The organism is Paenibacillus plantarum (assembly GCF_013141695.1).
GTDB lineage: Bacteria > Bacillota > Bacilli > Paenibacillales > NBRC-103111 > Paenibacillus_E > Paenibacillus_E plantarum.
Genome location: NZ_WHNY01000040.1, coordinates 57,672 through 288,357, shown reverse-complemented (window position 1 = coordinate 288,357; position 230,686 = coordinate 57,672). Strand labels below are relative to the sequence as shown.

The following is a 230,686-nucleotide window of genomic DNA, read 5'->3' as shown; positions in this document are numbered from 1 at the left end:
ACCTTTTCAGATGGGTTCGCAATTTGCCAAGGAAGCGTCAGAACTTGAAAAGTTGATCGAACAGCGGGAAGACTCGCTAGATGATGCATGGAGGAGCGCGGAGGAGCTCTTTGCCAGAACTACTGAATTTCATAGCTATTATAGAACCAGAGTTGCTGAATTGGACAAATTAGCTGCTGAAATCGGCCTACATACAGTTGACGAAGTTCGCAGCGAAATCAGCCAAGTTCAAGAGAATTTGCGTTCTCTTACAGCGAGCATAAGGAATATGGATCTTTCATTAGCATCACTTGTTCAAGCAGGTCCTGAAGCAGCAGCAAGTATCCGATCACTTGCCGAAGCGAAAAGCAGGCTTGAGGAGCACGCAGGAATGCTTTCGCAAAAGTTAAATGAGCTGGAGGCTTTAGTTCAGAAAATTATAACTTACACTGCTCTTGTCGTCTCTACGAAACTTGAGGTGGCTGCAGATGAAAAAGTGATTCAACAACACCAGCAGGTGATTGAGCCGACTTTGCGACTTGCTAAGCAAAAAAATGACGAGATACGTGGAAAGCTGACAGGAAACTCTAACATATCTGCTCAAGGAAATTCTGCTGCATATGCTGTGTTTCAACACGTGTCCTTAATTGGTGATGAATATTTTTACGAATATCAAACATCGACTGCAAGCATTGCTGCTTTATTTACATCATTCCGATCTTCTGTCGAGGGTGTCATTTTGTATACTTCCGCACATACAAGTGAGGTCAATCGAGCTAACGACAGCTACTTAGCAGTCGCGAATGATTTTCATGCCAAACAAAGTCTGTTAGAAAAATCCAGAATGGATACAAATGAAGCTACAACGACGAATAAGCAGATACAAAAGAATAAAATCCAAGCCATTATGGATAAGGCGAAGCAAGCTATAGGTGGTTGCAGCCTGACGAGTACGCAATCTAGTGATTCGGTTTCCTATAGTAAGCTCCAAGGTGAATCAGGTTACTATCAGAAATACCGTCAAGCGAATGCGCAAGATACAATGATCGGGAACGATGTTGCCTATGATATGGAGAAAGCAGAACCTGCTAGCATGAGGGCAATGGATATGCTTGGCGTATTAAATAGCGCGGCGGAAGTTCTCCGAGATGAACTTTACGTAAATGAATATGGGCTAACGAAATTTAACTTCCGAACCTATGGATTAGAGAAAGATCCAAGTGGTAACGCAAAATTATCGAATGAGCTAATTGATCCTGGGACACACGCTTTAGTAAATCAAGAGGTTGAATATTTGTTGTATGGTTTCTCTTCCTGCGCGGCTAATATGTCTTCGGCCTATGCAGAAATGTTTTCTTTACGCTTAGCGATTCGTACCGTTGAAGCGCTATTAGATCCTAAAAAAGAACTTCTCCAAATAGGCTCCCCGTTACTCGTTTTTCTGGCTGCTGCGGCTCAAGGTGCAGCAGAGGCATTCGTCGACATGAACGCTTTGGTGAAAGGAGATGCTGTTGAATTATCGTCAAAGCTCATCTCATCAGCACTCAAATTGACGTACAAAGACTATCTCCGTTTATTTCTTATGTTGCATAGCAACAATACCAAGCTGATGTCCCGAATGCAGGCCCTGCACGAATTAGAGACGGGTAAAGATCTCAATCAACTAACCTCCTATATCCAAGCGAATGCAACGAGTGAAATAAGGCTTTGGTTTATTCCTCAAGTCATGAAGCTGCTGGATGGGACTGGACTTTTAGGGTGTAAAGTTGTTGGAACACAATGTCAAATGAATCGCGCTACCGTCGTTTCGTATTGAGGAAGGAGATATGGATTTGCTTCTCAAATTGCACAAAGAGCAAGAAGGCGGCATCGTCCTGGAGGCTTCGCTTATTCTGCCAATGTTTCTTGCTTTCGTAGTAGGTCTTGTTCTTTTCATTCAAATTGCTTTGGTGGAAATGGCGTTGCAGGCCGGCGTATCCGAGGCAACGAAGTCCATTGCGGGTCAACTGTACCCCGTGAGGATACTAGTTCAAGAAGCCCAATCGAAATATGATCAAAGTCGTGCCGCTGAGATGCTTAACGCTGTCGTGGATCAAGTCCAAGCGGCAAGGAAAAACGTAACGAGTACAGAGGATATCGCTGATGAATACGCGGCTTACATACCAGATTCGCTGTTAGCGCTCGTACGCTGGGAAAAAGAGAAGCGAGAGTTAGGCGAAGGTATGGCACAAGAAGAGTTGATTGGATTTTATAATACGCACGTTATGCCGCGGATGCTGGCAGTCTTTACACCAATTGTGTTCGCATTTTGTGATGCGAAGTTCATTGAAAAGAGGAACTTTAAAGTCATCTCCGTAACGTTGCCGAGTTTGATACAAGGCGGGGAGGCGTTTTTTGGAGTTGAAGCTCAACTGATCTATCAATTGCCAATCCCTTTTATGAGCCAGACGATTGTCTTGAAAAAAAGAGCATATGAGCGTGCTTGGGTAGGAGCTTAATGGAAGGGAGGGGTGGCCTTATTCTTGTTTGTCTTGGTCTATTTATTATTTTTATCACGGTGGCTTTAATCATTGATGTGCGTTATTCAAAGCTCCCCAATAAGTTGACTATGAGTGGAACGATATTCGGATTATCGTTCCACACATGGTCAGAAGGCTGGGATGGGTTGCTTTTTTCCCTCATTGGTGCATGTACAGGTTTTCTAATTGTATTTGTGTTGTATGTAATTGGAGCTTTGGGGGCTGGTGATGTCAAACTTTTTGCTGCGATCGGAGCAATAATGGGCGTTATGTTTGTTATGCAAACACTTGTTTATGCGATTTTATGGGCAGGTTTAATCGGGCTATTCCTTCTACTTATTCAAAGAAAAATAAGAACAACGAGTCGTAAACTTGCAGGTTGGTTGTTCTCTATATTGGCGCTCAAGAAGTTTGAAACTTTTTTTGAACTTAAGCAACAAAAAAACATCAAATTCCCCTTTATGTACGCCGTTTTTCCAGCTGTAGCCGTAACGATTTACTATTCTTTGCTTTGAATGAGGTGTTAGTATGACTCAAGAAGTATTCGGACTTCGTTATGAATTTGTTTATCGACATGGACACCTGATGGAGTTGTTCAAGGAAGGAGGTTTAGAAGCAAGTGAGCTTTCGAATTTGCAGGTGCGCATGTTAGAAGCCAATCAAGTACCGAGGCTGCTGCCTCTCGACATTCATGAGGTGGATTCAAACATTCGACTACTGTATAGATTGTCCTCCAAACGAATGCTGTCACATGTTTTGAAGGTAGAGCATCTCTCGATCCGTTTACTTGCCAAGTTGATGTACGCGATCGTTTGTACACTGGATGAAAGCAAAAATTATATGCTGAGTGAAATGAATTTCGTATTGAAAGAAAATTTTATTTTCATAGGACAAGATTGGTCGGATGTTTACCTAACATATGCGCCACTAGATATAGCTCATGATGTCGATGAGAGCTTTCCTTCGATAGATGCACTTCTCCAAAAGCTTATCTTACATCTTGGAGAAGAGGAACAAGTTCAACTACAAGCGTGGATGCTAACACATGTAGCTAAAAAAAGTTTTCACGCCTATAAGGAAGCGTTATTAAAGTTGATGGACGAGCCGATTCTTACACGAGAAACAATTGCTGCAATACATTCCGAGCCTATTGTATCCCCATTACCAGAACTAGGATTACCCAAAGCACATTGGAACCGTGATGAAGCGATACACATCCAACCGAAAACTGAAAATCCCATCTTGTCTAAACCTGAACTGATCCCACTATCCTTCATTCCTCTAAAGCAACGGGGGCGATGGATGACAATAGCTCTTATCATCATTCTATTTGCTTTTCTGTGGCAGCAATATTTGGCTCACCCTGGGGCAAGCCTGCTGCAAATAATAGCTGGAATCACGCTGTTGTTAGGCGATGTGGGCTTCGTTCTGCTCTTATTAGGACGCCCTATCTTGTCTAGTCGAATGAATCAAAATCAGAAAAGTTCCTCCAACGCTCACAATATCAGTGATCCTGATAAGGAAGTCATGCGTGATGACAGTTCAAGTGATACGACGGATCCTCTGGATATCCAACACTACTATCAAAATCTGTCCTTACATACAACCATGCTCAGTCCATCACATTCAAATGCAACTGTGTTGCTTGGGAAATCTCCCAAACGAGATCAAGTTGGTCCACGATTGGAGATTCAAGTTGAAGGAGTCAGTCGAACGGTTTCTATTAAAAATGAAGTATTTACAATTGGCAGAGGGGATTCAAGCAGCAGAGTCGATTATGTAGTGGAAGATGTAGGTGTTTCCAGAATCCATGCGGAAATAGTTCAAACTAGCAACGGCTTTCAACTTCGAGATGCTGGCTCTACGAATGGCACGTTTCTGAATGAATTCCCCCTCGTTACCTATCAAGGATATCCGTTAAAAGATGGGGATATCGTGCGAATTATTCGACAAGAACTGACTTTTCGGCTCTAATACAAATAGTTCTACTTCCTGTCTGCCGTTAGCAGTGGTATAATAAGAAGTCGCGAGTAAAAAACGTGATTATCTTAGAACTAGACAGGGGTTTGGTTTTACAAAATGAGTCTTTTAACAATTGAAGATTTAAGCCACAGCTTTGGCGATCGCACATTATTCAAAAATGTTTCGTTCCGCTTGCTTGCTGGTGAACGCGTTGGCATCGTAGGAGCTAATGGCGTGGGGAAATCCACGTTGATGAATATATTAACAGGCAAGCTTTTGAAGGATACAGGCAAGGTAGAATGGACACCGAGAGTCCACTATGGATATTTGGATCAACATTCCGTGTTGGCCGCGGGTCGCACAATCCGTGATATTTTGCGTGATGCTTTCCTTCCTTTGTATGAAGAAGAAAAAAGAATGATGGCCATTACCGACAAAATGGGAGATGCCACGCCTGAGGAGCTTGAAGTGCTTCTTGAGGAAATGGGTGAAATTCAAGAACGTTTGGAGATCGGTGATTTCTATCTGCTTGATGTGAAAATCGAAGAGATGGGTAATGGTCTTGGTTTAAATGCGATTGGGTTAGATCGTGATGTAACGTCTCTTAGTGGTGGACAAAGAACGAAGGTTCTCTTGGCTAAGCTTTTGCTAGAAAAACCAACTGTACTATTGCTCGATGAGCCTACCAACTATTTGGATGTTGAGCACATTGAGTGGTTGAAAATGTACTTGAAGGATTATCCTTATGCGTTCATGTTGATTTCACATGACACGGAATTTATGAACGAAGTCGTCAATGTTGTGTATCATTTGGAGTTTTCCAAGTTGACCAGGTATACGGCGAATTATGAGAAATTCCTTGATATGGCTGAAATGAATAAAGCGCAGCATATCGATGCTTATGAGAAACAGCAAGAGTATATCAAGAAGCAGGAAGATTTCATCGCACGGAATAAAGCACGTGCTTCAACTTCAACTCGTGCGAAGAGCCGTGAGAAGCAGTTGGATCGAATTGACCGCATTGAGCGCCCTGAAACGGCAATGAAACCTACATTCGTATTCAAAGAATCGCGTTCAAGTGGTAGAATCGTATTTGAAGCTGAAAATTTGGAGATTGGCTATGATCGTGCCTTGCTTCCAAGAATGAATGTGACGATTGAACGCGGCGAGAAAATTGCGATCGTCGGCTGCAACGGGGTTGGTAAATCCACCTTATTGAAGACGATTCTTGGCAAAATAGAACCGTTCAGCGGTAAGACGTATCGTGGTGATTATTTGAGTCCTGCGTACTTTGAACAAGAGGTCAAAGCACCAAGCATGACTCCGATTGATGATGTATGGAATTCATTCTCTTCCATGACTCAGAATGAAGTCAGAGGAGCGCTTGCGCGAGTCGGACTTAAGAATGAGCATATCACGCGAGCGATGAGCATGTTAAGTGGTGGCGAGCAAGCGAAAGTTCGTTTGTGCAAGCTGCTTATGCAGGAAAGCAATTGGTTGTTATTCGATGAGCCGACGAACCATTTGGACGTCGTAGCCAAAGAAGAGCTTCAGCGTGCTCTGAAAGAGTACAAGGGTACTGTCCTACTTGTTTGCCATGAGCCTGAGTTCTATGAAGGCTGGGTAACACGCGTGTGGGACGTTGAGGAATGGTCTGCCAAGGTAACCAATTAATTTATTCAAATCGGAGGAGATAACGATGTTAACGCATGTCGTGTTTTTTAAACTCAAAGATCGTAGTCCAGAAGCCATAGAAGTAACCAAAGCTGTTCTTACGAACATGGAAGGTAAAATCCCGGTTTTAAAGCACATCGAGGTTGGAACTGATATTTTACATCTAGAGCGTTCTTACGATATCGCACTCATTACGAAATTCGATTCCCTAGACGATTTGAAGGTTTACGATACGCACCCTGTGCACGAACAAGTCAAAGCTCATATGAAAACAGTTCTTGATGGAACGTCCATCTGTGTTGATTTTGTAAGCTAACCCATGTTTGAAAAACATAAGAGAACAGTGTAGTATCCTTAGAAGAGGCTCGTTCTTGACGTTGTCAGGGACGAGCGAAAATTCTTAGGCTGCACTGTTTTTTGTGTGTTTAGCGCAGGTGCGAAATTACATAGGCATGGGAGAGGAATCCAAGTGAAGTCCAATTTAAATAGAGCTTACATGACAGAAGTTCTAGAAATGCTGCTGCGGACTCCTAGTCCAACAGGATATACGCATCACATTATGCAAAAAGTTGAGCTAGAAGTGAGTAAGCTTGGCTTTGAGCTTTCTTATACGAATAAAGGCTGCGGCATCGTGACCATTCCAGGCGAGAGTTCTGATCGTGTGATTGGCATTTCTGCGCACGTGGACACACTTGGTGCTATGGTTCGTTCAATTAAAGAGAATGGCACATTGAAAATTACGTCACTTGGCGGGTTTATGATGGGCGCAATCGAGAATGAGTATGTGCAAATTCATACCCGTGATGAGCGTGTTTATGATGGTACGATTCTTACGTCAAGACCATCCGTGCACGTATACGATGATGCGAGAGAGTACAAGCGCGATGAAGCGAATATGGAAGTACGGATTGATGAACTTGTGAACTCCAAAAAAGATGTGCAAGCACTTGGTATTCGTGTCGGCGATTTTATCTCTTTCGATCCGCGTGTACAGGTAAAGGAAAATGGGTATGTGAAATCTCGCCATTTGGATGATAAAGCGAGCGTGGCATCCCTGTTTGGTCTTCTTAAATGGTTGAAAGAACAAAGCATTCAACCTTACTATACGATCAAGCTGTTCTTCTCCAACTATGAAGAGGTGGGTCACGGCTCATCTTTTATTCCAGAAGATATTACAGACTTTATCGCGGTTGATATGGGCGCGCTTGGTGATGATTTGAGTGGAAGCGAGCGCGATGTTTCCATTTGTGCGAAAGACTCGTCAGGTCCTTACGACTATGCGATGACGTCGAAAATGATTGAACATGCCGAGAAGCTGGAAATCGGCTACGCTGTTGACATTTATCCGCGCTATGGATCGGATGCATCCGCAGCGCTTAGAGGCGGCCGCGACATTCGGGCGGCGTTAATTGGGCCAGGAGTTCATGCGTCACATAGCATGGAGCGTACGCATATGGATGCTGTAGTGAATACAGCAGCTCTGCTTGCTGCGTACATCCAGGAGCCGGTGCAAGGATGAATATTCTAAGCGCAGTCGATATTACCAAAACCTATGGAGACAAAGTGCTCTTCGACGATATCTCGTTCACACTGAACGAGAAGCAGCGTATTGGCCTCATCGGCGTGAACGGCACAGGCAAGTCCACGCTGCTGAAGATGCTGGCGGGTCTGGAATCCCCGGATCGCGGCAAGCTTGTGCACGCGAACCATTTCCGCGTGGAATACTTGCCGCAAAACCCAGAGTTCGATCCGAACTCCACGGTGCTTGAGCAAGTATTCCACGGTGATTCACCGCTCATGAAGACGCTGCGCGACTATGAGCTAGCCCTTGCAGAGTTGGAGCTGGATTCCTCCAACGAGAAGAAACAAGCGCGCCTGTTCTCTGCCCAGGCGCGTATGGATGAGCAAGGTGCCTGGGAAGCCAGCACCTTGGCCAAAACCGTGCTGATGAAGCTCGGCATCAGCGAGTTCGACAAGCCCGTCGGCCAGCTGTCCGGCGGTCAACGCAAACGCGTCGCCATGGCGCGCGTGCTCATTCAGCCCGCCGATCTGCTCATCCTGGATGAGCCGACGAACCATATTGATAACGAGACGGCCATCTGGCTCGAGGAGTTTCTCAGCAAATGGCGCGGCGCTTTGCTGCTCGTTACCCATGACCGGTACTTCCTAGAGCGGGTCACCACCCGCATTCTGGAGCTGGACCGGGGCAAGATCTACAGCTATGAGGGGAACTACGAGTGGTTCCTCGAGAAGAAGGCGGAGCGGATGGATTCCGAAGCCGCTAGTGAAGATAAGCGGCAGAATCTCCTCCGCCGCGAGCTGGCCTGGCTCCGTCGCGGCGCGAAGGCGCGCACGACGAAACAGAAGGCGCGTATTAACCGCGCCGAGGATCTTCGGGACCGCAAAGTAGACGGTCCCGCTGACAAGCTCGACATGGCGCTGGCAGGCAGCCGCCTTGGCAAAAAGGTGATGGAGCTGGACGCCATCACCAAGTCTTTCAACAGCGGGAAGCAGCTGCTCAGCGGCTTCAGCTACATCGTGATGCCGAAGGATCGTCTCGGCATCATTGGTCCGAACGGCAGCGGTAAGTCGACGCTGCTGAACATGCTCGCCGGGCGTATTCAGCCCGACAGCGGCACGATCGAGACCGGTACAACCGTCAAGTTGGCCTATTACACACAAGAGAACGTCGAGATGGACGAGAAGATGCGTGTGATTGAATATATCAAGGAAGCTGCAGAGCAGATTCGCACGTCGGATGGTGAAACCATTTCGGCCGCACAGATGCTTGAGCGTTTCTTATTCTCTCCTAATTTGCAGTGGTCGCCAATCGGCAAGCTTTCAGGCGGAGAACGTCGTAGACTTTATTTATTGCGAACGCTTATGGGTGAACCGAATGTTCTGCTCCTCGATGAGCCGACCAATGACTTGGACATCCAAACTTTGACGATACTGGAAGATTATCTGGATCAATTCTCTGGGGCTGTTATTACGGTTTCTCATGATCGCTACTTCTTGGATCGAACCGTGACGCATTTATTTGCCTTCGATGGAAATGGTGGGATCGAGCCGTTCATCGGAACATATTCCGACTATTTGGAAGATAAACGGGAACAAGAAGAGGCGGAGCAAGCTCGGAAAGAAATCGTGCGCCAAGCGAACTCGAAGACGACTAGCGGTAGTCCTGCTTCTACACCTTCAAATTCAGGCGCAGCTCCAGCCACGAATCGTCCGAAGAAACTATCATTTAAAGACCAGAAAGAATGGGACGAAATCGAGAATACCATTGCTACACTGGAGGACAAAGTCGACAGCTTGAAAAAACAAATCGAGAGCTCTGGCAGTAACTTTGATCTCGCTCGTGATCTCTATGAACAAGAGCTGCAAACCACGGCGGAACTTGAAGCTGCGATGGAAAGATGGACTTATTTATCAGAGTTAGTAGAAGAAATTGAACGAAATAAGTTATGATAGAAGAAGTAGTTAAAAGAAAATAACAAAAAGGTAGGTATATATACTCCATGATTAGTGTAAATAACGTGACGCTTCGTTACGGCAAGAGAGCCCTGTTCGAAGACGCCAATATTAAATTCACACCAGGAAATTGCTACGGCTTGATCGGAGCAAATGGTGCAGGTAAATCGACTTTCCTCAAAATTCTTTCCGGTGAGATCGAGCCTAACACAGGCGAAGTTAACATCACACCAGGCGAGCGTATGGCTGTTCTGAAACAGAACCATTACGAATTTGATGAAATCGAAGTTTTGAAAACTGTTGTTATGGGGCATTCCCGTTTGTTCAAAATTATGGAAGAGAAGGACGCTTTGTATGCGAAAGCTGATTTCTCCGAAGAAGACGGCATGAGAGCTGCTGAGCTTGAAGGCGAATTCCAAGATCTTGACGGCTGGCAAGCAGAGTCCGACGCAGCAGAGCTTTTGATCGGTCTAGGTATTCCAACATCCATGCATGACACGAAAATGAAGGATCTTGATGGAAACGAAAAAGTTCGCGTGCTCTTAGCACAAGCTTTATTCGGTAACCCAAACATTCTTTTACTCGATGAGCCTACCAACCATTTGAACTTAGAGTCCATTCGTTGGCTGGAGCACTTCTTGTCCCGTTTCGAAGGCACTGTAATCGTCGTATCACATGACCGTCACTTCCTGAACCAAGTATGTACCCATATCGCAGATATCGACTTTGGTAAAATCCAAATGTACGTTGGTAACTATGACTGGTGGTATGAGTCCAGCCAATTGGCACTTCGTTTAACACGTGATGCGAATAAGAAAACCGAAGAAAAACGAAAAGAATTGGAAGCCTTTATCGCGCGCTTTAGTGCGAATGCCTCCAAATCCAAGCAAGCGACTTCCCGTAAAAAGCAATTGGAGAAACTTACACTTGAAGATATTCGTCCTTCCAGCCGTAAATATCCGTTCATTCACTTCAAAGGTGAGCGTGAAGCAGGCAAGCAGTTGCTTGCTGTTGAGGGGATTTCCAAAACAATTGATGGTGTTCAAGTATTAAATAACGTAACCTTTACGATTAATAAAGGCGATAAAGTTGCTTTCGTTGGCATTGATGGCATTGCGAAAACGACACTGTTTAAAATTTTGATGGGCGAAATGGAAGCAGACAGTGGTACATTCTCATGGGGGATCACGACTTCTCAAGCTTACTTCCCGAAAGACAGCCAAGATTATTTCAACTCTGATCTGACATTGGTAGACTGGCTTCGTCAATACTCCAAGGATCAAGATGAGTCATTCCTTCGCGGATTCCTAGGGCGTATGTTGTTCTCTGGTGAAGAAGCATTGAAGAAAGCGAATGTGCTTTCCGGAGGAGAGAAAGTGCGTTGTATGTTCTCCAAAATGATGCTAAGCGGAGCCAACGTATTGATCCTTGATGAGCCTACCAACCATTTGGATTTGGAGTCAATTACGGCGCTGAACAATGGGCTTGTTGATACTGACTGTACGATGCTATTCGTTTCCCATGACCATCAGTTCATCCAAACGATTGCTAATCGCGTTATGGAGCTTACGCCAAAAGGTCTCATCGATAAAATGTTTACGTATGATGAGTATTTGGAAAGCGAAGATGTGAAAAAACAACGCGAAATTCATTACGCGTAAGAATAAACTAAAAAGCGCCCTGAAGTGTTACTTTCAGGGCGCTTTTAGCTACACAAAGTGTTGTCTAGCTGCCGCCGGTGCGACGGCGTTGGTTATTTACTTTTTTGGTCATTTGGCTTTTCGCAGTTTGATTCGCATTTCCTGCTGCTTTCGGGTTAGCGCGTGCTGCGGCTTGATCCGCTTGTTTCTGAGCTAGTTTGGCTTTGATCGCGTCGGCTAAACTGACTTTTTTGACACCTTGTGGTTCGACCTGGTCGGCTTGCTGGTCTTGAGGCTTGTCTGACATAAGAACACCTTCTTTACGTGGTATATCCATAGTATAATCGAATCAAAGAAAAGATGAAAGAAGGTGTGTGGGGATGTTTGATCCGACGATCTATGACAATATCAAAGTTGTGCTCGAAGGGGCAGTCTATGATTTGGATTTGGAAGGTAAAATCATCATAACACGAAGAGAAGATTTAATTGACTTGTCCTCGATGTCTCGCACATTTGCTATTGAATTTGCTAGACAAGTGGGGTTACCGAATAAAGCAGAAATTCACTTACATGTACATTTGAGTGATTTGGCAGCTGAGATTCTAGAAAATCCTACGGCTAAGCCGGGTTGCACGCTGTTAATTAAGCTTCATACACATGTGGATGACCCCGAAATCGACTGTCCGATGATAGAAGCACAATTGAACGCCATTTGGGAACAACGGCCTCGTATAACCCAGCAAATATCGTATTTGTTTGGAGAACAACCAGAGGAGTACCGCAATCTTATTACATTATCCTTTGGGCGCAAAATTGATGAGAGTCACCTCGATGACTTTTCTGATTTGATCGACTATGCGTTTGAAAGCCTAGTATGGCTGGATGAAAGAGGGGCATAGCGATGCAGGAATTATCTCAACAAGAATTACAATTCAAAGTAAATCAAGATAAGGACAAATCGTTTGCAGTCTTTATGTACACGCCGCTATGCGGTACCTGCAAAGTAACAGAACGCATGCTGGACATTATACTGACGATGAAGCCGAACATGCCGTTAGTGAAATGTAACATTAATTTTTTGCCTCAGATCAGTCAAGAATGGCAAATTGCAAGTGTCCCTTGTGTTGTCGTTATCGAACCTGGAAAAGAGAAACAATATATATATCGGATGCAATCCGTGGATGAGCTATACCGCAGACTAATGCCGTTAGTAGAATAAGAATAGGAGTGAAGTATACAATGAGCTTTCAAATCGGAGACCGCGTTATCGCTGAGTATAAAACAGGGGTTTATTATGGTGAGGTTGTAGAGATGTCCTCTAGCATGAAGGCGGCTGTTCGTATTCTTGCCGTGAAGGATCACCCAACACAAGGAGATTTACATAATCCGATGGATCCAAGCGTAGCTTTTTTTCATCAAAGAAGGGCATTATCTCATCAAGAGATTGCGTTAATGCCGATTGCAACGATCCGTCCTTATGCGGGTGAGGTGCCAGATTACCAAGTGTCTCTGAAGAGAGCGCTATTGGCTCAGATCGATAAGCTGTCAGACATGGAAGCATGGGCCCGACGCTCTCTGCAGGAGCTTGATCAGCTGAATAAAGAATATTTTCCACCGTCCAATTAGGAAACTTCTAAGTACAATTTGGTACCATCATTGTATTTGAAAATAGCGACATCACCAATGATCTCGATCATCGAGATCATTTTTAATTTTCTGCGAAATTCAAAATGAAGTTCGTATTCCTTCAATTTAGTTGAGAGTAACTCCATTTGGGAACGTTTATGAGTAAAATTCATCACAGGGATCGATTTATTCTTGAAACGGATTGTGTTTGCTTGCATGTTTAAGCCCTCCTTTACACTGTAAATGCTGCTTTGTTGCTGCCTTACACTATTTAGGATACATTTCAAATGTTAAATATGTTTGCGTGCAACTATTAAAAAAGTTTTAGCAATTTATTATATGTGAATAATAGCGCTACAGGGCTAGTTCCGCTAAGATAAATTTTAGAGGGCCAGATTCGTGGTTGCGGGGAGGGTTATCCCCATTTATAATAGATAAGATTGTATTCTAACAGGTTCTGGAGGGTCACAGAAATGACAGTAACAAAACCAACTCGCATTGGGATTATTGGCGCCGGAAATATCGGAAATGTACACATGGAGACGTTCAAAACAATACCATGGGCGCAGCTTGCAGGTGTGACAGATGTCTATTTGCCGCTTGCTGAAATGAGAGCGAAAGATCATAACATTGAACAAGTATATGCAAATTCAGATAAATTGTTAGAGGATCCTACGATTGATGCCGTTGTCATAGCGGTTTCGAATGAGTGGCATGCACCAATTGCGATTAAGGCGTTAGAGGCTGGCAAGCATGTTATGCTGGAAAAGCCGATGGCGATTGATTTAGCATCTGCTCGTCAAATTGTTGAAGCAGAGCGCAAATCGGGCAAGATTCTGATGATTCCGCACCAAATGCGTTGGGAAGCAGCGTCTATAGCAGTGAAGGAGCAAGTGGAGAAAGGTGCGCTTGGTCACATTTATCATGCGAAAGCGAGCTATCTGAGACGTAAGGGCATTCCAGGCTGGGGAACTTGGTTCACCCAAATGGATAAATCAGGCGGAGGTCCTTTAATCGATCTTGGCGTACATATGTTAGATCTAACCATGTATTTGATGGGGAATCCAAAGCCAGTTTCGGTGTATGGATCAACCTATGCAGAGTTCGGACCACGCAAGCAAGGGATTGGCACATGGGGAGCTCCGAACTGGGAAGGGAAATTTGATGTTGAGGATTTAGCGACAGCCTTGATTAAATTTGAAAATGGGGCAACTCTTTCCTTGGATGTCAGCTGGGCAGGCTTGCTCGAAACGGATAACTTGCCAGTTGTGCAGCTGCTTGGTTCTGAAGGCGGTGCCTATTTGAAAGGTGCGAAAGGAAAACTTTTTGCTGAAAAATTCGATCGGATCGTGGAGACGGAACTTTCGGCTCCTGCAGCGAATGATGATCCACGTGCACGTATGGTGCAGCATTTCTTGTCTAGTATCTCGAGTGGTTCTCAGCCGTTAACTTCTGTCATGACAGGCTATACGAATAATTTGATCCTAGATGCGATTTACCGTTCATCGCAAACGGGCAATGAAGTGAAATTGAACTGGGACATCGAGTAGACAGGAGCTGCAAGCAAGTGAACTGGGAGTTATTTAGTATCATTGGGACGATCGCCTTCGCAGTTAGTGGTGCGATCGTGGCGATGGAAGAAGAATATGATATCTTAGGTGTGTATGTACTTGGGCTTGTTACCGCGTTTGGCGGTGGGATCATTCGCAATATGCTTATCGGAAAACCGATTGTACTTCTTTGGGAGCAAGGGATGTACTTTCAAATCGCTTTATTTGCGATGACAGCTGTCTTCCTTATGCCAGTGAAATATATTCGAATGTGGAAAACCTGGGAAGCCTTCTTCGATGCCATTGGCTTAGCGGCATTCGCCATCCAAGGGGCGCTATATGCGACGAATATGGGCCATCCATTAAGTGCCATTATCGTTGCCGCGGTACTCACTGGGATTGGCGGAGGTATGGTCCGCGATGTGCTAGCAGGTCGGAAACCGATGGTGCTCAAAGATGAAATTTATGCGGTCTGGGGTATGTTAGCAGGAGCGTTAGTTGGGCTTGGCTGGTCACAGGGCACATGGCAGTTAGCTATTCTTTTTGCACTTATCATCATTTTACGTATGTTCTCAGTTAACTACAAATGGAAGCTGCCGAAACGTTCTTTGCGTGATACTTTAGTGGAATCTACACGAAGATCGGATTCGTAGTCCAATTCACCTGCAGGGTAATCGCTTGGAGATAGGAGGAGAGGCAAATGGAAGCATCTTTAACGCAGCATCAGAAAATATCAGCTGAAACAATTGCGACTCGTATTATTTCCGTGAAGGAATTGTTGCAAACGGAGTTAGATCTGTATGAAATATCGAAGGATTCAGAGACTGGTGAACATTACTTGCATTACGCCTATATGCACCGAGATTTCACCAATACAGGTGAGCCGGAGTCCTTCCATTACTTAATGCCAATTGAGAATGATGATGTGCTTGGCATGATTTTTGGCGAGCAAGGGTATGCCTATCCAGAGCATTGGAATGCTGCCTTCTTAAGAAATGGACCAGAAGGTTTCTACATCTGGTTTGACCCTTCACACGAGGCAGAACAATCCGAGGATGAGGCTATTGCTGCTGATCTCCTTCAGAAGCTTAGAGCTTTTCATGATCAAGGAAATGTAGATCCGGAAGCTGTTCGCAAGCTGTTAGAAGATATGGATGAGACCAGGAAGAAAGAAGATTAGATGATTGAAAGCGAAATGAACCTCTACCAAACCATTCAACTTGAGTGGCGGCGATAGAGGTTTTTTTGTGATTCACCTAACCGTCGTAGGTGAAACGTTGGAGAATATAACGTTATCGCACATCGTTATTTACACGAGTAGCCTTTTTTGGGCCACGCCTAAGAATAAGTGCAGATTCTCATTTTCTAAAGGGAGATAGGGTTGTCAGGAGAAGAACTGTCAAATTTTCACCGAGACGGTTAGTAAAAATAATGGAAATTGACCATATTAACACTAGTGTTGATTGAAGTGTAGAAAGGGGGCAATTGAACATGGAAATGGAATCGTATCATTTTGCAAATTTAGGTATTCATGAGGAGTTAATGCAAGATCTTCGCAATCTAGAAACTCGGATGAAAGAGGAACTAGGGTACGAAATTGCGCTAATTGCGTATACCAAGGAAGCGGATGGGCTTTCAAGCAAGTGAAATATAGAGAGAAATAGGGGGAATGACGATGAAAGCTGTGAAAATGTCAGTCATAATGACGGCTGCCTTCGTCGGGTTGACGGGGTGTTCAGCAACTCACTCAAACAAACTAGAAAAGGCATCGCTGTCAATCCAAAGTGTCGGACTTTCAGATTCTGGAGATGCGAAGCTTCGAGACCCTATGAAAGTCGCTGCACCTGCCAGAAAGGTAGATCAAACACGCATAGAGGAAGAGGATCCTCATCGCAATACATATCTTTCCATGAACCGCGAAGTAGCTGATCAAGTGATGCAAGAGGCTCGTTTGGGCACGACTTCAATCGCAATGACGGATACGAATATCTACGTAGCTGTTGATATGGGAGAGTTTCAAGATCCAGGTATGCATGATCAAGTTAAGCGATTAAGCAAATATAACGATTCTGCGACGGAAGCGGGATTATTCGGCTCAGGCATGGGCGCTCACATGGATTGGGTATCTGCGAAGCCTTTACCTAGTGACAGCCTCAATGTGATTCGTCATGTCTTAACACGTATTTATCCGGATTCGCATATTTTCATTTCGTCGAATGCGTTGTTCGTTAACCGGATGATGTACTACGACATGCAGCAACGAAAAAACAAACGCATGGATATGTACTTGCACGAGTTTAATACGATGGTGCAATATACATTCAATAGTCCCAAATGAGTAATAAATACAAGGTTCGTGCCTACTGCAGCTCGAGAATATGTGAATATGTCCACAAAGAAGATGTGATGATCGCGATTAATTATGAGACGGCTTATAGTTTGGCGGAGGTATACAACGAATTATCTTCCAAACCAAGCTGCCCAACTTGTGGAGAAGCTATGGCTTTCTATGCTCATTCCGCCATTGAGGAGCCTTGGTTAATCTGATGAAGCTTGACAATTCGCGCTTTCCTGATAATAGTTAGAGAATACGGCAATCAGGAAAGGAATACCGACGCGATGATGACAGATGTTTTGAAAATAGATGCATTGCCACCCGAGGTCCGTACGCGTTTGGAGGAGCAAAAACAGGTCCTCCATACCGCCGAGGATAGCAAGTTAATCGGAATTGCGGCATATGAAGCCCCCACAGAGGAATTACTTACAGATACAATCTTGTCTCTATTTCTAGGCAAAAATGTACTCCTAAAAGGTCCGACAGGCTCGGGCAAAACGAAACTTGCGGAGCACGTATCCGCTGTTTTTAATCAGCCCATGCACAGCGTGAATTGTTCCACGGATTTGGATGCGGAGGCGCTACTTGGCTTCAAAACGCTCACACATGATGAGCAAGGGCGGAGTCAAATTGCTTTTATCCCCGGTCCAATTATGAAAGCGATGACCAAGGGGCACTTTCTCTATATTGATGAGATTAATATGGCCAAGCCAGAAACACTGCCTCTTATCAATGGCGTGCTGGATCACCGCAGATCGATAACAAACCCATTCACAGGCGAAGTAATTACTGCGCATCCGAATTTCAGAGTTGTCGCAGCGATTAATGAAGGCTACATTGGAACTGTTCCGTTAAATGAAGCGCTGAAAAATCGTTTCGTCACGGTGGAAGTGCCTTATTTGCAAGGTGAATTATTGTTTCAGTTGTTACAAAGTCGTTCCGTATTGCGGGATGATAAGCTGTTACGCACCTTCGTTCAACTATCCGCTGATTTGCTTTCCCTGATTGAAATGGGTCAACTGCCCGATGAAGCCGGTTCGATTAGGGCTTTGTTAGATGCATGTGATTTGGCAGCTTATATACCACCGATGCGGGCAGTTACGCGGGCGATTGCGGATAAGCTAGAGGATGAAAGGGAACGTGCAGCTGTGATGAATACGGCTGAAACGTTACTGTAAAACCATGTTCGTAGGAAGCCTTAGCCGATTGGATGATAAAATCGATGCACTGCTCCATATGCAGTTGGTGGATTTGGCTCGTTTATTTACGAAACGTGGAAAGCTGGATGTCGAGGCTGGATTTCATGCGCATTATGATGAAACTGCTTTGCAAATGACGGTGAGTCAGTTTTGGTGGGATTATCCGCTTCGTGACAAAACAGCGGGTATGAAAAGCGATGTGTATCTGCGCTGCCTTGGCAGCGCTTGGTTTACAGGTAAGGTGGCAGTGACCGACTACCTTCATTACTGTTCGAGTGTCAAGTTTCCGAAGCTGGCGAATAGCTTATTTGCACTATGCGAGGATATGCGTTTGGAGCGCATTTGCCGCAGTCAACGTCCTGGAATGGGAGCTGTCTTTGCACATCGGCATCATATCTTAGGCGGATATTTTGGGCATAAGCTACGAACGCATGTGAGCAAAGGTGAGTTGGCGGATGCGTTGCTGTTGATCGTATATGGTTGGTTCACTGGAAAGTCGTGGCAAGGTGAGTCGTTCTCTTCTGCGCTTGGCAGCGAGTTAACGGGCCGTTTAGGTGCTCTATACGTAATGTTAGAGCAAGTAGAGGAAGCGAGGCAAACGGCTCAGGTTGCGGCTTTGTGTAAAGACATGTTGGAGTCGCTGACCCCATGGTTGGATCGTGATGCTGTGTCTAGTTACTTCTGGACACAGCAAGGAAGCGGTATCGCAGATCCGCTGCCTGCGGACTATAAAGGCGAGCTGAAGCGCGCGAAGCGGCTCGCTAACGATGATGTGCTCCCCGACCAAGCGGGGGAGCGTCAATTGCCCGGCCAAGAGCGGATGCCGACTTGGCATCGTGAGAGCAGCGACCGCAGCCCAGGCCTGCTGCGGTTCGAGCTGGAGCGCGGCGCTCGCACCGCCGCGCAGGGCTCTGCGCCCCGTGAGGGCGATGCCGCCGACCAGGCGCTCGCCATCACCCAGGGGCGCTCGCAGCGCGCCCAGCGCACCGGCGCCGCCGCTGAGCGGCGCCAAGGGCCTTCCGTGCCCGCTGCCGCGGGGCACGGGGAGGGCGAGGTCGCCGCGTATGCGACGGCGACCTGGCTCTTGCCTGAACGTCCTACTGCTGCGCAGGAGGACGGGTTCAGGCGCTTGAGCGAGCGCGCAGCGCCGCTCGCGAAGCCCTTGCAGCGTGCGATACGGCGCACGCTGGAGCAGAGGCGGATCGCCCCGCGCGGCGATCGGCTGTTCGGGCGGCTCGACAAGCGGCTTACGCGAGCCATCACGCAAGAGCTGCCGCGCCTCTTCTATAAGAAGCGCGCGCCAGTACCCCAGCTCGACGCAGCGTTCGCGCTGCTCGTCGACTGCTCGGCGTCCATGTATGACAAAATGGACGAAACCAAGCTAGGTCTCGTGCTATTCCACGAGACCCTCCGAAACCTGCGAATCCCACATGAAATTGTGGGATTCTGGGAGGACGCGGACCGCGTAACCGAGCAGGAGGCACCGAACCTGTTCCAGGTTGCGGTGGATTTCGGCTCCTGTCTCGCGGTCGGGAGCGGCGCGGCGCTGATGCAACTGGAGCCGCAGCAGGACAATCGCGATGGCTTTGCTATTCGCGAGATGATGAAGCGGCTGCTGCGGCGCACAGAGCGGCAGCGCATCCTCCTCGTGTTCTCGGATGGGGAGCCTTCGGCAGCCAACTACAACGATGTCGGCATCCTGGATACACACGAAGCCGTTCTGCAAGCTAGACGCATGGGTGTCGAAGTGATTAGCGTTTTTCTAGCAAATGGCACCGTGCATGAAACACAGCGGAACGCGATGCGTAATATGTATGGGCGAAGCAGTATCGTTGTTCCGAATGTGGAAGGCCTACATGAACAGCTTGTGCCGATTTTACGCAAGCTTTTGCTGAAATCGATTCAGTCATAATCTGTTCATTTACTTGTCATTACCTACATAAACTCCAGTTATTTATCGGGATTCTCAAGATGTATATCTCCTAAATCCTAGAATTAACTGGGGAATTTTTAATATTGTTATCCTAGTTGAGCCACGTGCAATGTTACGGGTAGTGTAATTTCCAAGAGCGTAATCTGAAGATCTCATCTATCTTTTAACCTCAAAATCCAGTACAATAGATCAGGATCATTCTAGGTAAAATTCGCCAAACTCCGACACAAATCGGATGAATCACATACGTAACATCATTCATAGCTTGTACTCATCTTTCATTTAGGGGGCATTTCATCTCATGTACGGAGCACCATTATCCAACAAATCCAAGAAAATTATGCTGCTTGGCTCTGGTGAGCTAGGTAAAGAAGTTATTATTGAAGCACAACGACTCGGTATTGAGACGATTGCTGTGGATCGTTATGCGAATGCTCCAGCCATGCAGGTTGCGCATCGAAGCCACGTTATTTCGATGTTGGATGGCGAGCAGCTTCGTGCGATTATTGAGAAAGAACGCCCAGATCTCATTGTGCCAGAAATCGAAGCGATCGCGACATCTGTTCTTGTAGAACTAGAAAAAGAAGGCTACCGTGTTATTCCGACGGCGACAGCATCCCGTTTAACAATGGATAGAGAAGGAATTCGTCGACTTGCATCGGAAACACTGGGACTACGCACAGCCAAATATGAGTTTGCTAATAGTCTTGAAGAATTGCACGCCGCCGTAGCTGTAATCGGCACACCTTGTGTGATTAAACCGATCATGAGCTCATCTGGAAAAGGGCAAAGTGTTTGCCGAACACCTGAGGGTGTAGAAGCTTCATGGAACATTGCGATGGAAGGCGGACGTGCTAAGAACGCGCGTGTGATCATCGAAGAATTTATCCATTTTGAATCCGAAATTACGTTGTTGACGGTTCGTTCTATTTCAGGAACAACCTATTGTGAACCAATTGGTCATATTCAAAAAGACGGCGATTATATCGAATCCTGGCAGCCGCATACCATGTCTGAGCAGCAAATTGTGGATGCGCAGCAAATGGCAAAAACGATTACCGATGCACTTGGTGGTCATGGTTTATATGGCGTTGAACTATTCTTAACCGCAGATGGCGTATACTTCAGTGAAGTGTCCCCGCGTCCGCATGATACAGGTATGGTTACGATGGCTACGCAAGATCTCAGTGAGTTCGCGCTGCATGCGAGAGCAATTCTTGGATTCCCGATAACGGGCGTTCGCTTGTTGACGCCAGGTGCCAGCTATACGCTGAAAGCCGATCGAGAGCAAGTCGAATATACAATTAGCGGCATTGACGAGGCATTATCCGTACCGAATACGCAAGTAAGAGTATTTGGCAAGCCTGAAACCAAAGTAGGTCGCCGTATGGCTGTTGCCCTGAGTTCTGGGGAAACAGTGGAGGAAGCACGCAGCCTAGCTAAAGAAGCAGCTAGTAAGCTCACTTTGAATTACAACTAAACTGAATGACTGAAGTACGCTAATCCCTGTCTGAAGTCATCATCCGGAGGCAAGCACTATGGAACCTAAAGCAGCAAGACTGTCTCGAACCGTGTTGACAGAAATTATTTTGCCAGCGGACACGAACTACCATAACACCGTCTTTGGTGGTCGCGTAATGCAATATATTGATAAAGTTGCCACGATTGCCTCCATGCGCCATTGTCGTAAGAGTGTGGTAACAGCTTCGAGTGATAGCTTGGATTTTTTCGCACCGGTTAAGCTAGGCGAGGCGATACAGTTGGAAGCATTTGTTACGTGGACGCATCGGAGTTCAATGGAGGTTTATGTAAAAATTGAGTCCGAGAATCTTCTGACCGGTGAAAAAAAACATACAGCCACGTCGTTTCTGACGTTTGTTGCCTTAGATGAAGTGGGCCAGCCGTGTCCAGTCCCAGGCATTATTGCGGAGACGGATGAAGAGAAAAAGCTCTTCGAATCCGCGGAAGCACGGTTTACAGCACGAAAGCTTCGTAAGGAAGCACGACTATAAGGTTTCCTTTTACTTAATTACTACTAGCAGTTCCCAAATGAGGGGACTGCTTTTTCTTTGGTAAAGGAAGGGATATTTGGATGGTTATTGAATAATTAGGAATAGATGAAATCGTGTACCCCACTTTTTTCCAAGAAAGGCATCCGAATGAAGTCAAGAATCATAAAAATTTTGCTTACAAGTGTCATCGTAGTAGTAGTCGCCGCCATATCATATCGCCTTACAGACCAGTATCTTATTATTGATAAACGAGACCAAACGTACGGGGTATATGATTTCTTTACAATTCCAATTGATGCAGAAGCGGAAGTCATCGGAACAGGTAAGCAACATATCAGCGATAAGCTAGTTTCTACTAGAATTGTTATCAAAAACGTGCTCAACATGAAAGAAGGCATGAATCTGACACAAGATGAAGAAATTATAGCCTATGAACGCTATGATCTTCTTACAAATAGGAATTTATATCCAATACCGTTTATGCCTGGGCGAAGTATTACAGGGATGGGAACGGGGTATCAACGCTTAGAGAAAAATCAATCTGGAACTGTGAAATTATACTTTGATGAAAAAACGGGCAGGTTCTGGATTGTATCCGTTAATCCAAAGTAAGAGGAAACTCATCATATTACACAACTTTTTAAGTGGTTAGGAAGTCAAATAAAGAGAAAAACTATGCCTCCATATTATTTTCACAGATAAGGATGAAGAATCAGTGGGACTTGTTGAGATGAAACAACGGATAGGCAAGCGATTTCCATTCTTATATAGGCTCCGCGTCCAGCAGTTGATCGTGCAGCGACGCATCAGGAATTTAAATCCCAAAATCAAATATGCATATGTTAGAAGTAATCAACCCTTAACTTACACAGTGAAAAAGCACAAATCTATCCTACGGAGGGTGCTCGGAAATACGGATCCCATTTTACAAGAAAATAAGATCGTGAATTTGAAAATAGCACTAAGACAAGTGGATGGGATCGTGATTCATCCTGGTGAGACGTTTTCTTTTTGGAAGCTAATTGGTGTGACAAGTAAAGAAAAGGGATATATCGAGGGTCTCATGCTCTCTCATGGCGAAGTTCGTGTAGGTACGGGCGGTGGTTTGTGTCAGTTAGCGAATATGTTATATTGGCTTGCTTTACATACGCCGCTTGTGATCAAAGAAAGACACCATCACAGCTTTGATCTATTTCCAGACGACCGCAGAGTAATCCCATTTGGAACGGGAACGAGTGTATTTTATAATTACGTAGATTTGCAATTTTATAATCCAACCGCGAATCGGTTTCAATTTCATCTGGAGGTCACGGAAGCATATTTAGAAGGTGCGATAAGCTGCGATACAGAATATCGATATGATTATCGAGTGAAAGAGAAGAACCATTCATTCTACGAAACTTCAAGCAAGTGGTTCAGAGGCAATGAAATCTGGCGGCAAAAAGTAAATAAACAAGATGATTCTATCGTTGATGAAGAGCTGGTTAATGTGAATCACTCAGAGGTCAAGTATATGAAAACTAACGGTACTCAGGAGAACGAATGAAGAGTGAATATGTGAAGGATTTTCTCATTTTCGGTTGGAAACAAGCCTTATGCTGTATTTTTCCTGTTATCATCTTTATGACTTTGGCTGTATCCAAAGCAGTGCCGCTGCCATTCATAGATCGCTATGATTTCATTTTACTTGTGTGTATTCTTGCGCAATTGCTATTGGTATGGACGAAGTTAGAGAGTATTGATGAGCTGAAGGTTATCACGGTATTTCACATCATCGGACTTTGTCTTGAGTTGTATAAAGTGCACATGGGTTCGTGGTCTTATCCAGAGGAAGGCTTGACGAAAATAGCTGGAGTCCCGCTGTATAGTGGTTTTATGTATGCTAGTGTCTCCAGTTATGTGTGCCAGGCGTGGAAACGATTTGATTTGCATCTCATTAACTGGCCTAGCAAATACATGGCGATCCTGGTGTCGATAGGTATATATGCTAATTTTTTTACCCATCATTTTATGCTTGATATCAGGTGGATTCTCATTGCCTTGATCGTGATTCTTTTTTATAAATCTCATATTCTATTTACGGTTACGACCCAAACCTATCGCATGCATACGATCCTATCCTTCATGTTAGTTGCTTTATTTATTTGGCTGGCTGAAAATATTTCAACGTTTCTTGGCGCTTGGCGCTATCCAGATCAAGAAATTTCTTGGAGAATCGTGCATTGGGGTAAAATTAGTTCGTGGTTTATGTTGGTGATTATTACGATCATCATCGTGGCGGAATTGAAGCGGATCAAATATCCAAAGCAAGTTAATGGTAAATGAAATAGCGAAACCCCCGGAAGCTCGTAGCCTCTGGGGGTTCTTTTTGCAATTCGTTTACTTCGCTCCGCCTTCAGCAAGGATCGTTTCCCAAATTGCACCTTTACCGTAAAGCTCTTTGTTCACTTTATCCCAACCACCAAGGTATTCGATATTGAATAGGCCTGGAGGCGTTGTGTAGTTCTTCTCATATTGCTTAGCGACTTCAGGAAGAACAGAACGGAAACCTTTGTCAGCGAATACTTTCTGAGCATCCGCAGAGAACAAGTAGTCATAGAATGCTTGAACTGCTACACGATTACCATGCTTATCTACGTATTTATCAATAATAGCAACTGGATTCTCAATGGAAGTCGTGTATTGTGGAATAACTTCAACATATTTCTTGCCGGTTTGAATACGAGCAACAAGTTCATTCTCATACGTGATGATGGCATCGCCTACACCTTTATCGAAGGTTGCTAGGGAATCGGCACCGCTCTTATCGAGAACTTTGATGTTTTTGTATATTTTAGCTACGAGATCTTTGGCTACAGCAGGGTCTTGCTTACCAGCAGCTTCGGAAATTTTGAGTCCAGCACCGTAGACAGCATTGATATCCCATTTTGCACCACCAGATGTACTTGGGTTCGGAATAAGGACTTCAACGCCTGGTTTCGTCAAATCAGACCAATCCTTAATGCCTTTCGGATTCCCTTCACGCACACCAATAGCGGCGATAGAAGTTGTTACGAATCCTTTTTGAGGAGTATTTTTCCAGTCATGTGTTATTAGACCTTTTTCCACGATTTTTTGAATATCACCTTCAAGAGAGAGTGGAGCGATATCCGCTTCAAAACCTTGAATGATAGCCGTAGCTTGTGAGCCGGAAGCGACATAAGATTCTTGGAATTCAACAGTTGTACCGGTTTTCTTTTTATATTCTTCTTTGAATTTTGGTAGGATTACATCAAAGGATTCTTTCAAAATGGAGTAAGCACCGACCGTAATCGTGACTTTACCGCCATCAGCTTTCGGTGTCGTACTAGCAGCAGCTGTTGCTGCTGTCGTTGCGGCAGCAGATGGAGCACTGGTGCTAGCTGTTTTGGTCGAACCGGATCCGCAAGCTGTAAGAGCAATACTTGCTGTGAATAAAGCTGCAGTAACTAGGCCAAGCGTTTTGAAATTTTTCATGGTTAACAACTCCCCTTCTTTTCTAAAGCTTATTTGGTATTAGGTTATATGAAGACAGGCTGTGGATCTTGTTTGGCCTGATTATCAATCCAGGTTGTACCTGATTGGGTAAATACAGAAATCTGTTGGATAAGAATATTCACTTCTTCGCCAACTTGATAAATACGTTCTTTCACGGGCTGATAAGCGAAAAACTTGTTAGAACCCGACTCCATTTCTAGATACCAGGAATCGCCGCGAAAGTGAACATGCGTTACTTTGCCTTTTTCTCCAGCCGTGGCCAAATGACTGACATTGTGCGGACGAACTTCGATGTTCTCAGGACGAATTAGTACATTTACATCAGGTAGCCATTTGCCATCTTGTTGAAGATCAGCAAGCGTAGGGAATCCAACAAGTGGCGAATAGGAGGGAAGAACATTGGATTCTCCAATGAACGAAGCTGCGAAGGATGAAGCAGGCTTCGTATAAATTTCCCATGGACTTCCTTGTTGTTCGATTTTGCCACCTTGGACTAAGATGATTTCATCGGCAACCTCGATCGCCTCATCCTGATCATGTGTTACGAAAAGGGTCGTTACTTTGAATTCGTTGATTAAATTTCGCAGCCAAACGCGAAGTTCTTTACGGATTTTGGCATCAATCGCGGCGAAAGGTTCGTCGAGTAGAAGTAGCCGCGGTTCAGGAGCAAGTGCTCTAGCGAAAGCTACCCGCTGGCGTTGTCCACCAGACAGTTGGTGTGGATATTTTCGCTCATGGCCTGCGAGTCCCATTAAGTTAACCAGGTACATTACGCGATCTTGAATCTCAGCTTTCGATTTTTTGAGCACCTTCAACCCATAAGCGACGTTGTCAAACACCGTCATGTGTTTAAATAGGGCATAACTTTGAAAAACGAAGCCAATGCCTCTTTCTTGAACTGGAAGGTGGGTGGCGAGCTTGCCATCGAAATAAATATCACCGCTAGTTGGGGATTCGAGTCCAGATAGCATCCGAAGGATGGAAGTTTTACCACCGCCGCTCGGTCCAATCAAACCGACAAGATTCCCTTCTTTAATTTTGAAATTAACATCTTTGATCGCATGAAAGTCGCCGAAATGTTTATTCAGGTTGGTTACTTCAATGTGCATGTGGGGATCCTCCTCCATGATTTCTCGTTGCTTCGCTTCTTCGTTTCAGCCACTCTAGCGTTAATAAAATCGTTATGGAGATAAGACCTAATACGAAGGCCACGCTATTGGCTGCTACGAGCTGAAATTGTTCAGCATCTTGATAGACGAGTGTCGTTGCTGTTTGTGTTTGATTAATAATGTTGCCTGATACGACAAGAATGGAGCCAAATTCACCAAGCGACCGAGCGATTGTCAAAATCAAGCCATACATGACACCCCATCGAATACTCGGCCATGTTACTTGAAAGAAAGTGCGAATGGGTCCTGCGCCTAGGGTTGCTGAAGCTTCTTCGGACTGTGTTCCGATCTCCTCGAGTAAGGGGACTACCTCACGTACCATTAGAGGAAAGGTGATAAACATAGTGGCAATGACCATGCCTGGAATCGCATAGACGATTTTCATATTATGATCTTCGAGAAATGCACCAAGTGCTGTGTTTGGACCGAATATCAAGATCACCATTAAACCTACAATGACAGGTGACACCGCAAATGGCAGGTCGATCAAGGCATTAATGATCGGTTTCATCCAACGTGAGATCCAGGATCCTCTAACAATTTCTATGGAAATATAAACCCCAATAATGGCATTAAGCACGGTAACGATACTGACTATTATCAAAGAAATCTTCAAAGCATGCAGGGCTTCTGGACGGACAAGGGCATCAAAGAATGCGCTAGGGCCATCTTCAAATGCGCCAAAGGAAATACCTAAGAAAGGCAATATGATTAGTAGGAATATGACCAAAAAAGAAATGCCAATCAATAGTTTTCTCATGCTAGCCGCCCCTTTCCGCGAGTCCATAAATGGATTCCCCATAAAATCAGGACGGAGAGCGTCAGGAGGACAAGTGAGATAGCAGCTGCACCTTCAGGATTGTAGTTCTGTGTTTCACCATATATATAGACTGAGGCGACCATCGTTTTACCGGGCAAGTTACCGGAGATCAGGGAGATGGCACCAAATTCTGCAAGTGATCGGGAGAAAGCGAGCATACTACCAGCAATCGTACCAGGTAAAAGCGCTGGCAATACGATGCGGTAAAACGTATAGAATCTGTTTGCACCAAGTGTGAAACTCGCTTGTTCTTCTGCTGGATCAATCTGCTCCAATAGTGGTTGAACCGTACGTACTACGAATGGGAAAGTGACAAAGACTAGACCAATAACAATGGCAGTTTGATTGTAAAGCAGTTTGATTCCTACCGAGTCTAGCCAAGCTCCTAGTGGACTTTGTGGTCCTAGTAGGGTGAGGAACATTAAGCCTGCAACGGAAGTAGGTAGTGAGAAGGGCAGATCGACCATGCTGTTCAGAATACTCTGTCCCCGGAATCGATATCGGACTAGGACATAGGCGATTATCGTTCCTACCACTGCTTGAATGACCGTTGCAACAATACTTAATTTAACTGTTAATACAATTGACTTCCATGCTAAAGGTCCTGTGACTTCTTTCCAAAAAGGTTCCCAGCCGAGTGAAAATCCTTTGACGTAGATGGTGGCAATGGGGATAAGAAGAAGCACAATTAAGTAGCCTATAAGCACGGATCGAACCGTCGCTTTAAAAACCTTGTTACGCATGGAGCACCACCTATTCTCATAAAGCATACCAACTTACTTGGTTTTATTAAAATGACTATAACAGCGTCAGGATTATTCTGTCAATAAGTAATTTTGGGGTAAACAGGAGATGTTAAGTATTTATTTTTCCTATAATGGTAGAAAGTCATTTTTGAAATAGGAACATACATTGAAAGAAAAATCTTTAACAATTTTTATGAAAAATGTTTGGTTAATTAAGTAAAACATACATTGACACAAGTAGCATCCCATGCTAAGATTGGTTTACATTTTAATTCCGAGTAAATAGATAAGATTAATATGAGTAACGAAAGGGAGTTTCCAGCATGGAGCATGCCATCACGATTCAAAGCGACGATGTCGAATTAGCCGCAACATTACATTACCCTACACAGCAAACCACAGCGGTTCAAGCCGATTGTCAACGTTGGCCCTTAATCATCATTTGTCACGGATTTATTGGGAGTCGAATCGGTGTTGACCGGCTTTTTGTAAAGGCAGCTCGTACTTTCAGCGCACAAGGTTTTTTTGTACTTCGTTTTGATTACGGTGGCTGTGGCGAGAGTACAGGGGATTATGGCGCAGGTGGGCTGGATGTACTCATTGAACAAACCCGACGAGTTATTGATTATGGTGTTTCCATTGATTGTGTGGATCTGAGCAGAGTGATTCTGCTTGGACATAGCTTAGGCGGTGCCGCGGCAGTGTTAACAGCAGCGAAGGATCATCGTGTGAAAACGCTAGTCCTTTGGTCGGCTGTTGCCCATCCACACAACGATATTATGCGAATCGTCGGCAAGAACGATTACGAGAAATTGCCGCTGGGTGGCTCGATCGATCATCATGGCTATAAACTAACAAGTCGATTCTTCGAATCTTTATCGCAACATCAACCGTTTGAACAATTACGTAAATTTACTGGCGATGTATTTGTTCTTCATGGAACAGCAGACGAAACCATACCTGTCGATTATGCGCCGTTATATCAGAAGATGTTCTGGCTGCGCAAAGAAGGTCAATGTGACCTGGAGCTCGTGTATCAAGCAAATCATACGTACTCGACGACACCATCAACGACTGAATTGCTGGAGAAAACGGGAGATTGGCTGAACTATACGTACAAACGAAACAAAGAGTGGAACGATTGGACAATTTAAATGACTTGGAGGCATGACGATGGCGAAACCACTGGAATTAGATGAAATTTGGGTAGAGCGAATTAAGCAAATTTTAGATGGACTTGAATATGGTTCTGTACAAATTGTGGTTCATGATGGCAAGATTACACAGATTGATAAAACAGAAAGAAAAAGATTTGAGACGACGGCTGCTCCGCAAGCACAAGCCACATTACAAGCCGTGAAATCGACGACCAAACAAAAGAGTAAAGTTTAGTCATGATATTGCACTTATACATTAGCCCTCATTCATTGGAATGGGGGCTGTTTTCATTCGTCAGAAGACGTATACTAAGGAGGAGTAGAAGCGAGATTTGGAAGGAGAATCTTATGCGTAAAGGTCACTTTATTTGGGAAGATGCGCAGGGAATCAAACACTATGTGTACGAGTGGCTACCTTCGGAAAACGTGGGATTCAAGGGGATTGTGCAGATCGCACACGGGATGGCAGAAACAGCCGCCAGATATGAGCGTTTAGCTCAAGTTTTGACGGAGAACGGATACGCTGTCTATGCGAATGATCACTTGGGACATGGCCAAACAGCGGGTTCTCTGGAAGCACTTGGTAAGTTTGGCAAGGATAGTTTTCATGCCATGGCGGATACAATGGGAGAAATTACGTCACAAATTCGTACGCGGTATGAAGAGTCTAACCTACCATTATTTATGTTAGGGCATAGTATGGGGTCATTTTTGACGCAGTATTACATGGGAACTTATATGGAGCGATATCCGACACATGTTCAAGGGATTTTATTGTCAGGTTCGAATGGAAAAGAAGGCCCAGTCCTACAAGTTGGAATTGGGATTGCGACGTTGGAAGCAACTTTACGAGGAGATCATTTTCGCAGTGTACTGTTGACAGCATTATCTTTCGGATCGTTTAATGCGAAGTTCAAGCCGAATCGTACACCGTTTGATTGGTTGAGTCGAGATGAGCGAGAGGTCGATGCTTACATCAATGATCCGTATTGCGGTGGCATTTTTACATCGGGATACTTTAGAGATTTCTTTAAAGGTTTAGTGGAAATACATAAATTTGACCATTTGGCTCGTATTCGTAAGGAAATTCCAATTTATATTTTCTCAGGTGAGGAAGATCCAGTTGGCGGGCAAGGGAAGGGAGTTCGCAGCTTAATTAAGAACTATGAGAAGCTGGGGATACAAGATATTAGCTATAAGTTATATCCAGGTGGCAGGCACGAGATGTTGAACGAAATTAACCGCGAAGAGGTCATGCAAGATATTGTTGCAAGATTAGATAGTTGGATCGCAAAGTGAAATAAGCTGTTCCTTATCGGCCTGATGGCTTGTGGGAACAGCTTTTTTGGTGTTGGCTGGGAAAAGTCACAGAGGGAGTTCAGTAGTTGCTATTTCGCGTTCTGTTCGAGTTGTGCACGAATGCCTTCACGATCGATTTGTATCCAGTATTCTGCGATTTTGCCATGCTCTACGCGATAAACAGCACTAGCGATTTCAATAATTGGTTTTCTAGTCGGCAGATAGCCATCAACTTCCCCAATATGTATACCCGTTTGCTTCCAGCGTACATAGACACGATCTTCTTGAGCGAGGAGCTCCTGAACTTCTAGTTGGAAAGTGCCGTAAGCGTCAAGCATTTCTCGAACATGATCAGCGTAATTCGTCGGGGTCCGATGGACGGTTGTTTCGTTTTCAGCTGTCATTTGATGGGCTAGAACCTGGTCGGCCATATAATCTTTAGCGTCGTCAGGCTGCTTGCCGGAACGGACGAGATTGAAAAACTGACGAACCACTTCTAATGGTGATAATGACATAGGAGTGTCTCCTTCAACGTTGTCTTTAAATAGCAGAGAGAGAAGGGTTTTCTCAATTCGCTCTTTCTTTGTACTTTCCGGTATGCTGCAATTTAACCTTGACGTTGACTTTATCGAGAGAATTAGTATCCAGATTGAAATTGCTAATTTTGTCCAGTTCATGCCACTTTTTCGGATAGTTCCGATAAAGCCTCTCGCCTAATTGCAGCACGTCTATTTTCTTCTTAAGTCCGATCGCATAGGTTTTTCTAATCTGATCCTCTATAACTTGATTTGCCATTGATTCCATTTCTTGGATAGAGGTATCTTTCACAATTTCATCTACATAGGCATTGATTTTCAAATTAATCGTGTAGTACACGTCCCCATCCCGAATAACGGGTATAATACGCGCTTTCGGCTTAATCAATACTAGTGCTGCGACAGGTTTGTCTGTATCTGGAATATTGATAGATGAACGATCCAGTGTTTCTTGCACCCAGCGAAATCCTTCAAGTTCATGTTCGGACATCCAACCCAGGAGCTTTTCATGGTTATAATAAAACGCCCCGTCGATTCTAAACATTGATTTCGCTTGTTTGTCTTCAGTCCATGCTTGTTTATCAAGGGAAATCGTAGGCAGCATAGCCGACTGACCTGCTTCATTAATCTCCGAAATAATTCGGAGTCCCTCATGCGGCGTAATAAAAGATCGCTGAGAATAGACTTGGAAAGGAGCATCCAACAAGGAGTCTATTGGGGACATATTCAGAATCGACTTTTGTATAAATATATCATTGATCGACTCTTTTGTGCCATACAGCAGTACGTTATAACGGACTTCACGGTAACGGTTTAACATATCGTAAGCTTCTTTGACTTTTTCTGCATTTTTTAGAAATCTCTCTGTGCACACGATCGCCTTAACATGCCCCCAAAATACTCTTAATTGGGAAGTGGCGTAAATCTCATTAAAGGCTTCGGTAACCGTGAATCCTGCCCCTTTTCCAACCCATACTGGAATATTTTTGCCGACTACGGTTGACTCGCTTTTGGCCAAACCAGAAAAATTAAGTATTTGTACGAAGGTGATAAATTTCCCGTTCTCGAAATCTAGCCCAACTGCAGTTACATAAGCCATATTTTGAATATCCTTCGAATTCCAACAACCGGTGAGGAGAAATAGGTGCACTGCGATGATAATAAGAAGACCCAATTTCTTCATTCTGCGTCTTTTCCTTGATGATCTGGATCAATCGGGTTCAGCTCTTGAGGGCGATATTTCATTTTACTCCATGGTAAATTCAAAAAACTACTCAATAACTCTTTGTAAACAGGTGGAGACAACGGAGATAAGAATGGGATGCCAAATGATTTGAGTCTGGACATATGGAACCCCAACAATATCATGCACAGAATGAGTCCGTACATCCCGATGATTGCTGATGCTAGAAAAACAATCAATCTGATGACACTTACAACTGAGCCCAAGTTCTGATTGACAAGCGTAGCTCCCATGATCGCGGTAATCGCCCCAACAACAACGACAGAAGGTGAAACCAACCCTGCACGTATCGAAGCGTCACCAATTACCAACCCGCCGATAACTGTTAAAGTTTGCCCAATTGCGTTGGGCATTCGAACACCAGCTTCTCGAAATACCTCTATGAGGAATAACAGTGTAAGCATTTCCATCTGAGCTGAAAAGGGTAAACCAATGCGCGCAAGCGATATGGTTGACATGAGTCGAAAAGGAATTTGATCTTGATGAAAGGCAGTGAGGGCAACCCAGAATCCAGGTAACACAATTGAAATCCAAAAACTAATAAAACGGATCAGTCGTGCAAACGACACAACTTGAAACGAGAAATGAATATCCTCAGGTGATTTTAAGATCAAAGAAAAAGTTGCAGGTGCAATTAGAATTAAGGGATTTCCGTCGACAATAATGATAAATCTCCCCGCAAGTAAGGAACTAACAGCAAAGTCTGGCCTGCCAGACATGTCATTCAAAGGGAATAACGCATATTTCGAATCTGCAATAGCTTCTTCTATCTGACTAATACTATAAATGCCATCCATATCGATCTTATTCAAGCGAGAACGAATCTCTATTAGAATGTCTGGAGAAAGAATGTCTTGAATATACATGAGTCCGACTTTCGTTCTTGTTCTTCTACCTAGAATGAACGTCTCGCAGCATAATGAATTACTCCTAATTCGTTTGCGAATCAGAGCGATATTTGTAGTCAGATCTTCAACGAACCCATCTTTCGAGCCTTTGATGGAAATTTCGATACTGGATTCCTCTGGCGTGCGTTGTGGGCGATTGCAAATATTAAGCTTATACATCGCATCCGATGATAAGAAGATAAGAAGTAGGTCCCCTTGAAAGACCGCGTCCGTCATTTCTTCCTCGGTTGCTTCTCCATCAAAGGAAATGAGTGGTAATGCGCCGAGCGCATAACCGTTCTGCAAATATTCGAAGCCGTTATCTCGATATATCGTATTCAATTCCGGCAGGATGACTTTACCTATTTGAGCGCAATCGCATAATCCTTCTGCATAGATCATCATAATTGCAGATGATGGATCATCCTCAGCAAAGAGTTGAACCTGAATTTGCACATCGGAGCAATTTGCGAATAATTGCCGCAACATATGCTCCTTCGATACATCGTTTGTTAAAGTATGGATACTGTTCAAATCGTACCCTCCTTGTTGGTTTTGGCCATCCATGCAATTACAGCCAATACGATCGTTATGATCAGGCTGGTAATCAAAAATACGGGGAAATAGATTTTATACATCCACAAATAAAACGGCATATATTTGGTCACAATCCATGAAAATGCAAGATAGCTAAGTGTTAAAATCAGAATGAACCGATTGCGCGATTTTGCTTTGTTAAAGGCAAACAAATCAGCCAAAATAAACTGAGAGAGGCTTATCCGCACTGTTGCTCCTGATAACCATTGGAACACCGACAGAAAGTCGACGTGTTCGAAATAAGCGCCAATTTTGACAAGACGCCATTGTTCATACGGAGAAACCATCTGTTTGGCTGCTTCTTTGGGACCGAATTCCGTGATTGCTCCGATAAGTGGCCCTAATGTGATATACACGAGAATGATTCCGAGTAGTATCATTTGCCAATAACGGATTTTCGTTTTCAGACGATGTTGGAGCATAAGCATAATCATGATTTCTACTAAAGCGCCTCCTGAATAGACCATCCCGTCCAAAGCAGGCTTCCAACCGAATTCAAGGAAGGGCTTAAGCAACGCAAAATCTTTCTCTGATGTATTTGCAATGGATACGAAATATCCCAAGAAAACAACGACTGGGAGCAGGATACCTGCATTGATTGCGATTGTCTGAATGCCATGCTTGGCTGAATAATAGGAAACCAAGAGTAAGGCAATTATCAGTACAAACGGTGGGGTTGTTGGTAAGTAATTCGTAACCGTCCATATCTCGGTATGAATGACGGTCATACCCCCGATCATAAACAACTCTAAACAAATAGGAGTTAGAATCAGCCAAGCAATAAGTGGATTTGTCTGATTCGACAGCCATGTCCGCAGCTTCTGTTGGCCTGTTCTTTTCATAATATAAACAAGTAGGGCACACCATGGAATATAAAGGACGCTCGTCATTAGGACGGATATCCAAGCATCTCTACCCGATGCATCCAGCACCAGTGGATTGGCAATAACATGACTGGTCAAACCATTGAACAGCATCATGACCATGATGATCGATACCATACCGATTTTCCCTGTTGTTTTATCCATATTGTGTTCCCCTTTAGCAGCTACGAATGGATCGTTATCCTGAAGGTGATTTTTTTTGTAATATTTCCCTTTATTTCATTTTTTATTCGCCCGAATAGCGACAACAAGCTTCTGCTTCATTTGAAATCGAATAAGCCCATGCGGAAGTGGCATGGGCTTATTCGGAGTTATAGCGTTCCGAGGTTATATTATTGTAGCAGTTTCCTAAACTCCTGGGTCAGCAGCGGCACGACCTCGAACAGATCACCGACGATACCGTAGTCGGCAACTTTAAAGATCGGCGCCTCCGCATCCTTGTTGATCGCGATGATGACGCGCGATGAGCTCATCCCCGCCAAATGCTGAATGGCGCCGCTAATGCCGCACGCGATGTAAATTTCCGGCGTCACGACCTTGCCGGTCTGGCCGATCTGCATCGCGTACTCGCAGTAGCCCGCGTCGCATGCCCCGCGGGAAGCTCCAACAGCGCCGCCTAAGACGGCAGCCAGCTCCTCGAGCGGCTGGAACCCATCGGCGCTGCGCACGCCCCGGCCGCCGGAGACGACGATCTTGGCTTCAGCCAAGTCGATGGCGCCGGACGTTTTACGCACGACCTCCCGTATGATGCTGCGCAGGGAGGGAGCGGGATAGGCAACATCGATGATCGCAGCTTGACGCGAAGCGTCAGGCTCTGCGGCCGCGATGTTGTTGGGTCTTACCGTGACGACCCAAGGCGCAGCCAGGTCGGTAAACGCTTTCTTCTCGATCGCTTTGCCAGCGTAAAGCGGTCGGGTGAACAAGACGTTATCGCCGGTGCGTTCGATGGCGGTAACGTCAGAAATTTGGCCGGCGGCGAGCGAAGCGGCGGCCAATGGTGCAAGGTCTCGGCCCATCGCCGTATGGCCGATATATACCGCATTTGGTCCGGCAACAGCGGTTACGGCCAACAAGGCACTTAGATATGCCTCAGAGCTATAACTCTCAAGCTGAGGATCCTCGACTACATAGACGGTGTCTGCTCCGTAAGCAGCGAGCTCGCCAGCTAACGCTTTCGTGCCTACGCCGCCGATCGCTACAGCAGCAAGCGTATCACCATCAGCAGCAGAAAGCTGTGCCGAACGTAGGGCCTCAAAGGATACTTGACGAAGCTTGCCACTGCGAGCTTCAGCAACTACAAGAAATTGTTTAGCCATCGATATAGCCTCCTAAGTTATTATAGTTGTGGGTATCGTTGTTCTCGGGGTCCCCGCAAAGTAATTGGATTACGCTTCGAAGTCATACTTCACTTTGTGGGGTGTTTTTAGATCACTTTGGATTCGTTACGCAGTGCTTGAACAAGCTCCGTTACTTGTTGTGCAAGCTCACCTTTGAGGATGCGGCCAGCTTGACGCTCGGGCGGGAGTGATAAGGCCAGTCGTATCGTTTTGGCAATAATGGCATCCGCACCAGAAATATCATCAAGGGTTAAGTGTTGGAAAGGTTTTTTCTTCGCTTTCATAATACCAGGAAGTGAGGGGTATCTAGGTTCATTTAGGCCTTGTTGGGCTGTAAATAGAGCAGGGAGAGGAACTTCGATCACTTCGATATCGCCTTCGGCATCACGGTGAACAAGTGCTTTGTCTCCTGTAATTTCCAACTTTGTAATCGAAGCGACTTGAGGCAGTCCAAGTAGATTAGCAAGACGAATGGCTACTTGACCTGCACCGTTATCAACGGAGAAGTTACCGCCAAGCAGGAGGTCGACAGACTGGCTGCGTAAATATGCTGCCAAAATTTCAGCTATTTCGAATTCGTCCCCGAGGATTCGATCATCGGTTATCAAAACAGCCTCGTCAGCACCCATCGCGAGAGCAGTTCGCAGTGCTTCCGCCGTGCGATCAGGTCCGATCGATAGCAGTGTCACTTTACCGCCATGCTCATCTCGCAGTTGTATAGCTTGTTCTACCGCATACTCGTCGTACGGATTAATGACGAACTTCACGCCATCCTCTTGAACGACGCCATTTTGCAAGACGATTTTCTCCTCTGTATCAAACGTTTGCTTCAATAATACAAAAATGTCCATAGTGGGGCTCCCTCCTGAATATACATGAAATAGAGACCTTTTCTTGCTTGCTGAACGCTTGAATTATGACTCCATGCCTTTAATGAAAAAATCAAGCGTAGGACCAACCTGTGCAGTTAATGAATACTTTTGCCCGGAAATCAGCCAAGAGGTGACGACTTCATCCATACCTCCAAAAATAAGAAGTCTCACCAGCTTCACATCCAGATCCGCACGGAAGCTGCCGTCATTCTTTCCTTTTTCTAATATATTTTCAATGAGGATAATATATCTCTTTAGAGCAAGACCAATCTCTTTACGAAGCTCCAAATCACTTTGACGAAGCTCAATTTGCGTGAGGTAGGCCATATGGATGTTATTTTCTAGCTCGCTAAAATGAATCTCACAGATTTTGCGCAACGCATCCTTTGGGCTTGTGCTTTCACGGACAGCATGGTTGAATTTCTCGACAAGCTCGCCTAATTTCTCTTGAAAAAGACTAGTTAAGATATCCTCCTTCTTCTTGAAGTACAAATAAATGGTGCCATCCGCGACGCCGGCTTCTTTGGCAATGCGCGAAACTTGGGATTTATGAAACCCGTTTTCCGCAAATACTTTCATCGCGCCTTCGAGAATCGCATAATACTTGTCTGGTTTTTTGCCACTTGTCAAGGAGATCACCTCGGTGTTAGAATACAAATATCGGTGAATGAATACTCATTCATTTTCGTAATTTCATCATAAAATACGCAGTACGCCTTGTCAACGACTTATTCCGCTTAACCAAGCAAGTAGGGAGGTTTGTCGGCTTACTCTTCACATGGAAGCAGGTTTCTACTCTTATTCAAAAAGGGACTCATGGAATTTGCTTTTTTGCGACTCTTGAATGTAAGCGTTAACAAATTAAATAGAAGGAGGGTCCTCCATGACCGGTACACTGATTCAGTTTCTCCTTTTTCTGGCGGTTACGGGTTTGGCACTCTACGGGTTCGGCCGGGTTGTGTATCACCGATATTTATACATCCAGTTGGGGAAATCGGTGGATTTGAAGAAGGAAGCTAGCTTAAGGCTCAAGGGGTTTGCGGTTCAAGTGTTTGGCCAGACGAAGTTATTGAAGGATAAAAAGAGCGGCATTATGCATTTCGTGATTTTTTATGGCTTCATAATTCTACAGCTAGGCGCTTTGGACCTTATTTTAAAAGGATTAATTGACCGAGGGTTACCTGTCCCAGGTTATGACTACTTCACCCTCATGCAGGAAGTGACGGTCGGACTGATCGTGCTGGCCATGGGCTATGCGACCTATCGACGCTATATCGAGAAGCTCAAACGCCTTAAACGAGGCTGGAAGCCAAGTATTGTCGTGTTTTTTATCATGTTCTTGATGCTGTCGGTCGTCATAAGCGGTGGGTTTGAACGTATTCGTGAGGGACTTCCAGCTTCAGGTTTCGCTCCGCTGACATCCGTTTGGGCTGCCTTATTCGATGGGATCTCAACATCAGCGGCGACGGTGGGCTTCTATGCAGGCTGGTGGATGCACTTGTTGATTCTGTTATCTTTCCTTATCTATGTACCGCAGTCCAAGCATTTTCACATTATTACCGCTCCGATAAACATCTTGCTGCGACGTACGGAGCCAACAGGTAAGCTGACATCCCTGAATTTAGAGGATGAAGACGCTGAGACATTCGGTGTTGGCAAGATTGAGGATTTTACGCAAAAGCAGATGCTGGATTTCTACTCCTGTGTGGAATGTGGTCGTTGTACGAGCGTGTGTCCCGCTAATACGACAGGCAAGCTGCTTTCACCGATGCACCTCATTACGAAACTGCGCGATCATTTGACAGAGAAAGGTGCTGCCATTACTTCGAAGTCCCCTTGGGTACCTGCCATGGTGTTTGCGCCAGAATCGCAGGGGAACGCACTCGAAGTAGAACTCATCGGAGGTGTAATTACCGAGGAAGAGCTGTGGGCTTGTACAACCTGTCGAAACTGTGAAGATCAATGTCCCGTTGCGAATGACCATGTGGATAAAATCATTGATATGCGCAGGCACTTAGTGCTGACGCAAGGCAGTATGCCTCATGATGGTCAACGCGCGCTTCAAAATATCGAAAGACAAGGCAATCCTTGGGGAATTTCCCGCAATGATCGAGTGAAATGGGTCAAAGAGGTGGACCCGGAAGACGAACTTCAAGTGCGAACTGTAAAGGAAAATCCAACCTTCGAGTATTTGTTCTTTTTGGGCTCGATGGGTGCTTATGATAATCGCAGTCGCAAAATCACGCATGCATTCGTGAAATTAATGAAGGAGGCTGGTATCTCTTTTGCCATATTAGGAAATGAGGAGAAAAATTCAGGTGACACACCGCGTCGGATGGGGAATGAATTCTTGTTTCAACAGCTGTGTGCGGACAATATCGCTACGTTTCAAAAGTATAAGGTAAAGAAGATCGTCACGACGTGCCCGCATACGTATCACACGTTCAAAAATGAGTATCCCGAATTTGGCTTAACTGCCGAGGTTTTTCATCATACAGAATTGCTGGATTTATGGGTGAAAGATGGGCGTTTGACACCGCAATATGAAGTCAATGAACGCATAACGTACCACGATTCTTGTTACTTAGGTCGTTATAACGAGGTGTATGAAGAGCCCCGTAACGTGTTGCGGGCGATTCCTGGCGTGGAACTTGTAGAACAAGCGCGTTCTCGTGAGAACAGCATGTGCTGTGGAGCGGGCGGAGGCATGATGTGGATGGAGGAAACTGCGGGTACTCGTGTGAATGTGGCGCGTACGGAGCAGCTTCTGAGTGTCAAACCAACGGTGATCTCCTCGGCGTGTCCTTATTGTTTGACGATGGTGGAGGATGGCACGAAGCTGAAGGAAGTAGAAGAGAAGGTAAAAGCACGGGATATTGCGGAAATTCTGGCACAATCGGTGTTTGGTCTATCGAAAAACTAAAGTAGTGCTTACGATGTTAGTTTTTCTATCGAAAAACTTAAGTGATGCTTTCGAAGTTAGTTTTCTAACGAAAACTTTAAGGAGATGATCTCATGACAACTATTCGTACGGCAGCGGTAATCGGTTCGGGTGTAATGGGTTCCGGTATTGCTGCGCATTTGGCCAATGTAGGTATCCCTGTTTTATTGCTCGATCGTGTGCCTGAACAGTTAACATCCCAAGAGGAAGCAGCAGGGCTTACACTCGATCATCCTAAAGTGCGGAATCGTTTTGCGGTAAGTGCCTTGGAGAAGCTCGGAAAGACAAACCCAGCACCCTTGTATAGTGAAACTTTTGCCTCACGCATCACACCGGGGAATATTGAAGATGATTTGGCGAAACTGAGCCAAGTGGATTGGATTGTCGAAGTCATTATCGAAAATCTACAGGCGAAACAAGAGCTTATCGCTCGGATTGAAAAGGTGTGGAAGCCCGGTACGATCGTTTCGTCGAATACATCAGGGATTTCCATAAATGCCATGGTGGAGAACGCTAGGGAAGCATTCAAGAAACATTTCCTAGGAACTCATTTCTTTAATCCTCCGCGGTACATGAAATTATTGGAAGTTATTCCGAGTGAGCAGTCGGATCCAGCCATTATCGCGAGTATGAGTGATTTTTGTGAGAAGAAGCTTGGTAAAGGCGTTGTGCAGGCGAAAGATACACCTAATTTTATAAGTAATCGGATTGGTACTTACGGTTTGCTGATTACTTTACGAGAAATGCTAGCCAAAGGTTATACGGTTGAAGAAGTAGATGCGGTGACAGGACCTGCCATGGGCAGGCCGAAAAGCGCGACATTTCGCACGCTGGACCTTGTTGGTCTCGATACATTCGTACATGTGGCGAACAATGTGTTTGATCTCGTGACGGATCCCGTAGAGAAGGATGTCTTCGATACCCCTGCTATTTTGAAAGAGATGGTAGCTAAAGGCTGGATTGGTGAGAAACAAGGTCAAGGCTTTTATAAAAAGGTGAAAACAGCGGAAGGCAAGGAAATTCAGGCATTGAATTTAGAGACAATGGCCTACGTGGCAGGCCGTAAAATAAGCTCAGCATCCTTGGAGGCTGCGAAACAGGCAAAGGGGACTGTCGGGAAACTGAAAGCCTTGCTAGGTACGAAGGATCGGTATTCGGAGTTGGCGTGGAACATTTTGAAGCCAGTTCTGCTGTATGCTGCGGAGAAACGCGACGAAATCGCGGATAACATTGTGGACATCGATAATGCGCTCAAGTGGGGCTTTAACTGGGAGTTGGGTCCTTTTGAAACGTGGGACGCGATTGGGTTGAAACGATCTGTGGAACGCATGGAAGCAGAAGGCAGTGCTGTGCCTGAGTGGGTGAAAGCGTGGATTGACGCGGGTCATGACAGTTTCTATGAGCGGAAAGAGGGTCGAACCTTCGCAATCTTGAACCAGGAGCTTCGCGAGGTGGAATCACGGTCAGAAATCATTTCGCTGGCGTCTCTTAAACAGCAAAACAAAGTCATCCGCTCGAACAGCGGAGCTAGTTTAATTGATATTGGTGATGACGTTGCTTGCCTGGAGTTCAACTCCCCGAATAACGCAATCGGAGCCGATATTCTCACGATGATTCAGCAAAGTGTTGATGAGGTACGTAGTAATTATCGGGGGCTGGTTGTAGCTAATGAAGGTAAAAACTTCTGTGTTGGCGCTAATCTGATGCTCCTGTTGATGGAAGCTCAAGACGGCGAATGGGATGAAGTGGATGGCATCATTCGGTTATTCCAGAACGCGATGCTGAAGCTGAAAAGACTGGATAAACCGGTTGTCGCTGCTCCACATAAAATGACGCTCGGTGGTGGCGTGGAGGCCTGTATGCCAGCGGATCAAACGATTTTCTCGGCGGAGACGTATTATGGCCTTGTTGAGACAGGCGTTGGACTTATCCCAGCGGGAGGCGGCTGCAAAGAGTTAGCGCTGCTGGCCAGTCAACAAGTAAGAGATCCGGAGGTCGATCTGCAACCTTGGATCAATGCAGCGTTCGAGACGGTGGCTATGGCGAAAGTGTCCACAAGCGGTCATGATACGAAACGTCTCGGGTATATGCGAGCGCAAGATTCCGTCGTTGTCAATCCGGATCATCGGATTTATGAAGCGAAGCAAGCGGTTCTAAGGATGGACGCAGCAGGATATACACCTCCAGCGATTGAGAAAATACGTGTCGTCGGCGAGAACGGGAAGGCGGTTATGCAGGTTGGTGCGTACTCCATGCTGAAAGGCGGCTACATTAGTGCGCATGACCAACTGATTGCAAATAAACTGGCGCATGTGTTAGCGGGTGGCAATGTACCTGCGGGGACTATGGTGACGGAGCAATATATGCTGGATTTGGAGCGTGAGGCGTTTTTGAGCTTATGCGGTGAGATCAAGACGCAGCAGCGGATGCAGTATATGTTGTCGAAGGGGAAGGCTTTGAGGAATTAGTGGATTTAAGGTGACTAATCCCTAACACATAACTCCGAAGGGGAACATAGAGACGCTAATTATTCCTTTTACTCCCATTTCGTGAAGAAGGGGAACGTCGGTGCACTATTTGTTCAAAAAACGAGAATTTGGCCATCATTTCGAGTAAATAGCGTACCTACGATCCCTTTCGCGTCAAAATGAGCAGATTTCGCTGAAATAGCGCACTCTCGTTCCCTTACGGGGCTTGGGAGAGGCTGAGAGCATACGTTGTACCGCAAGAAGCGCAAGAGATTCACTTAAATAATACCCAACTATACCTAATGAGGTGAGTTCGATGAAGGAAGCCGTCATTGTATCCATAACACGCACCGCCGTAGGGCGTGCGAAAAAGGGGAGTTTCGCGCAAACCCGCGCGGAAGATCTTGGCAAAGCCGTACTCGAAGAAGCTGTACGGCGAGTGCCTGGTCTCGACAAAGGTGATGTCGAGGACATCATCATCGGGTGCGCGATGCCCGAAGGCGAGCAAGGGCTGAACTTCGCCCGCACAATGTCGCTCTATGCGGGCTTTCCCGTGACCGTGCCAGCGATCACGGTCAATCGCTTCTGTTCCTCCGGCTTGCAAGCCATCGCTTATGCGGCGGAGCGCATTATGCTCGGCCACGCCGAGGTGATCATCGCCGGAGGCGTGGAGAGCATGAGCCACGTCCCGATGACGGGCTTCAAGCTCTCGCCGCATCCGCGGCTGGTCGAGACCATGCCCGAGGTGTATATGGGCATGGGGCATACGGCCGAAGCCGTCGCTTCGCGGTTCGGCATCTCGCGCGAAGCGCAGGATGGCTTCGCGACGCGCAGCCATCAGAAGGCAGCGGCGGCCATCGCAGCAGGCCGCTTCACGGATGAGATCGTGCCGGTGAGCACGAGCGTGAAGGGAGTTGACGAACGAGGCAAAGCCTTCGTTCGCTCGTACCTGTTCGCCACGGATGAGGGCGTTCGCCCCGATACATCCGTGGAAGGGCTTAGCAAGCTGAAGCCTGCGTTCAGCTTGGGGGGCTCTGTGACGGCGGGCAACGCGTCACAGACGTCGGACGGCGCAGCGGCGGCCGTGCTGATGAGCCGAGAGCGCGCGGAAGCGCTCGGGCTGAAGCCGATGGCGACGTTTCTGTCCTTTGCGCTTTCCGGTGTGGAGCCGGAAATTATGGGGGTTGGCCCCGTCAAAGCGATTCCGAAAGCGCTGAAGATGGCGGGTATTTCCCAAGATCAAGTCGATCTCTTTGAGATTAATGAGGCCTTTGCTTCGCAGTGCATTCATATCGTGCGAGAGCTTGGGATAGATGAAGAGAAAGTGAATGTCAATGGCGGTGCCATTGCCTTAGGTCATCCGCTTGGATGCACGGGCGCAAAGCTTTCAACTAGTTTGATCTACGAGCTGCAGCGCCGAGGCGGAGGGTACGGCGTCGTGTCGATGTGTATCGGCGGCGGTATGGGAGCGGCAGGCGTTTTTCAAGTGCATGCAGCGGAGTAAGAGAGCACTCATTTTACCTTTATAATACGTGTTCATTATCATAATTCCAAATCATAAGGAGAGTTGACTCATGACGAACAAAGTCGTTGGCGGAAGCTTTGTTATATCGGATCTTGATTTTCATTCCATCGTAACCCCTGAGGATTTCACGGAAGAGCACCGCATGATTGCTGAAACAACACGTGATTACGTAAACGGGGAAGTCATGCCGAATGATGAGCATTTGGAGAAGCTGGATTATGACTTAACAGTGAAACTCATGAGAAGCGCCGGGGATCTTGGCTTATTAGGAGCCGATGTACCCGAAATTTACGGTGGACTTGGTTTGGATAAAGTTAGCTCGACAATCATCAGCGAAAATTTAGCGCGTGCATCCTCTTTTGCTTTATCCATCGGGGCGCATGTAGGCATCGGAACGCTGCCAATTGTCTTCTTCGGAACCACAGAACAGAAGAAGAAATATTTACCAGACCTCGCCACAGGTGCCAAAATAGCCGCTTACTGCTTAACGGAGCCGACTTCGGGGTCCGATGCGCTTGGTGCCAAAACAACGGCACGTCTTTCCGACGATGGAAAGCACTACCTTTTAAACGGGTCCAAACTCTATATTACCAACGCTGGATTCGCTGATATTTTCATCGTATATGCGAAGATCAATGGTACGGACTTTACCGCTTTTATCGTGGAGAAAGGGGATCCAGGCTTCACGATGGGACCCGAAGAAAAGAAAATGGGGATTAAAGGCTCATCGACGCGTCCCTTATTTTTCGAAGATGTGAAAGTACCTGTAGAAAACCTGCTCGGAGAAATTGGCAAAGGCCATCTGATTGCTTTTAACATTCTGAATATCGGCCGTTACAAATTAGCTGTAGGTTGTCTAGGTGCGTCCAAGGAAACGATTGAGCTTGCTGTGAAATATGCGAATACGCGTCAGCAATTCCAGACACCGATTTCACGATTCCCATTAATTGGTAAGAAATTAGCTGAAATGAACATTCAGACGTATATCTTAGAAAGTATGGTGTACCGGACGACAGGCTTATTTGATACGATCCTCAAGGATATTGACCATTCCAGTCCTGATGCAGGCAAAATATCGGCAAAAGGCATATCGGAATACGCGCTCGAATGCTCCATTAATAAGGTTTTCGCTTCGGAAGTTCTTGACTTTATTGCGGATGAGGGACTACAAATTCACGGTGGTTACGGGTTTATTCAAGAATATAAAGTAGAGCGGATCTATCGCGACTCGCGGATTAATCGCATTTTTGAAGGGACGAATGAAATTAATCGCTTGCTCATCCCGGGTACCTTAGTGAAGAAAGCAATGAAAGGTGAACTGCCTTTGCTGCAAAAAGCACAAGAACTGCAAGGTGAATTGCTTGCCTACATGCCGGGTCAAACGTTTGAAGGTACGTTGGCGGAGGAAGCTCATTTGGTAGGTATGGCGAAAAAGGTATTCCTCATGGTTGGCGGGCTTGCTGTACAGAAATATGGCATGGCGCTTGAGAAAAACCAGGAAGTTTTGAGCAATCTTGCGGATATCATGATTCAGATTTTTGCAGCCGAAAGCGGGTTGTTACGGACCCAGAAGCTCATTCACAAGCTGGGCGAAACGAAGGCTACTAATGCGATTCAGATTACGACGGTATTTATTCATGAGGCTTTTGACAAAATTGAGGCATACGCGAAAGAAGCGCTCAGTACGATGGAAGAAGGAGATGTGCTTCGGACTCAACTATCCATACTCAAAAAGCTGTCCAGACGCAGCAGTGTCAATACGGTGGGGTTGAAGCGCGACATCGCCGCACGTGTAATTCAGGGTGAGAAATTCATCGGATGAGTATCGATGTCAAGAACCTGAAGGGGATGGTTTTGTATGAGGGAGACAAAGCCTTGGCTGCGTCATTATCCAGCGGAAGTGGCGCCGACTTACGAGTACCCGAAACATAATCTAGCACGTCTGTTGGTTGATTCAGCACATCAATTTCCCGAACGGCCGGCCTTGTATTTCTTGGGGAAAAAGCTATCGTATCGCGAATTGCTTCATGCGTCTTATCAATTTGCTCACGTGTTAATGGATCTTGGTGTACGTCCGGGGGAACGGGTGTCGATTATGCTGCCGAATTGTCCTTCGGCTATCATCGCGTACTTCGGCACGTTGATGATGGGCGGAATTGTCGTGATGACGAATCCGCTTTATGTGGAGAGAGAGCTGATTCATCAGCTCTCTGATTCGGAAGCTGTCGTTATTGTGACATTGGATCTGCTATTCGATCGCGTACAGAAGGCGAAATCGCGGACATTTCTGCGCCATGTTATCGTGACCTCGATTAAGGACTATTTACCGTTTCCTAAGAACCTTTTATATCCGATTAAAATGAAAAAGGATGGCGCCAAGCTCGATGTTACCTATGGTGATGGCGTGTATGCATTCAAGAAATTACTGCGAGCAGCTTCGGCTGCGCCTATTTGTGTGGACGTCAACGCAGATGACGATATCGCTTTGCTTCAATATACCGGTGGAACCACAGGGTTATCCAAAGGTGTAATGCTTACACATACCAATTTAATTGCAAATACGTATCAGACGAGTCATTGGTGCTATCAAGTTCAGCCTGGCGGAGATCGTTTCTTAGGTGCCATTCCTTGTTTCCATGTCTTTGGTTTAACGGTTCTACTGAATCAATCTATGTATCGAGCAGGGATGCTAATCCTTATTCCAAAGTTCGATATTGATATGATTCTCGATACCATCCACAAATTAAAGCCGACTATCTTCCCAGGTGCACCTACGATGTATGTAGCGTTAATCAATCATAAACGGGTGAAGGAAGTTGATATTTCTTCGATCAATGTTTGTGTAAGCGGTTCAGCGCCACTGCCTTTGGAGGTTCAAGAGAGATTTGAAGCATTGACCGGAGGTAGATTAATTGAAGGGTATGGGCTCACAGAGGCTTCTCCCGTAACGCATGCGAATCCAATCTGGGGATTTCGTAAAATCATGTCCATCGGCGTTCCTTTTCCGGATACAGTAACGAAAGTGGTGAATTCTGACTCTGGTGAGGAAATGCCGATTGGTGAAATCGGTGAGATTATTATTAAAGGCCCTCAAATTATGAAGGGCTATTGGAAGCGTGAGGAAGAAACGGCGAAGACGATCAAAGATGGTTGGTTATATACCGGGGATATGGGACGTATGGATGAGGATGGTTTCTTTTCGATCGTTGACCGGAAAAAGGATTTAATTATTGCAGGAGGATTTAATATTTATCCGCGCGATATTGAAGAAGTGCTCTACGAGCATCCAGCGATTCTGGAAGCGGCAGTCGCAGGTGTTCCTGATGAATACCGTGGGGAAACTGTGAAAGCTTTTATCGTGCTAAGAGAAGGTATGACGCTATCGGAAAAGGATTTAGACGTCTGGTGCAGGGAACGATTGGCGGCCTATAAGGTCCCACGTAAAGTTGAATTCAGGCAGTCTTTGCCGAAAACGATGATTGGAAAGGTGCTCCGGCGGCAATTACTAGAGGAAGAAGTCAAGCAGTAAGTGTGTTTGCTTTCATCTTTAGGGGCAGCCCTTACAAAGAAGGAGGGAGTCCAATGGATGATGGAAATGATCGTATAATTCGAAAGTTGCAGCAACTCGCAGCAGCAGCGGAGCCCACCTTCTGGGGATTTCTGGGGTGTGAATTTGTAGCTTTTAAGGACGGTGTTATCACAATTGCCTTGGATGCGAAGCCGCATCATTTGAATCCGATCGGCATGGTTCATGGCGGCGTAACATCGTCTTTGTTAGATACTGCGATGGGCATCATTGCCATGCTTGCTAGACCCGAGGAGAAGGTTGTGACGACGAATTTGAATGTGCATTTTGTGTCTCCGTTATATGCAGGTAGACTGCTTGTCACAGCGGAACTTGTCCATCAATCACATAAAATGATTACCGCACAAGGTCGAGTTGAAGACAGCGAAGGTCATTTGGGGACGATGGGGACAGGAACGTTTCGCGTGATTTAGTCGAAATCTTCGAGTAATGGGGCCTTCATAACCACAAGGATGGTGGTCATGAAGGTTCTTTCTGTTGTTTAATGTCATATAACATAACATAAAATTAATAATTTCATGAAAATTTCATATATTTTCTATTGATGTCATGTATTCTTACGTAAACGCATTGACTGATTACATACGGTCATCCTATAATCGATTAAAAGGCATAGGGGGGAAGCACGATGCATCTTACCATTCGTGAAGCGTTGGCCATTTATCCTTTAACGGAAGCAAAGCTAGTCGCCGGCAAACAAGGGGAGTCCCGAATTGTTAAATCAGTCAATGTCATGGACGCGCCTGATATTGCAGATTGGACGAAATCAGGTGAAATGCTGTTTACTACAGCCTTCGCGATGAAAGACAGCCCGCAAGAGACCGTGAACCTCCTGCGCAAATTAAATGACCGCGGAGCCGCAGGTCTAGGGATTAAGCTCGGGAGATTTTGGACGGAGCTGCCGCAAATCGTCATGGACGAAGCGGATCGACTACATTTTCCTATTATTGAAATGCCCTTTCAATTTACATTTTCGGATCAAATGAATGCGCTTTTTAACGCCGAATATCGGCGGAATACCGAACTGCTGCAAACGGTGCTTGAGAAGCAGAAGAAGCTGATGCAATTTGGACTAAAGCAAGACAATATGCTCTCGATGTTCCAACTCGTCTGTGAAATATTGGGGTATCCTATGGCAGTTGTTGGAGCGAGAAGTCAAGTTTTATATAATACCAGTAACTGGAGTTCAGATCAGCTTGCTCAGAATTGGCCGAAAAAACGGAAATCTGGCTGGGTGTACGCAGGGAAAGAAAGAGCGTATCGGGTTGGATTGCAACAACAAGATGATGAACCGTTAGGTCATTTGTTAATTATTCCGGATGTTATGTTGCTAGCAACCGTTGAAGAAGGATTATTCCAACAAGCTGCTGATATTTTGACCTTTCATATGAGTTATACGTTCAGATCCCATGTGGAAGCTTCCGCTGAGAGAGATTTACAGAATAATTTGATCCGCTATTTGGATAAAGGTACTTCTCTTGAAGAGTTTATGGAGCAAGCGGAGTCCAGAGGATTATTCATCTTTACAGGTGCTTACCAATGTGTGATTGCGAAGAGCAAGAAGGAGTCCTTGATTCCAGATGCTGCGAATGAGAAGCTCAAACAATTGAAGCAATACATGGAGTCTCATTCCAAATCCAGTAACTTGCGTGGACATCATTTTGTTATGAAGGATCACATGTTCTCGATTTACTCGACGACTCAAGCAGATGGTTTCCCTGAAGAAGAGCTATCCCAATTGTTAAGTAAATATGAGGGAGACGCTAGTCATGCGTCCGATCGAGATGGCATGGTGTTTTACACGTCGGCACTGAAGGTGAAGCCAACGGCGCTTCGCGAAGCGTACTTGGAATGCGGCGAGACGGGGCGAATGGCAGAGAAGCTCTGTTTGCCAGATCGGGTTCTACATTATGAAACGATTGAATTCGCTCATCTCTTTCAGCACTTATCGTCCCCGATGATGGAGGATTACTGCGCTAAGATCTTGCGTCCTCTTTTAGAGAAGGATCCGGAGTACTCCCAAGAGATGATTCGTACACTTGAAGTCTTCATTCGGAACGATGGTCAAGTCAGCGAGGCGGCTAAGCAATTATTCATTCATCGCAATACGGTTACGTATCGGTTGGAGAAAATCAGTGATCTTCTGCAAGTTGATTTCAAAAAAGTAAATGATCTTCTGAAGCTGAAGGCGGTATTCCTTTTCCGTCAATTCTTGCAAGTGAGATCTTAAGTCAATATAGAACCCGAGGCTGCCAGTTGGCGCTTTGGGTTTTTTATTATGTGTAGAGCGTTTGCTGATGCGGAGTGTATAGGTGGAGCTGTATGCGGAAGTTATAGTAGTCCTGCTCTTGTTGTGAAATAGATGGATTTTATGTAGTTAAATCTTCGATATTTCCGTTCGAATTTGGAATAACTGGATTTTATGTAGTTAATTACAAGCTTTATTGCCGATTTGAGCAATTTCGAGAGAATTACCTACACTTTTTCCATCTATTTCGAGTTTTCGAGGATTTTTCATCTAAATAGATGTACAATATCCATTTATTACTTGTTTCAGGGTAGATTCAAGCAACAGACACCAACAATTGTGTCACATTCAGTATACCTAGCATAACTCGCACATCCACCAACTCCAACTTACCAATTAGCTCCACCAACCCCGCCAATCCCGCCAGTCCCATCAGTCTCGCTAGTTCCGCCAACCCCGCCAGTTAAGCCAGTCCCGCAAGTCCCAGCCAGTCCCACCACCCCCGCCAGTTAAGCCAGTCCCGCAAGTCCCAGCCAGTCCCACCACCCCCGCAAGTCCCGCGAGCTCCAGCTGCCCGACCGTCTGGGATGGGGCCGCGCGCAAATCCTGGGCACGCGGTGTCGCCGACGCATGGCGGCGGTCATTTGATTTGTTTGATCAGTTTTGGTTGGTGTAGTAGGTGTTGATGGGTAGGGAATGGCTTGGTGTAGAGGGCTAGTGGATTTGGTAGGAATGTACGTAGGAGTTCAGGGATACAAGTTAGTTGCATAAGCCCATTCGTTACCTTATAATTTTGAAGAGAGAGTAGAGAAAGGAGATGTGAAACATGTCTGCATGGAAAGAGTTAACGACGTTAACGGAATGGCAGGAAGTGCTTGATCGTTCCAGCGAAAAGCCTGCTGTCATTCTGAAGCACAGTACGACTTGTCCAGTAAGTGCGAGCGCACTTGATGAATATGAACAATATTTGGCTGGTACACACAATGAGGCTGTTGATTATTTTTTGGTGAAAGTAATTGAATCACGTCCGGTATCGAATCAAATTGCTGAGGACCTAGGTATCAAACATGCGTCTCCGCAAATTCTTTATTTCAAAGATAAAGAATCCATCTGGAATACTTCGCACTGGTCAGTGACGAACAAACATATGTCCGCGGTTTTGGACTAATTCTGTCACACATTGGGCCCTTCGTTTTGTCTACGTGATGTAGGTGAAACGGAGGGTTTTTCATGCTGTTCATTAAATGAACGACGGTCAAAAAAAGATTGGCAAGCCAAACATCCTCCTATATACTTATTGACGACAACATGACGGAAACGTTCAGTTAAGGAGTTACCTATCCATGAATGCAATGAATAAAACGAAAATCCCAATCCCGATCTACCTAGTAATTGGCATCATCGCGATATCTTTTTCCTCAATTTTTGTAAAATGGTCCGACGCTTCTGCCTCCATCATTGCCATGTACCGATTATTGATGACCAATGTATTAATGTTGCCATTCCTCTGGTCCTATCGCCATGAATTTAAGAGAATCAAACTGAAAGATTGGCTTCGCACGGCCATATCAGGCATTGCGCTTGGCCTGCATTTTTTGTTCTGGATGGACTCACTGCGATATACGACGGTGGCTAGTTCAACTGCGATCTTAACGCTAGAGCCGATTTTTGTGCTCGTTGGTGCGTTCCTGCTCTATGGTGTTCGGACAAGCCGAACCTCATTGATTGCGATGTGTATCGCGATTGTGGGAGCCATTTGCATCGGATGGGGCGACTTTCAGTTTTCTGGAGAAGCGTTCAATGGAGATATGCTGTCCTTCGTGGGCACGATCGCTGTAGCGTTTCATATGTTACTGGGCAAAAGCTTGCGGGAGCGCATTTCCGCTTATGTATACAGCTTTCTCGTTTTCTTATTCGCGGGGTTGACACTTGCGGTGACGAATGTGTATTCAGGCGAATCGTTTACCGGCTATCCATGGAAAGAATGGGGAATCTTTTTCCTGTTGGCCTTTGTTTCCACGATTTTCGGTCATTATGTCTTTAACTGGCTACTGAAATATATGAAAGCTTCTTCGGTATCGATGACTGTGCTTGGAGAGCCGCTAGGTGCATCAATTTTGGCATATTTCTTACTAGGTGAAACGATTACGACGATGCAGCTTCTAGCAGGTTGTCTACTATTGGTTGGCGTTGCCTTATTCTTACGTAGTAATGAGAAACCGTAATGGTTTCTTTTTTCTTATTAATTGAACTGTGGTCAATCAACTATAAGAGTAGTATGGATCCATTTTCAAAAGTTGTAGAGAAGGGGAGAGACAGCATGAGGTTTCGAGATTTTCATCGTAATGTGAAATTACGAATTGGTCTATCCTTCCTATCGGGCACAGCGAATAATATGGTGCTTCCCTTTATGTCGATTTATTTCTCGGGGAAATTAGGGGACACACTGGCTGGATTGGTTGTTATTCTGGGCATTATGGCTGGTGTTGTGGCAGGGATCATAGGTGGTTATTATTCGGATCGATTTGGCCGGAAAAAGCTTATGCTCGCCGCAGAAATAGGCTGGATGCTCTGTTTCGCTCTTATGGCGGCAGTGAATTCGCCGTGGTTTGAATCAGCAGGCATTACCTTCTTACTTATGATTATTGTCAGCATTTTCTGGGGGATCCATGGACCTGCCAATGAGGCGATGCTCCTAGATGTTACCGCTCCGGAAGAACGTAAATTTATGTATGCCATCATGTACTGGATGAATAATTTATCGTTTGCCATCGCGGGTATGGCGGGAGCATTTTTGTTTAAATCGTATTTATTTGAACTATTTATTGCTCTCTCTGTGATCGGTTTGATAACGGGAATTATTACTTACGTCTATATACAAGATGATTATAAGGCGCCAATAAGCCGGAATTCCAGCACAACGAAGAAGAGAAGCCCTTCCATTTGGACTAATTACCGTATGGTTCTGCAAGATAAGACGTTTCTGATTTTCACAATAGCTTCCTTATTGTTGGTTTCGGTGGAGTTTCATCTGGGGAACTACGTGGCTGTTCGCTTAGGCAAAGAGATGGTGGATACGCCTTTTCTTCCATGGGTTACGGATGCGTGGCGAATTGACGGCTTCAAAATGTTAGGATTTATACGAACGGAGAATACGGTGCTCGTGGTTGTTCTATCGGTCTTTATGGGGATCCTGATGCGAAGGTTTTCTGATCGCCGAGTCCTGTTTATTGGCTATGCCTGCTATATAGCAGGGTACAGCTATCTTGCTTACAGCAATCAGCCTGGTTTACTTTTACTGTCGATGTTGATTGCCACAGTCGGAGAACTGATGTATGTTCCGATTAAGCAAGCGTATCTTGGCAACCTGGCACCAGACCATGCACGCAGCTCCTATATGGCCTTATATGGCATGGTATATAGAGGAGCTACGTTTCTAGGTGGTCTTGGCGTTATCTTAGGCGGCATGTTGTCTTCTTGGCTTATGGCTTCGTTAATTGCATTCAGCGGTGTGATAGGAATGGTGATGTTTTACTCCATTCTTGCACAGCTAGAAGAGCGGAAGAACGGTCATTTCGCAGCGGCAAATTCCTCTTTTATGGAAGCTAATAAAGCTGGTTTGGAGAGTACTTCATAAGCCGTATAGGCTAGTGCCTTGGCTGTGAAGAGCATACTGTCTAAAGCAGGTTCAGTCATGGCGAGATCACGGAATTCCTTGGTATGAAGCAAATGTCGCTCATTAACGACTTTCACGAATGGGTGAATGGTGGGGCACTGGGTCGAGACATTGCCGAGATCAAGGGAACCATGATCTTTGCCAATTTCGATGTCCTTCGGTTGGATGCCAAGCTCGAACAATTGATCGGTGAACACGTTCGACAATGCTTCATTCGTACGGAGCTCATCGTACGAGTACTCGTAGAATGATGTTTTCAGCGTGCAGCCGGTTTGAAGTGCAGCGCCTTCAGCGCAGCGAAGGACTTTCTGAACGAGCTCATTCGTGTACGTACGTGTAGCTGAACGGACGTAAAATCTGGCAACGGCATAATCGGGGATGATGTTCGGTGCTTTCCCGCCTTCGCTGATGATACCGTGAATACGAGCATCTGACTTGAGCTGTTGGCGCAGCGCATTGATGCTGTTGAAGAGCTGTAAGACCGCGTCAAGGGCATTAATGCCTTCATACGGTTGTGCTGCGGCATGTGCGGAGCGGCCGAAGAATTCGTATTCGATCGCATCCATCGCGAGCGATTCCCCTGATTTTTCATGCGTATAGTAAGGGTGTGCCATCAGCGCGATGTCGACGTCTTTGAAAAGCCCGGCAGCAGCCATCGGAACTTTGGCGCCTTTCGTTTCTTCGGCTGGCGTTCCGTAGACGCGGATGCTGCCGCCAGTTTCGGCTATGACGGATTTGAGGCCGATTGCAGCCCCGATACTCATCATGCAGATCAGATGATGGCCACAGGCGTGACCGAGCTCAGGAAGGGCATCGTACTCAGCCATGAACGCAACGACAGGACCTGGACGGCCGGAGTCATACGTCGCGATGAAAGCGGTAGGGATATCTAGAACACCACGTTCAATCGCGAAGCCATGGTAGGCTAGTTCTTCGGTTAACCGAGCAAATGCAAGGAATTCTTCATGTCCAAGCTCGGGGTTTGCGCCAATAAAGCGAGAGATGTCTTTAAATCTTGCGGCATTACTTTCTATGGTTTGTGCGATCATTGATTTCATTGGTTTGTTAGCTCCTTTGTTGAATGGTTCTTAACTCCATTGTAGTATATAGAAGCGAGAACTACCAAATGCAAAGACATAAGGACTTATTGAGGGATTAATCTTGAAGATATGAAATTGGAGGGATCGACCATGATGAAATATGGAGCGGAACATGAGGAACACCGATTTAGCTTGTGTTTTCTTGAAGAGGAAAGCCGCGGTCAGTGGCGGGATGTTTATTTAGGCATCCAGTTGGAAGAGGGAGAAGAGCTTCCAGAAGGCTTATTAGATCCATCGATTCTTGTGATTTGCAATATCGAGGGAGAGATTGTACAGATTGTTTTGCACGATGAAGGTTGCGATAGTGAGTTCCAATTCACCTATGCGGAGAAGGAACAAATTGAAAAGTATGTGAATCACCATGTAAGCGCAAAAAAAACGACGAATGAACCCCTGTAGGTATCCCTTCCCAAACTGGGCGGTGGCGCATATAGTAATATACGTCACGCTTTAGAGGAGAGGATAGCGATGGAAAAAAGAATTCAATATTTGGCATTTGGTGATTCTTTAACCGTTGGTTATGGTGCTGAGGAAGGTCAAGGCTTCGTTTCGCTGTATCGACAAAGGTTGGAATGTTTGCTGAATGTGCCTGTTTCCTTGCGTCATGCGGGCACTAATGGTGCCACGACTGCGCAATTGCTGGAGACTATCGAATCTGATCCGCAGCTTCAGAAGGATATTCAAGAAGCGACTCTCATCACCATTACAGCTGGCGGAAACGATCTCATTCAAGCGGCAATTCCTTTCTTTTATGACGGCGATAATACGGTGCTCAAAACAGCCTTACAAACGTACGAATCCAACTACCGTAAATTGATCGCTCAAATTGAAAGGCTGCGGCAAGGTATACAAACCCCGTATTTACTGGCCTTGATTGGTTTATATAATCCATTACCGCAGATTCCAGATGCTGCTTATTGGGTACAGCGCTTTAATCTATTTCTGCGTAAATTAGAGCAACCGCATATTCAAATCGTGCAGGTGTACGACGCATTCGTAGGTCAAGCGGCACTATTTTTATCAGAGGATGCCATACATCCAAATGAACGCGGCTACGAGCGATTGGCCAATCAATTAGAGGTGGCTGTCTCCCTGCAGCAACTGGAGCAGTTGTTCGTGTGACATGAAGCTATCTCACATAACCGAAAACGGAAATGAAATGACAGGCGCTGCCGGCTAGCACGAAGACGTGCCAGATGGCATGGTGATACGGGATGCGCCTCCATACATAAAATATTGAGCCTAGTGTGTAGAACAAGCCGCCTGCAACTAACCAGACAATGCCGCCAAGCGGCAACTGAGCGTAAAGTGGTTTGAACGCGATCACAATCAACCAACCCATCACGATATAGCACAAGGTTGAAACGAGTACGAATCTTTTGACGTAAAACAGCTTCAGCACGATGCCAATGAGGGCTAAGCCCCAGATGACACCAAAAAATGTCCAGCCCAATGCCCCCCGTAAGGTAACAAGTAGATAGGGCGTGTAACTACCCGCGATTAACACGTAAATCGCCGAGTGATCAAGAACTTCGAAAATATCCTTTGTTTTCGATTCGGTAACACTGTGCAGCAGCGTGGAACATGAATACAAGAGTACAAGCGCTGTGCCAAAAATGCTAAAGCTAACAATATGCCAAGCATTTCCGTGTGCGCAGGCTTGCGTGATGAGCAGGACGAGTGCTGCGATGCTGAGTACAACACCTATACCGTGTGTAATCGCATTGGCTTTCTCTTCTTTGATGGAATATTGCATAGACAACCCTTCTTTCTTTGACAGCATGGAAGACTCCCTATATAGATTGGACGATGAATCGATGTATTTACCCTCATTTCAATTGAATAATAAAGTGGCTCTGGTGACCGGAGCTGGAAGAGGTATTGGACGTGCACTCGCAATTGGCTTAGCAGAAGCAGGGGCTGACGTCGCGATCTTTGCTCGAACTGGCTCGGATTTGGAAGCAGTGGCGGGTGAGATTCGCGCTTTAGGCAGACAAGCCTACCCGTTTTCTGTCGATGTTACGAATCGTGAACAAATTGAGGCAGCAGTTTCGGCTATCATCAGGGAAACAGATCGCATTGATATTCTTATTAATAATGCTGGCATGAACATTCGCAGTCAAGCTTTGGCCGTTACTGATGAGGAATGGGACACTATCATGCAGACAAACTTGAAATCCGCTTTCTTGTGCTCGCAGATCGTTGGTCGACACATGCAGCAGCGGGAATATGGACGAATCATCAATATTGCATCCGTAGCGGGGCAAGTAGCGCTTCGCACAGGTGTGGTATACGCTGCAACCAAAGCTGCGATGATCCAAATGACCAAGGTGCTCGCTCTTGAGTGGGGGAAACATGGCATTTTGGTCAATGGCATCGGTCCCTGGTACTTCAAAACGCCGTTGACCGAGAAAATCTTGAATCAACCGGATTATTTGGCGGAAATTATTGCACGCACGCCACTGCGTCGTGTTGGAGAGCTGGAAGAGCTAGTCGGACCAGCGGTATTCTTGGCTTCCGATGCAGCGAACTATGTTACAGGCCAAACGCTGTTTGTAGATGGCGGAATGACGATTTATGGATTCTAGCAAAAAAAAGCACTGCGTGCTGCGGTTGGCAGCACAAGTGCTTTGAGAACTTAAGAGATAATCATCGTTTATGCGAATCTCGGTGAGTGGTGAGTGCTTACATTATCTCTGTTGCACGTAGTCTTTCAGATTCTTATATTGCGATTTGTGAGCAGTTACCCATTCTTTTTTGTTAGAAATGGTTTCATCGGCAACAGCGTTATTTCCGTCGCCTTTCGTTAAGGCGATCAGTGCAGGAAATAAAGAGTCATCGCCACGCTCAATTTGATCAGCTATAAATGGAATTGCGGGTGTTCCGAGTTTAATGATCTTCCTTACTTTATCATCTGAATTGGATTGTTTATCCGTTAGAATCGCATCGACGGATGAAGGAATGGATGTAAGATGAAGATTCCATTTTGCAGCAAAACCTTTCCCATTTTCCCATGTGCTACTTTCGTTTTCTTTTAAATCTACTTTTGCAATACGTTCCATAGCAATTGCTGTGATGTACTCTTGCAAGCCGTTTTGCTTACTATTAGATAACTTTTTATCTAAGTAGGGGAGCGCATCATTACCTAGATTAACTATGTTTTCAAAATCCTCATTGTTTTTGATATAGTCATAGGGATTCGAACTGAACGAGAGGTTTGATTGTAAAGAAATTTCCTTATTTATTTGTTCGGATATGGCAGCGAAGCTTTCGTTAATCTGTTTCTCAGCGGCAGAAACGTTTTTGTTGTTCATTAAAAAGGATACGAGTAGAAAACTGCAAGTAAATAAAGATAAAAAAGTTAATATTTTCTTCATTGGATATCACTTCTCCTTAGTGAGCGTATTTTTTTACGCCTGGTCCGTAATTACTTGCACTGTAGGGTTGCCAGCCATAACTTTGAAGAAGTTCATAATTGCCCCACTTGGCATTGGTGTAATTAGAAGCAGCAATTCTACTGAAATGAGTAATGGAATAGATGTTTCCGTATGAAATAATTTCATAAGCAGCAACATCCGTGCTGCTGATATCTTTACTAGTTCCGAAACCTTTAGATTTTAAATAGGTATCTGCTTTCCAAGTATCCGGATTACTCACTCCCCATGGCCAGTCCCACGAGCTATAGTTGCCTAATGCGTACGCGAGACAATTGTAAGTACCTGTCGCATCGCCTAACCACGCATAATTACCTGCCGTAGATACCATTGAATCTAACGTGTACGTGGAAGTAGTAATGCCAGCAAGAGCAGTGGTTGCGCCTGAGGCAATTGCTCCTACTGCTATAGCAGCAGTTACTAGTTTCTTTTTACCTATTAACAATCGAGTCATTATTAACCATTCCTTTGAAATATTGGGTATAAATACCATTACAATATTTAACATATCACAGAATAATGACAATTTAAACCATTTTTTATTTGGTATGCGCGGGATTTATTTGCGAATTTTGGCGAATCGTGTCTAAAATTGTAGGATTGAGCTTTGGGAATCGTTCTATTATACTAGACACAAACAACTGTAGTGATAGACGTTCTCATTATTAGTGGAAACTGGTAGATAAGGTGGTAGGATCGAATGGCTCAAGTTCGTATTTTTACAGACAGTACAAGTGATTTACCAGAGGAGTTACTGCAACGGTACCAGATAGAAGTTGTTCCTTTGTATGTAATTTTCGAGGATCAATCGTATCTGGATCGTGTAGATATTCATGCAGAGCAGTTGTTTGATTTTGTAGCGCATACAGGTAAACTACCCAAAACAGCGGCGCCATCACCTGGTGATTTTGAACGCGCTTTTGCACCGTTCATCGAAGCGGATGAAGATATTGTTTTCATCGGTTTATCCTCTGAGCTATCGTCGACGATCCAGAATGCGAGGATTGCCGCTGAGAGTTTCCCAGATGGTAGAATTAGGGTGATCGATTCTCGAAACCTATCAACAGGAATTGGCGTACTAGTAGTTAAGGCGGCGCAAGCTGCATTAGAAGGACGAAGCCCATCAGAGATTCAAGCGATCGTGACATCGTTCATTGATAAAATAGAAGTTTCCTTCATTATTGATACCTTGGAATATTTACATAAAGGCGGCAGATGTTCTAGTGTGCAGGCTTTCTTTGGAAGTCTTTTGAAAATTAGACCCATCGTTCAGGTCATCCAAGGTGCAATGCAATTAACGGACAAAATTAGAGGGAAACGTGAGAAAGCTTTGAATCAATTACTACAGAATGCACTCGCATTCAAAGATGACATGGATACGGATTTCATGTTCATCACACATGCGCAGGCTCATGATGAAGCGGCTTATGTGAAAGAACAATTTGAATTGCATACCAATGTGAAAAACGTATTTCTTTCGGAAACCGGGTGCGTCGTTTCGAGCCACTGCGGACCACATACGCTAGGTATTGTTTTCGCCAAAAAATAAGAAATGAGTGGACAGCCATGACGACAATCAAGATTATCACGGACAGCAGCTGCGATCTTCCGAGAAACATGATAGAAGAAATAGGAGTTGGGATCGTTCCCTTATCGGTTCAATTTGGCGAGGAGTGTATGCCAACGGATATGGATCTAGCCGATTTCTACGCCAAGATGAAGCGGGAGAGCATGTTGCCGAAAACCTCAAGCCCATCACCTGGGCACTTCCTTAGTGAGTATCAGAAGGGTGGTCCTGATCAAGATATTCTTGTACTGTGTCTGTCATCGGCGTTAAGCTCTACGTATCATCACGCTGTGATGGCGAAAGAAATGCTGCTGGAAGATGGTTATACCGGCCGCATCGAAGTCATCGATTCCAAGACAACTTCACTTGGTTTAGGTGTGCTTGTTTATCGGGCGGCTCGGATGGCGGCAAGCGGTATGTCATATGAAGAGGTGACAGCTTCCATTCAGCAAGCGGTACCGACCTCAGGGACTTTCTTTTTCTTAGATACGCTGGAAAATGTCATTAAAGGTGGAAGGCTCGATCGCGTCCGCGGCGCAGTGGCTTCTGTCTTGAATATTAAGCTTCTCATGAAAGCAAGTGAAGAAGGTGCGATTGAGGTTGTCGAGAAAATTCGCGGTTCTCAGCAAGCTTTGAAGCGATTACTCTCGTTTCTGGGTGATAAGGAGCATGATTACGAGAAGGATGTGATAGCCATCGCACATAGCAATTGTGAGTCGAGGGCGCGCGAATTCATGGCTCAGCTTTTAGAAAAACATCCGTTCCGCCATGTACTATTTTCCAATATGGGCACTGTGATTGGCACCTATGCTGGTGAAGGTGGCGTCCTAGTCGCCTACTAAGTTGTGAAAAAAGACACCTATCTCCCGATCGATCCTAATGATCAGAGAGTAGGTGTCTTTTTGGTATTTACACTGGAAACTCCGTTGTCGTGATATCCGGTTGGTCCACAGTGACTAACGGTGAAATATCTCCCGTCACAAGCAGCCATAGTTCATGCAGGGCGCGTGTGCACCCTACGTAAAGAAGTTTGGCATCCATGAGGGTTGTTTCATAATGCTCCGCTGTAACGTCCATGAGAATAACGGCATCGAATTCTAAGCCCTTTGTCAAATAAACAGGCAACACTGAGATGCCACCGCGATAAACGCGTTGCTTGGAGGTGATCAAATTCGTCTCAATCCCCGCGAGCGTCAACGCATCATGCAGCTCCTGAGCTTGCTTTTCCGTACGCGCGACGACAGCGACTGTGCTGGAGGTGCCAGCTAGCAAGCTTGTGATCGCTTTCTGCACCAGCGGCAGCCGCTCTTTGTGCGAAGTCTGCAGCACACGAACTTTATTCCCGCTGCGGAAGACAGGAACGGCAAGTAAGGGATTGCTTACGCCGCGTTGGAGCACCGAATTCGCAAACTGAATGATTTCCATCGTGGAACGATAGCTCCGCTCGAGCTCGAAATATCCTGTTTCTTCCTCTTGGAACACACTGGAAAATTCCTTCCAATCTTGAATACCCTGATACGCATGTATTCCTTGCGATAAATCACCCAAGATCGTGAATGAGCTGTTGCGTGTGTACGCATCTAACACCGCCACTTGGAATGGTGAGAAGTCTTGCGCCTCATCAATGACAACATGATCGAATAACCGATCCGACGAAATGCCATGAAGCCGTGTATGAATGTAGAGGAGAGGAGCTAGATCCTCGAGCCCAACTTCCTTCTTTTTGAAAAGCTTAGCTGATGCAGCTACGATGGACTCGGGCATGTTCTGAAGCAGCACTACTGGCAAGCTGTCCGGCCGACCTTTGTCTGTGAACAGCATTTTATAGAAGGTAAATGCCGTATACTCAGGCCATCCTGTCAAATAAGTACGCAGCTTCTGGGCGGATTTCTTCTTCAGCTCTTTTTTTAAGCTTTGCTCCCACACCTTCTCAAGCTGGATCTCCATCCAACGCTTGATACGCACAACGACGCGCTCACGGCGTTTAATCATCGGATAATGCTTATTCTCGACGAAGAACCATTCGCGAATGGTAGCTATGGGCAGCTTGACGCCATCCCAAGGCGAGAAGTCCGCAGTTGGCACGTAGGTGGTTTCAAGTCGATTGAGACAGTCATCCAGGTAGCTTTTGAAATTGATAGCTCCTTTGAAGCGCCCTGGCGCTTGGTCATCGACTGGAGGCCGCTTGCTTCCGAGAGCAAACCAACGTTGTAATGTGATCTCTTGATCGGCGATTTGCACTTCATGATCGAGCACATCAAGCGCCCAATCTGTGAATGTACTCTGCTGAATATTGCCGACACCGAGCTCAGGGAGCACGCCTGAGATATAGTCCAAGAACATAGAGTTGGGTGCGAAAATAATCATACGCTCTGCCCGAACTTGTTCACGGTATTGATAGAGAAGGAAGGCGAGGCGGTGCAGAGCTACGGTTGTTTTACCGCTTCCTGCGACCCCTTGAATGATAAGTGCGGTATTCTTCGCTGCACGGATAATCCGATCTTGCTCCGCTTGAATCGTGGAGACGATATCGCGCAGTTTGTTGTCTTTATTTTCGCCTAAGCGATATAGCAAGAACTCATCGCCGACAGAGAGGGAGTCTTCATTCCGGTCATATGTATCAACAACACGCTGGAGAATTTGCTTGCGCACAACAAGGTTTCGCTTCAAGTAGACTAAGCCGTCGATCATACCGTCCGGCGAATCATAGGAAGCTGCGTCCAAGCCGCCTGTAAAGGAATAGAAGAGGCTTGCTACTGGCGCACGCCAATCAATGACGAGAAGTCTACCTGTTCGTTCGTCTTCTACGCCGGCTTTACCAATGTAAAGCGGTGAGGGTGAACCCGTGCCTGTTTCTTCGAAGTCAAGGCGGCCGAAATAGGGCTCGTCAATGGCTTTGGCTAAATTGTGCCTGCCGTTCTCGCGCAAAACTTCAAGTGCTTGCTCCGTTAAATCAGGACCGTAATAAACAGGAGTTGCTCTAAGGCGTTCCAGTTGTTTATCGATTTCCTTATTCGTTTGTTCAAGCCTTTGAAGTTCTTCTTGATAGGCACTTTGAGTCTTTGTGTCCAAGATCAGTTACCTCCTAAGATCAGATGTTGTCTATTGATTTGTCATAAACAGGTAAACACTATAACACACCTAGCGGGAGATAGAAAGTGATTCTGGAAAATCATTGGCGATCATTTGGGCTTCTGTGGAAAGGAATGGTATACTGAGGAAGTATGCATTTTAAATAATGGAGGCGAAGGGATTCATGTCTATTTATGATATCGCAGTTACAACGATTTCAGGCGAAACACAAACACTTTCAGCATATAAAGGGAAGACGCTTCTCATTGTGAATGTTGCTAGTGCTTGCGGACTTACACCGCATTATAAAGGGCTTCAAGCATTGTATGAGCAATACCAAGATCAAGGGTTGGTCGTACTCGGATTTCCTTGTAATCAATTCGCTGGTCAAGAGCCAGGGACGAATGAAGAGATCCAAGCGTTTTGCGAGCTTAACTACCAAGTGACATTCCCGTTATTTGATAAAATCGATGTAAAAGGTGAGCATGCGCATCCATTATATACGTATTTGTTAAGCCATACGCCTGAGCCGTATGCTACTGGCGACATTGAATGGAATTTCGTGAAATTCTTAGTTGACGCGAATGGAAATGTAATTAAACAATACAGTGCGCGTACAGAACCTGCGGACATTAGCGCTGATATTGAGGCTGTTTTAGCATAAATGAAAGATGAGGTGGACGTGCAATGGGGTCCCAAAACGGGTTTATCTATGCCCATCCTGATGATGAAACATTCTTAAGCGGATGCCTCATTCGCCGTCTAGCTGATGCTGGAGAAGACAATGTCTTACTTCTAGCCACACGTGGCGATGCTGGGAGACAAGGGTTGGAGCGGGCGAAGAATCGGCAAGAATTAGCGGAGCTACGAGAACTAGAGATGCGCGCAGCAGCTGAAATCCTAGGGATTTCAACGATTGAGCACTTAGGCTGGCCAGACGGTCAATTGGATGAAGTTGATTTTGAGACACTCGTACAACAGATTATTACGTTTATTCAGCGTCACGAGGTGGAGAATGTCTACACATTTGCAGAAGATGGCGGTAATGGACATCGTGACCATATCGCGATCTCCAAAGCGACTACTGCGGCTGTACAAAGTGGTGCTTGTCCAAGTGTAAGGAAATTGTTCTATGCATTTTCTCCGCTCCTGCGTGCGCAAGGGCACCAACCGTACATTCTAATTGACACCGAGAAGCAATGGTCCGTTAAGGCGGCTGCACTTAAAGCTCATCAAACGCAGCATGTTACGATTGGGAGGCACTTTGGCAATCTGGTAGATTTTCCAGAAGAGAGACGTTGGGAGGCCTTTGTGCTGGGGTGGGAGAATGAATTCGTAACATTGTAAAAAATATTACTAATGTACCCCCGGAAATCGTCCTGACATTACGAATGACCTTATAGAGCAGGTCATTCAACGGTTCTAGGGGAGTGTAAGGATGTCACTTTGTAATTGTGATAAATGTGGGCGCGTTTTCCTCACGAAATGGGAAAAGAGATGTACAAGCTGCTCGCAGCTTGTTTTGCACGATTCGAATAAAGTAAAGGATTTTGTTCGAACGAATCCACGCGCGACACTTATTGAAATTTACCATCAAACAGGGGTCTCCTTGCAAACTATAAAAGAATTAATGAGAGCTTAACCGCACAAGCAAAGGAGCTTTCGAGAATGCCTCATATGATTATAAGAGGGATTAGTGTTCCTCATATTCAATCTATTAGCACAGCACTGATATCCGAATTAGCTGCTGTCTGTTCTTGTGGTATAGACAATTTCATGTTGGAATGTTTACCAACCGTCTCCATTTTCCAAGGTGAGATCTGTGCGACGTACCCATTTATTGAGGTAGGCTGGTTCGAGCGAGGGCAGGAAATTCGAGATGCCTATGCAGAAGTGTTGACTAAACATATTTTATCACTCGGGATTCCTGAGGTTGAAATTGCTTTCAAGGTATATAGGGAAGATAGTTATTATTGGAATGGGAAGTTGGTTTAAACTAAATCCATGTGAACCTTTTACTCCGCTTTTATGGTGGAGTGAGAGGTTTTTTTGCGTTGTGGATATCCGCCATGCAATGCGAGAACATCGATCCCGACTAAGACTATGCTCCAGGCGAATAAATGTATTTTTTACAGTTAAATTAAGGGGTTTTTCGATCGTATGCTGAATAGATGGAGAACATACAGTTAATCTTAACTATTTTAGCTAATTCGAATGAAAATGGAGATATTACATACATATTTTACAGTTAATACAAATTTTTGAGGAAATATCTCGCAAATAGCTGTATATTTTCCAGTTAATGCCAATGTATAGGGCAGAGTCCCAAGTTTTGAATTCAATGCACCTGTTCAAACCCGTCAGAATCCGTGGAATTGGATGTTAACTGGTTTGTTTTTTTATGCCAAAAGTCATAATTCACGCAATCGATATTGCAGGCGATAATAAAGTGGGATACACTGAATCGACAGAATCTGATTTCCAGAATGACTTCGGGAATCACATGATAGGAGCGATTTGTGGTTGAAGACATTAATTATTGCGGAAAAACCCGATATGGGGCGAAACATAGCTGCCGCAATAGAACCAAAAGCCAAAAATATGAGGTCTCATCTAGAAGGTGAGCAATATATCATCACGTGGGCAATCGGACATTTGATTGAGCTGGCGGAACCGGATCATTATGATGAAAAATATAAAAAGTGGAATATTAATCATCTTCCAATTATTCCTTCTGAATTTAAGTTAATTCCTAACCCGCGTACGTATGATCAGCTCAAGGTGATCGCGGAGCTAGCGAAGAAATGCAATCAACTGGTTAATGCGTGCGATGCCGGGCGAGAAGGGCAGCACATTTTCTCCCTTATCCAGCGGCACCTGGGGCTCAATCAGCCTGTTAAGCGGCTTTGGATTTCCGATTTAACGTCGGAAACAATTCGCAATGGGTTCGCAACGTTAAAGGATGGCGCCGAGTATGAGAACTTGACGCGCGCCGCGCGTTCTCGCAGTGAAGCGGATTGGCTGATTGGCATGAATGGTTCACGTGCGTTTACGACGAAACATAATGTGTTGCTATCGGTGGGACGCGTTCAAACGCCGGTGCTTGCGCTAATTTATGATCGCCAAAAGCAGATCGAGGCGTTTTCCTCGCTCAAATTTTATGAGCTAGAGGGTCACTTCGCGCAAGGGGAAACACCATACCGAGGCATGTGGCAGGGGGAACGCTTCACGGATGGTGAGAAGGCGGCAGCACTTGCTTCGAAGGTAAAAGGGAAGCCCGCTCGGATCCAGTCCTACGAGGTAAAAGAAACCAAAGAATTCCCATTCAAATTGTATGATTTGACCTTGCTCCAACGTGAGGCGAATGGGAAATATGCCTTTTCTGCGAAGAAAACGTTGGATACAGCGCAAGCTTTGTATGAGAAGCATAAGGTTATTTCGTACCCAAGAACGAATTCCAACTATGTGACGGAGCAAAATATTCCGGATATGCATAAGGCGCTAAACGCCTTACAAGGAACGGCTTATAACGAACTTGTACAAGGCGCGAATCGCAATCTTGTTCATATTAATAATAAATTTATTTGTAATCCGACTAAGGTTGAGGATCACCACGCCATATTGCCTACGAATAAGAAGGCTTCAGGACTAAGTCCGGATGAACAGAAATTGTACGATCTCATTGTCAGACGTTTTCTCTCTCAATTTTACCCGCCTGCTGCCTACAAAGTGCATACGGTCATGACGGAAGTGGAACAAGAGCTTTTCAAGACAACCGTCAAAGAATTGTTGTCGCTAGGCTGGAAGGTCATTTACGCTGATCAGAAGAAGGAAAAGGCGAAGGCGACCAAAGGGAAAGAAAAGGAAGACACGGATGACGAGGAAGAGGTCGAAGTCAACGAACCTTTCTCCATCGATGCGAATGGGGATGTGCTGTGTACAGATGCCATTGTGAAGGAGAAAGACACCCAGCCACCTAAGCATTTTAACGAAGGCACCTTGCTGAAGGCGATGGAGAGCGCGGGGAAGCAGATTGAGGATGAAGAGCTCCGCGATGCAATGAAGGACTCCGGTCTAGGCACGCCGGCGACACGAGCAGCAACGATCGAACGCTTGAAGAAGGTTGGCTATATCGACATGCAGGGGAAGAAAATCATTTTGACCCAGAAGGGCAGAATGGTCGTTGAATTGATTCGCGGAGCGGGCATAGAACTGTTGACGTCACCTGAGATGACAGGGCAATGGGAGCGCAGATTGAACGAAATTTCCCGTGGTACAGCATCGGACGACCAGTTTATGCACAATGTGAAGCGATTTGCGACGCTGATTGTCGATAAGGTGCGCAAGCAAGCTAGAGCTTCGAAAACGGATTTCGAAGGCGAGAATGCACCGGAAGCAACTGGCAAACGTGGAACAGCTTCAACGAAAACGACCGCTCGTGGGGACGGAGCACCGAAAGCTACTGCGAAGAAGCGTGCGCCTGCTGCGAAGCCAGCAGGGGATGGAGCTAGCACGTTCATTGCGATGTGTCCAAGACCAGGCTGCGGCGGCTCCCTCTTCATGGGGCGTAAAGGCTATGGCTGCTCGCATTATAAGGAAGGCTGCTCCTTCGTTATTTGGAAGGAAAGCTTCGGTCGAAGCTTAACCGACACACAAGTACAAGCACTTGTTCAAAAAGGGAAAACGACGAAGTTGAAGCTTGTTTTAGACGATGGAACAGAAACAGAGGGGAAGATTGTGCTGAAGGACGTTGCTACAGGCGTACTCGGTACGGAATGAATGCATGGGGGAACTAAGGCGTGAAATCGGTAACGAATGATTGGTTGACGGTTTTGGCAGACGAATTTCAAGCGCCCTATTATCAGGAACTTGAACAGTTTCTGCAAGCAGAGTATTCGCTGCATACCATTTATCCACCAGAGGATGAAGTGTTTTGTGCGTTGGAATGGACCTCTTTTGCGGATACGAAGGTTGTGATACTGGGACAAGATCCTTATCATGGGAGCGGGCAAGCTCATGGACTTAGTTTCTCTGTGAAACCAGGGATTGGGATCCCTCCTTCGCTAAGAAATATGTACAAAGAACTATCATCAGATCTCGGTTGTACGGTACCTGATCATGGTTATTTGAAAACATGGGCAGAACAAGGCGTTCTACTTTTAAATACGGTATTAACCGTTCGTGAGGCACTCCCTAATTCGCATAAGGGAATGGGCTGGGAAAGATTCACGGATCAGATCATACAAGCGTTAAGTGCTCGAGAGAAACCTGTCATCTTCCTGCTATGGGGAAGCCACGCACAGGCCAAACGATCTTTGATCGACACCACCCGACATGTGATCATAGCATCGGCCCATCCAAGCCCGTTTTCAGCGTATCGCGGATTCTTTGGCAGCAAGCCTTTTTCTACTGTCAATACCGCGCTGAATCGACTTGAAATGACAGAGATCGACTGGATAATCCCCACTATTGGGCATAACGAAAACCATGAATGACAATATTCATGGTTTTTTTCATTTGTATAGACCGAAACTTACGTTCCGAAACGAATAGTATATATTGACTATGTAAAGATTGCCTAGCTATTCTATAATATAGGTTGTACATGGGTAATCGGCAAGTCAAGCTCGCAATTCTTACCTGTTTCGTAGGAGCGGTTTCCGAGAACTTCGCGAAAAGCGTCGTAGTCAGCTTCGGTACCTCGCTGCAAGACTTGTATGGCTGCTTCAAGCACAAGGATGGCATCGTCCATTGCTGTCTCCAACAACTCCCATACACTGTATGTATAGGTTTCATTCAGATCCGTTGGACAGTTCCAAGTTGTCTTGGCCTCATTAAAATAATCGCGTGGAGCGGGATGCTTCGTGTAAACCAATGGTGATATTTGACCTGCTGTCAATATTCGTTTGATTCCATGCGGATCATGAAATAATCGTTGTGCGCGGATCATGTCATAGTAGGCGTCGTCCCAATCGGAATCCTTCATTTGTGAGGCGATTCCTGGGTAATGGATTGCGGTTGCAGCGGTGAGGGCCGGTACAATGCCTAAGGGGAACTTTTCACCTACAAAAATTTCTTTCCAAACCGGCGTATTCCACGTTTGGATATCACGCTCATGCTTGGCATAAATGGTATCCATGATGATTTCAAATCGTTGATGATCCCATTTCTTGAAACCAGATTTATAGAATACATATGGATGTAAATTACGATCTAAAACATGATGTGTCAGAAAACCTAGAACATAGAGGACCGCGGGATTGTATAAGCCACGGCCTTGCACCCGTCGAACTAGTTCGAGTAAAAAGGGTCCGCAGGAAACTTTGTGCATGAGACTTCCGAGTGCATTTAATTTCTTGTCTTTCTGCCAAGGTAGAAAGTTGTGGTAAAAAAGAAAATCAGGTCCTTGGCAGCCTAGAGAAAAAATGTGCCGCTGCTGGTTATCGTTTAGAACCGAAGTATGGCCTAGTTGGTTCATCGCTTTTTGACCGAAAATTAAATGTGTCCAAATATTGGGCAAGGGAGCATCCTCCTACAACGTGAGATGAAGAATAATGAACCTTTCTATTCTAACATATTGGCGGAAAGCAAGGGCATATTTCGTGAACAATTTCAATCCATAAGGCGCTAAGTGCAGGATTGTTTGTGGGATTGTCGAATCTATCAAACGGTGAGGATCACCATCTAAGCATGTACCCTGGGGGAAAATATATGAATAAGCATTCGGAAATGGAGCCATCGTTCGATGCGATTTTTGAATTCACCACAATGGGAATGGCTCTGATTTCGCTTGAGGGTCATTGGTTGAAAATGAATCGCAGCTTGTGCGACATCGTCGGCTACTCGGAGCCGGAGCTCCTTACAACGCAAATGAAGTCGTTAGTAGAACCTAATCAAGTGCGTCACATAGAACGTATCATGAAGAATTTACTTGGTGGAGAGATGCCTACCCATCAAGAAACGATCAATATTCTACATAAGAATTTATCTTTACTGTGCGTTGACTGGCGGATGTCAATCATTCGAGATGCAGACAACAGACCTCAGGCCTTTATTGTTCAAATAAATGTCCTCTCCCAACAGTCTGACATGGCACGTAAACTGGCGGAAAGCGAACAGCGCTATAAATCATTAATTGAGCATAATCCCGCAGGTATTTTGACCTGTGACATCCATGGTCGCATACAAGGTGTTAATCCAGCCATGGAAAGGATTCTAGGATACTCTGAATATGAATTGCTCTCTCAATTTATCCATCATATTTTTCTGCATAATAACACGAGATTCGATTCTGCTGCTGGCATCCTCATGCAAAATGATAACTATATGTTGGTGTTCCAACAAGAGAATGGCGAACAAATAGAATTAGGTGTCAAAAATGTTCCGATCATTGTTAATGATAAATTGGATGGCGTGTATTTAATCGCCAAGGATATTACACAATTCAATCGTGACCGAGAAGCATTGCGAATCGCACAACAGGATCTCCATGACACCGTACGAAGACAACAGGGGATGACCTTAAAGTTCAGGGAAATAAATGGGAATTTCATCCATACTTTGTGTGACGGAGAGTTGCTTTATCGTTTGGGATTTAAGCCATCACACATTTTAGGGAATACGTTACATGATATTTGGCCTGCTTTTTTGGCCAGTTCCATAGAAGGTTATTACCATCGAGCATGGAATGGCGAAGAAAATGTGATGTTTGAAGCTACCTTTCGGGGGATTACCTATCTAACTTCATTGCGCCCCATAATGGAGAATGAGCGCATGGTGGAGGTTATCGGATCGTGTGTTGATATTACGGAACGTAAGAGGATGGAAACTGAGCTCAGAGAAACGAAAGAGCTTCTGGAATCTGTGATTAATAACACCACGGACGCAATTTGTGTGTTGGATTTGAATGAGCGAGTGATCTCAGTCAATGCGGCGCATGAGCATATTTTTGGTTGGAGTCAAGCGGAGTTAGCGGATCAAACATTACCGATTTATCCTGATTATTTGGAAAAAGAACGCAAAGCTATGTATAACGAACTGCGACTAGGGAAGCAGATATCAGGGATGGAATCGGTTCGACTTCGTAAAGATGGTCAATTGATCCATGTGAGTATAACGAAAACGCCCATTTGGAACGAAAAAGGTGAAATTTTCGGGTTCGCAGGTATTACACGAGATATTACTGAACGCAAGCAAACGGAGGAGCTTCTCCGAAAATCGGACAAACTGTCTGTCGCTGGACAGCTCGCGGCGGGACTTGCACATGAAATTAGGAACCCACTTACCTCGCTTCGCGGATTCTTACAGCTTCTCCAGCACGATCTGAAAGATAAAAAGCATTATTTTGATATCATGTTATCTGAATTGGATCGCATCAATTTTATCGTTAGTGAATTCTTAGTAATCGCAAAGCCGGAAGCGATTACGTATAAAAAAAGTGATTTAGTGACGATTTTGCAATCCGTCATTGCTCTTCTGGATACGCAAGCCGTACTTTGCAACGTACAGCTAGTGTTGGAATTCCAATCGGATATACCTGAAATTACGTGTTCGGAGATGCATTTGAAACAATTATTCATTAATTTGATCAAAAATGCGATGGAAGCCATACCGAAGGATGGTCAAATCAAATTGATCGTTTCCTTACATGGGAATGATCAGATTAGAGTACGGACACAAGATAATGGAATCGGGATACCAGAGGAGCGATTGAAACAGCTAGGGGAGCCCTTTTATACAACGAAAGAGAAGGGGACTGGCTTAGGTTTAATGATGTGCTTCAAGATTGTCGAAGCGCACAAAGGGACCATGAACATCCAAAGTCAAGTGGGATATGGGACGACTATTGATGTGTTCTTGCCAACGTATACGGGGGAGCATAATTGATTTTCTTGCTTTAAACACGATGAGAAGCTGAAAACCGCCGACGGATTGAACCGGTATCGGCGGTTTTCTCATTTCTAGAATGCAATACTAAATTCCGAAGTTTCTCTTGAATACCAAGTAGAAATTGTGGTGTTATTTTCATTGTAAACTTGTACATGATCTGGCGTGTATTTGACGATAATCCCTGTAGTTACTTGGTAATAAACGCCTAATTGATCGAGTGACCACACGAACACTGGCGTTTTTGTTAGGGCAGCAGCAAATAATTCTGAATCTGTATCTAGTAGCTTCGTTCCGTAAATCATCGATACACCTCTGTCATATGGATAGTAGTTAGGTACTTATAAATAGAGACAGTATGGCAGATGAATTCATCACACTGTGTTCATAATTTTTTTGTTGGTTACTTAGAGGATTTCCTAAAATAGGTAGAATATGAGCGGTTGAAGGAGGAAAATTTGCACGGCCAAGTGATTGGACTCTTTAGCGGCAGTCAAGTCAAACGATAAAGGAAAAAAAAAGAGGGTTCCCTCGTTTTTGAATTCCTTGTATAATAGGTAAGCTTTGCTGAATTGACATTAGGTAAATTACGATAGGGTAGAAGGAGAAAGGGGTCAATGGCAGTGATTGTGGTTGGGGGAATGATTGGTCTTGGTAAGACTTCGGTATCCACTTTACTGGGGCAAGAACTAAATTCGAATGTTTTCTATGAGAGTGTCGATGATAATCCGATATTACCGCTATTTTACACAGCATCACCGGAAGAAATCGAAAAGCATCGGTATCCGTTTTTGCTGCAATTGCACTTTTTGAATACGCGTTTTAAGGCCATTAAACAGGCATTAGTACATAACAGAAATGTACTGGACAGAAGTATTTATGAGGATTGGTATTTTGCCAAGGTGAACCGCGAGTTAGGACGTATTTCACAATTGGAGTTTGATGTGTATGAGGGCTTGGCTGATAACATGATGTCAGAGTTGGCGGAGCTGCCTAAGAAGGCGCCTGATCTGATGGTCTATTTGAAGGCTTCCTTCGAAACGGTTATGTACCGAATCGGACTTCGTGGCCGCAGCTTTGAACAGGATCAATCGTTAGTTGATTATTATCGTCAGCTTTGGTCAGGTTATGATGACTGGGTTATGAATCATTATCATGCATCTGAAGTTCTTATCGTGGATATGGATCGCATCGATGTCGTGAATCGTCAGGAAGATGCGGTTCAACTAACTCAAGAAGTTCGGGCAAAGTTATCTGAATTGGCGATTGTGTAATATAAGCTGAAGCGAAATTTGTCGAAATGTCGAAAGACCCCCTCAAAACTGAGGGGGTCTTTCGAATGATATAGCAGCAAAGCCAACGAAACGTTGTAATCCTAGAAAGCGAAGGTGATGAAATTGTTGTTTATCGTATGTTACAAAGGCAAGCCTATGAGTGCACCATTGCCGAAATTAGCAGCAACGGAGAAATTGTTGAAGCTTAGTCGTTCATTTGCCAATCTTGAGCTCGTCGAAGTGCGTCAACAACAATGGCAAACGGCTTCGAATATTTAGGGACTACATATCCTATAGGGTGACACAACTCCTTAATCCAATCGATTATTGGAGTTTTTTGTGTTGTCCACTTTGTGTTAGAGTATAAATGGGAATTCATATATCTGATAATGGAGGGTGTTCGAAACATGCTATTGGAAGTAATCGCAACTACGTTGCAAGATGCTGTGCGAGCTGAAGCTGGCGGCGCAGATCGGATTGAACTTGTTGCGGATTTGCAACAGGGAGGGTTAACACCCGATTTAGAGCTCGTTAAGCAAATTATATCCGCTGTGCAAATTCCAGTGAACGTGATGATTCGTCCGCATGCGCGATCCTTTCATATGTCAGAGGCGGACATCGCAACGATGCTCGATTCGATCCAAGGCGCGGAGCAAGCAGGTGCTAGCGCTCTTGTATTCGGCGTGTTGGCGCCGGATAAGAAGATTGATCGCCACAATCTTGAAATTTTGTTAGGGGCTACTTCTTTGCCTGTGACTTTTCATCGGGCCTTCGACGAAATAAAAGAACAAGCAGAAGCTCTGCCAATGCTGATGTCATATAAACAAATTCAATCCGTGCTCACATCGGGAGGCGCCGCAAGTGTACTTCATGCTGTTGACCAGATACGACTACTTATGGCGATTACCCGCGGCAGTCACTTAAACATATTGCCAGGTGGAGGACTTACACTCGACAGTTTGACTTCGTTTGTCGAAGCTACTGGGGTGCATAATGTCCACCTTGGCACAGCTGTAAGAGAAAATGGGCGTGTGAGTGGGGCGGTTGAGGAAGCGAAGGTAAGAAAAGCGAGAACCTTATTAGATGAAATCATTCAAGTAAATCCGGAGTGAGGTGGAGGTCACACATGAACATTCTGATCCTTGGCGGCACCAAATTTCTAGGAAGAGCCCTGACAGAAGCGGCACTCACGAAAGGACACAGAGTGACACTGTTCCATCGTGGTCTTTACGATGCTGCTGCATTTCCACAAGTCCATCACATTCTAGGTGATCGGAATACCGACCTTGCTAAACTGCAAGATATACATTGGGATGCTGTAATTGATACCAGTGGTTATGAGCCGGAGTCTGTGAAATCAACGACCGACATGTTGAAGAAACAGGCGAAGCACTACACATTCATTTCAACCATTTCTGCCTATGCAGATTTAAAGCAGGTTCAATTGGATGAAACAGCAGCTGTGTTGAAGCTCGAAGAGGCAGCAGATCCTGGGCAGCGCTATGGGGCGCTCAAAGCGGAATGTGAACAGGTTGTCCAAGCAGCATTTCCTCTTGGAGCACTCATCATTCGCCCAGGTCTGATCGTTGGACCTTATGACGCCTCAGACCGATTCACCTACTGGCCTGCTCGCTTACAACGAGGCGGTGAGGTTTTAGTTCCGCTGCCCAAAGAGCGAAAGCTTCAATTCATTGATGTGCGTGATCTTGCGGCCTGGACGATACTGCTGATTGAACAAGGCGTAACGGGAACTATTCATGCGAGTGGAAAAGAGTATGCCATGGAAGATGTCGTGGAAGCTTGCAGATCTACCGATAACGATGTGGAGACGACGATTACTTGGGTGACGGAAGAGTTCTTAGTCGAAAAAGGGGTAGGCCCCTGGATGGAGCTGCCGCTGTGGCTTCCAAGCGACAGTTTGATCGGTATGTTGCAGTTAAACAATGCAAAAGCGTTCCAATCGGGTTTAACGACGAGAGCACTAGTAGACACCGTGAAAGATACACGGGCATGGGATCAAGGTCGAGGCACTGAAATGGTTCGAGTAGCTGGATTAAAACCAGAGCGAGAGCAGGAGTTGCTGAAGGCTTGGCACGAGTGGAAGTTGGTCCGAAAATAATTTGAGATTTGTCCAGTAGGCGGATGAATAGCTGCTGGAAATTGAATATAATGGAAGAGAAAACTCTGAGAAGATGAGGTGCTGTCCATGTACGATTCCACAGATATTCAAAGTAACAAAGGAATGGCGATTCTTGCGTACATTTTGTTTTTCATCCCGTTAATCGCGGCGAAGGAATCCAAGTTTGCGTGGTACCATGCCAATCAAGGACTTACTTTGTTTTTGGCATGGGTCATCGTGAATGTCGTTCTCGGCATTATCCCATTCATTGGTTGGATCCTGCAGCCGATTGCTAACTTGGCATTGGTAATTTTGGCCGTGCTGGGCATTGTTGCGGCAGCGCAAGGTCAAGTTAAACCCCTTCCGTTTATCGGCAGTTATACACTTCTGAAGTAGAACGTACATAATAGCAAGGGCTGACTACCTGTAGATCATCTACGGTTAGTCAGCCCTTTTTCGTTCACTAAGCTTCTATGGAGTTTACAATTTCAGCGATTCGTTGATTCACATTATCGGTGATTAAGCCGCCGTGGTAGCAAAGTACCCTTTCGATATCGAATTGCAAAAATTTTCGCAATGACTGCAAGGCTAAGGGATAATCAGCGCAGTAAGCTGGTATTGGTCCTTGAAGCTCACCTTCAGCGACAACCATGGAATCCGCGGCGATTAAGGTCTTGCTTCTTTTATGATAAAGACTCATGTGACCTGGTGTATGACCAGGCGTAAGAATGACAACAATCCCACCACATCTGTCGATGATCTGACCATCTTCCAAAATGGTGTTAACCGGTGCCTTCGGCGGGTTCTCAAGGTTACGTCGGAACGCGTCTCGCCATTCAGGTGTCGTGTCTGCAGGTAAATTCGCAACAGCACGTTCAATGGATTCAGGGGTTACTTTAATTAACATTTTATCGCCTTGAATATAAGCTTTTTCTAGTTCAGAAGCGAATACTTCTAGGGGCTGGGAGGAATTTTCGAGAAGAGCAGGTAAACCTCCGATATGATCGATATCCTGATGTGTAAGGATGACGGAATCCAATGTTGATGCATCAACGCCTAAGTTTTCTAATGTTTTCTGTAGGAGTGGAAGGGTACCAGGGTAGCCTGTATCTACAAGTACAGCTCCTTGCTCATCAACGAATAAGGCGGGATGAATGACGTTGATTCGACCCATGAGTGGAATAGATAAGTCAACGGAATAAAGTCCTTCAGAAATTTGCATGTGAAACCCTCCAATTTGGAATGATAAGTGTGAAAAGGCATGGAATTATCATATCCATTGGCGTGTAGTATGTCAAACAAATATTTAATTATAACACAATTTTTATTTAATGTCAATACAAACCTATGTTCCATAATTAGCTAGTTTAATTTTGTCCAAATTTTGATCATCGTGTGAATAAAATATGAACAAAATCTGATTTTTGTGTTATACTAGTTTTAAAGCACTTACATTTAAGTCAGGAGTGGTGATGATAATGTCAAATAGAGCCGTGTCCGTAAATTCCGTTGAGCGTGTTGAACGAGATGTGATGCCGTTAGTGAAATTAATGACTTTTGCCGCATGGGCGTTGCTTGCTATAGGTTTAGTACTTAGCTTGTTTAGTTTAGAAAGCTTCAGTGATCGCAATACAACATTAATGGTGGGTATTGGGTTCATGGTCGGAAGTGTCCACATTTATGTGATTCGTACCGCTATTCATTTGGTACATTCTCGCAATGTTTCCAAGAGTGAATGAGAACGAGGGTTCGAAGGAATACTATGCAAGCCTTTCAAGTTTAATACTTGGAAGGCTTTTTGCTGTTCATATTTTTCCAGCAGAGTCAACAAACGTTCTGTGACATTTGTTTTACATTACTACGTCGAACCGTTGACGTATTTGTTAAGTTGACTTTGTGATGGTGAACTTTGACGAACAAGATGATATGTTGATAACAGGCAGGATTTGTTGATTGGGAGGTTAAGTGGATGAAGAAGAGAAAGCTTGTACAAGCAGGAATGCTCTTCATGATGGTCGCCATCATCTTAGTACTTTCTGGCTGCAGCCAAGCTATGGTGTTGGATCCTAAAGGACCCGTTGGTGCTGAGCAGAGAGATTTAATTGTGATTGCAACTATTTTATGTGGGGTCATCCTTGTTCCGGTTCTTGTGCTTACAGGTTGGATTGTGTGGCGATATCGCGATAGCAAAAGCAATAAGGCATCGTATAAACCGAATTGGTCTCACAGTACCTCACTCGAAATCGTTTGGTGGGCTGTGCCGATCATCATTATTGTCACATTGGCTGTGGTTACGCTGAAGTACACCTATGCTTTGGAGCCGTCAAAACCATTGAAGTCGGATAAAGAACCGATTACCATTCAGGTGACATCACTCGATTGGAAATGGTTGTTTACCTATCCAGAGCAAGGGATCGCTACGGTGAATTATTTGCAAATTCCAGAAGATACACCGATTAAGTTTGAATTGACTTCGGATGCACCGATGAATTCATTCTGGATTCCACAATTAGGCGGGCAAATTTATACGATGTCAGGCATGGCGATGACGTTGTATTTGCAAGCGGATGAGATCGGACATTATTTTGGTACAGGAGCGAATTTCAGTGGTGAACATTTCGCTGACATGACGTTTGATGTGAATGCGACTTCGCGAGAAGACTTTGATTCGTTCATTGCGAAGACCAAGAAGGTCCCTACGAAATTAACCAAAGAAGGTTACGAGGAATTAGCAATGCCAGGTAAATCTGGTGTGAGATATTTCTCGGAAATCCCAGATGGACTTTTCGAACAAATCGTAACGAAGTATACGAATGGTCAGCCTGCTCACAATGGTCATGGGGCTAGTCACGAAAGCAAGGATACAAAGGACATAAAGAAAGAAAGCTCCATGGACCATTCGCAAATGGATCATAGTCAGATGAATATGTCGAAGTAATTGATGATAGATCAGAGTTTTATGAAAGGGAGATCTGCTCATGCTGGATAAAATTAAAGATTTTGCATCCGAGTTTTTCGTAACGGGCGATCCCATGATTCTGGGAGCCCAGGTTAGTATCGGGCTCTCGTTAGTAGCCATGGTATTCGTACTCACGTTCTTCCGAAAATGGGGTTGGCTTTGGCGGGAATGGTTGACAAGCGTCGATCATAAACGAATTGGGATTATGTATATTATCTGTTCGTTAATGATGTTATTCCGCGGTGGTGTAGATGCGCTTCTAATGAGGCTGCAGCTAGCCATTCCGGATAGCCAGTTCCTACAGCCAGATCACTATAATCAAATTTTCACAACGCACGGTGTAATCATGATTTTATTCATGGCGATGCCGCTCATGTTTGGTTTATTCAACATTGTTGTTCCTCTGCAAATCGGAGCGCGCGATGTCGCGTACCCATTCTTGAACTCCCTAAGTTTCTGGATGTTCTTCTGGGGCGCTATGCTATTCAATGTTTCATTCGTCATCGGTGGTTCACCAGATGCAGGTTGGCTCAGCTATCCGCCACTATCCGAATTGTCACATAGCCCAGGAGTGGGCCAGAACTTCTACATTTGGGGCATTCAAATTTCAGGTATCGGGAGTTTGGCAACAGGGATTAACTTCATTGTGACCATTTTGAAAATGCGTACACCTGGTATGAAGTTGATGAAAATGCCGATGTTCACGTGGTCCGTATTTTCAAGTTGCATTATGATCATTTTCGCATTTCCAATCTTAACAGTTACACTAGCGTTACTATTCTTAGACCGCTTCTTTGGTGCCCATTTCTTCACCTTGGACGGCGGCGGTAATCCGATGATGTATATTAATTTAATTTGGATGTGGGGTCACCCTGAGGTGTATATCGTCGTGATACCAGCCTTCGGTATTTTCTCCGAGATCGTATCAACCTTCTCGAAGAAGAAACTATTCGGTTACAAATCGATGGTATTCGCGATGCTCATCATCAGCTTATTATCCTTCTTTACTTGGGCGCATCACTTCTTCACGATGGGTTCTGGCGCGGATGTGAATGCTTTCTTCGCGATAAGTACAATGCTAATTGCGATTCCTACAGGGGCAAAAGTATTTAACTGGCTCTTCACGATGTTCCGGGGGAAAATTCGCTTCACGACGCCGATGCTTTGGACAATCGCCTTCATTCCTTGTTTCGTTGTTGGGGGAATGACAGGGGTTCTGTTGTCTGTCGCTCCAGCTGATTTCCAATTCCATAATAGTTACTTCCTGATTGCGCATTTCCATCAAGTATTAATTGGTGGTGTAGCCTTCGGATATTTCGCAGGTCTCTACTACTGGTGGCCGAAAATGTTCGGCTTTAAACTTAATGAACATCTGGGCAAATGGGCGTTTTGGGTGTGGAACATTGGTTTCTATGTCTGTTTCATGCCGCAATACTTCCTTGGTTTAGACGGAATGACGCGTCGGACCTACACGTACAGCTGGGATATGGGCTGGGGTCCGCTTAACATGGTTTCAACCGTCGGCGGTTTCTTAATGGGTATTGGTTTCATTTTCCAAGTGTGGCAAATTGCTCACTCCATTAAGTTCAGAGAACAAGATGTTACTGGCGATCCGTGGGATGCACGTACACTGGAATGGTCCATTCCTTCACCAGCACCACTTTACAACTTTGCTGTGCTGCCTAAAGCAGAAGTCGCTGACGCTTGGTGGGAAGCGAAGCAAGAGAATGGCAAGAAACAACCGAAGCCAACTACCTATGAACCGATTCATATGCCTAAAAACTCAGCAATTCCGTTTGTCATATCGCTGTTATGGTTTTTTGCAGGCTTCGGATTCGTCTGGGATTGGATGTGGCTAACCATTCCAGCATTAATTGGTGTTGCCATCTGTATGATTGCTCGTTCCTTCAGCTATGATACGGATTACTATATTCCAGCGGATGAAGTGAAGAAGACGGAAGACGCCGCTTGGAAAGGAGTGAAGGTGTAATGGCACACACAGCAGCACATGGTGCACACGACCATGAACACGATCATGAACAAGAGCATGAATCGCTCAAAACGTTTGGTTTTTGGATATTTCTAATCACAGACGTTATTTTATTCGGCTCGCTTTTTGCGACCTATATCGTCCTTCACCAAAATACGAATGGCGGACCAACACCGGAAGAGTTATTCAAGATGCCGGGAATCATCGCGGAAACTTTCATCTTGCTGACAAGTAGCTTTACAAGCGGTTTAGCTGTATTGGGTATGCACAAAGGAAATCTGAAGCAATTAATCGGTTGGTTGATTGTGACAGTTATATTAGGAGCATTATTCGTTGGACTAGAGCTTTCAGAATTCATTACCATGGTTAACCATGAGGGCGCAACAATCTCCACGAGTGCTTTCCTATCGGCCTTCTTTACATTAGTTGGCACGCACGGTTTGCACGTTTCCGTTGGTTTACTTTGGATGATTGGTCTAATTTTTCAATTGAAGCGCCGCGGGATCACAACAGTTACGAAACGTAAAGTAGAGATCATTTCCTTGTATTGGCATTTTCTGGACGTCGTTTGGATCTTCGTCTTTACGGTCGTCTATCTCATGGGGGTGATGTAAGTGAGCCAACCACATACACAATCTCAAAACAATCACGGGTCGCATGGATCATTGAAATCGTATATCATCGGTTTTGCGTTATCGATCATTTTGACCATCATTCCACTTGTTGTTGTCATGAATCATATGCTAGGGAAAACGGGTACATTGATTTTGATTTTAGTAATGGCCGTTCTGCAATTTGCTGTGCAATTGTTCTTCTTCATGCATGTCAAAGAAGGCGAGAATGCCCGGTGGAACATCATGGCGCTGCTATTTGGTCTAGTCATTCTAGTAACAATCGTAGCCGGCTCGATCTGGATTATGACCTATAATACAGTCGCGCATTAGGTAGTTAATATCACTAAGTAGAAGACGTTCTTAGCCTTGTTTATTGGGGCTGAGGGCGTCTTTTACTATTTGATGACGTAGGTTAAATGTTAAGTCGGAAAAAGGGTTGTCTTTCCATTTCTCTCATGATACATTATGTATCAGAGATACCTAATGTATCATTCAACTTGTGTGACTAGCTAAATTTATGAACGGAGAGGAGCCAAATGATCCGACGAAACCAACGATTCCGTAACCAACTCGATGATCACCTCGTCCATTTGCACAAGAATTTGTTCATTAGTCATGCTGATCCACTTTACCATGAGAAGGTTATTCGCTATCTGGATGCGAATTCGCCTGAAGCCCATTTCAATCTGGGGCAGAAATTTCGTGAGAAAGGGAATTGGAAGAGAGCCAGGTTTCATTACAAGGAAGTGCTCAAGACCTATCCCTCGCCTTTCTATTCAGCTGCAAATCGTGCCATTCACATGCTGGATCAGCAGCAAGCCGCTCACGTTGCGAATCTAGAACAGACGCTTCCGGAGAAGCGAAAGCCTTTATTACCACCATTTATGAAAATGTTGTTGCTTGTCCTTCTGATTCTCAATGTCATTTTAGTATTAGTTTTTACTGGAGATCATGCTATTTCACGTACGATTAGTAAAATGAAAATTTGGAGTGCAGGCACACAAGTAACTTACGAATCGGTAGACAAGCCTTTCATTTTGTATCTCTCACCAGAGATGTCACATGCAGAAATCGAGAAGAAGCTTCATGCACAAGCCTTGGTTTTGGCAAAGGAAATACCGAAGACAACGATTCTCCTCTATGGGATTGTCACCGAGGATAACGTGGATAAAGGGAAAACGATGCTGCTCACTAATGAGGATGATATAAGGCGTGCGATGGTTATCGCAACGTATCAGCCAGAGGCAGATGCATTGGTTCACATCCGTTTTCTGAACGCTGAATTTGAAGAGCACCAACCGCTAAGCGCGATTGGTGCTAATTTAGTTCGAACAGCTTTGGCATCCTATCGAGACGATGTGGGACAAGCCCCCGGACGAATAGATGAACTCCTGCAGGATTATCCGCTAAATTATTTGAGCTTCATCCCGATTGAAACTGTTTCGGGTTCGAATAAGATCCAATCAGCCTATAGGGGTGATGGGGGATGGGTATTTAATCCCGAAGCGGCAGATATTGCGCATATGTTCTATGCGAATGTAGTCGGAGGAGATGAGGTTCCCTATGAACCTGTTCATCTCGAAGTGAATCAGCGTGCGTATCAGTTGCAGCTGGTTAGCGGCTCCCATTTGCTATGGGACAAAGAAATTGGTCTTGGTGCTAATGGCAGCACACCTGATGGCGTTTATCGGGTCATAGAGCGAGTGCAGCAGCCCAAAGGAAAGACAAGTCAAAGCTATGGTGATGCAGGCTTAGGACTAGGATCTATCGCGTTACACGGCACCTATGACGAGAGCTCGATCGGAGAATCGAAGTCTTTAGGTTGTATTCGATTAACGAATGACGACATACAACAACTATTTCCTTTCGTACCGAGAGGAGCTGAGGTGCAGATACTTTCCAGTGAACGTATATCTAATCGAGTTAGTCCGGTGAGTCAAATGTCAAAGTTGATCCCAACGAGTCTGCCTCAACATTCAGAATCCGCGGGAAATACTATCTTCCATTGGTTAGGCTAAAAAGCAGCTGAAGCTTACCGAGTGAATCGTACTCGGAAGTTTCAACTGCTTTTTAAGTCTGTGCCTTTTCCTATAGTTAACTACATTAAGTTCTCTGGGTTAAGCTTTTCGAGCTCTGGAATGACGAAACGGCCATCCTTGCGAATGAGCACATCGTCGAAATAAATTTCGCCGCCGCCATACTCTGGACGTTGAATCAGAACCATGTCCCAGTGGACAGATGAACGATTGGTGTTATCCGCAGTTTCATAAGCTTGACCTGGTGTGAAATGGATGCTGCCGTCAATTTTCTCATCAAATAAGATATCTTTCATCGGATGTTGAATGTAGGGGTTTACACCAATTGCGAATTCGCCGATATAGCGTGCGCCATCATCTGTATCTAGGATCTCATTCAGTTTATTGGTATCGTTGCTAGTCGCGTTAATGATGCGGCCATTTTCGAAGGTCAGGACAATGTTCTCAAAAGATGTGCCCGAGTAAATAGTCGGTGTATTGTAACTGATTGTACCATTTACGGAATCTTTCACAGGTGCCGTGTAGACCTCGCCATCCGGGATGTTTCGGAGTCCTGAGCAAGGAACAGCACCGATGCCTTTGATCGAGAAGCTGAGGTCCGTACCTTTGGCGACCAAACGGACACGATCCGTACGTTTCATCAAATCAACGAGGGATTCCATTGCTTTTGCCATTTTACTGTAATCAAGGTTACAGACGTTAAAGTAGAAATCCTCGAAAGCTTCTGTACTTTTTCCAGCCAACTGCGCCATTGACGGATTCGGGTAGCGCATTACGACCCATTTGGTATTGTTAATACGCTCATCGAAGATTGGACGTTGGAAGTACTTCAGGAACAGCTTCATTTGTTCATCAGGCACATCAGATGACTCGGTGATGTTATCACCGCTGCGGACAGCGACATAGGCATCCATTTGTTTCATTCGAGCAAGCTCAATCGCAGACCATGTGCTGAATTGTTCTTGCGTTCCTTTCATTTGCAAGCTGCGCGTAATGGCGGGGTCACGCAACTCAATGAATGGATTACCTCCGGCTGCATAAACCTCTTCAATTAAGCATTTCGCAAGTTCTGGATCTTTAACACCAATCATTTCAATCAATATGTTCTCACCGGGCTGCAGGCTCACGGAATATCGAATAATGTTTCGGGCAAAAGTTTGTAATCTTGGATCTCTCATCCTATAGGTCTCCCTTAATTAAAAAATACGTACCCCCAAATTATAACGTAACGTGATCTTGTAATCCAATCTGGGCAATGGTTTCATGGGGATGGAAGGGGTATACTAGGTATATGTGTAAGTAATTCCATCATACCAACGACATGCAAGATCAACTAGAGGAGGAAGCAATGGCACGAGATCAAATAAAAGTACCCTTCGGGTATGAACCCCCGGTAAATTCAGATAAGGGAACAGTTCTGGTTTTTGAGACATTCGAAGATTGGACAGAGCACGAAATGAGCGCTTGTATCGCTTGGGCAGAAGAACGGAAATTCGTTCGTATCATCTTCTATCCACAGCATGAGGAAACACTCCGTCGAATGGATATTCGATCGGAAATGCCCTATTATGCCCGTCTGAAGCATCTTGAACACCTGTTAGAGGATGTAGATACGAATCTCCAAGTTGAAGTGGACAAATGGGAGGGGAAGCGTAAGAAATATACGCCACTCGATACATCGCTTAACTTTTTAACGGAGAAATCCCCAGGTCCTCACTTTATATGCATGAGCGATCGTTATGCGAACCTCTTCGTTACCTACCCATCTTTCAAAGAATGGATAAAAAAAGCAAGACTCGTCATATTTACGCAGTTCCGTGTTCCCCTTCATGGCAAGCTAAATGACTGTGCCGAGAGATGGGAAACGGTGGATTTCGGGAATGGCGCTTAAATTACTGCGATCTAATTATCAATTAACCACATTAATCATGGTCATCATCGTCGCGGGAATGAGCCAAGGGATGCTCTTGCCATTGCTCACGATATTATTAGATCGTTCTGGTATATCAACAGGTGCAAACGGTGTAAATGCGGCGGCCTTGTATATTGGGATTTTTGCGACGATGTTCATCATTGAGAAGCCTGTTCGCCGTTATGGCTATAAACCCGTCATTATGATCGGGATGAGCTTAATTATTATCGCGAATTGCCTTTTTCCGGTCTGGCAACAGGTTGGCTTCTGGTTTGTACTGCGGCTTCTAGTGGGTATTGGCGATAGCGCCTTACATTTCGCGACACAACTCTGGATAGTAGCTTCCAGTCCGAAAGAGAAGAGAGGACGCAATATCTCCCTGTACGGGATGGCCTACGGGGTAGGGTTTAGTCTCGGTCCATTAGGCATAACCCTGCTTAAAGCGGGGATTTGGGTGCCTTTTATGGTGACAAGTGCATTCTTTCTGCTAATCTTATTACTTCTAACGAGGCTGAAAAATGAAAAGCCAGAGCGAGCTGAACGTGCGGAAGCCGCGCATAAACGAGCAACAACAGTCATTTCCTTAGCATGGTTTCCGCTGATTACTTCATTGCTCTTTGGATACATGGAAGCGGCGATGAATAGCAACTTCCCGCTCTATGGCCTTCGGATTGGCATTTCGGAGTCTACGATTGGACTTTTACTTCCCGTAACAGGGATCGGTGGGCTCATCATGCAGTTGCCGCTGGGGATATGGAGTGACCGCGTAGGTCGTAAGCCAATTCTCATGGGTACGGCCATCGTAGGGGCTTTAGCGTTCAGTTGTGTACCTTTCGTTGGGACAAACTTATGGGGACTTGGGCTTTGTTTGGGCATAGCAGGCGGCATGGTAGGCTCCTTCTTCTCGCTAGGGTTGGCCTATGCGGCAGATATTTTACCGCGTCATTTGCTGCCAACAGCCAATATTATTGCCTCCATTCAATATAGTGTAGGGAGTATCATCGGTCCTTTAGTAGGCGGGATGGCTCTTCACTATTTGAGCGTGTTCAGTATTTTCTACTTTCTTGGCCTTGTGTACTTGTTGTTTGGCCTCTCGGGGTTCATTTTCAAAGCACGTACGGCATGAAAAAAGCCACTTTCCCATGATAAAGGAAAGTGGCTTCTTGCCGTTTCGGATGCTAACCGATTTCATAATTTGCAGCTTGATCCGTCATATAGCGTTCTGTCAAAATGGTAAGCAACGAGATACCGATTTGATTTTCTCCGCCTTCAGGAATAATGATGTCAGCGTACTTCTTGGACGGTTCGATAAATGCATCATGCATGGGCTTCACTGTCGTTAAGTATTGGTCGAAAACGGATTGTAAGGAACGGCCGCGCTCATTAATATCGCGAGATAGACGACGGAGGATGCGTACATCAGGGTCTGTATCTACGAAAACCTTTATATTAAGCGCACCGCGGAGTTCCTCATCCGTTAGAACGTGTATGCCTTCCAGCAACACAATCGGTTTAACATCAATGCGGATCGTTTCTTGTGAGCGCGCATGCCCCGAAAAATCGTAGACGGGAATGTCGACGGGCTGCCCGCTTTTCAACATATTCAGATGCTGAAGGAGCAATTCATTTTCAAAAGCACGAGGATGATCATAATTAATGCGTTCCCGCTCTTCAAAGGTCAGTCCGCTATGATGAAGATAATAATTATCTTGTGAAATTAAAGTCACATTCGTGGATCCGAGTTTTGTGATAATCGATTTTGCTACTGATGTTTTACCTGAACCGGTACCTCCGGCAATTCCAATCACGAGCATGTATGTAGTGCCTCCCCAAATAACTTGAAAACCTTCCTACGTAGTTTAACATAATGTGTGCCTAAAATAAAAAGATGGTGTCCCGAAAGCCGTTGGAGTTGCGGGGGAACCCATTTTTAGGTGATTTTGCTGTTACAGTGAGGGGAGGCAAACGAATTTGGCCATTTCGGCGCTGTAAGGTTGTTTTTCATCGTTACAGCGAGTGGAGGCAAACGAATCTGGCCATTTCGGCGCTGTAAGGATGTTTTTCATCGTTACAGTGAGAAGAGGCAAACGTATTAGGCCATTTCGGCGCTGTAAGGTTGTTTTTCATCGTTACAGCGAGGGGAGGCAACCGAATTTGGCCCATTTCGGCGCTGTAAGGATGTTTTTCATCGTTACAGCGAGGAGAGCATACGAATTAGACCATTTCGGCGCTGTAAGGTTGTTTTTCATCGTTACAGTAAGAAGAGGCAAAGAAATTAGGCCATTTCGGCGCTGTAAGGATGTTTTTCATCGTTACAGCGAGGAGGGCATGCGAATCTAGCCAAAAGAGCTAAGCGCAAAAACAACGCTTAGCTCCTGTGGCTAGAGATTGGATCATACAGTGATGTTAATACCAGTTACCGAACCTGCTTTGGCGTATGAAACTTTTCTTGATTAGCTTCAATATCCTGTGCAGCTTGGTTTAACTGTTCGAACGTTTGCTTGATTTGCTGTCCAAACTGATCGTTGGCAAATTCAGCTAATTGTCTTTGGGCTTGCGAAACCTGTTGATCTGCTTGTACGAGTGCCGCTTGAGCAGATTGGATCGCATTCGGGTTGGCTTCTGTTATAGCGACTTGCAGCTTATGCTGGGCGTCTTGCGCTTGAAGAATCGCATGATCAGCGGCGTCAATGGCATGCTGAACTGGTTGTTGATGCTGATTGGTTCCTGTCATGGGGGAAACCTCCTTAGGGTTCGTAAAGACAAGGGAGAAGCTATGAAAAGCACTTTACTACATTGCACCAAAATTGGGGAAATAATTCGGATTCGGGAAATGAAATTATTTCCTGGGTAAGCGCAAATTGTGAGCGTTATCATGCGGATTCGACATCAATTGTCAGACAATTTCGAATAAATCAACTATTATCGCGATGAAGGTCATTCTTACACATGTTACCAAAATAAAAGTGGACAAATTAACTGATTATTCTTAAGCTAGAGAGGATAGTTTTTTGGGCATGTATAGATAGAAAAACATCTTCATGGGGGATGACAAATGAATAAAATTAAGGGTTTGTATTTATTAGCGGCATTAACAATCGTTATTTCTGGTTGTGGGAAAGCCAAAACGATAACGTCCAACTCGCCTACGTTTACACCAACTTTAGAAGTCGCTTACGTAGTTAAAGATGATACTGTCACCTTAGATCTGACAACGGATCTGAAGTTGTCGAAAGAACATTATGATCAACAACGTGTGCAAGGTGAAGGCCATGTTCATATATCGTTAGACAAGGGTGAGAAAATCGTAGTCACTACGAAGCAAAAGGTATTGGAACATTTACCCAAAGGACCGCATGAAGTGAAGATCTCCTTACATAACAACGACCACACGCCTTACGATGTTAGCAAAACAGTTACGTTTGATGTGAAGTAGGTGTGTCGATGTCTTTTCGTCAAAAGAAACTAAGTTTACAGAAGCGGATTGTTTTCCTCGTCACGGCGGTTACAGCGGGTATGATCTCAACGATGATGGTGTTTGATACGATCAGCTTGAATCAATCGATCCGCGAAGCATATGTAAGTCAAATCAGCGGTATGACGATTGCAATCAACGGTCGTTATGAAGAATCGAGATCGGTCTCCGATATCCAGCAGATTTTCGATTACATTCAATATAAGAATAATCGCGTTATAGATATGAAGCTGTATGACAAACAAGGCAAAATCTTAGCTTCCTCGAATCGAAAAGAAGTAGGAACGATTCTGAACGCTGCGAAAATTGTGATTCCTAAACAAGACAAAACGATTGTAGATCGTATCCCGATGGCCGAGAATGATAGGCCGATCGTTCGATTAACGGCACCACTGCAAGAAGATGGTTCAGTTGTCGGGGCTGTTGAGGTTATTTTCGACTCTTCGGAAGAGGAATTGCTGCTCAAACAAAGAACGAAACTGATTCTGTTCGTTGGACTCACCATCGCAATCATATTATCGATCTTATTATGGCTAATTCTGCGAGTCATTGTTATCCGGCCTTTAAGCAGGTTGCGTGAAGCGGCTGTCATTGTGAAACAAGGCGGAGAACTACCTAAATTGCATTTCAAAGCTTCACCAGAAATTGCCGAGGTTTCTGATGCATTCAATGATATGGTCAGCAATTTGGATGAACGCTATCAGGAGCTGCAGCAGGTTTTGAATACCTTGCAAGTTACACAAGATCAGCTTGTTCATTCGGAGAAAATGGGGGCACTAGGTAATTTAGTCGCAGGCGTGTCGCATGAAATTAACACACCAATTGGTATTGGTGTAACGGCTATCAGTTACTTGGATCAGAAAGCGAGACAGTTTCAAACTTTGTATGAAGCAGGGAAAATGAAGAAATCCGACTTGGAGCAATTTCTATCCATTTCCCATGAGAGCATTGTGATGGTTCAAACTAACTTGGAACGAGCTTCTTCGTTAGTAAAAAGTTTCAAGCAAATTTCCGTGGATCAAAGTGTAGAGATCAAGCGAACCTTCCTTTTTAAAGAATATGTGGAGGGAATTATTGCAAGTTTGAAACCTGCACTTAAGAAAACACATATAAAACTGGACGTTTACTGCGATGATCAACTCAAGTTGTATACGTACCCAGGTGCGTTATCTCAAATCATTACGAATTTAGTTATGAATTCCCTGCATCATGCTTACGATGCTGATGATGACGATGGATGCTTATGTATCCGAGTTCTAGACTATCCCGATCATGTCATGCTGGCCTACTCCGATGATGGGAAAGGGATGTCAGAGGAAGTGTTGGATCATATTTTTGATCCATTCTTCACAACGAGCCGCGGGCAAGGCGGGACAGGCCTAGGGATGAATATCGTATATAACCTTGTAAAAGAATCGTTAAATGGTACGATTCAATGTTCGAGCGTACGAGGACAGGGCAGTTTATTTGCAATTACAATCCCCAAAGAGGAGGAAGCTGAGATATGACAAATGAAGTGGAGTCTGTCGATCAGGATGAGCTTCTTTTTGCTGCTGAGGAAGATAGCATTGCAGCAAATCTAAGGACTGTGGAACAAGACCCGTGGATCGTACTTATTGTTGATGATGAGAAGCAAATACACCAAGTAACGAAAATGGTCTTACAGGACCTTGAATTTGCAGGTAGAAAACTGGCGTTTCATAGTGCCTATTCGGCTTTAGAAGCGAAACAACTTTTGAAAGAACAACCGCAAACGGCCCTTATATTATTAGATGTCGTTATGGAATACGAAGACGCAGGCTTGCAAATTGTTAAATACATACGCGAAGAACTGAATAATCAAGCTGTACGTATTATTTTGCGGACAGGACAACCGGGACAAGCACCTGAGCGAACAGTTATCATGGATTATGACATCAACGATTATAAAGAAAAGACGGAGTTAACCTCGCAGAAATTGTTTACTACGGTTGTTACGGCACTGCGCTCCTTCCGTGATATCAAAACTATTGAGAAAAGTAGAATTGGCCTGGAAGAAATCATTAAGTCATCCGCGACTTTGTTTGAATTACAGTCCATGAAGAAATTTGCGTCAGGTGTACTGACCCAAATGACTTCCATCGTTAATTTACATAAGAATGCGATACATTGTAGTTTTGCAGTGACGAAAGGGATTGAGGACATCTACATTCTTGCAGCTAGCGGCGATTATGCGGCCAATCAAGATGCGAGAGCAAGGGATGTGGTTCCCGTTGAGGTGCTTGAGGAAATTGAATTGGCTTTCCAGACGCGTAAAAGCAGTTTTGCTGCGGATCGTTTCATCATCTATTTTCAGAGCAAGATGGGGATGGAGAACGTGATCTATATGAACGGGTTTAATGCGCTGAGTGAATGGGAGCATTACCTCGTAGATATTTATTGCGCGAACGTTTCGGTTGCTTTTGAGAATATTTATTTGAACAATGAGCTTGAGAGTACGCAACAGGAAATTATTTATACCATGGGTGAGATCACGGAAACGCGTTCGCAGGAAACCGGTCATCACGTAAAGCGAGTGGCTGAGTATTCACGACTGTTAGCTCTGAAGTATGGCTTATCCGAGCAGGAAGCTGAAACGATTCGATTGGCGACACCGATGCATGATGTAGGCAAAGTTGGGATTCCAGATGCCATACTTAATAAACCGGGCTCATTAACTAGGGATGAATTCGAAATTATGAAAACTCATTCTAATTTAGGCTATGAAATGCTTAAGCATTCAAATAAAAAGGTACTGCACGCCGCGGCGATTATTGCTCATCAGCATCATGAACGCTTTGACGGTACTGGTTATCCACAAGGGCTAAGTGGGGAAAACATTCATTTATATGGCCGAATAACAGCCTTAGCAGACGTATTTGATGCGCTGTGCAGCGATCGGGTTTATAAGAAAGCATGGGAATTAGATCGCGTATTGAATTTATTGGAGTCTGAACGTGGTAAGCATTTTGACCCAGTCATTGTTGATCTGTTTCTAAGCAACCTCGACGAGTTTTTAGTTATCAAAGAATTGTATAAAGAAAATCGTTAATTACCTTAAGGATTTCTGCCCTTCTGGCATAAGATCAGGATCACCTTCTCATACTACGGTTGAGATGATGGAGGTGAAAGGAATGCCTAAAGTTAATCAGCCAGATAAAAAAAATAACCAACAAAATGCTGCCCAATTCACGGAAGAAGCGCAAACCCTGAAGAAACAGAACGCGGATGAATTCCCGCCTAGCCTTAATAACATTAGTAAAAACAAATCTTAATTGTTGTAAAGACTTGTTCACCCTTGTTCTTCGGAGCAGGGGTTTTTGGCAATTTCAGGAACGTGTACCGGTATTTGAGGTTCGAAAAGTTGACGTGCACGTTAAATTTCGGCAAAAATACGGTTGAACTGGGATTTCCCCTAATTTGTCTTAGAAAGTAGGATGAAATCTTCGTTTTCGTCACATTTTCGAAGAAAGAAGCCCGTTTCTTTTAATTTACAATTCCTGTATGCTAGAAAGGGGCTTGAGACAGACAGAAAGAAGGTGTCACCATGGAAGGAATTGGACTCGTACTGGAAGGCGGAGGTATGCGAGGGGTATACACCGCGGGAGTCTTGGAATACTTTATGGAGCAGGATTTATATTTCCCCTATGTAGTGGGTGTTTCAGCAGGAGCGTGCAATGCCGTTTCTTATATTTCTAAACAACCTGGGCGGAATAAGAAGGTAACGATTGATTATGTTGCGGATCACCGTTATTTAAGCTATCGAAATTTATTGCGCAGTAAAAGCATATTTGGCATGGATTTTATTTTTAATGAGCTGCCGAACAGGCTTGTGCCATTTGACTATGACACGTTCTATGCCTCTTCACAGCAATTCGCAATAGGAACAACCGATGCGCATACAGGGGAGCCGATTTATTTCACCAAACATCAGCTTCAGCTGCAAACGATGCCCATCGTTCAAGCTTCGAGCTCGTTGCCTTTTGTAGCTACGCCGATCCATTTTGAAGGGAGAACCTTATTTGATGGTGGATTGGTCGATCCGATTCCTGTACAGAAATCGGTAGCTGACGGCAATAAAAAGCACATCATTGTATTAACGAAGGAGCTAGGCTACCGCAAACGGCCGTTCAAGCAGCGTTGGCTGGCGAAGAGCTTTTATCCGAAATATAATGGACTAGTAAATGTGCTTGTGAATCGCAGTGAAATTTATAATAACACCTTAGAAACAATTGAACGTATGGAAGCGGATGGTAGTGCTATCATCATTCGTCCCTCAACCAAAGTGGAAGTTGGGCGAATGGAGAAGGATCCGCGTAAGCTGGAGAAATTGCATGAGCTTGGCTATGAAGATGCGAAGAAGCTAGGGCAGCAGTTAAAAGATTGGTTACTACACTAGGGGGTTGTAAGTAGTGAGCGAAGAGAAACAGAAAGTTAAGCCATTTCTGATGTTTGAGGGCCGGGCTGAGGAAGCAATGAATTTCTATACCTCGCTATTTGATCAGTCTGAGATCGTCAATATTGAGCGCTACGGTCCTCAAGGACCTGGACCTGAAGGAAGTGTTGTGAAAGCAACGTTCTCTATTCATGGGCAACAAATGATGTGTAGTGACAGTCCGGTTAAGCATGCTTTTACCTTTACACCTTCGATATCCTTGTTTGTGACGTGCGATACGGTCGAGGAAATTAATCGTGTGTTTGAAACGTTGTCGCAAGACGGCAAAGTCTATATGGGCTTAGATAAGTACCCTTTTAGTGAAAGATTCGGTTGGGTAGGGGATCGCTTCGGTGTAACTTGGCAGTTGAGTCTTGAGAAATAGTTTACCTTTACTTATATATGAAATCAGTAGTGAAAACCACTTTCCAACTATGGAAGGTGGTTTTTGTGTTATATAAGATAACATTAATCGGGAGACATATAGTGCTTTTAACCAAGCGATTCCCTACATTATTAGTTTTTTCTACTAACGACATCCATTTACCCATGTAATATAATAAGAAACAACAGATAGATTGATAAATGATGTTATGAAAAATAACACGAATAAAGAGGTGTCGTATGGAGACCAACCTGGAATCTAATCCTCATGAGCTTTTACTGGAAGCTAAGAAATTGGTCAAACGCTTCGGAGAGTTAGTCGCGAGCAACGAGGTTGATCTTCAAGTTATAACAGGGGAAGTGCATGCTATTCTAGGTGAAAATGGGGCCGGAAAGAGTACCTTAATGAAAATGATATCTGGCGTGTACGGTGTAGACGAGGGGACGATCAAGTGGCTTGGTGAAGAAGTTCAACTCCATCCGCCAGCGAAAGCTAAGGCTCAGGGGATCGGCATGGTTTACCAAGATTTTCGCCTCGTACCCGCGCTAAGCGTACTTGAGAACATTGCCTTAGCCATCACGGAAAAGGGTATCTTTATGAATCGCACGAAAATACGTCAGCAAATTATTGACGTTTCAACACACTATGGTATTTCTGTTGATCCGGATGCTTGGGTGTGGCAGTTGGATCTAGGGGAACGGCAACGCGTAGAAATTCTCAAAGTGCTGTTGATGAAGGGAACGCGGCTGATTATTTTTGATGAACCTACAAGTGTATTAACGCCTATTGAGGTCGATGCGTTCTTGCAAATGTTGGATCGCTTACGCAAGGATCAGTACGCTGTTTTATTAATCACACATAAAATTAATGAGGTTATGGCCATAGCGGATCGCGTAACTGTGCTTCGTCATGGGGCCGTGCATTTTACAGCAACCAAAGCAGTGAACTTTACAGGAGATCAGCTTGTAGCCAGTATGATGGGGACGAAGCAGCTTGTAGAGTTGGAAAGACGGACCCCTTACAAGGCTTTAGATCAGAAGCTTGAGCATGCGCTGCAAGCACATCAGATGACGATTCAAGATGATCATGGTCAGAAGATCGTGGATGGGATGGATATGTCCATTGCGAAAGGAAAGATTGTGGGCATTGCTGGCATCTCAGGAAATGGTCAAAAAGAACTGATTGAGGTGCTTTTTGGTCTGAGAGCACCCACATCAGGCTCGATCATGGTAAACGGCATCAACCTTACGCATGCGCCTGTCAAAGCCTATATCGACGCAGGCATGGCCCTAGTCTCTGAAGATCCATTGACGGATTCCGTCATTACTGGCTTTACCATTCTCGAGCATATGGTACTTGCTGGACTGCCCATGAAGCCTAGGGGGTTGGGGATGGATTGGTCATATATTCGCGAACAGCTTCAAGGTAGAAAAGAAGTACAGGTGCTCGGGCTAGCAGATCCTTCGAGGCGGGCTGACCGGTTATCGGGAGGGAATGTGCAGCGAATGATCTTGTCGAGAGCACTATTGAAAGAGCCTAGTATACTTCTGGTCAGCTATCCAAGTCGTGGGTTGGATATTGGAACGACACGCTCAATTCAGAATATGTTGATTGATCTCGCGGATAAAGGGGCTGCGATACTGTTGATTTCGGAAGATCTTGGAGAATTGTTCGCACTTTCGGATGAGCTGCTTGTGTTATCCAATGCGAAGCTGCATGGGCCGTTTATACCTTCGGAAACCGATGCCTATACGATAGGTCAAATCATGTTGAAGGGGGAGACGGCATGAGTGTGATTTTGCCTCTGGAACAACGATCCGTAAAGCCCAAATGGGGAGTTATTCTTACTCCCGCGCTGGTGGTCATCACACCGCTTCTAGCTTTTGCGATATTTCTACTTGCTTCAGGTGTTAATCCCATCACGATGTATGGCACGATGCTTCGTTCGACATTCGGTGATATGTATGGGTTTGGGGAAGTGGTGATCAAAGCCACACCGTTCATTCTAACAGCTCTCGCAGCAGCACTGCCCGCGAAGGCGGGGATGATTAATGTAGGCGGTGAAGGCCAGTTAGCCATAGGCGCTCTCACTGTTACCGCAGTTGGTGTGTACCTGTTGCCTTCCGTTCCCGGGTGGATTGGCGTCCCCATCCTCGTTATCGTTGGCGCACTAGGCGGCGCATGTTGGGCTGCGATTGCTGCTGTTGGCAAAGTGAAAGGTAAAATGAATGAAACCATCACAACGTTGCTTTTGAATTATGTGGCTTACTTCACGATTGGCTTCTTCGTACATAGTCTCCTCAAGGATCCTGCCTCTTTCAATTGGCCTTTCTCCAAAGAACTCGCCGGACAACTTCGTTTACTTACGTTCTCAAGCTCCAGCCGCGTACATGTTGGTATCGGTCTCGCATTCATCCTAGCAGCTGTCGTCTGGTTCCTCATTACCCATACCCGTTTAGGTTTCCAAATTCGTGTCGTCGGTGGTAATGTCCTGGCAGCCAAGCGTGCTGGGTTACAAGATACGAGCATCCAGTTCTGGGTTTTAATCGCTGCGGGGGCTTTGGCAGGTATTGCAGGCATGATTGAAATTACCGGAATTGAAGGACGGCTTCGCCCGACCACAGGTATGAATTATGGCTATTTAGGCTTCTTGGCCTCATGGATGGCATGGAATCACCCGTTATGGCTGGTTGCGACTTCTTTTATCATCGGAATGATCAGTGTTGCCGGGAACTCGCTTGAAATGAATAGTGGACTGCCAGCCTCCTCCGTGCAGATCCTTATGGCTTTTGTCCTATTCGCTATTCTAGCCGTCGGCAGGAGGAAGCAAGCATGAACGTCGTAGATATCGGTACTGGAGCTATCCGAGCAGGAACATCTGTGCTTTATGCTAGCTTAGGCGAATTGATTGCGGAGAGAGCAGGTGTCGTTAACCTTGGAACGGAGGGTTCCATGTTAGGCGGTGCGTTGGGAGCTTTTGCAGTCACCGTATGGAGTGGGAATCCGTGGCTGGGAGCATTAGCAGGTGGGCTCTTTGGCGCCCTACTTGCACTCATTCACGCCTTTCTGGTTATCTCTCGCAAAGCCAATGCGTTAGCCAGCGGATTAACCGTCATGTTCTTCGCGATCGGCTTAACTTCCTTCTTGGGGCGGGGCTTCGTGAACAAACAAATCAATGGCTTCGAGCCCATTGCAATTCCATTCCTATCCAAAATCCCTTTCGTAGGACCGCTGTTATTCCAGCATGATGGATTAACGTACATCTCGATACTTCTCGTACCTACACTTTGGTTTCTAATTTTCAAAACAAGGATTGGGGTTATTCTTCGGGCAACCGGTGAACGGGAGGAAGTCGTCTTCACCTATGGTTTCTCACCTAAATTAATTCGGTATTGTGCGGTGATGGCAGGTGGCTTTCTTGCAGGGATAGGCGGTGCTCAGCTGTCTACAGCCTACACGCATACCTGGGTTGAAAATATGACCCAAGGAAAAGGGATCGTAGCCGTTGCCCTCGTAATTTTCGCAGCCTGGAGGCCGGCCAAAGCACTATTGGGAGCTTATCTATTTGGTGGAGCGCAAGCTTTGCAGCTCGTTATACAACAACAAGGGTATGATATTTCTCCATTTCTGTTATTCATGACACCTTATGTGATTACGTTGGTTGCGTTGTATTTGGTAGCTCGCAAGCAGCGAAGTCAGATGCCTGAAGGCTTGTCCAAAGTTTTCACAGGTGCAGGGGGTGGTTGAGTAGGAAGAGAGTCGGGAGAACGTTTGGATTAGATAAAAAAATAGGATAGTGGAGGTCTTTAACCATGCGATTCATTGGGAAAAAGTTGAGACTCATTGCTAGTTCACTCATTGTATCAGTGTCCCTTGCGGCCTGTAGTTCAACTTCCTCGCCTGCTTCTACAACAGTGAGCGGTGGAGCGGCAGGCACAGGAGGGAAGGCGGTTGGCTTTATCTTCGTTGGCGCGAAAGATGATTACGGCTACAATCAAGCGGCTTATATTGGCAGTCAAGGTGTAGAGAAAGCTTTTCCTGATTTAAAGGTGCTGCGCAGCGAAAATGTCCCCGAAACCGCAGAAGCTGAGCGCGTAATGGAAGAGATGATACGGAATGGAGCTAAAATTATATTTCCAACTTCGTATGGTCATTTAGATCCTGCTTTGAATGTAGCGAAGCGTCATCCAGATGTGCTGTTCATCATCAAGGTGGTTTGAAAACAGCTGCTAATTTAGGAACCTACTTTGGTACGATCTGGGAGCCGGTCTATTTAGCAGGGATTGCTGCTGGCAAAATGTCCAAATCCGGCAAGTTGGGGTATATCGTTTCTGTGCCGATTCCTCAGGTGTTGCTAAACGTTAACGCCTTCGAGCTTGGTGCCAAATCGGTTAATCCAAGTGCGACTACGACTGTTGTATTTACGGGCAGTTGGTGCGATCCTGCGCAGCAAGCGAATGCAGCGAACAGTATGATTGATCAGGGCATCGATGTGCTGTCGCAGCATCAGGATTGTACGAAAACAGTGATAGAAACAGCGGAAAGACGCGGTGCGCTCTCTGTTGGCTATCATGCAGAAGCCTCCGTTCTCGCTCCTAAAGGCTGGATTACAGGCTCGATATGGAATTGGTCCGATCTCTATGTGGATATGGTGAAAACGGGCATAGCAGGTACGTTTAAAGGCAGTAAATATGATGGGAAATATCGCGGACAACTCAAAGATAATGTCGTTCAGTTGACCTCTTACGGCAGTGCGGTGGCTGATGATGTGAAGAAGCTCGTGGACAAAGGCAAAGCGGATCTAGTCGCTGGCACGCTGAATCCATTCAATGGACCTGTCAAAGATCAAAAGGGTGCTGTCAAAATTGAAGCGGGAGCTAAGCTTGAGCTGGATAAACTCGAAGCGACGGATTATTTCGTTGAGGGTGTTATCGGCAGTATTCCTAAATAATCTAGCGAAATATGAGCAAGGAGTTGATCCCATGAACATTGAAGCCGTACCGTACGCGTGGCCCTATGATAATGAGCTGATTCCAGCGAAAATGGCCCTTCTCATCATTGATATGCAGATTGATTTCTGTGGAAAAGGTGGGTATGTAGATCGTATGGGATACGATCTTTCATTGACAGCACGAACGATTGAGCCGATCAAAAGGCTGCTGGCTGAAGTGCGTGCTATACCTGGTTTCACGGTTATTCATACGAGAGAGGGCCATCGGCCTGATCTCTCGGATTTACCGGCGAATAAGCGCTGGCGAAGCAAGCAAATTGGCGCGGAAATCGGTTCGTCAGGACCGGCAGGAAGAATCCTCATTCGAGGTGAACCTGGGTGGCAAATCATTGAGGAACTTGCTCCGATTGACGGCGAGTTGATCATTGATAAACCGGGCAAAGGGAGCTTCTATGCCACGGATTTGGATTTGCTTTTACGTACCAAAGGCATTACGCACCTCATCTTAACAGGAATTACGACGGATGTGTGTGTACATACAACGATGCGAGATGCCAATGATCGAGGATATGAATGCTTGTTAATTTCGGACTGTACAGGTGCAACTGACCCTGGGAATCATGAGGCTGCTTTAAAAATGATTACGATGCAAGGTGGCGTGTTTGGTGCTGTTGCGCACTCTGAACAGGTGATAGAGGTTCTGAGAAGATTGTGAATGTTGTGGGGTAACACTAATTGCTCACCGCTAAGGAAACAAAGGCAAGTACGAAGATGCAATCATGAATGGAGGATGTCAATGCTAGCACGAGAAACAACCGTTTTACGAGGTGAACCATTACCATGGACACCGATTGCGGCACATCCGGAACTCTACCACAGGGAAATTATGGATGCAGCACTCGCGGATGCTTTAGGCGTTCGAGTTAGCTCCATCTTATGGGAGCGGATTGGTGTTGGCGGTCAGGTGCTGCCGCACTACCATGATGTCGTGGAAGTCATTCATATCACTGTCGGTAAGGTGAAACTGCTGTGTAACGGTGAGTGGGTCAGCTATCAGGCTGGTGATACATTTCATGTTCCAGCGCTAACGATTCATTCTGTAGCCAATGATGATACGCAACCGACGGAGCAAATCAGCATCTTCTTACCCGCAGATGCGAATGTGCCGAGCAATAGCTTTTTTCAAACCTATCTTGTGGATGCGACAGTCTACGGACATCCGAAAGCTTCAGAAGCGAAGCCGAATGTCTGAGAATGTGAAGCTTACAGCCAAGCCATTCCACTTCCAATGCGACAAGCGCACCACTGCGCTTGTCGTTATTGACATGCAGAATGACTTTTGCTCACCGGGCGGGTTCGGTGAGCTGCTGGGAAATGATATTTCCCAGACACGGGCCATCATTCCGAAGCTGCAGCAGGTGCTGGCAGCTTGTCGCGAACATGGCGTGCTGGTCGTGCACACCCGAGAGGGGCATCTGCCCGACCTCTCGGATTGTCCGCCGACGAAGCTGCGGCGCAGCCAGCTTCAAGGGGCAGGCATCGGCGACGCGGGGCCGATGGGGCGTATACTCGTGCGCGGCGAGCGCGGGCACGAGATTGTTAGTGAGCTCGCGCCCGCCGAGGGCGAGCTCGTCATTGATAAGTCCGGTAAAGGGGCCTTTTACCGGACAGAGCTTGATGCGCTGCTGCAGGCGCGGGGCATCGCATCGCTTGTGCTGACGGGCGTGACTACGCACGTCTGTGTACATACGACGCTTCGCGAAGCGAACGATCGCGGGTATGAGTGTCTCGTCCTGGAGGACGGGACAGCGGCTTTTGACCCCGCGGACCAGGAGGCCGCGATCCGTATGGTGCACCAGCAGGGCGGCATTTTCGGCTGGGTCGGCTGGGCTGATGATTGGATTGCGGCGTTGAATCACGATAAAGTTATATAAAGGAGGCCGATTACGATGAGTGTGCAGCAAGCGGGACATGGGTTAATCTGCCGAGATTTGCTTGGTATGCCGCATCTAGCTGGCTCCAAGGTGCTTGCTGGTCGTCTTGGATTAGAAACGGCAGTCATACGTGTCAACGTCATGGAAGTTCCCGATGTGATTGACTGGGTCATGCCAGGCGAATTTCTGATCTCAACGGGATATCCTTTTCGTGATGACCCGAGCGCTTTCGCAGAGTTGATTCCTCAACTTGTGGAGAAGGGGGGCGCTGCGTTAGGGATCAAAACAAAACGGTTTCTGGATGAAATTCCACCGCGCGTGCTTGAAGTGGCCGAGCGATACCAATTTCCAATCATAGAGTTGCCGCCAGGTACGGTTTTCTCGGAGGTTGTGCGTGAAGTCATGGAACGTGTCCTCGTGCATGAAGCTGCCCAGCTGGCCCTCTTGCAGCGGCGATTTCAACGATTTTCAGAGCTGCTTTTGGAAGGGAAAGGATTAGAAGATCTGTTAGCCTATGTCGAAGAGGAGCTTGCGAACCCGATCTTATTACTAAGCTCAGTCGGTAAACTTCACGTATCTCGTTCAACAGCGCAGCTCGCGCAAGAAATGGGTTTGAATAAGCGATTGACGCTGGAACAGCTGCAGCAAAATAGCAAACAAGGTATGCATTCGCTCAAGATCAGGGAGCGGGAAGTAAAAATAACGGTAACGAAGATCAAAGAACAGATTGGCGCTGAATCCTTCCTTCTGCTGCTGGAATGGCACCAGGAATTATCTCCGATAGACACCTTGACGCTAGAACGGGTAGGGGTGCTGATTCATTTGGAGATGATGAACATTTACGCCAGACGAGAAGTGGAAGCGAAATATATTGATCAGTTTCTACAAGACTGGCTCGTTGGTCGTATAGGTACGCGAAGAGACTTGGATTTGCGTGCGGAAGCATGCGGATGCCCGATTGATCATCATGGCAATTTCCATGTTGTCCTCGTTCGATGGCTGTCAGCAGCTCCAAACGCGCTCCAGCTCAAGCGAATTGTACAACAATTGCGCCAACAAGAATCGCTGCGCAGCCGTGATTTGCTATATTCGATCATCGATGATCGATTAGTTGTGTTGTTAAACTCAGAGATAAGTCTACAGGAAAAAGAGCTTAAACAACGATTAAGGGCGGCCTTGCAGGAAGTGCACAGCACACACTCCCCGTTTTCATTCTCCTTTTGCCTAGGAAAAATGGTGAAATCCGCCGAGCAAGTGAACGACAGCTATCTGCAAGCAGTTAATGTATATACGATTAGTCAGATTTACGGCATGGAGCAGGAGTGGATTAGCTACGATGACTTAGGGATTTATAAAATCTTGTACCTGCTCCCGCACGGACGTGAGTTAACGAAATTTCGAGAAGAGTGGATTGCTCCTCTGGAAACGTACGATTGGAAGCACCAAAGCGCGTTGATTCACACGCTCTTGACGTATTTCGAACAACACGAGAATGTTCGTAAAACTGCGCAAAAGCTGTATACACATCACAATACGGTCATATATCGCTTGGAAAGAGTGAAAGAACTGCTCGGTGTGGATCTGCAAGATGCAGATGATCGGTTACAATTGCAAATTGCTTTGAAGCTCTATGCCATGGAAAATGGCTTTCTTGAGAGTGGTCGTGAGACGCTCGAAAACCAGAGTTCATTGGCAGTAATTGATTAGCTAAAATTCGATATCGGTTAGCAATTGTTTGCATTTTGTCGAAACATGCGGTATGTTAGAAACTAACCAAATAAGAAAACCACGGGGGCTTGAGAAGTCAGGCTGAGATTGTGACCGTCATTGTCACTAACCGTTTATCTGATCTGGGTAATGCCAGCGTAGAGATCTCATATAAATGCACATCCAACGATTGTTTCGTTTGGACATATCATTTTCTACACATGGCGCTCCCGGATAACGGGGGCTTTTTCTTATGGTTATATAGAGATAAGAGGAGAGGGAAACCAAGTATGAAATGGAACAAAATTGCACCACTTATGCTAGTCAGCTTTACTGTGTTAATGGCAGGCTGCGGTAATGATTCAGCGAAGTCAGTTCAACCGACAGAGGGAGCCAAAAAGCTAACCGATGTGAAAGTTGTCCTTGACTGGACGCCAAATACGAATCACACGGGGCTGTATGTCGCGAAGGATCAAGGATTTTTTGAGCAAGAGGGCTTAAACGTGCAAATCATTGCCCCTGGCGAAGGTGGAGCGGATACGATGATCGCTTCTGGCGCAGCAGAGTTTGGTGTGAGCTATCAAGAAAGCATTACGCAAGGCCGAATTCAAGGCGTACCATTAGTATCGATTGCTGCAGTTATTCAACATAATACATCTGGCTTTGCTTCACCGGTCGCGAAGAATATCAAAACACCGAAGGATTTCGAGAACAAATCGTATGGCGGTTGGGGTGCTCCTTCAGAAAGTGCCATGATTGAATCCTTGATGCAATCGGAAAAGGCTGATGCCACGAAAGTGAAAATGGTTAATATCGGCGATGCGGATTATTTTACAGCGGTCAAACGCGATATTGATTTCGCATGGATTTACTATGCTTGGACAGGTGTTGATGCGGAATTGCGTGGTGAGCCAATGAACATGATTTATTTGAACAAATATTCGGATAAACTGGATTATTATACGCCGGTATTGGCGACAAATGAGAAGATGATCTCAACGAAGCCAGAAATCGTTAAAGCGTTCGTTGCTGCAGCGTCCAAAGGCTATCAATTCGCTATTTCCAAACCGGAAGATGCGGCGAATATCTTGATTAAAGCCGTCCCGGATCTGGATCCTAAACTGGTCGTCGCTAGTCAAAAATGGTTAAGCCCACGCTATCAGGATGATGCTGCGCGTTGGGGTGAGCAAAAGAAATCCGTATGGGAAAACTACGCCACGTGGATGTTGGATCACAAGCTTTTAGAGAAAAAGCTGGATGTGGATGCAGCCTTCACGAATACATTTTTACCTGGAAGCACGAAATAATTCCGATTCCGAAAAGAGGAGAATTCCAATGGCTAATGCACTTGTTAGTATTCAAATTATACCGAAAACAGTGAATGGTGAAGACGTCATTCCATATGTAGACCGTGCAATCGAAGTGATTGCAAAGTCAGGTGTTAAATACTTCGTATCTCCGCTGGAAACGACGATGGAAGGGGAATTGGATCAACTCCTTCTCATTATTCAAGATATGAATACAGCGATGATTGACATGGGAAGCCCGAACGTCATTTCTCAGGTGAAAATTTACTTCAATCCGTCGGGAGCCTCGATGGACAAGTTAACGGAGAAGTACAGATAATGAACATCCATCGCTGGATCAAAGCAGGATGGCCGCCACTTGTGGTAGTCATCCTTCTGTTGTTTATTTGGCAGCTTGCTGTCACATGGGGAGGAACCGCAGATTGGCTGCTTCCGAGCCCGCTCAAAATATGGCGAGACGGTACCACAGATATGCCGCGCGTGTGGATGCATATGTGGGCTACCATACGTTTGATGTGCATTGGTTTTAGTGTGGGAGCCATTGGTGGTGTTCTAGTTGCCAGTGTGCTGCATAGGCTTCCTTTTGTTAAGGCAGGTTTCTATCCGCTGCTAATTTTATCCCAAAATATCCCGGTCATCGCACTGGGGCCGCTGTTAATTATTCTATTTGGTTTTGGCCTTTTACCTAAACTTATATTGATTTCACTTGTTTGTTTCTTCCCTGTGACGATGTCAACGCTAGATGGCTTTATGCAGACGGATCGCAGCATGTACAACTACATGCAAATGATTGGTGCATCAAAACGCCAAATTTTCTATAAATTAGAGCTGCCTCATGCACTGCCGTTTCTGTTCACGGGACTCAAAATATCAGCTACTTATAGTGTAATGGGAGCTGTTATTGCCGAATGGCTAGGCGGAAATGTAGGGCTTGGCTATTATATGATCTTACAAAAATCTGCCTTCCGTGCGGATCGGGAATTTGTGGCAATTGGAATCATTGTGATTCTAAGTTTACTCTTTTTCTGGCTGATCGCAGGGCTTGAGAAGCTCATCATTCGTTGGAACGTCAAACGTTCTTCGTAAGAGAGGAGGAGCTGTGACTATGAGCAAATTAAAGCTTTCTGGGATTCACCATGTGTTTCCAAATAAAAAGGGGCACGTTTCGGTGCTTGCTGATATTCATTTTCATGTTGAGCAAGGTGAATTTGTATCCATCATTGGACCTTCTGGCAGCGGTAAAAGTACTCTATTCCATATCATTGGTGGGCTCGTTCAGCCGACGTCTGGTGAAGTTTGGTTAGATGACGAGAAGGTGACGGGGAAAAAAGGACTTATTTCTTACATGCCACAACAACCGGCGTTGTTTCCATGGCGCTCCATAGAGGAAAATGTAGCACTCGGGCAGGAAGTGGCAGGGGAGTCGTGTACTTCAGCGATCGCCAAAGCCAGAGAATGGCTGCCCAAAGTTGGTTTAGGCGGCTATGAACGGGAACTTCCACATGTCTTGTCAGGTGGCATGCAGCAGCGTGTTTCTTTCCTGCGAGCCTTGTTAAGCCCGCAGGAGCTTATGTGCTTAGATGAGCCTTTCGGCTCCTTAGATGCGTTAACACGGCTGGATATGCAGGCGTGGCTCATTAACATTTGGGAGCAAAATAAACGATCCATTTTATTCGTCACCCATAGTATCGAGGAGGCGCTCTTTCTGTCTGATCGTATCTATGTGCTCTCCAATAAGCCTGCGAGTATCTTGGAAGAGCTGAAGGTGCCATTTGCAAGACCACGTCAGGAAGCGATCATGCAGGAACCAGCGTTTATAGCACTAAGACAGCATATTCAAGGGCTGTTGCGACAGGAGAAAACAAATGATGTCAGCCATTGATGCGCATATCCATCTCGATATGTATGACGAAGAGATAGCGAAGACGATTATTGCAGAGCTGGATGCTTCACAGGTGCAGGCCTTGATCGCGGTATCCAGACATTTGGATTCTTGTAAAGCTACAAAGCAATTGAAGTCACTTGCTCCAGATCGTATCTTTGCGGCTTACGGGTTTCATCCAGAGCAGGAACTGCCCACGGAAACGAAGTTGCAGGCATTAATCGATTGGATGACTGAGCATGCAAGTGATATGATCGCAGTAGGTGAGATTGGACTTCCGTATTACACGCGACACGAAGTAGAAGAGGCTGGCAAGCCATTTGACGTAGCACCTTATATTCAACTTCTGGAGCGCTTCTTACAGCTTGCTGCCCAGTGGGATAAACCTGTTGTGCTTCATGCGGTGTATGAGGATGCAAAGATTGTATGTGATCTACTAGTGAAGTACGGGCTCAAGAGGGCACATTTCCATTGGTTTAAAGGATCTGACGAAACTGTGGAGCGTATGATAGCCGCTGGATATTATATATCTATCACGCCTGATGTTCTCTACGAAGAAGAAATAAGAACTCTCGTTCGCAACTACCCTTTGGAGCTCATGATGGTGGAGACAGATGGACCTTGGCCATTTGAAGGACCCTTCGCGGGTGAAGAGACACATCCTCGGATGATTCACGCAGTGATTGAACAAATCGCTGAGTTGAAAGGGAAATCCGCGCAAGAGACGACAGTTATTTTACTCCAAAACACTTACCAGTTCTACCAGTTGTCCTGAGGCCTGAATAATCCAACTGGACAAGTGTTCGTATTCGCTCTATAATGAAAGAGAACACATGTTCGATATTTGGATGAGGTGAAAGAATAACATGACAAACCGATGCGGTTGGGTTAACGAAGACCCTTTATATCAAGATTACCATGATCATGAATGGGGAGTTCCCGTGCATGATGATCGCGTCTTGTTTGAGATGCTGAACTTGGAAGGCGCTCAAGCTGGTTTAAGCTGGTATACGATTTTGAAGAAGAGAGATAACTATCGGGAAGCTTTCGATGGCTTTGATCCGCACGTGATTGTGAATTATGATGAGGCGAAGCTGCAGGATTTACTACAAAATCCCGGCATCGTGCGCAATCGTTTGAAAATAGCTTCCGTTGTTGGGAATGCGAAGGCTTTTCTTAAAGTCCAACAAGAGTTCGGCACGTTTGATTCGTACATTTGGAGCTTCGTAGGTGGCGAACCCATTAAGAATAACTGGGAAGATAGTCGCCAATTGCCTGCTCGAACGGACATCTCAGATCGTATGAGTAAAGACTTAAAGAAGCGCGGGTTCAAATTCGTCGGTTCGACGATTTGTTATGCTTACATGCAAGCAGTGGGCATGGTAAATGATCATAGCCAAGCTTGCTTCCGCTATCACAACGAATAACTTGAAGTAAACATAAGGCCATCTGAAGGACGAAGTGTCCGAATCAGATGGCCTTATTGTGCTTCAATTGGCATGTTGGAGTTGTTTTTCTATTAAATTGGCCTTGATCATATAAATCCGTTTGCGAATGTAGAAATCATAAACAGCGCCAGTAAGTTCCTTTGGTTTAATGCGGTTGTTCGTGTCGTTATCTATGATTGTCACCGATCCGTCGTCATAAAACTTGAACGTGTAATCGGCATAATAAGTGTGTGCTTCGTCAAGCATGTCATCGATCTGTGCAGGCAAAAGATGGTCAGTGTCACACAATGCCTTCTGATACCAATAATCTCTCTCGATAAAACGAAAATTGTGACTTGGGTTCATCATGTTAACAACCTCCTCATCTAATTAGAACATTTGTTCTTGTTTTCATTATAACAAACAAGTGTTCGTAATGGAAGAGGAATCTCTGAAAAAAAGGAAATATTTTCATAGAATTAACATAGAAAAAGCCACCAATCGCTAAGATTGATGGCTCTGACTGATAACAATATGTTCGGTAATGGAAATTCCGTGTAAACGGCCCGTTTCGATAAAGATCTCGTTCGCATCATATTTGGAAGAAGCGACCACACCTGCGACATATAAACCGGGAATGTTCGTCTCCATGGTCTCTGGGTTGACCAACGGTGCGTTCGTTTCTTCATGAAACTGAACGCCAATATCCGTAAGTAGGAACCGATCCGGGCGAAAACCAGTTAAGGCTAGTACGAAGTCATTCTCCAGAGTGACGTGTTCGCTTCCTTTTCGCACTTGAACCGTATGTTCGTCTATTTGTTCTACCTGAGCGTCGAACCACATTCGGATGCGTCCTTTATTCACCATGCTTTCAAATAAGGGACGGACCCACGGTTTAATATTGGCCGAGAAATCTTTCCCGCGATAGACGACAGTCACATCAGCACCAACGCGGAGCAAATCCATCGCAGCATCCACAGCTGAATTGTTTCCTCCGATAATCGCGACCTTCGCCCCGGCATAAGGGTGTGCTTCTTTGTAGTAATGCGTTGTTTTCGGAAGCTCTTCACCAGGAATCCCCAGCATGTTCGGATGATCGAAATAACCGGTTGCGACAACGACTTTCAGCGTATCATAAGTGGCTTTATTGCCAAATTGATCAGATGTGTGAACCTTGAATCCAATTTCCAGTTGTTCAATCCGAACCGCTTCTTCATAAGATCGCATGCGCAGCTGTTCACGTCGGGCGACTTCACGATAGTAAACCAGCGCCTCTTGGCGGTAAGGTTTATCATGCGGAGTCGTAAAGGAGTAACCGCCAATTTCTAACAATTCCGGTGTACTGAAAAATTGCAAATACGTAGGATATAAATAAATAGCATTCACGATACAGCTTTTCTCTATAAGTAATGGCGACAGACCAGCGCGCCCTAAGGCAACAGCTGCCGATAATCCGCAAGGACCCGCACCAATAACAATGACTTGTTCCAACGTAGCAACCTCCTCCAATGCATGCTTCTTCATCTATAGTAGCGCACGAGGTGGGAGATGCCAAGTTTGATTACCCGTGAAAATAAGTCGAAATAGCGAAAATAGAGCAGCCACCAGCTCCTGAAGAGGACTTGGAAGAACTGCTCTACCGTAAGAAGTCGACTATTTTTGGTTTAGTTGCTCTTCTTCATTTGCTTCACTAATATCGTCTTTCGCAAGATTGATGGAAGATGTGCTAGGCGCGTTTTCTAACGTATCATTCACGAAAGCCATATCTTGATTCTCCGCATTCATATTCGTAGTACCTGGGTAGTTGTCTTCATGTTTCTTATTTTCCACCATATAAGAGCACTTCCTTTTCTTCTGATTTAGAGTACTTGGTTAATGTGTTCGAAAGAGAAGGATATTATTCCCTTTTTAATACATGGAGAGGCAGGAGTGAGAGTCCATATAGTTCCTTGCGGCAAAATCCGCTATAATAAGCGAAGATGGTATGGAAAAGGAGAGAAAAACGGATGAATACATCAAACATTAAACATATGGTTGTTTTCAAGCTGCATGCAGGCAAAAATAACGCAAATGCCGAGCAATTCCTAAAAATCAGCGCTGAGGAGCTAACAACAATACCTGGTGTTGAGCAATTTGAAGTGCTGCGCCAAGTCAGTGTTAAAGCAGATTACGACTATGGTTTCTCTATGGTTTTTGCAGATCAAGCTGCTTATGAAGCTTATAATAATCACCCTGTACATACCCAGTATGTGGCTGAGCGTTGGATGAAAGAAGTTAGCTCCTTCCAAGAAATCGATTTTCAAATTTTCGAGTAATAGGAGGGTCGTCTGGATGAAAGTATTGAAATTACCTAAGGAAGAAAAGGACGCCCTAATTAGTGATTTGCAGGAACATTTAGATGTAGAGCTTGGGGTAACGGTAGGTCAAATTGCAGCAGAGCAATTGATCGACTACATGCTTCAGCAGCTTACCGCACCTATTTATAATCTAGCCATCGAGGATGCACTTAAAGGTGTCAGAGACCGAATGGCAGTCCTTGAGGACGATCTTTATGCGATGAAAGTAACCAAGCTTACTCGGAGATAATGTCCATTGACTCGTGTGAGTGCCTGATTGGAGTGGGAAATGGAATGAAGAAGTCGGAAGAGCATTTTGATGTGTTTGATGCGAAAAGGAATTGGCTTGGCGTGGCGCCTCGCTCCGAGGTTCATGCCAAGGGGCTATGGCATCAGACCTTCCAATGCTGGATTGTCAGCATGGAAGAGAACGTACCGAAGCTTCTGCTTCAGTTAAGGCATCCTGACAAAGATCTGTTCCCAGATTTACTGGATATCTCTTGTGCGGGGCATCTAGCTGCTAGTGAAACTGTCGCAGAGGGGACTAGGGAGCTAGAGGAAGAGTTAGGGCTCTCAGTGGTTTTCGAGGATTTAATCCCCTGTGGCGTATTTGCGGAGGAGGATCTGATTTCGGACAAGCTGATTGATCGTGAGTTCTGTCATGTTTTCCTCTATCGCTGTGATCAAACGTTGCGGAGCTATGAGCTCCAACCGGATGAGGTAACGGGACTATTTGCTGTGACTGTCTCAAATTTTAAACAACTTGTTAGCGGTGAACTTGCGGAAATTACGGCGAATGGTTTCAAAATGGGAAGTAACGGCGAGTACGCTGATGTCGCGTGGTCGATTTCATTGAAGGAAATTGTTCCTCATCCTACGGCGTATTTTGAACTTCTTTTTCAGAAGATGGGGGAGCATGGTTGGGATTGAGGTTGTTAAGAGTGATGGCGTGAGTGAAGAAGTGAAGGAAGACATGAAGTGGAACATGAAGATATGTACGAACGAAAGAATGAAAGAATGAAAAGAACCGATCAGTTAATCTGATCGGTTCTCGTAGTGCGCAGCATTTTTTAGACGAAATAGGCATTCGCTACGTAGACATACGCGATGTAGCACACGATGGAGAGGCCAATGCAGGTGATTCCCCATGCAATTTTTTGCTTAAACAAGAGCAAGAATCCAGCGCTGAAGGCGGATCCCATGACAAGCATTGAAATAAAAGTTAGTACACCCATGGAAATGTATCTCCTTACCCTTTGTTTACGTAATCACGAACCATATCCTCAGTAACAAGGGAACGGAGTGGAGAAATACCTTTTTGGGCATGGGCGATAATTTGGGCCGTAACCGCGTTGATGGCATCAACGTTAAAAGGCAGCCCGCGTTTGCACAGATCGACAGCCGCGTCAATGGCGTGCTCTCGCTGCGCATCAAGCTCAGCAAATCGAACGAGATGCAAATGCTGTGCATTCGAATGTTTGGAAATCGCTTCATGTACATTCATGTTAAAGTTCTCCTTTAGTGACTAGATTGTCTTCTAGTATACACGATTGAAAAGCGAAGGAACAGGTTTCCAAACAGAAAACAGATGAACAAATCGTGATCTTTCATTCAGTGCACTAACATTTAATGGCATTAATAAGATAGAGAGCTCGGAGTGAACCGCATGAACGTGTTACCTATAAACGCAATACTTTCACAACTCGTACATACCTTACAAGAACGAACGTGTGCCATCGTAGTCGCACAGCCTGGTGCGGGCAAGACAACTCAGGTTCCTTTGGCATTATTAGAGGCAGCGTGGCTGCAAGGCCAAAAGATTCTTATGCTTGAGCCAAGAAGACTTGCCGCCCGCGCAGCGGCGCGTTACATGGCCAAACTGCTAGGTGAGGAAGTCGGTAAGACGATTGGTTATCGGGTGAAAAATGATACCCGCGTTGGACCGCAAACGCGCATTGAAGTTATCACGGAAGGTGTTCTTACCCGCATGCTGCAGAGCGATCCTGCGTTGGATGGGGTTGGCATCGTCATCTTTGATGAGTTTCATGAGCGCAGCCTGCATGCAGATATTGGGCTTGCTTTGTGTCGTCAATCCCAAACCCTGCTTCGGGATGACTTAAGAATTTTGCTGATGTCCGCAACTTTGGAAGCCAATGCAATTTCTTTACTTTTAGATGATGCGCCGATTATTGAGAGTGAAGGTCGAACCTATCCCGTTGATACGCACTATCTGCAACAGAAGATAGTAGGGCGAATAGAGCCTGCTGTAGTAGCAAGCATTGGGCAAGCGTTACAAGCGCATGCTGGAAGTATACTCGTATTCCTGCCAGGTGCGGCGGAAATCCATCGTGTTGCCAACGGACTTGCAGCATTGCGCTTAGGTCATACAGTGGAGATCGCTCCCCTGTATGCGAATCTTTCCATAGAAGATCAGGACCAAGCGCTGGCGGCCGTCCGCACGCCTGGCCATCGCAAAATCGTGCTAGCCACCTCGATCGCCGAGACCAGCTTGACCGTCGAGGGGATCACGGTTGTGATCGACAGCGGCCTCATGCGTGTGCCGCGTTTCTCGCCCCGCACCGGTATGACCCGTCTGACGACGGTGCCGGTATCCGTTGCCTCTGCCGATCAACGCAGAGGCCGAGCAGGGCGTCTCGGTCCAGGCGCGTGTTACCGCCTGTGGACCGAGACCGAGCATCGGCAGCTCCCGCCGAGCTCTACGCCCGAGATCCGCGAAGCTGATCTCGCCCCGCTGGCGCTGGAGCTTGCCGCCTGGGGCGCGCCAGACCCCGCTGCGCTGGTCTGGCTAGACCCACCGCCTGCTGCTGCGTATCAGCAGGCGCGGGAACTGCTCGTGCAGCTAGGCGCGCTGCACGAGAACGGGGGCCTAACGCCACACGGCAAGCGTGTCGCGGCGTTAGGCCTGCACCCGCGGCTTGCGCACATGGTGCTGCAAGCCGTTCCGCTCGAGCTCGGCGCGCTGGCGTGCGAGCTCGCAGTCATGCTGAGCGAGCGCGATTTCATGCGCGCCGCAAGTCGGGATGCGGATGTGCGCAGCCGCATCGAAGAGCTCTGGCGCGCGCAACGTGGCGACGCGCGCGAGGGTGTGGACCTTGACCTTTGCCGCCGCATTACGGCGGAGGCAAAGGTCTTGATGCAGTCGCTCGGCATCCGGCCGAGCGTGAGCTCTGCAGCGGCGAGCGGGCTGCTGCTCGCCTTCGCCTTCCCCGACCGCGTCGCGCAGCGACGGTCGGTGGGGCGGTTTACGCTCGCGAACGGCCGCGGGGCCGTGCTGCCGGAGCTGCAGCCGCTATCGAACGAGCGGTATATCGTCGCAGCAGAGCTGGACGACAGCGGAACGGAGAGCCGCATCTATCTCGCAGCTCCTCTGCAAGAGGAGGAGCTGTTCACAGCTTTTGATAACCACATCCGCAAAGAACAAGTTGTGGAATGGGACAGTACTGTAGGTTCCGTGCGAGCGAGAGAACTGTGGCTGCTTGGCGCACTTACACTCAAAGATAAACCTCTTCAAGAGCCCAATCCGGATCTCGTCCTTCAGGCCATGATTGCAGGGATTCGTTCAGAATCCTTGGATGTACTGCCTTGGACGCGAAATGCGCGTCAACTTCAGGAACGCAGCATCTTTTTACATCGATTTACGGAAAATTGGCCCGATCTTAGGAATGAAACCTTGTTAGCAACTCTCGAGGAGTGGGCGGGTCCGCATCTGTACGGACTGAAAAGTAAAGGAGCTTTGAGCCGCCTTAACTTGACAAGCCTATTAGAAGAAATGCTAACATGGGAGCAGCGACGTTCGTTAGACGAATGGGCGCCAACACATATTCAAGTGCCGAGTGGGTCACGAATCCCCGTTGACTATAGCAACTTGGAATCACCAACGCTATCCGTACGTTTACAAGAAATGTTTGGATTGGCAGACACGCCGTGTATCGCTAAAGGGAGGGTGCCAGTCACTTTGCACTTGTTATCGCCAGCACAAAGGCCAATGCAGGTGACGAAGGATTTGGCTAGCTTTTGGCGCGAAGCCTACTTCGAAGTGAAAAAAGATCTCAAAGGCCGCTACCCCAAGCACTACTGGCCTGATGATCCCATGGCGGCGATTCCGACGAACCGTGCAAAGCCTAGAACCTGAACCCAATTTGCCAAGAAAGGAACGGAGCAAGTCATGACAATTCACGCTGATCCCACAAACATCGTTATATATGTTTCAGCTGGATTTGCAACCGCGTCTAACTTCTTGGATGACTTTGCGACAAAACTTGCTTCGCGATATGAGCGAGCAGGTAGACATGTGCGAGTTCATGTGCACTTTCCATATGGCGATTGGGACCGAACGAAGCATGGTCAGCTGACCGAAATTATACGTGATATGTGGCATAACGCGCATCGGAAGCAATCCGTTTATGGCGGTAAAAGCTTGCGTGAGTTCGTGAAAACGACTAAGGGGCAAGGCCAAAAGCTAATCTTTATCGGACATAGCGCTGGTGCTATAGCCTCGGTAATGGCGGCAGAAGACCTTGCACTTGAGGGCCAAAAAATCCTAGGTGTCATCCAAATTGGATCACCCAGATGTGCGATCCCGGCATTATTAAAACAAAAAGTATTATACGTACATGCCACGAATCCACAGAATCAATCACGTGATCCCATTCCCCGACTAGGAACATGGGGTGGGTGGAGCCGAACTCGATTAGGTATTTACGGTTGGAACCGAGTAAAACATGCACCGATTCACCAGCTCATGCTCCCGATCATCGGGAGTCATGCTGATTATTTTAGAGATCACAATCCCTACATTTGGAAGAATGCATCAAACTTACAAACCACCATGAACGCAATCTGGACATGGCTACAAACACGCGAAAAGGATGTTGAACATGATTGAAATTTTAAAAGCAAGTATGGAACACAGCAAAGAAGATGGTTACATCGGGCATGTCGAATTCAAAATCGAAGGCCATGAGCACCCGTATGAAATCACGCTCCAAAGCACCAAAGGCAAAAACGACTGGAGCTATGCCCTGCACTTCTTACGCGAATCAGGCAAAGAAGAGGATATCGAGGCTGTCGAGGAATTGCTAGAAGAAGATGAGCATTTCGATCTGCTTGTGAACGCAGCGCGGGAAACGTTGGCGAAGTAAGTCAACTCAACACTTATCTTTTCGAAAATGTTAATAAACGTAAACCCGCGCTTAATGGCGCGGGTTTTTGTCGCGGATAGTGGTTCTGTTTCTGTCAGGAGATAACCAGAATAGCCGAAATAATGATGAGATGTGCGTTAGGGGAGGATATAACTTTTTTCGAAACTGACTAATGACACATTTCAAGTGACATTATTTGAAATTTGTCATTTCCTAAGTAACATCTTACAACTGACATTAATTGAAAATTGTCATTTCCCACTTTGCGGAACGGCGATGTGATGGACTTCGGGTAAGTATATTACGATTCTCCAAACCGCCAAGTAACATCTTACAAGTTACATTATTTGGAAATTGTCATTTCCTACTTTGCGGAACGGTGATGTGATGGATCTTGGGAAATTGCATTACGATTCTCCAAACAGCCCAAGTAACATCTTACAACTGACATTAATTGAAAATTGTCATTTCCCGTTTTGCGGAACGGTGATGTGATGGACCGCGGGAAATTGCATTACGATTCTCCAAACAGCCAAGTAACATCTTACAACTGACATTAATTAAAAATTGTCATTTCCCACTTTGCGGAACAGTGATGTGATGGCCCTCGGGTAAGTATTTTACGGTTCTCTAAACAGCCGAGTAAAATCGTACAACTGACAGTATTTGAAATTTGTCATTTCCTACTTTGCGGAGCAGCGATGTGATGGACTTCGTGTAAGTATATTACGATTCTCCAAGCCGCCAAGTAACATCTTACAAATGACATTTATTGAAAAATGTCATTCCTCACTTTGTTGAACAGTGATGTGATGCACTCAGGTGAGTGTATTACGTACCCCGCTCATCCAAACCGCTTCAAAATCAACACGGCATTATGCCCGCCAAAGCCAAATGAGCTCGATAACCCATACTGTAGCTCAGCGCGTCGCGCCTCGTGGGGCACATAATCCAAATCACACTGTGGATCAGGATTGTCCAAGTTGATGGTCGGGGGGATGAGGCTGTCCTGTAAGGTTTTGATCAGGGCGACGGCCTCAACTCCGCCGGCGGCGCCTAACATGTGGCCGATCATGGATTTGTTGGCGCTGATCGGCACGTTGTAAGCGCCGCGGCCAAGTAGACGCTTGATTGCCAGCGTCTCGGAGAGATCACCCGCGACGGTGCTTGTCGCGTGAGCGTTGATGGTGTTGATCTCCGACGCGTCGATCCCCGCATCAACTAGCGCGTCGCGCATGGCTCGGTAGGCACCCGCGCCCTCAGGATCGGTCGCCACGATGTGGTAGGCGTCCGAGGTGGATCCATAGCCGACGATTTCGGCATGGATCCGAGCCCCACGTCGCTCCGCATGCTCGAGCGACTCCAAGACCAAGACGCCGGCGCCTTCGGCGGCGACGAATCCGTCGCGCTGCGCGTCGAACGGACGGCTGGCCTGCTCCGGCGCGTCGCAGCGCGTCGACAACGCAGTTGCATTGCCGAAGCCCGCGAGCGCGAGGTCGGTGACCGTCGCTTCGGCGCCGCCGGCAATGACGGCATCTGCGCCTCCGCGCTGGATGAGCTTAAAGGCTTCGCCAATGGCGTTGTTGCCCGTTGCGCAAGCGGTAACGGGTGCCAATGAAGGCCCTTTGGCGCCGTACAAAATGCTAACTTGAGCAGCTGCCATGTTAGCAATCATCATCGGGACAACGGTGGGACTGACTCGGCTTGGCCCTCGAGCGAGCAGCGTTCGATAGTTGTCCAAAATGGTCTGAATGCCGCCAATGCCGGAGCCGATATAGACGCCAACGCGTTCTTCGTTGGAGGCGTCAATCACGAGATTAGCGTCATCGAGGGCTTGTTTAGCTGCCGCAACGGCGAACTGGCAGTAGCGATCCATGCGTCGCACCTCGCGACGTCCAACAGCGGTTTCAGCATCGAAGTCCCGGACAACACCGGCGAAGTTTGTTTTGTAATCCGATGTGTCGAAATGCTCTATTTTAGAAATGCCAGATTGCCCCGTTGTCAAATTCCCCCAAAATGTATCTACATTATTTCCTATTGGCGTAATGACTCCCATACCTGTTATAACCACACGTTTCATCGCGTCGTCCTCCTTTTTCATATAGAATGTCATACTGCGTATCCTATTACAAGTTAGCGTTTATACTGGTATAATGGCTTCTATGATACTAGGCTAAGGAGGAAACCTTGCGTGAACACAAAGGAGAGGCTTCAAGAATTATCGAACTTTCTAATGGCACATCGATCGCGTATCCAGCCGCAAGAAGTTGGACTGTTAGGCGGAAGCAGGCGTCGTACACCGGGTTTGCGCCGTGAGGAAGTCGCAACGATTGCAGGTGTGAGTACGACTTGGTATACATGGCTGGAACAAGGACGAGACATCAAAATGTCTGTACAAGTACTCGCTCGCATTGCAATGGCCTTGCAACTGAATGAGGATGAGCGGCAGTATTTGTTCAGTTTAGCGTTGGAACAACCAGCGCCAGCGACTTTTGTTGATCAAATACCGACGATAAGTCCGGCTTTGAATCGGATTTTGACGGAGCTTCATGATTGCCCCACGATTGTTTCGGATCGCCGATGTCACATTGTTGGTTGGAATCAAGCGGCTGCGGCGGTTTTTCTTGACTTTGCTAAACTCCCAGAGGGGGAGCGGAATATGATATGGCTGCTTTTTACCCGGAAAGAATTGAAATCTCTGGCTGTTAATTGGAGCGACTTCGCCAAAGGTTTCTTGTCGATGTTTCGTTCTTATTATGGTCAATATGTGAGTGATAACTGGTATAGCGAATTTATTGAGGAACTGAGTGAGCGTAGCAAAGATTTTCGTGCCATTTGGAACGAGAGTGATGTCAGTTCTGCGCCTGAAGTATTCATTGAATTTCGACATGCCAAGGTGGGGAAAATGTTGTTCGATCTAACGACCTTGCAGGTGCAAGGGAGAACGGATCTGAGATGCAGTGTATATACACCATCTATCGGATCTGATACCGATACGAAGATCAGACTGCTGATGAGTAAATTAGGCGAATATTAAGTATTCGACATAACGATGCCCTTTCATAAAATATGTACATACAAGTTGAACGGATGATATAATACGTTCACAATCAAAGCCCTGAGGTGAAGCATGAAGGAAAAGCAATTACCGAAATATCAACAATTAAAACAGGAAATTTTGACCTGGTTACATACAGGAAGGCTTAAACCGAATGATCAAATGCCATCCGAAAATGAAATTGCTGAACAGTTCCTGATGAGCCGTCAGACGGTAAGGCAGACGTTTGGTGAACTGGAGAAAGAAGGCTGGCTGTATCGGATGCAAGGCAAAGGGACTTTCGTCTCTACGCCACAAACGCAAAAATCACGCGATGTACAAACGATAGGCATCCTTACGACCTATATATCTGACTATATTTTTCCGCATATTGTTAGAGGAGCAGAGGCTACATTACGGGCGAGAGGCTATAGATTGCTGCTTTCCTCCACGGATAACGACAAAGCAAAAGAACGGGAAAGCTTGGATATGATGATGAGTCAGCCTCTAAGTGGCCTTATTATTGAGCCGACGAAGAGTGCGGAAGGCAACCCGAATCTTAGCTATTATTTGTCATTGGACTACCAGCATATTCCTTATCTCATGATAAACGAGCGATACCCTGAAATGAATTGTCCATCCTTGATCGTGGATGATGAAGATGGTGGATTTAAGGCTGCAGAGCATTTGATTCAGCTGGGGCATCGACGGTTAGCTGGCTTTTTTAAAACGGATGATTTACAAGGTGTGAATCGGTTAAAAGGCTTTATACGCGCGCATCATCATTATCAGGTTCCTCTGCTTCCGGAATTCGTTATTCATTATACGACGGAAGAAAAGCGGACAAAACCGTACAGAAGCGCACTCGCTATGCTGGAACACGGTGCAATTGAGGAACGGCCAACGGCTTTCGTATGCTACAATGACGAACTTGCGATTCATCTGCTTGAAGCTGTACGTACAATTGGTCTGCAAGTGCCACAAGACATCTCCTTAATTGGTTTTGATGACTCGAATCTTGCAACGGCAACTGAGGTGAAATTGACGTCACTTTCTCATCCCAAAACAGAACTCGGCAGCGACGCGGCGGGCATATTAATTGATATGATTGAGAATAAGCGAGTAATCGGCAGTGAAACGGGGAAAGTGTACAAGCCAGAGCTGGTTATCCGAGAGTCCACAATTCGCATTCCGTAATTTTTAAAAAAGGGGTAGTCAACTTGTACGTACAAGTGTTATACTGAGAGCAAGAAACAGGTATAATTTTGAAGGAGGCTCCCCATGTCGAAGAAATATGCGATTGGTGTTGACTATGGCACGGAATCAGGACGTGCGGTTCTGGTCGATTTGAGTGATGGCACAGAGGTGGCAGATCACGTAACGCCATATCCACACAATGTTATTGATGAGAAACTGCCGGTTTCCGGTGTGAAGTTAGAATACGATTGGGCTTTACAACATCCTCAGGATTATATCGATGTACTCACACAATCTGTTCCAGCAGTTGTACGTGCATCTGGCGTAGATCCAGCAGATATTATCGGCTTGGGTATTGATTTCACGGCGTGCACGATGCTCCCTATTGATAAGGCAGGTCAACCGCTGTGCTTCGAACCAGCACTTGCTGCGAATCCGCATAGCTGGGTGAAACTGTGGAAACATCATGCCGCACAAGATGAAGCTACACTCATTAATGAGATTGCAGCGAGCAGAGGAGAAGCTTTCTTGCCTCGTTACGGCGGTAAAATTTCTTCTGAATGGATGATTGCGAAAGTTTGGCAGATTTTGAATGAAGCGCCTGAGATTTATGAGCAAGCCGATCGTTTCTTAGAAGCGACGGACTGGGTTGTGTCTCAAATGACAGGTCAATCCGAGATCGTGCGCAATAGTTGTACTGCGGGCTACAAATCCATTTGGCACAAGCAAGATGGGTATCCAAGCCAAGATTTCTTTAAAGCCTTGGATCCTAGACTTGTAGATGTCACAGAAACGAAGCTTCGCGGAGATGTCGTTGCCTTAGGTACAAAAGCCGGCGAACTGACAGCTGCTATGGCTGAGCGCATGGGACTCGTTGCCGGAACTGCGATCGCGGTTGGTAACGTTGATGCGCATGCGGCTGTACCAGGCGTTGGCGTCGTTACGCCGGGCAAGCTAGTCATGGCAATGGGGACTTCCATTTGTCATATGCTGCTTGGCACAGAAGAGAAAGAAGTAGAAGGCATGTGCGGCGTTGTTGAAGACGGCATCATTCCTGGCTACTTAGGCTATGAAGCAGGGCAATCGGCGGTTGGCGATATTTTCGCATGGTACGTGGAGCAAGGTGTTCCTGCATATGTGGAAAAAGCTGCGGCTGAGGAAGGCATCAACGTACATGAATGGTTGGAGCGCCGTGCATCCGCTTACAAACCCGGTGAAACGGGCTTGCTTGCTTTGGATTGGTGGAACGGTAACCGCTCAGTGCTTGTAGATACAGAGTTAAATGGACTTATCCTAGGTTATTCCTTGCTTACGAAACCAGAAGAAATTTATCGCACATTGCTGGAAGCAACGGCTTTCGGCACACGTAAAATTGTCGATGCTTTCCATAGCAACGGAGTTGAGGTTGAAGAATTGTATGCATGTGGTGGATTACCGCAGAAGAATCATCTCTTGATGCAAATTTATGCGGATGTAACGAATCGTGAAATCAAAATCGCTGATTCGAAACAGACGCCAGCACTTGGTGCTGCGATGTTCGGAGCTGTTGCTGCAGGTGCGGACAAAGGCGGCTATGACAGCATTGTTGATGCCGCGAAGCAAATGGCACGTGTTCGTAAAGAAACGTTCAAGCCGATTGCGGAGAACGTAGCCGTTTACGAGAAACTGTACCAAGAATACAGCAAGCTGCATGACTATTTTGGTCGGGGTGACAATGATGTTATGAAACGACTTCGCTCGATTCGCGAGGAAGCTCGTCAATAATGATCCGTTAATCACTGAACGTAATTTGCAATTCAATATCCCCATATCCTAGGAGGCATTAAGCCCATGAACCCTTTTTCAGAAAAAGTATTTTGGTTTGTTACTGGTAGTCAGCATTTGTACGGACCTGAAACACTCCTTCAAGTAGATGAGCATTCCAAACAAATCACAGCAGGTATCGATCGTTCCGAAGCCATTCCAAGCAAACTCGTGTTCAAACCCGTTCTAACTACACCCGATGCGATTCGTAGACTTTGTCTTGATGCGAATGCGGATGATTCCTGCGCGGGAATTATTACTTGGATGCATACGTTCTCTCCAGCTAAAATGTGGATTGCGGGACTTTCGGAGTACCGGAAGCCGTTGCTTCACTTGCACACACAGTTCAACCGTGATATTCCTTGGGATACGATCGATATGGATTTCATGAACTTGAACCAAGCAGCGCACGGTGACCGTGAATATGGTTTCATCGGCGCACGTATGGGAATTGCTCGTAAAGTTGTTGTCGGTTACTGGGAAGATCCAGCTGTTCTGGAGCGTATTGGTGGTTGGATGCGCACAGCTATGGGATTCATTGAAGGACGTAATCTAAAAGTTGCCCGTTTTGGTGATAATATGCGCCATGTTGCTGTAACAGAAGGCGATAAAGTTGAAGCGCAAATTAAATTCGGTTGGTCCATCAATGGGTTCGGTGTAGGCGATCTAGTACAACGTGTTGGGGATATCTCTGAAGCTGAAGTTGATTTGCTCATGGATGAATACAACGAAGTGTATGATATTACTCCTGAAGGCCGTACTGCGGGTCCGATTCGCGATGCGATTCGTGAGCAAGCTCGCATCGAGCTTGGGATGAAGTCATTCTTACAAGAGGGTGGGTTCGGCGCATTCACGACCACTTTTGAGGATTTGCATGGCCTTAAGCAGTTGCCTGGGCTTGCAGTTCAACGTTTGATGGAGCAAGGATACGGGTTCGGTGGCGAAGGCGATTGGAAAACTTCCGCGTTGCTGCGGGTGATGAAAATCATGGCGAACAACAAAGGGACTTCCTTCATGGAAGACTACACGTATCATATGGAATCAGGCAATGAGCTCGTACTTGGCTCGCATATGCTTGAAATTTGCCCAACGATCTCGGCAACTCGCCCGAAAATCGAAGTTCACCCGCTAGGTATCGGCGGCAAAGCGGATCCGGCTCGTCTAGTTTTCGACGGTGCTTCCGGCCCAGCGCTGAATGCATCACTTATCGATATGGGCAATCGCTTCCGTTTGCTAATTAACGAAGTTGATGCCGTGCAACCGGTTAAAGCGATGCCGAAATTGCCTGTGGCACGCGTTCTTTGGAAGCCGCAGCCTTCCTTAAGTGGTTCAGCAGAAGCTTGGATTCTTGCAGGCGGCGCGCATCATACAGTGTTCTCTTACAATGTGAGTACAGAGCAACTTGTGGATTGGGCGGAGCTAGCTGGGATTGAAGTCGTCATTATCAATAAAAATACATCAACCTTGCAGTTCCGTAATGAGCTTCGTTGGAATGATGCGGTGTGGAGACGCTAAGTTATCTATACATGTAATGGACCTGAGGCACATAGCCTCAGGTTTTTCTTCTCACGTAAATGGAAAGTCACATTTGTCGATATAAAAGCAATTTACGTCCATTGACTTTTTTCGCACACATGGGCTAAAGTGAAAGCATTGTGTCCGTCCAAATATTGGACAAGGATAAGCAGTTATTTAGGAGGAGAATGAAGAGATGTCTACCAAAGCATATGAAGGAACGTACAACGGTGAACAAGCGATTTGGCTGCAAGCTGGGCGTTATGAAGCGGTAGTTTTGCCAGATGTTGGTGCAAATCTGATTGCTTTCCGTGATATAGAGAAAGAATACCGTTTCTTGCGCGAGCCTGCGCTGGAAGAGATGGAAGCGTTTAAAGAGCGTCCAATCGTTCATGGAATTCCTGTGTTATTCCCGCCGAACCGTTATGAAGATGGCAAATTCCCTTGGAAAGGGAACGTGTTCCAATTCCCAGTCAATGAACCTAAGACAGGTAATCATCTACACGGATTTGTACACAATATTCCATGGGCCGTTGAGAATTTCAGCAGTGATGGCAATGAAAGCCGCGTCGCATTAGCATTGCGTGTGCGAGAAGGGCATTCCGTTCATGAATTCTTACCTTTTGACTTTACGATCCGCTTGATTTATACCTTGAATGAGCAAGGTTTGCACCAACAGATTTCCGTACATAATGAAGGCAATGAAGCGATGCCGTGCTTGTTAGCGTTCCATACAACGATTAACGCACCATTTGCTGTGAATAGCCAGCCTTCGGATTATACGTTCCAAATGACAATCGGCGAGCGTTGGGCATTGAACGAGCGTATGCTGCCAACGGGTGAGTATCAAGCTCTCTCCGCGGATGAAGAGAAGATGAAAGTTGGCGGTTTGTCGCCATTCTTTGAGGGTATGGATAATCATTACACGAGTGTTCCGCAAAATAGCCGCAACTTCATGGCATTGACAGATGCACGTGAAGGCATCAAACTGGTTTATGATGTAGGGACTTCCTATAAGCAATGGATGATCTGGAACAATGGCAAAACAGAAGGCTTCTTCTGCCCTGAGCCGCAAATGAATTTGGTTAATGCACCGAATGTGGATCTGCCTGCCGATCAAATTGGACTTGTTTCCTTAGAACCAGGTGAAGTGTGGGAAGAAACGGCACGATTATATCCGATTAAAATCACGAAATAATTGCTACTTGATTAGCAATAAGAAGCACCCCCTTTGATGCATGGAGAGAATCCGATGGGACGATCGACTTGCGAGGAGGGGGTATTTGTGAGCCAAGGAGGGGTAAGGATGGGGAAGTGGGATCACTTAGATCGCGATCAGATGATCGCCAAGCTTGAGACGTTGATGTCTGAGAATGAGAGATTAAAGGCGGAAATCGCGCGACTGCGCGGTGTTAAGCCTCCTGCATCGGGTTCTATGGAGAGTATGTCAACGAAGCTGAAGGAAGCTTTGAGGGAGTAAATGCACCTATAGGATCGAGAAGGAATGTGTCAGTTCGACAAAGCGAAACGGATTCGCTATAATGAAAACTGGCAAAAGGAGGGAACAACATGAGTGAAACGAACGTAAATGAGACTTTACCACCAAAAACGTGTTCCATTGATCGACTAGTTACGAAAGAAGCAGAAGTAAGCAAAGTGCTTGCTGGCCAAAAAACGGCTTGTCGTCGCAACGGACGTTATGCGGATATTGGTGAAACTATGGATCTGCAAGGTACATCCTTTACAGTAACCAACGTGTATCAGCAAGCTTTGGGTGAACTAACACCTGAACATGCGAAACAAGAAGGTCACGAAACCGTTGATGAGTATCGCGACAGTATTCTTGCAATGCATCCAGGTATGCCTTGGCTGCCACAGATGAAAGTATGGGTACACGAATTTCAAAAAGCCGAATAACACAAAGAACCGTGTGGATCCTTGGATTCACACGGTTTATTCACATTACAGATAGGATGATCGACTTGTCTTGGTATATTATCATGCTCTATATTCATATTTTCAGCGTTGTATTAAGCATCGGCCCTTATTTCGTTCTATTTCCTTTACTAGCGCTTATTCGTAGAGCACCTTTCGAGTCGCTGCCTGATTACTTAGAGCCGTTTCGGATTACCGTTCGACTGACGAAGCATGCAGGACATGTGTTAGTTGCAACGGGTATTATCCTGACATGGATTACAGCCTGGAGTTGGAAAACGTCCTGGATTGTCGCGACGGTCCTGATTATGGTCGCTTCGCTTTACTTCATTGCACGTGCATTCTCACCACTGTTGCGCCAGCTCAAAGCTCCGCATGAAGATCGTAATTTCCTCGTAAACAAGCTGCGTAAAGCTTTGATCTTGTATGTGATCATTACGCTTGCGATGATGTGGTTCATGGTGTCCAAGCCAACAATCTGGTAAGGCGGAAAGAACCATCACAGCAACCTACACATTAGAGTTTTCTAGCTAACTTAGAGCTTTCTAGCCAACATCACGACAAAATTATAAGACTTGTAAACGCAATCCACATCTGAAAAGCCTGAGTCGCGAAGCCAGCCAAGCTGCGTATCAAGTGGAGCCATTCTGTCCAGCTTCGTACGCTCATAGGCGGCTTGAAGCGCTTCTGGAGTTAGATCCGTTGCTTCAATCTTGGCGATCCAATCCGATCGGTACAAGCCATCAAGGAAGGGTGTTTTTCCTAAAACTTGATCAGCATTAACGAAAACCCCGCCTGGCTTTAATAAATGAAAAATATTTGTATACAGAGCTTGCTTAGCCTCATCTTCCAAATGATGAATGGAGAGCGAGGAGATGATAGCATCATAAGGCTCTCCATCTTCAAAAGTCGAATAATCACCAACATGGTAAGTTACTTCCGAAGCCCTTGCATCTGCAAATCTTTCTTTGGCTATATCCAGCATCCCTGTCGACAGGTCAATCAATGTTAAACGCGCCTCTGGGTACGAACGCAGCATATAGGATGAGAAAAGTCCTGTCCCTGCGCCTAAATCAAGAATACGTGGTGCTTTCTGGTCGAATTGGACCAAAGAAGCGGCCGAATTGTAAAAATCATCGAAGCAAGGAATCAACTTTCTGCGTTGGCTGTCATACTTTTGAGCAATTTCATCGAATTTCGTTAAAATGTGATGGTTCGCGTTGTCGTTCATGTGGTTTCAGCTCCATTTCCAAACCCTGGCTTATTTGTTCTATACCCTTAGTGTAAAGGGCGGATAAGAAAAAATCCAAGATGTAAAAACACTGGAGTTATAGGTAAAAACTATTAATGATTAGAACGTTATTAGTTTATTTGGTTGGTTTAAGCTCTTATTCGTCTTAACAATACGTTTATGACTTCTGAGAATACCAGTCCAATGGCGATGGCCCCAGAGAGCAAAAAAGCTTTCGCAGCGAGCTGCACAGCGACATCGTAATGATTTTGAACGACATTGCGCATGGCGTCATAAGCTAGTCCACCTGGGACTAGAGGGATAATACCAGAGACACTGAATACGATGACGGGTGTTTTATATATTTTCGCGAAAAATTGAGAAATAATCGTGACAACAAAGGACGCAATGAGTGTGGCTAGGATAGGATCTAGATACGTTTTTTGAAAAGAGAAATAGAGCATCCAGCCAATCATCCCAACAAACCCGCATTGTACAAGCGTTTTACGAGGTACATTGAAAATGATGCCGAAAGCGGACGTCGAAATGAAACTAGTTACGAGTTGTTCCAACATGTCCATACTAGAACCCCTTCCCTGGATAAAATGTCAATACAAAAGCTATTCCTGCGCCGATCGCGAATGCGGTTAAGAATGCTTCCGCGCCTTTGGACACGCCCGATACGAAATGTCCTGCCATCAAATCGCGCACGGCATTGGTAATCAGGAGCCCAGGCACGAGCGGCATGACGGAGCCAATAATAATCTTATCTAGATTATGACCTAACCCTGTTTTGACCGTTAAATAGGCAATGAGTCCAATGATTAAGGATGCGAGAAATTCAGCGAAAAATTTGATAGGGACTAAACGATGGAAGAAAGTCAGCGATATGGTGCCAGCACCACCGGCAATGAAGGCCGGGAAGAAATCGGACCACGTCCCTTGAAACATGATGAGAAAACAACCGCTCGCAATCGCAGCTGCTAAAGCCTGTAACCACGCGGGATATCTACGTGTATCGGCACTTAGAGCCTCAAGCTCCTGGTAGGCGGCTGTCGGTGATAGCTCACCTTGACTGATTTTGCGAGAAATGGCATTCACGACCGTTACTTTCCTTAAATCCGTTGATCGCGAAGAAATCCGAATGAGTCGGGTTGTCTGCTCAGGCCCATCAATCGAGAAAATGATGCCCGTAGGCGTGACAAAGCTATGCGAATTTGGAATACCAAAAGCCTCAGCCACACGAGTCATCGTATCTTCAACCCGATAGGTTTCGCCGCCGTTTTCCAGCATGATTTTACCCGCGAGTAAACACACTTGTGCGATTTCATAATTCGTCGCTGCTGGCTGGTGCGCCATGTGATCCGTATCCTTTCTGTTTTGGAATAATTGACCTAAGTATAAATCAAATTGATTGCGATTGAAAATGATAGAGGGTCGAGGCAAAGGCAAATTTTCCATGTGTTTATGATATAATGAATGGATAAAAATGTAGACAGATAAAACAGGGGACTTGGAGGAAGGGCCATGAGCTTGGAGAATATGTTTGTTCATAAAAAGGATCCTAACTTTTTCTTAACCGATTTGGATGGAACCTTGTTGAACGCCAATGCAAAGCCATCGGACTTTACGATACGTGTAATAACGCAAGCGCTTGAGCAGGGGGCTGTCATTAGTTATGCGACTGCACGAAGTTATCAGAGCTCGCAGGCTGTGGTTTCGGACATACCATGGCGGTATCCACTAGTTTTATATAATGGGGCTATGTTGTTTGATCCGTTGGAGAAGCGGGTCATTGGCGGGCGTTGGCTGGGCTGTGAGCGGAGTAATGCGATTATTCAATTGGGCAAAAGTTTTGGAATCACACCGCTGCTGTTTGCACTCGATGAGCAGGATAACGAGCGGGTACATCATGAGAAATTGGAGCGAACTGGTGACCTTCAATTCTTGGCTAGTCGACCGAATGATCCGAGATTTCGAGAGGTGGATGAGCTCCACTGTACGGAAACATTGCGAACGCTAATTCTGACATATATCGGGCTGTTGGAGGAGCTTCTACCTTTGAAAACTGCGGTTCAGGAAGTGTTGGGTTCTGAGGTTCATATTCATTTGATGAAGGATAATTATATTGCTGGGCATTATTTCCTTGAATTCAGTCATCCCGAAGCAAATAAGCAGATGGGTCTGCGGTTATGGGCTGAGCTCGTTGGATGCACGTCCGAGGATGTGACGGCATTCGGTGATAATTTGAACGATACAGGCATGTTTCTTGAGGCAGGTCGTAAAGTTGCAGTCGCGAATGCGCATCCTGAGATTTTGCTATTAGCGGATGAGATCGTCGTGAGTAATGATGAGGATGGCGTAGCTGTTTATATCGCTGCCTGTATCGATGGAACGCATGTAAATGAGGTAGGGTAAGTTGTGGGAATTGGTGAGTAGAATGAGTGATTAGGGAGGGAAATCTATGGCGCGATACGTCGCTATGCTGCGTGGAATTAATGTAAGTGGTCAGAAAATTATTAAAATGGACAGGCTTAGGCAGCTCTTCGAATCTATGGCATTTACGAATGTGAGTACCTATATTCAGAGTGGGAACGTGATTTTTGATGCTGAAGAAGCAGATGCTGCGACCCTTCGAGATCGGATCGTACATGAGTTGAAGGAACAGCTGACGTTTGATATTCCGGTCATCATTCGAACCCCTGCGGAGCTGCAAGAGGTGGTACAAGACACACCCTATCCGACTGTGAATGTGGATGCGAATGAGCAAAGATACGTTACCTTCTTATCGCAAGTTCCGACGGATGCGGGGCTTGCTAAGTTAGATGCTGCGCAGAGTGAAGTTGACGAGTATCACGTCAAGGGATTGACCGTATATCTGCTCATTCGCAAAAACTACGGCGACTCCAAATTCAGCAACAACTTTATCGAGAAGAAGCTTGGTATGGCTGCGACCACTCGAAATTGGGAGACGGTGAATAAGTTGATTCAGTTGGCGGGGGAAGGCTGAGGTATGGCTGTGTAAGTCGAAAAAATCGATTTACAGGGCTCCGAATGGCGAACTGCGCCTCCCTAAGTCGAAGAAATCGAGTTAGGGAGACCCTCGCGCGGGGAAAATGGCCAAATAGTTCGGCGGAATCGGACTAATGGTCATTTTTTACTAGTACCCTTCGTTTTAATTCGAAAATATCGGACTAACGCAGCTCCCAGTACATCGCTAACGTTATCACCAGTGATAAAGTGTTGATAAGTAGCTTAAGTACTTGGGATTTTTTGCATATTCGCAGGGTTGATGGGGGAGGCTTAGGAGATCAATCAGTGAACATTCATGTTCATATAGAGGTAGGCGACCTAAGATGAACCTTTGGAAGAATAAGAAAGCCCGCGCAGCGTTGCTGCTCGCGGGCATCCTCCTGGCGTGCTTCGCCACGCCGGCGAAGGCTAAGCACGGGGTCGCCATTCCCGTGCTGAACTACCACAGCATCGGGGTGGCCCCGGGGAACACGTACGTGCTCCACCCCGATACATTCGTGCGCCAAATGGACTATTTGGCCGCGCATCACTACACCCCGATGACACTGGCCGAATTCGCCAGCGTCATCACAAACAAAATGCCGTCACCGGCTCACCCCGTGCTGCTCACGTTCGATGACGGCTATGCCAATAACGCGGAGGTGGCGTTGCCCATCCTCCAGCAACACGGCTTTCCGGCGACGCTGTACGTGTCGACGGGCCTTGTCAATACGCCAGGTTACCTTACCTGGCCACAAATCAAACAGCTGAGCGCAGCAGGTTGGGATATTGCGTCACACACCGTGACGCACCCTCATCTGCCCATGCTCAGCAAAAAAGCGCAGCGCGAGGAGATACTCGCTGCGCGCACCCAGATTGAGCAAGAGCTGGGGAAATCAGCGAATACGTTCGCTTACCCGTACGGCGAGTTCAACCGCACAACGTTAAGTATTTTACGAAAGGCTAAATTTCGCTATGCTTTCACGACCTTAGAGGGCTGGGCTTCGTCGGATCAACCCCCGCTGAAGCTGCATCGCATTGTCGTAGACAGCCAAAAACCATTCGAAGACTGGGTGCAGCAAGTAACCGAAGCGACGACCTCGTAAGCGAGATTTGGTATATCCCTTGCTTTTGTGTCGATATTACCAAGCATTTCAAGTGGATTTATGAACACTACGCGTTTAATAGTGGATTTACCCGAATTTTTGAGTATAATCGTATATAGAGATGATAAGCACTCTCACTAAAATGTGTCGTTTAAGGAGTCGTACAATGTCAAAAACACTTATTTTCGGACATAAAAATCCGGACACTGATTCAATCACATCCGCAATTGCTTATGCAGCACTGAAAACAAAATTAGGACAAGAAGTAGAAGCAGTTCGTCTAGGTTCCATTAACGGCGAAACGCAATTTGCACTTGATACGTTTAAAGTTGCAGCTCCACGTGAAGTTCAAACTGTTGCGAACGAAGCAGCAAATGTCATCTTGGTTGACCACGTTGAGCGCCAACAAAGCGCTAGCGACATCGATCAAGTACGTGTAGTGGAAGTCATTGACCACCACCGTATTGCTAATTTCGAGACGAGCCACCCGCTTTACTACCGCGCAGAGCCGGTTGGTTGTACAGCAACGATTTTAAATAAATTGTACAAAGAAAACGGTGTTTCCATCGATGCTGACATCGCTGGTTTGATGCTTTCTGCTATCATTTCTGATTCTTTGCTATTCAAATCTCCAACTTGCACGGAGCAAGACGTTGCTGCTGCACGTGAGCTAGCTGCCATCGCTGGTGTAGACGCTGAAGTGTATGGTCTGAACATGCTGAAAGCAGGCGCGGATCTTAGCGACAAAACGGTTGCACAGTTGATTTCTTTGGATGCCAAAGAATTCCAAATGGGCAGCTATAAAGCTGAAATCGCACAAGTCAACGCGGTTGATGTGAACGATGTTCTTTCTGGGCAAGCTGAAATCGAAACGGCGCTTCAAGCGATTATCGCTGAGAAAAACCTAGACTTGTTCTTGTTCGTTGTTACGGACATTTTGAACAATGACTCCGTAGGTCTTGCTCTTGGACGTAAAGCGGACGCAGTTGAGAAAGCATACAACGTTTCTCTAGTAGATAACAAAGCTGTACTTAAAGGCGTTGTTTCGCGTAAATCACAAATCGTACCTGTGCTTACAGACATTTTCAACAACCTGTAGGATATATGGTAAAATCGGCAATAATTGAGCACCGTTCATCCCGATGAACGGTGTTTTTTGGTTATACCGAAAACTTTTGGTATGATAAGAGGATACTTTGAGAAAGAGGTGGCAATAAACATGACAAATCACATCCATGAAGTTCATTTAGATAAAGCGACGTTTGCAGGAGGTTGTTTCTGGTGTATGGTGACGCCTTTCGAGTCACTGCCAGGCATTATTTCTGTTGTTTCCGGATATATCGGTGGACACACGACCAATCCGACGTATAAAGAAGTTTGTTCCGAGACAACGGGGCATGCGGAAGCTGTGCAAATCACATTCGATCCTGAATTGTACCCTTATGACAAATTGCTTGAAACGTACTGGCGTCAAATTGATCCGACCGATGCTGGCGGACAATTTCACGATAGGGGATCATCGTATCGTACGGCGATATTTGCCCATAGCGATGAGCAGTTCGCTAAAGCTGAGGCGTCCAAACAAGCGCTGCAGAACAGCGGTCGATTCGATCGTCCAATTGTGACGGAAATCGAGCGGATTGATGCGGAAGCATTTTATCCAGGGGAAGAGTATCATCAAGATTATCATCACAAAAATCCGTCTCACTACAAAGCCTACCGTAAAGGTTCAGGACGCGATGCGTATATCTCCCAATTTTGGAACACAGCGAAGGATAAAGAAGAGCGCAAGAAAGCACTCACACCTCTGCAATTTGAGGTAACCCAGAATAATGCGACTGAGCGTCCTTTCCAAAATGAATTCCATGACCACAAAGAAAAAGGTCTCTACGTGGATATCGTTTCAGGAGAGCCCTTATTTACCTCTTATGATAAATTCGATTCAGGCTGCGGCTGGCCAAGTTTCACACAGCCCTTATTCGAAGGACATGTGAAAGAAGTAACGGATACAAGTCACTTTATGATCCGTACAGAAGTACGAAGCACAGAGGCGGATTCGCATTTGGGTCACGTTTTTAATGATGGTCCAGGTCCAAATGGTCTTCGTTATTGCATCAATTCAGCTTCATTGCGATTCATTCCACTGGCTGACATGGAGAAGGAAGGCTACGGCGCTTATCTTCGATTCTTCGACCAGAAGTAAGGCTATACTGGTAAGTCTCAACCGTTCCCGCATACATTTAACTATGGCGCGTTGAAACGGAGGGAGTTGCCATGGTCGTATCACCGGATCTGCGAGATCTTAGCTGTGTCATTGTGCAGGGAGTGAAGTTTTTTGAGCTGGTCGCTGAGCCAGTTGTGCAAGAAATTCTCCCAGGCGTGTTCATGAAAGGGTGGGGCTACAACGGCAGCATCCCAGGGCCGACGATTCGTGTGTTTCCCGGTGATTGGGTGACAATTCGTGTCCACAATCGGCTGCCGGAAGCTACAAGTGTGCACTGGCATGGGCTCGATGTGCCGAATCGCATGGACGGGGTGCCGGCCGTTGAACCTTCGCCTTATATCGAACAAGGAAAGTTTTTTGACTATCATTTTCAAATTGTTAATCCACCAGGTACACATATGTATCACACCCATGTTGACGCTGCTTTTCAAGAGTTAATGGGCTTAGGTGGAGGCTTTATCATTGAGGATCCCTATGAATACAGTGCCCAGCGCGATTATTTCATTATGCTGCAAGAGTTTCACTTAAAAGGGATGGAAAAAGGCGTGGTGAAGACGGGGCAATTTGAGCTGGATACGATGTCGGATGGTTTTAACTTTTTTACGATGAACGGTCGCTGCTTTCCACATACAACTCCGTTACCCGTCCGTTATGGAGAGGAAGTGCGCATTCGCTTTGGGAATATCGGGATGAATGCGCATCCCATCCATTTTCATGGACATCAGTTCTGGGTGGCAGCAGCAGATGGGAACACGATACCTCATTTCAATAGAGAACTGCGCAACACGATACTAGTGCCTAGCGGAGTCACCACCGATATTGAATTTTCAGCGCATAATCCTGGCGTTTGGCCGCTTCATTGTCATATGCCGCATCATACATCGAATAACATGACGAAGCCGACAGGTGGCATGTTCACGGTCGTTCAGTATGTGTAGGAGAGAATGGCTATAATTATTTTATCCTCGGATGCCCCTTGACGTTGACCTGCTTGAGTAGGTATTATGAGTTCCATAATCACATATGAAGTTATGATCAAAGACATGATTTTCATCACGAACTGCCCAGAGAGAGAAGTACTAGCTGAAATCTTCTCCTGTTGCCGGTTGAAAATTACCCCTTTGTAGCTGTGACGCTGAACCCACTGCGAAGTAACGCATGGAAATAAGTGACACCGATTTATCCTCGCTACCGGATACTAATAAGGACTTGCACGATGGGAGTCGAATTAGGGTGGAACCACGAGCTGAACGCACTCGTCCCTTTCTGGGAGAGATGCGTTTTTTTGCGTTCACAAAAATAAGGAAAAGGAGGAAGGAAGGCATGGATATTGAAGTAATTTTGCCAGATGGAACTAGTAGGAGGTACGTACAAGGCACGACGATTGAACAAGTTGCTGAATCGATTAGTGTAGGGCTGAGAAAGCAAGCCATCGCGGGCAAAATGAACGGCCAATTGGCCGATTTACAGCAACAAATTGAAGCGGATAGCCACATCGAAATCGTCACTTTGGAAAGTGAGCAGGGGTTAGAGGTTTATCGTCATACCACAGCACATGTACTAGCACAAGCACTTAAACGTATCTATGGCGTTCAGGCCATTAAGCTTGGTATTGGACCTGTTATTCAGGATGGTTTCTACTATGATATCGATATTGAGAAACCATTATCAAGTGATGATCTAAGAGCGATTGAAGACGTGATGAGTCAAATCATTCAGGAGAACATTCCGATTACTAGACGAGTCGTCGGCCGAGAGGAAGCATTGGACATTTTTGCAAAGTTAAATGAGTCCTATAAACTTGAGCTTATCCGAGATTTGCCAGCGGACGTGCTGATTTCGATCTATGACCAAGGGGAATTCTTCGACCTATGCCGAGGTCCTCATCTCCCTTCAACTGGACGGATTAAAGCTTTTAAACTGCTCCATGTAGCAGGGGCGTATTGGCGTGGTGATGCGAAGAACTCTATGTTGCAACGGATTTATGGCACAGCATTTCTGAAAAAAGCGCAGCTCGATGACCATCTTCATAGACTCGAAGAAGCGAAGAAACGTGACCATCGTAAGCTTGGGAAAGAGCTTGAACTCTTTATGTTCTCGGAAGAAGCGCCGGGTATGCCTTTTTATTTGCCGAAGGGGATGATTCTGCGCAACGAACTTGAGAACTTCGCTCGAGAACTGCAGCGCCTTAGAGAATATGACGAAGTGCGCACACCTCTGATGATGAATAATCGCATGTGGGAGGAATCAGGGCATTGGGATCATTATAAAGACAATATGTACTTTACGAATGTAGATGATACGAAGTTTGCGCTGAAACCGATGAATTGCCCAGGCCACATGTTGATTTATAAAAATAGCCTACACCTACACTCCTACAGGGAATTACCGATTCGCCTTGCGGAATTTGGTCAGGTCCATCGTCATGAGTTTTCGGGAGCGCTGAATGGGATGATGCGTGTGCGCACTTTTTGTCAGGATGATGCCCATCTCTTCGTTTTGCCAGAACAAATTGAGGATGAAATCGGCCGAGTCATTGAGCTGATCTCGCATGTCTATCACGTGTTTGGTTTCGAATATCGGATTGAGCTTTCGACTAGACCAGATGATTATATGGGTTCAAGTGAGCTCTGGGATCAAGCGGAGAAATCGTTGCAGCATGTTTTGGATAAAAGAGGGATCGCGTACCGCATTAATGAGGGGGATGGCGCTTTCTATGGGCCCAAAATCGATTTTCACATCCTCGATGCTTTGAAGCGGAGCTGGCAGTGCGGAACGATCCAATTGGATTTCCAAATGCCCGAAAAGTTCGATTTAACGTATATCGGGGATGATAGTCTCAAGCATCGGCCAGTCGTCATTCATCGAGCCGTATATGGTTCGATTGACCGTTTCATCGGGATTTTAACGGAGCATTATGCTGGAGCTTTCCCGTTGTGGCTGGCACCTGTCCAAGTGAAACTGCTGCCAGTTTCTGATCGCTATGTGGACTATGCTTTCCAAGTGAAAAAATCGCTTGAAGAGGCAGGCATACGCGTAGAAGTGGATGCGCGGGCTGAGAAATTAGGATATAAAATTCGCGAAGCCCAGCTAGACAAAGTCATGTACATGTTCATCCTTGGTGAAAAAGAACAAATCTCCGGCAGTGTCTCCATCAGAAAACGGGGAGAGGGTGATCTTGGAATAAGATCACTGCCGGAGATTAAGGAGCAAATCAAGTCAGAGATTGCAGCGAAGCAGTAAGGTCGAATGAAGTACTTATTGCTGAGTCAGTATGGTTAGTTGGTTAGTTGGTCGGATGGAGGTTGCGTAAATCTCCTTTGTTCTAGGCAAATAGATGGATTTTATGTAGTTAAATTCTTTGAATTTGCGATCAAAAACAGAATAAATGGAAAACCTACAGTTAAATTTAACCATTTGGTCGATTTGAATAAAATAGGCAGTTTTAACATCATATTTTACAGTTAAATCGAGTTATCGGGGGGATTTTGCATAAATAGCTGTACATTTTACAGTTAATAGAAATTTCGAGAGGCGACTGCCCCTCGAAACTCCACTAACACCGGTGAAAGGTGGGATCACGAGCCCACGTCGCATGTACACGTCCTTAGTCTGTCTCCCGCCTGCTCATTCTGAACAACGAGATTAGTTTTCGTACCATGGATTCAAATGGATCAGAACTTCATCTACGTCACTATGCTGATCCATGATGGATTTCTTGATGATACGTGAGATGTCATGCCCTTGTTGGATGGTCAGTTCGCCAGGAACTGAAATTCGAGCGTCTACTAGAATATAATGTCCGTGCTCTCTCGCACGAACACGATCAATACGTTTTACACCAGGAACCGCTTCGATCAACGCCGTATATTGCGAAAGCATGTGTTGATCGACGGTTTTTTCCATGAGAATATCAAAGGATTCTTTGGCCATTTCGATGCCTAGTTTCAAAACTAGGAGAGATACAATAACTCCCGCCGCTGCATCGCCATAGGCTAACCAGTAAATGTCATAAGCTTTGCCAATGAAAGCTAAGCCAATCCCTACAACAGCTGCAAGCGAAGCATACACATCGGCTATATGATCATGAGCTGTCGCAATTAAGCTTTTGCTGTTCGTACTACGTCCGATCCGCATGGTGTATACATACAGAAGATATTTCCATACCACAGAAACTGCTGAAGCGATTAAGGCGATTAGACTTGGAGCACTCGGTTCATGGAATAAAGCCGCTACTGCATGGTATCCGATATAAAGTGCAGCTGTTACAAGAATGAATGCAACGAATCCCGAGCCAAGAACCTCTGCTTTGCCGTGGCCATAGGGATGATCGTCATCCGCTGGGAGTTTGGAAATCCGCATGGCACTTAGTGCGGCAATGGTTGCAATAATGTCCCCTGCGTTATGGACGCCGTCTGCCATGAGTACTTCACTGTTAAAGATAAGACCGATAATAATTTTGATAATCGTTAATAAAATGTTACTGATGAGGGAGAGCCAAATGGCCCAAACCGATGACTTGTTGTCGACGTGCATGAATGATGACCTCCTGCAGAAGTGTTTCCCGAAGGAAAAAAAATCCCTCGACCTAAGGTCGGGGGATTGGGCTGATATTTTTAAATAAATCTAGTAAACTATCAATAAATGGCATATTCAACACTTCACTTTTCACAAATATCTTTGTATAATACCACACATAATGAGAAATCACAAACCTCCAAATGTCTTGGAAAGGAAGTCGAGTGGCATGCGCGTACATGAATTTAAGATTACAAAAGATTTAGAGCGAAGCGATTTATCTGGTATTTCTGTGAAATCATCTCATTTTATTTCAGATGTCACGCTCGACTTTCAGTTTGATGATAAGCATCATAAGGTTGATGTGAAAAGTGTATTAGGCATGCTGCTAGTCCCCATCAAGGCAGGTACTACACTGCGTTTACTCACGAGAGGAAAAGATGAGGAAGAGGCTATGCATTTTATTTTTGATTTATTTCGGATCTTTTGTTAACTGCTTGTTCGTATGCGCTTTCAGAGTGCAGAATTGCATTGTTTTATGACAAGATTGGATAGCGCGTTGACATGATAAAAGAGGTAGAATAGCAGATATAAGCGGTGTGGAGACACGCTAGTAAAGGCTGTTGGAGGTCATTTATCGATGAGTAGCTATCGCGTGGTTATTGTTGGGTGTGGTGGTATGGCCAATGTATGGGTTGAAAACATGAAACAAAGACATGAGTGCGAAATTGTAGCACTTGTTGATATTAAAACGGAGTTCGCGCAAGCGATGGCGGAGCGTCATGGGCTATCTTGTGGTGTGTATACGGATGTTGAAGCAGCTATTCGTGACAATGAGGCCAATCTGGTACTGGATATTACGATCCCAGCGAGTCACTTCCAAGTTGCAAGCACTGCGCTTCGCAATGGGTGTGATGTGCTCGGGGAGAAACCGATGGCAGCTACGATGGACGAGGCTAGGGAGCTTATCCTGATAACAGATGAAGCAGGAAAGTCATTGGCTGTTATGCAAAATCGGCGGTATGACGCGAATATTCGCGCCTTTCGCGAGCTGATCCAATCCGGAACGATTGGTCGTGTAGGTTATGTTGGTGCGGACTTCTTTCTGGGGCCGCATTTTGGGGGCTTTCGCGATGCGATGGAAAGTCCGCTCATTCTAGATATGGCGATCCACACGTTTGATCAGGCTCGTTTTCTTACAGGGGCAGACCCCGTTTCGGTGTACTGCCAAGAATTTAACCCTCCCGGCTCCTGGTATGCCGGGAATGCCTCCGCGATCTGCATCTACGAGATGTCAGACGGCTCTGTGTTCTGCTACCGCGGCTCCTGGTGCGCGGAAGGTGCGCCAACCTCCTGGGAGGCGGATTGGCGCGTGACGGGCGAGCAGGGCACCGCTCTGTGGGACGGAGCGGGAGCTCCGTACGCGGAGGTTGTCGCTGCCGGCACGCAAGACGGCAAGTTCCTTCGCGAGTTCACGCGCGTGGACGCGGACGTGAACTGGTCTGGCCGCAGCGGCCATGCCGGCTGCTTGGACGAGATGTTCGCGGCGCTGGCCGAAGGCCGCCGCGCGGAGACCGACTGCCGCGACAATATCAAGAGCATGGCGATGGTATTGGGCGCGCTGGACAGTGCGAAGCGAGGCCAGAAGGTCGACCTGCGCTCGTATTGGAGCTGAGCAGCGTAACTGCGAAGCATGATAAAAAAGCCAACAATTCACACTACGTGTGGGATTGTTGGCTTTTCTGTGTGTAGCAGGTCTACTTCCATTTCCATTTCACCCTACTAAATGGAAAAAATACAGCTAATTTCACTCCATCCAGCTGAAAAAACACATTAGATGGATTTCTTACAGCTAATTATGCCAATTTCGACGCTTTTGAAGAAATCGAGGCTAATTAGCTACATGAAATCCATTTATTTGTTATTTTCGCAAGATATGTGTGAAATTAGCTGTATGAAATGTAGTTATTCGCTACGACGTGCATCTGGAAGTGGCGCTCAAAGGTTTACGCTCTGATTTTTCGCTCTAATTTTTAAACTCTGGTTAGAGGTTATTCGCCAACGCTAAGCACAATTAGCAGCGAATCCCCGATTAATGAATATCTTTCTTCTTAAAGCGTCCACCCTTAACATCATGGATATTCCCGATGGCTAGGAAGGCTTTGGGATCCAAGTCGTCGACAATGGATTTGAGTTTCGCTTCTTCGAGCCGTGTGATGACGCTGAAGATAACCTTTTTGTCATCACCTGTAAAAGCGCCTTCGCCATTGAGGTACGTGACTCCCCGACCTAGTCGATTTGTAATGGAATCCCCAATTTTCACATATTCATCGCTGATAATCCAAACGGATTTGGATTGGTCAAGACCTTCAATCGTGATATCAATCATTTTATAAGCAATAAAATAGGCAATCAGAGAATACATCGCACGATCCCAACCGAAGACAAAGCCTGCGCTGGCAAGAATGAACAGATTGAAGAACATGACAATTTCGCCTACTGAAAAGGCACTCTTTTTACTAAATAAAATAGCTACAATTTCCGTGCCGTCTAGCGATCCTCCTGATCGAATAACGAGCCCGACGCCAATCCCAAGGATAATCCCGCCGAATACAGCAGCTAACAAAGGATCCATGGTGATGGCTTTAACAGGGTGAAGTAAAGATGTGCCAATCGACATGACAATAACCGAGAAGGTTGTTGATATTGCAAAGGTTTTGCCAATTTGCTTATATCCGAGTAAGACGAAAGGCAGGTTGAGCAGAACTAGAAATATACCGAGTGGGAAGCCAGATAAATGTGATGCAATGATGGAAATCCCTACAATACCACCATCAATAATATGGTTTGGAACTAAGAAAGTTTCTAATCCAATGGATACGAGCGCGGCACCAATGATCATAAAAAGGATTCTGCGTGCGAATTTCAATCGTGTCAATTTTTGATGTTGTGCATGTGCATGTGCATTTGCTTGAGCTTGAGCTTGTGAATTAGCCATGAAAGTTTCCTCTTTTCCTCAATCATTCAATTTCGTTACTTATGAGTAAGAAGGAATGAGGCCCGTATAACGTGAGGTGAATTTGAGGAAAGCAAGTAGAATAACTTTCAGCTTTTTCCATATTAAATTTGTCAAAAAAACGATGAATACAACAAAAACGGTCATTTCATAGTGCTTGTGAAACTGGTCATGCAAATGAATTTGATTTTCGTAAACATGAATGATTTCCTTAGTAGGCGGTTGCTGTTGACTAGTCAAGACCTGAGTGGTACTGGCTGAAATGAGAACATCGGTATCGGCTGCAGCATGATTGGATATTGGGGGTGTTAATGGGAAGACGAAAAGTCCGAGAATCAGCCAGACCATGATTGTCCAACAGCATCTGCGTGTTAAAGGGTTCACAACCATCCCCTCCAGACAATATGAATCCAAATTTGCTTGAATTGTAGCACTTCATTTCCATTGAGTCAAACTCCGAGTGTGATAAACCCGTTCTCACGATTTCCTTCGTTGAATTTGGACCATTTATGCCAATTCTGCATACAATAGTAGGATGAACCCAAGCAGGAGAGGTGTAATTGTGAGTAATGTGATCGGCATACTCCTAGATCTTAAAACCTATCTCGGCATCCTTCGGAATCAAACTGGATATGAGCATATCGACTACTATAATCAAGCGGCCGTTGAGCTTGGAATGACGCCTTTCTACATGTGCTTAAAGCATGTAAATACAAAGTCAGCGCTGGGCTTGTGTTTTGAGAATAAGAATTACACATTGAAACGGTTGCCGATCCCAAAGGTAATTCACAATCGAGCGATGACGCTTTCCCCAACTTCGCTTAAGAAATTAAAAGCCATTGCCAAGATAAGCCAAGTTTTTAATGGTCAAAATAGACATGATAAGCTTCATATACATCGATTGTTGCGTGCGAGTGCGAATAGTTCTGTATTTCTTCCTCATACCGTGAAGTATTCACGTGAAAATCTGGTAAAAGCGATGAACCGAGAGGACTCTTTTTTTGTAAAGCCTACCAATAGCTCTGTGGGGAAAGGGATAATAAAGGTTGCTGCGATGCCAGATGGCGTATGGCAAGTCTGGTGGAGTAATCAATTACCAAGGCAACTTGCCCAACAGCAAACAATTGATTTTATAGATGGGAAAGTTAATAGCCAACGCTATTTGATTCAAAAAGCGATTCCACTTTCCATGTATGAAGGACGCCCTTATGACTTAAGGGTATCGGTACAACGTGGTGATAAAGGACAATGGGGAGTTACGGGGATTGCTGGGAAGGTCGCTGCTGTTGGCCGCCATGTCACGAATTTGGCAAAGGGTGGAGAGGCTGTTCGTTGTGAAAAGTTGTTCCTAAGCAACGGCTTTGACCCTGTGGTAAAAAGAAAACAGGTTGAAGAAGCAGCGATTCTAATCGCAGAAAGCTTGAGTATACAAATTCCATCGATCTCGGATGTGGGAATGGATATAGGGATTGATCATCAAGGTGCGATATGGTTAATCGAAGTGAATGGCCGAGATCAACGGTATCAATATAAACATTTGAATTTGAACAAGACTTTTTATCGTACTTATGAAACACCGATGCTTTATGCCAAATTTTTATTGAGCAAATGAGTCCAATAAGACGCAAATCATTTAGTAAACCTGCGTGGAAAAGGTGGAGTGGGGATGTGAGTGAGCGTGTTCTCGTCATTAAAATGAATTTATTACCATGGTATAACGAGCTTGACGACCGTTTGGAAGTGTATCATCCAACCTTTCCCGAAGTTGTTCGTCAACGTATCCTAACGTTTGGCGAATTTCGAATCATCTCGATTAATCGTCTTCAGACGCGAATTAGGCGAATTTCGGAAAAAGCTTAGTGCCATTTGTGCGTAGAAATTAGGTAAATGTGGCATAATTAGTATAGAAGCAATACCCGTAGAGGCAGGGAAATACCTGCTTCTTTTTGTGTACAGAAAATGAATTTGGCTTTGGTGTTGCTTCATACCCCTATAAACAAGTAAAATAGAAGTGAAGCATTATTCGTTCGATGTAGGCTTTTACCCACAAGCAAATACAGGGTGTACAGGAAAAGGGGACATTTAAAGGTGAACGTTCATTTAAATTTTACAAACAAGGGCAAAGTGGTAATTGAAAATTTCAATAATGAGGAGCTCATTGAAATTTTTAGTCGTTATATTAACACGTTAACGAAGAAGTACGCAGTTGATATTACGGTGCCTGCTGAAGCAAATCAGAATATCGTCCAAGATGGTTCATTTAAAGTTGTTCTTTCGAATGTACAATGTGATGTTGAGACTTTTTTCAAAGAGCTCGGGAGAGATATTAAAGTGCCTCTGAAGAAAAGAGCGGACGGCAAGCTTGAGAACGTGTTTAAAATTCAAGTGATTGATTAAGTTACGGGGGCTTGTATGCTTAGTTTAGACGAAAAGTTAGCAATAGCAACATCCTTCCCGGAACTTGCGCGTAAGGATGTTTCACTGGGACGAATTAATTTTCATTATCTAGAAAGTGACTATGAGAAGACTACAGTTCTTTATCATCTTCACCCGAATGGAAATGGATTCGTGTATGCCGAATACATCCCAGGTTGTACGGTGGATGCCAAAGGTTTAATTAACATTCGGGATTATAGTGAAGACGAGCTTCGTGAGATCATTGCGAAGTCGATACAGTCTTTAACTCGTGGCGGTAGTCCTAAGATTCCGAAGGTCGAAGAGGTTCAAGACCTTCAAGAAGAGATTTGGGTGGATGAAGATGGCAACACATTGAGTGTAACTTTCGTGGAAGATTTATGGTATATCTACGCAGGAGAAAACCTCGATTGTGCCTTTGAGACATACGAAGAAGTACAAGAGTATTTGGAAGAAGAAGGCTTCGATAAGAAGTAAGCGTGTATGAGTGCCCTCCTTGGAGGGCTTTTTTTTGTGATTTAGAGTGGGCCATGAAGCCGCAGGCACCGTGCGCAAGGCAAGCGAAACCGCGGGCTGTCGCACGCTAGCGCACAAAAATTGTGCGCAAGGCAAGCGAGGCCGCGTGCCACCGCACGCTAGTGCACAAAAATTGTGCGCAAGGTCAGCGAAACCGCGTGCTGCCGCACGCTAGCGCACAAAAATTGTGCGCAAGGTCAGCGAAACCGCGGGCACCGCACGCTAGCGCACAAAAATTGTGCGCAAGGCAAGTGTAGCCGCGGGCTGCCGCACGGCAGCTTTCATCAATACTCGAATCCAGTTTAAGCAGCTATTTTATGGTATAATGAATGGAAAATCGTTCAAGGACTACGAATGTCAAAGGGGAAACATAACGTCATGAAATTTAGACCATGTATCGATCTACATAATGGAAAAGTGAAACAAATTGTCGGTGAAACTCTGGGTGGCGAAGGGCAAGCTGTTGTTGAGAATTTCGTGTCTTCGTATGACTCCACCTATTATGCGAATATGTTCAAAAGAGATCGTTTAACCGGCGGGCATGTGATTATGCTTGGCGATGGGAACAAAGAAGAAGCGATAAAAGCACTTGCAGCTTATCCAGGGGGACTGCAAATCGGCGGCGGCATTCAAGCGGAGAACGCTAGCTTTTATCTGGAGCAAGGGGCATCACATGTCATTGTGACGTCTTATATTTTCCGCGATGGACAGCTGAATATGGATAATCTTACACAGATCGTTGAGGCGATTGGTAAAGAGAAATTAGTTATTGATCTTAGCTGTAAAGAAAAAGATGGCAAATGGTATGTGGCAACGAATCAATGGAAACAGTTAAGTGATGTGGAATTGAATCAAGAGACGATAGCGTTCTTTGAGCAATATTGCGATGAATTTCTCATCCATGCGGTTGATGTGGAAGGGAAGCAGAGCGGCATCCAACAAAGTCTGGTAAGTTCTTTGGCGGCGTGGGTTACGATTCCGACTACGTATGCAGGCGGTGCTAGATCATTTGAAGATTTGGCATTATTTAGACAGCTTTCCCAAGGGAAATTAGATATTACGGTAGGCAGTGCCCTTGATATTTTCGGTGGGAAACTCTCGTATGATGAAGTTGTGGAGCAGTTAAGCAACCCCGTGTAGCGTTAGTTTTTCACAAAAAGGATGTGTGCGATGGCACTTTGGCACAAGCTGTATGTATGGGGAATTGGTATAATCCTCCTGTTAATTATGATTGGCGAGCTGGTCTGGCTGCCAGATCCATTAAGATGGGGGACTCGTTTTTATTGGATAGATCTTATTGATGGGTTGATTTACGCGATTGCCATTGTTCCTTTGATCTGGATGGTAGCAGCGCTCCTGCATCTTGCACAGTCACAAACACGGAGGATGAAAGTATTTCACGGTATAGTTGCCTTCGTATGTTTAGTGAGTGTTGTTATCGTGGTTACCATTCCCAAAAAGTTGGAGTTCTCAGCATCCGCGTTGGTCCTTAGTCTCCTTCTTATTGCAACGGATATCATCCTACACGAAAGAAAGAAACGCAAGGTGCCACACCAAAGTATAATTGTGTTAGGTGTGACACTCGTTCTCTTGCTTGTGATGCTATGGCCAACCCAATATCTGGTGACATATCCAGGGATCACACTCAATATGAACCGGTATGCGCAAGCCGAAGGCGGCTCCAAGCATGGTGATATTTCGGGTGTTCTTATTTTCGAACGTCCAGCATTTCCAATGGACTGGTTGTATGCGAAGCTTTTTAAAGATTACACCTTTGAAAAGATTGAAACGTTAGGGATGTCGCTCGGCGAATATAATCAGGAAGTCCGTACGATGAAGGAAGATGCGAATGCTGCTGGTAGTGCGATTGCTTTCCATAAAGTGGGGATTGGCAAAGGCATTCTATCGGAAGGCGTTCGGATTACGGCCGTTTTGCAAAATACGAAAGCCGCAGAGGTGCTGCAGCCAAGCGACGTCATCACAGCGCTGAATGGTCAGCCGATTACCATGACTCAGGAACTTAGTGAGCAAATGAAGGTGATTAAACCAGGCGAATCGATTCGATTGACTGTGTTACGGAATAAAGCGAAAGTCGAGTTGACGGTAGCCACGCGTGCAAGTACAGATGATCCAGCTCGTGCATCCATCGGAATTATGATTGCGAATGAACTTCGATACGATATCCCTGATCTTGTCACCTATCATAGCTATTTGTTGCATGAAGGTGGACCGTCCCACGGGGCGATGCTGGCTTTAACGTTAATAGACCAGCTAACACCTTGTGGTGTGACGTATGGTCATCATGTTGCAGGGACTGGGACGATTGAACCAGATGGCTCAGTCGGCCCTGTTGGCGGGCTCGTTCAGAAAGCCTATACCGTGAGCCGTACGAATGCGGATGTATTTTTCGTTCCTGTATCTAATGAAGCAGATGCGAGAAAAGGTGCCGGTGATCTACGTATCGTACCCGTGCGAACGCTAGACGATATTTTGAATTGGTTAAAAGCTAACCCCAAAGCGGGTGCACCTGCATGTTCATCCTAATACGTTCGAGTTAGTCTCGAGCCGCTTCATATAGCTTGCTGGCAACCAGCTTGGGTTCATAATGCGCAGTCGTCATGTGATCTCCATGGAGTTGTATGAATCGGAAAAGGCCGAGCCTGCTGGACATGTGGGGATGCCACCCATAGTTAGGATCGCCAAACGGGATCACATTATCTTCCATGAGGTGTACGTAGCTTTTGGGAATAGGAAGGCTATAAAATTTCTTCAGATCTAATTTCTCGAATAAAGGACCTACTGGTTCGGGGAAAGCTTTTTTGTAGATCTGTTGGGCTTGGCTAAGACTGGCCAGATTGGTGAAGGCTTCTCTAAAAAAATCAAAAGGCAGCGTAATCGTATTGTTTTTGGAACTTGCGCCTAGCTTTTTAAATTGTTCAACGACTTGAGGTGGCAACTCATCAGCAAGCATTTCGCCATCTTTGAGGACAAAAGCATTAAGAAAAACGAGTCGCTTCAAGCGATCGGGGACTAGCTCCGCTACTTTTTGGATCACTGACCCTCCAAAACTATGGCCAACAAGGACGACGTTATGCAATTTATGCGAGATGATGAAGTCCGCGACTGATTTACTTATCATCCCATGGGTCACATTTTTATTTGGGTCAGCACCGTGTCCTGGAAATTCAGGGACGAAGACGGTATGGCCTTTTTTACTTAGCTCAGCCGCAACGCCTGCCCAGAAGCTGGCATCCGCCCAGGAACCATGAACAAGCACGAAGGTAAGCGGCTGTTCTTTGGCACGATAAGAGGAATCATCTTCTTGGATCCAAGGGGTTGGCATATAGGGCCAGTTCGCAGGCATGGGATTGGATGGATAAGGGTATGGCCATGAGGGGCCAGGATTCTGATAATTTTCGTTCAAATAAGTCATTGTGGTCTTCCTCTCGCCTAGTGATGATATACTATATGCCCAGATGCGGAATGTGCGCTAAGAATTTGAATTCGAAGGGAAGTTGGTCCGTGAATGGCTCATATGGAGCAGAATATGTACAGATTTAGTGAAGCACCTATTTGGGAGCTGCAGCGTGCTTATTATGAGGAACAAGGGATTGAGGCTTGGCAGAGCGGAGAAGTGCCGCAATACATAACAAGCAATCGGGTAATGGCCATTTCTTATGCGGAAATGATTTTTGGTTTCTTGCAGGATCGAGCTAGAATGGGACAGCTGACAGCATGTGTAACAATCCTCGAACTTGGAGCGGGTTCAGGTCAATTTGCTTTTTATGTGTTACAAGAGTTAACGAAGCTTACACAATTGGCTAGAATATCACTGCCCCCGTTTCGATACGTGATGAGTGATTTGGCTGAGAAAAATATAGCGTTCTGGCGGCAGCAAACTTGCTTAACACCATTTGTGGAGCAAGGCGTATTGGACTTTGCCAAATTCGATGCTGTACAGGATAAAGAGATTTATTTACTGCATACGGGTGAACGCATTAGATCGGGTGATCTGGCGCAGCCGTTAGTCATTTTGGCGAATTACTTTTTTGACAGCTTGCCACAGGAATTAATTTATATTGAAGACAAACAAGTGTATGATTGCCGGATATCCTTGCAATTTCCAGAAGGTGCACATGAACTGAGCGTTTCCCAGCAGTTGAAAGAGGTCATAGGGAGCTATCATTATCAACGGGAGCACATGTATGATGACAAGTCCTACCCTTATCGTGAGCTATTAGATGTATATCGTCAGCATATTTCAGATTCACATATTCTTTTGCCTGAAGTAAGTTTGGCATGTTTACACCGATTGAAAGCCTTATCTCAGGAAGGTTTCTTGCTGCTCACCGCTGATAAAGGAGATCATCGCTTAGAAAGCTGGGAATTTAACGAGCCACCGAAACTTATCCATCACGGAAGCATCTCATTAACGGCGAATTATCATGCGATTAGCTATGTGTGCGAAGCTCAGGGGGCCAAAGCACTATTCACGAAGCATCCCTATACCTACTTAAACATCGGTTGTATGCTCAATCTTTCTGAACCTCACGAGTATGGTCTTACGAGATTAGCGTATGATAGGTTTGTGGAGCGATTTGGTCCTGATGACTTTTTCAATCTAAAGGAAGCCTTCGACGCTCAATTGGAGCAGAAGACGATGCCTCAGCTGTTAGCCTTGTGGCGCTTGAGTGGCTACGATACTCAGTTCCTACTGCCCAGTACGAAACGTCTGATTGACCTGATTCCAGATGGTAAAGACCATGAATGGATCGCGCTTCAGCAAGGAATTGATCACATGTGGGCACATTATTATCCAATGGACGGGAACACGGATGTTGCCCTCGCTTGTGGGATTCTCATGTATCAAATGGACATGTATCAGGACGCAATCCCTTACTTCGAGCGTACACAGCCAAAGCTTGCGAATGATGTGACTGTCCTCTATGAGATGGCGGTGTGCTACTACGAATTGGGACAAGATGATGCAGCTAAACGGTATGTAGATCGTACGCTTTCCCAATCCCCAGAGCATGAGGAAGCGATTGCCTTACGGGAATTATTACTTTCATTGAGTTAACAAATGGCATAAGCTGCAACAATCTGCGTGCTCCTGACGTTAGGAAAGTATCCATAACCGATAAGGTGTTAAATACCAACCGAAAATGAAAGGAGCACTAGCATGAAAAAAATAGCAGCATTAAGTTTAACCCTTCTGCTAGGCAGTAGTTTGACATTTGGTTCCGCTTATGCGTTCTCAGACTTAGAAGAGGGACAAGCAACTGCGGTTCTAGCGCTGAAAGATCGAGGCATTGTTAGTGGTTTTGATAACGAGCATTTTGTGCCAAAGGGTAAAATCAGCTATGCACAAAGCGTCCAAATGATTGTCAAAGGTCTAAACCTTAACTTGGATCATTTGCGATTCATTAAGCAACCTTTGGCATCCGATAGTTTTTCGAATATCCCGAATGATGCTTGGTATGCGGATGCATTCATTATTGCGCATTACCACAACTTGGACATCCCGAAGGATGTGAATCCGAATGCCACGATTACTCGCGAGCAATTCGGGAATCTATTGGTTAAAGCGCTTGAAACCAAGGGTCAATTTCCACTGGTGAAAATGTATATCCCAATTAAAGATGAAGATCAGCTTAACGTGGATTATCAAGGCACCATTCAACGATTACTGTTGTATAAAATTACGGCGCTGGATGGGAATGGCAAATTTAATCCCAAAAGTGAACTAACAAGAGGAGAAGCCGCGACTTGGCTATATAATGCCATTCGTGTGCTAGAGGCGCATGTGCAGAAACCACCACAAGTAGAAGAGGTTACGGTATCGGTTGAAAAAGTGAACGATGATGTGAACAAAGTAACCCTTTCCAGAGGTACGAAGCCGAATCCTGGCTATGGCATTAGCATCGATAGCATCCAGTTTGAGCCTGGTGGTCAAGCGGTCGTGAAGTATTCGTTGATAGAGCCACAACCTGACATGATGTATGCACAAGTGATGACGGAGGCAAAGGCTGAGACGTATGTGTCTTCGAAGTATGTAGTAAAGGCCGAAGCTAGCGAACTGAAATAATAGGTTACATGCTGTTATCCGTTGAGGATGGCGGCATTTTTTTTGTGCTTTTACCACCCTGTATTCGGACTGTACAAGCTCGTACTCTCTCACATAGGATATAGCATCCTCCAATAGACGGGTGGTGAGAGATATGAAAACAGTCAACTATTACACGTTAGCATTAGGCTTGTTAGGTGCGGCCAAATTAATTTTGGACGCATTTGGTATGAATATCATTACGGACGAGACTGCGAATGCCATTGCCAATGGTGTCGCTGCCTTGTTATCTGTCATTGGTGTCTATACGAACCATCAAAAAGTGGAATAGTGCTCGCTAGTTTAAACCCATTGACACCGATATTTGCCTAGTTGAATATCGTATTGGACAGAAGTGATTTCCATAGCGGAGGCGTCAAACGTGGGATACTATGTTCAAGTTGAAAATGGTGTGAAATTATTTATCGAAGATGTCAATCCAAAAGGGACGAAGACCATCCTGTTTATACATGGGTGGCCTTTGTCACATACACAATTTGAGTATCAATTTAATGTGCTCCCAGGACAGGGTTACCGCTGTATCGGTATGGATTGGCGTGGATTCGGTCAATCGGATAAACCGATGGACGGCTATACGTACGATCGTCTTGCCGATGACCTGCATGCCGTGATTCAGTCGTTAAAGCTGGAAGGTATTACACTTGCGGGTCACTCAACAGGCGGCGCTATCGCGATCCGTTATATGGCCAGATATCACGGCCAGGGAGTAACGAAGCTCGTACTGATTGATGCCGCTGCACCAACGGGTTTTACGAATGAAACGGCAGCAAAGTTTTTGCAAGAGAATGCCAACGATCGTCCAAATATGCTGCAACATGTAACGGATTCGTTCTTCTTTCAATATATCACGGAGCGATTCTCGGATTGGTTCTTTCAAATGGGCTTACAAGCGGCCAGCTGGTCCACCGCGGCAGTCATTCGTTTGCTGAGAGATGAGAATGTGGCAGCTGATCTAAGCCGAATTGGAGCACCTACATTAATTGTTCACGGTATACATGACCAAGTGATTCCCTATCAACAAGCGGTCGAGGTAAATAAACGAATTCCAAATTCGCAGCTTGTCCCTTTTCATTACAGCGGACATGGCGCATTCTGGGAGGAAAGAGATCGCTTTAATTACGTACTTACACAATTTATTGGTTGATGCTGAGTATGATCAGCAATGGCATATGAGATATAGCTTCCCTAATGGGAGGCTTATTTTTTTATTTCATTTCAATGAGAATGGCTAACGTGATTCAGGTTTATGGTTGATTAAAAGACTTGTCTCTTATGTGGAAGTTCATTATGATGAGAGGGAAGACATTCTGGGTCCAGCGGACCACAGATTAAAGTACAAATTCATTTTAAACTGTCTTGGAGGTTGTTCCATTTATGAATCAGTCTACATTTCGAATTGGTATCATTGGCATTGATTCCTCGCATGCACCTACATTTACACAAATGTTAAACGATAAGGATCATCCTTTTCATGTTGCTGGCGGCAAGGTCACCATTGCTTATCCTGGTGGTTCTCCGGATTTCGAGATGAGCTATTCCCGGATTGAAGGTTTTACTGCTCAGCTACGCGAACGAGGAGTGGCAATTGTGGACTCACCGGAAGAAGTGGCAGCGAATTGCGATGGCATTCTGATGACATCGGTGGATGGTCGAATTCACTTGGAGCAGTTCCGCCGTGTTGCGTCCTATCGCCGTCCTATTTTTATCGATAAACCAATGACCGTATCTTCTGCTGAAGCTAGTGAAATCTTCAAGATCGCGCAAGAGAATAACATTCCTATTATGAGTTGCTCCTCGTTAAGATACGCTGAGGAATTGACGATAGCTCTAGAAGCATCAGATACTAGTAGTAACATTATCGGGATGGACTGCTACGGTCCTTTGGCATTACAAGCGACACAGCCTGGACTGTTTTGGTATGGTGTGCATACGGTTGAAATGCTTTTTAGAGCACTTGGCAAGGGCTGCTTGCATGTGACTGCGGCTACTACAGAAGATCATGATCTGATAACTGGCGTATGGGATAATGGCGTTATTGGTACTATTCGCGGCAATCGAAAGGGCAACGGGCAATTTGGTGCACTTCTACATCGGGAATCACATACGCAATTTGTCGATGTAAACAAACATCCCAAGCCTTATTATGCGAGTCTCTTGGAGAAAATTATGACGATGTTTGCGAGTGCAACTCCGGATATTGATGAGGAAGAAACATTACAAATCATTCGCTTTATGGAAGCGGCTAATGAGAGTCGGGAAACAGGACTTACCGTGAACTTATAGACGTGATCGCTTAGAAGCCCAAGGAGAGGATTACAACGATGGAAAAAGCAGAATTAAAGGTAGCTGTCCTGGGAGCGGGGGCTATTGCTGGTCAACATTTTGATGCAATTCGTCGTACAGACGGGTTTGTAGCTTGTGCTGTTGCGGATATTCAACTGGAGAGAGCCCAAGCTATTGCTGAAACCTACGGTATTACGGACTATCGTGATTATCAAGAGCTTATTCGGCAAGAACGACCGGACGTCGTGGTCATTGCGTTGCCACATTTTCTACATAGAGAAACAGCTATATTCGCTGCAGAGCATGGGTGTCATTTGATGCTGGAGAAGCCAATGGCCTTGAATGTTGCTGAATGTGATGATATTATGGAAGCCGCTAACAAAGCGGATATACGCATCTTAATTGGGCATACACAGCATTATATAGCAGAGAATATTCATGCGAAGCGGATCATTGAAAGTGGCGAGCTAGGTGAGATTGTCATGATCAATGATGTCAGGCATTTGAATTACTTCCAAGACACAAGGCCGCAGTGGTTTCTGGAAAAAGATAAATCAGGCGGTGGCATACTTGCCAATCTAGGCACGCACTCTATAGATAAGATTCAATGGTTGATGGACAGTTCAGTCCGTAAAGTGAGCGCTGCAGTGAGCCATCATGGCAAACGAGGAAATGTAGAGGGAAGCGGCATCATCTATATGGAGCTAGCTTCAGGGCTGCCCGCATCAATTGCTCAGTCCGGTTATCCAGGGGCTACTCGGAATGAAACAGAGATCATTGGTACGTTAGGAATGCTGAAGCTGGTTACTGGCGTAAGTTTATGGATCAGTCGTGGCGGTGCCTATGAACAGGTCGATGTGCCACCGATGGATACGCCATTCGAGCTGCAGTATAAGGATCTTTTGAGCGCGATTGAGGCGAAAAGTGAAACGAGTTGTCCCCCCGAATATGCGCGAGGCGTCATAGCCGCTCTTGAGGCTGTTTACCGAGCTGCCGAGACGGGCGTGGAACAATTTCTATAGGCACACATGGAGAAATAGCTGGAAACTTCCAGCTATTTTTTGTCTTTCCGGCATAGAATGGGAAACAACTCCACTTTTGAAATTGATGGATTTCCTGTAGCTAATTTCGCGTAAAACAGCAGAGTGTGTGCAATAGATGTATTTCCTCCAGTTAATTTCTCCCATCAGATCTAGTATGAATCAAAACAGCTGAATTAGCGTCACATTTTACAGTTAATTGGGAAATAGGTAGGGAAACGGCAGATTTAACTGTACATTTTCATGTTAATGCTAATTGTGCGAGGACGCTGATGTTGCTACAAGGAAGAATGCCATTTCGGAAAATAAGCAGGGATTTGTTGCCATGTATGGAATAGTAAAAGATGTTCCTGAAAGGAGACTTACCATGGTAGAATGTCCTTGGTGTCATGAACACGTACAGTTGGTTGAGGATGTTTGTCCTGCTTGCAAGCAGGAGGTGCTCACGAACCATTTGAATCCAAATGGAGAAGAAAATGATGTAGAAGAGCTAACCGAATATGAAGAGATCGACGAGCTGAGTCTGGAAGAGCGAATCTCTCACCACTACAAGTGCTGCAAATGTAATCATAGGGAATGTCACATAAAAGAAATCGCGATGACGGGAACAGGCTTAAGTAAAATATTCGATATTCAGCATCATCATTTCTTAGCTGTCTCCTGTTTGCACTGTGGATACGTAGAAATGTATGATTCGAATGTGTTACATAGTAAGAAAGCGGGCTCATTAGGCACAATACTAGATGTATTATTTGGAGGTTGAAAGAGAATGACGGTGATTGGACTCATCAGACACGGATTAACGGATTGGAATACAGAACGGCGCATACAGGGACAAACAGATGTTCCGCTCAATGAACTTGGTCAGAAACAAGCCGAATTATTATCTCAGCGAATGAAGGATGAACATTGGGATTACATCTATGCGAGTGATTTGGGTCGAGCTAGAGAAACAGCGGCATGTATTGGAAATGTGAAGCAAATGGAAGTGAATACGGATCAGCGATTAAGAGAAATGTATTGCGGTCAGATCGAAGGAACAACGCTTGAGGAACGTGTGGCAAAATGGGGAGAAGACTGGTCCCAATTGGATTTAGGGGTCGAAACGCATCAACAAATTGCGGCTCGCGGTGTGAGTTTCATCCAAGAAGTGATCGAGCGACATCCGAATCAGAAGGTTTTGATCGTCAGTCACGGCGCTTTGCTTAGTCTGACTCTCATGGATTTGATCCCACATGAAGACATTGAGGAACATTTACATAACACGTCCGTGACGAAAATTCGTCACACGGAGAGCCGTTGGGAATGCTTACAATACAATTGTATTGTGCATTTAGATGGGTTGGAGTAAGTTTTCTACCTGACTAATTCTTGAGGATGGACAAGCTTTCGGTAATTGCACAGTACTTCAACAGAGGGGCAGCAATCGGAAAGGAGATTCCTATGATACTTTACCAAACAGATTTGTTAACGATTCGAGAACTTGAACACAGAGATAAGAACCTGCTTGTTTCCTGGCTGAATGACCCCTTGGTATTAACCTACTATGAAGGTCGCGATCGCCCTCACGATGGGGATTTGGTGGATGCCCACTTTTATACGGAGGAAGATTCAGCTGTCAGATGCCTTATCGAATTTGAGGATCGGCCGATCGGCTATATTCAATTTTATGAGATAGAGGAAGAAGAACGTCTCGCTTATGGCTATTCGGAATCTACGGATAAAATCTATGGCACGGATCAATTCATTGGTGAAACGGCCTATTGGGATCAAGGGATTGGGAAACGGTTAGTAACGTCGATGGTGGATTATTTGATGAATGTCCTTAAAGCAGATCGCGTTGTCATGGACCCGCAGCAGTGGAATCTTCGAGCGATTAGATGCTATGAACGATGTGGATTTACTAAAGTGAAGGAATTGCCTGCACGGGAGATGCACGAGGGAGAGCTGCGAGATTGCTGGTTGATGGAGTACTCACGAATTTCAAAGATTCGGGAAGAAGAAAGAAAATATCATGATGCGTGTTATGAGAACTATAAGTTATTTGAAGAAGGCTCATGGTTGTCAAAACCCGTGAAAACGGTTATGGATGCTTTATCCTATTTTGACGCTTATGAATATGTAGCTGTTTTGGATTTAGGTAGTGGAGTTGGCCGAAATAGTATTCCTATAGCAGAAGCGTTGAAACACAAAGGGGGTAAAGTGGTCTGTGTGGACCTTCTGCCATCCGCGCTTACGAAATTGTTAGCCTACAGTGAACAATTTGGTGTTCGTGGTCAAATCGAAACGCATCTCTCCGACATTGGAGAATATGAAATTGCACCGGATACTTTTGATTATATCGTCGCCGTATCTTCACTGGAGCATGTTGACTCTGAGCAATCCTTCGAACGAGTTCTAGATCAAATAGTTATGGGCACGAAAATTAATGGGGTTAATTGTTTGATTGTAAATTCGAATCTACAAGAAATTGATACGTTAACTGGGGAGGAATTAACACCCCTTATCGAACTAAATCTCACGACAGAACACTTACATGAGATGTTGAACAAACAATATGTAGGTTGGGACATTGTATTCACGACATTAAAGAAGTTGACATTTAACATAGAGCGCAATGGCAAACAGATCCTACTGAAGACAGATTGTCTTACTTATGTAGTAAGAAAAAATACGCTTAGTGAATCTTAATTTGAACTCAATATTCCATGTATGTGGTAGTGCGTTGCGGTTACACTACAAAGTGGAAGGGAGCTTCATTCATGGAATTGGAAACCGTCTATCTGACATATAAACAACTTTTATTCTCAGTTGCGTACCGCATGTTAGGATCTGTATCCGATGCAGAGGATATGCTGCAAGACATGTTTATCACACTGCAGAAGACTGACACTGGGCATGTAACGAATTTGAAATCGTATTTAGTTAAAATGGTGACGAATCGGTGCTTGAATTATTTGAAATCAGCTAGTAAGCAAAGAGAAACCTACATAGGAACATGGCTTCCTGAGCCGCAAGTGACGTCATCCCGCGAAGATCCGATAGGAAGTCTCATCCAAGATGAAACGATTTCATATGCGTTTTTAGTATTGCTGCAAGAGCTGTCCGCGGTAGAGCGTGCGATCTTCGTACTGAGAGAAGTACTCGGTTACGATTATGAAGAGGTTTCAGATATGCTTCAGAAAACGGAAGCGAATTGCCGCAAAATTTATAGCCGCGCCAAGAGTAAAATCAATGAGATTTCTGACGAAGAAGATGAGCGCTCATTAGGTGAAACAGAGCCTCTGGTGAAGGAGTTTCTTCACGCAGTAGGCACGGGGAATTTCCATGATTTCGTTCAACTGCTTATGGAAGATGCTGTGATGGTATCCGATGGAGGCGGGAAGGCAAGCGCTGCCGTTCATCCGATCTTCGGGAAAGAGCGCATCGCTGCATTCTTCGAAGGTGTTCAAACCAAAGGGGCACTGGAGGGAGACTGGTTGACTGTAACGTTCAATGGACAATCCGGCTTGATTCTTGTTAAGGATGAATCTCCATTGATGATTATCCTGTTTGAGCTTGCTGCGGGTCGGCAACATTCAAACCATCTCTATGTCATCCGAAATCCCGATAAATTAAATCAAATTTATGCTGACCTGTAGTGCCACAAAAAGTGTTCGATGCAATAAAGATCGAAGCAGAGTCATGAGAGGGGGATTCCCTATTCATGGCTTTTTTGCTACTTGAAAAGGTGAGGAGGATGTTTTAGAATTGAGTTGTGCCCGAGCACGGGACTGTAAGTTAGGCAAAGGGAAATCGTATTAAGCCATGGTGGCTTTATTTTTTGGATATTTTCGTGCTCGGGCACGAAACGGGAAATCCGAATCACTTCTAACCCAAAAGGAGGCGTTCATGTGGCCATTGTTGTTCAGAAAAGAGATTACAGTATTACCGGCCAAGAAAGCATTCGAGCGCAAGAACGAGGTTTAGCTAGTGCGGAGTGGTATGCTAGCCCCATTCCTCGCGCAAAAATGAAAGAATTAATGAAACGCAAGGATGGACCTGCGATTCGGGACACCATCATCTGGTTTGGTGTATTACTGATATTCGGCTATCTAGCGTATTTATCATGGGGGACTTGGTGGGCTGTTCCGGCTTTTTTCATCTATGGCGTGCTCTATGCATCTCCAGGTGACTCGAGATGGCATGAGTGCGGGCATGGTACTGCTTTTAAAACGCCCTGGATGAACGATGTGGTATATCAGATCGCTTCATTCTTCGTATTGCGTTCGGCTACACCTTGGCGTTGGAGCCACGCACGGCATCATACCGACACCATTATTGTCGGCAGGGACCCTGAAATTTTGACGGAGAGACCACCGATTTGGAAGATCATCTTAATGCAAATATTTCATTTATATGGCGGCCAGATTGAGATCAAGCGATTTGTCCTACACACGATTGGAAGGTTGGAAACACAGGAAAAAGATTATATTCCAGCTTCCGAGTTTCCGAAAGTATTTCGCGAAGCGCGCATCTACATGCTGATCATCCTTGCTGTTGCGGCGGCATGTTTATACACGGGTAGCCTGCTTCCCGCCATGTTTATCTTTCTGCCATCTTTCTATGGCAATCTGTTTGTACTCCTTTTTGGCATGACACAGCATCTTGGACTTTATGAAGATGTCCTGGACCACCGGTTGAATACACGTACGATTCATATGAATCCGATCTTTCGATTTCTGTACTGGAACATGAACTATCATACCGAACATCATATGTATCCCATGGTGCCGTACCATGCGTTGCCTAGACTGCATCAAGAGATGTCGGCTGACTGCCCAACCCCACGCACGAGCTTATGGGCGGCATTGAAAGAGGTCGTTACAGCACTGCGGTTACAAAAAAATGACCCATCTTATGTGGTCGTAAAGCCGTTACCCGTAACAGCACAACCTTATTATTTTGGCGTTAGTCGTGAAGAAGAAAAATCAGCATTAAGGAGACAACAAATATGATGGACGAATGGATTGAGGTATGTGCAACCGATGAATTAGAAGATGAGGATGTCATTCGATTTGACCACGGCGAAGCAACATTCGCTATTTATCGGAACGCACAGGGGCAATTTTTCGCTTCAGACGGGTATTGTACACATGAGAAAATTCATCTATCCAAGGGACTTGTGATGGGGAACCTCATAGAATGTCCGAAGCATAACGGCCGATTCGATATCACCACAGGAGAGGCGAAGCGAGTACCTGTGTGTATCAAGCTCAAAACCTATGCGACGAAGGTTGAAGCAGGCAGGGTGTTTATTCAATTGGTATAACGGGGGCGAGAAAACATAAGGTGCGAATGCCGCGGACTTGATATCGAGCTTCATTTCTATCATACTTGTTACGTGCCTTGCACCATCCCTTGTGAATGGAGAACCCTATGAGCGTTACAATTAGAGAGATTGCCCAGCAAGCTGGTGTTTCCAGAGGTACCGTTGACCGAGTGCTGAATGGAAGATCTGGCGTAAAGCCTGAAATTAGAGAACGTATTCTTGCGATTGCAGATGAGCTTCAGTATGTGCCCAATGTGGCTGCGAAGGCACTTGCTTACAATAGAAAACCGATTCAAATAGGTATCGTGATGCCTCCGAAAGAAATTTCGTTCTTTGATGACATTCGCAAAGGGATTCATGCTGCAGAAGATGAGCTGAAGGGGCTAGGTATTTGTTTAGAGTATGTGTATATCAATAATCAGCTGCCAGATGAGGGTGCGAGAGCCATTCAGACGCTGATTGCAAATGGTGCAAGCGGCATACTATTCTCAGCTATTGATGATGAAGTTAACCGAGCAAGCATAGATAAGGCGATTGAACAAGGCATTCCAGTGGTTACGTTTAATTCTGACGTCGAGAACTCGAAGCGGAGCTGTTTTGTGGGTCAGGATCTGGGGAAAAGCGGTGAAATCGCGGCAGGATTGATGACCCGTATGTTCACAGGCAAAGCCAAGGTGCTAGTTGTCGTGGCCAATATGAAATTCCATGCGCATCGCATGCGAGTTCAGTATTTTAAAGAGAAATTAATCCAGAGTGAGATCGAGATTGTTGATGTCATTGAAGGATATGATCGCTACGAAGATACATTTCGCAAGCTGAATGAGTCACTGCAGAGGTATCCTGATTTGGATGGCATTTATATGGCAACAGGTGATGCAGGGGCATGTATCGATGCGGTGAAATTGGCAGGGAAGGGTGGTCAGCTCCGCATCGTATGCAATGATTTGATGCCTGAAGTTGAGCAAGGACTGCGAGAGGGTGTTATTGATTTTACCATTATGCAAAATCCGATCCAGCAAGGCTATCGCTCCCTGCGAATATTGTACGATCTCATCTTCACTGGGAAGAAGCCTGACCATGAATTTCAGTATACCGATACGAGTATTATGATCGCGGAAAGTCTCTAACTAGATCTGAGGGGGTTCTGAGCACCTCAGCATCATTTGCACGGTGAAATTATCCACGGCAGCATGGGTGGAGTTGCTGTAGTGATGAAAAACATCACTACATGTGCAAAAAAACCAACCCCAGCCTGATTTCAGCGCCATTAGTGATGAAAAACATCACTAAAGCAGCAAAAGAACCAGCCTAAGCTTGATTTCATGGCTTATTGTGATGAAAAACATCACTACAGATGCAGTTAAGTTGAAGCCGCCTCTATAGAGGCGGCTTTTTGCCTTCATTTTCGATCAAATGGTCATGTTCGCCTTCCTCCATGATATTCCGAGTTGAGTTACGGAACTCACGAAGCGTATCTCCGAATGCACGGCCGAGCTGCGGTAGCTTGGAAGGTCCGAAGACAATTAAAGCGATAGCCAGAATTAAGATTAATCCTGATACTCCAATATTGTTGAACATTGCGATCATCCTCTTTCTTTGTCTTTTCTTTTACTGTTCTTTTACTGTTCTCTTCTCTTAATCTTCAATCAGGTTCAATTTCGCAACACGTTGCATAGCTCGCCATTGCCAGCCGGCAACCAATACGCTGATTTCAAACAGGAGAATTAACGGTACAGTGACCGATAAGTGTGAAATCATATCAGGCGGCGAGATACATGAGCCGGTGATGGTGAGGGCGATATAGGCATATTTCCTGGACATTTTCAGAATCTGAGGCGTTAAGAGCCCTATTTTCGTCAAAAACAGGAGAACCACAGGCAGCTCAAATGCGATGGCCATCGGAATGACAATTTGAAACAGGAAAGCAAAATATCGATCAATCCCATACGTCTCCACAGCGCCAATGGATTGATTCATTCGGATCATAAAGCGCATCATCATCGGGAAAACGACCCAATAACTGAACGAAACCCCGATGATGAATAACGCAAAAGCGACGGGGATGTAGGGAAGTGCGCTCCTGGATTCGCTTTCGGTAAGACCTGGCTTCACGAACACCCATGCTTGGTAGAGAACAACGGGAACCGTAAATAAAGCGGCGAACAGAAACGCGCATTTCATATAAATCATCAGCCCATCCGTGAACGAAAACACATTCCACTTGATTTCTCCGATCAATGGCTGTGATTTCAAGTACAGAAGGATATCAGACGAGAGGTACAAGCCCACACATAGGGTAACGATGAACCAGGCGAACACGATGAGCAATCGCTTGCGAACCTCTGTCAAATGTAAGATCCAATCTTCTTGCTCCATGTCATTCCTCCTTTATCATGAAACGTGTGGGCTGCCAGCACTAAACGACACTTCCACCTTGTTTCAAATATTTGGAAATACCATCCACAGCGCGGTAAGCTAAAGCGCCAACTGTACCTGTTGGATTGTAGCCACTGTTGTGAGCGAATGCGGAAGCGCCTACGACGAACACATTCTCGGCATCCCACATTTGCAAATACGAGTTAACCGCAGAGGTGGAGGGGTCTGACCCCATAATTACGCCGCCTGTATTGTGGGTCGATTGATACGGAACAATGTTGTATGCTGCTAACGTATCCGATGACCCAATGGTCGTTGGGTTCATTTCCTTCATAATTTCTGCCGATTTACCAGCAACGAATTTGATCATTTGCCGATCCTGCTCTTCAAAATCGAAGGTGATCCGAGGCAGTGGCAGACCATAAGCATCCTTATAAGTCGGATCCAAATCCACATAATGATGTTTCCATGGCATGCTGCTGCCCTGTGGGGAGACAGACAATACACTGTTGGCGTATTTCAGCGACTTCTGTTTAAAATCTTTCCCCCAGGCCGGTGTACCTTTGGGAACGGAGTTAGTCGCAATCGGACGTTGGCCGGTTTGCGAAATCCGAATGCCAGCGCCATGGATGAAATTCAGATTCGTATGGTCGAAATTATCCCCATTGAAATCAGGAATCTCCATGCCGAGGGAACCAGCTCCGGCGTACAAGTTGAACTGCTTTTCATCGAAAAAGCCTGTCGCACCCCCGCCGTTCGTTTGGTAGCAGTAATTTTTACCGATAACTCCCTTTCCTGAGGCAGGATCGTAGGGTTTACCCAATTTGGAAGTGAGCAGAAGCTTAATGTTGTTAAATACATAGCTGGCCATGATGACGACATCCGCGGGCTGCTCGAATTGCTCTCCCGTAACAGTATTCACATAAACAACGCCGCTCGCTTTTTTACCATCATTGAGGACCTGAGTCACATTGGAGTAAGAGCGTAACTCGAAATTGCCGGATTTTTGTGCAATAGGGAGCGAGGTCACGATCACATCCGCTTTGGCCCCATACTCACAACCAAACCGTTCGCAATAACCGCAATATTGACAGGCTGCACGGGTAATGCCATCAGGGTTCGTATATTGCTCCGACAAGTTAGCCGAAGGCATCATATAGGGATGGTAGCCGAGTTTTTTGGTCGCATCTTCGAACAATTTCAAGATCGGCGTTTTCACCATCGGTTTGGTCGGGAACGGAGCGGAACGCTTGCCTACAAGTGGATTCTGCTCAGCATCACCAGAAATACCAGCCAATTTCTCGAATTTATCAAAATAGGGCTCTAACGTATCATACGTGATGCCCCAATCCTGGATCGTCATGCCTTCAGGGATTTTCTGCTTCCCGTAACGTTCAACCGTTTTACTGTAAATCTCGAAATCGTATGGGAGAAAACGATACGTTTGTCCATTCCAGTGGACACTTGCACCGCCGAGACCTTCCCCGAGCAAGAAGGAGCCATACTCCCGCATCGGCACAGCGGCCATTTTCTCCGTATTGCGGAAAGTGACGGTTTCTTTGGACAAATCCTGCATGAGATCATAACGAGAAGCGTAACGAAGCTCATCATGCACCATATAATAATCTGCTGTACTGCGCGGCTTTCCGCGTTCTAGGCCAACAACTTTAACACCTTGTTTCGTTAATTCCGCTGCGATAATTCCCCCGACCCATCCCATTCCAACAATGACAACGGGGACTTTCGGCATTTTAGTAGCCATCAACATATTCCTTCCTTCGTGAGATTTGTACCTTAATGAACGAAATGATCGTGCAAGCTCCGAGGTTCCATGACGACGAATTGATCCTTATCAATCATGTTACTATAGGTCATTTGGTTGCCTGGGTACTTACGCATTTTCCAGCCAGCCATATTCTTATTCCCGCCATATAAGGGATCCGAGTAGACACCTTCCATCACGAGTACGCGAAATAGGTTGAAAAAGGTTTTACCTGTAATCCCATTCACGACGCTGATTTCACCTTTTTCCATGGAGGTCAGAATCGCATCTTGTTCTTCAGGTTTAATTTCTACGAAGCCTTTTGCATATTTGGTTTTGGCTGTTTCTTCAAGGCTATTTAGCCCCATTGTAATGAGTTCATGGCGTTGAATGCTGAGGTAATCCCCCTGTGTGACTTCACCTTTCACAAACGGTCCCATCCGATAGGTGCGGGCATTCACACCCCAAGGACTGGCTAGCTGATGGTCAATAAAAAAAGCAACGCCTAGTTCTGCAGCTCCAGGTCCGCTGTCGTCCTTAGGAAAGATGCGCTCTGCTGCGGCTTCTGTAATTTGCAGTTGGGTTTGATTGAAGAACATTGGCGCTTGATTGTAATCTGCCGTGACTTGTGGTTTCGGACTTACGGAAGGCGAAGGAGAAGTCTGGGTAGTATCTTTCTTAAACCCTCCAGATACTGCGCTTCCAATGACGCCACCAACCACGACGCCACCAATGGCAGTTCCGGTGTACTTGAGAAAACGGCGACGTGAGTGATCAGGCGTATGATTGTTCGTGTTTTTGTCAGCCAACTTGTCATACCTCCATGGAATTTTATGTACTTCTGGGTAGTTATGGATATGTTGATCTGTAAGTGTATTTCCTATGCATGAGTTGCATGAAAATATGGAAACGGGGGAAATGTAGTGGTAGGTTTCCGATTTCTATCCATGGTTTTGAACCTATGAATGTGAGGAGAAGCATACTCATGAACAGAAAGATCGTAGTCCTCACCCTTTTGCTTGCTGGAGCGTTATCGGCTTGCGGAAAAAGTAATACAACACCTAGCCCAAGTGCAGGAACAACAACCGCGCCAACAGCATCAGCAAGTACAGGAACAACGACTAAAGCTGATGCGCAGACTGTATTTAAGGCCAATTGTGTCAGCTGTCATGGCGCCAATTTGGAGGGTTTAGTCGGACCGAGTCTCCAGAAGGTTGGTGGAAAGTACTCGAAGGAACAACTCACCGCGATCATCGCGAATGGGAAGGGTGCAATGCCTGCTTTTAAAGGAAAGCTATCCGATGATGAAATCAGTTCGTTATCTACATGGCTTGCAGACAAAAAATAGTCAGCAATGAAACCCGCCCTTCGCTGTAAAACGGCTAGGCGGGATTTTTTTCGTGTTTAGAGAGTCATTCATTTCATTTAAATAAAGGCATAGGATAAATAAGTAATAGGAAAAATACCCGTTAAAGGTGCTTCCTTTTCAATAAGCAATAGGGAGATGAACCAGATGAAGGGCAAAGATCGGTGGAATGATCTCTTTGAGTTTGCTATGTATGTACTGGCAGTTGGTTGCTTTGTTTACTTTCTTGTAAAAGGAAACGGGGCGAAAATGTTCCAAGCGGTGCTCATTGTGGCTGTGCTTCAACTCATTCGACTTATCGTCAAATGGACGAAGACGACCATGTTTACATCGCTGCGTTTCTGTGTGCTGTTGTTTATTTTTGTCACGATGTTCCTTGCGAATGAATTCGGATATTACGGCGTCATCCCTTATCTAGATAAAATCGAGCATCTCTTCTCGGGCGTGATCCTCTGTTTCATCGGTTTATTGATATATAGCAAAGCATCGAATCATCAAGAGGGGGCTGAACCACCTTCACCGCATGTCGCGGTGTGGCTGTGCTTGTTCTTTTCCATCGCGATGGCGGGAGTTTGGGAGATATATGAGTTCGCGACAGACCATCTCTTCGGGCTTGATTCACAGAATGGCAGCTTGCTCGATACGATGACAGACATCATTTGTGGAACAATAGGAGCGATTTTGACGGCTTGTTATTTGGCCTTGAAAGCTAGGAATCGGTCACTTCCTTTGGTTGATATAAAATAATTCTGGCAGAACTTACCTTGTCATTTCACTTCGTTTGTGGCACTATTAGCACTATTGAATGGAGGAATTGACAGCATGGAAGAGTTGCCTAACTGCCCGAAATGCCAATCTGCGTATACGTATGAAGATGGAAATTTACTGGTGTGCCCGGAGTGTGCGCATGAGTGGTCGTCATCAGTCAGCGAAGATGAGAATGGCGATGATCAGAAAGTGGTCAAAGACGCGAACGGTAATGTATTGAAAGATGGGGATTCCGTTACGGTCATCAAAGATTTGAAAGTCAAAGGGACTTCATCCGTTATCAAAATGGGTACAAAAGTGAAAAACATTCGCTTAGTCGAAGGCGATCATGATATTGATTGTAAAATCGATGATTTCGGCGCTATGAAGTTAAAGTCTGAGTTTGTTAAAAAGATGTAAGAGGGGGATCCGTACGACGTGCGGGTCTTTTTTCTTTGAATAAGGGATAGTTTAGCATCGTGTGACTCATCTTAAATAGAGCAGGAATGATAAGGGTGATCGACAGAGGAGGGGATCCGTTGCAACTATTTCATCTTAGTTACATTCTCTTGTTTAGCGCTGTGCTCGCGGCTGGAACGATCGGAGTCGCTTGGTTTGTATTTCATAAGCGGAAAAGGAAAGCTCGTTAAAACTTTAAAAGTTGAATGCTGCCCGTTGGAGCTTAAGAAGCTCTAGCGGGCTTTTTATTTTTTGGATTGATTGTTCCATACCAGGCATAAAAAGGGAATAGGAGGCTTTTCGCGAATACTATTTATGGAGGGGGGCTAACTGTGAAACTATACGAACGATCATTAAAATCTCAACTTGTTAGTGTTTGTATGTTTTTCTTCTTATCTTTGGTACAACTCATCATTAATATTGGCGACCATCGCCCAGTTGGTTTTATTGTTATTTTCAGTTTTTGTCTGGGACTATTTCTTATTCTAGCTGTCATTATTAGTATAGATCTCATCCAAAAAGACGCGGAGAAAATAGTGGCTAACGTAGAATTTATCGAAGAATTCCGTATTCATATTCGAAAACCAAATGGAAAGCTAATGAAAGTGCGTGTAAAAGCAACAGAATATGAACACTTTCATCTCAATCAATCCGTCGAATTACTAGTAGGTAAACGGACTAGTGCTTTGCTTACAATCAATAGTTTGGAAGATGACATTGAGGATGTTTCTCAAGCGGATATGATTACTACGGAGGACGTATGAAGCGAGTACGAAACCTATTCAAAAGTAAGCTAATATGGGCTTTGCTCATTCTCATTGTGTTCATGTATGACCGCATTGCACCCATCTATAAGTAAAACAAAGAGGGCACCTTTAAGTAGAATCATCTACTTGGGGGTAGCCCTCTTTCAATTTACTTTGGCCTACTTTTACTTATAAAACGTGGATTGAAAAGGTGTCAGTGCTGCAAGGACCGCATCCCGAAATACATCACTTCGTGTAATTCGACCATTCGTAAATAAACCATAAGCGCCTTCTTTATGATTACTCCCGACCGTGCTGCTCATTTCATCGATGATGTGGCGAAGTTCGGTTCCACCTTGTATTAATTTCTCTCCAATTTCTTGGGGAATAGGGAAATATAACCCTTTGCCGACGTAAAGCTGAAGCCCATCCCAAGCGGCGCAAACAGAGAAGAGGTACCACTGCCTCGTATGGATGCTGTCGAATGTAAGGCCACCTTCAAGTCCAAGTCCAAAGTCGGCTTCAGGCTCTGCCTTAAGCACATTCTTGGCCCGTGTGATCGCACCAAGAATGGTTTCATCTTCCGTCATTGGCTGGTCAGAAACACCAGAAGGGACAGCGTGACAAATCGGTTCTATCCCCGTAGCCGCTACCACAGCAGCTCGCTTTGCTTGATTTTTTGTACCTAAAGCGATTCTTACTTTTTTGTCAAACAGTTGTCATCACTCCTAACTTTCCCAAAACAGATCAACGGAAACAATAAGTCTAGTATATCATGTTTTGATTTCTATTAAGATTAGTGTCAAGGTGCGCTTTTTCTGCTCGGTACTAAATGTGTGCAAAGTTGGGCATATTTGTTAAAAACATGAGTTGATGAAGGGGACAATGGTGCTGCAGTCATGGGAAATATTCTACTCCTTACATGTTATATCCTTACGACTATTGCCTTTTTCGTTACAAAGCGAAGGTTGCAACTGTTCGAAACGATCTTTTGCTGGTTAATTGTACTTTTACTGCAGGGTGTCTACTTTATGATTATCACCTTGAATTATCAGTTATTGATTCCTTCGCTTCGGTTACCGGATATCATCTTAAGAATCGTATCTCAACAAGTAGTTACGCCGATTATTGTGATAGTGGCCATGGAGCAGTTTGTAAAAACACATGGATTATTGTACAAGATGTTGTCCATCTTTATTTTCTCAATCTTTCAAATGTTCTTGAAATTTTGGATGCATAGCTTAGGAATTGTTCACTACTCTGAACAGTGGAAAGTATCTTGGTCATATTTGGAAAGCGTCTTGCTCCTTATTTGCACAGGACTTGCACTGCTAGTGTATCGGTTGATTATGCGAAAGGAAGGAATACCATTTGAGTCAACTTGATGTGTTATTGCAAAGGAATACGCTATTTACACTCGTATGTCTCGTGTTAAGTTATGGTTTCATGTGGTTTCTTCCAAGTAACATGCCCAAATCTGTAAGTATCATCATGATGCTTTTCAGTCTGAATACGGCCAAAAGTTTGGACACGATCATTGCCGTACCACCGTTTGACCTCTATAACACGAATATTTATCCGTATTTCGATCTTGCAGATATTCTAACTTGGTGTTTATATCCTGTTTTTGGTTATTTTTTTGCTTATTACTACATCAAGTTCCGTATTCGTGGGTTGATGATTCCTGTCTATATTTTATGTTGCTCGTTAATAGGAACAGCCTTTGAAGCTTTGAATGTTTATTTTGATGTATTTCAGTACCGACACTGGAAACTAAGTTATTCCTTTTGCGTGTATCTCATCGTGCAGATGCTGTGTGTTCTTGTATTTACCAAGCTGAAAAAGCATTGGATTGATCAAAAATCTCAATCGACAAGGAGAATCGATCGAACTTGAGTTCTTTACAAGACCATCCGCCACGGAGACAGCAGGCTCTATTAAGTTTGGACGGTTTAACCAGCCTGCGTTGGCAGGATCCGAAGATAATAGCGTGGTGGTCAGCTTCCTTTCCTGGATTCGGTCATTTCCTGCTCCACCAATTTATACGCGGATTTCTGTTATCAGCATGGGAAGTGGCCATCAATTCACTTGCTAGAATCAATGAGGCGATCTATTACTCCTTCAGTGGGCAATTCGAGTTGGCTGCACAAGTTATTGAGCCAAGATGGGCATTTGCCTATGCCATCGTTTACTTGTTCGCGATATGGGATAGTTATCTCAAAGCGATCGATGCGAATAAGCAATACCATCTGGCAAAACTTGAAGGAGCAAGAATTACGTCCAACCTCATTAAACCGTGGACGATCACGAATATTAGCTTCAAAAGACCTGGGGCAGCTATGGTCTGTTCCTTTGTTTTTCCTGGACTCGGCCAGTTATATAATAACCGAATTGCTTTAGGATTCTATGGGGTACTCTGGTGGTTTATTTATATGACCATGTCACGATCACACGAAGCCGTCCTTTATCTGATACTTGGTAAGTTATCCAAATCGACTGCACTACTAAATCCACATTGGCTATTATTTATGCCGTCAGTCATTGGAGGCTCTGTATATGACGCATGTATGACAGCGCAAGATCATAATCGACTTTTTCGTCTAGAGCAGAAGCAATATTTAGCAGAAAAGTATCCACATTTTCCATTACGTCTGTTTGAGAAGGAGAATGACCCGCATGCTGATCATTAGTACTTTTGAGCACTCGATAGAAGTGGAGGAAGCACTAGCTGTACTTGAACAGATGGGTCTAGCTCGTAATGAAATCATGACAATCATGATGGATAACTATATGGACATACCAGATCATAATTACAATTCAAATCCGAACAAGAAAACGCTGGCCTTTGAGGTGGGTATGGCAACATCCACGGCAGTCACTGTCATTGGAATTAGTCTCGGCTTCATTCTGTATTGGGGTCCCATTATTTGGGGAGTTATAAGCGCCATTTGTGGATTTATGATAGGGTATTGTATCACACGCTACATACAAACGAAGCTACTTAAACATGTTATTCGCAAAAAAGAGCGATTACCCGAGCTTGCTGTCATTATCCAATGCCATGAGGAACGATTTAAAGAGGTACAGCATGTGTTGTGGGAATACCAAGCGCTATCCGTAGGCAAATTTTAAAATAGAACATATGACAAGCTTGAGTTTTCAAGCTTTTTTTTGCTGTCTTGCACAAATTAGAAAGAGGCTAATGGATGCATATCCATTAGCCTCTTTCTTCTCACTACAACGCGTAGTCTTATTTCATTTTGGCTAATTCATAATCAAACCACGTTCGCATCTCACCAGTACTCAGATTCTCAATCGTATTGTTGCGATGTTTAATGAAAATGTTTCTGTTCTTATCCAAATAATAGTCGCCAAAAACATAGTCGGATAAACGTTTTGTTTCTAATTTGGTATTCAGAGTGTACAGCCCTGCCGTGTCTTGCATAGCATAATCCTTATTCGAAACACCATTCAGTACGATATAAAGGCTTCCATCGGCGGATGCTGGATTGGACAATGAAAGGTTTGTTATACCTAATGCATTAACATCTAACTCATGAAGCCGTTCATTGACCATGTGAAGAGTTCCTTCTTGGTCCAGCAAGCCAACACGGGCACTACCCGATATAAAGCCATTTCGACTAGGTAATTTGGCAGAAGCAATCCACACAGTACCATCTGGATTCGGAATGACGCGGTCTAGCTTTTGATTGAAATCTCCGAGTCGGGTCACGTTCCCATTTTGAATAAGAAATGTATACGTCGTGCCATAATTTGGCCCAATAGCGGCAATCGGCAAGGTCAAATTAATGGATATGATCACCCGTTGATCGCCTGCCGGGAATACCGAGTAAGTTGGGACAGGTGCTCCCCAGTCTGCCGATTCCCATACATCGGAGTCTGTAAGTGTGTGTACTTTTACATTATCGTAGTACAAATCACGATCTTTGCGCACTAATTCTACTGGTTTACCAGCAAATGGATGGGGAGACGTAGAAAGTCCTTTGATGAATTGATCTTGTTCTTCATTGTTTTTCCATTCGATTTGATAGTTGCTTTTATCCATCTTAAGCATGGATTTTGTACGGTCCGCGGAAAGCAAGGAGTAGAAATATAACGAACGATCATCGTCACCAATGATGGAATAGATAGCATTTTGCCCACCAACTAGCGATAGCCCTTCATCATCACTCCATTGGATGTCAATCTGAAGCAGATCATGGACAAATCGCCAAGTCAAAGGCATATAAGTCACATCTCGATACGTTAGAAAAGGGTAGGGCTCTGTTTTATTATTGATTTCTATTTGATTCATCGTGATGGGCACATCAGAAACCTGGACAGAGTAACTATTTGCATTATTCTTGGTTGTTAGATCCTGTTCAAGCGGGTTTTGATGAATAGGTGGAGGGAAATTCCGATTTGACCAAATCTGCAATCCATCGGATTCACTCCAGTTGTATTCAATGCCGAGCGTTTGGAAATTATTCCACGTCATGGGTAGGTAAGTGATGTCTTTATACACCAGAAACGGGTATTGGCTATGGGTAATATCCATGTCTTTACCATTGATTTGAATTGGAAAATAAGGCAGAGATGCTTTCACAGATACGCTTGCTGAAGCTTGCATGGGAAGTAACGGTAACAATCCGCTCATTAATCCGAGAATGACAATCGAGCATTTTATAGCAAATTTCTTCAAAACCATCACCCTTTTCTAAGTTAGTATTGCTACTGATTAGACGCGAGATGGTGAGAAAAGTTGTATGAATGGAGGAGGATATATCCAGATCGTGTTGATGATGGTAAATTTTGAGTCATGATCTCACAGATTTCTCATGTTACAATCGTTGAGATCCAAGCTGGATCCAAAACTTAGAAGGCCGAAGCTTTTTTGAAGCACGGGGGAACCAATCTTTGGGGTGAAGTCGCGTTATACGCGGCCGGGTGATTACTCTTTGATCCGAATCCGACAGCTAACCTCGCAGGCCGCAAAAAGGAGAGGTTTATAGTGAAAAGTTACAAGAAGCTTGTAGTTACAGGAGCATTAGGTTTAACCTTCTTGATGGGGGCTAACGCAGCATTTGCTTCTACGGGAACGCATACGGTAGCAGGCAACGATACTATGTGGTTAATCTCTAAGAAGTATGGCGTCAGCCTTACTTCGCTGATCAAGGCGAATCCGCAGATAGCCAACCCGAACATGATTTGGTCTGGCATGAAGCTCAACATCCCAGGAAGCACGGGTACGACTGTTGCGACTAAACCACAGGTTACGCCAGCACCGACGCAATCCAATTTCGCTAGCCAAGTGGTTACCTTAGTCAACCAGGAGAGAACGAAAGCTGGATTGAAGCCTTTGACCAGCAATAGCGCACTTACCGCGATGGCACTGGATAAAGCGAAAGACATGTACAATAACGGCTATTTCGATCATACTTCGCCAACGTACGGGTCACCTTTTGATATGATGAGCTCCTATGGCATTCCTTATTCCTACGCGGGTGAAAACATCGCCAAAGGTCAACAAACGCCTGATGCTGTCATGACAGCATGGATGAACAGTTCAGGTCATAGAGCGAATATCTTGAGTCCGAACTACACCCAAATTGGCGTGGGTTATTACAACGGTGAGTGGGTACAGGAATTTATAAGTAATTAAGTTAAGTTACGTGAAATCGTGGATTGTGGCAGTCTCCCTTGGGGAGGCTGTTTTTTTTGTATTAACGCTTCAGTGTGGGTCATCTGTACGGAGTTAGGGAACGACGTTCCGCAACAATGGATAGAATCCAATAAATCCAACCTACTAATTGTATGTGATGGTATTATATATGATATGGATCGGCAAGGATCGTATTATGTAGCTGAAAATCTAAATTGATATAGAAAGAATATTGAGGTGCATCCAGTGATTAAGATTTTCACAGAAATCGAGATTGAAGCAGCTATTGAAGATTGCTTTGACATGGCAACGAATATTGATATACATACGCGGACTGTTTGGCCACATACCAAGGAACGAGCGATAGCTGGAACGACAATAGGCATGATTAGTGGAGGGGATACGGTTACTTTTGAGGCGAGACATTTCTTCATTAGGCAAAAACACAAGTCACTCATTTCGGATTATGTTCGACCTTATCGCTTTGTTGATGAAATGTTGCAGGGTACTTTTAAAAGTATGAGGCATGAGCACGAATTTATCGATTTAGGTGATAAAACTTTGATGAAAGATACGTTAAGTTTTGAGGCCCCGATGGGCTGGGTCGGCTGGATCGTTGAGAGGGTTGTGTTGAGGAGTTATATGACACGATTTTTAAACTATCGGAATGAGCAGTTGAAAATTTTAGCTGAGCGAAAGTAAGTAGGGAGAAAAGAAGAGAGGGGATCCAATTGAAATTCTATCTTGCATCCAGTTTCAAAAACATCGACAACGTCCGAAATGTTGCGCAGCAGTTGAAGTCTATGGGATATATTCAAACCTACGATTGGACGACGCTTACAAGTATAGAATCACTTCAAGAGCTCGCGGCGATCGGTGCGAAAGAGAAAGAAGCCGTATTGCGTGCGGATCTCTTTATCATCATGCTGCCAGCGGGTAAGGGAAGCCATGTCGAGTTAGGACTTGCATTAGGAGCAGGGAAGGCTATTTTTATGTATTCTGCTCACGATGAGATAAATGATATTGAAACAACGAGTACATTTTATCAACTGCCGGAGGTGCATAAAATCATCGGACCGATAGACGATTTAGTTTCAACGATAAATAAAAGTTGCGGTCGAACAAACATGGGGATGCCTAATTTGAGTAGCAAGGGAACGTAGGTACGCTATTTCTATGTAAAATGCTAGTTTTGCCAGTTAACGGAACGTGAGTGCGCTATTTGTCCGTTTTCGTGGTATTTTGGCGGTTTTCGAGTATATAGTGTACTGACGTTCCCTTTCGATGTCAATCTTGCTTGTTTTGGTGTAAATAGTGTCTCCTGGTTCCGTTACGATTAATATGCTAGATTTTAAAAGATAGAGGGGTTCAACCAATGAGCAACAAAAAAATAAAATGGTTTATTCTTAGTTTTGTGATCTTCATCATCGCTGCGATTGCGATTAAGCTTATTGTGGCTTTCGGTGGAGATATGGTAGTTAGTAGCCATAATGTGTCGACTTTTACTAGTAAATCAAATGTGAATGGTAACGTTAAACTTACGATCGGGACTTTGAAAGGTACGTATAAGGTTCATGAGTATACGATTAAAACCGCTGGGAAAGTCAGTATTCCTTATGAATCAACGGTCGAATCCGGGAATGTAACCCTGCAAGTAGTGAACATGAATCTCGTACAATGGGAGAAAGTAATCTCTCCATCAAGCAGTGGACTCATCGAGTTTAATGGAGTGAGTGGAAGCTACTCGATTCAACTAGTGACAGAAGAAGCAAAGAAAATAAGTGTGAAACTCAATTTAAAATAGCTGAAAATTCACTTCCCACAATTCTGCCACCGGTTGCTGACTGAATGGCAATACCGCGGCATATACGGAGGAGGCCTGAATTCCGGTATTGTTTCTTCAGAAATACCCATCGCAAGATCACCAAGAAAGATGTCTGTAGGCCGTGGGAGATAAATTCGTCCATCGTTTGAATTGTTTGCTGAATTGCGACAAATCCTTGTATCCCAATTGTTCGGCGATATGCTCGATTGAATGCGTAGGGTCCATGAGCAGGAGCTTGGCTTGACGCAGCTTGATTGTGCTCAAATAATGCCGTGGGGAAACCCCATAAGCTTTGTGAAAAACTCGATTGCAATGTGTGGGACTATACCCGAGCTGCTTCGCAATAAGCGTTATTCGAAATGGTTCCTGCCCCTTCATTGTCGCAGATGCTTGATGCTCAATGAATGCAGCTAGCTGCGCAGCTAAGCCTGAATCTCCTGTTTGCTGATTAGAAACCACAGCCTCATCGAGTAAGACCTCGCTTAACGCGGTGAAAATTCGAAAGGAAGCATGCATCGTTTGCAGCTTTAGACTCAGTCCACTAGAGGTATTTTCTCTGGCTATTTGTGCGAGATCCATAAGAATGGGACGGAGTAAGCTCTCCATTTTGCTGCCAGAGGGGTGAACAATTTGCCCAATTTGACTTAATTGCTGACGAAACCAAGGATCCGTTACCTCTACATGTACACACACGTACTCCATCATATTGCCATCGACCGCACCCAAGCTTGCATGCACTTCATTCGGAAGGATCCAAACCAAATCGCCTTGCTTTTGTACAAAATGCTTGTCGCCAACGCGCATACGTTGGGAGCCATCTACGACAAGATTCAACTCAAACATCGGATGTTGATGCTCGGGGAATGACCACTGCGCGTTAACCTTGCGAAGATGCGCGGCAAAAATCCGGAAAGATGCCTGCACATCCGGCAGCATACCGCCATGAACGACATTTTCGAGACCAGCGGGTAACGATTCTTGTTGAAAGACTTTCATATAAAGACTCCTTTAGGAAGGTTTTTCGGTATTGGATACGATAACTATCTCACTTAAATAGGATGGAATCAAATGTTTCTTTTGTCCAAATGTATGAACGTATTGCCCATGGGTTCAGGGTTTCGATCATTGTATAATAAGGGCAAATGACTGAGAGGAGCATCATCCTGATATGAAAAATCAATTTTTCAATGCACACCATTCGCCAATCGGCGCATTTGCAAGTTTTACTCTTGGATTTCCAGGCAAAAGCGGGGGCTTCGATCTCGAGCAAGCACGTCCGCCAAAGCAAAATATATATATTGGACTAGAAACTAAGCAAGGCGGCACTTATGATGCATTACCATTCTTCGAATACGTGAGTGAGGACGAAAGCCTTCGCTATGATATTGAAAATCCGGATCCAAAGCCGAATAAAAAGAAAACGGTATTCCCTTTTGCACAGGATGAGATTCAACGAGATTTCTATGTCAGCACAGATACGTGGAAAGCTGGTGATTTGACATTCAGTCTGATTTCTCCCGTTCAGTCTGTACCGGATCCGGCAACAGCAAGTGATGAGGAGTTGCGTTTAGCGCTCGTCCCAGCTGTTCTTGCGAAGATTACCGTAGACAATACCCATGGAACCTCATCTAGAAGAGTTTTCTTCGGGTATCAAGGAACAGATCCATACAGTGCGATGCGTAGGTTGGATGATACGATGGAGGGTGCCGCGGGAATAGGTCAAGGCCGGATTACAGCCATTGTATCCAAAGATCCTGAAGTGCGTTCAGGTCTCTATTTTAGTATCGAAGATATTTTGAAAATGAAAATGGTAGAGAACTTGACCTTCGGACTCGGTACTGTTGGTGCTTTATTCGCTGACACCCCTGCGGGGGAGAAACGCACGTATGAATTCGCCATTTGCTTCCATCGCGGAGGCATTGTTACAGCAGGTCGTGATGCATCCTATACGTACGCACGTTTATTCCACAATATTGAAGCCGTTGCTGAGTACGCTTTGGGCAACTTCGATAAGCTAACGGCATTAGCTCAAAGCTCAGACGATAACATCGCTAATTCACGCTTGTCGGATGATCAGAAGTTCATGCTTGCGCATGCGATTCGTAGCTATAACGGAAATACACAGCTTCTAGATATGGATGATGAGCCATTCTGGATCGTCAATGAAGGCGAATACCGGATGATGAACACGTTCGATTTGACCGTTGATCAGTTATTTTATGAATTAGCCGTGAATCCTTGGACGGTACGTAATGAACTGGATATGTTCGTAAAACGGTATAGTTATGAAGACATGGTTAGTTTCCCAGGCGATCCTACGGAATACCCGGGAGGGATTTCATTTACGCATGATATGGGAGTTGCGAATACACTTTCTCGTCCAGGCTACTCGGCTTATGAGCTTTATGGTTTGGATGACTGTTTCTCCCATATGACACATGAGCAATTGGTGAATTGGACTTTATGCGGAGCAACCTATGTAGCGCATACCGATGATCAAGCATGGCTGCAAGCGAATCTTACCATTTTCGAAAAATGTTTAACGAGTATGCTCCATCGCGATCATCCGAATCCAGAACTGCGCAATGGGATCATGTCGTTAGACAGCACGCGCACGATGGGTGGAGCAGAAATCACGACGTATGATAGTTTAGATGTCTCGTTGGGACAATCGCGTAACAATATTTATATGGCAGGCAAATGTTGGGCGGCATACGTGGCGATGGAAACTATTTTTGCTCAAAATGGCAGAGAAAATCTAGCTCTGATCGCAAGTGAGCAGGCTCTAAAATGTGCACAAACGGTAACGTCTTTCGTCACGGAAGAAGGGTACATACCAGCAGTTGTTGGTGAAGGCAATGATTCCAAAATCATTCCAGCGATCGAAGGCTTGGTATTCCCTTACTTTACAGGCAATAAGTCTGCGCTTGACGTGAAGGGGCGTTACGGCTTTTATATCGAAGCATTGAAAAAACATTTGGATGTAGTCCTTGTTGAAGGTACTTGCCTGTTCACGGATGGTGGATGGAAGCTTTCCTCGACAAGTAATAACTCCTGGTTAAGCAAAATTTATTTGTGCCAATTCGTCGCACGTGAAATCTTAGATCTAGCTTGGGATGAAACGGGAGCTGCCGCGGATGCAGCCCATGTTGCATGGTTGACGCACCCAACCTTGTCCATTTGGAGCTGGAGTGATCAAATCATTTCCGGTGAGATTACAGGCAGTAAGTACTACCCACGCGGAGTTACGAGCATTTTATGGCTGCAAGAAAAGAAATAATCCCATTCGAGCAACTGAAGCCTTCGCTTTGGTTGCTTTTTTGTTGGTACTATTTGTAAAATAGAAAGGGTGAGCTTCGTTTGATTGGAGGTATTGAGCTTATGAAAAAAGAAATATCTGCAGGCGGTGTCGTTTACCGACAAATTGGCAATGATTTTCACATTTTACTCATCGAGGATCGCTATCGGAAACTGGCTTTTGCGAAAGGTCGCATGGAGGCTGGGGAGACGATTGAGCAAGCGGCGCTTCGGGAAATCAAAGAGGAAACGAATATTGATGGGAAAATTATTCAGCCACTGATTATCAATTATTATCAGTTCGAACACACGGAACATGGACATGTTGAGAAGGAAACACACTATTATTTAGTCGAAGCGCTCAGCGATGATCTCAAAGCTCAAACGGAGGAAATTCGGGGAGTCAAGTGGCATGGCGCGTCGGATGTTTGGGCCGAACACAATTTGAATGGCTACGAGAATAATCGTGGGATTTTGAGAATGGCGCTTGAAATCTTGGGATTCCTAGGTGAAGAGGATGAGATGACTGTATAATGAAAGCGTATAGATTTGGTTATGTGTTGGTGACCATTTGGTTGATTTGGATGTTCTATGGTTTTAACAAATATAGCGATGTAGATGAGAATAAAATGTTCCAAATTTTAGTGATTACGGGATTAGGGCTCATTCTTTTTCCAATTTACTTTGTTGGCGTCTATCTGTGTGGCATTTTTATGAAAAGAAAAACTTAGGAGGCAAAACATTTGAATACGAAAAACGAATTGCCACAACTGCATTTTGAAGATCAACTTGCTTTTGAACAGTGGCTTGCGATAAATCATAACACTTCATCTGGCATCCGATTGCAAATCGCAAAGAAAGGTGCTCGAATCCAAACGGTTTCCTACGATCAAGCACTAGAGAGCGCGTTATGCTATGGGTGGATTGATAGCCAGAAAGAAAAAGCGGACGAGCAGAGCTGGCTTCAACGATTTACGCCTCGCGGAGTCAGAAGTATTTGGTCCAAAGTGAATAAAGATAAGGCAGAGATGCTAATTGCAAATGGACGAATGAAACCTTCCGGCATGAAGGCGATCGAAGCTGCGAAGAAGAATGGGCAGTGGGAGAAAGCTTATGAACCGCAAAGTCATGCAACAATCCCCGAGGATTTTGCTTTGCAATTGGAGAAGAATAGCGAGGCGAAGGCCTTCTATGATACGCTGGATCGGCAAAATAAATATGCGATTACGTTCCGGATTCATACAGCCAAGAAGCAAGAAACCCGTGTGAAGCGGATTCAGGAGTTTATTTTGATGCTTGAAAATGGGGAGAAGATTTATCCTTAGGACTTTGAAATAGATGAACAGAGAGGAAAACCAACATCATGACGAAAAAACTTTATTATGAAGATGCGTATATGAAAGAATGGCAAACTGCGATCAGCCAGAAGATCGAAAGAGAAGATGGTAATTATGTCCTCTTGGAGGAGACAGCGTTTTATCCGCATGGCGGTGGACAACCCTGTGATGCTGGTGAAATCAACGGGATAGCTGTTCTGGACGTGATTCTGGAGGATGAAGTGGTCCTACATAAGCTGGAGAACATGCCAGAAGGAACACAAGTGAATTGTAAGCTGGACTGGCAGCTTAGATTCGATCATATGCAGCAACATAGTGGTCAGCATTTACTTTCTGCCGTATGCCGAGATCTTTTTGACGCTAACACGGTGAGTTTTCATCTGGGGACGGATTACTGCACGATCGATGTGGAGACCCTTGAACTTGAACCCAGTAAGTTAGCGGCGATTGAGACGGAAGTGAATCGTAAGATTTACGAGAATCGCTCGATTAGCAGCTATTTCGTAACACCTGAGGAGCTAGCGCAGCTGCCGCTTGTCAAGCAGCCAAAGGTGACGAAGGATATTCGCATTGTTGAAATCAATGGTGTGGAGTATAACGCATGCGGAGGCACACATGTTGCGTCCACTGGCGCGATTGGGATGATTAAGCTTTTGAAAACGGAGAAGCAAAAAGGGAACACTCGGATTCATTTCCTTTGTGGTTCTCGCGCGTTGACTGAATTTAACGAAAATGTCAGGATTCTTGGGTCCTTGTCGGGCAAATTTAATACGGGCAAAGATGAAATCATAGATCGCATTGAGAAGTGGGAGCATGAGCACAAACTTGTTCACACAGAGTTAACAGAGCTTAAAGAGAAACTAGATGAGTACTTGGTGCAGGAGTTATTGGTGGAAAGTCAGAATGTTATTGCACATCAGTTCACTGATAAATCATTGAAGGATATGCAGAGTTTAGCAACTAAGATTATTTCGAAGTCTGATCTTCCAATCTTGTTCATAAGTTCTTCTGAGAACAAAGTCGTATTTGCACACAGTGGCCAATATGCACAAGCTTGCGGAGCTTTCTTCAAAACTCATTTAGGAAGCTACAACGGCAAAGGCGGCGGCAGCGATAAATTGGCGCAAGCTGGATTCTCCAGTGGAGAAGATGCTATGGCCTTCTATTCATATGCGGAAGCGCAATTGAGAGGAAATTAAGGAAGATCGTTTGGAGGGTGTTCTATGAAGAAACGATTAACCATTTTTTTCGTAGCAGCTGTAGTATTAATTGGGTTTTATTTTATTTCTGAACTCTTTAGATCCGAACCACCTAAACCGACGATTACGGCAGGCGGTAAAAAAATTGCTTTCGCGCAAGGTTCAAATTGTTGGTCTGGTTTATTTAGCGGAGTGTGCTCAGATATGCCTGCTCCCCATGAGCTGACTAAATATGCAGGTCTTAATCCCGTTGTGGTCTCACCAGAATCCCAAATAACGATCAAATTTAGAATCAAACCTAAGAAAAATTCATTGGGTGTGCAGTTATGGACAAATAATGAAGGGACATCTGAAATTGTCCAACTAAAGAATCAAATATTGACGGTACCCAAAGAGAAAGGCGTGTACATATACGGGATTTCCGCAAATTGGAGGAAAGGAAGTTCCATGTATTTCTTTGTTATAGAGGTTCGATAGATCAATCTAAAATTGATTTATAAATTTGTCACATAAGGAGATATCTTGATAACGCATTTAATATCAATGCAAAAGCTAATTAAAGGGACTGAACAAACGGGTACTATAGTTTTAATCACGATATTACGGCAACCGGCACACACTGGGCTGCCGTTGTCCATTGAAGTAACGGGCAGTCCACTTCCGAAATATGTCAATTCTCAATTGTGTAAGTAAGGATATAGTGAGAATAACAGGGCAATTGGAATGTGAATTCGTAGAGGAGGTTAAAAAATGATAGAACAAGTTACGGTCGTGGCAAACCCTGCCTATCCACTCGAAGGAATTTTAACATTGCCGTATGACTCCAAAGAAAAAGTTCCGGCAGTGGTATTCGTTCATGGCTCAGGACCCTTAGACAAAGACGAAACCATCGGTGCCAATAAATTATTTCGAGATTTGGCAGAGGGACTTGCGAGTAAAGGAATTGGCTCGTTGCGTTATGATAAACGCACGAATACCCATGGCAAAGAAGTCATAACAGAACTTGGCGGCAAACTTAGCATAAAGGAAGAAATAATCGAGGACGCTATTATGGCAATCCATATGCTGAAAAAAGACCCTCGCGTTGATGCAAACCGTGTATTTTTGATTGGACACAGCCAAGGCGGGATGCTTGCTCCCCGAATCGACGCCGAAGGCGGCGATCTAACAGGGCTTGTACTCTTAGCCGGAACAGCTCGAACGCTTGAAGAAGTGATCCTCAATCAAAACGAAGACTCCATTAACCAGCTTGAAGAAGCTCAGAAAGAAATCGCCTTAAAGCAGGTCAAAGAACTACAGGATAAGTTCGACGCCATCGATAACATGACAGAAGAGATGGCGCAGCAAACCCCGTTATTTGCTTCTGTTTATGGCTGGTATCTTAAAGAGATGAAGCAGCATCCTGTTCGTGATTATTTCTATCAAAGTAAAAAACCGATTTTCGTGATACAGGGCGAACAAGATGTGCAGGTGTCGGTCGAAAAAGATTTTGACCTATTCCGCGAGATGTTAAAAGACAATCCATCTGCTTCTTTCAAGCTGTATCCCGGCTTGAACCATCTATTCATGATAGCGATATACGGGACACTGAAAGATATTTGGCAAGAATATTATATCCCGCAAACAGTGGACTCTGCTGTTGTAAAAGATATTGCTCAGTGGATATTGTCGGTTTAGACCGCGACAACCCTGTAAAAAACTTTAACTCTGAATAAACATCGGTATTTAGTATTTCGACAGTCTAAAGCGGTTACCCGGTAAAGGATCATCTAAGTACTTGCCAAAATAGGAAGCAGGAAAGTTGCATATATGTAGTCATTTTGCAACTTGAATAATGTTAATCACAATGATATATTTAGATTATTAGGAAATCATCTAAATATAAAATAATAATGAGGTGAACAACAAGAACGATGCATTAAAAGCCTTATCCGACCCTATTTATTGTGAAAATTTCTCATTTTGGAGGCACATACTTTTGAAAACGAATTCTACAATCCCCTTAAAAGTGATCTCGGCTATGCTGGCCTTAACCGTCAGTCTCCCGACCATCTCAAGTGCTGCGTCAAATAAGACGCTGGTGGTTACTCCGGCTTCACATGTCCAAATTGCTGCTGACCGTTCAGCGCAAATCGTACCCTTACGTGCAGTTGTCGAAAAGCTCGGTGGAGAAGTGTTGTGGGACGAAACCAGCTCGTCTGTAAGCGTCAAGTATCTCGGACATGCATTATCCTTGAAAATAGGGAGCAATGAAGCCGTAATCGACGGCAAGGCGATTACATTGCAGTCGGCGGCGCAGCTCGTAGAAGAACGCACTAATTTTCCTCTTCGTGCTCTCAATGAAGCACTCGGTACCACAATCGGTTGGGATGACCAAGCCCAAGCCATCATCTTTGACAAAACGGATCTCACAGGCAAAGCGACAGCTTTTATTGCCTCCGCTTTGGGCTCATCGACAAACAGTTCGACGCAGTTTTTTAGCGCCAATCTGGGGTCAGTTGCTACGGCGGAGAGTATCAAACAATTTTTCGGAAACGTAACAAGTCAACTTGGAAGTTATAAAGGTGTAGCCAAACTCACGTCCGACAAAACCATTGTACACGAAAATGTGAGGCTCACACTCACTTTTGAAAAAAGCGAAATACCTTTCGTCCTCAGATTTAATCATGGAGGAGAGATCGATGACTTTTTGCTCGATTCTTCCGCAGCAATGAAGCTAGAAGGTTATAAACTGCCGAGTTATGCGAATTCGGAAACATATAACGAAAAGGAAGTGATGATCGGTGAAGGTCGCTGGGCTTTACCTGGCACACTGACGCTGCCGACAGGAAACGGTCCACATCCTTTAGTTGTGCTCGTACACGGATCGGGGCCGAATGACCGCGACGAGTGGCTTGGTGCGCTGAAGCCGTTCAGCGATCTAGCAGTAGGCCTGGCTTCACAAGGTATTGCCGTTCTGCGTTACGAAAAACGAAGCCTTGAATATCCGGCGCAGCTCAGTCTTTTGCCAAATATGACGATGAAAGAAGAAGCGCTCGACGATGCGCTTACCGCCGTCAATCAAATGAGCAACACCGAAGGCATCGATCCGAAACAGATATATGTACTCGGGCACAGCCAAGGAGGTTTCATGATGCCGCGTCTTGTGGAAGCGGATATAGATAAGCAAATTGCAGGAACTGTGCTAATGTCTGCGCCAGGCGGCTCCTTTTTCGACTTATTGGAGAAGCAATTTTCTTATCTCGTAGATCTGAAACAGATGCCTCCCCAATCGTTGGACTTTTATAAAGGGCAGTTTGCCATCTTGAAGGACCCTAACTTGTCCACGGCCAACCCTCCGAAAGAATATTCACTCGGATATTGGTTTATGGACCTACGCGGCTATGAGCCCGCTGAAAAGGCGAAAACTCAGACAGGAAAAATGCTCGTCCTACAGGGAGGGCGCGATTATCAAGTCATGCCGGAACAGCTTGATATCTGGAAGAACAACTTGAAAGATCGGAAAGACGTTACTTATCGCCTGTACCCAAAACTCAATCACTTCTATACTGAAGGAGAGGGAGCCATGAGCACGCCTCAGGAGTACCTCAAGCAGGGTAACATCCCGTCCGAAGTCATCAATGACATCGTCAATTGGGTTAAAAACAAATAAGGTTGCAGAAAAGTAAATGAAGAACTAACAAATAAACCACCCGGATTCAATAATATGGACCCTCTGTTAATTATTCATCAAGTCAGCGGCTGCCAGTAATTCGGCAGCCTTAGCATTTAGATACGCTTATGGCAGAGCTATACGCTAATGCTTATGAGATATTGGCGTTTAAATATTGAAGCGCTATTGCAACTGCATAAGCTCCTTCGCTTCTCCCAAATCTTTTCTCGCATTATTCATCATCACATTGCCAAAAAGAAAAACTTGATACGCAATCGAATTAACGCTATTATAGACTCATAAAGTCTTTAATGGAGGCATGTTATATGAAATATTCACAGGCGACCGACTATGCCCTTCATGCGATGCTATATCTGGTTAACTCCGGGCCTGACAAGCCTGTTGGTGTGCAAATGCTTGCTGAGAAGCTAAACGTTTCTCAGACTTATCTATCCAAGTTGATGACGAAGCTTGTCAAAGCTGGTTTGATTCAGTCTTCACCTGGCGCTAATGGTGGCTATCGCGTCAAGCATAATCAGCAGGACATCTCGTTTCTCGATATCATTCGTGCCATTGAAGGAATTGCTTCACTGTTTGAATGCAGTTTCAATCATGGGAGTGAATGTCAGATTCAACAAGTTGTGATGGATGCTGAACAACAGTTGGAGCAATATTTGGCTAGTAAGAAAATAGCGGATTTGGTTAAGCCCGCAAAGACGGAATAAGATCCGTCCTTTTTTTAAGACCTATTATAGATATTAAGAGTCTATTAAGTCTCTAATAAAAACGAGCGAGAGGAAGATGAATATGAGTATGAATTATGATTGTGTAATTATTGGTGGAGGCCCTGCAGGTCTGAATGCAGCATTAGTACTAGGAAGAGCAAGAAAGAATGTGCTAGTGATTGATGAGCAGCGACCTCGTAACAGGGTTACTCGCGAATCACATGGTTTCCTTACACGTGATGGTATTGAGCCAAGCGAGTTTCGGCGGATTGCCATTGAACAGATTCGCGCATATCCATCCGTCGATTTTGTGTCCGATGTAGCAGTGTCGATAACAGGAAACGATGGCGATTTTCAAGTCACGACAGCTCAAGGGGAGAGGTACCAAGGTAAAAAGGTGCTTTTTGCCATAGGTAAAAAAGACGTTCCCTTGGATATAGATGGTTTGACTGAGGTATATGGCAAGAGCGCTTTTGTTTGTCCGTATTGTGATGGTTGGGAACTACGGGATCAGCCACTTGTGCTCATCGTGAATGGAGCCAAGGCGCTTCACCTTGCGAAAATGATCTCCGGTTGGACAAGTCGGTACACGTTATGTACGAACGGACCTGACGGGATGTCAGATACTGAAAAAGAGGAACTAAAGCAACATAACGTACCGATCTATGATTCACCGATTCGTTCCATTGTTTCGAAGGAGGGCCAGGTTCAACACGTTGAGCTAGTTGATGGAACCCAACTCCCTTGCACGGGAATATTCTTTGGTCCGAAACTGGTGATCGGATCAGATCTGCCGCAAACAATAGGTTGTGCGATGACGGAAGCGGGAACGGTCGTCGTAGATCAATTCGGTAAAACAAATGTTGCAGGTGTATATAGTGCTGGCGATGCGGCTTCGGAGATGTATCAAGTTATTGCTGCTGCTTCCTTAGGTGCGTTAGCTGGCATGAGCATTAACGGTGAACTGCTGATGGAGAATTGGCATCAAGTGAGTTTACAGTAAATAGGCAAGAAAGAATGGAGATGGTCACATTTGAAGGATAATGTAACAATGAATTCGGAAATGGCTCAAGTGTATGAAACGAACGCGCGAGTCTCGATACCGACGTATGACGCATTATTTGGGATGGTTCAATCTTATTTCCGAGCTGAATTAAGCGGAGAGGGCGCTTCGGTGCTGGTCATCGGCGCTGGAGGAGGAAACGAACTCTCCGCATGGGGGCCTTCTAACCCGGAATGGACTTTCACGGGAGTGGACATTTCAGAAGAAATGCTTAAGATTGCACAACATAAAACAAACCAACTTGGCCTGTCCAATCGTGTGAAACTGATTCATGGAACGATTAACGATTTGCCCGAGGATACCGCGGTATACGATGCGGCTAGTTGCATATTGGTTCTTCACTTCATCGATAATGTGCAAGAGAAGCTGGATCTGCTCAGAACCATTCATTCGCATTTGAAACCAGGAGCTCCATTTGTACTCGTTAGTGCCTATGGGGATCGTGATAGTACCGAACTAAAGGACAGATTACATGTTTGGGGAAGCTTTTGGTTGGATGCAGGGAGAGCACCTTCCAAAGTCAACGAGATGGTCAATACAGGTATTATGAAAATTTCATTCTTGCCTGAAAAGCAAATCGAAGGGTTACTGCAAGAATCCGGCTTTACGAATATTACGAAGTTCTTTGTAACAGGACTTTTTGGAGGATGGATTTGTCATGCAGCAGGAAGTAATGGAGTAGGCATCGAATCTGAAGTGTAGTTGGAATTCATACTAATGGAAAGCGTGCCATTCATCTGATCGATCCCGCGGGTGTTCTCTGGCATTTCACTGAATAAGAATTGGATATGGAGGAGAAATCATTGCACATTCGAGTTCTGGATGAACATGATGCATGGATGTATCAAGAATTAAGATTGACTGCGCTGCAAAACAGTCCTGAAGCATTTGGATCAACGTATGAACGAGAAGTTCAATTTACGATGGAAATGGTAGCTGATCGTATTAAACCCAAGAAGGATACGTTTGTACTTGGTGCATTTGATGATCGTGGTACGCTAGTTGGTTCCGTATCTTTTGTAAGAGAGAGCAGTCTGAAGACAGCGCATAAAGGTAATGTTTATGGGATGTATGTGGCTTTGAATCAGCAAGGACAAGGTTTGGGGAAAAGGCTAATGGTTGAACTTATTCGAAGAGCAAAAGAATGTGATGGCGTTGAGCAAATCAACTTAGCGGTCATGTCACATAATGAAGCAGCGAAGAAGTTGTATGTCTCTCTTGGGTTTAAGGTTTATGGTGTGGAACATCATGCTCTGAAATATAACGGTACGTATTATGATGAGGATTTGATGGTTCGGAGATTGAATGAAGAGGCATAAAGTGATGGTTCTGGTTTCAAAGGGAACGTAGATACGCTATCTTGTCGATATTAGATGAAATTGGATACAAGAGGAACGTAGATACGCTATTTGCCTAATTTTCGTGACATTTGGCATTTTAGAGCTAAATAAGGCATTGTCGTTCCCCTTAGCAGCACCATTCGCACATTTATCCGCAAATAGCGTATCCTAGTTCCCTTTTCATGCTAATCATTCTGACGTAGAGCTAGATGGAGCGAATTGATTAGAAAACATCCGGGAATATGTTCCTTCTTGACTCATTAATGTGTTGTGACTGCCTTGCTCGGCGATCTTACCTTGATCAATAACCATAATCGTATCCGCATTCCGGATCGTATTCAGACGGTGAGCAATAATGAAGCTTGTGCGCCCCTTCATGATGGAGAGGAGTGCTTCCTGAATGTGAAGCTCTGTCCGCGTATCAATGCTGCTCGTTGCCTCATCCAGGATAAGAATAGAAGGGTCGGCTAGAATAACGCGAGCTATCGCAAGCAACTGTCGCTGGCCTTGGCTCAAATTCCCGCCATTCTCAGAGAGCGGCGTATCGTATCGCTTGGGCAACCGACTAATGAAAGTGTCGGCATTTGCCAGTTTAGCAGCTGCAATTACCTCCGCATCTGTGGCCTCAGGGTTGCCGTATTTGATGTTTTCCTTAATCGTACCGGAGAATAAATACGTATCCTGCAGCACAATGCCAAAACTACGGCGAAGAGAGCTGCGGGTATAGGATTTGATATCCCGACCGTCGATTAAGATCGTTCCACTTGTCGCATCATAGAAGCGAGTCACGAGATTCACGATTGTCGTTTTACCTGCTCCTGTGGGTCCAACGAGCGCTAGGCTGCTGCCTGCTGCTGTCTCGAAGCTAACCTCTTTAATAATCGGTCTATCCGGCCGATAACCGAAAGTGACGTCCTGGAAGGTAACGTGACCAATCGGTTTCTCCAAATCTACGGCTCCTGGTTCATCCTCCGCTTCTTCTGCTTCATCTAACACTTCAAATGCACGTTCAGCCCCAGCTACACCAGACTGTAGCACATTATAGGTGTTCGCAATCTCATTGAGTGGTCTCACGAATTGGCGCGAATAGCTTAGGAAACTTGCAATGACTCCGACCGTAATATGACCTTTAACAGCCAAAATACCGCCGACGATGGCAACGGAAGAGAAGCCAATATTATTGATAACACCAAGGATAGGCATCAGAAAACCGGACCAAATTTGCGCTTTTAACCCAACCGCATACAATCGATCATTTACGCTGTTAAACTCTTGAATCGCTTTCTGTTCACGATTAAATGCTTTAACGACAAGCAGGCCGGAAATCGTTTCTTCGATATGACCGTTCAGTTTACCGAGCTGTGCCTGTTGCTCTTTGAATAGCACGCTGGTACGTTTGGTAATTGTTTTGGCCAGCAAGAACACAAGTGGAACCGTAATGAGCGTAGCTAGCGTTAGCGTGGGACTTAAAATAAGCATCATGATGAAAGAACCAACAATAGCAATAGAGCCTGTCATCAACTGTGTGGTTGCTTGCGAGATCGAGTTGCTTACATTGTCGATATCGTTCGATAGTCGGCTCATGACATCACCATGGCTGCGTCCGTCGAAATAAGCAAGGGGCAGCTTCTGAAGCTTCGCAAACATCGTTTGGCGAAGTCTCCGCACGACTCGTTGTGCGAGTCCAGCCATAACCCAGCTCTGCATAAAGGTAAGTCCGCCGTCTGCAATGTAAGTGGCAATCAGAACAATCATCACCACGTCGAGAACGTTATAATCAACTACGCCTCCGGCCATAGCATCAACGGCGACACCAATGAGATAGGGGCCAGCTAAGGTTAGGGCAGCATCTGCTAGAATAAACAGGAAGACGATGGTCAACCACTTTCGTTCTGTACCCATATAGGACCAGAGGCGACGCATGGTATTTTTAAAATTTTTGGGCTTCACCTTAGGAGCACGTCCGCCACGACCCAATGGGCCAGTGATCATCGGGACGTCAGGTGCTTGTTGTCGCGAGTTATCATTCGGTTTTGACATGATCTGGCAGCTCCTTTCCGAATTGGGAGTGACATATTTCCATGTAGATACGGCAACTTGTCATTAACATCTCGTGTGTGCCAATGCCTACGATTTCACCATCGTCCATGACGACGATTTTATCCGCATCCATGACGGAGGTAATTCGCTGTGCAATAATCAAACAAGTCACGCCTGCGGCAAATTCCTTAAGTGATTGTTTGATTTTCGTCTCAGTTGCAGTATCTAATGCACTTGTGCAATCATCGAGTATCAGAATGTCAGGTTTACGAATAAGTGCGCGAGCGATGGATAACCGCTGTTTCTGTCCTCCGGACAAGTTCACACCTTTTTGCCCCAGCCTCGTTTCATAGCCTTCAGGGAATGCTGCAACGAAGCCATGCGCTTCTGCCATAATCGCGGCTTGTTCAACCTCTTCGTGCGTAGCATGCTCATGGCCCCAACGCAAATTCTCTTCAATCGTGCCGCTAAACAGAATGGTGTTCTGAGGCACGATGGCAATGCGATCACGCAGCTTGTAAGGTTCTAACTCGCGTATATCCACACCGTCCACACGGATTGAGCCGGAACTCGCGTCATAGAAGCGGGGAACGAGACTCACAAGGCTGCTTTTGCCAGATCCCGTGGAGCCGATGATACCGATTGTTTCTCCAGGGAGGCATGTTAGGTTGATCTGTTTCAATATAGGTTCACCAACAGCTCCATCATAAGAAAATGATACATCCGTGAAGTCGATTCGGCCACCAGGACGCTGAACAGGCAGGGCAGCGGTATCGTTCCATGTCATTTCATTAATTTGACTGAAAACTTCACCGATCCGAGTAGCGGAAGCTTTGGCCCGAACAAACATATTAAATACCATTGAAATCGTCAACAAGGCAAACAAAATTTGCGTCATATAGTTGACGAACGCTACGATATGACCAACTTGCATCTGATGCTGATTAACCCGCCAGGCACCTAGCCAAAGCACGGCAACAATTCCAAAATTGACAGTCAGCAGGATGGAGGGGTTAAATATCGCGAGCAATCTTGTCACCTGAATCGACTTGTCCTGATAATCGATATTGGCTTGCTGAAACTTGCCGGCTTCATGATCAAACCGATTAAATGCTTTCACGACACGTATGCCGGACAAAAATTCTCTTATCACACGGTTGACGTTGTCCAGTGCTTTCTGCACGTTAACGTATCTAGCAAAACCCACCTTCAAATTCAATGCCACGAGCACACCAACGAGCGGAACCACGATAAGTAAGACAACAGCCAGATGCATATTCAGCCTTATTGCCATAATTAAACTACCAATACATAAGATAGGTGCTTTCACAAAAATACGCATGAGACCATTCACAAAATTTTGTACCAATGTCACATCATTCGTTAACCGTGTAATTAAAGAGGCGCGTTCGAATCGCTCGATATTGGTGAAAGAAAGCGATTGTATCTTTTCAAATAGATCCGCTCTAAGTTCCGTGCCGAATTTCTGCGATACATGGCTGGCGACAATATTTCGAGTCGAAGCCGCGACGGCTCCGAACGCGGTGATGAGCAGCATCAAACCTCCCATGCGTAGCACATAATCAAGCCGTTTCTCCGCAACGCCAACGTCCAGAATGTGGGACATGATGGTTGGTTGCATTAAATCCGCAAGCGCTTCCAGCATGACGAAAAACACAGCCACCAGAAACAATTTCCAGTGCTTCCTGATATATTTCTTCATAAAAATCATTGGTGCACACGCTCCTCTTCCCGCAGTCCATAGTCATCCTTAGTTACTAGCAATTTTATAACGGAAGCTATTTCACGTGCAATACATGGTTACCAATATCCACATGATAAATCAGAGGTAGGATTGGTATAATGCGGTAATTTTAGATAGAATATAGTTAATTCTAGTACGCTATAACGATAGTGAGGTGTTGAAATTGGACATGGTTGAAATACCAGCGGGAGAAGTCGAGTTAAGAGACGATCGTAGAAAAATCAAATGGACAGCTGAAATACGACCGTTTCTTCTTGCTCGCTATCCTGTAACTGTAGGCCAATACGATACGATTAATGAGCAAATCCGCCATACGAGTGACGATGAGCTTAAGCCGGTTGTTAATATTTCTTGGCATGAGGCTATATCCTTCTGTAACTTACTTTCGCAGAAAGAAGGACTGAAGGTATGTTACTCGGTCAGTTCCGATGGTGAACAAGTGATTTGCGATTGGGAATCAAATGGGTATAGACTTCCTACTGAAGCTGAATGGCAATATGCCTGTAAAGCAGGGACGACAGGTTACACGTATGGTGAGCTTGATAAGATCGCCTGGTTTGAAATTAATTCAGAGGGCAAAGTCCATGAAGTAGGAACAAGGGAACCGAATCCATGGGGTTTGTACGATATGCTGGGAAATGTTTGGGAATGGTGTTGGGATGTGTATGATGAAAAAGTATACGGCTCCTATCGCATTTTTCGTGGCGGCAGCTGGGCTGAAGAGGAACGGGGTTGCGGGGCAACCTGTCGTCGTCGAAGCCATCCAACATTTTGCATAGATGATCTTGGATTTCGTGTTGCAAAATCTTTCTAACTAAATCATACAAATTCGAATTGGAAAGGTTGTGAGTATCATGAGTCAAGCGTTGATTGCTGCGGTTGAGCGGAATGATATGGCAGAATTACAACGACTTCTGGAACAAGGGGTCAACTTAAATGAGCAAGACAACAGAGGTAGGACGGCTATCATGGCAGCAACGCATGCCAACAATCCTAAAATAGTAGAGATATTGATCGAAGCGGGGGCAGATATCAATTTGAAAGATGCGCTGCAGGATAATCCATTTCTTTACGCAGGTGCCGAAGGACGTCTTCAAATATTGAAGCTACTTATCGAGGCTGGGGCCGACACGAAACTGACGAATCGTTACGGCGGGAATGCCCTCATACCAGCAGCAGAAAAAGGACATGTTGAAAATGTAAATATGTTACTTTCAACGACAGATGTGGATGTCAACCACATTAACAATTTAGGTTGGACTGCATTACTTGAAGTAACAATATTGAGCAATGGCGGACCTAATCATCAGCAAATTACCAGACTGCTCCTCGACCATGGTGCGAACGTAAATATTGCGGATCGGGATGGCGTTACGCCGCTTCAACATGCGAAGCGAAATGGCTTTACAGAAATTGAACAAATATTGATAAATGCAGGAGCGTAATAATAATGAATCACGAACCGAACCCCTTCCGAATTCCGTGAGAGGAAAAGTATAGGGGAACAGAACCGTTCAAGGTTAAGTAAACTTGAGCGGTTTTTTCTGTTTGTTTACGGGTATCCATACCAAATTTTCAAAACTGAATAGAATAGTAGGGATACTAGAAAAGTGAAGGAGAGATAATAGGATGAAAAAAACACAAGCTGCCAGATTAGAAAATCAGGTGTATTCAAATCGTGTTGCAAGATCGGAATTCGATAACAATTGGAAGGCAAGCGTGACGAGGAGTGGTTATGTTGTGTACACAGCTACTAAGAATAACGCAAAGATTCTCGTGTTATTAACCACGGGTTTAAGAAAACTGATTATTTTTAATCGGGGTGGACAAGTACTTGTCGGCTCGGGTGGGGTAAGCCATTATAGTAAACCGCATAAGGCACAAGATTTGAACTAAGCAGGTAGAGCGCAGGAATGAGCGGAGAACGAGGAGATAGTCGGAATAATCGACTATCTCTCCGACGCATACATTGGACAGTCTGTAAAATTATCAAAAAAGTAGTACAATTGAACTTAGCATTACACGATGAACAAGAAAGGTGCAGTTTCATGGTAAGTAGTAGAATGAGTATTTCGGTTGATGAATTTTATGGAAAAGCCAAAAGGTGGAAGGATGAATTCGGGGAATTAAGAAAAATTATTCAGGCGTGTCAACTGAACGAAGAAGTGAAGTGGGGTTGTCCTTGTTACACGTTTCAGAGTAAAAACATCGTATTGGTACATGGATTTAAAGACTATTGTGCGGTTCTGTTTTTCAAAGGCTCGTTGTTACAGGATGCCAATGGTGTTCTCATCCAACAAACGGAGAATGTCCAGGCAGGGCGCCAGATGCGATTCACGAATGTTCGTGAAATTGCTGCAATAGAATCGATGCTGAAAGCTTATATCTATGAGGCGATTGAAGTTGAAAAAGCCGGTGTAGAAGTTACTTTCAAGAAAAGTACCGAGTATAAAGTACCTGAAGAATTACATAGTAAATTTGAAGAAATGCCTGCGTTGAAAACAGCTTTCGAAGCGTTGACACCTGGACGGCAAAGAGCCTACTTACTTCATTTTTCGGAACCAAAACAATCGAAAACCCGGGTTTCAAGAATTGATAAGTATGAGCAGCACATTCTCGAAGGCAAGGGATTACAAGATTAGCCTGTCACACGGTATTACTTTCCGACATATTCGCATATGATTCGTTATGAACCGAATAACTTAAAGGCTGGGGAGTGGAAGGCAAATGTCTTTTTTTGATAAAGTTAAGCAAGGGGCATCGGAAGCGGCGAAAAAAGCACAACAAACCGTGGAAATAACGAAATTCAAGACGCAGGTTTCATTGAAAGAAAGAGAAATTGATAAAATTTACAAAATTATCGGTGAATCGGTTTATACATCCTATCTCTCCGGGGACTACACACAGGTGGAAGCCAATGTTTCAGAGTATTGCATAGGTATTGCTCAAATCAATCAAGAAATTAGTGAGCTTGAGCAGAAGATTGCCGAGGTTCGGAATGAAAAAGAATGCACATGTGGTAAAGTTGTTGCGGCAGACACCAAGTTTTGTTCGTCATGTGGCCATCATTTTGTCTAAGTTGATGGGTGGGCAAGGGAATAGGGCAGTTTTCACAGAGAATGCTTCTGTGAGAACTGCTTTTATTTTTGGTTGGTCATCATCCTATGCTATGATAGTGAAAAACAGGAAAGTAATGGAGGCATAGACGATGGCGGAGCTTCTTCAAGATCCGATTGTTAAAGTTGAAATGCTGATTCGAAAACCAGTTCAAGAGGTGTTTGAAGCTTTTATCGATCCTGAAATTACGTCGAAATTCTGGTTTACCCAGGGTACTGGCAGATTAGAGGCTGGATCACAGGTGCAATGGCATTGGGCTATGTATGGGGCAACCGCAGATGTCGAAGTCAAAGAAATCGAGGTGAACAAGCGGATTTTGCTGGATTGGGGCACATTGGTCGAGTGGACCTTTACGGCTCAAGCAGATAACGAAACTTTCGTGACCATCACTGACTCAGGTTTCAAAGGCAGTCCGGATGAAAAAGTGCAACAAGCGCTGAATTCAACCGAAGGATTTACGATTGTTTTATGCGGATTGAAAGCGTATCTGGAACATGGCATTCGCTTGAATCTTGTTTCGGACAAGGCTCCCTACGCACATATTTCCTAATCCTCGCTTGGTAAGGAGCACGTATATGAAAGTCATTCGTAAGACGAATCGTCTGTCACTCGTTCAACTAGACGCATCATCCTACAAGTTGGTTGTTGATTACTTTTTGCGCAATCGTGAATTTCTCGAACCCTGGGAAATGGTGCGGGACGAGTCGTTTTTCATTGCGGAGTTTCACGCAGACTTGTTGGAGAAAGAGATGAAGCTGTTCGAGGATGGGCAACTTTTCAAAGTATGGATGCTATACGAAGATCGCATCATTGGATCGATTGCACTGAGTAATATCGTGCGTGGTGCGTTCCAATCGTGCCATTTGGGCTATCGGATGGATGGCGACCTGCTCAATCGGGGGCTGATGACAGAGGGCATCGAAGCTGTTATTGCTCATGCATTTGAAGAGATGCAGCTGCATCGGATTGAAGCGAATATGATGCCGCGCAATCAGGCATCCATGAAGGTTGCTCAGAAGCTAGGCTTTTATGAGGAAGGCTTGGCGATCAAATATTTGAAAATTCATGGCGTCTGGGAGGACCATATTCATATGGTCCTTCGAAATACGGCGATGGAAGTGTAGAATAGGACGAGTATTTAGCAGGTATAAGTTCAGATATATGTGTGAAGATTGGATTAGATGTAAAAAGTACAGCTAATTTTGCTGGAAAAAGCGAAATTTACCAATTAGATGTAAAAACTCCAGTTAAATTTAACCAATTCCTCAGAAAGCGAGAAAATGGTTGAAAATAGCTGGAGTTTTTCCAGTTATTCACCAGAAGTCGGCGATTTACTATAAAATAGCTGGAGTTTTTCCAGTTATTTAAATTTCGACGAGGGTGGACGGCGAGTTGGACGACCTATTCTTCTGATAACGCGTTGCAACCTGCGCCAGATAGGTATGAATCCAAGCGTCGACAGTTTCGGAGTTTAGACAGTTTTTGCGGAAATGACTAGGTGGTGTTCCCATTTCTCTGGTAAATACCTGTGTGAAATAGTGGATGCTTTCAAAGCCGGTATCCTCGGCAATTTGTTTCAATGGGATGTCTGTGTAGCCGAGTAGATAGGCGGCTCTTTTGATTCTTTCCGTTTTCACGATAGACGGGAAGGTTTGGCCCAATTCATCCGAGATCAGACGGGAGAGCTGTCGTTCAGACAAGTGGAGGCTTTGCGCCACGTCACTAAGCGCCATTTTATGAGAAAGATGGTCCTGAATATAGGCCTTGACCTTCTTGAGTGTGCCTTGCAGCTCCATATCAAAAGTAGACGAACCCGCATCACCTGAGCGGCAATGCTGCAGAAACAAGGAGATACAACTGATGACCAGCGTATACGCTAGTTGTTCAATCGTTTCTTTGTAGCGATCACCCGTCTCTGAAGCTTGGATGAGAAGTGCCTGCCAGATGAGCATGGGAGCTGTTCCCTCAGCATTCGGTATGAAAAGATGCGGATAAGCGCATAACTGGCTAAAATCCTGCATGAAAGCCTCACTCGATTCAGATGCGACTGGCTCTAATGCAAAAAATAATAACAGCATGCCTTCCTCGCTTTGGATGGAATGGCGACTTTCGGGCTTCGAGCAATATAGAGTCCCTGGCCGAAGCGGGTAGGTAATGCCATCGTGAAAGTAGTGGCCTTCTCCTTCGACAACGTAGCAGATTTCAAAAAAAGAATGTGTATGCGGACGATTGCCCTTATGCTGCGGTTTCGCACCCCAGTAATGAACGAATATGGAGGCGGAGGCACCTTGCAGCTGAACCAGATTTTGGTTGAGATACAAGTTACTACGCGAGTAAATGGATGGATTCAACACGCATGAGGGCTCCTTTCAAGTAGACTGAAGTTCATTATATCATGGATTTTTTGAAAAAAAGCGGCATGTTTTTACAAAGACGAAAACGTCTTCATTTTCTATACTTACTTTCATAGGCACGTAAGAAGTTGAAAAGGAGCTGTTAGTAGTGGGCAATCATGTGAACATTTCACTCGCAGGCATCATGGGCTTTCCGGTAACACCATTTGATCTTCAGGAGCAAATAGATGAGAAAGCTTTACAAGCTAATATTCATTTTTTGGTGGAAAATGGCTTGGATTCCGTCTTTGTATGCGCGGGTTCTGGCGAATATCAATCCTTGGATATCAAAGAGTATGAGCGAGTAGTCACTGTTGGCGTTGCGACGGTTGCAGGCAAAGTACCTGTATTCGCAGGGGCTGGAGGCAATATTCGAGAAGCGGTAGAACGTGTGCAACTTGCAGAGAAACACGGTGCAGACGGATTATTGTTGCTCCCGCCTTATTTGATCATTCCCGAGCAAGAGGGCTTGTTTAACTACTATCGGACGCTGGCACAGAGCACAAGTTTACCTGTCATTATCTATCAGCGTGATAACGCGATTTTTACCTTGGGCACATTGGAAAAACTGGCTAACTTACCTAATGTCATTGGTTTCAAGGATGGATTAGGCAATTTTGAGCTAAACATTGAATTCGTACAATCGCTCGGTTCAAGGTTACAATGGATGAATGGGATGCCGCTTGCTGAATTAACGATGCCAGCCTACTCGGCACTAGGCTATCTATCCTACTCATCCGCGATTTCCAATTACATTCCGCAGGTTTCGAGAACCTTCTATACTAGTTTACTTGCTGGAGATCAGGCAACTGTCAGTTCCATCTATCAAGAAGTCATTTTACCGATCCACCGGATTCGTCAATTGCGCAAAGGCTATGCCGTTTCACTGATTAAAGCGGGCATGAACATTGTTGGATTGCCTGTGGGTCTCGAAGTTCGAACTCCGCTAGTTCAAGTGGAACGTGAGCATTATGTACGATTGGAATCTATTATTAAACGAAGTTTAGACCTGGTCGCGATCGCCAATAACGGTTAGGAGGAAAATATCATGATGAAAGTATCCATTCAAGTTCCCACCTGTGAATTATCGGATAGCGATTTGAGACAAATGTGTCAACTCGGAGTTGATTGTATTGATTTTACGCAGGGAGGTTCTTTCCCAGGCGTTCGTGAGCAGGGATTTCCGGATCTTGATCAACTTTTACAGCTAAAACGCAGAGTTCGTTCACATGGGATGGAAATTAATCGGGTGACGCTGCCAGATATGTCGAGTAGTTTCATGTTGGAGGAGCCTGGCTCGGAGATCCAATTAGAGAACGTCAGTAACGCGATCAAAACCTTCGGCGAAGCTGGGATTACGCTCGTTCGTCAGCGTTTTGCAGGGGATGTATTTCCTTATATGGCAGAGGAATATACAGCTGTACACCGAGGTGGAGCGCTAGTACGTGGAGAGTCTTTGAAACGCAATCTGGACAAACAACCTCCTACGGTGGAGCAATTGAATGCTTGGTGGAAGCGATTTGATTTAGTTTTCGGGAAACTGGTTCCACTTGCAGAAGACTATGAGATGAAATTAGCTGTACATCCATCCGACACGCCATATCATAACACACCATTTGGTGGACTTGGTTTGAATCGCGTCATCGATAGCTTCCCTAGCAGGAACGTTGGCCTTGTCTATTGTGTAGGTACACGGGGAGAAGCAGGCGGAACGCCGCTAGTTCTTGATGAAATTTATCAGTATGGACGCAAAGATAAGATCTTTCTTGTTCATTTCCGCAATGTGCGGGGGAGTCTGGCAACAGCTGGTGCGTTCGAAGAGGCAATGTTGGATGATGGACATATGAATATGGCGAAAATATTGCTCGAACTCCATAAAGTCGGCTATAACGGCTGTATTAATCCAGATCATATCACCTCGCTCGAAATGGATCGTTCACCGTATCGAAGTACAGAAACCAAGATGAATTGGGTTGGCTGGGCTTATGCGATTGGCTATGTAAAAGCGCTTTTAGCGGCATTAACGGAGTTTAGAGGCGGGAGAGATTAATATGGGTGAAATGAAAACATATTTGAACCATATCAATGGAGAATGGGTTGCGTCTTCCAGTGGTGAGGTCGAGGGAAGTATTAATCCAGCGAATCGACATGAGATCGTGGGCTATGTGCAGAAATCGTCCAATGCAGATGTGAATGAAGCTGTCGTGGCAGCGACAGCAGCGAAGTTGGCTTGGCGTAAATGTTCCGGTTCAGCACGTGGCGATTATTTGTACAAAGTTGCAGATAAGCTTGAGCGGCGATTGGACGAAATTGCTGAAATGATGACGCGTGAAATGGGGAAAACGTTCCCTGAGGCCAAAGGCGAAACAGCAAGGGGTATCGCGATTCTGCGTTATTATGCTGGCGAAGGCATGCGGAAGACAGGTGATGTGATTCCATCAACGGATAGTGCGGCTTTAATGTTTACGACTCGCGTGCCCTTAGGCGTTGTGGGTGTGATTACACCGTGGAATTTCCCCGTAGCTATTCCGATTTGGAAAATCGCTCCCGCATTAATCTTCGGTAATACCATTGTGTTCAAGCCTGCTCAGGAAACCGCCATTACGGCAGCTCTTGTCATGGAATGCTTCGAAGAAGCGGGTATTCCTGCAGGTGTAGTTAATATGGTAACTGGTCAAGGTGATGTAATTGGTCAAGCGATCGCTGATCATCCGGACATCCACGGAATTACCTTTACAGGATCGGATCGTATTGGGAAAATGGTTGGACAAAGCGCACTCGCGAAGGGTGCGAAGTATCAGCTGGAAATGGGTGGTAAAAACCCGATTATCGTGGTCAATGATGCAGATCTGGACCTCGCGGTTGAGGCAACGGTGAGTGGTGGCTTACGATCAACGGGGCAGAAATGCACAGCAACTAGCCGTGTGATCGTACAAAGTGATGTGTATGATGTGTTTAAAATGAAGCTGCTTCAGCGTATTAAGGAAATCCGGGTTGGGGATGGCATGGAGGCATCTACTTGGATGGGGCCTTGTGCGAGTGAGAAGCAATATCATACGGTACTATCCTATATTTCCAAAGGGATTGAAGAGGGTGGGACCTTGCTTTGCGGCGGGGGTAAAGTGCAAGATGAGGCGCTAGATGCAGGCTATTACATTGCGCCTACGGTATTTGAACATATTACAAGTTCGATGACCATCGCGCAGGAAGAGATTTTCGGACCTGTTCTTGCCTTAATTAAGGTGGATTCCTTCGAGGAAGCTATTCATATTGCGAATGATGTGAAATTCGGACTTAGCGCGTCGATATTCACGCGGGACTTCTCGAAAATGCTAACCTTCATGCACGATATGGATGCAGGCCTTGTGCGAATCAACGCCGAAAGTGCGGGTGTAGAGCTGCAAGCCCCATTCGGCGGCATGAAAATGTCGAGCTCTGGCTCCCGGGAGCAAGGGCAGGCAGCTATTGAATTCTACACAGATATCAAAACTGTGTTTATAAAGTCTTGAGTGAGAGCCAGTTGCTAACGCAACTGGCTTTGCAATTGTAGATCAACTTGGCAGTATACCTCGTTGTGTTAACCCGCAAACGTATGGGTAAATATGTAAAATAAATGAGAATCTAAACTGAATTGATTATACGAATGAAAGCGCAGGACTTACTTATTTTTCAAATACTTCTTCGCATAGGAGTGCGGAGTTTCTCCCACGATGTCTTTGAACACTTTGAAAAAGTAACTATAATTGTTGAAGCCGATACGATGATACATTTCTTTGAACTTCTGGTTGCCATTCTCAATATATTGCTTGCTGAGCTCTATTTTGAAATGATTGATGGATTCGGTGAAGCTCCTGCCGGTTTCCTCTTTGAATATGCGGCTTAGATAGGTGGGAGTAATCCCGATTGTGACTGCTGCTTCCTCCAGAGTTATGCCCTGTAAATAATGCTCATGAATCAGCTTCATGGCTTCTTCTACGTTTTTGGAATATTTCCCTTGGGTCTGCAGCCGTTTGATGTCTTCGACGAGTCGATGGTAAAGGGCTTTGATCCAAATCTGGATTTCAGGAACATGGCTACTTTTAGGCAGGCTACTGTCTGTAGTCACGGAAATCCAGTGCACGTCAGCACCCATTTTTTTGCCCACGCGGTGAGCCAGATTGATCATTTCTTCGATAAGAAAGGTGAGCTGAGGAAACCCGCTGGATCGAGCCAAAAAAGCAATAAACACTTCATCAATTATGGCATCGATTTGGGAGGTGTTGCAAATGAGAATGGAAGCAAGCAGCTCTTTCTCTTGACGGATGGTAAGTGCCATCATTGGCGTGGAGCCTATAGAATTAGCTTGATTTGACGTGTAGCCTGCAGGAGAAGCAACTGCTAAGCCTTTTCCACCGCCTCCCGTACCAGCAGCTCGAACAGCTGGTTCAATCTGTGAATGTGTGAGCTTGCGATCCATCGCATCACATGCGTGCCGATAATAGCTGGGCAGCTTGTCGATCTGATGGCAGACTGGACTATGTCCGAAGGCAACAGAAACTGTATAGATCATCTGCAGGGTTTGACTTATCTTGTCAGCGAAGGTTTGAATCGATTGCAGGATTGGCGTTTCGCTCCGGTATTCTGGATAAGATAAAATAAAGAGGAGCGAGCCATGCCCTGTGTAAGCAACACAGCCTTTATGTACATCGCCGATTAGTTGTCGGCAAAGTTCTATAATGGAACGGATGAACATACTGCGATCCTCCCCTATATGCTTCTCGGCCAGCACAACGTTATGCAGCATTTGCATGACGAGGACAACTGTATTCTTCGCATAGGGCTTTAGAATCGCAACAGCGGTTTCATCTAGTAAAGCAGAACCCTCAGTTTGCGCTAGCTGCTGGATTACTGACTCCAAATCAGCGGTAGACGCTTTCCCTTTTTCCAACTTCCCTGCAGAGTCAAGCATATTTTCTGTATCTGGGCTTTTCCCGAGCTTATTCATAGCGCGTTCCAGTACATCCAGTAAGCTTTCTGGATCCAATCGATGCTTTAATAAATAGTCGACAGCCCCACTGTTCAGTGTGTCGCGGACATAGTCGAAATTGTCGAAATTACTTAAAATGATTGTACTCACGTCTTTGTTATGCTCGCTAACATATTGGCATAACGCAACACCGTCCATTAACGGCATATTGATGTCAATTAACACAATATGCGGTTGTAATTCCTTAATCAATTTGAGGGCTTTCAGTCCATCTTCGGCCTCCCCGCAAAGCACATACCCATATGCTTCCCAATCGATCATGGCACACAGTTGGTTTCTAGCCAGCAGCTCGTCATCGACAATCATGACCCGAGTATACAAGAGCAACACCCCTTTTTTTTATAGTTATTACGATCTATGTCTTACTGCTTATTCTCATTTCAGGTATCGTAAATTCCACCGTTGTATACATGCCCACCTCACTGAAGATAGCGATTCCGTATTCATTGCCAAAGGTTCTGCGGATGCGTTCATTAACGTTTTTCATCCCAATACCGTTGAAGCTTTCATCATGCTCGGAAGACTCCAAAACCCGGTCGATTTGTTCAGGTGTCATGCCGATGCCATTGTCTGTCACCTCGAACTTTACTCGATTGAGCTCGCTGTAGATGCGGACGGTAATGAACAAATTCTTGTCAGACTGGCCAAGGGCGTGAATCATCGCATTTTCAAGGATCGGCTGCAGCACGAGCTTCAGGGTCTGACATTCCAGAATATCATCCTCCGCCAGCAGTATGACCGTAATACGATCCAGATACTTGTATTTCTGAATATGAATATAGCTTTTTAAATAATCCAATTCTTCACGAATTGTAATAATTTCCTTGGTGTGGCCCAATGTCATCCGTAGTAATTCGATAAAGGAACCGAGCAATTCTTCGACATTTTTCACATTCTGCATGCGTGCCAAATTTTTAATTGTACCTAAAGTGTTATAGATGAAATGTGGTCGAATCTGAGCTTGCAAAGCATACAGCTCCGCTTCTCGTTTTCCTTGCTCCTGGATTTTTATTTCTTTCATCAGCGTCGTAATGTTATTCATCATCAGGTTAAAGCCTTCGCTCAAGCCGCCGATCTCATCCTTAGAGACTACATGAGGGCGTGCATGAAGATTCCCTTCCCGTACTTTCTTCATTGTAAAGCTGAGATGCTTTATATTTTTCGTTATCTGGCGAGAGAGCGCAATAGAAACAAGCAACACTGCAAAGATTACGAGTGCTACGATCTGCCCGATTTGGCTGCGAACTCTTGAGGCATCCTTTAGCAGGGCATTGTAGGGGATTAAGCCAAGCGTCAGCCAACCGGTTATGTTGGAATGATAACGAACCGCTAAATATCTATGGTTGTTAAGATCAAAAACCGAACTAGAAAGAGAGGTTAAGGGCTCTACTGATGTATAGAAGGGCGACAGTGGACTGTTCTGCAGTGTGGTTTGCATTTGAGCGTGCTCCGGTTGAAATATGAAATTACCTAATGGATCGGCCACATATAATAAGCTGCCTTCAACGGGATTGATCGCAAACATCTGCTCAATCGTGATTTTGTCAAAATCAATGATCACTACACCCACCGGGCGATTATTCTGGCGAATGATTCGAGTGAAGGATACGCTGCCGACTGCTGGCGCATCAATCAGAATTTGCTTGTCTTTGGAGGAGGAGGCGCTTTCAAACCAAGGCTGGTCTAGAATAGAATTGAAGATTAGCGAACCGCCAGTGTTGAATATTTTCCCATTCAAACCAATGATGGCAATACGCGAGATGGATGCCTTATAAGCGATTAAGGATAACAGGAAATTCTCTGTCTCCTGCTTCTCGCGGAAGCCTTCCAATGAAACAGGATCGTTAGAGCTCGTAATCGCATCTATGACATTAGGTTTGTTCGTCACGATCACCGTACTAATTTTCTGGATGTCTTCAAGAATTAATTCGAAATTATCATTCGCATGCTTGACCGAATCAGATACATAGATAATCGCATTTTTCTCGATGGTACGAGAGAAATTAAGGTAAGTGGTGACAGAAATAGCAGCAATCGAGAGCAGGACGATAATGCTGAAGGTAATGAATATTTTTGCTTGAATGCTGGAGGAATAATGGAGCAGGCTTTTGATGAACTTGAGGAACTCGGTTAAATTAGTTCTAGTCTGCTTACTCATGAGTGCAGCACCGCCTTAGGGGATTACTTGTATTCTAATGAATATAAGAGTGATCGTCAACGAATGGATGGATCTAATATGGTGTAAAAATTTTTGATGTTTTATTGCAGAAATTTAGCATTTTCCCAATTGGAACCCACGATATAATCAATTTATTGAAAGCGTTTTATAACAGAAGAGGAGACGACGAGATGAAGTGGAAAGCGTTAACAAAAAATTATGAATTATATATCTTGCTATTACCCGCTTTATTGTATTTTGCGATATTTCATTATTGGCCGATGTACGGTGTGCAAATTGCCTTTAAGAACTATGTAACTACCCAAGGGATTTGGGGAAGTTCATGGGTAGGACTTAAACATTTTAGTGAATTCGTTAATTCTTATTTATTTTGGCAGTTATTCAGAAATACGATCGAAATAACCGTGTATTCGTTGGTCATTGGTTTTCCAGTACCTATCATCTTGGCACTTATGATGAACGAGTTGAGAAGTGCACGTTTTAAAAAGGCGGTGCAAACCATCACATATGCACCTCATTTCATCTCTACGATCGTGCTTGTATCCATGTTAACTTTTTTTCTTTCACCGCAGACCGGTTTAATCAATAAGGTAATTTATTTTTTTGGAGGCAGTCCGATCCCATTCCTTACTTCTCCGGAGTGGTTCAAAACGATTTATGTATTCTCCGGGGTTTGGCAAACTGCTGGATGGAGCTCCATTATCTATATGGCAGCGTTAGCGACAATTGATCCGCAAATCAATGAAGCCGCTGTTATAGATGGCGCTTCTCGTATGCAACGAATTTGGTACATTAATATCCCGGGGATTTTCCCGACGATTGTCATTCTGCTTATCCTTAGTGTTGGTAATTTAATGTCCGTCGGATTCGAAAAGATATATTTGATGCAGAATCCGCTCAATATGGAGTCATCCGACATTATTACTACTTATGTCTATCGAAGAGGGATTCAACAATCCCAGTATAGCTTCGCTTCAGCAGTTGGATTATTTAATTCCATAATCAATTTCATTCTCCTAGTTATGGTTAATAGAATAGCCAAAAGCTTGAAACAAAGCAGCCTTTGGTAAAGTGGCCCCTTGAATTAAACTTCTAAAATAGATGATGCGAGGAGTGGGAACGTGTTCTACGAAACGAGAAAAGATAAATTGTTCAACAAAGTCAATAACATATTGTTGCTGCTAATAACGGCATGCGTGTTATATCCAATCATTTTCATTATGTCAGCGTCAGTCAGCGATCCAATCAGGGTTAGTCTCGGGGAAGTTTGGCTATGGCCAAAAGGACTGACCTTCGAGGGCTATCAACGAATCTTTGGATTTAACCCTCTATGGGTTGGATACCGAAATACGATTTTTTATACGGTTGTCGGTACCGTTATCAATCTGTTCATTACGCTAACTTGTGCTTACTCATTGTCTAGAAAAGATTTGGTGGGCAGGAACTTTTTTACACTGTTATTGGTGTTTACGATGTTTTTCCATGGTGGGCTCATTCCAACATTTCTAGTCGTTAAGAAGCTTGGCCTAGTAAACACGTACTGGGCGCTTCTGTTGCCGAGTGCGGCATTTACGTGGAACATTATCATCACACGCACCTTTTTTCAGACAAGCATTCCTATTGAACTTCAGGAATCCGCTCATATGGACGGCTGTTCGAATACACGTTTGTTTCTGCGTATCGTGCTGCCTTTATCGAAGCCAATTATTGCAGTGATGGCTTTATTCTATGGTGTGTCTCATTGGAATTCATTTTTTGATGCTTTAATCTATTTGTCAGATAGGGATCTTTACCCGCTTCAGCTCATCCTGCGAGAAATTCTGGTGCTTAATCAAGTTAACGACATGCTTAATATGACCACTGATCAAATGGAAAGTCAGATGAAACAGATGTACATGGCGGAGATTATGAAATACGGTCTGGTGATTGTCTCATCGCTTCCGCTGCTGATTGTCTATCCATTCCTGCAGAAGTATTTCATGAAGGGATTCTTAGTTGGCGCAATCAAAGGGTAGTTGCAAACTGTGTTGAGCTGGTGGAGAATGAAGGGAGTTGATCGTCTATGTAAAAAAACTAAAAGTATGGAATAAAAACTGGGGGAAGTTTGACAGGTATTTAATAAATCAAATGGAGCGTGGACGAAAATGAAAAAGGTGTTTGTAACGTCAATGGCAGTTGCATTAGCAATGAGTTTGATTGTAACAGCATGCAGCAGTAATAGTGAAAACGAGAGTCAGAATACCGCTAAGCCTACGGATACAGGGAAACAAGCATCAGAGCTTCCCAAAACTAAAGTTAATGCAACTGGGTTTCCGATATCCAATGAAAACATACAGCTCTCGATTATGGTGAAAAAAGCGGCAAATCAGGGTGCTTGGCAGGACCTCTGGATTTCTAAACATCTGGAAGAAAAGCTGGGAGGAAAAATCGTTGCAACGGAAGTGGACGACGCTTCATGGAATGAAAAGAAGAATCTTGCCTTTGCTGCAGGTGAATTGCCTGATTTCTTTATGACAAACAATGCATTTACATCTACTGATGTTTTGAATTATGGGCAGCAGGGACAACTGATTAGCTTGAATGAACTAATCGACAAGTATGCACCGAATATTAAAAAGTTTTTGGACGCAAATCCCGATATCAGAAAGTCGATCACGGATCCTAAAGGTAACATATATGCGCTTCCCGGTGTTAATCCGGTGAAACGAGAAGCTTCAATAGGACGGTATTGGATTAACAAGCAATGGCTGGATAAGCTGGGTTTGAAAATGCCTACCACACTGGATGAATTTTATACAGTTCTGAAAGCGTTTAAAGAGAAGGATCCGAATGGCAATGGCAAAGCGGATGAAATTCCAGCCTCGGGCAGTACATCAAACCCGCTGAGCATGATTGTTCTAAGTGCTCTTGGATTGGTAGAAGGGTCATGGAATGGCATTACCTTAGATAAAACGGGCAACAAGGTTATTTATGCGCCACAGCAGCCAGAATATAAAGAATATTTGATCTTTATGAATAAGCTGTTCAAAGAAGGCTTAATCGATCCGGAATACTATACACAGAATATTCAAGCATACCGGGGAAAAGCGCAGCAAGGACTAGTGGGTTTCTTCTTTGATGCATCACCAGTTCTTTCCGTAGGTGCAGAGAAATATACCGACTATCCGAGCTTTCCGCCACTAACCAGTCCTCAAAATAATACGAAAATGTGGCCTGTCCAACGCATTGTAACGCTAGGTGGACTTAGTTCAATGGCCATTACGTCCAAAAATAAAAATCCTGAAGCTACCATGCGTATATTTGATTACGCCTATACGCCAGAAGGCGGTCAGTCCATTCGCTTTGGTCCTGAGGTGGGTGTGCTGCGCCAAGATGCAGGCGTTGTAAAGAATAGCGACAACACATGGCAATTTAAGGCTCCGGCAGATATTGACAGCTATACCTATCGTTCGAAGTTCGTGACCAATATGAGCTTGACTTATACAGATCAGTTCTCAGCCAATAATAAGGAAGCACCAGATTCGATATTCTTAACACAGAATATCGTGAACAACCAGATTCCTTACGGAAAACTAATTTATCCAAATGTCTTTCTGACAGCAGCGGAGACGGAAAAAGTCAATAAAATTCAAACTGATCTCAAAACATACGCTGAACAGCTAGAAGCCAAATTCATTTATGGCGAGACACCGATCTCCAAATGGGATGAGTATATTGCTACCTTGCAGAAAATCGGTTCAAAAGATCTGGTCGACGTATACCAAGCGGCCTTCGACCGTTGGAACAAATAACTTATTATAATGGAGCGAAATAACTTTTGTTAACAGCCGAGGGAGTGGAGAATAAGTATCTTCACTTCCTCCATTTTTATATTGGGGAGGGAATATTGATGAAAGATCAGCAAACTAGAATGAGAATACGTGTAAACAAACGGATAGTTAGCATTTTGCTGACATGGATACTAGTGCTTCAACTTTTTCCAGTCGCCCTATATGCCGATGATCCAGACCCTTCCGAATCGCCAGCAGATTACGTGGTGTATGTCGATGGCGTGGGATCAGGGGCTGAAGACGGCACGACACGGAATCATGCATTTCAATACTTGTCGGAGGCGTACGGAGTATTTGCTAGTTCGTTGGAAGCGGGTGAAAAGGCTGTTATCGTCATTGCCGGACCCGTATCAATTTCAAATGACACAGGGCTGGCGAAACCGGCGAACAGGGCAGATGCCTACGCTTTACCGGCTCATCAGGGGCTAGTCGTGCTTACAAGCAAATACGATGAGGAGAATTACACATCCACCGGGACATTGGCGTTCAACAACAAGGTACTCCATCTATTTGGCGACACGAAGTTGGAGAATCTCGTCGTCTCCTCAGCGCTGGCGACATTGTTTGGAGGCTACCATGCGATTCACTTTGGAAAAGGCATCAGCTCGAGTGCGTCGGGGAATTGGGTTGTAAAGGATATTTACGGTGGGACGAATGTGGATGTCGGACTCGCAACCCCAATTAACCATACATCGATAAGGATTGAAAGTGGGAAATATGACAATGTATACGGAGGCGGTTCCTACTATCAAGGTGTGATCCTGCGGTCGAAGAATTACAGCAGCCACATTACTATGGACGGCGGGACGGTAAGCAACATTTTCGGAACGGGGTTGGGGAATACAGATAATCCTCACCAGAAAAGCGTGAAGATTGACATGAACGGGGGAACGGTAGGCTATATCTATGGGGCCCATAAAGAGGGAACGGTTTATGAAGGTATTGAAATCAACATCAAAGGTGGAACGGTGACAGCTGCTGTATATGGTGCCAATCAATATGTCCGGCCTGCAAGCGGTAGCAACATGTCCTATACGCCAACCTTGTTTGGAAATGTGACGGTCGCTGTCTATCAAAATGCAACAGCAGGATCCATTTATGGTTCAGCAACGGGAGCGAATGTGGTCGGAGAAAGAACAGTGGTGCTGGACGGGTTCGGGACTGAAGAAGCATTAGCAAGTCCAGGGAGTACGCTGGGAAATGCAGATGTGCTGAAGCTGAACCACACTTACTTGAAGTTGGGTAGTGCGAACGCAACTTTTTGGAGCAGCTTGGAAGGTTTGAAGATGACGGATGATAGCCGCCTGAAGTTGGAGTTTAATCCCGGTGCATTGCCGGCGCTAGGACTTTCGGTGTTGAAGACGCAAGCACGGTATGTGCTGGATGTACCGCTTATCACCGCCCCATACGGTACAGCCAATCTGTTTGCTCTACAGACTCCTTTCCAGTATTCATTAGGTTATGAACCAGGCGATGCGTCAACCGATGCCCGTTGGCAATTGTCTCAAAGCTCCGACCCTTCCGAATCGCCAGCAGATTACGTGGTGTATGTCGATGGCGTGGGATCAGGGGCTGAAGACGGCACGTCACGGAATAATGCCTATCAATATTTGTCGGAGGCGTACGGAGCATTTGCTAGTTCTTTGAAAGTGGGTGAAAAGGCGGTGATCGTCATTGCCGGACCTGTATCGATTTCAAGTGACACAGGGCTGGCGAAACCGGCGAACAGGGCAGATGCCTATGCTTTACCCGCTCATCAGGGGCTAGTCGTGCTTACAAGCCAATACGATGAGGAGGATTACACATCCACCGGGAGTTTGGCGTTCAACAACAAAGTACTGCATCTATTTGGCGACACGAAGCTGGAGAAGCTCGTCGTCTCCTCAGCGCTGGCGACATTGTTTGGAGGATACCATGCGATTCACTTTGGAAAAGGCATCAACTCCAATGCGTCGGGGAATTGGGTTGTAAAGGATATATACGGTGGGACGAATGCGGATGTCGGACTCGCAACTCCGATCAACCATACATCGATCAGGATTGAAAGTGGGAAATACGACAATGTATACGGAGGCGGTTCCTACTATCAAGGCGCGATCCTGCGGGCGAAGAATTACAGCAGCCACATTACGATGGACGGCGGGACGGTGAGCAATATTTTCGGAACGGGGTGGGGGAATACAGATAATCCTCATCAGAAAAGCGTGAAGATTGACATGAACGGGGGAACGGTAGGCAATATCTATGGGGCCCATAAAGAGGGGACCGTTTATGAAGGTGTTGATATCAACATCAAAGGTGGAACGGTGACAGCTGCTGTATATGGTGCCAATCCATATGTCCGGCCACCAAGCGGCAGCAACATGTCCTATACGCCAACCTTGTTTGGAAATGTGACGGTCGCTGTCTATCAAAATGCAACAGCAGGATCCATTTATGGTTCAGCGACGGGAGCGAATGTCGTCGGAGAAAGAACAGTGGTGCTGGACGGGTTCGGGACTGAAGAAGCATTAGCAAGTCCAGGGAGTACGCTGGGAAATGCAGATGTGCTGAAACTGAGCCACTCTTACTTGAAGTTGGGTAGTGCGAATGCGGCTTTTTGGAGCAGCTTGGACGGTCTAAAGCTGACGGATGATAGCCGCCTGAAGCTGGAGTTTAATCCCGGTGCATTGCCGGCGATAGGACTTTCGGTGTTGAAGACGCAAGATCAGTATGTGATGGATGTACCGCTTATCACCGCCCCATACGGTACAGCCAATCTGTTTGCCTTGCAGATTCCATTCCAGTATTCATTAGGTTATGAACCAGGCGATGGTTCAACCGATGTCTACTGGAAATTGTCCGATGATGGCTTCTCGATCGGGCAGAGAGGAACGGATGGCACACCGCTGGACGTCGATTTGGGGTTGCCGGCAAGCTATGATGCTGATCTGGATGGCGAATCTGTATTCGATCGGTATGAACAGCGGTTAGAGGAGCTTGGTGACGCTGCAGAAGCTGCCAACGTCATTGTACCAGCAGCAGTTCAAGGCGAAGTAGAGATTTATGTTGCACCGAATGGAAGCGACACCAATAGCGGCAGGAAATTAGCGCCATTGCGTACGATTCAAAAGGCATTGAGCTACATTCCCTTGATTCGGGCCAGTTTGAACGTTAAAGGGATTGTGATCTATCTGCGTGAAGGTACTTATATCTCGGAAGAACCCATTGTATTGGGCGAGAAACATTCTGGAACCGACGAATCGCCTGTGATCCTAAGCGCGTATATGAATGATGAAGTGCATATCGCAAGTGGTGTCGAAATAAGTGGCGACGAATTCTCCCCTGTAACAGATGAGTCGTTAAGAGAAAGATTGCCTTCCACAGCATTGGATCATATTGTAGTGGCTGATTTGCGAGCACTTGGCATTACTGACTACGGCTCTATCGTTTCTGGCCGGCCTGGCGGTCCGACTTACCAGGTATTTATGGATGGCGAGGCGATGAGGTTGGCTCGTTATCCCAATGTTACCAAGCTTCCACTTGGAAAGGTGCTCGATATTGGGCCAATAACAGCTAGTTACAGCAGTTTTGCTCAAGGTACGAATGCGAGTTCTACAGGCATTGAATTTGTTGAGCAGAATAATAGACCCTTTAAATGGCTGGATAATGACAACATTTGGCTGAATGGATCATTGTTTGCGGAATGGGATACACGAAATCTGCGTATTTCCGACATTAAGCAAAGTTCATCCAGCATTAAGCTGGCTGGAGGGACTACTCTCGGTGCATTAAGCGGCCCCGATCAGACCTACTATTATTATAATGTGCTTGAGGAACTGGATGTACCTGGCGAGTTCTTTCTTGATACGGTGAATGGACTTTTGTATATGTATCCGATTCATGATTTAACATTTGCAAAAGTGACATTTGTGTCCAAACCTCATGATATTGTGCAATTAAAAGGGACACGAAATGTCGTATTAAATGGCTTAATCATTGAATACGGCGGCAAAAATGGGATTGTAATGGATAACAACAATTACAAGACGGTTGTCCAGAATAGCACCGTGCAGTATGTTGCACAAACCGGTGTCGTTATAGCCGGCAAAGAAAGTGGACTAATCCAATCCACCATTCACGATACTGGGAATAATCCCGCGAGTTTTACTACGGATTCCGATTATTTTGATTTCACGCCGGATCATAACTTTCTGCAAAACAGCTATATTTACAATACCGGCCGACTTAATCCCGAGTTCGGATATGTTCACTTAAATGGCGTAGGCAATGTAGTCTCGCACAATTTGATTCAAGGCACTTACGGTGTCAGCATTTATACCACCAATGTCAACGAGTCAATCGTCGAGTATAACGAGATTGTCGGCGGACCCGTAGAAACTTATGATAGCGCGGCAATTTACGCCATAGGCTTTCCAGTGTCCAAAGGCAATCATTATCGCTACAACTATATTCATGACATCGGTATTTCATCGGAGAGCTACAATCCGCATGGCATTTATTTTGACGAAAGCTCATCTGAGAATTATGTATACGGAAATGTAATGAATAACATTCCCACTGGATTTTTCACAAATTCTGGTGGAGACAATGTTGTGACGAATAACATCGTCATGCATGGCAGGCCAAATTCAATTGCCTCCATATGGGGAAGCTCTAATTTTGACACCTTTACACTGCCACAGCGTCTACTCCGAGCTCCACTTTTGCAATCTAGTTATAACCTGTATCAAAGTATGTCAAGCACAGCAAAAGCTGCCTTGAGAAATAGACAGCCTGCGCTGTGTGACTATTACGATAAGATGCAGGAGGTACTTGCCGAACGGGCAACTCTGGGCAGTGCTTATGTAATAACGGCCAAGGAACGTGAGCTTGTAAAAGCCAATGGCAACGCATTTATCGGGAATATATCCTATGATCACAAAAATATAATAGCCAACGGAACAAATCATACGGTAGAACCTAATTTGGTAACGGATATAGATCCTTTTGTCGACTCTGCTAATGGAAACTTTTCCCTGAAGAGTGGCATGGAGCTAGAGTTCGAGTATAACCCGATTCCATTCGAGCAAATAGGAATTATCGGAACCAAGAGGGGGATAGGAGACTTCAACCAGTACGGTCCTATTAATGGCAGTCATGGGGAAGTGTATTCAGGTGATGTCTTACTACAATGGACCCCAGCGGCTGGAGCAGATCATTACATTGTTACGGTGGCTACGGACGAAGAATTGACGCAAAACGTGAAAGTTATTGATACAGAAAAGGCTTTCCATCGCTTGGCAAACGATGCTTATTTCCAATATGACCAAACCTATTATTGGACGGTTACAGCTGCTACGTATGCAAATTCTCGAATAGGTACACCGGTCAGCCACAGCCAAGCAAATTCATTTACGACAATGACGTTTGAGGAGTATCTGGCAGCAAACAAAGCCGACACGACCAATTTGGAACTCGCAATTACCCGAGCAGTGGCTTTAGCGGGAACAATAGAGGAAGGAATTGACCCTGGACAATACGTATTTGGTGCCAAGTCTGCGCTTGAGTCCGCAATTGCTGATGCAGAGCTGATTTTGGCAGAAGCGGAGTCCAAGCTGCAAGAGGAGGTGAACACGGCAACCGAAATACTATGGCAGGCGATACAGGAAGCAGTTTCACAGAGGAATATTGCCTTCCGGACTTTCGATATCGATCTCGTTAAATGGAGTGAAACCGGTGATGCCGTACCGCCCCGTATAGCTGTTACTCAAAACGTATATGAATTATCCATGGGGGTTACAGGCAGTGTTACTGAGATTGTTTATAATGAAAAGGTCGATCTTCGCGAAATCCTGACATTTGATTTCTATTTGGAGGATTTGGTGCAATGGAATGGTTTTGTAATAAGACAATCCAGCAAAGATGTCATAGCAACCAAAGTCGCAAACACGGATTCTTATTTTATTGTCATTAAGGGCGACCAGTTGGAGCTGCAAAAGCGTAATGGTGGGATCAGCTATGGAAATCTAGCTGTTGTGCCTAATAATGATGTCATTCTAACCTCTGGTCAATGGTACAACGTAGAACTGGGGGCCGTAAATGAATCCGGCGGAACAGTTCGTGTTTTATTTAAGATCGATGGTGTAACGGTATTTGATTTTGTAGATACGACGAATCCGATCTTGGAATCCGGGTACTTCGGAATTGTGCTGCAGGAGGCGAATGGCATTGTTAAATTACGAGCAGCTGATTCGATACCTCCCACGGAATAAGGAATAACCCTATTAAATCATAGTGAAGGCGGCCTATACCATGAAAGAGAAATTTGCTGTACAGCTGTATACCCTGCGTAACGAATGCCAACAAGATTTCCCAGGCGTACTAAGAGAACTGAAGGGAATGGGCTGGGCAGGAGTTGAATTTGCTGGACTGCACAGTTATTCGGCAGAAGAGATTGCCGAAGTGCTGCAAGAAACAGGCTTACAAACGGCAGGTATGCATGTTTCGTTCGAGCGTTTAAACAGTGAACTAGAGAGCGTGCTCACGGAAGCAAGACGATTGAATACGTCAACTTTAATATGTCCTACAGTACCCCATGAGCTACGGAACGAGGAAGGATTTCAGCAATTTCACGCTCAATTAAATCATATTGCGAAGAAGATACAACCGGGTGGTTTTACGCTCAGCTTCCACAACCATGCTTTCGAGTTTGAAACCATTGTTAATGGAAGGAATGCATTGGCATATATACTTGAGCCTTCTGCGGAGAATGCCGTATTGGCTGAAGTTGATGTGTATTGGGTGGCGAAAGCCGGGCAAGATCCGGCTGCATTTATTCGTTTATACAGCCATCGGATGCCAACGTTGCATTTGAAAGATATGAGCGACGATGAGAATCGGACGTTTGCGGAAATTGGCACCGGAGTGATCAATTTCGATCCTATTCTGATATGGGGAGAGCAGAATGGCGTTACCTGGTACGTTGTGGAGCAGGATGTGTGCCAAGGCAATCCAATGGACTGCGTGAAGCTTAGCTTAACGAACTTGCACCGAATAGCGGATAGACTTGGAGAAGACATATAATACATTCACTGGATTAAATGATCTGATCTCATAAGCTGTAATTGTTCTTAGCTTGAGTTCTATAAGGAGGCTGTCTCAAAAGTCCGTTCAGACTTTTCGAAACAGCCTCTTTTTGTTACCACATTAGAAAGTATAAGTTTTCGGTTCCCGAAAACATCTTGATAATTGGCGATAAAAACTACCTTTAAAACGCGGTCGCACATCCTCGAAGGACTTCGATAGAAGTTTTTCTCAATAACCGCTGAGCTAATAAACCTGCCTTTCGCAATCTAACTGGATTTTCTCCATCTATTATAAGCGGATTTCATGCAATTGAAAGATTAACTGGATTTCCTGTAGTTATATTCCTTACATTTGCTCGATTTTTCAAATGACATACAAATTAAATGTGTTTTTTCCATCTAATCGTGAAAATACGTCAGATTCGAGCAAATTAGCTGTAGTTTATATTAGTTTATACATCTAAACATACATCGGCAGTCACCTTACGTTCGCAAGCCACAAACTAACCTCAAACCAGCTACAATTCTACGCCGTATCCTCGGTTCCTTTTCTCGTGTTTGTCTTTTGGGACAGACCCACTGGAATTTGTATTCCACAAACTTGCTTTCAAATTCAAGAAGCAGTGGATGGATCAGGAGAAGGCTTATTTAAAATTTGATGTTTTAGTACATATTTTTTAAATGATCAGGGTCGAAGCAAGATTTATAATAGAGGTAGGCTGCTAGTGAAAGCGATTACTATTAACTGAATTAAGGGAGGCTACGCGTTTAGCACTAGGTCACCAGTGTTCGAATTCTTTTTAAATTAACGGTATTAAGGGGAGTATGAAATTCGATTTCGAGCGATTGAATAAGTTGCAGGTGTATTTTACAAGTGATGATGAGGATGTTCAGGGTTTTAGACGCGTTCTGGCCACAGATTCCTCAGATGCGTACATGGATGCTTGGTTGCCGGCAGGTCATACGATTGGGTATGAGCATACGTTTGTCCATTAAGTTGTGGAGTTGATGACAGCTCTATCAGAGGATTGTCAGCTGGTTCCGAATTTTGTGGAAGGTATGAAATGTCAAGAGGTGCTGGAAGCGGTGGATCAATCGATCGCGCAGCGTCGTTGGGTGGAAATTAGCGAAGTCTATGATATGGGGAGGAGCGGTTTGCGATGAGTCAGAAACAAGCTTTGATTGTATGGGGTGGCTGGGACGGTCATCAACCCGAGGAGGTTGCGGGGATTTTTGCAGGTTTGCTGCGGGAAGAGAATTATGTTGTGGAAGTTTCTAATACGTTGGACAGCTTCCGTGATGAGGAGCGCTTAAAGAGTGTTGATCTCATCGTTCCTGTGTGGACTATGGGGAATATTGAAAAAGAGCAGCTGGCGCCTCTCATTCACGCAGTTAAAGTAGGCGGTTCAGGCATAGCAGGTTGCCACGGCGGTATGGCGGATTCTTTCCGTAACGAAGTGGAGTATCAATATATGGTTGGTGGCCAATGGGTGGCTCATCCTGGCAATGGTGGCGTTACGTACACGGTTCGTATTAAAGATAGCGAGCAGCCCTTGACTGCGGGCATCGGAGATTTCGTCGTTGTTTCGGAAAAATATTATATGCATGTCGACCCTGCGATTAAAGTGCATGCCGTGACAGACTTCGATGACGTTGAGATGCCCGTTGTGTGGACGAAAACATACGGCGCAGGCAAAGTGTACTATAACTCACTGGGTCATCAAGCTAACATTGTGCGTATGCCGGAAACATTGGAATTAATGCGACGTGGGTTGCTATGGGCAACGCGCTAATCGTAAGGGGGAAGTAAGACGATGAACAAAATGAAGGTTGGTATTATTGGCTGTGGGAATATTAGTGCAGCTTATATGAAAAACATTCCTGGATATGCGCATCTGGAGCTTTACGCTTGTGCGGATATTGATGTGAGTCGCGCGCAAGCGCGTGCGGAGGAGTTTGCCATTCCGCATGCTTACACAGTAGAACAATTGCTGGGTGATCCTCTGGTGGATATTGTCATTAATCTGACGATTCCAGCGGTTCATGCAGAAGTATGTATTCAAATTCTTGAAGCGGGTAAACACGCTTATGTAGAGAAGCCGCTTGCTGTAACACGTGAAGAGGGTCAACAGATTTTGGAAGTGGCGAAGCGCAAAGGGTTATTGATCGGCAGTGCGCCAGACACGTTCCTCGGTGGCGGCATTCAAACGTGCGTGAAGCTGATTGAGGATGGCTGGATTGGTACACCTATCGCTGCTACAGCATTCATGATGTGGAAAGGGCATGAACATTGGCATCCAGATCCGGAGTTTTATTATGCCAAAGGTGGCGGTCCAATGTTCGACATGGGTCCATACTACCTAACAGCATTGGTAGCGCTGCTGGGACCAATTCGTCGCGTGACAGGTTCTACAGCGATATCTTTCCCTGAACGAACGATTTCCAGTGAGAAAAAGCGTGGTCAGAAAATCAAGGTAGACACGCCTACGCATGTGACTGGTTTGATTGATTTCCATAGCGGTGCGATTGCTACGATGATTACTAGTTTCGATATCATGGGCGGCACGCGGTTGCCGAACATTGAAATCTATGGCAGCCACGGATCCTTACGGGTACCTGACCCGAATACGTTCGGCGGACAGGTGATGATTCGCAAAAACGGTTCCGATTGGGAGCCGATCCCATTTTCACACGGCTACAAAGACCCAAACCGCGGCCTTGGTGTTGCAGCTATGGCGCAGGCGCTCATCACAGGAGACAGTTCCGCACACCGTGCTAATGGCGAGTTAGCTTACCATGTGCTTGAGGCGATGCATGGTTTCCATGATGCTTCGGATGCGGGGCAGCATTATATGATGAAAAGCAGCTGTGAGAAGCCAGCTGCGTTGAATCCACAAACGGTGTTATAAACAACAATAGGCGAAGACTGTCAGAATAATCATTCTGAAGGTCTTTTTTCACCTATGGAAGCAAACAATTATTATAATGAAAGTGGATGGATCAGGAGCCGGCTTATTTAAAATTTGATGTTTTAGTACATATTTTTTAAATGATCAGGGTCGAAGCAAGAATTATAATAGAGGTAGGCTGCTTGTGAAAGCGATTACTATAAATTGAATCAAGGTAGGGATGGAGTTAATATGAGTAAATGCTTTCCCAAGAATGTTGCACCGGTTATCGATATTTTCCCGGATTTATGCGGTGTGCCTTATCGTTATGGTTCAATTCGCAATAAAATGGAGCTGCTTGCCCAACTCGGCTATAGTCGCGTTTACCTTGTGATCTCCTTGCCCGGATATCCTATGTACAGCAATCCGTGGCTGAGCGTGATGAATCCAGACAATCAAGCGGGTAATTACAGCATAGAATCTATTCTATCTGTAGGAGATCCTGTTTTTGAACATATATTTGAAGCGCATCGGGTAGGCATGGAGGCCTTTGCTGTTATGAAACCCTATGAAGGCGGGGGCGGCTATACGATTCCTCATGGAAAGCAGGCTTCGTTCAAGAACCGTTCCCTTTCTTGCATCGGGGGAGAACGCGTAGGACTGGACTCATTTCTGCCTGACCATGGGAACATGCGAGTGATGCGGAAGCCTATCCCTAATTATGAGCAATTGATCGCTCAGCCCATTACGCGTCTCACACTAAGCTTTTGCTTGGATCAAGTCGAAGAAAGAATCAGCTATGATCGGACGGATGTGTTTGCCTCTAAGCCGGACACTAGCCTGATTAATCATCCGATGACGGGAATTCAATTGTGGACGAGTGTCGATAATGGAACTTATGAGCTATATGAAGGAAGCTTGGAAATACGTGAGGAAGTGGTTGTCAAGCCTCTATTTGATGCCAACGGATTGCCCTTGTTTGATGAACCGAAGCGATGTCGGGAAGTGCACGTTACTAATCTGAATATTCCTCCGGATGCTGGCTATCTTGCAATAACCATGGAAATGGAGCAGGAGCAGGTAGTGATGATTCCGTATTCAATGATTTGTGTGTATGGCGATCTGGGCGAGATTCCAGTGACCTGCACGCCTTATGTACGAAACGAGGCTGTAACTAATAATGCGGACAGCGATGCTGATGATCCCCTCCAACCATTCGCACCTGGAACTGAAAAATGGTTTGATGCTACGTATCCTATCAAAGTGGGTGCTGGTTTTGGAATTAATAGCGGAGCTAAGTCGCTTTTTAAACGCAATGGGTTTGAATTTGAATGGTATGGAGCAGGTATCTGGGGCAATGGCTGGATGGGAGGCACCTGCTACGGAATTGCACGGGGAAAGATGACATATATGAAAGGCACCCATTGCGAAGCCTATCCGGAAGTGCGGGAATATTGGTTGGACGTCGTGAAGAAATTGATAGCGGTAGGTATCGATGGCGTGGATTTTCGGCTCCAGAATCACTCGGGTATGGTTAGTGATTATGTGAACTACGGCTATAATGAACCGATTGTAGAAGCTTATCAAAAAGAATACGGCATAGATATCCTGACGGAACAAGCAGATCCGCTCAATGTGATGAGGATCCGGGGCGAATTTTATCTGCAATTTGTCACTGACGCCGCGCATGTGCTGCATGAGTATCACAAGATCGTTCAGATCCATTTCCACGATTGCTATGAAAATCCGCAAATATCCAGTTCATTTGGTGAACTAGGCTTCTGGGCAATGCCTAAGGTTCTTCCAGACTGGGAGAAAATGATCGAGCTTGCCGATGAGATTACGATCAAAGATTATAATTGGGGCACCTATCGAAACGCATTGTCCACACAGATTAAGGACCGGGCAGCGGCATTGCACAAACCGCTGTGGGTTCATTGCTATATCGCACAGGGAGATGATTTGCGAGCGGAATTCGTCGAAGGTGTTGTGAAGGATCATAGAGTGACAGGCGTGTTATTATATGAAATTGGCCATAATCCTTATGCCTATAACCCATGGGTGGGTTTAATCGAAGTGCGTTCTGATGGAGTGGCAGTATTTAATAAAGAGGTATTAGAAAGGGTTGTAACTCTTTTTGGCAAGAGCAGTTGACATGCGTTGTTTAATTCATGAAAGGTATCTTTGCATGATTTAAATGGAGATTCTTTGTGGAGGAAATATGGATGCGATATATTGCGATAGACGTGGGAAGTACATTTCTCAAAGCGGCTCAGCTCGATGTTCAGTATCTTGCGATTACGAATATGGAATCAATTCGTATGCCCGAACCGCTTCCCAATGAAAACCCATTGGTTAAGGAATGGAATGCGATTCAACTGCTTGAGTTGATGCAAGGGCTGATTGATCGCCAATTGGCCAGTTGTCCAGGATGCAAGGGGATATGGATTTCGACGCAAATGCATGGATTTATTATAACCGATGAGTATGGCGTTGCTGTTACCCCTTATATTAGCTGGCAGGACGAGCGTGGCTTAGAGTACGCTGATAAGCTGGGCTCAAGCTATTTCTCCGCACTGATGGAACGAGTAGGGGAGGAAGCTTGGAGACGGACTGGACTATGGGAGAAGCCTGGAGTGGCTGCGGTTGGTTTATTTCATATGCTGCAGCAAGCGGATTCGGGGATGGAGATTGAGTGGGAGGGGCAGGGTACGGCATGTCCTGTCTCCATGAATGATATACAAACACTAGGCTCCAAGCGACTGTGCACCCTAGGCGGCTATTTAATTCAGAGCTTGACGGGGAGTCATGTTTGCCATTTCACGAATGCAGCGCCTACCGGACTTGTTGATGTTAGGGCAGGTGAGTGGGATATAGATATCGTTCGCGCTGTGGGCTGCCAAGCGTTGCAATTCCCGCGGATTGTGGTTGGTACTGATATTGTGGGTCATTATCATAGCCGGTGGGGAGCCATTCCAGTTTATCCCGACATTGGCGATCATCAGGCATCTGTGCTGGGCAGCCTTGCTGATGCGACGAACGAGGCCATCGTCAACATGGGTACTGCTGGCTGGATCTCACGAGTGTCGGATGCGTATCATATCGGCGAGTGGGAGCTGCGGCCTTATTTTGAAGGTAGCTATCTACCTACAATTACGAAGTTGCCGGGTGGGCGGAATATGGCCGTACTCGTGCGCTTTATTGCCGATGTGGGACAATCGATCTACGGGACAGCATTAACAGAAGACACGCTGTGGGAGCGGCTACTAGCAGAAGCAGACAGAGCGGCACAATACTTCAAAACTGGAAAGGGGCAATCCAGTAATGGGCAGCTACATGTGCATGTTGGATTTTATGGGAAGCAAACAGTCGCTGACAAAGGGGCAATTGACAATATCGATTCCGATAATTTGCAAGTGGGCGGCCTGTTTGCCGCAGCGATGGAAGAAATCGCCGCGATTTATGAGCGTAATCTGTATGTACTGGCAACAGCTGGCGAAGCTATCGAACAGATCACTTTTACTGGCGGGGTGATAATGAAAAATGCTTTTTTGCGGGATGCGATTGCGAAGGCTGTCGGAATTGAAGCCGTCATGGCACCTGCATGTGATGAGGTTTTTCACGGCTTACTGCGACTAGCGCTTGTAAGCGAAGGCTTGTACGCCAGTGTACACGAAACACGAGAAGTGTTGCTGCAAGCCATATTATAGTAGGAGGCGTGACATGAGCGCATTAAAAGACAGACTGAAATCCGGTGAAATCGTGATTGGAACGATGGCTGTAGAATTCAATACGCCGAATCTTCCCCGTATGCTCCAAATTAGCGGCTTTGAATATATGATCGTGGATTGTGAGCACGGGTACTTCGATTACGCGTCTGTCGCCCAGATGATTGCCGTTGCCAAAGGCTGGAGAATGCCGGTGATCGTGCGTATTCCGGATACGTCCCGTACCTGTATATTGAAGTACATGGATATGGGGGCTAGCGGTCTCTTGGTGCCCATGGTGTCTGGACCGGAGGACCTGCAAAGAGTAGTGGAGTATGCCAAATACAGGCCCATAGGCAAGCGGGGCGTAGCCCTAAACCGGACGCATGCCGGTTACGAGGTTCCCGATGCGGAAGCTTACATGAGGCAAGCGAATGATGAGACGATTCTGCTCGGACAGATCGAGACGGCAGAAGGATTGGAGCGGGTAGATGAGATTTGTGCGGTATCCGGCATAGATGGCATGCTGCTTGGACCTAATGACCTACTTCAAGATATGCAGGGAGATGGAGATACGCTGAGTACAGAAGTAGCGACAGCTCATCTCAACGGAGCTATAAGCAAACTCGGGAAAGCTGCTCATCGGCATGCGATTTGTTCGGGCATTATATCTTCGGACCAAACGCTTCTAAAGACGGGGGTTGAGCACGGCATGCAACTGTTGAGCTGGAGCAGCGAAGTTCGTCTAATGATGGCACAAGCCAGCAATGGTCTGCGACAGTTGGAAGAATTGCGACATCTGCATTAAGCAGTGCTTGAAATAACCCTATATTCACGATTCATGGGGACTGACTTGCGTGTTGATGGCGGCACGACAGCAAATTTTTTGAAGACTTGACAACAGCAAACTTAGTTATGCTTGAAAAAGCCAAAGGACCGTCAGGGTATCTGCCCTGATGGTTTTTTACTATTTTTTCAGGTAATGATAGCTGGTGGTATCCCGTGAAAGTGGAATTTGCGTTGAAAAAGAGGTATATTGGCAGGAATGTCCTTTATGAAGCGAGGTTAGTGCGGTGTGATGATGATTGCCAGTTTAGTTGTCTTACTAGTGCTCGCAGCACTATTTATCGTATATAGCACCTTATGGGTGAAATATTCACTTATTCAGATGGGCGATCCAGCTAGCAAGAAGGTCACCGTTGTGCAAATTACTGATTTGCATGGTCAAACTCATTTCATCAATGGCTCTCTGAGTAAAATGGTGAATCACGTTAACCCTGATCTTGTGATGATTACAGGTGATTTAGCATCTACCAAAGAGCAACTGGACAAAGTTCTGAAAGAAATTCGTCAAATAAAGTGTGAGCGTTTATTTTTTGTTCCAGGTAATCATGAACGTTATGGGTTAGTCCAATCCCGATTCCAACTGAATTCAGATCAAGATTATGAGGCGATTCTTAGAACCATTCGGGACGCGAATATTACTGTGTTATCCAATCGTGAATTTCCTGTGGACATCGGAGATAAGAAGTGGTTGATCTACGGTTTTGACAATTCCTTATATGGCAAAGAACGGCTGACTATGCGTGTAGAAGATCTACAAAGCTTTGAGGTGATCATCATGTTAGCTCATTCTCCGAGTATTATTGAAACTTCCCTACAGCCGCACATGCCATTTGATTTATTGCTCGTCGGGCACACGCATGGGGGGCAGGTTAGGCTGTTTGGACATACGATTGGTGCCTATAAAAACTATCATGTTGGACTCAAACGTATCGATCAGCGAAAGCATTTCTATATTAATCGAGGTCTGGGAACCTCACGGTTGTTACCGATTCGCGTGGCTTGCCCGCCGGAGATTGCTGTTTTCAAAATTGGTTTGTAAAAGGTGAGAATGAGACTGCCACGGAATTTCGTGGTGGTCTTTTTTTGCTACTTCAGTGCTGTGCACTAACCTTTAGTCCGAAATTGCCGAATTAATCTCACCGTCCGCAACGTTTTGAGTCAATTAGTTCAACTTTGCCCATCTAAATCAACCCAAACAGCCCTCACGCTAGCAAAATGGGGAAATAGGTGGGTATAACCGGACTATTAGTACTTTCCAGCATAGAATTCTCAGTTTAGTTAGGCAAAGTCGAACTCAAGCAGCTTCTGGAGAAGGGTTAAAGTTATCCGCAGTTCATTTGGTGAAAAAAGGAAATGACTGCTGTTCAGCGAATTTACTGGGATGACGAGATTGCGAGGTTACGATATGGAAATAATTCGTTTGGCAACATTGGATGATATAGACAAACTTATTAAAATGCGATGGGATTTCTCTGAGGAAGACAATAAGAGCGGTGCTAATTTTGCGGAGTTTCAATTAATATGCAGAGCGTTTTTAGTTAATGCACTCAGTGGAAGTGATTGGAAAGTTTGGGTTGCGGAAGTGGATGGCGAGATCGTCTCGCATATGTATCTGCAATTGATTCATAAGGTACCGAGACCTGGCAAATCGCCAGATCCGTACTTTGGTTATGTGACGAATGTGTACACTAGGCCAAGTTATAGAAGTAAGGGATTAGGAACCAAGATTCATCAAGCAATGGAACAGTGGTCGAAAGAACATGAGGTCGAGTTTCTTATTTTATGGCCGAGTACGAATAGTGTTGATTTTTACGAAAGAAATGAGTTCGCTCGAAGTGAAGAAGCTTTGGAAAAACATTGGTAATTATTGTATTGCCAGTATGAAGGGGGATGCATGGTATGAGTAAACACGTCTACATCATAACTGGTGCTTCAAGTGGGTTAGGAGCAGCACTATCACGCGAGTTGTTGTCGGAGGAAACGCTGGTATTGGGCATATCACGAACGGTGAATAAGGAGATTCAACAGCTTGCGCAGGATTTAAAAGCTAACTATGCGTTCATAGCAGCAGACCTCACTCAGGTTGAGCGTATAGAAGCTACCTTGCGGGAGATCATTGAGTCCATGGATTCATCCAAAGTTGAAACGATAACCCTAATTAACAATGCGGCAACTGTAACTCCATTTAATCCTATTGAAGCATGTTCGTCAGATGAAATTGTGTCGTCCATTCAACTGAATCTAACTGCACCGATACTACTTACTTCAAGCTTTATGAAGGAAACTGCGAATTGGACTGTAAAACGCGTGATTGTTAACATTTCATCAGGCTCGGGACAGTATCCTGCAAGCAGTATGAGTGTGTACTGCTCTTCCAAAGCTGCCCTGAACATGTTCACGAAATGTGTGGCGATGGAACAAAAGAAGGAAGGAAATCCGGTTCATTTACTGACAATTGACCCGGGCATGATGAATACGGGTATGCAACAAATTGCGCGAGAAAGCGATTTCGAGTTAGCGGCCTATTTTAGAAAACAGAATGAAGAAGGTCATCTAGCGAAGCCTGAAACGGTTGCACGGAACATCGTACTTGAAATCAGTCGTCATAGGGATGGAACACTGGCTTAGAATTGTAAGAGGGGAAATGAAACGTGATGCATATTGGCATAGATTTGGATAACACCGTACTGGATGCTACTTCAGCTTATTTACATTGTTATAATAAAGTTTCTGGGTTGGAACTAACCCATAAGGATGTTAATGATTTTTATCTATACCGATTATATGGTTGGGATAAAGCCAAACGGGATGAAGTGTATGATAGCTTCGGACACGATATACATTGGGGGTCATTACCTTTTCCTATGGCTGTTGAGGTATTACAAGAATTATTTAAACAACACCAGATTACGATCGTGACAGCTAGGCCGCAACAATATCAGAATGTCACCATGGCATGGCTTGAGAAATTTCAGATTGATTATCATCATATTTTGTTGGTTGAAGATAAGCTGCAAGCCTGCACAAGTTACGGTGTTGATGTTCTGATTGATGATGCGCCACACTATGCAGAGGAGTTAGCTGCGGCTCAGCGGCCAGTCATCTTATTTGAACAGCCGTATAATCTGAGTATTGCAAATGATTATGTATATCGAGCTGCGAATTGGTTGGAGGTTAAGAAACAGATCGATCTTTTAGGTTCGAAGTTCATTTGAATAGGATAGATGAAACAACGTTCTCGTCAAATTGATGAAGAACGTTGTTTTTTATATCGTGATTATAAGGTCTGACCACTATCAACGGTAATGATTTGTCCGGTCATAGCTTCCTGTTCCAGAGCTGCACAAATAAACTGGGCGATGTCTTCAGGCGTGGAAAGCTGCTTGAGCAGCAGGTTAGGAGCTAGTTTCTGCATCTGTTCTTCTCTTCCAGCCCACCAACGAGTGGCCACTGCTCCTGGTGCGACACAGTTCACCCTAATATGGGGTGCTAGCGCTCGAGCTAAGGATTTGGTCAAGCCATGGACGGCCGACTTAGAAATGGCATAGGGAAGAGAAGAGCCAACACCGGTTAATCCTGCAATACTTCCAACATTGACGATCGCCCCTTGTCCACTTGTTTTCATCATTGGCGCAACGGCTCTTGCACAGTAAAACATTCCTTTCACATTCACGTCGAACAATTCATCCCAAATTTCTTCGGTTACAGCGTTAAGATCAGGTAAGGGAATATGGTGTGTAATACTTGCGTTATTGACTAATAAATCTACGTCTCCCAAAATGTGTCCAATAACTCGTACCATCTCTATGACTTCGTTGTTACTGGAAACGTCTGCTTGTATGGCAATTGCACGACCGCCTTCTTGGATGATCTTTTGTGCTGTTTCTTCAGCATCTGCCTTAGAACGAGAATAGTTCACTGCAACCGCAACCCCTCGCTTTGCTAGTGCGAAGCTGACCGCTCTTCCGATGCCAGTTCCGCCCCCTGTAACGAGTGCTACTTTATTAGTTAGTTCCATTCAAAATTCCTCCTTAACTGCTATATGATTGCTATATGTTCATTGTAAAGGTAGTTTTAAGTTCTGTATAATTGAAGTTATTGAACATTTCATTCAAATAAATTGAATTATAGGAATGGAGATCAGCATGGATATTAAAACGTTAAAATCTTTACATATGATCGTGAAATATGGCAGTTTCCATCAAGCAGCAGTGGAAATGAACTATGCCCAATCAACCGTGACCATGCAAATTCAAAAGTTAGAAGCCGATATAGGTATTCAACTTCTAGAACGCGGGAAGAATATCCGCTTAACGGAAGCAGGCCGACTATTTTACGAGGAAAGTTTGGAGATTGTTAAAAGGTTGGAGAGGTTGCAAACGAACTTATCGGATCTACAATCGGGTGAAGTAGGGCACGTGCGAATCGGGTTGACAGAGCCAACAGCCAGTTATAGATTACCGCCATTGTTAAAAGAGTTCATGACGATACATCCGCGAATCCGTGTTTCGCTTGAAATTGCTAGCACCACAGCTTTGGTCGAGTCCTTGCAGCAAGATAAAATCGATTTCGCGTGCTGTTCGGCACCAGAAATAGGAACCGATCTTTTTTTTCAGCCGCTGTTCTCGGAGAAATTTGTTGCTTTACTACCTGAGGATCATCCCCTTAGCCTGTATGAGGATCTTGAACCAGGTCTATTCGTAGGTCATCGACTTTTGATAACGTCAGCAACGTGTCCATATCGGAAAAAACTGGAAATGATCCTTCAAGAGTTAGGGCATGTGGCGATAGATACGATGGAGATTGGCAGCATGACTGCATTGAAGACCTATGTGGAAAATGGATTTGGCTTTGCGCTAGTGCCTGAGATTGTACTAGACCCGATGCCTCGTGGGACAAAGGTACTTCCAGTGAGTGGTGCATCTATTGATATGTTGACAGGGTTCATATACAAATCCGCGCCTTTAAGTTATGCGAGTGGACAGTTGTTTCGATATTTGAAAGAAAAATTGAATACGCTTGATTCCTAAGATTTACAGAAAAGCATTCCTATGCTACCATATCTCTAATGATAATGATTATCAATGAATGAAGGGTTGATGAATCACAATTGGAGATGATGAAGTTGCAAGGTAATTTGGACACGCTAGAATTCGCAAATCGTACGATCTATGTGTATACCCCAGCTTCCTACAAGTTGGATGTCGCAAGACGCTTTCCTTCGGTCATTGTGCAAGATGGAAGTTATCTATTCGTAGATTCGATGACTGCACTTGAAGCTGATTTTGCAAGCGGTGTGACAGAAGAAGTCATTTTCATTGGCATTGAACCACAGGAGCGAAATCGGGAGTACACACCGTGGAGAGCGGAGAATCTCGTGAATGATGGTGGTTTTTTTGAGGGTGAAGGTGATGTGTATTTGAAAATGGTTACGGAGGAAATCATGCCCTATGTGAGGACACGTTATCGAATCCTTAAAGACGCTGCTCATACAGGCATTACAGGTGCTTCCTTCGGGGGATTGATTTCACTTTACGCAGCCTTTCAAAAGCCTGCCTATTTCGGCCGTTTCGCGCTCATGTCCGCCTCCTTATGGTATGCCAATTTCATGGATTTCGTTGAACAGCACGTGTTCACACAATCCGATATGCGAATCTTTCTCTATGTAGGTGAACAAGAAGGGGTAGGAAGGACGACGTTACAGCAGCACATGGTGCCGAATACGAGGAAAGCTTACGAACTATTGTCTCAGAAAATTCCTGGCGGAAGGGATTGTATACGTCTAGAAACTGATCCCGAAGGCTTACATTTACATAGCTATTTTAATGCTTATTTTCCTCATGCGATTAGATTTATTTTTCCAGGTGGTAGGTAGTAAATAAAACCGGCAATCAAGGACTTCGTTCAAGTCTTAGGTTGCCGGTTTTTTCGAGTTTATGCCAGATTGAGGTTAAGATAACCCTCTCCAGCGGAGGATGCCGGTGCTGCGAAACGGATCTAGGTCCCGTAACTATGGCGAAGAGTAGAGATATCGCGCTCCAGAGTAAGCGTAGTTCGTTCCATCGGTCTTCCAACGGGAATATAGACCATGTTCTTCACCATCATTAACTGCGATATCGTCTCATCGGATATGACATTGCGTCCATCAAATAAGATGGGCTGATGCATGAGCTGAACCATGAGAACCCAGTCCAATTCAGCGAATTGCGGCCATTCCGTCATGATGATGAGCGCATCAGCTGCTGCAGCTACCTCATAAGCTGTGTCCTTTTGGATCACGCCTTCGATTGAGGTCGGTAGGACGACAGGATCATAAATCTGCACCTCAATGCCATACAGATAACAGAGTCGCAGCAAAGTGAGAAATGGTGCATCACGCATATCATTCGTATTCGGTTTGAAGGAAATACCCAGCACACCTAGTCGTTTGCCACGTGGATTTCCCCAAAGTGAGATCAGCTTTTCCAACAACTGAGGAATTCGCTCCTCATTGATTTGAGCCGTTGCTTCGAGTAAGGGAAGTGAGCGCCCAATGGCTTTGCCGGAAGTCAGCAGTGACTGCAAATCTTTGGAAAAGCAGGATCCACCATATCCAATGCCCTCTCGTAAAAAATGAGGACCGATGCGTCGATCCGCACCAACGCCTTGCATAACTTGACGATTATCCGCGCCATATCCCTCGCAGACATCCGCGATCATATTGGCAAATGAAATTTTCATCGCTAAGAAGGCATTGGAGGCGTATTTGATCAGCTCAGCACTGCGTCGATCACAGACTTGAATCGGGGCATTGATCCCTTTATATAGTTGATGAAGAGCGGCCTTGGCTAGGTGCGAACGGCATCCGAAAACGATGCGATCCGGGTTCATAAAGTCGTTAATTGCACTGCCTTGACGAAGAAATTCGGGGTTGAACACGACTTCCGAATGGAGTCCGGCAGTAAGTAAATTAGCCTCCAGCTCATCACAGGTGCCCACGGGAACGGTGCTTTTCATAATGATAAACGGAGGGCAAACGCCACCAGCTTGCTTCAATTGAGCTATCACATCGTCAACTTGACTAAGATCGGTCTGACCATTCACGCCAGTTGGGGTTCCAACTGCAATCATAAGTGCATCAGCACCCCTGGATGCGTTTGCTACATTGGTGTCAAAAGATAAACGGCCCTCACTAAGGCAAGTTTCAAGCATCTCCTGCAGATCAGGTTCCCAAATCGCTAATTTATTCTCGCGAAGGTCCTGAATGACATGTATCCGATCGACCGCTGTGACGAAATGACCTAACTTTGCGAAGCAAACTGCGGCTACTAAACCGACATAACCCGTTCCAATAATCGTTAAACGCATGTGAAGTCCTCCTTCAAGCTGAATAGAAGCCAGATTTCTTGCCAATACGGCGAAAATCTATAATCATCTCATAATCATGAAGCAATTGATCAAAGATAGCGTCCCACGAGCGACCAAGAGCAAACTCCCTAGCTTCAAATCCAAACTTCGCTAAGCGGTCATTGTCATCGACCAAAGAAATGATTTCTTGAACAAAAGATTGCGGCTGACGCGGAGCACATAACACGCCATTTTCCCCAGAGCTCACCATTTCTCGTACACCACCGCTATTGGCAGCAACGACAGGAAGTCCGGATGCCATGGCCTCTTGAACGACATTACCAAACGTTTCCGTGCTCGAAGGAAAGACGAAGAGATCGGCGGAAGCATAAATTTGAGCGAGCTCTTCGCCGCTTTTATATCCAGCGAATGTGACATTCGAAGGGGCTGACTCACGCAGCTCTTGTAGCTGTGGACCATCTCCGACAATGAGCCAATGAACTTGCGCTTTTACGGAATCTGGCAACAGTTTCATAATCGAGGATAGGGTATCTATATCTTTCTCAGGAGCGATGCGACCTACATAAAGCAGGAGATAAGGAGCTGTAATTCCATATCTTTCGCGAACGTCCATGCTTTTCTTTTCAGGTGCGTATAAGGAGCAGTCTACGCCTCGTGACCACAGCAGCAAGCGATCCATACCTTGTTCTTGTAGCGTGTCTAAGGTATCTCGAGAGGGAGCGAAAGTCGCATCACAAGAGTGGTGAAACCATTTCATATAACTCCAATAGAGGGGGATTGCAGCTTTCATATGGTAATAAGTCAAATAGCGATCGAAGTGAGTATGATAAGAGGCGACATGTGAGATGCGGTGTTTGCGAGCGTAGTGCAGACCACATAATCCAAGGTTGAAAGGGGTTGCTAAGTGGAGCAAATCAGGTTGAAAGCGGTCGAGCTCTGTACGGATAGCAGCTAGGTTCGGTAAAGCTAGACGACATTCGGGATAGAGAAAAAAAGGAATGCTCGTTACAGGACGAACGGGATCCGAATAGACCATATCAGCCGTGCTTTTTGGCGAAAAAACAAGATGCTCAATGCCCCTTCGATTCAAATAATCGGTGAAACGTCCAAGTGTGAGTGCAACGCCGTTCATTTGAGGAACAAAAGTGTCGGTAAACAACGCAAGACGCATATGAATCCCTCCTGTAGTTCCAAGTTTAACTTCAGCGTAGCAGGGGATTGTTCGGGGAATGTCAATGCAATATGAAAGTCATATTATAATTTCGCGTATGGCATATGGTGAGTAGAAGATCATATACTTGCGTGGAAAAGATTTTCGAGTATACAAGAAAATTGAATATTGCCTCATGAATGGGCTGCCCTGTATGGTGAAATCGAAAGAAACACCGTAACGCTACTTGCGTTAGCGATGAATTCCCAGACGAATCTAGTATGAAAAGGAGCAATACAACATGAAGAATAAGCTGAAATTAGGTATCGCAGGTGCAGGGAATATTTTCAAGGTTGCCCATGCGCCTGTCTTTGCTGAGCATCCCGAAATCGAGTTCGTAGCCGTTTGCGATCCGATTGCTGATAGAGCGAAACAGCAAGCCGAGCAATGGGGGATCCCGTATTTTTATACGGATTATAAGGAAATGCTGTCTAAACATCCTGAATTGGACGCGATTGACATTTGTTCGCCGAATAAATATCACAGTGATATTGCGGTTGCAGCACTTGAAGCTGGTCTTCATGTTTTCTGTGAAAAACCAGATGCCATCTCACCTGAAGAAGCGAGTCGAATGGCGAATGCTGCTGAGAAATCAGGCAAGCTGCTCATAACCATGCGTAATAATCGGTTTCGTCCAGCGATCCAATTCCTCAAAAAGTATGTAACCGCAGGTCATGCTGGTGATATTTATACGGGTCGCTGTGGTTGGGTGAGACGCAGAGGGATTCCGGGTAAAGGTGGATGGTTTACAACCAAGGAGTTGTCTGGTGGAGGACCACTGATTGATTTAGGCGTGCATTTTATCGACGTAGCTGTATGGCTTATGGGGAATCCAAGACCAGTCTCTGTTGTTGGAGCCACTTACACCAAGTTCGCAGATACATCCCTCAGTGATTCGGCACATAGTCAGTTCGGTGAGAAATCAGAGCAAGGCATCTACGATGTTGAGGATTTGGCGACTGGATTTATTCGCTTCGACAATGGGGCAACGCTGCAAATTGAATTCAGCTGGGCTTCAAATATCGAAGAAGAGACGAATTTCGTTGAGTTGAGAGGCACCAAAGCAGGGTTCACGTTTAAACGCGGCGAAACGAAAATTTTTACGGAAATAGAAGGCACGCTATGTGACATCTCACCGAAGCTCGCGAAAGACAACCATGGTCACGGCGAGCATCTTCATCACTTTATTGATTGTGTACAAGGCAGGGACCAACCGATTATCACTCCAGCAGATGGCTTACATATGATTCAAATTTTATCAGCTATTTATGAATCAGCGCGTACGGGTTCTGAAGTGAAATTATAAGCTCGGCAAGGGGCGGCAGGACCATTACGATGTATGTGAACTTGGGGTAAGCGATGCTTACCCCTTTATTTATAACGGCCTGAAGAAGTGTGACAGGATGGTTGCGAACTTCTTAATTGTCCTGTGTTCAAGATGAAATAGATGGATTTTATGTAGTTAAATTTCGGGTATTTCCGATCAAATACAGAATAGATGGAAAACCTGCAGTTAATATTAACCAATTTACACGATTTGAACAAAAGTCGCATTTTTAACTACATATTTTACAGTTAAATCGAGATTGTGAGGGGATTCCGCAAAAATAGCTGTATATTTTCCATTTAATAGTATTGGATACAAGCACTAATGAGATCCGGAATCCACATCCGGTTTCCGTGATCCGAATCCGCGTCCAGCATTCTCAGGCTATCCAGCAATAAATAAGGAGAGAATCAGATGATCAGAGAACACATGTATTTGCATAATGTGACTGAGGTAGAAAAACATCCCACGACGGGAGAATTGCAATTATATAGATTTCCCAAGCATGTACGCCATGTACTGGGGGATCGAGGACGTATCGTATCGGAAGAAGCTAGCGGTTGTGAGATCAGGTTTGTAACTGAGGCACCCGCGATTCGCATCACACTCTGTCTACCGGAAACAGACGGGGATGTATTTATTTTCAAAGGGGGACTGTTCCATTCGCAGCACCGATTGAACGCAGGTGTCAGACACACGCTTCATTTGGAAGCACCGAATCGAATTCAAAACATAGATTGCGAGCATCTCATGCAATCGGGCTTTGCTCCTGAAGTATGGCGAATCTTCTTCGGAAGAACGACTTGTCTCATTTCCCATTTGCAGACGTTCGGGTATCCTGTTCGTCCGCCTCAACCGAATGAAATGCCAACACAGCAGTGGCTTGCCTATGGGTCGTCCATTACACATGGGATGTATAATCAGCCGATGACCTACATCCAGCAGGCTGCGCGAAGATTAAGTATGGATGTGTATAATTGCGGATTAAGCGGTTCCTGTCTGTGCGAGAAAGAGGTTGCGGATTTTCTAGCAGATCGTCAAGATTGGCAAATCGCTACCTTGGAGCTAGGTGTTAACATGCGGGATCGATACACAGTGGAACAATTCCATGACGCAACGGATTACTTGTTGAAGAGACTTATTACAAAACATCCGGATAAACCCATTTTCGTCATTACGATCTATCCGAACATCGCCACCTACAATGACAGCGAAACTACGAAAAAAGATGCCGCCTTCAATGAAGTCCTTCGCGCCCATGTAAGGAAATTCAACCATCCTAACTTGCATCTCATTGAAGGTGATGAAATCTTAGATGATTTCTCTGGGTTGTCTGTGGATCTCGTGCATCCCGGAGAATATGGACATATGAGAATGGCTTATCAATTGGCTGAGCAAATCAAGAAGATTTTAAACGGATCTAATGAGCAGAATTGATTAACGAGAAAGTTGATGATGTCTTTTTCACAGAATATCCTTTAAAATAAGTTGTAAAATCGATGCTATCCAGCAACAGGAGAGATGTGCCGTGCAGAAAAAATGGTTGTATCGCTTAATTATGTCTTACATTCCTATTTTCTTCGCGGTGATTTTTTGCCTGATGCTGTTATTTTTTATGACCATGAGTGATATGGTTCGTAAACAGACACTTCAAGCTAACGAAGTTTTCGCTGGACAAGTTGTACAAATTCTAGATTCGACATTGAAAAATATAGACACAGTTGCTAGTAAAAATGTGCTGCTGAACAGCAAAATTACAGCTTATTTTAACAGTAAAGTGCCACAATCCGTTTATAACTATTATGAGGTGACTGAAGTTCTTCAGGACTTCATGGCATCTGTGCCTATGATTGATTCGGTGTATTTATATCGAGAGTCTGATGGCAAAATCATTATGCAGCACTTCTCATCCGAGTTGTCCCTGTTTGGTGACAGAACGTTCGTCAAAGCGTCGATGTCGTTTCAATCACCCATGATGTGGAGTAATCTTCGGACACTCTCATTGTTCCAAGACGAAGAACAGACGAAGCGTGTGATTTCGTTGGTCAAAAAGGTTCCTTATTATTCCGGTGAGCAAGGGCTCATCGTCATTAATGTGAGAGCAGACTCTCTTCATGATTTGACACGTGAGATGAAAATTGACGGCGTTTCCTCTTTATGTCTTGCTGACACGAACGGGAATAGCTTTGAAGGCATGGAACGGAAATGTGTCAATACTGGGCAAGATGTATCAGATGATACGGTGCTCAAATCGTCCTATACAGATTGGACTCTACATATTGGGATGAAGCACGAGGGACTCTTCGCTTATGTTTCTACATTCTCATATGTGTGGGTGTTGCTTGGTTTCATGACCATTGTTGGCGGGATTGCCGCTATGACCTATATTAGTCATCGTCATTATCGTCCGTTGGATCAGGTGATGAATCGGATTTCCACCTTCTCCGAGCACAAGAACAGTTTAGTGAAAAGGCAGGATACGGATGACGAATTCGCCTTTATCGACAAATCGCTCGAGAGCTTGATTGAACATACGAATAACTATGATAAATTACAAGCGGAAGGTATGCTGTTCCGGCGTGCGCAGTTGTTTAAAGATATTTTGGATGGTACACGTGTATTGCCAATGAATAAGCTTACAACTGAATTAGCGGTTGTCGGGCTCGATGAAGTTTTTGATCATCTGGTTGTTGCAGTTATTGAGATTGAT

Annotated in this window: 228 protein-coding genes, 2 pseudogenes and 1 riboswitch (2 of these 231 only partly in view); of the genes and pseudogenes, 178 read left to right on the top strand and 52 right to left on the bottom strand. The window is 45.1% G+C overall.

Annotation, left to right across the window (positions count from 1 at the left end; all coding sequences use genetic code 11):
- The 9 genes from GC096_RS13565 to GC096_RS13525 all read left to right on the top strand — a co-directional run.
- Positions 1-1,795: the 3' portion of a hypothetical protein gene (locus tag GC096_RS13565; protein WP_171630792.1), read on the top strand. 464 nt of this gene lie to the left of the window's left edge; only the last 1,795 of its 2,259 coding nucleotides appear in the window; the start codon falls outside the window, past its left edge; it ends in the stop codon at positions 1,793-1,795.
- A gap of 16 nt (positions 1,796-1,811) precedes the next feature.
- Positions 1,812-2,477, top strand: coding sequence for a TadE/TadG family type IV pilus assembly protein (locus GC096_RS13560; protein ID WP_171630790.1), 666 nt, complete (start codon positions 1,812-1,814; stop codon positions 2,475-2,477).
- On the top strand, positions 2,477-3,013 hold the full coding sequence (locus tag GC096_RS13555) for an A24 family peptidase (protein ID WP_171630788.1): 537 nt from the start codon (positions 2,477-2,479) through the stop codon (positions 3,011-3,013). The genes GC096_RS13560 and GC096_RS13555 overlap by 1 nt, the downstream gene beginning before the upstream one ends.
- A gap of 13 nt (positions 3,014-3,026) precedes the next feature.
- Positions 3,027-4,472 (top strand): DUF6382 domain-containing protein, encoded by a 1,446-nt coding sequence (locus GC096_RS13550; RefSeq protein ID WP_171630786.1) that lies wholly within the window; start codon positions 3,027-3,029, stop codon positions 4,470-4,472.
- 105 nt (positions 4,473-4,577) lie between these two features.
- Complete coding sequence (locus tag GC096_RS13545; protein WP_056621022.1) at positions 4,578-6,134, top strand: ABC-F family ATP-binding cassette domain-containing protein; 1,557 nt, start codon at positions 4,578-4,580, stop codon at positions 6,132-6,134.
- A gap of 25 nt (positions 6,135-6,159) precedes the next feature.
- Positions 6,160-6,450, top strand: coding sequence for a Dabb family protein (locus GC096_RS13540; RefSeq protein ID WP_171630784.1), 291 nt, complete (start codon positions 6,160-6,162; stop codon positions 6,448-6,450).
- A gap of 153 nt (positions 6,451-6,603) precedes the next feature.
- Entirely contained in the window at positions 6,604-7,653 is a 1,050-nt protein-coding gene (locus tag GC096_RS13535; protein WP_312886262.1) for a M42 family metallopeptidase, read from the top strand.
- Positions 7,650-9,605 carry an ABC-F family ATP-binding cassette domain-containing protein gene (locus GC096_RS13530; RefSeq protein ID WP_171630782.1) on the top strand — a complete coding sequence of 652 codons (1,956 nt, stop codon included), beginning with the start codon at positions 7,650-7,652 and terminating at the stop codon, positions 9,603-9,605. The genes GC096_RS13535 and GC096_RS13530 overlap by 4 nt, the downstream gene beginning before the upstream one ends.
- Positions 9,606-9,655: 50 nt before the next feature.
- A complete protein-coding gene (locus tag GC096_RS13525; RefSeq protein WP_171630780.1) occupies positions 9,656-11,269 on the top strand; it encodes an ABC-F family ATP-binding cassette domain-containing protein in 1,614 nt (537 codons plus the stop codon).
- A gap of 64 nt (positions 11,270-11,333) precedes the next feature.
- Here the strand turns inward: GC096_RS13525 and GC096_RS13520 are convergent, their stop codons facing one another.
- Entirely contained in the window at positions 11,334-11,555 is a 222-nt protein-coding gene (locus tag GC096_RS13520; protein WP_171630778.1) for a hypothetical protein, read from the bottom strand.
- Between the two features lie 73 nt (positions 11,556-11,628).
- On the opposite strand from GC096_RS13520, the gene GC096_RS13515 reads away from it, so the two are divergent.
- The 3 genes from GC096_RS13515 to kapB are packed head-to-tail and all read left to right on the top strand — an operon-like array spanning position 11,629 to position 12,874.
- Positions 11,629-12,147 (top strand): hypothetical protein, encoded by a 519-nt coding sequence (locus GC096_RS13515; RefSeq protein WP_171630776.1) that lies wholly within the window; start codon positions 11,629-11,631, stop codon positions 12,145-12,147.
- Between the two features lie 2 nt (positions 12,148-12,149).
- Positions 12,150-12,467 (top strand): thioredoxin family protein, encoded by a 318-nt coding sequence (locus GC096_RS13510; protein ID WP_171630774.1) that lies wholly within the window; start codon positions 12,150-12,152, stop codon positions 12,465-12,467.
- 20 nt (positions 12,468-12,487) lie between these two features.
- Positions 12,488-12,874 (top strand): kinase-associated lipoprotein KapB, encoded by a 387-nt coding sequence (gene kapB / locus GC096_RS13505; RefSeq protein WP_171630772.1) that lies wholly within the window; start codon positions 12,488-12,490, stop codon positions 12,872-12,874.
- On the opposite strand, the gene GC096_RS13500 is transcribed toward kapB, so the two are convergent.
- Positions 12,871-13,092 carry a hypothetical protein gene (locus GC096_RS13500; protein ID WP_056621044.1) on the bottom strand — a complete coding sequence of 74 codons (222 nt, stop codon included), beginning with the start codon at positions 13,090-13,092 and terminating at the stop codon, positions 12,871-12,873. The genes kapB and GC096_RS13500 overlap by 4 nt on opposite strands.
- A 255-nt stretch (positions 13,093-13,347) precedes the next feature.
- Between GC096_RS13500 and GC096_RS13495 the strand changes: the two genes are divergently transcribed.
- From GC096_RS13495 to GC096_RS13440, 12 genes are all read left to right on the top strand, one after another.
- Entirely contained in the window at positions 13,348-14,424 is a 1,077-nt protein-coding gene (locus GC096_RS13495; RefSeq protein ID WP_171630770.1) for a Gfo/Idh/MocA family protein, read from the top strand.
- A gap of 17 nt (positions 14,425-14,441) precedes the next feature.
- Positions 14,442-15,077 carry a trimeric intracellular cation channel family protein gene (locus GC096_RS13490; protein ID WP_171630768.1) on the top strand — a complete coding sequence of 212 codons (636 nt, stop codon included), beginning with the start codon at positions 14,442-14,444 and terminating at the stop codon, positions 15,075-15,077.
- Positions 15,078-15,124: 47 nt separating this feature from the next.
- Complete coding sequence (locus GC096_RS13485) at positions 15,125-15,604, top strand: hypothetical protein (protein ID WP_171630766.1); 480 nt, start codon at positions 15,125-15,127, stop codon at positions 15,602-15,604.
- Between the two features lie 311 nt (positions 15,605-15,915).
- Positions 15,916-16,071, top strand: coding sequence for a hypothetical protein (locus tag GC096_RS13480; protein WP_171630764.1), 156 nt, complete (start codon positions 15,916-15,918; stop codon positions 16,069-16,071).
- 28 nt (positions 16,072-16,099) lie between these two features.
- Entirely contained in the window at positions 16,100-16,762 is a 663-nt protein-coding gene (locus tag GC096_RS13475) for a hypothetical protein (RefSeq protein ID WP_171630762.1), read from the top strand.
- Positions 16,763-17,043: 281 nt separating this feature from the next.
- The gene (locus GC096_RS13470) at positions 17,044-17,937 is read left to right on the top strand and encodes an ATP-binding protein (protein WP_171630760.1); all 894 of its coding nucleotides are present in this window, start codon (positions 17,044-17,046) and stop codon (positions 17,935-17,937) included.
- Positions 17,938-17,965: 28 nt separating this feature from the next.
- Complete coding sequence (locus tag GC096_RS13465; protein WP_246302733.1) at positions 17,966-19,870, top strand: nitric oxide reductase activation protein NorD; 1,905 nt, start codon at positions 17,966-17,968, stop codon at positions 19,868-19,870.
- Positions 19,871-20,192: 322 nt separating this feature from the next.
- A complete protein-coding gene (purT, locus tag GC096_RS13460) occupies positions 20,193-21,371 on the top strand; it encodes a formate-dependent phosphoribosylglycinamide formyltransferase (RefSeq protein ID WP_171630756.1) in 1,179 nt (392 codons plus the stop codon).
- Between the two features lie 58 nt (positions 21,372-21,429).
- On the top strand, positions 21,430-21,903 hold the full coding sequence (locus tag GC096_RS13455; RefSeq protein WP_171630754.1) for an acyl-CoA thioesterase: 474 nt from the start codon (positions 21,430-21,432) through the stop codon (positions 21,901-21,903).
- A gap of 147 nt (positions 21,904-22,050) precedes the next feature.
- A complete protein-coding gene (locus tag GC096_RS13450) occupies positions 22,051-22,515 on the top strand; it encodes a hypothetical protein (RefSeq protein ID WP_171630752.1) in 465 nt (154 codons plus the stop codon).
- Between the two features lie 118 nt (positions 22,516-22,633).
- The gene (locus tag GC096_RS13445; protein WP_171630750.1) at positions 22,634-23,449 is read left to right on the top strand and encodes a VanW family protein; all 816 of its coding nucleotides are present in this window, start codon (positions 22,634-22,636) and stop codon (positions 23,447-23,449) included.
- Complete coding sequence (locus GC096_RS13440; protein ID WP_171630748.1) at positions 23,446-24,228, top strand: DUF817 domain-containing protein; 783 nt, start codon at positions 23,446-23,448, stop codon at positions 24,226-24,228. The genes GC096_RS13445 and GC096_RS13440 overlap by 4 nt, the downstream gene beginning before the upstream one ends.
- Before the next feature lie 54 nt (positions 24,229-24,282).
- Here GC096_RS13440 and GC096_RS13435 read toward each other — a convergent pair whose 3' ends face one another.
- The 4 genes from GC096_RS13435 to cysT are packed head-to-tail and all read right to left on the bottom strand — an operon-like array spanning position 24,283 to position 28,151.
- The gene (locus GC096_RS13435) at positions 24,283-25,398 is read right to left on the bottom strand and encodes a sulfate ABC transporter substrate-binding protein (protein ID WP_171630746.1); all 1,116 of its coding nucleotides are present in this window, start codon (positions 25,396-25,398) and stop codon (positions 24,283-24,285) included.
- A gap of 44 nt (positions 25,399-25,442) precedes the next feature.
- Entirely contained in the window at positions 25,443-26,528 is a 1,086-nt protein-coding gene (locus tag GC096_RS13430) for an ABC transporter ATP-binding protein (RefSeq protein WP_171630744.1), read from the bottom strand.
- Positions 26,518-27,348 carry a sulfate ABC transporter permease subunit gene (locus tag GC096_RS13425; protein WP_171630742.1) on the bottom strand — a complete coding sequence of 277 codons (831 nt, stop codon included), beginning with the start codon at positions 27,346-27,348 and terminating at the stop codon, positions 26,518-26,520. Before GC096_RS13425 ends, GC096_RS13430 begins: the two co-directional genes overlap by 11 nt.
- Positions 27,345-28,151, bottom strand: a complete 807-nt coding sequence (cysT, locus tag GC096_RS13420; RefSeq protein ID WP_068667154.1) for a sulfate ABC transporter permease subunit CysT — start codon at positions 28,149-28,151, stop codon at positions 27,345-27,347. The genes GC096_RS13425 and cysT overlap by 4 nt, the downstream gene beginning before the upstream one ends.
- 326 nt (positions 28,152-28,477) lie before the next feature.
- Between cysT and GC096_RS13415 the strand changes: the two genes are divergently transcribed.
- The 3 genes from GC096_RS13415 (at position 28,478) to GC096_RS13405 (ending at position 30,610) form a co-directional block, all read left to right on the top strand.
- Positions 28,478-29,308 (top strand): alpha/beta hydrolase family protein, encoded by an 831-nt coding sequence (locus tag GC096_RS13415; RefSeq protein WP_171630740.1) that lies wholly within the window; start codon positions 28,478-28,480, stop codon positions 29,306-29,308.
- Between the two features lie 19 nt (positions 29,309-29,327).
- On the top strand, positions 29,328-29,546 hold the full coding sequence (locus GC096_RS13410; RefSeq protein WP_057313659.1) for a YezD family protein: 219 nt from the start codon (positions 29,328-29,330) through the stop codon (positions 29,544-29,546).
- Positions 29,547-29,659: 113 nt separating this feature from the next.
- Complete coding sequence (locus tag GC096_RS13405) at positions 29,660-30,610, top strand: alpha/beta hydrolase (RefSeq protein ID WP_171630738.1); 951 nt, start codon at positions 29,660-29,662, stop codon at positions 30,608-30,610.
- Positions 30,611-30,699: 89 nt separating this feature from the next.
- Here GC096_RS13405 and GC096_RS13400 read toward each other — a convergent pair whose 3' ends face one another.
- The 7 genes from GC096_RS13400 to fadR form a co-directional block, all read right to left on the bottom strand.
- Complete coding sequence (locus GC096_RS13400; RefSeq protein WP_171630735.1) at positions 30,700-31,125, bottom strand: ester cyclase; 426 nt, start codon at positions 31,123-31,125, stop codon at positions 30,700-30,702.
- Positions 31,126-31,177: 52 nt separating this feature from the next.
- Positions 31,178-32,329 carry a Ger(x)C family spore germination protein gene (locus tag GC096_RS13395; RefSeq protein WP_171630733.1) on the bottom strand — a complete coding sequence of 384 codons (1,152 nt, stop codon included), beginning with the start codon at positions 32,327-32,329 and terminating at the stop codon, positions 31,178-31,180.
- The gene (locus GC096_RS13390) at positions 32,326-33,810 is read right to left on the bottom strand and encodes a spore germination protein (RefSeq protein ID WP_246302732.1); all 1,485 of its coding nucleotides are present in this window, start codon (positions 33,808-33,810) and stop codon (positions 32,326-32,328) included. The genes GC096_RS13395 and GC096_RS13390 overlap by 4 nt, the downstream gene beginning before the upstream one ends.
- The gene (locus tag GC096_RS13385) at positions 33,807-34,901 is read right to left on the bottom strand and encodes a GerAB/ArcD/ProY family transporter (RefSeq protein ID WP_171630732.1); all 1,095 of its coding nucleotides are present in this window, start codon (positions 34,899-34,901) and stop codon (positions 33,807-33,809) included. Before GC096_RS13385 ends, GC096_RS13390 begins: the two co-directional genes overlap by 4 nt.
- A gap of 188 nt (positions 34,902-35,089) precedes the next feature.
- A complete protein-coding gene (locus tag GC096_RS13380) occupies positions 35,090-36,073 on the bottom strand; it encodes an electron transfer flavoprotein subunit alpha/FixB family protein (protein WP_171630730.1) in 984 nt (327 codons plus the stop codon).
- A 107-nt stretch (positions 36,074-36,180) separates the two neighbouring features.
- The gene (locus GC096_RS13375) at positions 36,181-36,945 is read right to left on the bottom strand and encodes an electron transfer flavoprotein subunit beta/FixA family protein (protein ID WP_171630727.1); all 765 of its coding nucleotides are present in this window, start codon (positions 36,943-36,945) and stop codon (positions 36,181-36,183) included.
- 63 nt (positions 36,946-37,008) lie between these two features.
- Positions 37,009-37,596, bottom strand: a complete 588-nt coding sequence (gene fadR / locus GC096_RS13370) for a fatty acid metabolism transcriptional regulator FadR (protein WP_281366790.1) — start codon at positions 37,594-37,596, stop codon at positions 37,009-37,011.
- A 253-nt stretch (positions 37,597-37,849) separates the two neighbouring features.
- Between fadR and GC096_RS13365 the strand changes: the two genes are divergently transcribed.
- The 10 genes from GC096_RS13365 (at position 37,850) to GC096_RS13320 (ending at position 53,371) form a co-directional block, all read left to right on the top strand.
- Entirely contained in the window at positions 37,850-39,889 is a 2,040-nt protein-coding gene (locus GC096_RS13365) for a (Fe-S)-binding protein (RefSeq protein WP_171630725.1), read from the top strand.
- 92 nt (positions 39,890-39,981) lie between these two features.
- Entirely contained in the window at positions 39,982-42,375 is a 2,394-nt protein-coding gene (locus GC096_RS13360; protein ID WP_171630723.1) for a 3-hydroxyacyl-CoA dehydrogenase/enoyl-CoA hydratase family protein, read from the top strand.
- A gap of 316 nt (positions 42,376-42,691) precedes the next feature.
- A complete protein-coding gene (locus tag GC096_RS13355) occupies positions 42,692-43,879 on the top strand; it encodes an acetyl-CoA C-acyltransferase (protein ID WP_171630721.1) in 1,188 nt (395 codons plus the stop codon).
- 70 nt (positions 43,880-43,949) lie between these two features.
- Entirely contained in the window at positions 43,950-45,722 is a 1,773-nt protein-coding gene (locus tag GC096_RS13350) for an acyl-CoA dehydrogenase FadE (RefSeq protein ID WP_171630719.1), read from the top strand.
- A gap of 36 nt (positions 45,723-45,758) precedes the next feature.
- Positions 45,759-47,429 (top strand): long-chain-fatty-acid--CoA ligase, encoded by a 1,671-nt coding sequence (locus tag GC096_RS13345; protein ID WP_171630718.1) that lies wholly within the window; start codon positions 45,759-45,761, stop codon positions 47,427-47,429.
- A gap of 53 nt (positions 47,430-47,482) precedes the next feature.
- Positions 47,483-47,899 carry a PaaI family thioesterase gene (locus tag GC096_RS13340; protein ID WP_171630717.1) on the top strand — a complete coding sequence of 139 codons (417 nt, stop codon included), beginning with the start codon at positions 47,483-47,485 and terminating at the stop codon, positions 47,897-47,899.
- A gap of 215 nt (positions 47,900-48,114) precedes the next feature.
- A complete protein-coding gene (locus tag GC096_RS13335; RefSeq protein ID WP_171630716.1) occupies positions 48,115-49,716 on the top strand; it encodes a PucR family transcriptional regulator in 1,602 nt (533 codons plus the stop codon).
- An 844-nt stretch (positions 49,717-50,560) separates the two neighbouring features.
- Positions 50,561-50,902 (top strand): bacillithiol system redox-active protein YtxJ, encoded by a 342-nt coding sequence (gene ytxJ / locus GC096_RS13330; RefSeq protein ID WP_171630715.1) that lies wholly within the window; start codon positions 50,561-50,563, stop codon positions 50,900-50,902.
- Positions 50,903-51,077: 175 nt separating this feature from the next.
- Positions 51,078-51,959 (top strand): DMT family transporter, encoded by an 882-nt coding sequence (locus tag GC096_RS13325; RefSeq protein WP_171630714.1) that lies wholly within the window; start codon positions 51,078-51,080, stop codon positions 51,957-51,959.
- Between the two features lie 95 nt (positions 51,960-52,054).
- Complete coding sequence (locus tag GC096_RS13320) at positions 52,055-53,371, top strand: MDR family MFS transporter (protein ID WP_171630713.1); 1,317 nt, start codon at positions 52,055-52,057, stop codon at positions 53,369-53,371.
- Here GC096_RS13320 and GC096_RS13315 read toward each other — a convergent pair.
- Positions 53,305-54,468, bottom strand: a complete 1,164-nt coding sequence (locus tag GC096_RS13315; protein ID WP_171630710.1) for a M20 family metallopeptidase — start codon at positions 54,466-54,468, stop codon at positions 53,305-53,307. The two genes, GC096_RS13320 and GC096_RS13315, sit on opposite strands and share 67 nt — an antisense overlap.
- Before the next feature lie 132 nt (positions 54,469-54,600).
- On the opposite strand from GC096_RS13315, the gene GC096_RS13310 reads away from it, so the two are divergent.
- Together GC096_RS13310 and GC096_RS13305 are read left to right on the top strand one after the other, a co-directional pair.
- Positions 54,601-54,909: a hypothetical protein gene (locus GC096_RS13310; protein ID WP_171630708.1), complete on the top strand. Its 309-nt coding sequence runs from the start codon at positions 54,601-54,603 to the stop codon at positions 54,907-54,909.
- A gap of 69 nt (positions 54,910-54,978) precedes the next feature.
- Positions 54,979-55,632, top strand: a complete 654-nt coding sequence (locus GC096_RS13305; RefSeq protein ID WP_171630706.1) for a GDSL-type esterase/lipase family protein — start codon at positions 54,979-54,981, stop codon at positions 55,630-55,632.
- A 7-nt stretch (positions 55,633-55,639) separates the two neighbouring features.
- On the opposite strand, the gene trhA is transcribed toward GC096_RS13305, so the two are convergent.
- A complete protein-coding gene (trhA, locus tag GC096_RS13300) occupies positions 55,640-56,293 on the bottom strand; it encodes a PAQR family membrane homeostasis protein TrhA (RefSeq protein ID WP_376769497.1) in 654 nt (217 codons plus the stop codon).
- A 34-nt stretch (positions 56,294-56,327) separates the two neighbouring features.
- On the opposite strand from trhA, the gene GC096_RS13295 reads away from it, so the two are divergent.
- Positions 56,328-57,098, top strand: a complete 771-nt coding sequence (locus GC096_RS13295; protein ID WP_171630704.1) for an SDR family NAD(P)-dependent oxidoreductase — start codon at positions 56,328-56,330, stop codon at positions 57,096-57,098.
- A gap of 102 nt (positions 57,099-57,200) precedes the next feature.
- On the opposite strand, the gene GC096_RS13290 is transcribed toward GC096_RS13295, so the two are convergent.
- Positions 57,201-57,887, bottom strand: coding sequence for a hypothetical protein (locus tag GC096_RS13290; protein WP_171630702.1), 687 nt, complete (start codon positions 57,885-57,887; stop codon positions 57,201-57,203).
- 16 nt (positions 57,888-57,903) lie between these two features.
- Complete coding sequence (locus tag GC096_RS13285; RefSeq protein ID WP_171630700.1) at positions 57,904-58,398, bottom strand: DUF7689 domain-containing protein; 495 nt, start codon at positions 58,396-58,398, stop codon at positions 57,904-57,906.
- A 246-nt stretch (positions 58,399-58,644) separates the two neighbouring features.
- Between GC096_RS13285 and GC096_RS13280 the strand changes: the two genes are divergently transcribed.
- Positions 58,645-59,493, top strand: a complete 849-nt coding sequence (locus GC096_RS13280; RefSeq protein WP_171630698.1) for a DegV family protein — start codon at positions 58,645-58,647, stop codon at positions 59,491-59,493.
- Between the two features lie 17 nt (positions 59,494-59,510).
- Positions 59,511-60,353 (top strand): DegV family protein, encoded by an 843-nt coding sequence (locus tag GC096_RS13275; protein ID WP_171630697.1) that lies wholly within the window; start codon positions 59,511-59,513, stop codon positions 60,351-60,353.
- A gap of 67 nt (positions 60,354-60,420) precedes the next feature.
- Here GC096_RS13275 and GC096_RS13270 read toward each other — a convergent pair whose 3' ends face one another.
- A complete protein-coding gene (locus GC096_RS13270; RefSeq protein WP_171630696.1) occupies positions 60,421-62,583 on the bottom strand; it encodes a HelD family protein in 2,163 nt (720 codons plus the stop codon).
- 184 nt (positions 62,584-62,767) lie between these two features.
- Between GC096_RS13270 and GC096_RS13265 the strand changes: the two genes are divergently transcribed.
- The 5 genes from GC096_RS13265 (at position 62,768) to GC096_RS13245 (ending at position 68,078) form a co-directional block, all read left to right on the top strand.
- On the top strand, positions 62,768-63,247 hold the full coding sequence (locus GC096_RS13265) for a glutathione peroxidase (protein WP_171630695.1): 480 nt from the start codon (positions 62,768-62,770) through the stop codon (positions 63,245-63,247).
- 23 nt (positions 63,248-63,270) lie between these two features.
- On the top strand, positions 63,271-63,930 hold the full coding sequence (locus GC096_RS13260) for a PIG-L deacetylase family protein (RefSeq protein ID WP_171630694.1): 660 nt from the start codon (positions 63,271-63,273) through the stop codon (positions 63,928-63,930).
- A 321-nt stretch (positions 63,931-64,251) separates the two neighbouring features.
- Positions 64,252-64,578, top strand: a complete 327-nt coding sequence (locus tag GC096_RS13255; protein WP_171630693.1) for a DUF1904 family protein — start codon at positions 64,252-64,254, stop codon at positions 64,576-64,578.
- 528 nt (positions 64,579-65,106) lie between these two features.
- A complete protein-coding gene (locus GC096_RS13250; RefSeq protein WP_171630692.1) occupies positions 65,107-67,362 on the top strand; it encodes a type IA DNA topoisomerase in 2,256 nt (751 codons plus the stop codon).
- A gap of 20 nt (positions 67,363-67,382) precedes the next feature.
- Complete coding sequence (locus tag GC096_RS13245; RefSeq protein WP_171630691.1) at positions 67,383-68,078, top strand: uracil-DNA glycosylase; 696 nt, start codon at positions 67,383-67,385, stop codon at positions 68,076-68,078.
- A gap of 92 nt (positions 68,079-68,170) precedes the next feature.
- Here the strand turns inward: GC096_RS13245 and GC096_RS13240 are convergent, their stop codons facing one another.
- The gene (locus tag GC096_RS13240; RefSeq protein WP_171630690.1) at positions 68,171-69,103 is read right to left on the bottom strand and encodes a zinc dependent phospholipase C family protein; all 933 of its coding nucleotides are present in this window, start codon (positions 69,101-69,103) and stop codon (positions 68,171-68,173) included.
- Between the two features lie 191 nt (positions 69,104-69,294).
- On the opposite strand from GC096_RS13240, the gene GC096_RS13235 reads away from it, so the two are divergent.
- Positions 69,295-71,469: a PAS domain-containing sensor histidine kinase gene (locus tag GC096_RS13235; RefSeq protein ID WP_171630688.1), complete on the top strand. Its 2,175-nt coding sequence runs from the start codon at positions 69,295-69,297 to the stop codon at positions 71,467-71,469.
- 74 nt (positions 71,470-71,543) lie between these two features.
- Here GC096_RS13235 and GC096_RS13230 read toward each other — a convergent pair whose 3' ends face one another.
- Positions 71,544-71,774 (bottom strand): hypothetical protein, encoded by a 231-nt coding sequence (locus GC096_RS13230; protein ID WP_171630687.1) that lies wholly within the window; start codon positions 71,772-71,774, stop codon positions 71,544-71,546.
- 312 nt (positions 71,775-72,086) lie between these two features.
- Here GC096_RS13230 and GC096_RS13225 point away from each other — a divergent pair, with 312 nt between their 5' ends.
- The 5 genes from GC096_RS13225 to GC096_RS13205 all read left to right on the top strand — a co-directional run bounded on the left by GC096_RS13225 (position 72,087) and on the right by GC096_RS13205 (position 75,258).
- Positions 72,087-72,743 carry a deoxynucleoside kinase gene (locus GC096_RS13225; RefSeq protein ID WP_171630686.1) on the top strand — a complete coding sequence of 219 codons (657 nt, stop codon included), beginning with the start codon at positions 72,087-72,089 and terminating at the stop codon, positions 72,741-72,743.
- Between the two features lie 126 nt (positions 72,744-72,869).
- Complete coding sequence (locus GC096_RS13220) at positions 72,870-73,022, top strand: hypothetical protein (protein ID WP_216626111.1); 153 nt, start codon at positions 72,870-72,872, stop codon at positions 73,020-73,022.
- Between the two features lie 128 nt (positions 73,023-73,150).
- A complete protein-coding gene (locus tag GC096_RS13215) occupies positions 73,151-73,855 on the top strand; it encodes a copper homeostasis protein CutC (protein WP_171630684.1) in 705 nt (234 codons plus the stop codon).
- Between the two features lie 14 nt (positions 73,856-73,869).
- Complete coding sequence (locus GC096_RS13210) at positions 73,870-74,862, top strand: NAD-dependent epimerase/dehydratase family protein (RefSeq protein ID WP_171630683.1); 993 nt, start codon at positions 73,870-73,872, stop codon at positions 74,860-74,862.
- A gap of 87 nt (positions 74,863-74,949) precedes the next feature.
- On the top strand, positions 74,950-75,258 hold the full coding sequence (locus GC096_RS13205; protein WP_171630682.1) for a DUF4870 domain-containing protein: 309 nt from the start codon (positions 74,950-74,952) through the stop codon (positions 75,256-75,258).
- A gap of 67 nt (positions 75,259-75,325) precedes the next feature.
- Here the strand turns inward: GC096_RS13205 and GC096_RS13200 are convergent, their stop codons facing one another.
- Positions 75,326-76,084: an MBL fold metallo-hydrolase gene (locus tag GC096_RS13200; protein ID WP_171630681.1), complete on the bottom strand. Its 759-nt coding sequence runs from the start codon at positions 76,082-76,084 to the stop codon at positions 75,326-75,328.
- Positions 76,085-76,340: 256 nt separating this feature from the next.
- On the opposite strand from GC096_RS13200, the gene GC096_RS13195 reads away from it, so the two are divergent.
- From GC096_RS13195 to GC096_RS13170, 6 genes are all read left to right on the top strand, one after another.
- The gene (locus GC096_RS13195) at positions 76,341-76,601 is read left to right on the top strand and encodes a hypothetical protein (RefSeq protein WP_171630680.1); all 261 of its coding nucleotides are present in this window, start codon (positions 76,341-76,343) and stop codon (positions 76,599-76,601) included.
- A 230-nt stretch (positions 76,602-76,831) separates the two neighbouring features.
- Positions 76,832-77,800 carry a ubiquinol oxidase subunit II gene (gene cyoA / locus GC096_RS13190; RefSeq protein WP_171630679.1) on the top strand — a complete coding sequence of 323 codons (969 nt, stop codon included), beginning with the start codon at positions 76,832-76,834 and terminating at the stop codon, positions 77,798-77,800.
- A gap of 40 nt (positions 77,801-77,840) precedes the next feature.
- Positions 77,841-79,811, top strand: a complete 1,971-nt coding sequence (locus tag GC096_RS13185; RefSeq protein ID WP_171630678.1) for a cbb3-type cytochrome c oxidase subunit I — start codon at positions 77,841-77,843, stop codon at positions 79,809-79,811.
- Complete coding sequence (cyoC, locus tag GC096_RS13180; protein ID WP_171630677.1) at positions 79,811-80,425, top strand: cytochrome o ubiquinol oxidase subunit III; 615 nt, start codon at positions 79,811-79,813, stop codon at positions 80,423-80,425. The genes GC096_RS13185 and cyoC overlap by 1 nt, the downstream gene beginning before the upstream one ends.
- The gene (gene cyoD, locus GC096_RS13175) at positions 80,426-80,755 is read left to right on the top strand and encodes a cytochrome o ubiquinol oxidase subunit IV (protein ID WP_171630676.1); all 330 of its coding nucleotides are present in this window, start codon (positions 80,426-80,428) and stop codon (positions 80,753-80,755) included.
- A 206-nt stretch (positions 80,756-80,961) separates the two neighbouring features.
- Complete coding sequence (locus GC096_RS13170) at positions 80,962-82,443, top strand: L,D-transpeptidase family protein (RefSeq protein WP_171630675.1); 1,482 nt, start codon at positions 80,962-80,964, stop codon at positions 82,441-82,443.
- 80 nt (positions 82,444-82,523) lie between these two features.
- Here GC096_RS13170 and GC096_RS13165 read toward each other — a convergent pair whose 3' ends face one another.
- Positions 82,524-83,639: an aminopeptidase gene (locus GC096_RS13165; RefSeq protein WP_171630674.1), complete on the bottom strand. Its 1,116-nt coding sequence runs from the start codon at positions 83,637-83,639 to the stop codon at positions 82,524-82,526.
- A 170-nt stretch (positions 83,640-83,809) separates the two neighbouring features.
- Between GC096_RS13165 and GC096_RS13160 the strand changes: the two genes are divergently transcribed.
- Positions 83,810-84,352, top strand: coding sequence for a hypothetical protein (locus GC096_RS13160; protein WP_171630673.1), 543 nt, complete (start codon positions 83,810-83,812; stop codon positions 84,350-84,352).
- A complete protein-coding gene (locus GC096_RS13155) occupies positions 84,342-85,499 on the top strand; it encodes an MFS transporter (protein WP_171630672.1) in 1,158 nt (385 codons plus the stop codon). The genes GC096_RS13160 and GC096_RS13155 overlap by 11 nt, the downstream gene beginning before the upstream one ends.
- 52 nt (positions 85,500-85,551) lie before the next feature.
- Here GC096_RS13155 and udk read toward each other — a convergent pair whose 3' ends face one another.
- Both udk and GC096_RS13145 read right to left on the bottom strand, forming a co-directional pair.
- Positions 85,552-86,187 carry a uridine kinase gene (gene udk / locus GC096_RS13150; RefSeq protein ID WP_171630671.1) on the bottom strand — a complete coding sequence of 212 codons (636 nt, stop codon included), beginning with the start codon at positions 86,185-86,187 and terminating at the stop codon, positions 85,552-85,554.
- Between the two features lie 602 nt (positions 86,188-86,789).
- The gene (locus GC096_RS13145) at positions 86,790-87,107 is read right to left on the bottom strand and encodes a hypothetical protein (RefSeq protein ID WP_171630670.1); all 318 of its coding nucleotides are present in this window, start codon (positions 87,105-87,107) and stop codon (positions 86,790-86,792) included.
- Between the two features lie 321 nt (positions 87,108-87,428).
- On the opposite strand from GC096_RS13145, the gene GC096_RS13140 reads away from it, so the two are divergent.
- The 21 genes from GC096_RS13140 (at position 87,429) to GC096_RS13045 (ending at position 105,894) form a co-directional block, all read left to right on the top strand.
- A complete protein-coding gene (locus tag GC096_RS13140; RefSeq protein WP_171630669.1) occupies positions 87,429-87,809 on the top strand; it encodes a homoserine kinase in 381 nt (126 codons plus the stop codon).
- A gap of 8 nt (positions 87,810-87,817) precedes the next feature.
- Positions 87,818-89,356, top strand: a complete 1,539-nt coding sequence (locus GC096_RS13135) for a sensor histidine kinase (protein WP_171630668.1) — start codon at positions 87,818-87,820, stop codon at positions 89,354-89,356.
- Positions 89,353-90,918: a DUF3369 domain-containing protein gene (locus GC096_RS13130; protein ID WP_171630667.1), complete on the top strand. Its 1,566-nt coding sequence runs from the start codon at positions 89,353-89,355 to the stop codon at positions 90,916-90,918. The genes GC096_RS13135 and GC096_RS13130 overlap by 4 nt, the downstream gene beginning before the upstream one ends.
- An 82-nt stretch (positions 90,919-91,000) precedes the next feature.
- The gene (locus GC096_RS13125; protein WP_171630666.1) at positions 91,001-91,141 is read left to right on the top strand and encodes a hypothetical protein; all 141 of its coding nucleotides are present in this window, start codon (positions 91,001-91,003) and stop codon (positions 91,139-91,141) included.
- Between the two features lie 272 nt (positions 91,142-91,413).
- Complete coding sequence (locus GC096_RS13120; protein ID WP_171630665.1) at positions 91,414-92,265, top strand: patatin-like phospholipase family protein; 852 nt, start codon at positions 91,414-91,416, stop codon at positions 92,263-92,265.
- A 13-nt stretch (positions 92,266-92,278) separates the two neighbouring features.
- Positions 92,279-92,686, top strand: a complete 408-nt coding sequence (locus GC096_RS13115) for a VOC family protein (RefSeq protein WP_171630664.1) — start codon at positions 92,279-92,281, stop codon at positions 92,684-92,686.
- A 239-nt stretch (positions 92,687-92,925) separates the two neighbouring features.
- The gene (locus GC096_RS13110; protein ID WP_171630663.1) at positions 92,926-94,476 is read left to right on the top strand and encodes an ABC transporter ATP-binding protein; all 1,551 of its coding nucleotides are present in this window, start codon (positions 92,926-92,928) and stop codon (positions 94,474-94,476) included.
- A complete protein-coding gene (locus GC096_RS13105) occupies positions 94,473-95,522 on the top strand; it encodes an ABC transporter permease (RefSeq protein ID WP_171630662.1) in 1,050 nt (349 codons plus the stop codon). The genes GC096_RS13110 and GC096_RS13105 overlap by 4 nt, the downstream gene beginning before the upstream one ends.
- Positions 95,519-96,433 carry an ABC transporter permease gene (locus GC096_RS13100; protein ID WP_171630661.1) on the top strand — a complete coding sequence of 305 codons (915 nt, stop codon included), beginning with the start codon at positions 95,519-95,521 and terminating at the stop codon, positions 96,431-96,433. The genes GC096_RS13105 and GC096_RS13100 overlap by 4 nt, the downstream gene beginning before the upstream one ends.
- 65 nt (positions 96,434-96,498) lie before the next feature.
- On the top strand, positions 96,499-96,906 hold the full coding sequence (locus GC096_RS39085; RefSeq protein WP_216626110.1) for a BMP family ABC transporter substrate-binding protein: 408 nt from the start codon (positions 96,499-96,501) through the stop codon (positions 96,904-96,906).
- On the top strand, positions 96,903-97,637 hold the full coding sequence (locus GC096_RS39080) for a BMP family ABC transporter substrate-binding protein (protein WP_216626109.1): 735 nt from the start codon (positions 96,903-96,905) through the stop codon (positions 97,635-97,637). The genes GC096_RS39085 and GC096_RS39080 overlap by 4 nt, the downstream gene beginning before the upstream one ends.
- 31 nt (positions 97,638-97,668) lie before the next feature.
- On the top strand, positions 97,669-98,352 hold the full coding sequence (biuH, locus tag GC096_RS13090; protein ID WP_171630660.1) for a biuret amidohydrolase: 684 nt from the start codon (positions 97,669-97,671) through the stop codon (positions 98,350-98,352).
- 81 nt (positions 98,353-98,433) lie between these two features.
- Positions 98,434-98,889, top strand: a complete 456-nt coding sequence (locus GC096_RS13085) for a cupin domain-containing protein (protein WP_171630659.1) — start codon at positions 98,434-98,436, stop codon at positions 98,887-98,889.
- A complete protein-coding gene (locus GC096_RS13080) occupies positions 98,882-99,571 on the top strand; it encodes a cysteine hydrolase family protein (RefSeq protein ID WP_171630658.1) in 690 nt (229 codons plus the stop codon). The genes GC096_RS13085 and GC096_RS13080 overlap by 8 nt, the downstream gene beginning before the upstream one ends.
- A 15-nt stretch (positions 99,572-99,586) precedes the next feature.
- Positions 99,587-101,278: a PucR family transcriptional regulator gene (locus GC096_RS13075; protein ID WP_171630657.1), complete on the top strand. Its 1,692-nt coding sequence runs from the start codon at positions 99,587-99,589 to the stop codon at positions 101,276-101,278.
- A gap of 290 nt (positions 101,279-101,568) precedes the next feature.
- On the top strand, positions 101,569-102,585 hold the full coding sequence (locus tag GC096_RS13070; protein WP_171630656.1) for an ABC transporter substrate-binding protein: 1,017 nt from the start codon (positions 101,569-101,571) through the stop codon (positions 102,583-102,585).
- Between the two features lie 28 nt (positions 102,586-102,613).
- Positions 102,614-102,904, top strand: a complete 291-nt coding sequence (locus tag GC096_RS13065; RefSeq protein WP_056621187.1) for a thiamine-binding protein — start codon at positions 102,614-102,616, stop codon at positions 102,902-102,904.
- Entirely contained in the window at positions 102,904-103,671 is a 768-nt protein-coding gene (locus tag GC096_RS13060; protein ID WP_171630655.1) for an ABC transporter permease, read from the top strand. The genes GC096_RS13065 and GC096_RS13060 overlap by 1 nt, the downstream gene beginning before the upstream one ends.
- Before the next feature lie 19 nt (positions 103,672-103,690).
- A complete protein-coding gene (locus GC096_RS13055; RefSeq protein WP_171630654.1) occupies positions 103,691-104,467 on the top strand; it encodes an ABC transporter ATP-binding protein in 777 nt (258 codons plus the stop codon).
- A complete protein-coding gene (locus GC096_RS13050; protein WP_171630653.1) occupies positions 104,451-105,242 on the top strand; it encodes a TatD family hydrolase in 792 nt (263 codons plus the stop codon). Before GC096_RS13055 ends, GC096_RS13050 begins: the two co-directional genes overlap by 17 nt.
- Before the next feature lie 91 nt (positions 105,243-105,333).
- Positions 105,334-105,894 (top strand): DNA-3-methyladenine glycosylase I, encoded by a 561-nt coding sequence (locus GC096_RS13045; protein WP_171630652.1) that lies wholly within the window; start codon positions 105,334-105,336, stop codon positions 105,892-105,894.
- A 63-nt stretch (positions 105,895-105,957) separates the two neighbouring features.
- Here GC096_RS13045 and GC096_RS13040 read toward each other — a convergent pair whose 3' ends face one another.
- The 3 genes from GC096_RS13040 to GC096_RS13030 form a co-directional block, all read right to left on the bottom strand.
- Entirely contained in the window at positions 105,958-106,263 is a 306-nt protein-coding gene (locus tag GC096_RS13040) for a hypothetical protein (protein ID WP_235549908.1), read from the bottom strand.
- 135 nt (positions 106,264-106,398) lie between these two features.
- Positions 106,399-107,385, bottom strand: a complete 987-nt coding sequence (locus GC096_RS13035; protein ID WP_171630651.1) for a YpdA family putative bacillithiol disulfide reductase — start codon at positions 107,383-107,385, stop codon at positions 106,399-106,401.
- A gap of 162 nt (positions 107,386-107,547) precedes the next feature.
- Positions 107,548-107,727 carry a hypothetical protein gene (locus tag GC096_RS13030; RefSeq protein ID WP_171630650.1) on the bottom strand — a complete coding sequence of 60 codons (180 nt, stop codon included), beginning with the start codon at positions 107,725-107,727 and terminating at the stop codon, positions 107,548-107,550.
- Between the two features lie 173 nt (positions 107,728-107,900).
- Here GC096_RS13030 and GC096_RS13025 point away from each other — a divergent pair, with 173 nt between their 5' ends.
- From GC096_RS13025 to GC096_RS13015, 3 genes are read left to right on the top strand one after another with little or no spacing between them, the layout of a single operon-like run.
- A complete protein-coding gene (locus GC096_RS13025) occupies positions 107,901-108,209 on the top strand; it encodes a Dabb family protein (protein ID WP_171630649.1) in 309 nt (102 codons plus the stop codon).
- Between the two features lie 16 nt (positions 108,210-108,225).
- Complete coding sequence (locus tag GC096_RS13020) at positions 108,226-108,480, top strand: DUF2164 domain-containing protein (RefSeq protein ID WP_171630648.1); 255 nt, start codon at positions 108,226-108,228, stop codon at positions 108,478-108,480.
- A 44-nt stretch (positions 108,481-108,524) separates the two neighbouring features.
- Entirely contained in the window at positions 108,525-109,160 is a 636-nt protein-coding gene (locus GC096_RS13015; RefSeq protein ID WP_171630647.1) for an NUDIX hydrolase, read from the top strand.
- 140 nt (positions 109,161-109,300) lie between these two features.
- Here the strand turns inward: GC096_RS13015 and GC096_RS13010 are convergent, their stop codons facing one another.
- Together GC096_RS13010 and GC096_RS13005 are read right to left on the bottom strand one after the other, a co-directional pair.
- Positions 109,301-109,465 carry a hypothetical protein gene (locus GC096_RS13010; RefSeq protein ID WP_171630646.1) on the bottom strand — a complete coding sequence of 55 codons (165 nt, stop codon included), beginning with the start codon at positions 109,463-109,465 and terminating at the stop codon, positions 109,301-109,303.
- Between the two features lie 14 nt (positions 109,466-109,479).
- Entirely contained in the window at positions 109,480-109,734 is a 255-nt protein-coding gene (locus GC096_RS13005; protein ID WP_056621204.1) for a YpbS family protein, read from the bottom strand.
- 162 nt (positions 109,735-109,896) lie between these two features.
- On the opposite strand from GC096_RS13005, the gene hrpB reads away from it, so the two are divergent.
- From hrpB to GC096_RS12990, 3 genes are read left to right on the top strand one after another with little or no spacing between them, the layout of a single operon-like run.
- Complete coding sequence (gene hrpB / locus GC096_RS13000) at positions 109,897-112,383, top strand: ATP-dependent helicase HrpB (RefSeq protein WP_171630645.1); 2,487 nt, start codon at positions 109,897-109,899, stop codon at positions 112,381-112,383.
- A 33-nt stretch (positions 112,384-112,416) separates the two neighbouring features.
- Complete coding sequence (locus GC096_RS12995; RefSeq protein WP_171630644.1) at positions 112,417-113,136, top strand: lipase family protein; 720 nt, start codon at positions 112,417-112,419, stop codon at positions 113,134-113,136.
- On the top strand, positions 113,129-113,392 hold the full coding sequence (locus GC096_RS12990) for a hypothetical protein (protein WP_171630643.1): 264 nt from the start codon (positions 113,129-113,131) through the stop codon (positions 113,390-113,392). The genes GC096_RS12995 and GC096_RS12990 overlap by 8 nt, the downstream gene beginning before the upstream one ends.
- A gap of 844 nt (positions 113,393-114,236) precedes the next feature.
- Here the strand turns inward: GC096_RS12990 and fabF are convergent.
- On the bottom strand, positions 114,237-115,472 hold the full coding sequence (gene fabF / locus GC096_RS12985) for a beta-ketoacyl-ACP synthase II (RefSeq protein WP_171630642.1): 1,236 nt from the start codon (positions 115,470-115,472) through the stop codon (positions 114,237-114,239).
- A 111-nt stretch (positions 115,473-115,583) separates the two neighbouring features.
- On the opposite strand from fabF, the gene GC096_RS12980 reads away from it, so the two are divergent.
- From GC096_RS12980 to GC096_RS12945, 8 genes are all read left to right on the top strand, one after another.
- Positions 115,584-116,429 (top strand): helix-turn-helix transcriptional regulator, encoded by an 846-nt coding sequence (locus tag GC096_RS12980; RefSeq protein WP_171630641.1) that lies wholly within the window; start codon positions 115,584-115,586, stop codon positions 116,427-116,429.
- A gap of 93 nt (positions 116,430-116,522) precedes the next feature.
- Complete coding sequence (locus tag GC096_RS12975) at positions 116,523-117,626, top strand: GntR family transcriptional regulator (protein ID WP_171630640.1); 1,104 nt, start codon at positions 116,523-116,525, stop codon at positions 117,624-117,626.
- Between the two features lie 84 nt (positions 117,627-117,710).
- On the top strand, positions 117,711-119,390 hold the full coding sequence (locus tag GC096_RS12970) for a ribulokinase (RefSeq protein WP_171630639.1): 1,680 nt from the start codon (positions 117,711-117,713) through the stop codon (positions 119,388-119,390).
- A gap of 66 nt (positions 119,391-119,456) precedes the next feature.
- Positions 119,457-120,944 carry an L-arabinose isomerase gene (araA, locus tag GC096_RS12965; protein WP_171630638.1) on the top strand — a complete coding sequence of 496 codons (1,488 nt, stop codon included), beginning with the start codon at positions 119,457-119,459 and terminating at the stop codon, positions 120,942-120,944.
- Positions 120,945-121,140: 196 nt separating this feature from the next.
- Positions 121,141-122,142, top strand: coding sequence for an aldose 1-epimerase (locus GC096_RS12960; protein ID WP_171630637.1), 1,002 nt, complete (start codon positions 121,141-121,143; stop codon positions 122,140-122,142).
- A gap of 108 nt (positions 122,143-122,250) precedes the next feature.
- Positions 122,251-122,424, top strand: coding sequence for a hypothetical protein (locus GC096_RS12955; RefSeq protein WP_171630636.1), 174 nt, complete (start codon positions 122,251-122,253; stop codon positions 122,422-122,424).
- A gap of 89 nt (positions 122,425-122,513) precedes the next feature.
- A complete protein-coding gene (locus GC096_RS12950) occupies positions 122,514-122,861 on the top strand; it encodes an ASCH domain-containing protein (protein WP_171630635.1) in 348 nt (115 codons plus the stop codon).
- Between the two features lie 56 nt (positions 122,862-122,917).
- Positions 122,918-123,364, top strand: a complete 447-nt coding sequence (locus GC096_RS12945; RefSeq protein ID WP_171630970.1) for a hypothetical protein — start codon at positions 122,918-122,920, stop codon at positions 123,362-123,364.
- Between the two features lie 50 nt (positions 123,365-123,414).
- Here the strand turns inward: GC096_RS12945 and GC096_RS12940 are convergent, their stop codons facing one another.
- The 3 genes from GC096_RS12940 to GC096_RS12930 form a co-directional block, all read right to left on the bottom strand.
- Positions 123,415-124,110: a class I SAM-dependent methyltransferase gene (locus GC096_RS12940; RefSeq protein WP_171630634.1), complete on the bottom strand. Its 696-nt coding sequence runs from the start codon at positions 124,108-124,110 to the stop codon at positions 123,415-123,417.
- Positions 124,111-124,259: 149 nt separating this feature from the next.
- Positions 124,260-124,691 carry a threonine/serine exporter family protein gene (locus tag GC096_RS12935; RefSeq protein WP_171630633.1) on the bottom strand — a complete coding sequence of 144 codons (432 nt, stop codon included), beginning with the start codon at positions 124,689-124,691 and terminating at the stop codon, positions 124,260-124,262.
- A 1-nt stretch (position 124,692) separates the two neighbouring features.
- Positions 124,693-125,469 (bottom strand): threonine/serine exporter family protein, encoded by a 777-nt coding sequence (locus GC096_RS12930; protein ID WP_171630632.1) that lies wholly within the window; start codon positions 125,467-125,469, stop codon positions 124,693-124,695.
- Between the two features lie 168 nt (positions 125,470-125,637).
- Here GC096_RS12930 and GC096_RS12925 point away from each other — a divergent pair, with 168 nt between their 5' ends.
- From GC096_RS12925 to thrS, 7 genes are all read left to right on the top strand, one after another.
- Positions 125,638-126,528, top strand: a complete 891-nt coding sequence (locus GC096_RS12925; RefSeq protein WP_246302730.1) for an HAD family hydrolase — start codon at positions 125,638-125,640, stop codon at positions 126,526-126,528.
- Between the two features lie 46 nt (positions 126,529-126,574).
- Positions 126,575-127,120 carry a DUF1697 domain-containing protein gene (locus GC096_RS12920; protein ID WP_171630631.1) on the top strand — a complete coding sequence of 182 codons (546 nt, stop codon included), beginning with the start codon at positions 126,575-126,577 and terminating at the stop codon, positions 127,118-127,120.
- 346 nt (positions 127,121-127,466) lie between these two features.
- The gene (locus tag GC096_RS12915) at positions 127,467-128,228 is read left to right on the top strand and encodes a polysaccharide deacetylase family protein (RefSeq protein ID WP_216626108.1); all 762 of its coding nucleotides are present in this window, start codon (positions 127,467-127,469) and stop codon (positions 128,226-128,228) included.
- A 166-nt stretch (positions 128,229-128,394) separates the two neighbouring features.
- Positions 128,395-129,327 carry a manganese-dependent inorganic pyrophosphatase gene (locus tag GC096_RS12910; RefSeq protein ID WP_171630630.1) on the top strand — a complete coding sequence of 311 codons (933 nt, stop codon included), beginning with the start codon at positions 128,395-128,397 and terminating at the stop codon, positions 129,325-129,327.
- Positions 129,328-129,447: 120 nt separating this feature from the next.
- Positions 129,448-130,431: a peptide-methionine (R)-S-oxide reductase MsrB gene (gene msrB / locus GC096_RS12905; protein WP_171630629.1), complete on the top strand. Its 984-nt coding sequence runs from the start codon at positions 129,448-129,450 to the stop codon at positions 130,429-130,431.
- 71 nt (positions 130,432-130,502) lie between these two features.
- On the top strand, positions 130,503-131,390 hold the full coding sequence (locus GC096_RS12900; RefSeq protein WP_171630628.1) for a multicopper oxidase family protein: 888 nt from the start codon (positions 130,503-130,505) through the stop codon (positions 131,388-131,390).
- A gap of 385 nt (positions 131,391-131,775) precedes the next feature.
- Complete coding sequence (gene thrS, locus GC096_RS12895; protein WP_171630627.1) at positions 131,776-133,695, top strand: threonine--tRNA ligase; 1,920 nt, start codon at positions 131,776-131,778, stop codon at positions 133,693-133,695.
- A gap of 402 nt (positions 133,696-134,097) precedes the next feature.
- Here the strand turns inward: thrS and GC096_RS12890 are convergent, their stop codons facing one another.
- The gene (locus tag GC096_RS12890; protein WP_171630626.1) at positions 134,098-134,988 is read right to left on the bottom strand and encodes a cation diffusion facilitator family transporter; all 891 of its coding nucleotides are present in this window, start codon (positions 134,986-134,988) and stop codon (positions 134,098-134,100) included.
- 211 nt (positions 134,989-135,199) lie between these two features.
- Here GC096_RS12890 and GC096_RS12885 point away from each other — a divergent pair, with 211 nt between their 5' ends.
- Both GC096_RS12885 and GC096_RS12880 read left to right on the top strand, forming a co-directional pair.
- Positions 135,200-135,463, top strand: a complete 264-nt coding sequence (locus GC096_RS12885; protein WP_056621252.1) for an HPr family phosphocarrier protein — start codon at positions 135,200-135,202, stop codon at positions 135,461-135,463.
- 147 nt (positions 135,464-135,610) lie between these two features.
- Positions 135,611-136,645, top strand: coding sequence for a Gfo/Idh/MocA family protein (locus tag GC096_RS12880; RefSeq protein ID WP_171630625.1), 1,035 nt, complete (start codon positions 135,611-135,613; stop codon positions 136,643-136,645).
- Between the two features lie 417 nt (positions 136,646-137,062).
- Here GC096_RS12880 and GC096_RS12875 read toward each other — a convergent pair whose 3' ends face one another.
- Positions 137,063-137,968: a YitT family protein gene (locus GC096_RS12875; RefSeq protein WP_171630624.1), complete on the bottom strand. Its 906-nt coding sequence runs from the start codon at positions 137,966-137,968 to the stop codon at positions 137,063-137,065.
- A 39-nt stretch (positions 137,969-138,007) separates the two neighbouring features.
- Entirely contained in the window at positions 138,008-138,370 is a 363-nt protein-coding gene (locus tag GC096_RS12870; protein WP_171630623.1) for a hypothetical protein, read from the bottom strand.
- Between the two features lie 178 nt (positions 138,371-138,548).
- Between GC096_RS12870 and GC096_RS12865 the strand changes: the two genes are divergently transcribed.
- The 6 genes from GC096_RS12865 (at position 138,549) to GC096_RS12840 (ending at position 143,461) form a co-directional block, all read left to right on the top strand.
- Positions 138,549-139,598 carry a YheC/YheD family protein gene (locus GC096_RS12865; RefSeq protein ID WP_171630622.1) on the top strand — a complete coding sequence of 350 codons (1,050 nt, stop codon included), beginning with the start codon at positions 138,549-138,551 and terminating at the stop codon, positions 139,596-139,598.
- A gap of 56 nt (positions 139,599-139,654) precedes the next feature.
- Complete coding sequence (locus GC096_RS12860; protein WP_171630621.1) at positions 139,655-139,846, top strand: hypothetical protein; 192 nt, start codon at positions 139,655-139,657, stop codon at positions 139,844-139,846.
- Positions 139,847-140,074: 228 nt separating this feature from the next.
- Complete coding sequence (locus GC096_RS12855; protein ID WP_056621264.1) at positions 140,075-140,383, top strand: hypothetical protein; 309 nt, start codon at positions 140,075-140,077, stop codon at positions 140,381-140,383.
- Between the two features lie 15 nt (positions 140,384-140,398).
- Positions 140,399-140,878: a hypothetical protein gene (locus tag GC096_RS12850; protein ID WP_171630620.1), complete on the top strand. Its 480-nt coding sequence runs from the start codon at positions 140,399-140,401 to the stop codon at positions 140,876-140,878.
- A 417-nt stretch (positions 140,879-141,295) separates the two neighbouring features.
- Positions 141,296-142,057 (top strand): phosphoribosylformimino-5-aminoimidazole carboxamide ribotide isomerase, encoded by a 762-nt coding sequence (gene hisA, locus GC096_RS12845; protein WP_171630619.1) that lies wholly within the window; start codon positions 141,296-141,298, stop codon positions 142,055-142,057.
- A gap of 30 nt (positions 142,058-142,087) precedes the next feature.
- Entirely contained in the window at positions 142,088-143,461 is a 1,374-nt protein-coding gene (locus GC096_RS12840) for a PDZ domain-containing protein (protein WP_171630618.1), read from the top strand.
- Between the two features lie 10 nt (positions 143,462-143,471).
- On the opposite strand, the gene GC096_RS12835 is transcribed toward GC096_RS12840, so the two are convergent.
- Positions 143,472-144,350: an alpha/beta fold hydrolase gene (locus GC096_RS12835; protein WP_246302729.1), complete on the bottom strand. Its 879-nt coding sequence runs from the start codon at positions 144,348-144,350 to the stop codon at positions 143,472-143,474.
- Between the two features lie 93 nt (positions 144,351-144,443).
- Between GC096_RS12835 and GC096_RS12830 the strand changes: the two genes are divergently transcribed.
- The 14 genes and pseudogenes from GC096_RS12830 (at position 144,444) to GC096_RS12770 (ending at position 156,805) form a co-directional block, all read left to right on the top strand.
- Positions 144,444-145,997 (top strand): SAM-dependent methyltransferase, encoded by a 1,554-nt coding sequence (locus tag GC096_RS12830; RefSeq protein ID WP_171630617.1) that lies wholly within the window; start codon positions 144,444-144,446, stop codon positions 145,995-145,997.
- 102 nt (positions 145,998-146,099) lie between these two features.
- Positions 146,100-147,005 (top strand): S-layer homology domain-containing protein, encoded by a 906-nt coding sequence (locus GC096_RS12825; RefSeq protein WP_171630616.1) that lies wholly within the window; start codon positions 146,100-146,102, stop codon positions 147,003-147,005.
- A gap of 133 nt (positions 147,006-147,138) precedes the next feature.
- Entirely contained in the window at positions 147,139-147,315 is a 177-nt protein-coding gene (locus GC096_RS12820) for a hypothetical protein (protein WP_171630615.1), read from the top strand.
- A 90-nt stretch (positions 147,316-147,405) separates the two neighbouring features.
- Entirely contained in the window at positions 147,406-148,188 is a 783-nt protein-coding gene (locus tag GC096_RS12815; RefSeq protein WP_171630614.1) for an alpha/beta fold hydrolase, read from the top strand.
- Positions 148,189-148,418: 230 nt separating this feature from the next.
- A complete protein-coding gene (locus GC096_RS12810; RefSeq protein WP_171630613.1) occupies positions 148,419-149,327 on the top strand; it encodes a Gfo/Idh/MocA family protein in 909 nt (302 codons plus the stop codon).
- A 38-nt stretch (positions 149,328-149,365) separates the two neighbouring features.
- Positions 149,366-150,349 (top strand): Gfo/Idh/MocA family protein, encoded by a 984-nt coding sequence (locus GC096_RS12805; RefSeq protein WP_171630612.1) that lies wholly within the window; start codon positions 149,366-149,368, stop codon positions 150,347-150,349.
- Between the two features lie 385 nt (positions 150,350-150,734).
- Complete coding sequence (locus GC096_RS12800; protein ID WP_171630611.1) at positions 150,735-151,130, top strand: zinc ribbon domain-containing protein; 396 nt, start codon at positions 150,735-150,737, stop codon at positions 151,128-151,130.
- A gap of 6 nt (positions 151,131-151,136) precedes the next feature.
- Complete coding sequence (locus GC096_RS12795; RefSeq protein ID WP_171630610.1) at positions 151,137-151,718, top strand: histidine phosphatase family protein; 582 nt, start codon at positions 151,137-151,139, stop codon at positions 151,716-151,718.
- A gap of 26 nt (positions 151,719-151,744) precedes the next feature.
- Positions 151,745-152,275: pseudogene (locus GC096_RS38445) on the top strand (GNAT family N-acetyltransferase); the annotation flags it as partial.
- Positions 152,276-152,332: 57 nt separating this feature from the next.
- Positions 152,333-153,058: a class I SAM-dependent methyltransferase gene (locus GC096_RS12790; RefSeq protein ID WP_171630964.1), complete on the top strand. Its 726-nt coding sequence runs from the start codon at positions 152,333-152,335 to the stop codon at positions 153,056-153,058.
- A gap of 71 nt (positions 153,059-153,129) precedes the next feature.
- On the top strand, positions 153,130-154,008 hold the full coding sequence (sigJ, locus tag GC096_RS12785) for an RNA polymerase sigma factor SigJ (protein ID WP_171630609.1): 879 nt from the start codon (positions 153,130-153,132) through the stop codon (positions 154,006-154,008).
- 252 nt (positions 154,009-154,260) lie between these two features.
- A complete protein-coding gene (locus tag GC096_RS12780; protein ID WP_312886259.1) occupies positions 154,261-155,364 on the top strand; it encodes a fatty acid desaturase family protein in 1,104 nt (367 codons plus the stop codon).
- Positions 155,361-155,678, top strand: coding sequence for a MocE family 2Fe-2S type ferredoxin (locus GC096_RS12775; protein ID WP_216626107.1), 318 nt, complete (start codon positions 155,361-155,363; stop codon positions 155,676-155,678). The genes GC096_RS12780 and GC096_RS12775 overlap by 4 nt, the downstream gene beginning before the upstream one ends.
- A 107-nt stretch (positions 155,679-155,785) precedes the next feature.
- The gene (locus GC096_RS12770) at positions 155,786-156,805 is read left to right on the top strand and encodes a LacI family DNA-binding transcriptional regulator (RefSeq protein WP_171630608.1); all 1,020 of its coding nucleotides are present in this window, start codon (positions 155,786-155,788) and stop codon (positions 156,803-156,805) included.
- Positions 156,806-157,055: 250 nt separating this feature from the next.
- Here the strand turns inward: GC096_RS12770 and tatA are convergent, their stop codons facing one another.
- The 4 genes from tatA to GC096_RS12750 are packed head-to-tail and all read right to left on the bottom strand — an operon-like array spanning position 157,056 to position 160,625.
- The gene (gene tatA, locus GC096_RS12765; RefSeq protein ID WP_171630607.1) at positions 157,056-157,256 is read right to left on the bottom strand and encodes a twin-arginine translocase TatA/TatE family subunit; all 201 of its coding nucleotides are present in this window, start codon (positions 157,254-157,256) and stop codon (positions 157,056-157,058) included.
- A 57-nt stretch (positions 157,257-157,313) separates the two neighbouring features.
- Positions 157,314-158,054 carry a twin-arginine translocase subunit TatC gene (gene tatC, locus GC096_RS12760; RefSeq protein ID WP_171630606.1) on the bottom strand — a complete coding sequence of 247 codons (741 nt, stop codon included), beginning with the start codon at positions 158,052-158,054 and terminating at the stop codon, positions 157,314-157,316.
- A 40-nt stretch (positions 158,055-158,094) separates the two neighbouring features.
- Positions 158,095-159,816: a GMC family oxidoreductase gene (locus tag GC096_RS12755; RefSeq protein WP_171630605.1), complete on the bottom strand. Its 1,722-nt coding sequence runs from the start codon at positions 159,814-159,816 to the stop codon at positions 158,095-158,097.
- 32 nt (positions 159,817-159,848) lie between these two features.
- Positions 159,849-160,625: a gluconate 2-dehydrogenase subunit 3 family protein gene (locus GC096_RS12750; RefSeq protein WP_171630604.1), complete on the bottom strand. Its 777-nt coding sequence runs from the start codon at positions 160,623-160,625 to the stop codon at positions 159,849-159,851.
- Positions 160,626-160,801: 176 nt separating this feature from the next.
- Here GC096_RS12750 and GC096_RS12745 point away from each other — a divergent pair, with 176 nt between their 5' ends.
- From GC096_RS12745 to GC096_RS12730, 4 genes are all read left to right on the top strand, one after another.
- Positions 160,802-161,164 (top strand): c-type cytochrome, encoded by a 363-nt coding sequence (locus GC096_RS12745; RefSeq protein WP_171630603.1) that lies wholly within the window; start codon positions 160,802-160,804, stop codon positions 161,162-161,164.
- 165 nt (positions 161,165-161,329) lie between these two features.
- Complete coding sequence (locus GC096_RS12740) at positions 161,330-161,929, top strand: DUF2238 domain-containing protein (protein WP_171630602.1); 600 nt, start codon at positions 161,330-161,332, stop codon at positions 161,927-161,929.
- Between the two features lie 75 nt (positions 161,930-162,004).
- Positions 162,005-162,349 (top strand): zinc ribbon domain-containing protein YjdM, encoded by a 345-nt coding sequence (locus GC096_RS12735; RefSeq protein ID WP_171630601.1) that lies wholly within the window; start codon positions 162,005-162,007, stop codon positions 162,347-162,349.
- A 371-nt stretch (positions 162,350-162,720) separates the two neighbouring features.
- Positions 162,721-163,152: a hypothetical protein gene (locus GC096_RS12730; RefSeq protein WP_171630600.1), complete on the top strand. Its 432-nt coding sequence runs from the start codon at positions 162,721-162,723 to the stop codon at positions 163,150-163,152.
- 167 nt (positions 163,153-163,319) lie between these two features.
- On the opposite strand, the gene GC096_RS12725 is transcribed toward GC096_RS12730, so the two are convergent.
- Positions 163,320-163,850 (bottom strand): DUF84 family protein, encoded by a 531-nt coding sequence (locus GC096_RS12725; protein WP_171630958.1) that lies wholly within the window; start codon positions 163,848-163,850, stop codon positions 163,320-163,322.
- A 315-nt stretch (positions 163,851-164,165) separates the two neighbouring features.
- On the opposite strand from GC096_RS12725, the gene GC096_RS12720 reads away from it, so the two are divergent.
- The 4 genes from GC096_RS12720 to GC096_RS12705 are packed head-to-tail and all read left to right on the top strand — an operon-like array spanning position 164,166 to position 166,266.
- Positions 164,166-164,519 (top strand): hypothetical protein, encoded by a 354-nt coding sequence (locus GC096_RS12720; RefSeq protein WP_171630599.1) that lies wholly within the window; start codon positions 164,166-164,168, stop codon positions 164,517-164,519.
- A complete protein-coding gene (locus tag GC096_RS12715) occupies positions 164,506-165,030 on the top strand; it encodes a hypothetical protein (protein WP_171630598.1) in 525 nt (174 codons plus the stop codon). Before GC096_RS12720 ends, GC096_RS12715 begins: the two co-directional genes overlap by 14 nt.
- Positions 165,027-165,824 carry a hypothetical protein gene (locus GC096_RS12710; RefSeq protein ID WP_171630597.1) on the top strand — a complete coding sequence of 266 codons (798 nt, stop codon included), beginning with the start codon at positions 165,027-165,029 and terminating at the stop codon, positions 165,822-165,824. Before GC096_RS12715 ends, GC096_RS12710 begins: the two co-directional genes overlap by 4 nt.
- Entirely contained in the window at positions 165,811-166,266 is a 456-nt protein-coding gene (locus GC096_RS12705) for a hypothetical protein (protein WP_171630596.1), read from the top strand. Before GC096_RS12710 ends, GC096_RS12705 begins: the two co-directional genes overlap by 14 nt.
- Before the next feature lie 118 nt (positions 166,267-166,384).
- Here the strand turns inward: GC096_RS12705 and GC096_RS12700 are convergent, their stop codons facing one another.
- A complete protein-coding gene (locus GC096_RS12700) occupies positions 166,385-167,836 on the bottom strand; it encodes a hypothetical protein (protein ID WP_171630595.1) in 1,452 nt (483 codons plus the stop codon).
- A 169-nt stretch (positions 167,837-168,005) separates the two neighbouring features.
- Positions 168,006-168,140: riboswitch (cyclic di-AMP (ydaO/yuaA leader) on the top strand.
- Between the two features lie 5 nt (positions 168,141-168,145).
- On the opposite strand from GC096_RS12700, the gene GC096_RS12695 reads away from it, so the two are divergent.
- From GC096_RS12695 to GC096_RS12680, 4 genes are all read left to right on the top strand, one after another.
- Positions 168,146-168,796: a CAP domain-containing protein gene (locus tag GC096_RS12695; protein ID WP_312886258.1), complete on the top strand. Its 651-nt coding sequence runs from the start codon at positions 168,146-168,148 to the stop codon at positions 168,794-168,796.
- A 246-nt stretch (positions 168,797-169,042) separates the two neighbouring features.
- Positions 169,043-169,498: an SRPBCC family protein gene (locus GC096_RS12690; protein WP_171630594.1), complete on the top strand. Its 456-nt coding sequence runs from the start codon at positions 169,043-169,045 to the stop codon at positions 169,496-169,498.
- Between the two features lie 29 nt (positions 169,499-169,527).
- On the top strand, positions 169,528-169,959 hold the full coding sequence (locus tag GC096_RS12685) for a group-specific protein (protein ID WP_171630593.1): 432 nt from the start codon (positions 169,528-169,530) through the stop codon (positions 169,957-169,959).
- A gap of 212 nt (positions 169,960-170,171) precedes the next feature.
- On the top strand, positions 170,172-170,600 hold the full coding sequence (locus tag GC096_RS12680) for a hypothetical protein (protein WP_171630592.1): 429 nt from the start codon (positions 170,172-170,174) through the stop codon (positions 170,598-170,600).
- A gap of 117 nt (positions 170,601-170,717) precedes the next feature.
- Here the strand turns inward: GC096_RS12680 and GC096_RS12675 are convergent, their stop codons facing one another.
- Complete coding sequence (locus GC096_RS12675; RefSeq protein WP_171630591.1) at positions 170,718-171,617, bottom strand: helix-turn-helix transcriptional regulator; 900 nt, start codon at positions 171,615-171,617, stop codon at positions 170,718-170,720.
- A 172-nt stretch (positions 171,618-171,789) separates the two neighbouring features.
- On the opposite strand from GC096_RS12675, the gene GC096_RS12670 reads away from it, so the two are divergent.
- The 11 genes from GC096_RS12670 (at position 171,790) to GC096_RS12620 (ending at position 183,213) form a co-directional block, all read left to right on the top strand.
- Positions 171,790-173,901, top strand: coding sequence for a glycoside hydrolase family 52 protein (locus GC096_RS12670; protein ID WP_171630590.1), 2,112 nt, complete (start codon positions 171,790-171,792; stop codon positions 173,899-173,901).
- A 101-nt stretch (positions 173,902-174,002) separates the two neighbouring features.
- Positions 174,003-174,452 carry an NUDIX hydrolase gene (locus GC096_RS12665; RefSeq protein ID WP_171630589.1) on the top strand — a complete coding sequence of 150 codons (450 nt, stop codon included), beginning with the start codon at positions 174,003-174,005 and terminating at the stop codon, positions 174,450-174,452.
- Between the two features lie 209 nt (positions 174,453-174,661).
- Positions 174,662-175,243, top strand: coding sequence for a YdeI/OmpD-associated family protein (locus tag GC096_RS12660; protein WP_171630588.1), 582 nt, complete (start codon positions 174,662-174,664; stop codon positions 175,241-175,243).
- 38 nt (positions 175,244-175,281) lie between these two features.
- Positions 175,282-176,454, top strand: coding sequence for an alanyl-tRNA editing protein (locus GC096_RS12655; protein ID WP_171630587.1), 1,173 nt, complete (start codon positions 175,282-175,284; stop codon positions 176,452-176,454).
- 24 nt (positions 176,455-176,478) lie between these two features.
- Positions 176,479-176,931, top strand: a complete 453-nt coding sequence (locus tag GC096_RS12650; RefSeq protein ID WP_171630586.1) for a hypothetical protein — start codon at positions 176,479-176,481, stop codon at positions 176,929-176,931.
- Between the two features lie 273 nt (positions 176,932-177,204).
- Positions 177,205-178,131 (top strand): alpha/beta hydrolase family protein, encoded by a 927-nt coding sequence (locus GC096_RS12645; RefSeq protein WP_171630585.1) that lies wholly within the window; start codon positions 177,205-177,207, stop codon positions 178,129-178,131.
- A gap of 301 nt (positions 178,132-178,432) precedes the next feature.
- Positions 178,433-180,106: an alpha/beta hydrolase family protein gene (locus GC096_RS12640; protein ID WP_171630584.1), complete on the top strand. Its 1,674-nt coding sequence runs from the start codon at positions 178,433-178,435 to the stop codon at positions 180,104-180,106.
- Between the two features lie 326 nt (positions 180,107-180,432).
- Positions 180,433-180,831, top strand: a complete 399-nt coding sequence (locus tag GC096_RS12635) for an RrF2 family transcriptional regulator (RefSeq protein ID WP_171630583.1) — start codon at positions 180,433-180,435, stop codon at positions 180,829-180,831.
- A gap of 82 nt (positions 180,832-180,913) precedes the next feature.
- Complete coding sequence (locus tag GC096_RS12630) at positions 180,914-181,834, top strand: NAD(P)/FAD-dependent oxidoreductase (RefSeq protein ID WP_376769496.1); 921 nt, start codon at positions 180,914-180,916, stop codon at positions 181,832-181,834.
- A gap of 30 nt (positions 181,835-181,864) precedes the next feature.
- Positions 181,865-182,596: a class I SAM-dependent methyltransferase gene (locus tag GC096_RS12625; RefSeq protein WP_246302728.1), complete on the top strand. Its 732-nt coding sequence runs from the start codon at positions 181,865-181,867 to the stop codon at positions 182,594-182,596.
- Positions 182,597-182,697: 101 nt separating this feature from the next.
- Positions 182,698-183,213, top strand: a complete 516-nt coding sequence (locus GC096_RS12620; protein WP_171630581.1) for a GNAT family N-acetyltransferase — start codon at positions 182,698-182,700, stop codon at positions 183,211-183,213.
- 210 nt (positions 183,214-183,423) lie between these two features.
- Here GC096_RS12620 and GC096_RS12615 read toward each other — a convergent pair whose 3' ends face one another.
- Together GC096_RS12615 and GC096_RS12610 are read right to left on the bottom strand one after the other, a co-directional pair.
- Positions 183,424-185,274, bottom strand: a complete 1,851-nt coding sequence (locus tag GC096_RS12615) for an ABC transporter ATP-binding protein (RefSeq protein ID WP_171630580.1) — start codon at positions 185,272-185,274, stop codon at positions 183,424-183,426.
- Entirely contained in the window at positions 185,258-187,006 is a 1,749-nt protein-coding gene (locus GC096_RS12610) for an ABC transporter ATP-binding protein (RefSeq protein ID WP_171630579.1), read from the bottom strand. Before GC096_RS12610 ends, GC096_RS12615 begins: the two co-directional genes overlap by 17 nt.
- A gap of 202 nt (positions 187,007-187,208) precedes the next feature.
- On the opposite strand from GC096_RS12610, the gene GC096_RS12605 reads away from it, so the two are divergent.
- The 7 genes from GC096_RS12605 (at position 187,209) to GC096_RS12575 (ending at position 191,280) form a co-directional block, all read left to right on the top strand.
- Entirely contained in the window at positions 187,209-187,853 is a 645-nt protein-coding gene (locus GC096_RS12605) for a formylglycine-generating enzyme family protein (RefSeq protein WP_171630578.1), read from the top strand.
- Between the two features lie 40 nt (positions 187,854-187,893).
- Positions 187,894-188,484, top strand: coding sequence for an ankyrin repeat domain-containing protein (locus tag GC096_RS12600; RefSeq protein WP_171630577.1), 591 nt, complete (start codon positions 187,894-187,896; stop codon positions 188,482-188,484).
- A gap of 184 nt (positions 188,485-188,668) precedes the next feature.
- Positions 188,669-188,935, top strand: a complete 267-nt coding sequence (locus tag GC096_RS12595; protein WP_171630576.1) for a hypothetical protein — start codon at positions 188,669-188,671, stop codon at positions 188,933-188,935.
- Between the two features lie 152 nt (positions 188,936-189,087).
- On the top strand, positions 189,088-189,681 hold the full coding sequence (locus GC096_RS12590; RefSeq protein WP_171630575.1) for a YdeI/OmpD-associated family protein: 594 nt from the start codon (positions 189,088-189,090) through the stop codon (positions 189,679-189,681).
- Positions 189,682-189,766: 85 nt separating this feature from the next.
- A complete protein-coding gene (locus GC096_RS12585; protein ID WP_171630574.1) occupies positions 189,767-190,117 on the top strand; it encodes a zinc ribbon domain-containing protein in 351 nt (116 codons plus the stop codon).
- Positions 190,118-190,247: 130 nt separating this feature from the next.
- Positions 190,248-190,706, top strand: coding sequence for an SRPBCC family protein (locus GC096_RS12580; protein WP_171630573.1), 459 nt, complete (start codon positions 190,248-190,250; stop codon positions 190,704-190,706).
- 25 nt (positions 190,707-190,731) lie between these two features.
- On the top strand, positions 190,732-191,280 hold the full coding sequence (locus GC096_RS12575) for a GNAT family N-acetyltransferase (RefSeq protein ID WP_171630572.1): 549 nt from the start codon (positions 190,732-190,734) through the stop codon (positions 191,278-191,280).
- Between the two features lie 240 nt (positions 191,281-191,520).
- Here the strand turns inward: GC096_RS12575 and GC096_RS12570 are convergent, their stop codons facing one another.
- Entirely contained in the window at positions 191,521-192,510 is a 990-nt protein-coding gene (locus GC096_RS12570) for an AraC family transcriptional regulator (protein ID WP_171630571.1), read from the bottom strand.
- Positions 192,511-192,658: 148 nt separating this feature from the next.
- Between GC096_RS12570 and kdgD the strand changes: the two genes are divergently transcribed.
- Genes kdgD through gucD form a run of 3 tightly spaced genes read left to right on the top strand, consistent with a single transcriptional unit; the run spans position 192,659 to position 196,058 of the window.
- On the top strand, positions 192,659-193,585 hold the full coding sequence (gene kdgD / locus GC096_RS12565) for a 5-dehydro-4-deoxyglucarate dehydratase (RefSeq protein ID WP_312886256.1): 927 nt from the start codon (positions 192,659-192,661) through the stop codon (positions 193,583-193,585).
- Between the two features lie 12 nt (positions 193,586-193,597).
- A complete protein-coding gene (locus GC096_RS12560; RefSeq protein WP_171630570.1) occupies positions 193,598-194,599 on the top strand; it encodes a sugar phosphate isomerase/epimerase family protein in 1,002 nt (333 codons plus the stop codon).
- A 1-nt stretch (position 194,600) separates the two neighbouring features.
- Positions 194,601-196,058, top strand: coding sequence for an alpha-ketoglutaric semialdehyde dehydrogenase GucD (gene gucD, locus GC096_RS12555; protein WP_171630569.1), 1,458 nt, complete (start codon positions 194,601-194,603; stop codon positions 196,056-196,058).
- A gap of 149 nt (positions 196,059-196,207) precedes the next feature.
- Here gucD and GC096_RS12550 read toward each other — a convergent pair whose 3' ends face one another.
- The gene (locus GC096_RS12550) at positions 196,208-197,896 is read right to left on the bottom strand and encodes a response regulator transcription factor (protein WP_171630568.1); all 1,689 of its coding nucleotides are present in this window, start codon (positions 197,894-197,896) and stop codon (positions 196,208-196,210) included.
- Positions 197,897-197,930: 34 nt separating this feature from the next.
- Entirely contained in the window at positions 197,931-199,733 is a 1,803-nt protein-coding gene (locus tag GC096_RS12545; RefSeq protein WP_171630567.1) for a sensor histidine kinase, read from the bottom strand.
- A gap of 191 nt (positions 199,734-199,924) precedes the next feature.
- On the opposite strand from GC096_RS12545, the gene GC096_RS12540 reads away from it, so the two are divergent.
- The 15 genes and pseudogenes from GC096_RS12540 (at position 199,925) to GC096_RS12470 (ending at position 221,307) form a co-directional block, all read left to right on the top strand.
- On the top strand, positions 199,925-200,824 hold the full coding sequence (locus GC096_RS12540; RefSeq protein WP_171630566.1) for an ABC transporter permease: 900 nt from the start codon (positions 199,925-199,927) through the stop codon (positions 200,822-200,824).
- Positions 200,825-200,875: 51 nt separating this feature from the next.
- The gene (locus tag GC096_RS12535) at positions 200,876-201,769 is read left to right on the top strand and encodes a carbohydrate ABC transporter permease (RefSeq protein ID WP_171630565.1); all 894 of its coding nucleotides are present in this window, start codon (positions 200,876-200,878) and stop codon (positions 201,767-201,769) included.
- Positions 201,770-201,898: 129 nt separating this feature from the next.
- Positions 201,899-203,545 (top strand): type 2 periplasmic-binding domain-containing protein, encoded by a 1,647-nt coding sequence (locus tag GC096_RS12530; RefSeq protein WP_171630564.1) that lies wholly within the window; start codon positions 201,899-201,901, stop codon positions 203,543-203,545.
- Positions 203,546-203,643: 98 nt separating this feature from the next.
- The gene (locus GC096_RS12525; RefSeq protein WP_171630563.1) at positions 203,644-209,838 is read left to right on the top strand and encodes a right-handed parallel beta-helix repeat-containing protein; all 6,195 of its coding nucleotides are present in this window, start codon (positions 203,644-203,646) and stop codon (positions 209,836-209,838) included.
- Positions 209,839-209,878: 40 nt separating this feature from the next.
- Complete coding sequence (locus tag GC096_RS12520; RefSeq protein ID WP_171630562.1) at positions 209,879-210,649, top strand: sugar phosphate isomerase/epimerase family protein; 771 nt, start codon at positions 209,879-209,881, stop codon at positions 210,647-210,649.
- A 758-nt stretch (positions 210,650-211,407) separates the two neighbouring features.
- Positions 211,408-211,815: pseudogene (locus tag GC096_RS12515) on the top strand (Gfo/Idh/MocA family oxidoreductase); the annotation flags it as partial.
- Entirely contained in the window at positions 211,812-212,444 is a 633-nt protein-coding gene (locus GC096_RS12510; protein WP_171630561.1) for a ThuA domain-containing protein, read from the top strand. The pseudogene GC096_RS12515 and the gene GC096_RS12510, both read left to right, overlap by 4 nt.
- 21 nt (positions 212,445-212,465) lie before the next feature.
- Positions 212,466-213,560, top strand: a complete 1,095-nt coding sequence (locus GC096_RS12505) for a Gfo/Idh/MocA family protein (protein ID WP_171630560.1) — start codon at positions 212,466-212,468, stop codon at positions 213,558-213,560.
- 231 nt (positions 213,561-213,791) lie between these two features.
- Positions 213,792-215,693, top strand: a complete 1,902-nt coding sequence (locus tag GC096_RS12500; protein WP_171630559.1) for a hypothetical protein — start codon at positions 213,792-213,794, stop codon at positions 215,691-215,693.
- A gap of 71 nt (positions 215,694-215,764) precedes the next feature.
- Entirely contained in the window at positions 215,765-217,249 is a 1,485-nt protein-coding gene (locus GC096_RS12495; RefSeq protein WP_171630558.1) for a sedoheptulokinase, read from the top strand.
- 13 nt (positions 217,250-217,262) lie between these two features.
- Positions 217,263-218,054 (top strand): HpcH/HpaI aldolase family protein, encoded by a 792-nt coding sequence (locus GC096_RS12490; RefSeq protein ID WP_171630557.1) that lies wholly within the window; start codon positions 217,263-217,265, stop codon positions 218,052-218,054.
- Between the two features lie 270 nt (positions 218,055-218,324).
- Complete coding sequence (locus GC096_RS12485; protein WP_246302742.1) at positions 218,325-219,131, top strand: metallophosphoesterase; 807 nt, start codon at positions 218,325-218,327, stop codon at positions 219,129-219,131.
- Positions 219,132-219,497: 366 nt separating this feature from the next.
- Entirely contained in the window at positions 219,498-219,956 is a 459-nt protein-coding gene (locus GC096_RS12480; RefSeq protein WP_171630555.1) for a GNAT family N-acetyltransferase, read from the top strand.
- A 35-nt stretch (positions 219,957-219,991) separates the two neighbouring features.
- Positions 219,992-220,720, top strand: a complete 729-nt coding sequence (locus GC096_RS12475; RefSeq protein ID WP_171630554.1) for a (S)-benzoin forming benzil reductase — start codon at positions 219,992-219,994, stop codon at positions 220,718-220,720.
- A gap of 26 nt (positions 220,721-220,746) precedes the next feature.
- Positions 220,747-221,307, top strand: coding sequence for a 5' nucleotidase, NT5C type (locus GC096_RS12470; protein ID WP_246302741.1), 561 nt, complete (start codon positions 220,747-220,749; stop codon positions 221,305-221,307).
- A gap of 62 nt (positions 221,308-221,369) precedes the next feature.
- On the opposite strand, the gene GC096_RS12465 is transcribed toward GC096_RS12470, so the two are convergent.
- Positions 221,370-222,110 carry an SDR family NAD(P)-dependent oxidoreductase gene (locus tag GC096_RS12465; protein WP_171630552.1) on the bottom strand — a complete coding sequence of 247 codons (741 nt, stop codon included), beginning with the start codon at positions 222,108-222,110 and terminating at the stop codon, positions 221,370-221,372.
- A 127-nt stretch (positions 222,111-222,237) separates the two neighbouring features.
- On the opposite strand from GC096_RS12465, the gene GC096_RS12460 reads away from it, so the two are divergent.
- Together GC096_RS12460 and GC096_RS12455 are read left to right on the top strand one after the other, a co-directional pair.
- Positions 222,238-223,122 (top strand): LysR family transcriptional regulator, encoded by an 885-nt coding sequence (locus GC096_RS12460; RefSeq protein WP_171630551.1) that lies wholly within the window; start codon positions 222,238-222,240, stop codon positions 223,120-223,122.
- Between the two features lie 95 nt (positions 223,123-223,217).
- On the top strand, positions 223,218-223,967 hold the full coding sequence (locus GC096_RS12455) for an alpha/beta hydrolase (RefSeq protein ID WP_171630550.1): 750 nt from the start codon (positions 223,218-223,220) through the stop codon (positions 223,965-223,967).
- A 122-nt stretch (positions 223,968-224,089) separates the two neighbouring features.
- Here the strand turns inward: GC096_RS12455 and GC096_RS12450 are convergent, their stop codons facing one another.
- Both GC096_RS12450 and GC096_RS12445 read right to left on the bottom strand, forming a co-directional pair.
- Positions 224,090-225,439, bottom strand: a complete 1,350-nt coding sequence (locus GC096_RS12450) for a UDP-glucose dehydrogenase family protein (RefSeq protein WP_171630549.1) — start codon at positions 225,437-225,439, stop codon at positions 224,090-224,092.
- A 13-nt stretch (positions 225,440-225,452) separates the two neighbouring features.
- Complete coding sequence (locus GC096_RS12445; protein ID WP_171630548.1) at positions 225,453-226,610, bottom strand: glycosyltransferase family 4 protein; 1,158 nt, start codon at positions 226,608-226,610, stop codon at positions 225,453-225,455.
- Positions 226,611-226,890: 280 nt separating this feature from the next.
- On the opposite strand from GC096_RS12445, the gene GC096_RS12440 reads away from it, so the two are divergent.
- The 3 genes from GC096_RS12440 to GC096_RS39335 all read left to right on the top strand — a co-directional run.
- Positions 226,891-227,955 (top strand): Gfo/Idh/MocA family protein, encoded by a 1,065-nt coding sequence (locus GC096_RS12440; protein WP_171630547.1) that lies wholly within the window; start codon positions 226,891-226,893, stop codon positions 227,953-227,955.
- Positions 227,956-228,390: 435 nt separating this feature from the next.
- Positions 228,391-229,413 carry an SGNH/GDSL hydrolase family protein gene (locus GC096_RS12435; RefSeq protein ID WP_171630546.1) on the top strand — a complete coding sequence of 341 codons (1,023 nt, stop codon included), beginning with the start codon at positions 228,391-228,393 and terminating at the stop codon, positions 229,411-229,413.
- A gap of 91 nt (positions 229,414-229,504) precedes the next feature.
- Positions 229,505-230,686, top strand: the 5' portion of a protein-coding gene (locus GC096_RS39335; RefSeq protein WP_171630545.1) for a helix-turn-helix domain-containing protein. The gene runs 1,089 nt beyond the window's last position; 1,182 of the gene's 2,271 nt are visible here — the first part of the coding sequence; it begins with the start codon at positions 229,505-229,507; the stop codon falls past the right edge of the window.

What these genes read in the sequence shown, in the direction of transcription:
- GC096_RS13355 (WP_171630721.1), top strand. Translation starts at nt 42,692, where the DNA reads ATGAAGGAAGCCGTCATTGTATCCATAACACGCACCGCCGTAGGGCGT.
- araA (WP_171630638.1), top strand. Translation starts at nt 119,457, where the DNA reads ATGAACCCTTTTTCAGAAAAAGTATTTTGGTTTGTTACTGGTAGTCAG.
- GC096_RS13055 (WP_171630654.1), top strand. Translation starts at nt 103,691, where the DNA reads ATGAGCAAATTAAAGCTTTCTGGGATTCACCATGTGTTTCCAAATAAA.
- GC096_RS12655 (WP_171630587.1), top strand. Translation starts at nt 175,282, where the DNA reads ATGACGAAAAAACTTTATTATGAAGATGCGTATATGAAAGAATGGCAA.
- GC096_RS12900 (WP_171630628.1), top strand. Translation starts at nt 130,503, where the DNA reads ATGGTCGTATCACCGGATCTGCGAGATCTTAGCTGTGTCATTGTGCAG.
- GC096_RS13455 (WP_171630754.1), top strand. Translation starts at nt 21,430, where the DNA reads ATGGAACCTAAAGCAGCAAGACTGTCTCGAACCGTGTTGACAGAAATT.
- GC096_RS13470 (WP_171630760.1), top strand. Translation starts at nt 17,044, where the DNA reads ATGATGACAGATGTTTTGAAAATAGATGCATTGCCACCCGAGGTCCGT.
- GC096_RS12705 (WP_171630596.1), top strand. Translation starts at nt 165,811, where the DNA reads ATGCTGATCATTAGTACTTTTGAGCACTCGATAGAAGTGGAGGAAGCA.
- GC096_RS13305 (WP_171630706.1), top strand. Translation starts at nt 54,979, where the DNA reads ATGGAAAAAAGAATTCAATATTTGGCATTTGGTGATTCTTTAACCGTT.
- GC096_RS13365 (WP_171630725.1), top strand. Translation starts at nt 37,850, where the DNA reads ATGACCGGTACACTGATTCAGTTTCTCCTTTTTCTGGCGGTTACGGGT.
- GC096_RS12520 (WP_171630562.1), top strand. Translation starts at nt 209,879, where the DNA reads ATGAAAGAGAAATTTGCTGTACAGCTGTATACCCTGCGTAACGAATGC.
- GC096_RS12955 (WP_171630636.1), top strand. Translation starts at nt 122,251, where the DNA reads ATGGGGAAGTGGGATCACTTAGATCGCGATCAGATGATCGCCAAGCTT.
- GC096_RS12745 (WP_171630603.1), top strand. Translation starts at nt 160,802, where the DNA reads ATGAACAGAAAGATCGTAGTCCTCACCCTTTTGCTTGCTGGAGCGTTA.
- GC096_RS12495 (WP_171630558.1), top strand. Translation starts at nt 215,765, where the DNA reads ATGCGATATATTGCGATAGACGTGGGAAGTACATTTCTCAAAGCGGCT.
- GC096_RS12575 (WP_171630572.1), top strand. Translation starts at nt 190,732, where the DNA reads ATGAAAGTCATTCGTAAGACGAATCGTCTGTCACTCGTTCAACTAGAC.
- GC096_RS12670 (WP_171630590.1), top strand. Translation starts at nt 171,790, where the DNA reads ATGAAAAATCAATTTTTCAATGCACACCATTCGCCAATCGGCGCATTT.
- GC096_RS12915 (WP_216626108.1), top strand. Translation starts at nt 127,467, where the DNA reads ATGAACCTTTGGAAGAATAAGAAAGCCCGCGCAGCGTTGCTGCTCGCG.
- GC096_RS13450 (WP_171630752.1), top strand. Translation starts at nt 22,051, where the DNA reads ATGAAGTCAAGAATCATAAAAATTTTGCTTACAAGTGTCATCGTAGTA.
- GC096_RS13285 (WP_171630700.1), bottom strand. Translation starts at nt 58,398, where the DNA reads ATGACTCGATTGTTAATAGGTAAAAAGAAACTAGTAACTGCTGCTATA.
- GC096_RS12590 (WP_171630575.1), top strand. Translation starts at nt 189,088, where the DNA reads ATGGTAAGTAGTAGAATGAGTATTTCGGTTGATGAATTTTATGGAAAA.
- GC096_RS12810 (WP_171630613.1), top strand. Translation starts at nt 148,419, where the DNA reads ATGAATCAGTCTACATTTCGAATTGGTATCATTGGCATTGATTCCTCG.
- GC096_RS12995 (WP_171630644.1), top strand. Translation starts at nt 112,417, where the DNA reads ATGACAATTCACGCTGATCCCACAAACATCGTTATATATGTTTCAGCT.
- GC096_RS12545 (WP_171630567.1), bottom strand. Translation starts at nt 199,733, where the DNA reads ATGAGTAAGCAGACTAGAACTAATTTAACCGAGTTCCTCAAGTTCATC.
- GC096_RS13145 (WP_171630670.1), bottom strand. Translation starts at nt 87,107, where the DNA reads ATGACAGGAACCAATCAGCATCAACAACCAGTTCAGCATGCCATTGAC.
- GC096_RS13195 (WP_171630680.1), top strand. Translation starts at nt 76,341, where the DNA reads ATGTCAAATAGAGCCGTGTCCGTAAATTCCGTTGAGCGTGTTGAACGA.
- GC096_RS13320 (WP_171630713.1), top strand. Translation starts at nt 52,055, where the DNA reads ATGAGGTTTCGAGATTTTCATCGTAATGTGAAATTACGAATTGGTCTA.
- thrS (WP_171630627.1), top strand. Translation starts at nt 131,776, where the DNA reads ATGGATATTGAAGTAATTTTGCCAGATGGAACTAGTAGGAGGTACGTA.
- tatA (WP_171630607.1), bottom strand. Translation starts at nt 157,256, where the DNA reads ATGTTCAACAATATTGGAGTATCAGGATTAATCTTAATTCTGGCTATC.
- GC096_RS12990 (WP_171630643.1), top strand. Translation starts at nt 113,129, where the DNA reads ATGATTGAAATTTTAAAAGCAAGTATGGAACACAGCAAAGAAGATGGT.
- GC096_RS12480 (WP_171630555.1), top strand. Translation starts at nt 219,498, where the DNA reads ATGGAAATAATTCGTTTGGCAACATTGGATGATATAGACAAACTTATT.
- GC096_RS12735 (WP_171630601.1), top strand. Translation starts at nt 162,005, where the DNA reads ATGGAAGAGTTGCCTAACTGCCCGAAATGCCAATCTGCGTATACGTAT.
- GC096_RS12440 (WP_171630547.1), top strand. Translation starts at nt 226,891, where the DNA reads ATGAAGAATAAGCTGAAATTAGGTATCGCAGGTGCAGGGAATATTTTC.
- GC096_RS13525 (WP_171630780.1), top strand. Translation starts at nt 9,656, where the DNA reads ATGATTAGTGTAAATAACGTGACGCTTCGTTACGGCAAGAGAGCCCTG.
- GC096_RS12805 (WP_171630612.1), top strand. Translation starts at nt 149,366, where the DNA reads ATGGAAAAAGCAGAATTAAAGGTAGCTGTCCTGGGAGCGGGGGCTATT.
- ytxJ (WP_171630715.1), top strand. Translation starts at nt 50,561, where the DNA reads ATGTCTGCATGGAAAGAGTTAACGACGTTAACGGAATGGCAGGAAGTG.
- GC096_RS13440 (WP_171630748.1), top strand. Translation starts at nt 23,446, where the DNA reads ATGAAGAGTGAATATGTGAAGGATTTTCTCATTTTCGGTTGGAAACAA.
- GC096_RS13005 (WP_056621204.1), bottom strand. Translation starts at nt 109,734, where the DNA reads ATGAATGTACATGAAGCGATTTCCAAACATTCGAATGCACAGCATTTG.
- GC096_RS12580 (WP_171630573.1), top strand. Translation starts at nt 190,248, where the DNA reads ATGGCGGAGCTTCTTCAAGATCCGATTGTTAAAGTTGAAATGCTGATT.
- GC096_RS13510 (WP_171630774.1), top strand. Translation starts at nt 12,150, where the DNA reads ATGCAGGAATTATCTCAACAAGAATTACAATTCAAAGTAAATCAAGAT.
- GC096_RS13350 (WP_171630719.1), top strand. Translation starts at nt 43,950, where the DNA reads ATGACGAACAAAGTCGTTGGCGGAAGCTTTGTTATATCGGATCTTGAT.
- GC096_RS12510 (WP_171630561.1), top strand. Translation starts at nt 211,812, where the DNA reads ATGAGTCAGAAACAAGCTTTGATTGTATGGGGTGGCTGGGACGGTCAT.
- GC096_RS12485 (WP_246302742.1), top strand. Translation starts at nt 218,325, where the DNA reads ATGATGATTGCCAGTTTAGTTGTCTTACTAGTGCTCGCAGCACTATTT.
- GC096_RS13410 (WP_057313659.1), top strand. Translation starts at nt 29,328, where the DNA reads ATGGCGAAACCACTGGAATTAGATGAAATTTGGGTAGAGCGAATTAAG.
- GC096_RS12825 (WP_171630616.1), top strand. Translation starts at nt 146,100, where the DNA reads ATGAAAAAAATAGCAGCATTAAGTTTAACCCTTCTGCTAGGCAGTAGT.
- GC096_RS13235 (WP_171630688.1), top strand. Translation starts at nt 69,295, where the DNA reads ATGAATAAGCATTCGGAAATGGAGCCATCGTTCGATGCGATTTTTGAA.
- GC096_RS13345 (WP_171630718.1), top strand. Translation starts at nt 45,759, where the DNA reads ATGAGGGAGACAAAGCCTTGGCTGCGTCATTATCCAGCGGAAGTGGCG.
- GC096_RS13025 (WP_171630649.1), top strand. Translation starts at nt 107,901, where the DNA reads ATGAATACATCAAACATTAAACATATGGTTGTTTTCAAGCTGCATGCA.
- GC096_RS13500 (WP_056621044.1), bottom strand. Translation starts at nt 13,092, where the DNA reads ATGCAAGCAAACACAATCCGTTTCAAGAATAAATCGATCCCTGTGATG.
- GC096_RS13155 (WP_171630672.1), top strand. Translation starts at nt 84,342, where the DNA reads ATGGCGCTTAAATTACTGCGATCTAATTATCAATTAACCACATTAATC.
- GC096_RS12910 (WP_171630630.1), top strand. Translation starts at nt 128,395, where the DNA reads ATGTCAAAAACACTTATTTTCGGACATAAAAATCCGGACACTGATTCA.
- GC096_RS12945 (WP_171630970.1), top strand. Translation starts at nt 122,918, where the DNA reads ATGATCGACTTGTCTTGGTATATTATCATGCTCTATATTCATATTTTC.
- GC096_RS13135 (WP_171630668.1), top strand. Translation starts at nt 87,818, where the DNA reads ATGTCTTTTCGTCAAAAGAAACTAAGTTTACAGAAGCGGATTGTTTTC.
- msrB (WP_171630629.1), top strand. Translation starts at nt 129,448, where the DNA reads ATGACAAATCACATCCATGAAGTTCATTTAGATAAAGCGACGTTTGCA.
- GC096_RS12470 (WP_246302741.1), top strand. Translation starts at nt 220,747, where the DNA reads ATGCATATTGGCATAGATTTGGATAACACCGTACTGGATGCTACTTCA.
- sigJ (WP_171630609.1), top strand. Translation starts at nt 153,130, where the DNA reads ATGGAATTGGAAACCGTCTATCTGACATATAAACAACTTTTATTCTCA.
- GC096_RS13335 (WP_171630716.1), top strand. Translation starts at nt 48,115, where the DNA reads ATGCATCTTACCATTCGTGAAGCGTTGGCCATTTATCCTTTAACGGAA.
- GC096_RS12925 (WP_246302730.1), top strand. Translation starts at nt 125,638, where the DNA reads ATGAGCTTGGAGAATATGTTTGTTCATAAAAAGGATCCTAACTTTTTC.
- GC096_RS13065 (WP_056621187.1), top strand. Translation starts at nt 102,614, where the DNA reads ATGGCTAATGCACTTGTTAGTATTCAAATTATACCGAAAACAGTGAAT.
- cyoC (WP_171630677.1), top strand. Translation starts at nt 79,811, where the DNA reads ATGGCACACACAGCAGCACATGGTGCACACGACCATGAACACGATCAT.
- GC096_RS13425 (WP_171630742.1), bottom strand. Translation starts at nt 27,348, where the DNA reads ATGAGAAAACTATTGATTGGCATTTCTTTTTTGGTCATATTCCTACTA.
- GC096_RS12950 (WP_171630635.1), top strand. Translation starts at nt 122,514, where the DNA reads ATGAGTGAAACGAACGTAAATGAGACTTTACCACCAAAAACGTGTTCC.
- GC096_RS13475 (WP_171630762.1), top strand. Translation starts at nt 16,100, where the DNA reads ATGAAAGCTGTGAAAATGTCAGTCATAATGACGGCTGCCTTCGTCGGG.
- GC096_RS13280 (WP_171630698.1), top strand. Translation starts at nt 58,645, where the DNA reads ATGGCTCAAGTTCGTATTTTTACAGACAGTACAAGTGATTTACCAGAG.
- GC096_RS13050 (WP_171630653.1), top strand. Translation starts at nt 104,451, where the DNA reads ATGATGTCAGCCATTGATGCGCATATCCATCTCGATATGTATGACGAA.
- GC096_RS13310 (WP_171630708.1), top strand. Translation starts at nt 54,601, where the DNA reads ATGATGAAATATGGAGCGGAACATGAGGAACACCGATTTAGCTTGTGT.
- GC096_RS13385 (WP_171630732.1), bottom strand. Translation starts at nt 34,901, where the DNA reads ATGGATAAAACAACAGGGAAAATCGGTATGGTATCGATCATCATGGTC.
- GC096_RS13075 (WP_171630657.1), top strand. Translation starts at nt 99,587, where the DNA reads ATGAGTGTGCAGCAAGCGGGACATGGGTTAATCTGCCGAGATTTGCTT.
- GC096_RS13200 (WP_171630681.1), bottom strand. Translation starts at nt 76,084, where the DNA reads ATGCAAATTTCTGAAGGACTTTATTCCGTTGACTTATCTATTCCACTC.
- kapB (WP_171630772.1), top strand. Translation starts at nt 12,488, where the DNA reads ATGAGCTTTCAAATCGGAGACCGCGTTATCGCTGAGTATAAAACAGGG.
- GC096_RS13260 (WP_171630694.1), top strand. Translation starts at nt 63,271, where the DNA reads ATGGGGTCCCAAAACGGGTTTATCTATGCCCATCCTGATGATGAAACA.
- biuH (WP_171630660.1), top strand. Translation starts at nt 97,669, where the DNA reads ATGAACATTGAAGCCGTACCGTACGCGTGGCCCTATGATAATGAGCTG.
- GC096_RS12890 (WP_171630626.1), bottom strand. Translation starts at nt 134,988, where the DNA reads ATGCACGTCGACAACAAGTCATCGGTTTGGGCCATTTGGCTCTCCCTC.
- GC096_RS39085 (WP_216626110.1), top strand. Translation starts at nt 96,499, where the DNA reads ATGCGATTCATTGGGAAAAAGTTGAGACTCATTGCTAGTTCACTCATT.
- GC096_RS12975 (WP_171630640.1), top strand. Translation starts at nt 116,523, where the DNA reads ATGAAGGAAAAGCAATTACCGAAATATCAACAATTAAAACAGGAAATT.
- GC096_RS13445 (WP_171630750.1), top strand. Translation starts at nt 22,634, where the DNA reads ATGAAACAACGGATAGGCAAGCGATTTCCATTCTTATATAGGCTCCGC.
- GC096_RS13165 (WP_171630674.1), bottom strand. Translation starts at nt 83,639, where the DNA reads ATGAGAGATCCAAGATTACAAACTTTTGCCCGAAACATTATTCGATAT.
- GC096_RS12970 (WP_171630639.1), top strand. Translation starts at nt 117,711, where the DNA reads ATGTCGAAGAAATATGCGATTGGTGTTGACTATGGCACGGAATCAGGA.
- GC096_RS13010 (WP_171630646.1), bottom strand. Translation starts at nt 109,465, where the DNA reads ATGGGTGTACTAACTTTTATTTCAATGCTTGTCATGGGATCCGCCTTC.
- GC096_RS12600 (WP_171630577.1), top strand. Translation starts at nt 187,894, where the DNA reads ATGAGTCAAGCGTTGATTGCTGCGGTTGAGCGGAATGATATGGCAGAA.
- GC096_RS12775 (WP_216626107.1), top strand. Translation starts at nt 155,361, where the DNA reads ATGATGGACGAATGGATTGAGGTATGTGCAACCGATGAATTAGAAGAT.
- GC096_RS12675 (WP_171630591.1), bottom strand. Translation starts at nt 171,617, where the DNA reads ATGAAAGTCTTTCAACAAGAATCGTTACCCGCTGGTCTCGAAAATGTC.
- GC096_RS13515 (WP_171630776.1), top strand. Translation starts at nt 11,629, where the DNA reads ATGTTTGATCCGACGATCTATGACAATATCAAAGTTGTGCTCGAAGGG.
- GC096_RS13360 (WP_171630723.1), top strand. Translation starts at nt 39,982, where the DNA reads ATGACAACTATTCGTACGGCAGCGGTAATCGGTTCGGGTGTAATGGGT.
- GC096_RS12475 (WP_171630554.1), top strand. Translation starts at nt 219,992, where the DNA reads ATGAGTAAACACGTCTACATCATAACTGGTGCTTCAAGTGGGTTAGGA.
- GC096_RS12755 (WP_171630605.1), bottom strand. Translation starts at nt 159,816, where the DNA reads ATGGCTACTAAAATGCCGAAAGTCCCCGTTGTCATTGTTGGAATGGGA.
- GC096_RS13170 (WP_171630675.1), top strand. Translation starts at nt 80,962, where the DNA reads ATGATCCGACGAAACCAACGATTCCGTAACCAACTCGATGATCACCTC.
- GC096_RS12460 (WP_171630551.1), top strand. Translation starts at nt 222,238, where the DNA reads ATGGATATTAAAACGTTAAAATCTTTACATATGATCGTGAAATATGGC.
- GC096_RS12935 (WP_171630633.1), bottom strand. Translation starts at nt 124,691, where the DNA reads ATGGACATGTTGGAACAACTCGTAACTAGTTTCATTTCGACGTCCGCT.
- GC096_RS13085 (WP_171630659.1), top strand. Translation starts at nt 98,434, where the DNA reads ATGCTAGCACGAGAAACAACCGTTTTACGAGGTGAACCATTACCATGG.
- gucD (WP_171630569.1), top strand. Translation starts at nt 194,601, where the DNA reads ATGGGTGAAATGAAAACATATTTGAACCATATCAATGGAGAATGGGTT.
- GC096_RS12960 (WP_171630637.1), top strand. Translation starts at nt 121,141, where the DNA reads ATGTCTACCAAAGCATATGAAGGAACGTACAACGGTGAACAAGCGATT.
- GC096_RS13265 (WP_171630695.1), top strand. Translation starts at nt 62,768, where the DNA reads ATGTCTATTTATGATATCGCAGTTACAACGATTTCAGGCGAAACACAA.
- GC096_RS13380 (WP_171630730.1), bottom strand. Translation starts at nt 36,073, where the DNA reads ATGGCTAAACAATTTCTTGTAGTTGCTGAAGCTCGCAGTGGCAAGCTT.
- GC096_RS12505 (WP_171630560.1), top strand. Translation starts at nt 212,466, where the DNA reads ATGAACAAAATGAAGGTTGGTATTATTGGCTGTGGGAATATTAGTGCA.
- GC096_RS13015 (WP_171630647.1), top strand. Translation starts at nt 108,525, where the DNA reads ATGAAGAAGTCGGAAGAGCATTTTGATGTGTTTGATGCGAAAAGGAAT.
- GC096_RS13225 (WP_171630686.1), top strand. Translation starts at nt 72,087, where the DNA reads ATGGCAGTGATTGTGGTTGGGGGAATGATTGGTCTTGGTAAGACTTCG.
- hrpB (WP_171630645.1), top strand. Translation starts at nt 109,897, where the DNA reads ATGAACGTGTTACCTATAAACGCAATACTTTCACAACTCGTACATACC.
- GC096_RS12665 (WP_171630589.1), top strand. Translation starts at nt 174,003, where the DNA reads ATGAAAAAAGAAATATCTGCAGGCGGTGTCGTTTACCGACAAATTGGC.
- GC096_RS13080 (WP_171630658.1), top strand. Translation starts at nt 98,882, where the DNA reads ATGTCTGAGAATGTGAAGCTTACAGCCAAGCCATTCCACTTCCAATGC.
- GC096_RS13125 (WP_171630666.1), top strand. Translation starts at nt 91,001, where the DNA reads ATGCCTAAAGTTAATCAGCCAGATAAAAAAAATAACCAACAAAATGCT.
- GC096_RS13545 (WP_056621022.1), top strand. Translation starts at nt 4,578, where the DNA reads ATGAGTCTTTTAACAATTGAAGATTTAAGCCACAGCTTTGGCGATCGC.
- GC096_RS13045 (WP_171630652.1), top strand. Translation starts at nt 105,334, where the DNA reads ATGACAAACCGATGCGGTTGGGTTAACGAAGACCCTTTATATCAAGAT.
- GC096_RS13495 (WP_171630770.1), top strand. Translation starts at nt 13,348, where the DNA reads ATGACAGTAACAAAACCAACTCGCATTGGGATTATTGGCGCCGGAAAT.
- GC096_RS13040 (WP_235549908.1), bottom strand. Translation starts at nt 106,263, where the DNA reads ATGATGAACCCAAGTCACAATTTTCGTTTTATCGAGAGAGATTATTGG.
- GC096_RS13100 (WP_171630661.1), top strand. Translation starts at nt 95,519, where the DNA reads ATGAACGTCGTAGATATCGGTACTGGAGCTATCCGAGCAGGAACATCT.
- GC096_RS13485 (WP_171630766.1), top strand. Translation starts at nt 15,125, where the DNA reads ATGGAAGCATCTTTAACGCAGCATCAGAAAATATCAGCTGAAACAATT.
- GC096_RS12525 (WP_171630563.1), top strand. Translation starts at nt 203,644, where the DNA reads ATGAAAGATCAGCAAACTAGAATGAGAATACGTGTAAACAAACGGATA.
- GC096_RS13070 (WP_171630656.1), top strand. Translation starts at nt 101,569, where the DNA reads ATGAAATGGAACAAAATTGCACCACTTATGCTAGTCAGCTTTACTGTG.
- GC096_RS13395 (WP_171630733.1), bottom strand. Translation starts at nt 32,329, where the DNA reads ATGAAGAAATTGGGTCTTCTTATTATCATCGCAGTGCACCTATTTCTC.
- GC096_RS12635 (WP_171630583.1), top strand. Translation starts at nt 180,433, where the DNA reads ATGAAATATTCACAGGCGACCGACTATGCCCTTCATGCGATGCTATAT.
- GC096_RS13325 (WP_171630714.1), top strand. Translation starts at nt 51,078, where the DNA reads ATGAATGCAATGAATAAAACGAAAATCCCAATCCCGATCTACCTAGTA.
- purT (WP_171630756.1), top strand. Translation starts at nt 20,193, where the DNA reads ATGTACGGAGCACCATTATCCAACAAATCCAAGAAAATTATGCTGCTT.
- GC096_RS12680 (WP_171630592.1), top strand. Translation starts at nt 170,172, where the DNA reads ATGAGCAACAAAAAAATAAAATGGTTTATTCTTAGTTTTGTGATCTTC.
- GC096_RS13130 (WP_171630667.1), top strand. Translation starts at nt 89,353, where the DNA reads ATGACAAATGAAGTGGAGTCTGTCGATCAGGATGAGCTTCTTTTTGCT.
- GC096_RS12530 (WP_171630564.1), top strand. Translation starts at nt 201,899, where the DNA reads ATGAAAAAGGTGTTTGTAACGTCAATGGCAGTTGCATTAGCAATGAGT.
- GC096_RS12595 (WP_171630576.1), top strand. Translation starts at nt 188,669, where the DNA reads ATGAAAAAAACACAAGCTGCCAGATTAGAAAATCAGGTGTATTCAAAT.
- GC096_RS12770 (WP_171630608.1), top strand. Translation starts at nt 155,786, where the DNA reads ATGAGCGTTACAATTAGAGAGATTGCCCAGCAAGCTGGTGTTTCCAGA.
- GC096_RS13530 (WP_171630782.1), top strand. Translation starts at nt 7,650, where the DNA reads ATGAATATTCTAAGCGCAGTCGATATTACCAAAACCTATGGAGACAAA.
- GC096_RS12445 (WP_171630548.1), bottom strand. Translation starts at nt 226,610, where the DNA reads ATGCGTCTTGCGTTGTTTACCGACACTTTTGTTCCTCAAATGAACGGC.
- GC096_RS12740 (WP_171630602.1), top strand. Translation starts at nt 161,330, where the DNA reads ATGAAGGGCAAAGATCGGTGGAATGATCTCTTTGAGTTTGCTATGTAT.
- GC096_RS12940 (WP_171630634.1), bottom strand. Translation starts at nt 124,110, where the DNA reads ATGAACGACAACGCGAACCATCACATTTTAACGAAATTCGATGAAATT.
- GC096_RS12720 (WP_171630599.1), top strand. Translation starts at nt 164,166, where the DNA reads ATGATTATCACCTTGAATTATCAGTTATTGATTCCTTCGCTTCGGTTA.
- GC096_RS12875 (WP_171630624.1), bottom strand. Translation starts at nt 137,968, where the DNA reads ATGGCTAATTCACAAGCTCAAGCTCAAGCAAATGCACATGCACATGCA.
- GC096_RS12450 (WP_171630549.1), bottom strand. Translation starts at nt 225,439, where the DNA reads ATGCGTTTAACGATTATTGGAACGGGTTATGTCGGTTTAGTAGCCGCA.
- GC096_RS13140 (WP_171630669.1), top strand. Translation starts at nt 87,429, where the DNA reads ATGAATAAAATTAAGGGTTTGTATTTATTAGCGGCATTAACAATCGTT.
- GC096_RS12885 (WP_056621252.1), top strand. Translation starts at nt 135,200, where the DNA reads ATGCGCGTACATGAATTTAAGATTACAAAAGATTTAGAGCGAAGCGAT.
- GC096_RS12830 (WP_171630617.1), top strand. Translation starts at nt 144,444, where the DNA reads ATGGCTCATATGGAGCAGAATATGTACAGATTTAGTGAAGCACCTATT.
- GC096_RS12920 (WP_171630631.1), top strand. Translation starts at nt 126,575, where the DNA reads ATGGCGCGATACGTCGCTATGCTGCGTGGAATTAATGTAAGTGGTCAG.
- GC096_RS13185 (WP_171630678.1), top strand. Translation starts at nt 77,841, where the DNA reads ATGCTGGATAAAATTAAAGATTTTGCATCCGAGTTTTTCGTAACGGGC.
- GC096_RS13415 (WP_171630740.1), top strand. Translation starts at nt 28,478, where the DNA reads ATGGAGCATGCCATCACGATTCAAAGCGACGATGTCGAATTAGCCGCA.
- GC096_RS12850 (WP_171630620.1), top strand. Translation starts at nt 140,399, where the DNA reads ATGCTTAGTTTAGACGAAAAGTTAGCAATAGCAACATCCTTCCCGGAA.
- GC096_RS12880 (WP_171630625.1), top strand. Translation starts at nt 135,611, where the DNA reads ATGAGTAGCTATCGCGTGGTTATTGTTGGGTGTGGTGGTATGGCCAAT.
- GC096_RS12560 (WP_171630570.1), top strand. Translation starts at nt 193,598, where the DNA reads ATGATGAAAGTATCCATTCAAGTTCCCACCTGTGAATTATCGGATAGC.
- GC096_RS13275 (WP_171630697.1), top strand. Translation starts at nt 59,511, where the DNA reads ATGACGACAATCAAGATTATCACGGACAGCAGCTGCGATCTTCCGAGA.
- GC096_RS13315 (WP_171630710.1), bottom strand. Translation starts at nt 54,468, where the DNA reads ATGAAATCAATGATCGCACAAACCATAGAAAGTAATGCCGCAAGATTT.
- cyoA (WP_171630679.1), top strand. Translation starts at nt 76,832, where the DNA reads ATGAAGAAGAGAAAGCTTGTACAAGCAGGAATGCTCTTCATGATGGTC.
- GC096_RS12465 (WP_171630552.1), bottom strand. Translation starts at nt 222,110, where the DNA reads ATGGAACTAACTAATAAAGTAGCACTCGTTACAGGGGGCGGAACTGGC.
- cysT (WP_068667154.1), bottom strand. Translation starts at nt 28,151, where the DNA reads ATGCGTAACAAGGTTTTTAAAGCGACGGTTCGATCCGTGCTTATAGGC.
- GC096_RS12435 (WP_171630546.1), top strand. Translation starts at nt 228,391, where the DNA reads ATGATCAGAGAACACATGTATTTGCATAATGTGACTGAGGTAGAAAAA.
- GC096_RS12820 (WP_171630615.1), top strand. Translation starts at nt 147,139, where the DNA reads ATGAAAACAGTCAACTATTACACGTTAGCATTAGGCTTGTTAGGTGCG.
- GC096_RS12610 (WP_171630579.1), bottom strand. Translation starts at nt 187,006, where the DNA reads ATGATTTTTATGAAGAAATATATCAGGAAGCACTGGAAATTGTTTCTG.
- hisA (WP_171630619.1), top strand. Translation starts at nt 141,296, where the DNA reads ATGAAATTTAGACCATGTATCGATCTACATAATGGAAAAGTGAAACAA.
- GC096_RS13105 (WP_171630662.1), top strand. Translation starts at nt 94,473, where the DNA reads ATGAGTGTGATTTTGCCTCTGGAACAACGATCCGTAAAGCCCAAATGG.
- GC096_RS13405 (WP_171630738.1), top strand. Translation starts at nt 29,660, where the DNA reads ATGCGTAAAGGTCACTTTATTTGGGAAGATGCGCAGGGAATCAAACAC.
- GC096_RS13400 (WP_171630735.1), bottom strand. Translation starts at nt 31,125, where the DNA reads ATGTCATTATCACCATTAGAAGTGGTTCGTCAGTTTTTCAATCTCGTC.
- tatC (WP_171630606.1), bottom strand. Translation starts at nt 158,054, where the DNA reads ATGGAGCAAGAAGATTGGATCTTACATTTGACAGAGGTTCGCAAGCGA.
- GC096_RS12835 (WP_246302729.1), bottom strand. Translation starts at nt 144,350, where the DNA reads ATGACTTATTTGAACGAAAATTATCAGAATCCTGGCCCCTCATGGCCA.
- GC096_RS13430 (WP_171630744.1), bottom strand. Translation starts at nt 26,528, where the DNA reads ATGCACATTGAAGTAACCAACCTGAATAAACATTTCGGCGACTTTCAT.
- GC096_RS13060 (WP_171630655.1), top strand. Translation starts at nt 102,904, where the DNA reads ATGAACATCCATCGCTGGATCAAAGCAGGATGGCCGCCACTTGTGGTA.
- GC096_RS13540 (WP_171630784.1), top strand. Translation starts at nt 6,160, where the DNA reads ATGTTAACGCATGTCGTGTTTTTTAAACTCAAAGATCGTAGTCCAGAA.
- GC096_RS13550 (WP_171630786.1), top strand. Translation starts at nt 3,027, where the DNA reads ATGACTCAAGAAGTATTCGGACTTCGTTATGAATTTGTTTATCGACAT.
- GC096_RS12500 (WP_171630559.1), top strand. Translation starts at nt 213,792, where the DNA reads ATGAGTAAATGCTTTCCCAAGAATGTTGCACCGGTTATCGATATTTTC.
- GC096_RS12645 (WP_171630585.1), top strand. Translation starts at nt 177,205, where the DNA reads ATGATAGAACAAGTTACGGTCGTGGCAAACCCTGCCTATCCACTCGAA.
- GC096_RS13210 (WP_171630683.1), top strand. Translation starts at nt 73,870, where the DNA reads ATGAACATTCTGATCCTTGGCGGCACCAAATTTCTAGGAAGAGCCCTG.
- GC096_RS12800 (WP_171630611.1), top strand. Translation starts at nt 150,735, where the DNA reads ATGGTAGAATGTCCTTGGTGTCATGAACACGTACAGTTGGTTGAGGAT.
- GC096_RS13205 (WP_171630682.1), top strand. Translation starts at nt 74,950, where the DNA reads ATGTACGATTCCACAGATATTCAAAGTAACAAAGGAATGGCGATTCTT.
- GC096_RS13160 (WP_171630673.1), top strand. Translation starts at nt 83,810, where the DNA reads ATGGCACGAGATCAAATAAAAGTACCCTTCGGGTATGAACCCCCGGTA.
- GC096_RS13375 (WP_171630727.1), bottom strand. Translation starts at nt 36,945, where the DNA reads ATGGACATTTTTGTATTATTGAAGCAAACGTTTGATACAGAGGAGAAA.
- GC096_RS13020 (WP_171630648.1), top strand. Translation starts at nt 108,226, where the DNA reads ATGAAAGTATTGAAATTACCTAAGGAAGAAAAGGACGCCCTAATTAGT.
- GC096_RS13255 (WP_171630693.1), top strand. Translation starts at nt 64,252, where the DNA reads ATGCCTCATATGATTATAAGAGGGATTAGTGTTCCTCATATTCAATCT.
- GC096_RS12840 (WP_171630618.1), top strand. Translation starts at nt 142,088, where the DNA reads ATGGCACTTTGGCACAAGCTGTATGTATGGGGAATTGGTATAATCCTC.
- GC096_RS13110 (WP_171630663.1), top strand. Translation starts at nt 92,926, where the DNA reads ATGGAGACCAACCTGGAATCTAATCCTCATGAGCTTTTACTGGAAGCT.
- GC096_RS12790 (WP_171630964.1), top strand. Translation starts at nt 152,333, where the DNA reads ATGGAGTACTCACGAATTTCAAAGATTCGGGAAGAAGAAAGAAAATAT.
- GC096_RS13340 (WP_171630717.1), top strand. Translation starts at nt 47,483, where the DNA reads ATGGATGATGGAAATGATCGTATAATTCGAAAGTTGCAGCAACTCGCA.
- fabF (WP_171630642.1), bottom strand. Translation starts at nt 115,472, where the DNA reads ATGAAACGTGTGGTTATAACAGGTATGGGAGTCATTACGCCAATAGGA.
- GC096_RS12540 (WP_171630566.1), top strand. Translation starts at nt 199,925, where the DNA reads ATGAAGTGGAAAGCGTTAACAAAAAATTATGAATTATATATCTTGCTA.
- GC096_RS13030 (WP_171630650.1), bottom strand. Translation starts at nt 107,727, where the DNA reads ATGGTGGAAAATAAGAAACATGAAGACAACTACCCAGGTACTACGAAT.
- udk (WP_171630671.1), bottom strand. Translation starts at nt 86,187, where the DNA reads ATGCTCGTGATTGGAATTGCCGGAGGTACCGGTTCAGGTAAAACATCA.
- GC096_RS12615 (WP_171630580.1), bottom strand. Translation starts at nt 185,274, where the DNA reads ATGTCAAAACCGAATGATAACTCGCGACAACAAGCACCTGACGTCCCG.
- GC096_RS12605 (WP_171630578.1), top strand. Translation starts at nt 187,209, where the DNA reads ATGGTTGAAATACCAGCGGGAGAAGTCGAGTTAAGAGACGATCGTAGA.
- GC096_RS12795 (WP_171630610.1), top strand. Translation starts at nt 151,137, where the DNA reads ATGACGGTGATTGGACTCATCAGACACGGATTAACGGATTGGAATACA.
- GC096_RS13290 (WP_171630702.1), bottom strand. Translation starts at nt 57,887, where the DNA reads ATGAAGAAAATATTAACTTTTTTATCTTTATTTACTTGCAGTTTTCTA.
- GC096_RS13435 (WP_171630746.1), bottom strand. Translation starts at nt 25,398, where the DNA reads ATGAAAAATTTCAAAACGCTTGGCCTAGTTACTGCAGCTTTATTCACA.
- GC096_RS13520 (WP_171630778.1), bottom strand. Translation starts at nt 11,555, where the DNA reads ATGTCAGACAAGCCTCAAGACCAGCAAGCCGACCAGGTCGAACCACAA.
- GC096_RS12630 (WP_376769496.1), top strand. Translation starts at nt 180,914, where the DNA reads ATGAGTATGAATTATGATTGTGTAATTATTGGTGGAGGCCCTGCAGGT.
- trhA (WP_376769497.1), bottom strand. Translation starts at nt 56,293, where the DNA reads ATGCTGTCAAAGAAAGAAGGGTTGTCTATGCAATATTCCATCAAAGAA.
- GC096_RS12490 (WP_171630557.1), top strand. Translation starts at nt 217,263, where the DNA reads ATGAGCGCATTAAAAGACAGACTGAAATCCGGTGAAATCGTGATTGGA.
- GC096_RS13230 (WP_171630687.1), bottom strand. Translation starts at nt 71,774, where the DNA reads ATGATTTACGGAACGAAGCTACTAGATACAGATTCAGAATTATTTGCT.
- GC096_RS13295 (WP_171630704.1), top strand. Translation starts at nt 56,328, where the DNA reads ATGTATTTACCCTCATTTCAATTGAATAATAAAGTGGCTCTGGTGACC.
- GC096_RS13480 (WP_171630764.1), top strand. Translation starts at nt 15,916, where the DNA reads ATGGAAATGGAATCGTATCATTTTGCAAATTTAGGTATTCATGAGGAG.
- GC096_RS12585 (WP_171630574.1), top strand. Translation starts at nt 189,767, where the DNA reads ATGTCTTTTTTTGATAAAGTTAAGCAAGGGGCATCGGAAGCGGCGAAA.
- GC096_RS13215 (WP_171630684.1), top strand. Translation starts at nt 73,151, where the DNA reads ATGCTATTGGAAGTAATCGCAACTACGTTGCAAGATGCTGTGCGAGCT.
- GC096_RS12930 (WP_171630632.1), bottom strand. Translation starts at nt 125,469, where the DNA reads ATGGCGCACCAGCCAGCAGCGACGAATTATGAAATCGCACAAGTGTGT.
- GC096_RS13555 (WP_171630788.1), top strand. Translation starts at nt 2,477, where the DNA reads ATGGAAGGGAGGGGTGGCCTTATTCTTGTTTGTCTTGGTCTATTTATT.
- GC096_RS12650 (WP_171630586.1), top strand. Translation starts at nt 176,479, where the DNA reads ATGAAGAAACGATTAACCATTTTTTTCGTAGCAGCTGTAGTATTAATT.
- GC096_RS13120 (WP_171630665.1), top strand. Translation starts at nt 91,414, where the DNA reads ATGGAAGGAATTGGACTCGTACTGGAAGGCGGAGGTATGCGAGGGGTA.